The 225283-nt window shown below is 64.7% G+C and carries 219 protein-coding genes, 3 tRNA genes, 2 pseudogenes and 1 riboswitch (2 of these 225 cut by a window edge); of the genes and pseudogenes, 121 read left to right on the top strand and 103 right to left on the bottom strand.

What is annotated here, in order from left to right:
• From AB7290_RS02135 to AB7290_RS02125, 3 genes are all read left to right on the top strand, one after another.
• On the top strand, positions 1–494 hold the 3' portion of the coding sequence (locus AB7290_RS02135; RefSeq protein WP_085399709.1) for a tyrosine recombinase XerC. The gene continues 472 nt to the left of window position 1, outside the view; only the last 494 of its 966 coding nucleotides appear in the window; its start codon lies off the left edge, out of view; its stop codon occupies positions 492–494.
• Between the two features lie 88 nt (positions 495–582).
• Complete coding sequence (locus tag AB7290_RS02130) at positions 583–1173, top strand: DUF4337 domain-containing protein (RefSeq protein ID WP_085399710.1); 591 nt, start codon at positions 583–585, stop codon at positions 1171–1173.
• 148 nt (positions 1174–1321) lie between these two features.
• The gene (locus AB7290_RS02125; RefSeq protein WP_085398134.1) at positions 1322–2497 is read left to right on the top strand and encodes an IS481 family transposase; all 1176 of its coding nucleotides are present in this window, start codon (positions 1322–1324) and stop codon (positions 2495–2497) included.
• A 133-nt stretch (positions 2498–2630) separates the two neighbouring features.
• Here AB7290_RS02125 and AB7290_RS02120 read toward each other — a convergent pair whose 3' ends face one another.
• The 12 genes from AB7290_RS02120 to AB7290_RS02065 form a co-directional block, all read right to left on the bottom strand.
• Positions 2631–3161 (bottom strand): hypothetical protein, encoded by a 531-nt coding sequence (locus tag AB7290_RS02120; RefSeq protein WP_085398663.1) that lies wholly within the window; start codon positions 3159–3161, stop codon positions 2631–2633.
• 35 nt (positions 3162–3196) lie between these two features.
• Positions 3197–4597, bottom strand: coding sequence for a dihydrolipoyl dehydrogenase (gene lpdA / locus AB7290_RS02115; RefSeq protein ID WP_063980416.1), 1401 nt, complete (start codon positions 4595–4597; stop codon positions 3197–3199).
• A gap of 57 nt (positions 4598–4654) precedes the next feature.
• Positions 4655–5416, bottom strand: coding sequence for an SDR family oxidoreductase (locus AB7290_RS02110; RefSeq protein WP_094183824.1), 762 nt, complete (start codon positions 5414–5416; stop codon positions 4655–4657).
• Between the two features lie 55 nt (positions 5417–5471).
• Positions 5472–6716, bottom strand: a complete 1245-nt coding sequence (gene odhB / locus AB7290_RS02105; protein WP_085398662.1) for a 2-oxoglutarate dehydrogenase complex dihydrolipoyllysine-residue succinyltransferase — start codon at positions 6714–6716, stop codon at positions 5472–5474.
• Between the two features lie 176 nt (positions 6717–6892).
• The gene (locus AB7290_RS02100; RefSeq protein ID WP_063980415.1) at positions 6893–9862 is read right to left on the bottom strand and encodes a 2-oxoglutarate dehydrogenase E1 component; all 2970 of its coding nucleotides are present in this window, start codon (positions 9860–9862) and stop codon (positions 6893–6895) included.
• 137 nt (positions 9863–9999) lie between these two features.
• On the bottom strand, positions 10000–10884 hold the full coding sequence (sucD, locus tag AB7290_RS02095; RefSeq protein ID WP_025575976.1) for a succinate--CoA ligase subunit alpha: 885 nt from the start codon (positions 10882–10884) through the stop codon (positions 10000–10002).
• A 33-nt stretch (positions 10885–10917) separates the two neighbouring features.
• Positions 10918–11397 (bottom strand): DUF1579 family protein, encoded by a 480-nt coding sequence (locus AB7290_RS02090; protein WP_085398661.1) that lies wholly within the window; start codon positions 11395–11397, stop codon positions 10918–10920.
• Between the two features lie 4 nt (positions 11398–11401).
• On the bottom strand, positions 11402–12598 hold the full coding sequence (gene sucC / locus AB7290_RS02085) for an ADP-forming succinate--CoA ligase subunit beta (protein ID WP_085398660.1): 1197 nt from the start codon (positions 12596–12598) through the stop codon (positions 11402–11404).
• Between the two features lie 207 nt (positions 12599–12805).
• Positions 12806–13774 (bottom strand): malate dehydrogenase, encoded by a 969-nt coding sequence (gene mdh, locus AB7290_RS02080; protein ID WP_063980412.1) that lies wholly within the window; start codon positions 13772–13774, stop codon positions 12806–12808.
• 264 nt (positions 13775–14038) lie between these two features.
• On the bottom strand, positions 14039–15223 hold the full coding sequence (gene zapE, locus AB7290_RS02075; RefSeq protein WP_071908648.1) for a cell division protein ZapE: 1185 nt from the start codon (positions 15221–15223) through the stop codon (positions 14039–14041).
• Positions 15224–15463: 240 nt separating this feature from the next.
• Entirely contained in the window at positions 15464–16000 is a 537-nt protein-coding gene (thpR, locus tag AB7290_RS02070; RefSeq protein WP_085398667.1) for an RNA 2',3'-cyclic phosphodiesterase, read from the bottom strand.
• 174 nt (positions 16001–16174) lie between these two features.
• Positions 16175–16810, bottom strand: a complete 636-nt coding sequence (locus AB7290_RS02065) for an arylesterase (protein WP_085398666.1) — start codon at positions 16808–16810, stop codon at positions 16175–16177.
• 55 nt (positions 16811–16865) lie between these two features.
• On the opposite strand from AB7290_RS02065, the gene AB7290_RS02060 reads away from it, so the two are divergent.
• The 4 genes from AB7290_RS02060 to AB7290_RS02045 all read left to right on the top strand — a co-directional run bounded on the left by AB7290_RS02060 (position 16866) and on the right by AB7290_RS02045 (position 22069).
• On the top strand, positions 16866–17588 hold the full coding sequence (locus AB7290_RS02060) for an ABC transporter ATP-binding protein (protein WP_071908649.1): 723 nt from the start codon (positions 16866–16868) through the stop codon (positions 17586–17588).
• Positions 17585–20155, top strand: coding sequence for an ABC transporter permease (locus tag AB7290_RS02055; protein WP_085398659.1), 2571 nt, complete (start codon positions 17585–17587; stop codon positions 20153–20155). Before AB7290_RS02060 ends, AB7290_RS02055 begins: the two co-directional genes overlap by 4 nt.
• A 270-nt stretch (positions 20156–20425) precedes the next feature.
• The gene (locus AB7290_RS02050; protein WP_014490629.1) at positions 20426–21217 is read left to right on the top strand and encodes a Bax inhibitor-1/YccA family protein; all 792 of its coding nucleotides are present in this window, start codon (positions 20426–20428) and stop codon (positions 21215–21217) included.
• Between the two features lie 324 nt (positions 21218–21541).
• On the top strand, positions 21542–22069 hold the full coding sequence (locus AB7290_RS02045; protein ID WP_085398658.1) for a GNAT family N-acetyltransferase: 528 nt from the start codon (positions 21542–21544) through the stop codon (positions 22067–22069).
• 148 nt (positions 22070–22217) lie between these two features.
• Here AB7290_RS02045 and AB7290_RS02040 read toward each other — a convergent pair whose 3' ends face one another.
• From AB7290_RS02040 to acnA, 3 genes are all read right to left on the bottom strand, one after another.
• On the bottom strand, positions 22218–22589 hold the full coding sequence (locus tag AB7290_RS02040) for a DUF2794 domain-containing protein (RefSeq protein ID WP_063980407.1): 372 nt from the start codon (positions 22587–22589) through the stop codon (positions 22218–22220).
• 577 nt (positions 22590–23166) lie between these two features.
• Positions 23167–23943 carry a DUF1223 domain-containing protein gene (locus AB7290_RS02035; RefSeq protein WP_085398665.1) on the bottom strand — a complete coding sequence of 259 codons (777 nt, stop codon included), beginning with the start codon at positions 23941–23943 and terminating at the stop codon, positions 23167–23169.
• Between the two features lie 217 nt (positions 23944–24160).
• A complete protein-coding gene (gene acnA, locus AB7290_RS02030; RefSeq protein ID WP_085398656.1) occupies positions 24161–26881 on the bottom strand; it encodes an aconitate hydratase AcnA in 2721 nt (906 codons plus the stop codon).
• Between the two features lie 243 nt (positions 26882–27124).
• On the opposite strand from acnA, the gene ccmA reads away from it, so the two are divergent.
• The 7 genes from ccmA (at position 27125) to AB7290_RS01995 (ending at position 33552) form a co-directional block, all read left to right on the top strand.
• A complete protein-coding gene (gene ccmA, locus AB7290_RS02025; RefSeq protein WP_085398664.1) occupies positions 27125–27727 on the top strand; it encodes a heme ABC exporter ATP-binding protein CcmA in 603 nt (200 codons plus the stop codon).
• 274 nt (positions 27728–28001) lie between these two features.
• On the top strand, positions 28002–28670 hold the full coding sequence (gene ccmB, locus AB7290_RS02020) for a heme exporter protein CcmB (RefSeq protein WP_028150494.1): 669 nt from the start codon (positions 28002–28004) through the stop codon (positions 28668–28670).
• Positions 28671–28761: 91 nt separating this feature from the next.
• A complete protein-coding gene (locus tag AB7290_RS02015; RefSeq protein WP_028150495.1) occupies positions 28762–29493 on the top strand; it encodes a heme ABC transporter permease in 732 nt (243 codons plus the stop codon).
• A complete protein-coding gene (ccmD, locus tag AB7290_RS02010) occupies positions 29490–29675 on the top strand; it encodes a heme exporter protein CcmD (protein WP_014490637.1) in 186 nt (61 codons plus the stop codon). Before AB7290_RS02015 ends, ccmD begins: the two co-directional genes overlap by 4 nt.
• A 10-nt stretch (positions 29676–29685) precedes the next feature.
• Positions 29686–30270, top strand: a complete 585-nt coding sequence (locus AB7290_RS02005) for a DsbE family thiol:disulfide interchange protein (protein ID WP_085398328.1) — start codon at positions 29686–29688, stop codon at positions 30268–30270.
• 166 nt (positions 30271–30436) lie between these two features.
• The gene (locus AB7290_RS02000; protein WP_144030563.1) at positions 30437–31807 is read left to right on the top strand and encodes a hypothetical protein; all 1371 of its coding nucleotides are present in this window, start codon (positions 30437–30439) and stop codon (positions 31805–31807) included.
• Positions 31804–33552 (top strand): Dyp-type peroxidase, encoded by a 1749-nt coding sequence (locus AB7290_RS01995; protein ID WP_085398326.1) that lies wholly within the window; start codon positions 31804–31806, stop codon positions 33550–33552. The genes AB7290_RS02000 and AB7290_RS01995 overlap by 4 nt, the downstream gene beginning before the upstream one ends.
• Before the next feature lie 2 nt (positions 33553–33554).
• On the opposite strand, the gene AB7290_RS01990 is transcribed toward AB7290_RS01995, so the two are convergent.
• Both AB7290_RS01990 and ftsY read right to left on the bottom strand, forming a co-directional pair.
• On the bottom strand, positions 33555–34157 hold the full coding sequence (locus AB7290_RS01990) for a septation protein A (RefSeq protein ID WP_028158565.1): 603 nt from the start codon (positions 34155–34157) through the stop codon (positions 33555–33557).
• A gap of 2 nt (positions 34158–34159) precedes the next feature.
• Complete coding sequence (gene ftsY / locus AB7290_RS01985; protein ID WP_071908655.1) at positions 34160–35107, bottom strand: signal recognition particle-docking protein FtsY; 948 nt, start codon at positions 35105–35107, stop codon at positions 34160–34162.
• 60 nt (positions 35108–35167) lie between these two features.
• Between ftsY and AB7290_RS01980 the strand changes: the two genes are divergently transcribed.
• The 3 genes from AB7290_RS01980 (at position 35168) to AB7290_RS01970 (ending at position 38267) form a co-directional block, all read left to right on the top strand.
• The gene (locus AB7290_RS01980; RefSeq protein WP_085398329.1) at positions 35168–35869 is read left to right on the top strand and encodes an RluA family pseudouridine synthase; all 702 of its coding nucleotides are present in this window, start codon (positions 35168–35170) and stop codon (positions 35867–35869) included.
• Positions 35870–36117: 248 nt separating this feature from the next.
• Complete coding sequence (locus tag AB7290_RS01975) at positions 36118–37227, top strand: DUF2336 domain-containing protein (RefSeq protein WP_085398325.1); 1110 nt, start codon at positions 36118–36120, stop codon at positions 37225–37227.
• Between the two features lie 80 nt (positions 37228–37307).
• On the top strand, positions 37308–38267 hold the full coding sequence (locus tag AB7290_RS01970; RefSeq protein WP_085398127.1) for an IS5 family transposase: 960 nt from the start codon (positions 37308–37310) through the stop codon (positions 38265–38267).
• Between the two features lie 247 nt (positions 38268–38514).
• On the opposite strand, the gene mtaB is transcribed toward AB7290_RS01970, so the two are convergent.
• Together mtaB and dapF are read right to left on the bottom strand one after the other, a co-directional pair.
• Positions 38515–39768 carry a tRNA (N(6)-L-threonylcarbamoyladenosine(37)-C(2))-methylthiotransferase MtaB gene (mtaB, locus tag AB7290_RS01965; protein WP_085402919.1) on the bottom strand — a complete coding sequence of 418 codons (1254 nt, stop codon included), beginning with the start codon at positions 39766–39768 and terminating at the stop codon, positions 38515–38517.
• Positions 39768–40643, bottom strand: a complete 876-nt coding sequence (gene dapF / locus AB7290_RS01960; RefSeq protein ID WP_071908658.1) for a diaminopimelate epimerase — start codon at positions 40641–40643, stop codon at positions 39768–39770. The genes mtaB and dapF overlap by 1 nt, the downstream gene beginning before the upstream one ends.
• Before the next feature lie 206 nt (positions 40644–40849).
• Here dapF and AB7290_RS01955 point away from each other — a divergent pair, with 206 nt between their 5' ends.
• Positions 40850–41593 (top strand): GyrI-like domain-containing protein, encoded by a 744-nt coding sequence (locus tag AB7290_RS01955; RefSeq protein ID WP_071908659.1) that lies wholly within the window; start codon positions 40850–40852, stop codon positions 41591–41593.
• A gap of 5 nt (positions 41594–41598) precedes the next feature.
• Positions 41599–42318 (top strand): SIMPL domain-containing protein, encoded by a 720-nt coding sequence (locus AB7290_RS01950; RefSeq protein ID WP_071908660.1) that lies wholly within the window; start codon positions 41599–41601, stop codon positions 42316–42318.
• A 158-nt stretch (positions 42319–42476) separates the two neighbouring features.
• Here the strand turns inward: AB7290_RS01950 and AB7290_RS01945 are convergent, their stop codons facing one another.
• Positions 42477–43541, bottom strand: coding sequence for an MBL fold metallo-hydrolase (locus AB7290_RS01945; protein ID WP_071908661.1), 1065 nt, complete (start codon positions 43539–43541; stop codon positions 42477–42479).
• A gap of 448 nt (positions 43542–43989) precedes the next feature.
• Here AB7290_RS01945 and ffh point away from each other — a divergent pair, with 448 nt between their 5' ends.
• From ffh to AB7290_RS01910, 7 genes are all read left to right on the top strand, one after another.
• The gene (gene ffh, locus AB7290_RS01940; protein WP_063980396.1) at positions 43990–45534 is read left to right on the top strand and encodes a signal recognition particle protein; all 1545 of its coding nucleotides are present in this window, start codon (positions 43990–43992) and stop codon (positions 45532–45534) included.
• An 85-nt stretch (positions 45535–45619) separates the two neighbouring features.
• Complete coding sequence (rpsP, locus tag AB7290_RS01935; protein ID WP_063980395.1) at positions 45620–45952, top strand: 30S ribosomal protein S16; 333 nt, start codon at positions 45620–45622, stop codon at positions 45950–45952.
• A gap of 9 nt (positions 45953–45961) precedes the next feature.
• Entirely contained in the window at positions 45962–46519 is a 558-nt protein-coding gene (gene rimM, locus AB7290_RS01930; RefSeq protein WP_085402923.1) for a ribosome maturation factor RimM, read from the top strand.
• A 119-nt stretch (positions 46520–46638) separates the two neighbouring features.
• On the top strand, positions 46639–47394 hold the full coding sequence (gene trmD / locus AB7290_RS01925; RefSeq protein ID WP_085402925.1) for a tRNA (guanosine(37)-N1)-methyltransferase TrmD: 756 nt from the start codon (positions 46639–46641) through the stop codon (positions 47392–47394).
• A gap of 108 nt (positions 47395–47502) precedes the next feature.
• Positions 47503–47883 carry a 50S ribosomal protein L19 gene (gene rplS / locus AB7290_RS01920; protein WP_063980390.1) on the top strand — a complete coding sequence of 127 codons (381 nt, stop codon included), beginning with the start codon at positions 47503–47505 and terminating at the stop codon, positions 47881–47883.
• A 322-nt stretch (positions 47884–48205) separates the two neighbouring features.
• On the top strand, positions 48206–49612 hold the full coding sequence (gene leuC, locus AB7290_RS01915; RefSeq protein ID WP_441253348.1) for a 3-isopropylmalate dehydratase large subunit: 1407 nt from the start codon (positions 48206–48208) through the stop codon (positions 49610–49612).
• A 94-nt stretch (positions 49613–49706) separates the two neighbouring features.
• On the top strand, positions 49707–49916 hold the full coding sequence (locus AB7290_RS01910) for a hypothetical protein (RefSeq protein WP_063980389.1): 210 nt from the start codon (positions 49707–49709) through the stop codon (positions 49914–49916).
• A 51-nt stretch (positions 49917–49967) separates the two neighbouring features.
• On the opposite strand, the gene AB7290_RS01905 is transcribed toward AB7290_RS01910, so the two are convergent.
• Positions 49968–50528 carry a hypothetical protein gene (locus AB7290_RS01905; RefSeq protein ID WP_085403093.1) on the bottom strand — a complete coding sequence of 187 codons (561 nt, stop codon included), beginning with the start codon at positions 50526–50528 and terminating at the stop codon, positions 49968–49970.
• 166 nt (positions 50529–50694) lie between these two features.
• On the opposite strand from AB7290_RS01905, the gene AB7290_RS01900 reads away from it, so the two are divergent.
• Entirely contained in the window at positions 50695–50994 is a 300-nt protein-coding gene (locus tag AB7290_RS01900) for a DUF1330 domain-containing protein (RefSeq protein ID WP_085402927.1), read from the top strand.
• A 9-nt stretch (positions 50995–51003) separates the two neighbouring features.
• Here the strand turns inward: AB7290_RS01900 and AB7290_RS01895 are convergent, their stop codons facing one another.
• Together AB7290_RS01895 and AB7290_RS01890 are read right to left on the bottom strand one after the other, a co-directional pair.
• Entirely contained in the window at positions 51004–51264 is a 261-nt protein-coding gene (locus AB7290_RS01895) for a hypothetical protein (protein ID WP_085402929.1), read from the bottom strand.
• 49 nt (positions 51265–51313) lie between these two features.
• Positions 51314–51595, bottom strand: a complete 282-nt coding sequence (locus AB7290_RS01890; protein ID WP_063980388.1) for a hypothetical protein — start codon at positions 51593–51595, stop codon at positions 51314–51316.
• A gap of 166 nt (positions 51596–51761) precedes the next feature.
• Here AB7290_RS01890 and AB7290_RS01885 point away from each other — a divergent pair, with 166 nt between their 5' ends.
• A complete protein-coding gene (locus AB7290_RS01885; RefSeq protein WP_071908668.1) occupies positions 51762–52160 on the top strand; it encodes a metallopeptidase family protein in 399 nt (132 codons plus the stop codon).
• A 4-nt stretch (positions 52161–52164) separates the two neighbouring features.
• Here the strand turns inward: AB7290_RS01885 and AB7290_RS01880 are convergent, their stop codons facing one another.
• Positions 52165–52968 carry a helix-turn-helix transcriptional regulator gene (locus tag AB7290_RS01880; protein ID WP_085402930.1) on the bottom strand — a complete coding sequence of 268 codons (804 nt, stop codon included), beginning with the start codon at positions 52966–52968 and terminating at the stop codon, positions 52165–52167.
• A gap of 99 nt (positions 52969–53067) precedes the next feature.
• Between AB7290_RS01880 and AB7290_RS01875 the strand changes: the two genes are divergently transcribed.
• From AB7290_RS01875 to AB7290_RS01860, 4 genes are all read left to right on the top strand, one after another.
• Positions 53068–53637 (top strand): pyridoxamine 5'-phosphate oxidase family protein, encoded by a 570-nt coding sequence (locus tag AB7290_RS01875; protein ID WP_071908670.1) that lies wholly within the window; start codon positions 53068–53070, stop codon positions 53635–53637.
• 105 nt (positions 53638–53742) lie between these two features.
• Positions 53743–54348: a 3-isopropylmalate dehydratase small subunit gene (gene leuD, locus AB7290_RS01870; protein ID WP_014490662.1), complete on the top strand. Its 606-nt coding sequence runs from the start codon at positions 53743–53745 to the stop codon at positions 54346–54348.
• An 80-nt stretch (positions 54349–54428) separates the two neighbouring features.
• Complete coding sequence (locus AB7290_RS01865; protein ID WP_085402931.1) at positions 54429–55214, top strand: hypothetical protein; 786 nt, start codon at positions 54429–54431, stop codon at positions 55212–55214.
• 283 nt (positions 55215–55497) lie between these two features.
• Positions 55498–55917: a hypothetical protein gene (locus AB7290_RS01860; protein ID WP_028158586.1), complete on the top strand. Its 420-nt coding sequence runs from the start codon at positions 55498–55500 to the stop codon at positions 55915–55917.
• Positions 55918–55939: 22 nt separating this feature from the next.
• On the opposite strand, the gene AB7290_RS01855 is transcribed toward AB7290_RS01860, so the two are convergent.
• A complete protein-coding gene (locus AB7290_RS01855) occupies positions 55940–57631 on the bottom strand; it encodes a caspase family protein (protein ID WP_441253347.1) in 1692 nt (563 codons plus the stop codon).
• A gap of 424 nt (positions 57632–58055) precedes the next feature.
• Between AB7290_RS01855 and AB7290_RS01850 the strand changes: the two genes are divergently transcribed.
• On the top strand, positions 58056–58856 hold the full coding sequence (locus AB7290_RS01850) for a Crp/Fnr family transcriptional regulator (RefSeq protein WP_063980381.1): 801 nt from the start codon (positions 58056–58058) through the stop codon (positions 58854–58856).
• A gap of 116 nt (positions 58857–58972) precedes the next feature.
• On the opposite strand, the gene AB7290_RS01845 is transcribed toward AB7290_RS01850, so the two are convergent.
• The gene (locus AB7290_RS01845) at positions 58973–59854 is read right to left on the bottom strand and encodes an HpcH/HpaI aldolase/citrate lyase family protein (protein WP_085402933.1); all 882 of its coding nucleotides are present in this window, start codon (positions 59852–59854) and stop codon (positions 58973–58975) included.
• A gap of 169 nt (positions 59855–60023) precedes the next feature.
• Between AB7290_RS01845 and AB7290_RS01840 the strand changes: the two genes are divergently transcribed.
• Positions 60024–60668: a carbonic anhydrase gene (locus tag AB7290_RS01840; protein WP_085402935.1), complete on the top strand. Its 645-nt coding sequence runs from the start codon at positions 60024–60026 to the stop codon at positions 60666–60668.
• A 104-nt stretch (positions 60669–60772) separates the two neighbouring features.
• Here the strand turns inward: AB7290_RS01840 and AB7290_RS01835 are convergent, their stop codons facing one another.
• Positions 60773–61807, bottom strand: coding sequence for an aspartate-semialdehyde dehydrogenase (locus AB7290_RS01835; RefSeq protein WP_063980378.1), 1035 nt, complete (start codon positions 61805–61807; stop codon positions 60773–60775).
• Positions 61808–61923: 116 nt separating this feature from the next.
• Between AB7290_RS01835 and AB7290_RS01830 the strand changes: the two genes are divergently transcribed.
• Entirely contained in the window at positions 61924–62712 is a 789-nt protein-coding gene (locus AB7290_RS01830; RefSeq protein ID WP_085402937.1) for a hypothetical protein, read from the top strand.
• A gap of 157 nt (positions 62713–62869) precedes the next feature.
• On the top strand, positions 62870–63256 hold the full coding sequence (locus AB7290_RS01825) for a hypothetical protein (RefSeq protein WP_028158592.1): 387 nt from the start codon (positions 62870–62872) through the stop codon (positions 63254–63256).
• Positions 63257–63329: 73 nt separating this feature from the next.
• Here AB7290_RS01825 and AB7290_RS01820 read toward each other — a convergent pair whose 3' ends face one another.
• Positions 63330–63968, bottom strand: coding sequence for a DapH/DapD/GlmU-related protein (locus tag AB7290_RS01820; protein ID WP_085402941.1), 639 nt, complete (start codon positions 63966–63968; stop codon positions 63330–63332).
• Positions 63969–64109: 141 nt separating this feature from the next.
• Entirely contained in the window at positions 64110–65222 is a 1113-nt protein-coding gene (leuB, locus tag AB7290_RS01815; RefSeq protein ID WP_085402943.1) for a 3-isopropylmalate dehydrogenase, read from the bottom strand.
• Between the two features lie 132 nt (positions 65223–65354).
• Between leuB and AB7290_RS01810 the strand changes: the two genes are divergently transcribed.
• The gene (locus AB7290_RS01810; protein ID WP_085403095.1) at positions 65355–66557 is read left to right on the top strand and encodes a YbfB/YjiJ family MFS transporter; all 1203 of its coding nucleotides are present in this window, start codon (positions 65355–65357) and stop codon (positions 66555–66557) included.
• A 126-nt stretch (positions 66558–66683) separates the two neighbouring features.
• Here the strand turns inward: AB7290_RS01810 and AB7290_RS01805 are convergent, their stop codons facing one another.
• The 4 genes from AB7290_RS01805 to AB7290_RS01790 form a co-directional block, all read right to left on the bottom strand.
• Positions 66684–67466, bottom strand: a complete 783-nt coding sequence (locus AB7290_RS01805; RefSeq protein WP_063980374.1) for a molybdopterin-binding protein — start codon at positions 67464–67466, stop codon at positions 66684–66686.
• Positions 67467–67480: 14 nt separating this feature from the next.
• Positions 67481–68110 carry a cytochrome b/b6 domain-containing protein gene (locus tag AB7290_RS01800; protein WP_085403096.1) on the bottom strand — a complete coding sequence of 210 codons (630 nt, stop codon included), beginning with the start codon at positions 68108–68110 and terminating at the stop codon, positions 67481–67483.
• 183 nt (positions 68111–68293) lie between these two features.
• Positions 68294–68848 (bottom strand): fasciclin domain-containing protein, encoded by a 555-nt coding sequence (locus tag AB7290_RS01795; RefSeq protein ID WP_014490676.1) that lies wholly within the window; start codon positions 68846–68848, stop codon positions 68294–68296.
• Between the two features lie 315 nt (positions 68849–69163).
• On the bottom strand, positions 69164–69925 hold the full coding sequence (locus AB7290_RS01790; protein ID WP_085402944.1) for an SDR family oxidoreductase: 762 nt from the start codon (positions 69923–69925) through the stop codon (positions 69164–69166).
• Between the two features lie 95 nt (positions 69926–70020).
• On the opposite strand from AB7290_RS01790, the gene AB7290_RS01785 reads away from it, so the two are divergent.
• Positions 70021–71550 carry a malonate--CoA ligase gene (locus AB7290_RS01785; protein ID WP_085402945.1) on the top strand — a complete coding sequence of 510 codons (1530 nt, stop codon included), beginning with the start codon at positions 70021–70023 and terminating at the stop codon, positions 71548–71550.
• Between the two features lie 45 nt (positions 71551–71595).
• Here the strand turns inward: AB7290_RS01785 and AB7290_RS01780 are convergent, their stop codons facing one another.
• Positions 71596–71724, bottom strand: a complete 129-nt coding sequence (locus AB7290_RS01780; protein ID WP_283808583.1) for a hypothetical protein — start codon at positions 71722–71724, stop codon at positions 71596–71598.
• A gap of 132 nt (positions 71725–71856) precedes the next feature.
• Here AB7290_RS01780 and AB7290_RS01775 point away from each other — a divergent pair, with 132 nt between their 5' ends.
• The gene (locus AB7290_RS01775; protein ID WP_144030806.1) at positions 71857–72090 is read left to right on the top strand and encodes a hypothetical protein; all 234 of its coding nucleotides are present in this window, start codon (positions 71857–71859) and stop codon (positions 72088–72090) included.
• Positions 72091–72198: 108 nt separating this feature from the next.
• Here AB7290_RS01775 and AB7290_RS01770 read toward each other — a convergent pair whose 3' ends face one another.
• Positions 72199–73059 carry a sulfite exporter TauE/SafE family protein gene (locus tag AB7290_RS01770; RefSeq protein ID WP_014490679.1) on the bottom strand — a complete coding sequence of 287 codons (861 nt, stop codon included), beginning with the start codon at positions 73057–73059 and terminating at the stop codon, positions 72199–72201.
• Positions 73060–73567: 508 nt separating this feature from the next.
• Here AB7290_RS01770 and sdhC point away from each other — a divergent pair.
• The 10 genes from sdhC (at position 73568) to AB7290_RS01720 (ending at position 85505) form a co-directional block, all read left to right on the top strand.
• Positions 73568–73966: a succinate dehydrogenase, cytochrome b556 subunit gene (gene sdhC, locus AB7290_RS01765; protein WP_085402948.1), complete on the top strand. Its 399-nt coding sequence runs from the start codon at positions 73568–73570 to the stop codon at positions 73964–73966.
• Positions 73963–74367, top strand: coding sequence for a succinate dehydrogenase, hydrophobic membrane anchor protein (gene sdhD, locus AB7290_RS01760; RefSeq protein ID WP_028151915.1), 405 nt, complete (start codon positions 73963–73965; stop codon positions 74365–74367). The genes sdhC and sdhD overlap by 4 nt, the downstream gene beginning before the upstream one ends.
• A gap of 3 nt (positions 74368–74370) precedes the next feature.
• Positions 74371–76206 carry a succinate dehydrogenase flavoprotein subunit gene (gene sdhA, locus AB7290_RS01755; protein ID WP_085402950.1) on the top strand — a complete coding sequence of 612 codons (1836 nt, stop codon included), beginning with the start codon at positions 74371–74373 and terminating at the stop codon, positions 76204–76206.
• Positions 76207–76231: 25 nt separating this feature from the next.
• Complete coding sequence (locus AB7290_RS01750; RefSeq protein WP_085402952.1) at positions 76232–77014, top strand: succinate dehydrogenase iron-sulfur subunit; 783 nt, start codon at positions 76232–76234, stop codon at positions 77012–77014.
• A gap of 191 nt (positions 77015–77205) precedes the next feature.
• Positions 77206–79362, top strand: a complete 2157-nt coding sequence (locus AB7290_RS01745) for a hybrid sensor histidine kinase/response regulator (RefSeq protein WP_085402953.1) — start codon at positions 77206–77208, stop codon at positions 79360–79362.
• A 52-nt stretch (positions 79363–79414) separates the two neighbouring features.
• Complete coding sequence (locus tag AB7290_RS01740; protein WP_354077096.1) at positions 79415–81373, top strand: ABC transporter ATP-binding protein/permease; 1959 nt, start codon at positions 79415–79417, stop codon at positions 81371–81373.
• A 219-nt stretch (positions 81374–81592) separates the two neighbouring features.
• Positions 81593–82417 (top strand): FkbM family methyltransferase, encoded by an 825-nt coding sequence (locus AB7290_RS01735; RefSeq protein WP_085403097.1) that lies wholly within the window; start codon positions 81593–81595, stop codon positions 82415–82417.
• A gap of 22 nt (positions 82418–82439) precedes the next feature.
• The gene (locus AB7290_RS01730) at positions 82440–82826 is read left to right on the top strand and encodes a VOC family protein (RefSeq protein WP_085402956.1); all 387 of its coding nucleotides are present in this window, start codon (positions 82440–82442) and stop codon (positions 82824–82826) included.
• A gap of 84 nt (positions 82827–82910) precedes the next feature.
• Entirely contained in the window at positions 82911–83153 is a 243-nt protein-coding gene (locus tag AB7290_RS01725; protein ID WP_085403099.1) for a hypothetical protein, read from the top strand.
• A gap of 186 nt (positions 83154–83339) precedes the next feature.
• Positions 83340–85505 carry an OmpA family protein gene (locus AB7290_RS01720; protein ID WP_085402957.1) on the top strand — a complete coding sequence of 722 codons (2166 nt, stop codon included), beginning with the start codon at positions 83340–83342 and terminating at the stop codon, positions 85503–85505.
• A 54-nt stretch (positions 85506–85559) separates the two neighbouring features.
• Here AB7290_RS01720 and AB7290_RS01715 read toward each other — a convergent pair whose 3' ends face one another.
• The 8 genes from AB7290_RS01715 to AB7290_RS01680 form a co-directional block, all read right to left on the bottom strand.
• On the bottom strand, positions 85560–86516 hold the full coding sequence (locus AB7290_RS01715; RefSeq protein WP_085402958.1) for a homocysteine S-methyltransferase family protein: 957 nt from the start codon (positions 86514–86516) through the stop codon (positions 85560–85562).
• A gap of 103 nt (positions 86517–86619) precedes the next feature.
• Positions 86620–88377, bottom strand: a complete 1758-nt coding sequence (locus AB7290_RS01710; protein WP_085402960.1) for an alkaline phosphatase — start codon at positions 88375–88377, stop codon at positions 86620–86622.
• Positions 88378–88495: 118 nt separating this feature from the next.
• Positions 88496–89833: an argininosuccinate synthase gene (argG, locus tag AB7290_RS01705; RefSeq protein ID WP_085402962.1), complete on the bottom strand. Its 1338-nt coding sequence runs from the start codon at positions 89831–89833 to the stop codon at positions 88496–88498.
• A gap of 93 nt (positions 89834–89926) precedes the next feature.
• Positions 89927–90703, bottom strand: coding sequence for a phosphatase PAP2 family protein (locus AB7290_RS01700; RefSeq protein ID WP_085402964.1), 777 nt, complete (start codon positions 90701–90703; stop codon positions 89927–89929).
• Between the two features lie 54 nt (positions 90704–90757).
• Positions 90758–91252 (bottom strand): hypothetical protein, encoded by a 495-nt coding sequence (locus AB7290_RS01695; RefSeq protein WP_063980357.1) that lies wholly within the window; start codon positions 91250–91252, stop codon positions 90758–90760.
• Between the two features lie 169 nt (positions 91253–91421).
• Positions 91422–92624, bottom strand: a complete 1203-nt coding sequence (gene rlmN / locus AB7290_RS01690; RefSeq protein WP_085402966.1) for a 23S rRNA (adenine(2503)-C(2))-methyltransferase RlmN — start codon at positions 92622–92624, stop codon at positions 91422–91424.
• A gap of 225 nt (positions 92625–92849) precedes the next feature.
• Complete coding sequence (locus AB7290_RS01685; protein WP_085402968.1) at positions 92850–93497, bottom strand: invasion associated locus B family protein; 648 nt, start codon at positions 93495–93497, stop codon at positions 92850–92852.
• A gap of 105 nt (positions 93498–93602) precedes the next feature.
• Positions 93603–94442 (bottom strand): SDR family oxidoreductase, encoded by an 840-nt coding sequence (locus AB7290_RS01680; protein ID WP_085402970.1) that lies wholly within the window; start codon positions 94440–94442, stop codon positions 93603–93605.
• Positions 94443–94676: 234 nt separating this feature from the next.
• Here AB7290_RS01680 and AB7290_RS01675 point away from each other — a divergent pair, with 234 nt between their 5' ends.
• The 3 genes from AB7290_RS01675 (at position 94677) to AB7290_RS01665 (ending at position 98077) form a co-directional block, all read left to right on the top strand.
• Positions 94677–95651, top strand: coding sequence for an NADPH:quinone oxidoreductase family protein (locus tag AB7290_RS01675; RefSeq protein ID WP_014490699.1), 975 nt, complete (start codon positions 94677–94679; stop codon positions 95649–95651).
• Positions 95652–96046: 395 nt separating this feature from the next.
• Positions 96047–96904 (top strand): hypothetical protein, encoded by an 858-nt coding sequence (locus tag AB7290_RS01670; RefSeq protein ID WP_085403100.1) that lies wholly within the window; start codon positions 96047–96049, stop codon positions 96902–96904.
• A gap of 18 nt (positions 96905–96922) precedes the next feature.
• Entirely contained in the window at positions 96923–98077 is a 1155-nt protein-coding gene (locus tag AB7290_RS01665; protein ID WP_085402972.1) for a TAXI family TRAP transporter solute-binding subunit, read from the top strand.
• Between the two features lie 253 nt (positions 98078–98330).
• Here AB7290_RS01665 and AB7290_RS01660 read toward each other — a convergent pair whose 3' ends face one another.
• Together AB7290_RS01660 and AB7290_RS01655 are read right to left on the bottom strand one after the other, a co-directional pair.
• A complete protein-coding gene (locus tag AB7290_RS01660; RefSeq protein WP_085402974.1) occupies positions 98331–98714 on the bottom strand; it encodes a YkvA family protein in 384 nt (127 codons plus the stop codon).
• A 91-nt stretch (positions 98715–98805) separates the two neighbouring features.
• Positions 98806–99108 carry a 4a-hydroxytetrahydrobiopterin dehydratase gene (locus AB7290_RS01655; protein WP_028152804.1) on the bottom strand — a complete coding sequence of 101 codons (303 nt, stop codon included), beginning with the start codon at positions 99106–99108 and terminating at the stop codon, positions 98806–98808.
• A 151-nt stretch (positions 99109–99259) separates the two neighbouring features.
• Between AB7290_RS01655 and AB7290_RS01650 the strand changes: the two genes are divergently transcribed.
• Positions 99260–100705, top strand: a complete 1446-nt coding sequence (locus AB7290_RS01650; protein WP_085402976.1) for a TAXI family TRAP transporter solute-binding subunit — start codon at positions 99260–99262, stop codon at positions 100703–100705.
• Between the two features lie 165 nt (positions 100706–100870).
• Positions 100871–102412, top strand: coding sequence for an alkaline phosphatase D family protein (locus tag AB7290_RS01645; protein WP_085403101.1), 1542 nt, complete (start codon positions 100871–100873; stop codon positions 102410–102412).
• Positions 102413–102436: 24 nt separating this feature from the next.
• Here the strand turns inward: AB7290_RS01645 and AB7290_RS01640 are convergent, their stop codons facing one another.
• Positions 102437–102871, bottom strand: a complete 435-nt coding sequence (locus AB7290_RS01640; protein ID WP_094184253.1) for a response regulator — start codon at positions 102869–102871, stop codon at positions 102437–102439.
• Positions 102872–103007: 136 nt separating this feature from the next.
• Here AB7290_RS01640 and AB7290_RS01635 point away from each other — a divergent pair, with 136 nt between their 5' ends.
• The 3 genes from AB7290_RS01635 (at position 103008) to AB7290_RS01625 (ending at position 107364) form a co-directional block, all read left to right on the top strand.
• Positions 103008–103784: a Crp/Fnr family transcriptional regulator gene (locus AB7290_RS01635; RefSeq protein ID WP_085402978.1), complete on the top strand. Its 777-nt coding sequence runs from the start codon at positions 103008–103010 to the stop codon at positions 103782–103784.
• Positions 103785–104073: 289 nt separating this feature from the next.
• A complete protein-coding gene (typA, locus tag AB7290_RS01630) occupies positions 104074–105900 on the top strand; it encodes a translational GTPase TypA (RefSeq protein WP_071908699.1) in 1827 nt (608 codons plus the stop codon).
• A 216-nt stretch (positions 105901–106116) separates the two neighbouring features.
• A complete protein-coding gene (locus tag AB7290_RS01625) occupies positions 106117–107364 on the top strand; it encodes a flavin monoamine oxidase family protein (RefSeq protein ID WP_085402980.1) in 1248 nt (415 codons plus the stop codon).
• 12 nt (positions 107365–107376) lie between these two features.
• On the opposite strand, the gene AB7290_RS01620 is transcribed toward AB7290_RS01625, so the two are convergent.
• From AB7290_RS01620 to AB7290_RS01605, 4 genes are read right to left on the bottom strand one after another with little or no spacing between them, the layout of a single operon-like run.
• Positions 107377–107784, bottom strand: a complete 408-nt coding sequence (locus tag AB7290_RS01620) for a thiol-disulfide oxidoreductase DCC family protein (protein ID WP_085402982.1) — start codon at positions 107782–107784, stop codon at positions 107377–107379.
• Positions 107785–107844: 60 nt separating this feature from the next.
• Entirely contained in the window at positions 107845–109164 is a 1320-nt protein-coding gene (locus AB7290_RS01615; RefSeq protein WP_085402984.1) for an SDR family oxidoreductase, read from the bottom strand.
• A gap of 8 nt (positions 109165–109172) precedes the next feature.
• Positions 109173–109640, bottom strand: a complete 468-nt coding sequence (locus tag AB7290_RS01610; RefSeq protein ID WP_085402986.1) for a DUF2269 family protein — start codon at positions 109638–109640, stop codon at positions 109173–109175.
• Complete coding sequence (locus AB7290_RS01605) at positions 109637–110536, bottom strand: dienelactone hydrolase family protein (protein WP_085402988.1); 900 nt, start codon at positions 110534–110536, stop codon at positions 109637–109639. The genes AB7290_RS01610 and AB7290_RS01605 overlap by 4 nt, the downstream gene beginning before the upstream one ends.
• A 261-nt stretch (positions 110537–110797) precedes the next feature.
• On the opposite strand from AB7290_RS01605, the gene AB7290_RS01600 reads away from it, so the two are divergent.
• Together AB7290_RS01600 and ppa are read left to right on the top strand one after the other, a co-directional pair.
• Positions 110798–111307, top strand: coding sequence for a GNAT family N-acetyltransferase (locus AB7290_RS01600; RefSeq protein WP_014490714.1), 510 nt, complete (start codon positions 110798–110800; stop codon positions 111305–111307).
• A 178-nt stretch (positions 111308–111485) separates the two neighbouring features.
• The gene (gene ppa / locus AB7290_RS01595) at positions 111486–112022 is read left to right on the top strand and encodes an inorganic diphosphatase (protein ID WP_014490715.1); all 537 of its coding nucleotides are present in this window, start codon (positions 111486–111488) and stop codon (positions 112020–112022) included.
• A gap of 136 nt (positions 112023–112158) precedes the next feature.
• Here the strand turns inward: ppa and AB7290_RS01590 are convergent, their stop codons facing one another.
• From AB7290_RS01590 to AB7290_RS01580, 3 genes are read right to left on the bottom strand one after another with little or no spacing between them, the layout of a single operon-like run.
• On the bottom strand, positions 112159–113043 hold the full coding sequence (locus AB7290_RS01590; RefSeq protein WP_085402990.1) for a bifunctional methylenetetrahydrofolate dehydrogenase/methenyltetrahydrofolate cyclohydrolase: 885 nt from the start codon (positions 113041–113043) through the stop codon (positions 112159–112161).
• Between the two features lies 1 nt (position 113044).
• Complete coding sequence (locus tag AB7290_RS01585) at positions 113045–113413, bottom strand: DUF167 domain-containing protein (protein ID WP_085402992.1); 369 nt, start codon at positions 113411–113413, stop codon at positions 113045–113047.
• 15 nt (positions 113414–113428) lie between these two features.
• Positions 113429–113719, bottom strand: coding sequence for a YggT family protein (locus AB7290_RS01580; RefSeq protein ID WP_007598721.1), 291 nt, complete (start codon positions 113717–113719; stop codon positions 113429–113431).
• Between the two features lie 184 nt (positions 113720–113903).
• Here AB7290_RS01580 and AB7290_RS01575 point away from each other — a divergent pair.
• Positions 113904–113979 (top strand) — tRNA-Ala (locus AB7290_RS01575).
• 102 nt (positions 113980–114081) lie between these two features.
• Here AB7290_RS01575 and AB7290_RS01570 read toward each other — a convergent pair.
• From AB7290_RS01570 to AB7290_RS01540, 7 genes are all read right to left on the bottom strand, one after another.
• Positions 114082–114894 (bottom strand): enoyl-CoA hydratase, encoded by an 813-nt coding sequence (locus AB7290_RS01570; RefSeq protein WP_085402994.1) that lies wholly within the window; start codon positions 114892–114894, stop codon positions 114082–114084.
• Positions 114895–115020: 126 nt separating this feature from the next.
• On the bottom strand, positions 115021–115815 hold the full coding sequence (locus AB7290_RS01565; protein WP_085402996.1) for a glutamine amidotransferase: 795 nt from the start codon (positions 115813–115815) through the stop codon (positions 115021–115023).
• 192 nt (positions 115816–116007) lie between these two features.
• Complete coding sequence (locus tag AB7290_RS01560; RefSeq protein WP_085402998.1) at positions 116008–116787, bottom strand: SDR family NAD(P)-dependent oxidoreductase; 780 nt, start codon at positions 116785–116787, stop codon at positions 116008–116010.
• 231 nt (positions 116788–117018) lie between these two features.
• Entirely contained in the window at positions 117019–117507 is a 489-nt protein-coding gene (locus tag AB7290_RS01555; protein WP_085403000.1) for a TerB family tellurite resistance protein, read from the bottom strand.
• 121 nt (positions 117508–117628) lie between these two features.
• Positions 117629–119038 carry an adenylate/guanylate cyclase domain-containing protein gene (locus tag AB7290_RS01550; protein WP_085403002.1) on the bottom strand — a complete coding sequence of 470 codons (1410 nt, stop codon included), beginning with the start codon at positions 119036–119038 and terminating at the stop codon, positions 117629–117631.
• Between the two features lie 51 nt (positions 119039–119089).
• Entirely contained in the window at positions 119090–120457 is a 1368-nt protein-coding gene (locus tag AB7290_RS01545) for a cytochrome P450 (protein ID WP_085403004.1), read from the bottom strand.
• Between the two features lie 34 nt (positions 120458–120491).
• Positions 120492–121862 (bottom strand): hydrolase, encoded by a 1371-nt coding sequence (locus AB7290_RS01540; protein ID WP_085403006.1) that lies wholly within the window; start codon positions 121860–121862, stop codon positions 120492–120494.
• Positions 121863–122010: 148 nt separating this feature from the next.
• Between AB7290_RS01540 and AB7290_RS01535 the strand changes: the two genes are divergently transcribed.
• The gene (locus tag AB7290_RS01535) at positions 122011–123699 is read left to right on the top strand and encodes an MFS transporter (RefSeq protein WP_085403008.1); all 1689 of its coding nucleotides are present in this window, start codon (positions 122011–122013) and stop codon (positions 123697–123699) included.
• 103 nt (positions 123700–123802) lie between these two features.
• On the opposite strand, the gene AB7290_RS01530 is transcribed toward AB7290_RS01535, so the two are convergent.
• Together AB7290_RS01530 and AB7290_RS01525 are read right to left on the bottom strand one after the other, a co-directional pair.
• Positions 123803–124018, bottom strand: a complete 216-nt coding sequence (locus AB7290_RS01530; RefSeq protein WP_063980334.1) for a hypothetical protein — start codon at positions 124016–124018, stop codon at positions 123803–123805.
• 162 nt (positions 124019–124180) lie between these two features.
• Positions 124181–124489 (bottom strand): hypothetical protein, encoded by a 309-nt coding sequence (locus tag AB7290_RS01525; protein ID WP_085403010.1) that lies wholly within the window; start codon positions 124487–124489, stop codon positions 124181–124183.
• Between the two features lie 253 nt (positions 124490–124742).
• On the opposite strand from AB7290_RS01525, the gene AB7290_RS01520 reads away from it, so the two are divergent.
• Complete coding sequence (locus AB7290_RS01520; protein WP_085403012.1) at positions 124743–125798, top strand: polysaccharide deacetylase family protein; 1056 nt, start codon at positions 124743–124745, stop codon at positions 125796–125798.
• Positions 125799–125872: 74 nt separating this feature from the next.
• Here the strand turns inward: AB7290_RS01520 and AB7290_RS01515 are convergent, their stop codons facing one another.
• On the bottom strand, positions 125873–126247 hold the full coding sequence (locus tag AB7290_RS01515; RefSeq protein WP_085403014.1) for a hypothetical protein: 375 nt from the start codon (positions 126245–126247) through the stop codon (positions 125873–125875).
• Positions 126248–126467: 220 nt separating this feature from the next.
• Here AB7290_RS01515 and AB7290_RS01510 point away from each other — a divergent pair, with 220 nt between their 5' ends.
• Together AB7290_RS01510 and AB7290_RS01505 are read left to right on the top strand one after the other, a co-directional pair.
• Complete coding sequence (locus AB7290_RS01510) at positions 126468–127124, top strand: hypothetical protein (protein ID WP_144030807.1); 657 nt, start codon at positions 126468–126470, stop codon at positions 127122–127124.
• Between the two features lie 22 nt (positions 127125–127146).
• Positions 127147–127881, top strand: coding sequence for a class I SAM-dependent methyltransferase (locus AB7290_RS01505; protein WP_144030808.1), 735 nt, complete (start codon positions 127147–127149; stop codon positions 127879–127881).
• A gap of 84 nt (positions 127882–127965) precedes the next feature.
• Here the strand turns inward: AB7290_RS01505 and AB7290_RS01500 are convergent.
• The 4 genes from AB7290_RS01500 to AB7290_RS01485 form a co-directional block, all read right to left on the bottom strand.
• Positions 127966–128041: transfer RNA gene (locus AB7290_RS01500), tRNA-Thr, on the bottom strand.
• Positions 128042–128141: 100 nt separating this feature from the next.
• The gene (locus AB7290_RS01495) at positions 128142–129917 is read right to left on the bottom strand and encodes a heme biosynthesis HemY N-terminal domain-containing protein (protein WP_085403020.1); all 1776 of its coding nucleotides are present in this window, start codon (positions 129915–129917) and stop codon (positions 128142–128144) included.
• A 37-nt stretch (positions 129918–129954) separates the two neighbouring features.
• On the bottom strand, positions 129955–131190 hold the full coding sequence (locus AB7290_RS01490) for a hypothetical protein (protein ID WP_085403022.1): 1236 nt from the start codon (positions 131188–131190) through the stop codon (positions 129955–129957).
• Positions 131191–131255: 65 nt separating this feature from the next.
• Positions 131256–132017 carry a uroporphyrinogen-III synthase gene (locus AB7290_RS01485; protein ID WP_071908721.1) on the bottom strand — a complete coding sequence of 254 codons (762 nt, stop codon included), beginning with the start codon at positions 132015–132017 and terminating at the stop codon, positions 131256–131258.
• 151 nt (positions 132018–132168) lie between these two features.
• On the opposite strand from AB7290_RS01485, the gene tsaD reads away from it, so the two are divergent.
• From tsaD to AB7290_RS01470, 3 genes are all read left to right on the top strand, one after another.
• Positions 132169–133242: a tRNA (adenosine(37)-N6)-threonylcarbamoyltransferase complex transferase subunit TsaD gene (gene tsaD, locus AB7290_RS01480; protein WP_071908722.1), complete on the top strand. Its 1074-nt coding sequence runs from the start codon at positions 132169–132171 to the stop codon at positions 133240–133242.
• A gap of 2 nt (positions 133243–133244) precedes the next feature.
• Positions 133245–134225, top strand: a complete 981-nt coding sequence (locus AB7290_RS01475) for an NAD(P)H-dependent glycerol-3-phosphate dehydrogenase (protein ID WP_085403024.1) — start codon at positions 133245–133247, stop codon at positions 134223–134225.
• A gap of 116 nt (positions 134226–134341) precedes the next feature.
• Positions 134342–134755: an EVE domain-containing protein gene (locus tag AB7290_RS01470; RefSeq protein WP_071908724.1), complete on the top strand. Its 414-nt coding sequence runs from the start codon at positions 134342–134344 to the stop codon at positions 134753–134755.
• A 115-nt stretch (positions 134756–134870) separates the two neighbouring features.
• On the opposite strand, the gene AB7290_RS01465 is transcribed toward AB7290_RS01470, so the two are convergent.
• Positions 134871–135965 (bottom strand): adenylate/guanylate cyclase domain-containing protein, encoded by a 1095-nt coding sequence (locus AB7290_RS01465; RefSeq protein WP_085403105.1) that lies wholly within the window; start codon positions 135963–135965, stop codon positions 134871–134873.
• 100 nt (positions 135966–136065) lie between these two features.
• Between AB7290_RS01465 and AB7290_RS01460 the strand changes: the two genes are divergently transcribed.
• The gene (locus AB7290_RS01460) at positions 136066–136521 is read left to right on the top strand and encodes an SRPBCC family protein (RefSeq protein ID WP_085403026.1); all 456 of its coding nucleotides are present in this window, start codon (positions 136066–136068) and stop codon (positions 136519–136521) included.
• A 109-nt stretch (positions 136522–136630) separates the two neighbouring features.
• Here the strand turns inward: AB7290_RS01460 and AB7290_RS01455 are convergent, their stop codons facing one another.
• Positions 136631–137800 (bottom strand): DNA topoisomerase IB, encoded by a 1170-nt coding sequence (locus tag AB7290_RS01455; protein WP_063980320.1) that lies wholly within the window; start codon positions 137798–137800, stop codon positions 136631–136633.
• A 410-nt stretch (positions 137801–138210) separates the two neighbouring features.
• Here AB7290_RS01455 and acs point away from each other — a divergent pair, with 410 nt between their 5' ends.
• On the top strand, positions 138211–140157 hold the full coding sequence (gene acs / locus AB7290_RS01450; RefSeq protein WP_085403028.1) for an acetate--CoA ligase: 1947 nt from the start codon (positions 138211–138213) through the stop codon (positions 140155–140157).
• Positions 140158–140566: 409 nt separating this feature from the next.
• Positions 140567–141082: a L,D-transpeptidase gene (locus tag AB7290_RS01445; RefSeq protein WP_085403030.1), complete on the top strand. Its 516-nt coding sequence runs from the start codon at positions 140567–140569 to the stop codon at positions 141080–141082.
• 55 nt (positions 141083–141137) lie between these two features.
• Here the strand turns inward: AB7290_RS01445 and AB7290_RS01440 are convergent, their stop codons facing one another.
• The gene (locus tag AB7290_RS01440) at positions 141138–141725 is read right to left on the bottom strand and encodes a thermonuclease family protein (protein WP_085403032.1); all 588 of its coding nucleotides are present in this window, start codon (positions 141723–141725) and stop codon (positions 141138–141140) included.
• 56 nt (positions 141726–141781) lie between these two features.
• A complete protein-coding gene (locus tag AB7290_RS01435; RefSeq protein WP_028151091.1) occupies positions 141782–141979 on the bottom strand; it encodes a DUF1674 domain-containing protein in 198 nt (65 codons plus the stop codon).
• Between the two features lie 187 nt (positions 141980–142166).
• Between AB7290_RS01435 and AB7290_RS01430 the strand changes: the two genes are divergently transcribed.
• From AB7290_RS01430 to purH, 3 genes are all read left to right on the top strand, one after another.
• Positions 142167–143513, top strand: coding sequence for an RsmB/NOP family class I SAM-dependent RNA methyltransferase (locus tag AB7290_RS01430; RefSeq protein WP_085403034.1), 1347 nt, complete (start codon positions 142167–142169; stop codon positions 143511–143513).
• Positions 143514–143668: 155 nt separating this feature from the next.
• Positions 143669–145387 carry a heparinase II/III family protein gene (locus AB7290_RS01425; protein WP_085403036.1) on the top strand — a complete coding sequence of 573 codons (1719 nt, stop codon included), beginning with the start codon at positions 143669–143671 and terminating at the stop codon, positions 145385–145387.
• Between the two features lie 59 nt (positions 145388–145446).
• Positions 145447–145528: riboswitch (ZMP/ZTP riboswitch) on the top strand.
• 25 nt (positions 145529–145553) lie between these two features.
• Positions 145554–147146: a bifunctional phosphoribosylaminoimidazolecarboxamide formyltransferase/IMP cyclohydrolase gene (gene purH, locus AB7290_RS01420; RefSeq protein ID WP_085403038.1), complete on the top strand. Its 1593-nt coding sequence runs from the start codon at positions 145554–145556 to the stop codon at positions 147144–147146.
• 51 nt (positions 147147–147197) lie between these two features.
• Here purH and AB7290_RS01415 read toward each other — a convergent pair whose 3' ends face one another.
• Positions 147198–148583 (bottom strand): MFS transporter, encoded by a 1386-nt coding sequence (locus AB7290_RS01415; protein WP_085403040.1) that lies wholly within the window; start codon positions 148581–148583, stop codon positions 147198–147200.
• A 100-nt stretch (positions 148584–148683) separates the two neighbouring features.
• On the opposite strand from AB7290_RS01415, the gene ggt reads away from it, so the two are divergent.
• Positions 148684–150435, top strand: a complete 1752-nt coding sequence (gene ggt / locus AB7290_RS01410) for a gamma-glutamyltransferase (RefSeq protein WP_085403042.1) — start codon at positions 148684–148686, stop codon at positions 150433–150435.
• A 97-nt stretch (positions 150436–150532) separates the two neighbouring features.
• On the top strand, positions 150533–151828 hold the full coding sequence (locus AB7290_RS01405) for an MFS transporter (RefSeq protein WP_085403044.1): 1296 nt from the start codon (positions 150533–150535) through the stop codon (positions 151826–151828).
• 33 nt (positions 151829–151861) lie between these two features.
• Here the strand turns inward: AB7290_RS01405 and AB7290_RS01400 are convergent, their stop codons facing one another.
• Positions 151862–152527, bottom strand: a complete 666-nt coding sequence (locus tag AB7290_RS01400) for a glutathione S-transferase family protein (RefSeq protein WP_028151097.1) — start codon at positions 152525–152527, stop codon at positions 151862–151864.
• A gap of 165 nt (positions 152528–152692) precedes the next feature.
• Between AB7290_RS01400 and AB7290_RS01395 the strand changes: the two genes are divergently transcribed.
• The 4 genes from AB7290_RS01395 (at position 152693) to panE (ending at position 156466) form a co-directional block, all read left to right on the top strand.
• Positions 152693–153274, top strand: coding sequence for a DUF2239 family protein (locus tag AB7290_RS01395; protein ID WP_085403046.1), 582 nt, complete (start codon positions 152693–152695; stop codon positions 153272–153274).
• 89 nt (positions 153275–153363) lie between these two features.
• A complete protein-coding gene (locus tag AB7290_RS01390; protein ID WP_201266217.1) occupies positions 153364–154713 on the top strand; it encodes an MATE family efflux transporter in 1350 nt (449 codons plus the stop codon).
• Between the two features lie 107 nt (positions 154714–154820).
• Positions 154821–155429 (top strand): 2-hydroxychromene-2-carboxylate isomerase, encoded by a 609-nt coding sequence (locus AB7290_RS01385; protein WP_085403050.1) that lies wholly within the window; start codon positions 154821–154823, stop codon positions 155427–155429.
• A gap of 113 nt (positions 155430–155542) precedes the next feature.
• A complete protein-coding gene (gene panE / locus AB7290_RS01380) occupies positions 155543–156466 on the top strand; it encodes a 2-dehydropantoate 2-reductase (RefSeq protein WP_085403052.1) in 924 nt (307 codons plus the stop codon).
• 209 nt (positions 156467–156675) lie between these two features.
• Here the strand turns inward: panE and AB7290_RS01375 are convergent, their stop codons facing one another.
• The 4 genes from AB7290_RS01375 to AB7290_RS01360 form a co-directional block, all read right to left on the bottom strand.
• A complete protein-coding gene (locus AB7290_RS01375) occupies positions 156676–157269 on the bottom strand; it encodes a c-type cytochrome (RefSeq protein WP_085403054.1) in 594 nt (197 codons plus the stop codon).
• 202 nt (positions 157270–157471) lie between these two features.
• Positions 157472–158752: a PQQ-dependent sugar dehydrogenase gene (locus AB7290_RS01370; protein ID WP_085403055.1), complete on the bottom strand. Its 1281-nt coding sequence runs from the start codon at positions 158750–158752 to the stop codon at positions 157472–157474.
• Between the two features lie 381 nt (positions 158753–159133).
• The gene (locus AB7290_RS01365) at positions 159134–160120 is read right to left on the bottom strand and encodes an NAD-dependent epimerase/dehydratase family protein (protein WP_085403057.1); all 987 of its coding nucleotides are present in this window, start codon (positions 160118–160120) and stop codon (positions 159134–159136) included.
• 76 nt (positions 160121–160196) lie between these two features.
• Positions 160197–160271, bottom strand: a tRNA-Gly gene (locus tag AB7290_RS01360).
• A gap of 275 nt (positions 160272–160546) precedes the next feature.
• Between AB7290_RS01360 and trxA the strand changes: the two genes are divergently transcribed.
• Both trxA and AB7290_RS01350 read left to right on the top strand, forming a co-directional pair.
• Positions 160547–161470: a thioredoxin gene (trxA, locus tag AB7290_RS01355; RefSeq protein WP_085403059.1), complete on the top strand. Its 924-nt coding sequence runs from the start codon at positions 160547–160549 to the stop codon at positions 161468–161470.
• An 83-nt stretch (positions 161471–161553) separates the two neighbouring features.
• Positions 161554–162231 carry an LON peptidase substrate-binding domain-containing protein gene (locus tag AB7290_RS01350; protein WP_085403060.1) on the top strand — a complete coding sequence of 226 codons (678 nt, stop codon included), beginning with the start codon at positions 161554–161556 and terminating at the stop codon, positions 162229–162231.
• A 168-nt stretch (positions 162232–162399) separates the two neighbouring features.
• Here AB7290_RS01350 and AB7290_RS01345 read toward each other — a convergent pair whose 3' ends face one another.
• The 3 genes from AB7290_RS01345 to AB7290_RS01335 form a co-directional block, all read right to left on the bottom strand.
• A complete protein-coding gene (locus tag AB7290_RS01345; RefSeq protein ID WP_085403061.1) occupies positions 162400–162993 on the bottom strand; it encodes a cytochrome b/b6 domain-containing protein in 594 nt (197 codons plus the stop codon).
• A 44-nt stretch (positions 162994–163037) separates the two neighbouring features.
• Positions 163038–163316 carry a PepSY domain-containing protein gene (locus AB7290_RS01340; RefSeq protein WP_028150199.1) on the bottom strand — a complete coding sequence of 93 codons (279 nt, stop codon included), beginning with the start codon at positions 163314–163316 and terminating at the stop codon, positions 163038–163040.
• 216 nt (positions 163317–163532) lie between these two features.
• Entirely contained in the window at positions 163533–163883 is a 351-nt protein-coding gene (locus AB7290_RS01335; protein WP_085403062.1) for a hypothetical protein, read from the bottom strand.
• Positions 163884–163989: 106 nt separating this feature from the next.
• Here AB7290_RS01335 and AB7290_RS01330 point away from each other — a divergent pair, with 106 nt between their 5' ends.
• Positions 163990–164520 carry a TetR/AcrR family transcriptional regulator gene (locus AB7290_RS01330; protein ID WP_085403064.1) on the top strand — a complete coding sequence of 177 codons (531 nt, stop codon included), beginning with the start codon at positions 163990–163992 and terminating at the stop codon, positions 164518–164520.
• A gap of 122 nt (positions 164521–164642) precedes the next feature.
• Positions 164643–164840, top strand: a complete 198-nt coding sequence (locus tag AB7290_RS01325) for a Trm112 family protein (protein ID WP_011083431.1) — start codon at positions 164643–164645, stop codon at positions 164838–164840.
• 138 nt (positions 164841–164978) lie between these two features.
• Here the strand turns inward: AB7290_RS01325 and AB7290_RS01320 are convergent, their stop codons facing one another.
• Complete coding sequence (locus AB7290_RS01320; protein ID WP_354077131.1) at positions 164979–166199, bottom strand: ubiquinone biosynthesis hydroxylase; 1221 nt, start codon at positions 166197–166199, stop codon at positions 164979–164981.
• 216 nt (positions 166200–166415) lie between these two features.
• Here AB7290_RS01320 and tesB point away from each other — a divergent pair, with 216 nt between their 5' ends.
• The gene (gene tesB, locus AB7290_RS01315; RefSeq protein WP_085403106.1) at positions 166416–167279 is read left to right on the top strand and encodes an acyl-CoA thioesterase II; all 864 of its coding nucleotides are present in this window, start codon (positions 166416–166418) and stop codon (positions 167277–167279) included.
• A gap of 37 nt (positions 167280–167316) precedes the next feature.
• Here tesB and AB7290_RS01310 read toward each other — a convergent pair whose 3' ends face one another.
• Positions 167317–168228 carry a DUF4339 domain-containing protein gene (locus AB7290_RS01310; RefSeq protein ID WP_028150194.1) on the bottom strand — a complete coding sequence of 304 codons (912 nt, stop codon included), beginning with the start codon at positions 168226–168228 and terminating at the stop codon, positions 167317–167319.
• Positions 168229–168466: 238 nt separating this feature from the next.
• Between AB7290_RS01310 and AB7290_RS01305 the strand changes: the two genes are divergently transcribed.
• From AB7290_RS01305 to xth, 13 genes are all read left to right on the top strand, one after another.
• The gene (locus tag AB7290_RS01305; protein ID WP_008142802.1) at positions 168467–168805 is read left to right on the top strand and encodes a P-II family nitrogen regulator; all 339 of its coding nucleotides are present in this window, start codon (positions 168467–168469) and stop codon (positions 168803–168805) included.
• A 133-nt stretch (positions 168806–168938) separates the two neighbouring features.
• Positions 168939–170240: an ammonium transporter gene (locus AB7290_RS01300; protein ID WP_354077133.1), complete on the top strand. Its 1302-nt coding sequence runs from the start codon at positions 168939–168941 to the stop codon at positions 170238–170240.
• Between the two features lie 42 nt (positions 170241–170282).
• Entirely contained in the window at positions 170283–170597 is a 315-nt protein-coding gene (locus AB7290_RS01295) for an ArsR/SmtB family transcription factor (protein ID WP_014490770.1), read from the top strand.
• Positions 170594–170950 (top strand): SRPBCC family protein, encoded by a 357-nt coding sequence (locus tag AB7290_RS01290; protein WP_063980295.1) that lies wholly within the window; start codon positions 170594–170596, stop codon positions 170948–170950. Before AB7290_RS01295 ends, AB7290_RS01290 begins: the two co-directional genes overlap by 4 nt.
• Before the next feature lie 42 nt (positions 170951–170992).
• Positions 170993–171595: an ATP-dependent Clp protease proteolytic subunit gene (locus AB7290_RS01285; protein ID WP_038932646.1), complete on the top strand. Its 603-nt coding sequence runs from the start codon at positions 170993–170995 to the stop codon at positions 171593–171595.
• 392 nt (positions 171596–171987) lie between these two features.
• On the top strand, positions 171988–172326 hold the full coding sequence (locus AB7290_RS01280; RefSeq protein WP_008142813.1) for a P-II family nitrogen regulator: 339 nt from the start codon (positions 171988–171990) through the stop codon (positions 172324–172326).
• A gap of 37 nt (positions 172327–172363) precedes the next feature.
• On the top strand, positions 172364–173812 hold the full coding sequence (locus AB7290_RS01275) for an ammonium transporter (RefSeq protein ID WP_085403070.1): 1449 nt from the start codon (positions 172364–172366) through the stop codon (positions 173810–173812).
• 217 nt (positions 173813–174029) lie between these two features.
• Positions 174030–175628: a caspase family protein gene (locus AB7290_RS01270; RefSeq protein WP_085403072.1), complete on the top strand. Its 1599-nt coding sequence runs from the start codon at positions 174030–174032 to the stop codon at positions 175626–175628.
• Positions 175629–175765: 137 nt separating this feature from the next.
• The gene (locus tag AB7290_RS01265) at positions 175766–176170 is read left to right on the top strand and encodes a GFA family protein (protein WP_028158682.1); all 405 of its coding nucleotides are present in this window, start codon (positions 175766–175768) and stop codon (positions 176168–176170) included.
• Between the two features lie 361 nt (positions 176171–176531).
• Positions 176532–177746, top strand: a complete 1215-nt coding sequence (locus tag AB7290_RS01260; protein WP_063980292.1) for an aminotransferase class I/II-fold pyridoxal phosphate-dependent enzyme — start codon at positions 176532–176534, stop codon at positions 177744–177746.
• A gap of 9 nt (positions 177747–177755) precedes the next feature.
• Positions 177756–180239, top strand: a complete 2484-nt coding sequence (locus AB7290_RS01255; RefSeq protein WP_085403073.1) for a DNA translocase FtsK — start codon at positions 177756–177758, stop codon at positions 180237–180239.
• A gap of 150 nt (positions 180240–180389) precedes the next feature.
• Positions 180390–181142 carry an outer membrane lipoprotein carrier protein LolA gene (locus AB7290_RS01250; RefSeq protein WP_063980290.1) on the top strand — a complete coding sequence of 251 codons (753 nt, stop codon included), beginning with the start codon at positions 180390–180392 and terminating at the stop codon, positions 181140–181142.
• A 200-nt stretch (positions 181143–181342) separates the two neighbouring features.
• On the top strand, positions 181343–182158 hold the full coding sequence (xth, locus tag AB7290_RS01245) for an exodeoxyribonuclease III (protein WP_014490778.1): 816 nt from the start codon (positions 181343–181345) through the stop codon (positions 182156–182158).
• A gap of 14 nt (positions 182159–182172) precedes the next feature.
• Here xth and AB7290_RS01240 read toward each other — a convergent pair whose 3' ends face one another.
• A complete protein-coding gene (locus AB7290_RS01240) occupies positions 182173–182619 on the bottom strand; it encodes a cyclic nucleotide-binding domain-containing protein (protein WP_071908749.1) in 447 nt (148 codons plus the stop codon).
• A gap of 59 nt (positions 182620–182678) precedes the next feature.
• On the bottom strand, positions 182679–183365 hold the full coding sequence (locus AB7290_RS01235) for a response regulator transcription factor (RefSeq protein ID WP_007598630.1): 687 nt from the start codon (positions 183363–183365) through the stop codon (positions 182679–182681).
• Between the two features lie 204 nt (positions 183366–183569).
• On the opposite strand from AB7290_RS01235, the gene AB7290_RS01230 reads away from it, so the two are divergent.
• Positions 183570–184139, top strand: coding sequence for a L,D-transpeptidase family protein (locus AB7290_RS01230; RefSeq protein WP_441254504.1), 570 nt, complete (start codon positions 183570–183572; stop codon positions 184137–184139).
• A gap of 6 nt (positions 184140–184145) precedes the next feature.
• Positions 184146–184931, top strand: coding sequence for a 2-keto-4-pentenoate hydratase (locus AB7290_RS01225; protein WP_085403077.1), 786 nt, complete (start codon positions 184146–184148; stop codon positions 184929–184931).
• 30 nt (positions 184932–184961) lie between these two features.
• On the opposite strand, the gene AB7290_RS01220 is transcribed toward AB7290_RS01225, so the two are convergent.
• Entirely contained in the window at positions 184962–185651 is a 690-nt protein-coding gene (locus AB7290_RS01220) for a YggS family pyridoxal phosphate-dependent enzyme (protein ID WP_085403079.1), read from the bottom strand.
• Between the two features lie 109 nt (positions 185652–185760).
• On the opposite strand from AB7290_RS01220, the gene AB7290_RS01215 reads away from it, so the two are divergent.
• On the top strand, positions 185761–187464 hold the full coding sequence (locus AB7290_RS01215) for a diguanylate cyclase domain-containing protein (protein WP_085403080.1): 1704 nt from the start codon (positions 185761–185763) through the stop codon (positions 187462–187464).
• Here the strand turns inward: AB7290_RS01215 and AB7290_RS01210 are convergent.
• Positions 187461–188507, bottom strand: a complete 1047-nt coding sequence (locus tag AB7290_RS01210) for a GGDEF domain-containing protein (RefSeq protein WP_201266218.1) — start codon at positions 188505–188507, stop codon at positions 187461–187463. The two genes, AB7290_RS01215 and AB7290_RS01210, sit on opposite strands and share 4 nt — an antisense overlap.
• Before the next feature lie 191 nt (positions 188508–188698).
• On the opposite strand from AB7290_RS01210, the gene leuS reads away from it, so the two are divergent.
• The 3 genes from leuS to holA all read left to right on the top strand — a co-directional run bounded on the left by leuS (position 188699) and on the right by holA (position 193020).
• Positions 188699–191323: a leucine--tRNA ligase gene (gene leuS, locus AB7290_RS01205; protein WP_085403082.1), complete on the top strand. Its 2625-nt coding sequence runs from the start codon at positions 188699–188701 to the stop codon at positions 191321–191323.
• The gene (gene lptE / locus AB7290_RS01200) at positions 191310–191861 is read left to right on the top strand and encodes an LPS assembly lipoprotein LptE (RefSeq protein WP_028150179.1); all 552 of its coding nucleotides are present in this window, start codon (positions 191310–191312) and stop codon (positions 191859–191861) included. Before leuS ends, lptE begins: the two co-directional genes overlap by 14 nt.
• Before the next feature lie 130 nt (positions 191862–191991).
• Positions 191992–193020, top strand: a complete 1029-nt coding sequence (gene holA, locus AB7290_RS01195) for a DNA polymerase III subunit delta (RefSeq protein WP_071908756.1) — start codon at positions 191992–191994, stop codon at positions 193018–193020.
• A gap of 235 nt (positions 193021–193255) precedes the next feature.
• On the opposite strand, the gene AB7290_RS01190 is transcribed toward holA, so the two are convergent.
• From AB7290_RS01190 to hemJ, 7 genes are all read right to left on the bottom strand, one after another.
• Entirely contained in the window at positions 193256–194143 is an 888-nt protein-coding gene (locus AB7290_RS01190) for a ParB/RepB/Spo0J family partition protein (protein WP_085403084.1), read from the bottom strand.
• Positions 194144–194280: 137 nt separating this feature from the next.
• Positions 194281–195135, bottom strand: a complete 855-nt coding sequence (locus AB7290_RS01185; RefSeq protein ID WP_071908759.1) for a ParA family protein — start codon at positions 195133–195135, stop codon at positions 194281–194283.
• Positions 195136–195165: 30 nt separating this feature from the next.
• On the bottom strand, positions 195166–195936 hold the full coding sequence (gene rsmG, locus AB7290_RS01180) for a 16S rRNA (guanine(527)-N(7))-methyltransferase RsmG (protein WP_085403085.1): 771 nt from the start codon (positions 195934–195936) through the stop codon (positions 195166–195168).
• Between the two features lie 9 nt (positions 195937–195945).
• Positions 195946–197826: a tRNA uridine-5-carboxymethylaminomethyl(34) synthesis enzyme MnmG gene (gene mnmG / locus AB7290_RS01175; protein WP_085403087.1), complete on the bottom strand. Its 1881-nt coding sequence runs from the start codon at positions 197824–197826 to the stop codon at positions 195946–195948.
• A gap of 738 nt (positions 197827–198564) precedes the next feature.
• Complete coding sequence (gene mnmE / locus AB7290_RS01170; protein ID WP_085403091.1) at positions 198565–199923, bottom strand: tRNA uridine-5-carboxymethylaminomethyl(34) synthesis GTPase MnmE; 1359 nt, start codon at positions 199921–199923, stop codon at positions 198565–198567.
• Positions 199924–200240: 317 nt separating this feature from the next.
• Complete coding sequence (gene rho, locus AB7290_RS01165) at positions 200241–201506, bottom strand: transcription termination factor Rho (protein WP_045004625.1); 1266 nt, start codon at positions 201504–201506, stop codon at positions 200241–200243.
• Positions 201507–201753: 247 nt separating this feature from the next.
• Positions 201754–202188, bottom strand: a complete 435-nt coding sequence (gene hemJ / locus AB7290_RS01160; protein WP_028150172.1) for a protoporphyrinogen oxidase HemJ — start codon at positions 202186–202188, stop codon at positions 201754–201756.
• 459 nt (positions 202189–202647) lie between these two features.
• Between hemJ and AB7290_RS01155 the strand changes: the two genes are divergently transcribed.
• Genes AB7290_RS01155 through dnaQ form a run of 4 tightly spaced genes read left to right on the top strand, consistent with a single transcriptional unit; the run spans position 202648 to position 205472 of the window.
• On the top strand, positions 202648–203487 hold the full coding sequence (locus AB7290_RS01155; protein ID WP_028150170.1) for a pyruvate, water dikinase regulatory protein: 840 nt from the start codon (positions 202648–202650) through the stop codon (positions 203485–203487).
• Positions 203488–203495: 8 nt separating this feature from the next.
• Positions 203496–204104 carry a Maf family protein gene (locus AB7290_RS01150; RefSeq protein ID WP_085404951.1) on the top strand — a complete coding sequence of 203 codons (609 nt, stop codon included), beginning with the start codon at positions 203496–203498 and terminating at the stop codon, positions 204102–204104.
• 23 nt (positions 204105–204127) lie between these two features.
• Entirely contained in the window at positions 204128–204727 is a 600-nt protein-coding gene (gene coaE, locus AB7290_RS01145; RefSeq protein WP_028150168.1) for a dephospho-CoA kinase, read from the top strand.
• A gap of 28 nt (positions 204728–204755) precedes the next feature.
• Entirely contained in the window at positions 204756–205472 is a 717-nt protein-coding gene (dnaQ, locus tag AB7290_RS01140) for a DNA polymerase III subunit epsilon (protein WP_063985973.1), read from the top strand.
• Here the strand turns inward: dnaQ and secB are convergent.
• A complete protein-coding gene (gene secB, locus AB7290_RS01135) occupies positions 205469–205954 on the bottom strand; it encodes a protein-export chaperone SecB (RefSeq protein WP_085404952.1) in 486 nt (161 codons plus the stop codon). The genes dnaQ and secB overlap by 4 nt on opposite strands.
• 413 nt (positions 205955–206367) lie before the next feature.
• Here secB and AB7290_RS01130 point away from each other — a divergent pair, with 413 nt between their 5' ends.
• The 3 genes from AB7290_RS01130 to AB7290_RS01120 are packed head-to-tail and all read left to right on the top strand — an operon-like array spanning position 206368 to position 209181.
• Positions 206368–207075 (top strand): Tim44/TimA family putative adaptor protein, encoded by a 708-nt coding sequence (locus AB7290_RS01130; protein WP_085404953.1) that lies wholly within the window; start codon positions 206368–206370, stop codon positions 207073–207075.
• Entirely contained in the window at positions 207053–208594 is a 1542-nt protein-coding gene (gene mltA / locus AB7290_RS01125; RefSeq protein ID WP_085404954.1) for a murein transglycosylase A, read from the top strand. Before AB7290_RS01130 ends, mltA begins: the two co-directional genes overlap by 23 nt.
• Positions 208591–209181: a Smr/MutS family protein gene (locus AB7290_RS01120; RefSeq protein WP_085404955.1), complete on the top strand. Its 591-nt coding sequence runs from the start codon at positions 208591–208593 to the stop codon at positions 209179–209181. The genes mltA and AB7290_RS01120 overlap by 4 nt, the downstream gene beginning before the upstream one ends.
• On the opposite strand, the gene AB7290_RS01115 is transcribed toward AB7290_RS01120, so the two are convergent.
• From AB7290_RS01115 to hslV, 5 genes are all read right to left on the bottom strand, one after another.
• Positions 209178–210302, bottom strand: coding sequence for a hypothetical protein (locus tag AB7290_RS01115; RefSeq protein WP_085404956.1), 1125 nt, complete (start codon positions 210300–210302; stop codon positions 209178–209180). The genes AB7290_RS01120 and AB7290_RS01115 overlap by 4 nt on opposite strands.
• Positions 210303–210531: 229 nt before the next feature.
• Positions 210532–211836 (bottom strand): ATP-dependent protease ATPase subunit HslU, encoded by a 1305-nt coding sequence (hslU, locus tag AB7290_RS01110; RefSeq protein ID WP_085404957.1) that lies wholly within the window; start codon positions 211834–211836, stop codon positions 210532–210534.
• A 49-nt stretch (positions 211837–211885) separates the two neighbouring features.
• Complete coding sequence (locus tag AB7290_RS01105) at positions 211886–212503, bottom strand: DUF2585 domain-containing protein (protein WP_085404958.1); 618 nt, start codon at positions 212501–212503, stop codon at positions 211886–211888.
• Entirely contained in the window at positions 212500–212985 is a 486-nt protein-coding gene (locus tag AB7290_RS01100) for a GNAT family N-acetyltransferase (RefSeq protein ID WP_085404959.1), read from the bottom strand. Before AB7290_RS01100 ends, AB7290_RS01105 begins: the two co-directional genes overlap by 4 nt.
• A gap of 17 nt (positions 212986–213002) precedes the next feature.
• On the bottom strand, positions 213003–213563 hold the full coding sequence (gene hslV / locus AB7290_RS01095) for an ATP-dependent protease subunit HslV (protein ID WP_028150159.1): 561 nt from the start codon (positions 213561–213563) through the stop codon (positions 213003–213005).
• A gap of 190 nt (positions 213564–213753) precedes the next feature.
• Here hslV and hisB point away from each other — a divergent pair, with 190 nt between their 5' ends.
• The 7 genes from hisB to coaA all read left to right on the top strand — a co-directional run bounded on the left by hisB (position 213754) and on the right by coaA (position 218490).
• Positions 213754–214347, top strand: coding sequence for an imidazoleglycerol-phosphate dehydratase HisB (hisB, locus tag AB7290_RS01090; protein WP_028150158.1), 594 nt, complete (start codon positions 213754–213756; stop codon positions 214345–214347).
• A 65-nt stretch (positions 214348–214412) separates the two neighbouring features.
• Positions 214413–214943 (top strand): DUF2628 domain-containing protein, encoded by a 531-nt coding sequence (locus AB7290_RS01085; RefSeq protein WP_063980268.1) that lies wholly within the window; start codon positions 214413–214415, stop codon positions 214941–214943.
• Positions 214940–215590: an imidazole glycerol phosphate synthase subunit HisH gene (gene hisH, locus AB7290_RS01080; RefSeq protein ID WP_085404960.1), complete on the top strand. Its 651-nt coding sequence runs from the start codon at positions 214940–214942 to the stop codon at positions 215588–215590. Before AB7290_RS01085 ends, hisH begins: the two co-directional genes overlap by 4 nt.
• Positions 215587–216324, top strand: a complete 738-nt coding sequence (gene hisA / locus AB7290_RS01075; protein ID WP_085405102.1) for a 1-(5-phosphoribosyl)-5-[(5-phosphoribosylamino)methylideneamino]imidazole-4-carboxamide isomerase — start codon at positions 215587–215589, stop codon at positions 216322–216324. Before hisH ends, hisA begins: the two co-directional genes overlap by 4 nt.
• Before the next feature lie 10 nt (positions 216325–216334).
• The gene (gene hisF / locus AB7290_RS01070) at positions 216335–217108 is read left to right on the top strand and encodes an imidazole glycerol phosphate synthase subunit HisF (RefSeq protein ID WP_028150154.1); all 774 of its coding nucleotides are present in this window, start codon (positions 216335–216337) and stop codon (positions 217106–217108) included.
• Between the two features lie 79 nt (positions 217109–217187).
• On the top strand, positions 217188–217508 hold the full coding sequence (locus tag AB7290_RS01065) for a phosphoribosyl-ATP diphosphatase (RefSeq protein ID WP_028150153.1): 321 nt from the start codon (positions 217188–217190) through the stop codon (positions 217506–217508).
• 25 nt (positions 217509–217533) lie between these two features.
• On the top strand, positions 217534–218490 hold the full coding sequence (coaA, locus tag AB7290_RS01060) for a type I pantothenate kinase (protein ID WP_028150152.1): 957 nt from the start codon (positions 217534–217536) through the stop codon (positions 218488–218490).
• Between the two features lie 272 nt (positions 218491–218762).
• On the opposite strand, the gene AB7290_RS01055 is transcribed toward coaA, so the two are convergent.
• From AB7290_RS01055 to AB7290_RS01045, 3 genes and pseudogenes are all read right to left on the bottom strand, one after another.
• A complete protein-coding gene (locus AB7290_RS01055; RefSeq protein WP_085404961.1) occupies positions 218763–220997 on the bottom strand; it encodes a PAS domain-containing hybrid sensor histidine kinase/response regulator in 2235 nt (744 codons plus the stop codon).
• A gap of 119 nt (positions 220998–221116) precedes the next feature.
• The gene (locus tag AB7290_RS01050; RefSeq protein WP_085404962.1) at positions 221117–221590 is read right to left on the bottom strand and encodes a hypothetical protein; all 474 of its coding nucleotides are present in this window, start codon (positions 221588–221590) and stop codon (positions 221117–221119) included.
• A 110-nt stretch (positions 221591–221700) separates the two neighbouring features.
• A pseudogene (locus tag AB7290_RS01045) lies at positions 221701–223235 on the bottom strand (YifB family Mg chelatase-like AAA ATPase).
• Between the two features lie 86 nt (positions 223236–223321).
• Here AB7290_RS01045 and AB7290_RS01040 point away from each other — a divergent pair.
• Complete coding sequence (locus AB7290_RS01040) at positions 223322–223999, top strand: hypothetical protein (RefSeq protein WP_144030857.1); 678 nt, start codon at positions 223322–223324, stop codon at positions 223997–223999.
• Positions 223980–224357: a hypothetical protein gene (locus tag AB7290_RS01035; protein WP_085404964.1), complete on the top strand. Its 378-nt coding sequence runs from the start codon at positions 223980–223982 to the stop codon at positions 224355–224357. Before AB7290_RS01040 ends, AB7290_RS01035 begins: the two co-directional genes overlap by 20 nt.
• A 20-nt stretch (positions 224358–224377) precedes the next feature.
• Here AB7290_RS01035 and AB7290_RS01030 read toward each other — a convergent pair.
• A pseudogene (locus AB7290_RS01030) lies at positions 224378–224482 on the bottom strand (ATP-binding protein); the annotation flags it as partial.
• Positions 224483–224708: 226 nt separating this feature from the next.
• Between AB7290_RS01030 and AB7290_RS01025 the strand changes: the two are divergent.
• Both AB7290_RS01025 and AB7290_RS01020 read left to right on the top strand, forming a co-directional pair.
• Positions 224709–224954 (top strand): PilZ domain-containing protein, encoded by a 246-nt coding sequence (locus AB7290_RS01025; RefSeq protein WP_027534981.1) that lies wholly within the window; start codon positions 224709–224711, stop codon positions 224952–224954.
• A gap of 79 nt (positions 224955–225033) precedes the next feature.
• A protein-coding gene (locus AB7290_RS01020) for a tetratricopeptide repeat protein (RefSeq protein ID WP_441253346.1) crosses the window boundary here: on the top strand, positions 225034–225283 show its start. 524 nt of this gene lie beyond the right edge of the window; the window shows 250 of its 774 coding nt (coding positions 1–250); its start codon is at positions 225034–225036; its stop codon lies off the right edge, out of view.

Raw genomic sequence — 225283 nt, 5'->3', positions numbered from 1 at the left:
CCCGCGATGCCGCGGTGATGGCGCTGCTGTATGGCTCGGGCCTGCGCATCTCCGAAGCGTTGGGGTTGAAGCGCCGCGAGGTGCCGCGTCCCGGCGAGGGCGACGTGCTGATCGTGACCGGCAAAGGCAACAAGACCCGCATGGTGCCGGTGCTGCAGAACGTGCTCGCGCTCGTGCAGGAATACGTTGCGATGTGCCCCTATCCGTTGCCGGCGGAAGGCCCGATCTTCCTCGGCGCGCGCGGCGGCCCGCTCAGCCCGCGCATCATCCAGCTGGCGATGGAACGGCTGCGCGGCGCGCTCGGCCTGCCCGACAGCGCGACGCCGCATGCGCTGCGACACTCCTTCGCCACGCATCTGCTCTCGCGTGGCGGGGATTTGCGCGCAATCCAGGAGCTGCTGGGTCACTCCTCGCTCTCGACCACGCAGATCTACACCGGTATCGATTCGGAGCGGCTGCTCGAAGTCTATGCGAACACGCATCCGCGGCGATGAACCTGACATGAAGCTGTCATAGCGCGCGTGCCTCTTGCGCGGCGCCCGCGGTTCGGTCAATCGTGGGGAACCGCGACTGGAGGGAATCATGAGCGCACACGAAAGCATGGAGCATGCCGAACACGCCGAGCACGCGTCCGGATCGAACAAGAAGATCGCTCTTCTGATCGCCGTGCTGGCGCTGTTCCTGGCGATCTCCGAGACGCTCGGCAAGGGCGCCCAGACTGAATCGATCAGCAAGAACGTCGAATCCGCCAATCTCTGGGCGTTCTTCCAGGCCAAGACCATCCGCCGCACCGTGGTGCTGACCGCGTCCGAGCAGGGCAAGCTCACGCTGGCCGCCACCACCGACGACCTCCTGAAGGCGACGGTGCAGAAGCAGGTCGACGACTGGACCAAGACCGCGCAGCGCTACCGCTCCGAGCCCGAGACCGGCGAAGGCACCGAGCAGCTCGCCGAGAAGGCCAAGCACGCCGAGCACGAGCGCGACGAGGCGACCGCGAAATATCATCACTTCGAGCTGGCCTCCGCCGCCTTCCAGATCGGCATCGTTCTGGCCTCGGCCACCATCATCACCGGCATGATCGCGCTCGCCTATGTCGCCGGCGTCCTGACCCTGGCCGGCCTCCTCATGACCGCGCTCGGCCTGTGGTGGCCGCATCTGGTGCATTTGCATTGAGGGGCTGATGCGGGGCGCATAAGGCCAAAAACATCGACGCTGTCATGCCCCGGCTTGATGTTTAGCCCGGACAGATCACTGACGGGTGTTCGGAGACATAGCTGACACATCAACATTGGCTGGATTGGTCCGATTCGGGAGGCCGTCCATGCCTTGGAGCGAGGTGTCAGTGATGGATCAGCGCCACGAGTTTGTGCGGCTGGCTTTGCAGGAGGGCGCCAACCGGCGCGAACTGTGCCGTCGGTTCAACATCAGTCCTGACGTCGGCTACAAGTGGCTGGCGCGCTGGCAGGCCGGCGATCGGGAGCTGGCCGACTGTTCCCGGCGCCCGCATGCGATGCCCAAGCGGAGTGAGGCTGCGGTCGAGGCAGAAGTCCTGGCTGTACGCGACAAGCATCCGGCTTGGGGAGCACGGAAGATTGCCCATTGCCTGAAGCGGGGCGGGCAGACGGTGCCTGTGCCATCAACGGTGCACCAGATCCTGTGTCGGAACGACCGGATCAAACCGAGTGAGAATGCGCCGCCCAATCCGGGCCACCGGTTCGAGAAGGAAGCTCCCAACCTGCTGTGGCAGATGGACTTCAAGGGTCACCTGCCGCTCGCCAATGGGACGCGGTGCCATCCGCTAACGATCGTCGACGATCACTCGCGCTACGTGCTGTGCCTGAAGGCATGTGCCGACGAGCAGCGCCTCACCGTGCAGAATCACCTGTCGACGACGTTCCGCTGCTATGGCCTGCCGGAGGCCTTCTACACCGACAATGGCTCACCCTGGGGCGATACGTCCGGCATTCGTTGGACCGGACTGAAGGTGTGGCTGCTCAAGCTTGGCGTCAGGGTGGTGCACGCAAGGCCATGCCACCCACAGGCCCGCGGCAAGAACGAACGCTTCCATCGCACCCTGAAGGCCGAGGTGTTTGCAATGCGCCGCTTCCGAACTCTCCCGGAAGTCCAGCGCGCCTTCGACGCCTGGCGGCCGGTCTACAATCTGGAGCGGCCTCACCAAGGCCTCGATATGCAGGTCCCTGCCGATCGCTTCCGGCCAAGTGCTCGCCCCATGCCGGCCCGCGTTCCGAACGTCGAATACGACAGCGGCGAGATCGTGCGCAGGGTCTCATCGACAAGACCCTACATCTCCTTCAAGGGACACTTCTGGAAAGTTCCCCAGGCCTTCGCCCGCGAACGCCTTGCCATCCGGCCGCTGGATCGTGACGGCCACTACGGAATCTTCTTCGCCAGCTGGCAGGTCGCATCGATCGACTTGACCAATGGCCAACCTGTCAGTGATGTGTCCGAACAGGTGTCAGCCATGTCTCCGGGCTAAACACTTGACCGGGGCATCCAGTACGCCGCGGCTTCTCCGTATTCGATTGACGTCTCTGGAATACTGGATCGCCCGGTCAAGCCGGGCGATGACATCGAGTGTGTGGCAATGACAGTGAGTCTATAGCGAGCAGCTAGCGCGCCTGGTGCACGCTCTTGCGAAAGCGCTGGATCAGGCGGAGCGTACGGGCGGACCAGCCTTCCCGGTTGCCGGCGATCAGCTCGCGGATGCGCTGCTTGATCGGGTCGACCAGCTCGGCGGCCTTGGCGCGCAGCTTCATCACGAGATCGTAGAGCCGCTCGAACCAGTGCATCTCCATCAGCTTGTCGCGCGTCACGTCGAACACGAAGGCGGTGACGCCGACGCCGAGCAGCTTTGCGAACAGAAACGTGGATACGCCGCTCAGCCAATATTCATGCGTGAGCAGATACAGGCCCATCAGCTTGAGCGGAAACAGCGGGATGATCGGCACCGCGAACACGATCAGTGTCATGGCCGGCGGCAGCGCATCGACGCGCTCCGTCAACCATTGCTTGAAGCGTGCGAGCGGGATGGCTGCGACAACCCGCGCGACGATCGGCTCGAGATGGTCCCACAGCCAGGCTTCGATCAGGAAGATGATCGCCAGCAGGACCCAGACCGGTTGAAGTAGGCGGCGCAGCATATGTTTCCCGCCCGATTCGACGCTAGGCGCGTCGCCTACATATGGATGGCCCGCTTGCCCACCGCAAGCGCGGCTTCCTTGATGGCCTCCGAGCGGGTCGGATGCGCGTGGCAGGTGCGCGCGAGATCTTCCGCGCTGCCGCCAAACTCCATGAGAACGCAGGCTTCATGGATCATTTCGCCGGCTTCACGGCCGATAATGTGCACGCCGAGCACGCGATCGGTCTTCGCATCTGCGAGAATCTTCACGAAGCCGTCGGTGGTCTGGTTGACCTTGGAGCGGCCGTTGGCGGTAAAGGGAAACTTCCCGACGGTATACGCCTGACCCGCCTGCTTCAGCTCCTCCTCGGTCTTGCCGACGGAGGACACTTCCGGCGTGGTATACACGACGCCTGGGATAACGTCGTAGTTCACGTGGCCGGCCTGCCCTGCGATGATCTCCGCAACGGCTACGCCTTCATCCTCGGCCTTGTGCGCGAGCATCGGGCCCGCGACGACGTCGCCGATGGCATAGACGCCCTTCACGCTGGTCGCGAAATGCGGATCGATCTGCACGCGGCCGCGATTGTCCAGCGCCACGCCGGCTTCCTTCAGGCCGAGCCCATCCGTGTACGGCACGCGACCGATGCAGACGAGAACGACGTCGGCTTCCAGCGTCTCGGCAGCGCCGCCGGCCGCAGGCTCGATGGTCGCCTTCAGCGACTTGCCGGAGGTGTCGACGGCGGTGACCTTGGCGCCGAGCTTGAATGCAAAGCCCTGCTTCTCCAGGATGCGCTGGAATTGCTTGGCGATCTCGCCATCCATGCCGGGCAGGATGCGATCGAGGAATTCGACGACGACGACTTCAGCGCCGAGCCGCTTCCACACCGAGCCGAGTTCGAGGCCGATCACGCCGGCGCCGACGATCAAGAGCTTGCCGGGGACCTTGTCCAGCGACAGCGCGCCGGTGGACGACACGATGCGCTTCTCGTCGATCTCGATGCCCTTGAGGCGCGCGATGTCGGAGCCGGTCGCGATGACGATGTTCTTGGTCTCGACCACTTGCGACTTGCCGTCGGCAGACACTTCCACCTTGCCTGTCCCTAAGATCTTGCCGGTGCCCTTGAGCACGTCGATCTTGTTCTTCTTCATCAGGAACTCGACACCCTTGACGTTGCCGTCGATGCCCTGCTGCTTGAAGTTCATCATCGCCGGAAGCTCGAGCTTCGGCGCGGAAACGGAAACGCCCATCTTGGCGAAGGAGTGCGCGGCTTCCTCGAACATTTCGGACGCGTGCAGCAGCGCCTTCGACGGCATGCAGCCGACGTTCAGGCAGGTGCCGCCGAGCGTGGCGTCCTTTTCGACCACGGCGACTTTCATGCCGAGCTGGGCCGCGCGCACCGCGCAGACATAACCGCCCGGTCCGGTGCCGATGACGACGAGATCGTAGGTAGCCATGAGAGAAAGTCCCGTGAGTTTAGCGTGATGAGGATGTGTCAGCGTCCGCGCGGCGTGTCAGCGTCCGCCGGACACATCGAGAATGGCCGAGGTGACGTAGGAGGCTTCGTCCGACATCAGCCAGACGATGGCATTGGCGATTTCGTCGGCGGTACCGACGCGCTTCATCGGCACCATATGGGCCAGACGATGGGCGCGGTCGGGCTCGCCGCCGGCGGCGTGAATTTCGGTGTCGATCAGGCCGGGGCGGATGCCCGCGACACGGATGCCTTCGCCTGCGACCTCATAGCCGAGACCGACGGTGAAGGAATCGATCGCGCCCTTGGACGCCGCATAGTCGACATAGGTATTCGGCGCACCAAGTCTGGCAGCGACCGATGACAGATTGACGATGACGCCGCCCTGGCCGCCGTGCTTGGTCGACATCCGCTTCACCGCTTCGCGCGCGCAGAGGATCGAGCCGGTGACGTTGACCGCCATCACGCGCCGGATGCGCTCGGCCGACATCTCGTCGACGCGCACCCCGCTCTGGCCGACGATGCCGCCATTGTTGACGAGTGCACCGAGCGTGCCGAACTTGTCGGCAGCCTTGAACAGCTCGATGATGTCGCTTTCCTCGGCGACATCGCATTTCACCGCGATGGCCTTGCCGTTGCTGGCCGCGATCTGGGCGACCACCTCGTCAGCAGCCGTTTTGTTGCTGGCGTAGCCGACGACGACACGGAAGCCGCGCGCGGCCGCCGCAATCGCGGTCGCCCGCCCGATACCGCGGCTGCCGCCGGTGATGACAACGACTTTATCCGTCACGCGCGCCTCCATGGTTCGACCCGCGCCGTCGCACGACAAGGCGACGGCGCTCGCAGAGCTTCAGGGATCAGAGATCGAGCACCAGGCGCGCCGGATCTTCCAGGCTCTCCTTGACGCGGACCAGGAACGTGACGGCTTCCTTGCCGTCGATGACGCGGTGATCGTAAGACAGCGCCAGATACATCATCGGGCGGACCTCGATCTTGCCGCCGATCACCATCGGCCGCTCCTGGATCTTGTGCATGCCGAGGATGCCGGACTGCGGCGCGTTCAAGATCGGGGTCGACATCAGCGAGCCGTAGATGCCGCCATTGGTGATCGTGAAGGTGCCGCCCTGCATTTCGTCGATCTTGAGCTGGCCGTCACGGGCGCGACGACCGAAATCGGCGATGCCCTTCTCGATGTCGGCGATCGACTTGTTGTCGCAGTCGCGCACCACGGGCACAACGAGACCCTTGTCGGTGCCGACGGCGACGCCGATGTGGTAATAGTTCTTGTAGATCAGATCGGTGCCGTCGATCTCGGCGTTGACGGCCGGGATGTCCTTCAGCCCCTGCACGACAGCCTTGGTGAAGAAGCCCATGAAGCCGAGCTTCGAGCCGTGCTTCTTCTCGAACGCATCCTTGTAGTGGGCGCGCAGCGCCATCACGTTGGTCATGTCGACCTCGTTGAAGGTCGTCAGCATGGCCGCGGTGTTCTGCACGTCCTTGAGGCGGCGCGCGATGGTCTGGCGCAGGCGGGTCATCTTGACGCGCTCTTCGCGGGCGGCGTCATCGGCCGGCGACGGCGCGCGGACCTGAACGGCGGCGGCGGGCTGGTTCACCGGGGTCGGCGCGGACGCGGCGCGCTCGATCGCGGCAAGCATGTCGCCCTTGGTGACGCGGCCGTCTTTGCCGGAGCCCGGAACGGTCGAGGCATCGATACCGGTCTCGGCGGAGAGCTTGCGGACGGACGGGGCGAGCGGCGCATCGGCCGGCGGCGCCTTCGCGGCCGGAGCCGGCGCAGGAGCAGCAGCCACGGCGGCCGGAGCGGCGGCGGCGGGCTTCGCGGGAGCAGCGGCGGGCTTCGCAGCACCGGCACCGTCGGTGATCTGGCCGAGCAGCGCACCGACCGCAACGGTCGCGCCATCGGCAGCGACGATCTCGCTCAGCGTGCCGGCGGAGGGCGCCGGGACCTCGATGGTGACCTTGTCGGTCTCGAGCTCCACCAAGGGCTCGTCGACGGCGACGGGATCGCCGGCCTTCTTGAACCAGCGGCCGATGGTGGCCTCGGTGACGGATTCGCCGAGCGTCGGCACACGAATTTCAGTCATGGTCTTTTCCTTAAGGGATCGCCGGTGCGGTCAAAAATTCGGTCGTCATCGGCCCGCGAAAGGCAAGCCATCCAGCAAGCCGGACGTTCGTATTCTGCACGGACGTCGCGGCGTACTGGTGCCCCGCTCCAGTGCGCGATTGCGCACGAGGCGGGGCATGACGCAGTTCAGAAAGATCAGCTCAGTGCTTCGTCCAGGAACGCCTTCAACTGCGCCTGATGCTTGGACATCAGACCAGTGGCGGTCGCGGCGGAAGCGGCGCGGCCGACGTAACGCGGACGCCGGCTCACACCGTGCACCTGGTTCAGCACCCATTCCAGATAGGGCTCGATGAAGTGCCAGGCGCCCATGTTGCGGGGCTCTTCCTGGCACCACACCACTTCAGCCTTCTTGAAGCGCGACAGTTCGGCCACCAGCGCCTTCAGCGGCACCGGATAAAGCTGCTCGACGCGCATCAGGTAGATGTCGTCGATGCCGCGCTTCTCGCGCTCCTCGTAGAGGTCGTAATAGACCTTGCCGGAGCAGAGCACGATGCGGCGGACCTTCTCGTCGGGGACGAGCTTGATCGCCTCGTTCGGCAGCATCTGGGCGTCATCATAGAGGATGCGGTGGAAGGTCGTCCCCTTCGCGAGCTCCTCGAGACGCGACACCGCCCGCTTGTGACGCAGCAGCGACTTCGGCGTCATCAGGATCAGCGGCTTGCGGATCTCGCGATGAAGCTGGCGGCGCAGCACGTGGAAGTAGTTCGCCGGCGTGGTCGGGTAGACCACCTGCATGTTGTCTTCGGCGCACATCTGCAGATAACGCTCCAGACGCGCCGAGGAGTGCTCCGGTCCCTGGCCCTCATAGCCGTGCGGCAAGAGGCAGACGAGACCGGACATACGCAGCCATTTGCGCTCGCCCGAGGAGATGAACTGGTCGAACACGACCTGCGCGCCGTTGGCGAAGTCGCCGAACTGGGCTTCCCACAGCGTCAGCGTGTTCGGCTCCGCGAGCGAGTAGCCGTATTCGAAGCCGAGCACGGCTTCTTCCGACAGCAGCGAGTTGATGACCTCGTAATGGCCCTGCTCGTGGCCGAGATGGTTGAACGGCGTGTAGCGGCTCTCGTCTTCCTGGTCGATCAGGACCGAATGGCGCTGCGAGAACGTGCCGCGCTCGGAATCCTGGCCCGACAGGCGGACATGGTGGTTCTCGTTGAGCAGCGTGCAGAACGCCAGTGCCTCGCCGGTCGCCCAATCGATGCCGGCGCCGGTGTCGATTGCCTTGGCGCGGTTGTCGAGGAAGCGCTGGATGGTGCGGTGGACGCGGAAGCCATCCGGCACCTTGGTGATCTTGCGGCCGATTTCCTTCAGCTCGGCGGTGTCGACGCCAGTGACGCCGCGGCGCGCATCCTCTTCCTGATCGGCGATCTTGAAGCCGGACCACTTGCCGTCGAGCCAGTCGGCCTTGTTCGGCTTGTAGGAGGTGCCGGCCTCGAACTCGGCATCGAGCCGTGCGCGCCAGTCGGCCTTGGCCTTGTCGACCTCGCCCTCGGTCATCACGCCTTCGCTGATCAGGCGGCGGGCGTAGAGCTCGAGCGTCGACGGATGCGCGGCGATCCTCTTGTACATCACCGGCTGGGTGAAAGCCGGCTCGTCGCCTTCGTTATGGCCATGCCTGCGGTAGCAGAACATGTCGATGACGACGGGCTTGTGGAATTTCTGCCGGAATTCGGTCGCGACCTTGGCCGCGAAAACCACCGCTTCCGGATCGTCGCCGTTCACGTGGAAGATCGGCGCGTCGATCATCTTCGCCACGTCAGACGGATAGGGCGAGGAGCGCGAGTAGCGCGGATAGGTGGTGAAGCCGATCTGGTTGTTGACGATGAAGTGCACGGAGCCGCCGGTGCGGTAGCCCTTCAGGTCAGACAGGCCGAAGCATTCCGCGACCACACCCTGGCCGGCGAACGCAGCGTCGCCATGCATCAGCAGCGGCATCACCGAGATGCGCTGGTCCGGCGGATCGCCGTGCTGGTCCTGCTTGGCGCGGACCTTGCCGAGCACCACGGGATCGACGATCTCGAGATGCGAGGGGTTCGCCGTCAGCGACAGATGGATGCGGTTGCCGTCGAACTCGCGGTCCGAGGAGGCGCCGAGGTGATACTTGACGTCGCCGGAGCCTTCGACAGCATCAGGGTTGGCCGAGCCGCCCTTGAATTCATGGAACAGGGCGCGGTGCGCCTTGCCCATCACCTGCGTCAGCACGTTGAGGCGGCCGCGATGCGGCATGCCGAGCACGACTTCCTTCACGCCGAGATTGCCGCCGCGCTTGATGATCTGCTCGAGCGCAGGAATCAGCGATTCGCCGCCGTCGAGGCCGAAGCGCTTGGTGCCGGTGAACTTGGTGTCGCAGAACTTCTCAAAACCTTCGGCTTCGACCAGCTTCGTCAGGATCGCGCGCCGGCCTTCGCGGGTGAACGAGATTTCCTTGTCCGGGCCCTCGATGCGCTCCTGGATCCACGCCTTCTGCGCGGCGTTGCTGATGTGCATGAACTCAACGCCGAGCGTCTGGCAGTAGGTGCGCTCGCAGATCGCGGTGATCTCGCGCAGCGTGGCGTATTCGAGACCCAGCACGTGATCGAGGAAGATCTTGCGGTCGAAATCGGCTTCGCTGAAGCCGTAGGTGCGCGGGTCGAGCTCTTCGCGGTTGCGCGGGGCTTCGATGCCGAGCGGATCGAGCTTGGCGTGGAAATGGCCGCGCATGCGGTAGGAGCGGATCAGCATCAGCGCGCGGACGGAGTCGCGCGTGGCCTGGAGCAGGTCGGCGGACGAGAAATCAGCGCCCTTGTTGCCCGCCTGGGCCTGCGCCTTGGCGGCGATCTTGGCACCGACCGCCTTCTCGACCTGGGCCCAGTTGCCGTCGAGGGCGGAGGTGAGGTCGTCCTGCGGGGTCAGCGGCCAGTTGGCGCGCTCCCAGGACGGGCCTTCGGCGTTCTTGCTGATATCGCCGGGCTGGTCGTTGAGGCTCTTGAAGAACTCCTGCCACTCGGCGTCGACCGAGGACGGGTCCTTCTCGTAGCGGGCGTAGATTTCGTCGATGTAGGTGGCGTTGGTGCCCTGCAAAAAGGAAGAGAGGGCAAAGGCTGCGTTCGCGTCCTGGCGAGACATGCTTAAGTTCCTGGCGATTTCGGTTCGCGCATAACAAACGGCGCTGGCGCTGAGCTCCCCGGCAGAGGCCCAGCGCGACAGGCACCATTTATCCTATTTGCTACGAAACTTCGCCCGGAAAAGTACGAAGAAGTGAATTAGCCTTTCAACTTTTCGGCAAGCGTGTGGCCGAGGCGGGCGGGAGACGGAGACACTGTAATCCCAGCCGATTTCATCGCATCGGTCTTGGAACCGGCGTCGCCCTTGCCGCCGGAGATGATCGCGCCGGCATGGCCCATGCGGCGGCCGGGAGGCGCGGTGACGCCGGCAATGAAACCGACCATCGGCTTCTTGCGGCCGCGCTTGGCCTCGTCCTTGAGGAACTGGGCGGCGTCCTCCTCGGCGGAACCGCCGATCTCGCCGATCATGATGATCGATTCGGTCTTGGGGTCGGCGAGCAGCATTTCCAGCACGTCGATGAACTCGGTGCCCTTGACCGGGTCGCCGCCGATGCCGACCGCGGTGGTCTGGCCGAGGCCTTCCTGCGAGGTCTGGAACACGGCTTCATAGGTCAGCGTGCCGGAACGGGAGACGATGCCGACGCTGCCGGTCTTGAAGATGTTGGCGGGCATGATGCCGATCTTGCACTCGCCGGCGGTCATGACGCCCGGGCAGTTCGGCCCGATCAGGCGCGACTTGGAACCGGCCAGCGAGCGCTTCACACGCACCATGTCGATAACAGGAATGCCCTCGGTGATGCAGACGATCAGCGGGATCTCCGCATCGATCGCTTCGCAGATCGCATCCGCGGCGCCCGGCGGCGGCACGTAGATCACCGACGCATCGGCGCCGGTCTTCTCACGCGCCTCGCGCACCGTGTCGAACACCGGCAGGCCCAGATGGGTGGCGCCGCCTTTGCCCGGCGAGGTGCCGCCGACCATCTTGGTGCCGTAGGCGAGCGCGGCCTCCGAGTGGAAGGTGCCGTTCTTGCCGGTGAAGCCCTGGCAGATGACCTTGGTGTTCTTGTCGATCAGGATGGACATGAGGTCTGCTTTCGCGAACTAACGAGTGAGAGGTCAGTGGATGCGGCGGTAGATGCCGGTGAGCACGTCGGCCCAGCCTTCCGCGTCCGGCGAGAACTGGATCTTCAACGAGTAGGAATCGTCATCGATGATTTCGTAGACGTGGCGCGCATTGCCGCGGAGCGAGCCGCGCACCAGCGTCAGGGTCTTGCCGACCCAGCCGCCGGAGGCGGGCGAGGGCGGCGTGTAGCCGAGCGAGTCGTACCAGAACAATTTGTAGGTCCGGTCGTCGCGGTCGTAGGTGAAGAGGCCGTGGGTGGCGAAAGCCTGCTTGCCGTCGCGCATCTGGACACAGTCCTGGATCAGGTAGAACCCGTTGAGATCCATGCGCGCGACGACATGCGAGGTCGCCGGCCCGCCGGCGACCCAGCGCGACGGGAAGACCACCTCTTCGCCATTCCATTCGCCGGCGAACGCGGCGAGGCGCGCGTGCTCTGCAAGCGGAGATGATGCGGCGAGATGGTCCTGGGTCATGGCCTCAGCCTCCCTTGACGGCCTTCACGATCTTCTGCGCGGCGTCGTCGAGATTGTCGGCCGGCACCACGTTCAGGCCGGATTCACGGATGATCTTCTTGCCGAGCTCGACATTGGTGCCTTCGAGGCGGACCACCAGCGGCACGCTGAGGCCGACCTCGCGCACGGCGGCCGTGACGCCTTCGGCGATCACGTCGCACTTCATGATGCCACCGAAGATGTTGACCAGGATGCCCTTCACGTTCGGATCGGCGGTGATGATCTTGAAGGCGGCCGCGACCTTTTCCTTGCTGGCGCTGCCGCCGACGTCGAGGAAGTTCGCCGGCGCCATGCCGTAGAGCTTGATGATGTCCATCGTCGCCATCGCGAGGCCGGCGCCATTGACCATGCAGCCGATGTTGCCGTCGAGGGTGACGTAGTTGAGGTCGTATTTCGACGCCTCGATTTCCTTGGCGTCTTCCTCGGTCTCGTCGCGCAGCGCGAGCACCTCGGGATGACGGAACAGCGCGTTGTCGTCGAACGACACCTTGGCGTCGAGCACGCGGAGCTGGCCCTGCTTGGTCACGACCAGCGGGTTGATCTCCAGCATCGACATGTCCTTGGCGACGAAGGCGGTGTAGAGCTGCGCGGTGAGCTTTTCGGCCTGCTTGGCGAGATCGCCGGACAGCTTCAGCGCGTTCGCAACGGTGCGGCCGTGATGGCCCATGATGCCGGTCGCGGGATCGATCGAGAAGGTGACGATCTTCTCGGGCGTGTTGTGCGCGACGTCCTCGATGTTGACGCCGCCTTCGGTCGACACCACGAAGGAGACGCGGGAGGTTTCGCGGTCGACCAGGATCGAGAGGTAGAACTCCTTGTCGATGTCCGAGCCGTCCTCGATGTAGAGGCGGTTGACCTGCTTCCCGGCGGGGCCGGTCTGGATCGTCACGAGGGTGGCGCCCAGCATCTGCTTGGCAAATTCGGTGACCTCCGCGGCCGACTTGGCGATACGGACGCCGCCCTTGTCGCCGGCCGAGGCTTCCTTGAACTTGCCCTTGCCGCGGCCACCAGCGTGGATCTGGCTCTTCACCACCCAGACCGGGCCCGGGAGGGCCTTGGCGGCGGCTTCCGCGTCCGCGGGCTTCAGGACGGGGACGCCCTTTGAGATCGCGACGCCGAACTCGTTCAGCAGCGCTTTGGCCTGATATTCATGGATATTCATATGGTCGCTCCCTGAACCCGCGGGCGGTGACCTCTAGGGCCCACCTCAGTCTTGTGGCTGGCATACCATATACCACAGGAACTGCAACCCGGATTCTTTGACATCGAGATCTCTGGACTGCCGAACCGGGCGCCCACCCGGTCAGCCGGGCCCCGGAAGTGAAACCGCCGAAGACCGGATTTCGGTCTTCGGCGGGGATTTTTGCGCTTAGCGGCCGAGAAGATCGGGCGCGATCTTCTTGCAGGCATCGACCAGGCCCTGTACGGCGCCGACCGACTTGTCGAAAGCCTCGCGGTCCTTGCCGGTGAGCTCGATCTCGACGACGCGCTCGACACCCTTGGCGCCGATCACGACGGGCACGCCGACATACATGTCCTTCACGCCGTATTCGCCGTTGAGGTAGGCGGCGCTGGCCAGCACGCGCTTCTTGTCCCGCAGATAGCTCTCGGCCATCGCGATCGCGGAAGCAGCAGGCGCGTAGAAGGCCGAGCCGGTCTTGAGCAGATTGACGATCTCGGCACCGCCGTTGCGGGTGCGGTCGACGATCTCGTCGAGGCGCGCCTGCGAGGTCCAGCCCATCTTGACGAGGTCGGGCAGCGGAATGCCGGCGACGGTGGAGTACTTCACCAGCGGCACCATGGTGTCGCCGTGACCGCCGAGCACGAAGGCGGTGACGTCCTCGACCGAGACGTTGAACTCGTCGGCCAGGAAGTAGCGGAAGCGCGAGGAATCCAGCACGCCGGCCATGCCGACGACCTTCTTGTGCGGCAGGCCCGAAGCCTTCTGCAGCGCCCACACCATCGCGTCCAGCGGGTTGGTGATGCAGATGACGAAGGCGTCGGGGGCGTATTTCTTGATGCCGGCGCCGACCTGCTCCATGACCTTCAGGTTGATGGAGAGGAGATCGTCGCGGCTCATGCCGGGCTTGCGCGGCACGCCGGCGGTGACGATGCAGACTTTGGCGTTGTCGAGGGCTTCGTACGAATTGGCGCCGGTGTAGTGCGCGTCAAAACCGTCGACCGGCGAGGACTGGGCGATGTCGAGTGCCTTGCCCTGCGGCACGCCCTCGGCGATGTCGAACATCACCACGTCGCCCAGTTCTTTCAGGCCGATGAGATGAGCCAGCGTTCCGCCGATCTGACCGGAGCCAATCAAAGCAATCTTGTCGCGCGCCATGTGAACCTGTCCTTTAGACACGTTAAGGAGGGGAAAACTGAGACGGGTGGTTATCCCTTTCGCTCCCCCCGTTCAAGTCGGTGGATGCCCAATTGTCGGGCTTGGCGAACATTGAAGCGCATCCCTGTCATTCCGGGGCGCGACGAAAGTCGCGAGCTACGATGCGCAATTGCGCATCTGGGAATCCATAACCACCAGCGGGAGTATGGATTCCGGGCTCGTCGCTTTGCGACGCCCCGGAATGACAGCGCTGGCAAATAGGACTTAAGTCTCCACCAGACCCTTGGTGGAGCCGCTGGCGGTGGAATCCTTGCGGCCGTGAGGCAGCGCCAAATAGGATTCCGAGCTCATCTCGATCAGGCGCGAGGCCGTCCGCTTGAACTCCATGGCCTCGTTGCCCTCGTGGGCGAGGTAGAGCGAGATCGGATTGGCATCGGCCGAGGCCATCAGCTTCACGGCATTGTCATAGAGCGTATCGATCAGCGTGATGAAACGCTTGGCGGCGTTGCGCTGGGAAAAATCCATCACTGGAATATGGTCGACCAGGATGGTGTGATAGTCGTGCGCGAGGCGGAGGTAGTCGGACGCGCCGAGCGGTTTTTCGCAGAGATCCGCAAATCCGAACCGCGCCACGCCATGGGCCGAGCACGGCACGTGCAGGATGCGGCCCTTGAACGAAATATCGCGCGACTTGCATTTGGCGCCGCCTGTCATTTTCGACCAGGCGCGGTCGAGGGCCGCGCCGGCGTCGCCGTCGGCCGGCGTCAGCCACATCGGCACGCCCTGAAGCTTTTCCAGGCGGAAATCCGTGCGCGCATCGAGCCGCAGCACGTCCATGTGGTCGGTGATCTGCTTGATGAAGGGCAGGAACAGCGAACGGTTCAGGCCGCCCTTGTAGAGATCGTCGGGCGCGACGTTGGAGGTCGCGACGACCACGGTGCCGAGCTCGAACAGCTTTGCGAACAGGCGGCCGAGGATCATCGCGTCCGCGATGTCGGTGACGTGGAATTCGTCGAAGCAAAGCAGCCAGCTTTCCTCAAAGATCGCGTTCGCGGTCAGCGTGATGACGTCGCCATCGGCGATCTCGCCGCGCGAGATGCCCTGGCGATAATCGTAGATGCGCTCATGCGCTTCCGCCATGAACTCGTGGAAATGCGCGCGGCGCTTGTGCTCGACGGTACTGTGCTGGAAGAACAGGTCCATCAGCATGGTCTTGCCGCGGCCGACTTCGCCATGGACGTAGAGCCCGCGCGGCGCCTCGTCCTTGTCGCCGCTGAACAAACGGCTGAGCAGGCCCTGCTTGCGCTGCGGCTTGTAGTTCGCGAGCCGCTGGTCGAGCGCCGCATAGGCTTCGGCGATGTCGGCCTGCGCAGCATCGGGCTCGATCGCGCCGGACGCGATCTGGGCCTGGTATGCCTCGCGGAATGAGGAACTGGGGGTGGAGAGCATGGCTCTTTACCGCCAGAGATGCGCGGAAATTGCAAGCCGTGAATTGGTGGGCGGGGTATGCGTTCCGCGTCCCGGACGCGCTACGGGAAGCAGTGACGGTGCGCAGAGCGGGGACCCACTATTTCGTACATCCATCGTGGAGCGATGGGCCCCGGCCCAGCAGCGCACCGCCGTAGCGTGTCGAAGACGCGCGTAAACGCGCTGATGGCGCTGCGCCGCGTCCGGGGCACGAGAGCGGTGCTACTCACACAGCTCGTAGGCGTCCTCGACCACATAGGGGCCGCCGCCGGTCGATGCGCGGGACGAGAACAAGACAAACCGTTCGGCCATGAACGCCTTGCTCGGGAAGTAACCGCGCAGCGAGAGATAGTCGGCGACGTCGCGGTCGGACGCGTCGTGCAGCCGGGCCAGCGTGACATGCGGGGTGAACTTGCGCCCCTCAGGGTCGAGGCCGATCCGCTGCATCATGCGTTCGAGCTCGGCCTGCAATTCCATCAGCGGCTTGCTCGGCGCGATGGTTGCGACCACCGCGCGCGGCTTGCGGCCGCCGAAGCTCATGAGCCCCTGCACCTTCACCTCGAAGGGCTTGCGATCAACGCGAAACAGCATTGATGCGATCTCGTTAGCGGACATGCCGTCGATATCGCCGATGAAGCGCAGGGTAACGTGATAATTTTCGGGATCGATCCAGCGGGCGCCGGGAAGGCCGCCCCGCAAATTGGAAAGCGTCTGGCTGATCTCGGCCGGAATTTCCAGACCTGTGAACAAACGCGGCATCGTTTCGCACTCCCGATGCTTGGGCATGATCCCTGGGAAGGATCATATCCAAATTGTAGAGCCGGCGACGAATCACCGGTACCCTGATTCCTATCGCAGTTGTGTGACTCTGCGAAGCATCGCGCGCCTCACCCCGGTAAAACCCTGGGAATTACGGTTAGCGCTGCCCGCTTTTCAGCGGCGCTGCTCGCTTATGTTGCGCAAAAATGCCTCCACCGTGGGCATGATGTTGTTAACGATGATGTCGACGCCGGCCGCGGTCGGATGAATGCCGTCGGCCTGGTTGAGCTTGGCGTCGGCCGCGACGCCGTCGAGGAAGAACGGATAGAGCGGCACGTCGAATTTTTTCGCAAGATCCGGATAAATCGAATTGAAGCGCGCGGCGTATTCCGCGCCGTAATTCGGCGGCGCCAGCATGCCGCACAGCATCACCGCGATCTTGCGTGTCTTCAATCGCTGGACAATGTCGGTCAACGCGGTCCGCGTCAAATCGGGGTCGATGCCGCGCAGCGCGTCGTTGGCGCCGAGCTCGACGATCACGCCGTCGGTTCCGTCCGGGACCGACCAGTCGAGCCGGTCACGGCCGCCGGACGAGGTGTCGCCGGACACGCCGGCATTGGTCATGTCGACCGCTATGCCTTTGGCTTGCAAGGCTTTTTGAAGTTTTGTGGGGAATGCGTCCTGGGCCGGGAGGCCGAGGCCGGCGCTCAGGGAATCGCCGAGAACGACAAGCTTGACCGGCTTTGTCGCTTCGGCCCACGCCGGATCCACCACCGTCATCAAAGCGATCATCAACACGGCTATGTGCATGAAGAATCCGTAACGCCTCTCGACCGCGTATGCGGAGTTGCCATATGACCGGACCATGGACAGTCGCATCGAAACCTCTTCGCTCGCCGGCACCGCGCCGGACACCATCGCCATCTCCAACGTCAATCTTTCATTGGGTACGGGCGCGGCACGCGTTCACATCCTCAAGGATATCAGCCTGCGGGTCGCCTCGGGCGAGACGATCGGCCTGATCGGCCCGTCAGGCTCGGGCAAATCCACGCTGCTGATGGTGATGGCGGGGCTAGAGCGTCCTGATAGCGGAGAGGTGGTGGTGTCAGGCACGCCTTTCAATGCCCTCGACGAGGACGCGCTGGCCCGCTTCCGCGGCCGCCAGGTCGGCATCGTCTTCCAGTCCTTCCATCTGATTCCGACCATGACGGCGCTCGAGAACGTCGCCGTGCCGCTCGAACTCGCCGGCAACCCTGACGCTGCAAGACGCGCGGCGCAGGAGCTGCAATCGGTCGGGCTCGGCGATCGCCTGCATCACTATCCGACGCAGCTGTCCGGCGGCGAGCAGCAGCGCGTCGCGCTCGCCCGCGCGCTGGCGCCCGATCCCGCCATCCTCGTCGCGGACGAGCCGACCGGCAATCTCGACGAGGCCACCGGAAAGCAGATCGTCGATCTTCTGTTCAACAAACATGCCGAGCGCGGCATGACGCTGGTGCTGGTCACGCACGATTCCTCGCTCGCGCAGCGCTGCGATCGCGTGATCCGCCTGCGCTCCGGCCGCATCGACACCCAGTCTGCGCCGGCATGAGCATCGCGGCCGAACCGTTCGCGAAACCCAACGGCGTCGCGCTGTCGCTGCGCTACGCGCTGCGCGAATTGCGCGGAGGCCTGCGCGGCTTCTATGTCTTCATCGCCTGCATCGCGCTCGGCGTGATGGCCATCGCGGGCGTCGGCTCGGTCTCGGCGAGCCTGAGCGACGGTCTCGCGCGCGAGGGCCGCACGCTGCTCGGCGGCGACGTCTCCTTCGTGCTGTTCCAGCGCGAGGCGAAGCCCGAGGAGGTCTCCTTCCTGCGCTCGCGCGGCACCGTCTCCACCGCCGCGACCTTGCGCGGCATGGCGCGCGCCGCCGACGGCCAGCTCGCGCTGGTCGAGATGAAGGCGGTCGACGACACCTATCCGATGCTGGGTCAGCTGACGCTGGCGCCGCCACTGCCGATGTCCGACCTGCTCGCGGAGCGCGACGGCGCGTTCGGTGCCGCCGCCGATCCGACGCTGCTGGCGCGGCTGTCGCTGAAGACCGGCGACCGCGTCACCATCGGAAGCGCGACCTTCCAGATCCGCAGCACCGTCGAAGCCGAGCCCGACAAGCTCGCCGGCGGCATCGGTTTCGGGCCGCGCTTCCTGATCAGCGAGGCGGGCCTGCGCGCCACCGGCCTGATCCAGCCCGGCAGCCTGGTGCGCTGGGTCTACCGGGTGAAGCTGCCTGACACCGGCAACAGCGAGCGCGCCACCGACACCTTCATCGCGGACGCGCGCAACGCTGCGCCGCAGGCCGGCTGGGAGATCCGCAGCCGCTCCAATGCCTCGCCGCAGCTCGAGCGCAACATCAACCGCTTCACGCAATTCTTGACGCTGGTCGGCCTCGCCGCGCTCCTGGTCGGCGGCGTCGGCGTCGCCAATGCCGTCAAGAGCCATATCGACCGCCGGCTCGAGGTCATCGCGGCCTTCAAGGCGGTCGGCGCCACCGGCCGCGACGTGTTCGGCATCTATCTGGCGCAGGTCCTCCTGCTGGCGGGAATTGGCTCGGTGATCGGCCTTGCGCTCGGCGCCGCCATGCCGTTCGCCATCGTCGGCCTGTTCGGAAAACTGCTGCCGCTGCCGGTGGTGCCGGCCGTGCATGCCGACGAGCTCGCGCTGTCCTTCGTCTACGGCCTGCTCACGGCGCTCGCCTTCGGCCTGTGGCCGCTCGGGCGGGTGCACGACGTGCCGGTCGCCGCGCTGTTCCGCGACACCATCAGCTCCGAATGGCACCGGCCGCGCTGGAGCTATGTCGTGTTCATGGCCGTCGTGATCGCGCTGCTGATCGCGGTCGTGATCGGATTGTCCTTCGACAAGCGCATCGCCGCGGTGTTCGTGGCGTCCTCCGTCGTCGTGTTCGCCCTGCTCCGCGGCATCGCCGCCCTGCTGATGACGATCGCGCGCCGGCTGCCGCGCACGCGCCTGCCGATGCTGCGACTGGCGATCGCCAACATCCACCGGCCGGGCGCGCTGACGCCCTCCGTCGTGCTGTCGCTCGGGCTGGGGCTCGCCGTGCTCGTGACCATCACCCAGATCGACGGCAATCTGCGCCGGCAGTTCCTTGCGGCGCTCCCCGAGCACGCGCCGTCGTTCTTCTTCATCGACATCCCGAGCACGCAGGCCGAGCAGTTCGACGGCTATCTGCGCCGGATCGCGCCGGGCGCAAAGGTCGAGGACGTGCCGATGCTGCGCGGGCGCATCGTCGCCGCGCGCAGCGTGCGTGCCGAGGACCTCAAGCCCACCACCGATTCCGAATGGGTGCTGCAAAGCGACCGCGGCCTGACCTATACCGCCGAGCTGCCGAAGGGCTCCAAGGTGGTCGAGGGCGAATGGTGGAGCGCCGACTATTCCGGCCCGCTGCTGGTCTCGATGGAGAAGAAGATCGCCGACGGGCTCGGTCTCAAGCTCGGCGACGAGATCGTGGTCAACGTGCTCGGCCGCGACATCCCGGCCAAAATCGGCAATCTGCGCACCATCGACTGGCAGGGCATGGGCATCAATTTCGTGCTGGTGTTCTCGCCCAACGCCTTCAAGGGCGCGCCGCACACCCATATCGCGACGCTCACCGAGGCCGGCGGCACTGCGGCCGGCGACGGCAAGATCATCAGGCAAGTCGCCGACACCTATCCGATGGTGACGAGCGTGCGCGTGCGCGAGGTGATGGAGACGGTCGGCTCGGTCGTGACCAATCTGGCGCTGGCGATCCGCGGCGCCAGCGCGGTGACCCTGATCTCGGCGATCCTGGTGCTGGGCGGCGCGCTCGCCGCCGGCCACCGCCACCGGGTCTACGATGCGGTGATCCTCAAGACCCTCGGCGCGACCCGGCTGCGGCTGCTCGGCGCCTATGCCCTTGAATACCTGCTGATCGGACTTGCCACCGCGGTGTTCGGCGTGATCGCCGGCAGCGTCGCGGCCTGGATGATCGTGACGCGGCTGATGACGCTGAGTTTCGTCTGGCAGGCCGGCAGCGCGGCCGGCGTGGTCGCGGCGGCCTTGGTCGTCACGGTCGGACTTGGGCTCGCCGGGACGCTGCTGGCATTGAACAAAAAGCCCGCCACGGTGTTGCGGAATTTGTGACAAATGGTAGCGGGCGACCCCGCGATGTCGGAATCGCACGATTCCAGCGATTAACCACGTCTGCTCGCCAGGATTGCGGGCGAGGGCGACATTCAGCCGCGCGTGGACGGTTGCAGCGAATGTGTTAGTTTCCCACATATCCAATGGGTTCGGACCCCCGATTATGAGCCAGAATTTAGTCGGCACAGATCGGTATCCGAGATAGAATTTGACGAACCGGCGGCATGGCGACCCTCATGCCGGACCGGGCTAACCAACGGGAATTCGACCATGTCGGACCTAGACCGTAACTACGCTTCTCCTTTCGGCAGGGCCGCCGGGCGTGTTGACGCCGCGACGGTCGATGCCGGCCTGCGCGCCTATATGCTGCGCATCTACAATTACATGAGCATCGGCCTCGCCATCACCGGCCTGGCCGCGCTCGGCGTCTATATGGCCGCCGTGACCGACGTTCCGACCCCGGAAGCCGTCCGCGTCGGCAAGCTGTTCCTGACGCCGTTCGGCTACGCGATGTTCGTCAGCCCCCTGAAGTGGCTGTTCATGCTCGCGCCGCTCGCGATGGTGTTCGTGATCTCGGCGGGCATCAACCGTCTCGCCCCCTCGACCGCGCAGATCCTGTTCTGGGTGTTCGCGGCGCTGATGGGCATCTCGCTGTCCTCGATCTTCCTGGTGTTCACGCACACCTCGATCGTGCGGGTGTTCTTTATCACCGCGGCCACGTTTGGCGCACTGAGCCTCTACGGCTACACCACCAAGCGTGATCTGACCGGAATGGGCTCGTTCCTGTTCATGGGCCTGATCGGCATCATCATCGCGAGCCTGGTCAACCTGTTCCTGGCCAGCACGATGCTGCAGTTCATCGTGTCCGTGGTCGGCGTGCTGGTGTTCGCCGGCCTCACCGCCTGGGACACCCAGCGGCTGAAGAACGACTACATCTACGGCTACGCCTCGGCCGGCGGTGACATCGCAGAGCGTGCGGCCATCACCGGCGCACTGTCGCTGTACCTGAACTTCATCAACCTGTTCACGCTGCTCCTGCAGCTCCTCGGCCAGCGCGACTAAGCGATCGACCGAGCGAGCGGATACGAACCCCGGCCGAGAGGCCGGGGTTTTTGTTTGGGCCGGGATGCGCGACACGCCCGTAGCCCGGATGGAGCGAAGCGCAATCCGGGACAGGCCTATCTGCGGATACGACGGCCCCGGATTTCGCTGCGCTCCATCCGGGCTACGAGCGTCACCTCTCTCCTCGTCCTTGCGAGCGCAGCGAAGCAATCCAGAGCCCCTCCGCGGGCGCATTTCTGGATTGCTTCGCTGCGCTCGCAATGACGGCGGAGAGGCGGCTTCGCCCCCTTCCAGCCGTCCCGGGAAGGCTTTAGTCTTCCTCCCATGTCCGCACCTGAGATCAGGCCCGCCATTGAGGCCGACCTTCCCGCCATCACCGCCATCTACAAGCAGGCCGTCCGCGAGGGCACCGCGACATTCGAGCTGGCGCCGCCGGATCTGGCCGAGATGACGCGCCGCTACCGCGCGCTGATCGACGGTGGCTATCCCTATTTCGTCGCCATCCTCGATCGTAGCGTCGCCGGCTATGCCTATGCCGGCGCCTACCGGCCGCGGCCGGCCTACCGCTTCACGGTCGAGAACTCGATCTATCTCGATCCCGCGTTCCACCGCCGCGGCATCGGCTCGTTGCTGCTGGAGCGGCTGATCGCCGAATGCGAGGCGCGCGGCTTCCGCCAGATGATCGCGGTGATCGGCGATTCCGCCAATGCCGGCTCGATCGGCGTGCACACGCGCGGCGGTTTCAAGATGATCGGCACGCATCCCAATGTTGGCCTGAAATTCGGCCGCTGGCTCGACACGGTGATGATGCAGCGGGATCTGGGCGAGGGCGCGAGTACGGTGCCGAAATAACCTCGGTCTCGTAGGGTGGGCAAAGCGACTTGTCCGCCGTAGCTCGGAGAGCGAAGGCGGAAGCGTGCCCAGCATGCCCGGTGATTGAGGAAAGATGGTGGGCACGGCGCGGTGCGCCTTTGCCCACCCTACGGCACCGTCCGTAAGGCTAAACCACCGCCAATTTTCGATCGATCACCAGCAGCACGCGCTCGAGCTCGTGGCCGCGGCGCAGGATCAGGCCGGTCGCCGAGATCACGCTGTACATGCCCTGCTTGCGCGCCAGCCGCGGGTCCTTCTCGATGCGATAGATCGGCACCTCCGAGGCGCGGCGGAAGACCGAGAACACCGCGCGGTCCTTCAGGAAGTCGATGGCATAGTCGCGCCACTCGCCGTCGGCGACCATGCGGCCGTACAGGTTGAGGATGCGGTTCAGTTCCAGCCGGTTGAATGTCACCCGGTTGGGTTGGGCATTCGCAGCGGTGGGGCGCGCCACGGCGCGCTGCTCGCTCGGATCGGCATCCTCCGGCGTCAGACTCATCGAGCGCCTCCTCATCTCGCGGCATGATCGCATCCGCGAAGGACCGTCCCCGGAACCGCGGATCATGACAATTGCATGATCGCGCCAACTGTTCCCCGCCGCAAGGGGCTCTTCACTCAACTGATTGAATCGGGTGCGAATCGGAGCACACGCAGGAGTGGAATTCTGTCGCGGCAAACCGTCACGGGATCGTTAGAAGGAATCTTGATATCGCCGCTTTTCCGCCAAGCGCCTGCCGCCCTGCATTGCGAAAAGACCTGTGTGCGTTGACCCGGTCCTTTCGGTTCCGGATTCCTCAGCCCCCAGCCCCCCGGGGCCGTCAGGATCGGGTCTGTACGCGCGACAAGGAGGGCCAACGCAAGTTGGTCCTTTTTGGTTTGTGCCGAGATGTTTCCGGCACGACCAACTTCTCTCTGATTAACGCGAAGACAACTCTCACCCCTCATCCTGGGGAGCCGCGAAGCGGTGACTGCATGGTTCTCGCGGCGATGCGTAGCATCGTCCGCCTCGCGCGCGAGGGCGCGCTCCTCACCATGAGGCGTGAGAGCGAGTGCGACGCTAGCGAGAGAAATCGGATCTAGTGCAGCGACGTGTAGGCTGCGCCGAGCATCGCACCCGGCTTCTCACGGCTGCCGTCCTGGACATAGACCACAGCGCCGTCGACGCCGTCGCGCGTGAGATTTTCCAACGGCACCGTCCAGCTTTCCGGACGCCCGTTCCAGTCGCCGACCTTGAGCAGGTTGCGCACGACGTTGTGATAGGTGATCTGCTGCCCGCGGTTTTCGCCACGGCTGATTGCGATCGGCACCGATTTCGTGATCGAGCAGATCCAGACCTCACCGTGCGAGGCCGCCGACTCCTTGCTCGCCGCCACCGAGACGTTGATCTGCTTGCCTGCAAGCGACATCGTCACCGGCACGCTCATTACGCCTGTGCCGTTGTCGGTCTTGCCGATCGCGCTCTCGATGCCGGCGCGATCGCTGCCGATGACATGCGTCGAACCGTTGACCACGACTTGCGGCGTATAGACCTCGCGGTCGCCGCGCATGCGCGAATAGGCGCGCTGCCGCGCCGAGAAGCGCGAATCCGCAAGCGTGTCCTTCCAGCCGAGATAATCCCAATAGTCGATCGGCATGCTCAGCGCGATGATCGACGGGTCGTTGGAGAGATCGCCGATGACCTGGTCGGCGGGCGGGCAGGAGGAGCAGCCCTGCGATGTGAAGAGCTCGACTACGGCGCGAGGATCAGCCTCGGCGGGACGGATGACGGCGACGATGGCGCAGATCCCAAGTGCTCCCGACCAGAGTGCACCGGACCAGCGCGAAACCAGATTAGAAGCCATCATTGCAGTCATGTTGAACGTCACACCTCGCACGCGTGGGGGAAGATCCTATCGCCTGATGGTCACCGTAGTCTTACGGGCATCGTACATTCAACCGTCCGGGGCGAGGTTTTCCGCCGGGCGGAACCATCGGACGCGTGTTCTAACGCACGAAGGCGGCCTTGTGATAGGCCGCCCTCGTTTAACCTTCTACTCACGTCGCGGTGAGCCACCGTTCACAAATTCGCGCTTAGGCCGCGAGCTTGCGCAGCACGTAGTGCAGAATGCCGCCGTTCCGGTAGTAATCGAGCTCGTCCAGCGTATCGATGCGGCAAAGCAGCGAAACCCGCTGCAACGAACCGTCGCCGGAGACGATCTCCGCGGTCAGCTTCTGACGCGGCTTCAGGTCGCCGACCAGGCCGCGCAGCGTGACCTTCTCGTCGCCCTTCAGGCCGAGCGACGACCAGGAGGTGCCCTCTTCGAAGGTCAGCGGCAGCACGCCCATGCCGACCAGGTTGGAGCGGTGGATACGCTCGAAGCTCTGGCAGATCACGGCGCGGACGCCGAGCAGGCGCGTGCCCTTCGCAGCCCAGTCGCGCGAGGAACCGTTGCCGTATTCGGCACCGGCGAACACCACCAGCGGCACCTGCTCCTGCTGGTACTTCATCGCGGCGTCGTAGATCGACATCTGCTCGCCGTCGGGCCAGTGCTTGGTGAGACCGCCTTCCGGGATATTTCCGTCAGCGCCCTTCAGCATGAAGTTCTTGATGCGGATGTTGGCGAAGGTGCCGCGCATCATCACTTCATGGTTGCCGCGACGCGTGCCGTACTGGTTGAAGTCGGCCGGACGCACCTGGTGTTCGCTGAGATATTTGCCGGCGGGCGAGGTGAGCTTGATCGAACCGGCCGGCGAGATGTGGTCGGTGGTGATCTTGTCGCCGAACATGGCGAGGATGCGCGCCTCGATGATGTCGGTGACCGGCTCCGGCTCCTTCTTCATGCCATCGAAATAGGGCGGGTTCTGCACATAGGTCGAGCTCATGTTCCAGCGATAGGTCTCGCTCTCGACCGTCTTGATCTTGCGCCAGTTGGTGTCGCCCTTGAACACGTCGGCATACTTCTTCTTGAAGATCGACGCGGTCACGAACTTCTTCATGAAGGCGTTGATCTCCTTCGTCGTCGGCCAGATGTCCTTGAGGTACACCGGCTTGCCGTCCTTGCCTTCACCGAGCGGCTCGACGGCGAGGTTCTTGGTGACGCTGCCCGCGAGCGCGTGGGCGACGACCAGCGGCGGCGAAGCGAGATAGTTCGCCTGCACGTCCGGCGAGACGCGGCCTTCGAAGTTGCGGTTGCCGGAGAGCACGGCGGCCGCGACGATGCCGTTGTCGTTGATCGACTTCGAGATCTCCTCGGGCAGCGGACCGGAATTGCCGATGCAGGTGGTGCAGCCGAAGCCGACCAGGTTGAAGCCGACCTTGTCGAGATCGGCCTGCAGACCTGAATCGGCGAGATAGGCCGCGACCACCTGGCTGCCCGGGGCGAGCGACGTCTTCACCCACGGTTTTGCCTTGAGGCCCTTCGCGGCAGCGTTGCGCGCAAGCAGGCCGGCACCGATCAAGACGCTTGGATTCGAGGTGTTGGTGCAGGAGGTGATCGCAGCGATCACGACGTCGCCATGACCGATCTCGTAGTTCTTGCCGTCGACGGCAAAGCGCTTCCCGGGCTCTTCGGTCTTCTTGTACTCGGTTCCGAGCGCGAGCGAAAAGCCTTCGGCGACCGACGGCAGCGCGATGCGGCCTTCGGGACGCTTCGGACCGGCCATCGAGGGCACGACGTCGCCGAGGTCGAGGGTCAGCGTTTCCGTGAACACCGGATCGGCCGACTTGGCGGTGCGGAACAGGCCCTGCGCCTTGGCATAGGCCTGCACCAGCGCGACGCGCGCCGGAGCGCGGCCGGAGGTCTTGAGGTAATCGAGCGCAGCAGCGTCGACCGGGAAGAAGCCGCAGGTCGCGCCATATTCCGGCGCCATGTTGGCGATGGTCGCCTTGTCGGCGACGGACAGGTGATCAAGGCCGGGGCCGAAGAACTCGACGAACTTGCCGACCACGCCGAGCTTGCGCAGCATCTGCGTCACGGTCAGCACGAGGTCGGTCGCGGTGACGCCTTCCTTCATCGCACCCTTCAGCTTGAAGCCGACGACGGTGGGCAGCAGCATCGACAGCGGCTGGCCGAGCATGCAGGCTTCCGCCTCGATGCCGCCGACGCCCCAGCCGAGCACGGCGAGACCGTTGACCATGGTGGTGTGGGAGTCGGTGCCGACCAGCGAGTCGGGATAGGCGACCTCGAAGGTGCCGGTCTTCTTGCCGACCGTCATCTTCTCCTTCTTGGTCCAGACCGTCTGGGAGAGATATTCGAGATTGACCTGATGGCAGATGCCGGTGCCGGGCGGCACGACCGAGAAGTTCGAGAACGCCTTCTGGCCCCACTTCAGGAACTCGTAGCGCTCCTGGTTCTGCTTGTATTCCTCGGTGACGTTCTTGCCGAAGGCCTTGTTGTCGCCGAAGAAATTCACGATCACGGAGTGGTCGATGACGAGGTCGACCGGCACCAGCGGATTGATCTTCTCGGCATCGCCGCCGAGCTTCTGCATCGCGTTGCGCATCGCGGCGAGGTCGACGACGGCCGGCACGCCGGTGAAATCCTGCATCAGCACGCGGGCCGGGCGGAATGCGATCTCATGCTCCAGCGACTTCTTGCGCAGCCACTTCGACACCGCCACGATGTCTTCCTTCTTGACCGTGCGGCCGTCCTCGTTGCGCAGGAGGTTCTCGAGCAGAACCTTCATCGAATAGGGGAGTTTCGAAATTCCCTTCAGACCATTCTTCTCGGCCGTGGGCAGGCTGTAATAGACATAGGTCTTGGCGCCGACCTTGAGGGTCTTTTTGCATTTGAAGCTGTCGAGCGAGGTCATGTAGGAAATCCCAATTGTTAGTTATACCCGGCAAGGGGTATTTTAACACCGTCAGCGAGTCCGGCTGGGTCGCTTGCAGGGGCAGGTTGAGTTGCTGCATCAAGTAGTTCCGGGCTTATAGAAGCTTTCTAACCGCGCCGCCACAGCCACAAACGTGCCGCAGCAATCCGCGAGCCAAAAATTCCCATGCGCTACCCCAAGATTTCCTGAGGCCAGGCTTTGAGCGGATTGAACCAAGGCAAGATGCAGCTGTCCGGACGCAGGGTCATCTGCGTGCGCGGCGGCCGCGAGGTGTTTTCCGGGCTCGATTTCGAGGCGGTCTCGGGCGAGGCCGTGGCGGTCGTGGGCCGCAACGGCTCGGGCAAGACCTCGCTGCTGCGGCTGATCGCGGGCCTGCTGATTCCGGCCGGCGGGACAATCGCGCTCGCCGGCGGCGATGCCGAGCTGACGCTGCCGGAGCAGTGCCACTATCTCGGCCATCGCGACGCCCTGAAACCGGCGCTGAGCGTGGCGGAAAACCTGTCATTCTGGGCTGATTTTCTGGGCGGCGAGCGCAGTGATGCCGCCAAGAGCCTCGCCATCGTCGGGCTCGATCACGCCACCCATTTGCCGGCCGCCTTCCTGTCCGCCGGCCAGCGCCGCCGCCTGTCGCTGGCCCGGCTGCTGACGGTGCGCCGCCCGGTCTGGCTGCTGGACGAGCCGACCACGGCGCTGGACGTGGCCGGCCAGGGCATGTTCGAGGGCCTGATGCGGGAGCATCTGGCCCGGGGCGGCCTGATCATCGCGGCGACCCATGCGCCGCTGGGCATCGATTCGCGGGAGCTGAGAATTGGGGAAATGACATGATTCCGACGGACCCTCAGCTTTCTAAGCGGCTGGGCTCCGCCCTCTCCGTTCCCTCCCCCCTCTTGTCCGCCGAAGCCTTGGCGAAGGCGGATGCGGGGGAGGGTCAGGGAGAGGGGTGCGGCACGGCGCGCTCTATGGGCTCAAGCAGTTGGGAAGCGGCTGCTCTGTTGCGGACAATCTGCCCGAAACAGACATCTCTCCCGGGGCTACCCCCCTCCCCGACCCTCCCCCGCAAGGGGGGAGGGAGTGCAGCCGTGCCCATCGGATACACCCCATGACCGCCCTGTCCGCCCTCATCCGCCGGGACATCCGGATCGCGCTCCGCGTCGGCGGTGGGGCATTGATCGGCGTGCTGTTCTTCCTGACCGTGGTGGTGCTGATGCCGTTCGCGGTAGGGCCGGATCTGGCGCTGCTGTCGCGGCTGGGGCCGGCGATCCTGTGGCTCGGCGCGCTGCTGGCGAGCCTGCTCACCCTGGACCGGCTGTTCATGGCCGACCACGAGGACGGCTCGCTCGACCTGATCACGATGAGCCGGACGCCGCTGGAACTCGCCTGCGCCGCCAAGGCCCTGGCGCATTGGCTGGCCGCGGGCCTGCCACTGATTGTCGCAACCCCGGTGCTCGGCCTGCTGCTCAACCTCGACATGGTCGCGACCGGGGCGGTGGCGCTGACGCTCCTGGCCGGTACGCCGGCGCTGACCTTCACCGGCATGATCGGCGCGGCGCTGGCGGTGACGCTGCACCGGGGCGGACTGTTGATGGCCGTGCTGGTGCTGCCGCTGTCGATCCCGGTGCTGATTTTCGGCGTCGCGGCCTCGCAGGCCGTGATCGTCGGTCCGATGACGTTCGGCGCGCCGTTCTCGATCCTGTGCGCGCTGTCGCTGGTCAGCCTCGTCATCGGCCCTTTCGCGGCGGCGGCGAGCCTGCGCCATGGTCTCGATTGAAATGGGCCGGATTACCCTTGACCCCGATCAACTTTCGCTGCGCGCTTTTATGCTGATTGCGTGAGTGCTGACCTGTGATTATCAGAATACCATGACGCTGATCGATCTCGCCAATCCGACACGGTTCCTCGCGCTGACGGCGCGGCTGCTGCCGTGGCTTGTGGCCGCGACCGTCATCCTGCTCACCATCGGCCTCTACCAGTCCGCTCTCGCGCCCGACGACTACCAGCAGGGCGCGACGGTGAAGATCATGTTCATCCACGTGCCCAACGCCTGGCTGTCGATGTTCGTCTGGGGCGTGATGAGCATCGCCTCATTGGGCACGCTGGTGTGGCGGCATCCGCTCGCCGACGTCGCCGCCAAAGCCGCCGCGCCGATCGGCGCCGCCTTCACCTTCCTCGCGCTGCTCACGGGATCGCTGTGGGGCCGGCCGATGTGGGGCACCTATTGGGAATGGGACGCGCGGCTGACCTCGGTGCTGATCCTCTTCCTGATGTATCTCGGCCTGATGGCGCTGTGGCGCGCGGTCGAGGATCCCTCGCGCGCGGCGCGCGCGGCCGCGGTGCTGACGCTGGTCGGCGCGATCAACCTGCCGATCATCAAGTTTTCGGTCGATTGGTGGAACACGCTGCACCAGCCGGCGTCGGTGATGCGCATGGGCGGCTCGACGCTCGACAAATCGTTCCTGATTCCGCTGCTGCTGATGGCCATCGCGTTCACGCTGCTGTTCGTCACGTTGCACCTGGCGGCGATGCGCAACGAGATCTTGCGCCGCCGCGTCCGCTCCTTGCAGATGATGCAGGCGAGCCAGAAGGCCGCATGACGATGTCGCTTGGTCCCTACGCGTCCTTCATCGTGACGTCCTATGCCGCGGCGGCGCTCGTGGTCGTGATCCTGATCGGCTGGATCGTGCTCGACTATCGCAGCCAGACCGAGCGCCTGCGCGAGCTCGACCGCAGCGGCGTCACGCGCCGCTCCGGACGAAGCGCAACGGACACGCCGTGAGCGATCAATCATGAGCGATCAACCGACGTCCGCTCCGCCGCAGCGCCGCACCTTCCTGATGGTGCTGCCGCTGATCGCCTTCATCGCCCTGGCGCTGCTGTTCTGGTTCCGGCTCGGCAGCGGCGATCCCTCGCGGATTCCGTCCGCGCTGATCGGCCGGCCGGCGCCGCAGACCGCGCTGCCGGCGCTCGAGGGATTGCAGGCCGACAATTCGCAGGTGCCGGGCCTCGATCCCGCCGCGTTCAAGGGCAAGGTCAGCCTCGTCAATGTCTGGGCGTCCTGGTGCGTGCCCTGCCATGACGAGGCGCCGCTCCTGACCGAGCTCGCCAAGGACAAACGCTTCCAGCTCGTCGGCATCAACTACAAGGACGCGGCCGACAATGCGCGCCGTTTCCTCGGCCGCTACGGCAACCCGTTCGGCCGCGTCGGCGTGGATGCCAACGGCCGCGCCTCGATCGAATGGGGCGTCTATGGCGTGCCGGAGACGTTCGTGGTCGGGCGCGAAGGCACCATCGTCTACAAGCTGGTCGGACCGATCACGCCGGACAATCTGCGCACGGTGTTGTTGCCGCAGATGGAGAAGGCGTTGAAGTAGAGACGTGGAGGCCTGCCGGCATCCCTCATTGCTTCGCGAAATTCTCACCAACCCTGCTTGACAACCAAAGGGTGAGAGCTAGGCTCGCCACCAGTGACCGGCCATTCCAGTCACCGATTTCATTTTTGAATTTTTATGACGATTGCTTGTGAGCGAGGAATTGCGCATGGCGCTGCTCGAAGCCTACGACCCTCCCGCGCGGATGACGGATTTCGACCTCATCGAGGGACAGCGCGAGGCCTGGCACAAGTTTGTTCTCGAGGCCTTTGATTCCTCGATCGGCGTAGAAGAAGCTGCCTTGCAGAAAGTTGCAAAGGGTGCGACGGCGCGCTCCGCTTTCTTCTCCGCCGTACGGTTCGACCCCGGCCCGACGATCGAGCAGGCGGTTCTCTGGAATGCGTTTCCCAAGGAGTTGCTGCGTCGTTTCGGCCGGAGGCGCGCGCTGATCGAGGCCGACCAGCTGTGGCCGATGTCGGCATACCGATATGATTGGCGCTACAACCCGGACGTACCGGCGCGTACCGGCGCCGGCGCGCCGGGCGTCGACTTTCCCGACGACATCTTCTACCGGCCTTTGGTCGAATATTGTGAATGGCACGTCGACCGCGATCCGGATTCGGGCCGTATCCGCCGCGTATGCTTCACGTCCGAGCCACCGGAATATTGGTTCGCGATGTATGGTGGCACGGTGCCTGGATCGAGTGTCCCGTTCCCGGGGTCCAAGGATCTGGTGCTGGAGCTCTATCGCAAGCTCGTCAGCCCCAAGGTCGAGATGAAGGACCTCCAGGCGCAGACGCCGATCAATTCGCCCTTCGGCAATTTGAATCCCGGCGACTACAACCCCCACAACAAGTGGAATACGACGCACGGCATCGTGCACCTGACCGCACCGCCCAACGCGCTGACCGCCGAGATCCAGCTCGGCGCCGACGCCACCCAGCTCTATCATAATGCGCATGGCAATCCGGTGGTCGATCCCGACGCATTCATCGCGGGCACGGGCATGGGCGGGCCGAACCGCAACAGCGATCCGACGATAGCCGCTACCGTGAACGCGCTCGCCAGAGCGGGGGCCATGATCACGCTGGCAAACCCCGTCGGGCTCTACATGGATCACATCGACCTCGCAGGCTGGGAGTTTCCCGGCGGCATGAGCAGGAACGATTGCGTCCATGTCGTGCGCGGGCAGCCTCATCTCATCGAGCGCTTGGTCGTGGAAGTGCCCGGCGGCGAGTTCACGGTGTCCGACATCACGATCGGCGGCGTTCCCATCGCGTTCGGCGGGCACATCGCCGAATGCATCACGGTCAAGCTCGTCGGCGCGGCGGGGGCGCTTGGCTCGACGAACAATCCGTCGCTGCCGATGCCGACCGTCGGAAATGTCGATCCCGTCGGCGCCCGCGAAGTTTTCGTACGCTCGCGAATGGGGGTGCCCAACGGGACCATCCCGGCCTTCGTCCATGAAAGCGGAGAACTGGAGCAGCGGGTGACCCGCGCAGCACTTGCAAGCGCGCGGCCCGTCAGGGGGGTCCGATGAGCAGCGCCGGTAACATGCCTTGGCCGCTCGAGCCTGTCCTCGACATGGACGACATCCAGGGGATCGCGGTGCCCGGCTTCCTGAAGCCGCATCAAATTCTGCTGGGCATTCGCTATCAGCGCAAAGAGGCCGACATGGCGAGCCTCAGAACGCTTCTGGCGAAGCTGACGCCCGATATCTCGACCGCGGCCGACACCTTGCGCGATCGCCGCGAACACCGGCAGTTGGCCAAATCGCCCAGCTCCAAGTCCTCCGACCAGAAGCAGAAGACGGTGTTCCCGCCCCTGGTGGCGATCGGCTTCGGCTACCAGGGACTGTTCGATCTCGCGGTCGGCGCCGCGCTGATCCCGAGCGTAGCGTACAAGAACGGGATGGTCGCGCGCTCCGCCTTGCTGGGTGACTCGACGACGCCGGGCACGCCTGGCAATCCGACGACATGGAGCGTCGGCAAGCCCAGTGAGGAACTCGACATTCTCGTGGTCGTCGCCGGCGACGACCGGAAATCTGTCCGGCTGCGGGCGGACGAGATCGTGAAGGCCTTCGTGGCCACCGGCGCCAAGATCAACGAGCAGGTCGGCAATGTCCGGGACGACGTCGAGGGCCAGGTCGGTCACGAGCACTTCGGCTTCGACGATGGTGTGTCGCAACCTGGCGTCCGCGGACGGGCATCCGGCGCAGATGACGACTTCATCACCGACAGATATGTGGACCGCTCACAATTTCCGGCGGCCGCGCTCTATGGCTATCCGGGACAGGATCTGGTTTGGCCGGGTGAATTCGTCATCGGTTATCCGCAAACAGGCCCGGACCCGCTGATACCGGGCCCTGTCCTCGAACCATCACCGTGGTGGATGCGAAACGGGTCATATCTGGTCTATCGCCGCCTGCTGCAGGATGTCGGCCTGTTCTGGCGAACGATGCGCGATGAAGCGGAGCGTCTCTCCACCCTTCCCGGCTTCGACAAGATGGACGAGAAAACGCTTGCGTCCCGGCTGGTCGGACGTTGGCCGAGCGGAGCGCCCGTCAACCGGGTGCCCGAGGGCGACGACGAGGACCTGGGTGAGAACTCGTTCGCCAACAATCACTTCCGCTTTGATTCCAACACGCATGCCTTGAAGCTCATCGGCGGCAAGGACCCGTTTCCGCAGGCAGAGGCGGATCCGGTCGGACTGACGTGCCCGCTTGCCGCACACATCCGCAAGGTGAACACGCGAGATGCGCCCTCGGATATGGGCGGGCGCAGCTCCACCTTTGAGCGGAGACTCCTGCGCGTCGGCGTCCCCTTCGGCCCGTCACTCAAAAATCGCTACGCCAGGAAGGTGGAGGGCGAACCGGAGCGCGGATTGTTGTTCCTGAGCATTCAAAGCTCGATCGAGGAGCAATTCGAATTCCTCCAGGCGCGCTGGATCAACGACGAATCGCGACCCAAGGCACCGAGCGGCCACGACATGATCGTCGGGCAGAACGCGGCGGCGGCGGACGGCGTGCGCAGGTGCGGCATTTTCGGCAAGGGATTGCAGCAGGCGCGGGTCGAGGCCGACGGAGAATTCGTGACGGCGTCCGGCGGAGGCTACTTCTTCGTCCCTTCGATCACGGCGCTCGGAACCGTCATTGCCGGCACGCAACCGGAGCTGTCCGTTCAACTCTCTGCCGATCACCGGCTGGAAGGTGTGGGCCCGGACAAGGATCTTCCGAAGGTGGCGCGCAAGACGTCTTCGGGACGAAAGGCGCGCGGCAAGCGCTGACGCTACCCCTTCCTTACATCCCCCGCCTCGGCCTCGCTCGCCTCCAGCGACGCCGGCTCGATCCCGTAGCGCTTGGTCAGCGGCATCTGGGCGATGGCGAAGATCATCGTGATCGGCGTGACGCCGAACACCTTGAAGTTCACCCAGAAGTCCGTGCTCTGGGTGCGCCAGACGATCTCGTTCAGGATGGCCATGCCGGCGAAGAACAGCGCCCAGCGCAGCGTGAGGATGCGCCAGCCCTGCGGGGTCAGGTTGAACATCTGGTCGAACATCACGGCGATGAAGGAGCGGCCGAACAACAGGCCGCCGCCGAGGATCGCCGCGAACAGGCCGTAGATGATGGTCGGCTTGACCTTGATGAAGGTCTCGTCGTGCAGCACCAGCGTCAGCGTGCCGAACACCAGCACGATCACGCCTGTCACGATCGCCATGATCGGGATATGGCGCGTCACCACATAGGACGCGATCATCGCCGCGACGATCGCAACCATGAAGGCGCCGGTCGCGGCGAACAGATTGAACTTCGCATTCACGAAGAAGAACACGAGCAGCGGACCGAGCTCGGTCGCGAGCTTGAACAGCGGATGCGGCTGGGTCTTGTCCATTCTCAGCTTTCGATTCCGGCGATCGCACGGGCGAAATCGCGCGCGGTGAACGGCGCGAGATCGTCGACGCCTTCGCCGACGCCGATGAAATGCACCGGCAGTTTGAATTTCTCCGCGAGCGCCACCAGAATGCCGCCGCGCGCGGTGCCGTCGAGCTTCGTCATCACGAGGCCGGTGACCCCCGCCGTGCGATGGAAGGCCTCGACCTGCGACAGCGCGTTCTGGCCGACGGTGGCGTCGAGCACAAGCAGCACGGCATGCGGCGCAGTGTCGTCCACCTTGCGGATCACGCGCACGACCTTTTCGAGCTCGTTCATCAGCTCGGCCTTGTTCTGCAGGCGGCCGGCGGTGTCGATCAGGAGCACGTCGATGGCCTGCTCCTTCGCTGCCGTCAGCGCGTTGAAGGCGAGGCTTGCCGAATCCGAGCCCTGGGTGCCAGCGATAACCGGCGTCCTGGTGCGCTCGCCCCAGACCTTGAGCTGCTCGATCGCGGCCGCGCGAAACGTGTCGCCGGCGGCCAGCATCACCTTGCGGCCTTCGGATGCGAATTTTTGCGAGAGCTTTCCGATGGTCGTGGTCTTGCCGGAGCCGTTGACGCCGACGACGAGGATGACGAACGGCTTCCTGCCCGCGTCGATCTCGAGCGGCTTTGCCACCGGCGCCAGCACCTTCTCGACCTCGGTGGCGACGACGTCCTTGACCTCGTCCGCCGAGATCGCCTTGTCATAGCGCCCCGTGCCGACAGCGTCCGCGATCCGCACCGCGACCGACGTGCCGAGGTCGGCGCGCAGCAGCACGTCCTCGATGTCGTCGAGCATGGCGCGGTCGAGCTTGCGCTTGGTGACGAGGTCGGCGACCGCGGTCCCGAGCGAGGACGAGGTACGCTTCAGCCCGTTGGACAGGCGGCGCCACCAGCTCAGCTTGGGGGGATCTGACGTGGTATCGTTCATGGTGGCGGTGTGTTAGCCGTTCCGGCTCCCAAACGAAAGTGTTGACCGAAAGTCTTGCAATTGCTCGATGTTCCCGAATTGACCGCCGACGAGATCCTGGCGCGCGTGCTCCATCGCGACGGGCTGATGCTGGTCATCGACAAGCCCGCCGGCCTGCCGGTGCATCGCGGCCCCAAGGGCGGGGCCAATCTGGAAACGTCGTTCGACGCGCTTCGTTTCGGCCTGCCGCGGCCGCCGGTGCTGGCCCACCGGCTGGACAAGGACACCTCCGGTTGCCTCGTGCTCGGCCGCCATCGCAAGGCGACGGCCTCGCTCGGCCTCCTCTTCAAGCACGGCAAGATCGGCAAGACCTACTGGACCGTGGTCGAGGGCGGCCCTGCCGAGGACGAAGGCAACATCGACATGCCGCTCGGCCGGCTCAATGCCGAGCGCGGCTGGTGGCAGAAACCCGATCCCGAGGGCCAAAAGGCGATCACCAACTGGAAAGTGATGGGCCGGAGCGACGGGCTGACCTGGCTCGCCATGGAACCGGTGACCGGCCGAACCCATCAATTGCGGGTGCATTCGGCGTCGACCGGCTGGCCGATCTTCGGCGATAACATTTACGGCAACGGCCCGCGCTTCGGCGAGCCGCGGCTGCACCTGCATTCCCGCGAGATCGTGGTGCCTATCTCCCGGAACAAGGAGCCGATCCGCGTGGTCGCGCCGGCCCCGCCCCACATGCACGAAAAGCTCCGCGCCTGCGGGTGGAATGGGGAATAGTTTTAGCCCCTCATGGTGAGGAGGCGCGTCAGCGCCGTCTCGAACCATGAAGGCCCGACTGTCGCCCGCGGCCATCCTTCGAGACGCCCGCTTCGCGGGCTCCTCAGGATGAGGAGCAGTGGCCGTTCGGGGAGCAAAGCAGTGCTCGCCTTCCGCCCCGTGGTTTACGAAACGTTCAGTGCTCGTCTCTATTGATAGCGATTGCTTAGAACAAGCTTCCGTCATTCGCTCAGGACGAGCAACGCGTCATGTCCACGGCCGAGTTTTCGATCATCGATGAAGTCGAATCAGCGATTCGGCTCGGCTCGGCGGAAAAGGGCCTGGAAACGGCCCGCCGCGTCACCGACCTGTTCCTCTCCTCCGCCGGAAGTTTTGGCAACGAGCAGATCGCGCTGTTCGACGACGTGCTCGAGCGCCTGATCGGCACCATCGAGCTGCGCGCCATCGCCGACATGGGCGCACGCGTTGCGCTGGCCGAGATCAGCGCGCAGCTTGCGCCGATCGCGCAGGCGCCGCCCTCCGTGATCCGCCGCCTCGCCAATAATGACGAAATTCGCATCGCCGGCCCCGTGCTCCAGGAATCCGCTCGCCTCGACGATGGCGAGCTGGTGAAGATCGCCTCCAGCAAGGGCGAATCGCATCTGCTCGCGGTCGCCGGTCGCTGGTGGCTGAAGGAGATCGTCACCGATGCGCTGCTGGCGCGGCGCTATCCCAGCGTCAGCCGGCGGCTTGCCGCCAATCCCGGCGCGCGCGTTTCCGGAAACGGATTTGCCGTCATCGTCGGGCAGGCCGAGGCCGATCCCGAGCTCGCCGTGAGCGTCGGCGTCCGCGTCGACCTGCCGTCCGACTTGCGCCGCCGGTTGCTGCGCTCGGCCACGGATGCCGTGCGGACCCGGCTGCTGTCGCGCGCACCGCCGCATCTGTTCGAGGAGATCCAGGGCGCGATCGCCGCCGTGACCGTCGGTGTCGAGCGCGAGATGTCGGTCGTGCGCGATTTCGAAGGCGCCAAGCGGGCCATCGCAAATCTCAAGGCGACTGGCCAGCTGACCGAAGCGACGCTGCTCGGCTTCGCCACGCAGCGGCGCTACGAGGAAGCCGTGGCTGCATTGGCGGCACTGTCCGGATCGACCATCGAGGTGATTCGCCCGTTGATGCAGAGCCTGCGCGAGGACGGCCTGCTGGTGCCGTGCAAGGCGGCCCAGCTCAGCTGGGAAACCACAGCCGCCGTGCTCGAGAGTCGCTTTGCCACCGGCGCGATGAAACCCGCTGATATCGCGAGAGCGAAAAGCAATTACGCGCGAATGACGTCGGAGAACGCGCGGCGGACGCTGCGATTCTGGCAGGTGCGGGCGTTGTAGGCTCTTCCCCTCTCCCCTTGTGGGCCTGTTGCGTAATTCGTCAATTGTGATTCCCTAGGGCAAAGCCTTGGAGGGTAGCGATGGCGGTCAAGCGGACGGGACAGCCGAGCTTTGTGGAAGCGCTGATGCCGAAGGGAGCCGGCGCCAATGCGGCGCTGGATCGGCTGGCTGGCCTGGTCAAGTGGTACCGGTTCGAGAAGCTGATCGGCCATTTGCGGGATGAAGGGGGGCCCGGTCGACCAGGCTATCCGGTGCTGGTGCTGTTTCGTGCTGTGCTGTTGCAGTCGCTGTATGGTCTTTCGGAGCGCGAACTCGAGGAAGCGCTGGGCGACCGGTTGTCGTTCAAGCGCTTCGTCGGTTTGAGCCTTGAGGATGCGACGCCCGACCACACGGTCCTGAACCGCTTCCGGAACCAGCTCGTTGAACAAGGCCTGCTGGAGAAGCTGTTTGGCGAACTGGATCGTCAGCTTGAGAATGCCGGCGTGATCCTCAAGCGCGGCACGATGCTGGATGCGACCTTGATCCAGGCAGTCTCGGCTCCGCCCAAGGAGGATCGCCCCTCAAACGATCCTGATGCCCGGTTTGCCAAACGGCAGGGCAAAAGCGGCTCGACCTTCGGCTACAAGGCCCATGTCGGTGTCGACGAAGGATCCGGCTTGATCCGCGCGGTGTTGACCACACCCGCTAACGTCAACGATACGACACCGGCGGACGCTTTGATCCGCGGCGATGAAGCCGTGGTCTGGGCCGATGCGGCTTACGACACCCATGCCCGACGGGCCCGGCTGAAGGCGGAAGGCAAGAAGCCCCGCATCGCTCGTCGGCCCAACAGACATCACCCGGAACTGCCGCCCAGGCTCAAACGCTACAACCTCCTCATCGCGCGTCGACGAGCCCAGGTCGAGACCACCTTCGCTACTCTCAAACGCCGCATGCGGCTGACCTGCATCCGCTACGTCGGTCTGATCAAGGCGACCGGGCAAGTCCTGCTCGCCTCGATCGCCTTCAACATGAGGCGGTGGGCCACGATCGCCGCGTGAGCTGCCCGCTCAGGGCGACAACTACAGATCTTGCCAGGCAATTGCCGGGACCAGGGCACTCGCTCCTGACGTCTTCAGCCTCAAGAGCCGATAACGCAACAGGCCCCTTGTGGGAGAGGGTGCATCGCGAAGCGAGGCGGGTGAGGGGTCTCTCTCCGCAAACTCAACTCCGCGCTTGCGGACGCAACCCCTCATCCGGCGCTTCGCGCCACCTTCTCCCACAAGGGGAGAAGGAAGCAAGCACTGCTTACGTGGTCAACCTCTCGCCATCGCTGCCGGCAATCATCAGCGGCACCACACGGCCAATACGTTCACCCGCGATCGCCACCGGCAGATAGTGCTCCGTGCGGCCCTGGCTGCCGCTCTCGATCAGCACATCGCGCGTCGTACCCACTTCCTCTTGCAGCCGCCGTCGTAATGCCGCTTCGCCCGCCGTACGCAGCCGCTTCGCACGCTCCTTGATCGCACCACCTGCGACCTGCGGCATCCGCGCGGCCGGCGTGCCGGGGCGTGGCGAATACGGGAAGACGTGCAGGAACGTCAGACCGCACTCCTCCACGAGATCCAGCGAGCGCGAAAACATCTCCTCGGTCTCGGTCGGAAAGCCCGCGATGATGTCGGCGCCGAAGGCGATATCCGGACGCAGGCGGCGAACCTCGTCGCAGAACGCGATCGCATCGTTGCGCGAATGCCGCCGTTTCATGCGCTTCAAAATCATGTCGTCGCCGGATTGCAGCGACAGGTGCAGATGCGGCATCAGGCGCGCATCGTCGCCTATGGCATCCAGCAGATCGGCATCGGCCTCGATCGAATCGATCGAGGAGATGCGCAGGCGCTTCAGCTCCGGCACATGCCGCAAGATCTGCTTGGTCAGCATGCCGAGTCTTGGTGCACCCGGCAGGTCGGCGCCATAGCTGGTGAGGTCCACACCGGTCAGCACGATCTCGGCATGGCCGCGCGCAACAAGCGCCCGCACCTGATCGACCACCGCGCCCATCGGCACCGAGCGTGAATTGCCGCGGCCGTAGGGGATGATGCAGAACGTACAGCGATGGTCGCAGCCGTTCTGCACCTGGACGAACACGCGCGGCAGGCCGCTCGCAAAGCCGCCGATCAGATGCGGCGCCATCTGCTTCACCGCCATGATGTCGCTGACGGCGATCTTTTCGCTCGCACCGAGATCGAACGCGGCACGCGCATCGCGCCAGGCTTCGCTGCGCATCTTGTCGTCATTGCCGAGGACGCGATCGACCTCGGCCATGTCTGCGAACATCCGGCTCTGCGTCTGCGCCGCACAGCCGGTGACGACGATGCGCGCGCCCGGTCGTTCGCGCTTCAATTTACGGATCGACTGGCGCGCCTGCGCCACCGCTTCGTTGGTGACGGCGCAGCTGTTGATGACGATGGTATCGGAAAGGCCAGCGCCTTCAGCCTCGCGGCGGATCAATTCGGCCTCGAAGGCGTTGAGGCGGCAGCCGAAGGTGACGACGTCGACGGCCATCAGCCGACCGGCGCGAACAGCGCCGGATCGAAGGAGCCCTCATATTCGAAGGTCGCGGGGCCCGTCATCAGCACGTGGTCGTCGCTTTCACGCCATTCGATCCCGAGCTTGCCGCCGGGCAGCGTGATCTCGACATTGCGCTCGGTGCGCTTCAGCCGCGCGGCAGCGACCGCGGTCGCGCAGGCCGCCGAACCGCAAGCTCTGGTCAGGCCCGCGCCACGCTCCCAGGTGCGGATCGTGATGTGCTGGGGATCGACGATATGGGCGAGCGTGATGTTGGCACGTTCGGGGAAGATCGGATGATTTTCCAGCAGCGGACCAAAACGCTCGAGATCGTAGGCGTTGACGTCCTCGACCCAGAAGATCGCATGCGGATTGCCCATGCTCACCACTGAAGGCGAATGCAGGATCGGATTGTCGATCGGCCCGATCTGCAATTCGATGTAGCGGGTGTCGCGAAACTCTTCCGCCAGCGGAATCTCCTGCCAGCCGAACTTTGGCGCGCCCATATCGACGGTGTAGAGATCGGGCGCCGGGCCCTGCCAGCAATTGAGCAGGCCTGCGGCGGTCTCGAACGTTGCCGTGGTCTGCCCGGTCTTCTCGAAGATCCGCCGCACCACGCAACGCATGCCGTTGCCGCAGGCGCCGGCCTCGGAGCCGTCATTGTTGTAGATGCTGATGAAGGCCTCGGTCCCGTCGAACCGCGGCTTCCGGAGCACCATGAGCTGGTCGTAAGGCACGCCGCCCGGCGCGGACGCGACCGCGCGGGCGTCGTCCGGCGTCACCGGCGCGGCGGAATCACGCATGTCGACAACGACGATCTCGTTGCCGATGCCGTTCATCTTGGCAAATGCGTGGTTGGCCAGAGCGCTCATGAAATGTCCCGAATTTCGCCTGCCTTATATGGCGATCCTTGGCGGCTTGGCCAGTGATTTGCCGCCATGGCCATGACGCATCTGTCATGGGACGAATTCGGCACTCGCGTGTTAGAACGGCACGGTTCGCGCAATCCGGGACGCGCGGCCGGCTCAAGGCCTTGGGGACGTAAGGCCTTGGCGCATAAGCCCTTGGGGAGAATAGAATGAATCGTTTTTGTCGCCTCGCACTGCTCGCGCTGATCCCGGCAGCGACCATGTCGTTTGGCGTGCCCGGCGCTCTGGCGCAGACCCCGAGCCCGGCGCCCGCCGCGTCGGCCAGCCCCTCGCCGGCTCCGTCGGCCTCGCCCTCCCCGGCCGCAAGTGCCGCACCGGCGCCCGCGGCGGCGCCCTCTCCGGCGCCATCGCCTGCGGCCAGCGCTTCGCCCTCACCCGCTCCGGCGGCCCCACCGCCCGCTGCGGCCGCGACGCCTGCCCCGGTGCAGACCGCCGATCCCTTTGGCCTGGAGACCACGCTCGAGCCGAAGAAGGTCGTGATGGTCAAGGGCACTGCCAATTGGGATTCGGCCTTCGACACGCTGATCGACGCTTTCAAGGCGCTGAACACGCTGCTGGACAAGCAGGGCATCAAGCCCGCCGGCAATTCGATGATCGTCTACACCTCGACCGACGACACCGGCTTCACCTTCCTGGCCGAGATCCCGGTCGAGCAGGACCCGAAGAACCTGCCCAAGGACATGAGCATCGGCAAATCGCCGGAAGGCAAGGCGTTGAAATTCGTCCATCGCGGCTCCTACGACAACATGGACAACACCTATGAGGCGATCACCAATCACCTCGACGACAAGAAGCTGGAAGCCAAGGACACCTTTATCGAGGAGTACCTCACCGATCCCCTGAAGACGGCCGAGGACAAGCTCGTGATCAACGTGTTCGTGCCATTGAAGTGAGAGAGATGAAGAAGCCTGCCGTCCTTTTTACGTCTATTGCCGCCGCTGTCGCCGCCACGCTGCTGGCGACGCCCGCACGCGCGGACGATTTTCCCTCCGCGATCTCGGTGAGCGGCGAAGCCACGATCTCCGCGGCGCCCGATCTCGCGCAGATCGACGCCGGCGTCGCCAACGACGCCAAGTCGGCGAAGGAAGCCTCCGACGCCAACAACGCCGCGATGGGCAAGGTACTGCTGGCGCTGAAGGGCGCCGGCATCGCCGAGAAGGACTATCAGACCTCGCGCCTGTCCTTGCAGCCGCAGTACGGCCAGAACAAATCCACCGGCGCTTCGCCCGTGGTCGGCTTCCGCGCCTCTAACCGCGTTACCGTGAAGATCCGCGACGTGACCAAGGTCGCTGGCATCATCGACACGCTGGTCGGCGCCGGCGCCAACGACATCGGCAACATCTCGTTCGAGGTGACGCAGGCCTCAAAACTGCTCGACGACGCCCGCGAACAGGCGGTCGTGGACGCCCGCCGCAAGGCCGAGATCTACGCCAAGGCCACCGGCGTCACGCTCGGCGCGCCGCTCAGCGTATCCGAGGGCGGCGCTCCGGTGCCGCTGTTCAAGGCAAGAATGGCAACAGCGCCGATGGCGGCGCCCGCGGCAGTCGCGCCGGGCGAGGAAACGCTGTCGGTGACGGTGAATGTGAGCTGGGCGATTATTCGCCCTGAAGGCAAATAAGTCTCTTGTCCCGGACGCGCTGCAGCGTGAAACGCCGCTGCGCAGGGCCGGGACCCAGAAAGCCAACGGCACGTGCTGCTGCATGGGCCCCGGCTCTGCAGCGCACCGTCGAAGAGACGCTGCGCTGCGTCCGGGGCAAGTTGTGTACGTGGATGGATTTAGATCTCCACCACCTGTCCCGGCTGCATCGCCACGAACCGTTCCTGCGGAAGCTTCGCGGCATCCAACGCTTCGACCAGTGCCTTGGCCGGCGCGTCGATCGCTTCATCGGTCAGCTGGAACGTGCCGTGATGATGCCCGAGCGCGGCTTGCGCGCCGCAATCGGCCAGCGCTTTCACGGCGTCTTCCGGATTCATGTGCTGGTCGCGCATGAACCAGCGCGGTTCGTAGGCGCCGATCGGGAGGATCGCCAGACGCAGCGGCCCGTGCTTCTCTGCGACGCGGCGGAAGTGCCCGCCGTCGCCATAGCCGGAATCGCAGACCACGTAGATTTTCCCCGCCGGCGTCTCCAGCACGAAACTCGCCCACAGTGCCTTGTTGCGATCGAACATGCCGCGCGCCGACCAGTGCCGGGTCGGCACCAGCGTCACGGCGATGCCGCCGCCGAGCTCGACGCGATCGTGCCAGTCGAAGGCCTCCACCTTGATGGAGGAGTCGGCGCTGCGCATCGTTACGTCGTTGCCGAGTGGCGTCACCACGCGCGGCGCAAAGTTCTTGGCAAGCCGCGACAGCGTCGCGATGTCCAGATGATCGTAATGACCGTGCGAGACCAGCACGACGTCGATCTTCGGCAGCTTCTCGAACGCGATACCGGGGTCGTTGTGCCGCTTCGGTCCGGCAAAGCTGACGGGCGAGACCCGCGAGGACCAGACGGGATCGACGAGGATGTTGAGGCCGCCGGCCTGGACCAGCCAGCTGACGTGGCCGACGAAGGAGAGCCGCACCTTGTCGCCCTCGACGCGCTGCGGCGGCGTGTCGGCATGGGGGTTGGGCACCCAGTCGGGCCAGTCCGCGCGCTGCCCCCGGCCACCTAATTGCCACCGCAGCACCTCGCCGAGCGATCTCGGCGGCGCCCCGTCGGGATCGAAGAACGTCAGGCCGTCAAAATGGTCGGAGACCGGGCCGTCATAGGTTTTCATGCGGGACATCCAGAGGGGCGGAACACCGACCAGCGCGGCACCACCGGCGAGCAGTCCGAAAACGCGGCGGCGGGTGATCGGCACAAGCGGGCTTCAGGGATGGTAACGGAGGTAAGTCATCATCTTCTATATGGGCGGAGCCCAGGCAAAAGGAACCGGCCGCCAAAAGTTCCGTATTCTCAGGGCCTTGCCCTGGCAAAGGCACCCCGGCACCCTAACTTTCCTTGACTTTTGGGCGTGAGCGGCGTTTAACCCCGCCACTTTCTCGGAAAGGCTTTCTTTTCGACCCGCCCACTGGCCCTGGAGGCCAGAGGCCAACGCCCGACAGCGCTGTGCGCCCTCGGGCGCAAAGGTGTTTGGAAGATCGCTTGCTTAGGAAGTGGTCATCGCCCGACTTGATCGGGCGATCCAGTATCCCAGAGGCAGCTCGGCTGAACCGAGGTGCCGCGGCGTACTGGATGCCCCGGTCGAGCCGGGGCATGACGATGGTGAACGCGGCAACCCTGCGCGAGCAGGACAAGGGACAACGGCATTGTTCGACAATCTGTCGGAACGGCTTGGTGGCATTCTCGATCGTTTGACGGGGCGCGGTGCGCTGACCGAAAAGGACGTCGACGCCGCGATGCGCGAGGTGCGCCGCGCGCTGCTGGAGGCCGACGTCGCGTTAGAGGTGGTGCGCAGCTTCACCGAGCGCGTCCGCGAGCAGGCGATCGGCGCCACCGTCGTCAAGTCGGTCACGCCCGGCCAGATGGTGGTCAAGATCGTCCATGACGAGCTGATCAACACGCTCGGTGCCGAAAGCCAGACCATCGACGTCAATTCCGTGCCGCCGGTGCCGATCATGATGGTCGGTCTGCAAGGCTCCGGTAAGACCACCACCACCGCCAAGCTCGCCCGCCGCATGGTCCAGCGCGACAAGCGCAAGGTGCTGATGGCTTCGCTCGACATCTATCGCCCGGCGGCGATGGAGCAGCTGGCCGTGCTCGGGCGCGATCTCGACATTCCGACGCTGCCGATCGTCGCCGGCCAGCAGCCGGCTCAGATCGCGAAGCGCGCGCTGGAGGCCGGCAAGCTCGGCGGCTACGATGTCGTGCTGCTCGACACCGCCGGCCGCACCACGCTCGACGAGGACATGATGGCGGAAGCGGCTGCGATCAAAGCCGCTGCCAATCCGCATGAAGTGCTGCTGGTCGCCGACAGCCTCACCGGCCAGGACGCCGTGAATCTTGCCCGCGCCTTCGATCAGCGCGTCGGGCTCACCGGCATCGTGCTGACCCGCGTCGACGGCGACGGGCGCGGCGGCGCCGCGCTGTCGATGCGCGCCGTCACCGGCAAGCCGATCAAGCTGATCGGCACCGGTGAAAAGACCGACGCGCTCGAAGATTTCCACCCCGATCGTATCGCCGGCCGCATCCTCGGCATGGGCGACGTGGTCTCGCTGGTCGAACGTGCCGCCGCCAACATCGACGCCGAGAAGGCCGCGCGCACCGCCGAGCGCATGCGCAAGGGTCAGTTCGACCTCAACGACATGCGCGAGCAGCTGTTGCAGATGGCGAACATGGGCGGCATCAGCGGGCTGATGGGCATGATGCCCGGCATCGCCAAGATGAAGAACCAGATCGCGGCCGCCGGCATCGACGACAAGATCCTGAAGCGCCAGGTCGCGGTGATCGATTCCATGACGCGCGACGAGCGCCGTCATCCCGACCTGCTCAAGGCCAGCCGCAAGAAGCGCATCGCCGCAGGAAGCGGCCAGAGCGTCGAGCAGGTCAACAAGCTGCTCAAGATGCACCGGAACATGGCCGACGTGATGAAGGCCATGGGCTCGGGCAAGCGCGGCCCGCTCGCCGGCATTGCGCAGGCGATGGGCTTTGGCGGCGGCATGAAGCCGCCCTCACCGGAAGAGATGAAGGCGTTGCAGGAGAAGATGCAAGGCGGCGGACAAGGTCTGCCCAGCCTGCCGAAGGATTTGCCCGCTGGTCTGCGCACCGGCCTGCCCAACGTTCCCGGACTGACCGGGCTGAGCGGCAAGCCGACGCTGCCGGGCCTCGGCGGATTTCCGGGCAAGAAGAAATGAGGAATTCGTCGCGAGGGATCCTAAGCATCTCGCGCGACGCGGAATACCAATCAACCGAACAAACTGTACTTTGAAGGAGAACCAGATGTCCGTCGTTATCCGCCTCGCTCGTGCAGGCACCAAGAAGCGCCCCGTCTATCACGTCGTCGTCGCCGATTCGCGCTTTCCCCGTGATGGCCGCTTCATCGAGCGTCTCGGCTATTTCAACCCGCTGCTGCCGAAGGACAACGAGGCCCGCCTCAAGCTCGACATGGACAAGGTGAAGGCCTGGGTCGCCAAGGGCGCGCAGCCGTCGGACCGCGTGGCGCGTTTCCTCGACGCCGCCGGCGTCAAGAAGCGCGAAGCGCGCAACAACCCTGAGAAGGCCGTGCCGCGCAAGGAGCGCAAGGCGCAGGCCGAAGCCGCCGCGAAGGGTTAAGGTCAGATCATGTCGGCGCTGGTCTGCGTCGCGCGGATCGGCGCCGCCCATGGTGTGCGCGGTGCGGTCAAGCTGTGGACCTTCACGGAAGATCCCTTTGCCATCAAACGCTACGGGCCGCTTCTGTCCAAGGACGGCAAGCGCCAGTTCGAGGTCGCGCAGGCGCGCGAGGCCAGGGATCATCTGGTCGCGACGTTCAAGGGCGTCACGACCCGCGATGAGGCCGAGCGCCTCAACGGCATCGAGCTCTACGTCGCGCGCGAAAAGCTGCCCGCGACCGATGCGGACGAATATTACCACACCGACCTGATCGGGCTCGCCGCCGTCACCCCTGACGGCGACGCGCTCGGCCGCGTGCTCGCGATCCACAATTTCGGCGCCGGCGACATCATCGAGATCGCTCCGCCCAAAGGCACGACGATGCTGCTGCCGTTTACAAACGCGGTGGTGCCGGAAGTCGATCTCACAGGCGGCCGCGTCGTGATCGCGCTGCCGCAGGAGATCGAGGGTGAGGATAAGGAGGAAGCCCAATCCACGGGTCGTCCCCGCGAAGGCGGGGACCCATAATCACAGGCCGTGGTTTTTTGGCTAAGCTGGTAGCCTCGATCATCGCAAAGCGAAGTGCGGTGGTTATGGGTCCCGGGCTCGCGCTTCGCGCGCCCCGGGACGACAAGAACTGAGATCCGATGACCAACCCTTCACCCTGGCGCGCGACGGTGCTGACGCTGTTTCCGGAGATGTTTCCGGGACCGCTCGGCGTGAGCCTGGCCGGCCGGGCGCTTGCTGGCGGGCTCTGGGAGCTCGAGGCGCGGGACATCCGGGCTTCCGCCACCGACCGGCATCGGAGCGTCGATGACACCCCGGCCGGCGGCGGACCGGGCATGGTGCTGCGGGCCGATGTTCTGGCGGCGGCGATCGATGCCGTCGAGATCAGCCCGGACCGGCCGAAGCTGCTGATGAGCCCGAGGGGTCGGCCATTGACCCAGGCCCGGGTGATGGAGCTGGCCGAGGGTTCAGGCCCCCTGATCGTCTGCGGACGGTTCGAGGGGGTGGACCAGCGGGTGATCGACGGACGGGGCCTGGAGGAGGTCTCGATCGGCGACTACGTGCTGTCCGGGGGCGAAATCGCCGCGCTGGCCCTGATCGACGCCTGCGTCCGGCTGCTGCCCGGCGTGATGGGCAAGGAGGCCTCGGGAACCGAGGAAAGCTTTTCGGAGGGCCTCCTCGAATACCCCCAATACACCCGTCCGCAGCTGTTCGAGGGGGCTCCGATCCCGGAGACCCTGACCTCCGGCGACCACGCCAAGGTTGCAGCCTGGCGGCGGGCACAATCCGAGGCCCTGACCGCGGCCCGGCGGCCTGATTTGTGGGCCCAAATCCCGGCCAAAGCCCCGAATCGGGCAAGACGCCAAAAAACGCCAAAAAACAAGACAGACGGGTGACAAACCCTCCGGCTTGCCTTATAGGAGCGGCCACATCCGCAATAGCTGGATCAACGAATTTCGCGCAGCCCCCGTCCTGCGGCTGGGCGCGCCGATGGAGACTTACCCATGAACCTGATCCAACAGCTCGAAAAAGAGCAATTCGACAAGCTCTCCGCCAGCAAGGAGATTCCGGAATTCGGTCCCGGTGACACCGTGATCGTCAACGTGAAGGTCGTCGAAGGCGACCGTACCCGCGTGCAGGCCTATGAAGGCGTCTGCATCGGCCGTTCCGGCGGCGGCCTCAACGAGAGCTTCACCGTCCGCAAGATCTCCTATGGCGAGGGTGTCGAGCGCGTGTTCCCGCTGCTCTCCCCGATGATCGACTCGATCAAGGTGGTGCGCCGCGGCAAGGTGCGTCGTGCCAAGCTCTATTACCTCCGCAACCTTCGCGGCAAGTCGGCCCGCATCGTCGAGAAGACTGAGCACGCCAAGGCCGTCAACGAGTAAGCTCCGTTTACAGACGAGTTCTAGAGAGCGCGGGGCAAAGCCCCGCGCTTTTTTGTTGCGTCAGCCGTGCGCGTCAAAGCACTCGCGCTTCCAATTCGGCCTGCTATATATTCTTGGAATGTTTCCAGATCAGACCAGCCTCGCCCCCGTCACGCGCATCGTCATCGACGATCGCTCGCGGCTGCCTGGCCGGTTCTTCGGACGCTTCGCGACCTCGGCAACGTCAGAGCTTACGCGCGCAGCCTAAAAGCTGCGCTGACGATTTTGTTGCCCGCGCGTGACCGCGCATATCCGCACCACAACATTCCTGGAGCTGAAGCTCATGTCCAAGCCGACCACATTGTACGACAAGATCTGGAACGACCATCTGGTGCACGAAGCCGACGACGGCACCTGCCTGCTCTATATCGACCGCCATCTGGTGCACGAAGTGACCTCGCCGCAGGCGTTCGAGGGTCTGCGCGCCACCGGCCGCAAGGTGCACTCGCCGGAAAAGACGCTCGCCGTCGTCGACCACAACGTGCCGACCACCGATCGCACCAAGCCGAATCCCGATCCGGAGAGCATCGAGCAGATCAAGGCGCTGGCCGAGAACGCCAAGCAATTCGGCATCGAATATTACGACGAGTTCGACAAGCGCCAGGGCGTCGTCCACGTCATCGGCCCCGAGCAGGGCTTTACCCTGCCCGGCACCACCATCGTCTGCGGTGACAGCCACACCTCGACGCATGGCGCGTTCGGCGCGCTCGCACACGGCATCGGCACCTCCGAGGTCGAGCACGTGCTGGCGACGCAGACGCTGATCCAGAAGAATGCGAAGAACATGCGCGTGACCGTCGACGGCAAATTGCCTGAAGGCGTGACGGGCAAGGACATCATCCTCGCCATCATCGGCGAGATCGGCACTGCCGGCGGCACCGGCTACGTGCTGGAATACGCCGGCGATGCGATCCGCGCGTTGTCGATGGAAGGCCGCATGACGGTCTGCAACATGTCGATCGAGGGCGGCGCGCGCGCCGGCCTGGTTGCGCCCGACCAGAAGGCGTTCGACTTCCTACGCGGCCGCCCGAAGGCGCCGAAGGGCGCGGACTGGGACGCGGCGATGCGCTACTGGGAGAAGCTGCGCTCCGACGACGGCGCGCATTTCGACCACGAGCTGCGCCTCGACGCTGCCAAGCTGCCCCCGATCGTGACCTGGGGCACCTCGCCTGAGGACGTCATCTCGGTGACCGGCATCGTGCCCGATCCGGATCAGATCGCGGACGAGGCCAAGCGTCTCTCCAAGCACCGCGCGCTGAAATACATGGGCCTGACCGCGGGCACCAAGATCACCGACATCAAGCTCGACCGCATCTTCATCGGCTCCTGCACCAACGGCCGCATCGAGGATCTGCGCGCGGCGGCGAAGATTGCCGAAGGCAAGACCGTTTCAGCGCATGTCAACGCCATGGTCGTGCCGGGCTCCGGCCTCGTGAAGGAGCAGGCCGAAGCTGAGGGTCTGGACAAGATCTTCATCAAGGCCGGCTTCGAATGGCGCGAGCCGGGCTGCTCGATGTGCCTCGCGATGAACCCGGACAAGCTGGCTCCGGAAGAGCGCTGTGCCTCGACCTCGAACCGCAACTTCGAGGGCCGCCAGGGTTTCAAGGGCCGCACGCATCTGGTGTCGCCGGCGATGGCGGCAGCCGCCGCGATCGCGGGTCACTTCGTCGACGTCAGGGAGTGGCGGTAAGCCGCTCCCTGCAATTTGAGCTAAAGCAGCAAACGGCCGTTAATCGGCATCGCCGACACTGCGTCCTCGCGACGGTTTCGCGAGGACACAGCGCATGGCCAACAAGCCTGAATATGTCGATCTGATCGGCGAGGCGACGCGCCAGCACCGGCGACGCGCAACGCCCTTGCCCATCGTCGCCAAGCCCGAGGTCGAGGAGACCTCGAAGCTCAGCCGCTGGCCGCCGGCGATGATCAAGCAGTGGAAGCTCGAGAACCTGACGCGGTGGAAGCCGGCGTCGTGGAAGCTGAAGGATTGGCTCTAGGCCACACGAACAAGGGGCGCCGTCGCGGCGCCCTTTTCATTTCGATCGCGATTACCAATAGCGGTACGGATAGTGCCAGCGATGCCACCGGCAGACGCGGCGCGGACCGTAATAGGTCCAGATCACCCGGCAGCGGCGCGGATAGTTGTAGTAGGGATAGTAGCCGCCGTAATAATAGCGCCGGTGGAAGTGGCGATAGCCGTAATGCGGGCGATAGATCCCGTAGCGATGAAAACCGCCATAGTGGCGAAATCCGCCGTAGCGATAGCCGCCACCGTGAAAGGCCGGCGCGGCGCGGAAGCCGCCGATATGGCCGCCGTGAAAGCCACCGCCGCGGAAACCGCCGATATGTCCTCCGCCACCATGGAAACCACCACCACGAAAACCGCCACCGCCATGGAAGCCGCCACCATGTCCACCACCGCCGCCACCGTGGCGAACCTGCGTGATCATGTCGTCGCTTGCAGCCTTCGCCGCCGGCAACGGCGTCGGATTGATCGGAGTCATCGCTTCGGCACGTTGTGCAGTCCCGGCCGACAGCATCAGCGTGGCAACAGCCGCAAGCCCGAGCAAGCGTATCGGGCTTGTCCGAGCATCCAAGATCCGCAGCATGGAATTCTCCCTGAATCTGAACGGCAGCATTGCGGCGCAGCGTCGCTCGCATCGCTGTTCAATTGCAGTCGCTCCCAAGATTAAATTAGGGACAGCGACGTGAACGCCTTGTGAATGAACAAGCTTCCTGCCGAGGCGCCGTGCCACGACAAAAGGAATTCGAAAGATGACCGTCTACGCGATCGCGCAATTGAAGATGACGGACCGCGCGGCCTATGACCGCTATCAGGCGCGGTTCTTCGACGTGTTCAGAAAGTACAATGGACGGCTGCTCGCCGCCGACGAGCAGCCGCGCGTGCTCGAGGGCCCGTGGCCGTTCGACAAGCTCGTCATGATGTCGTTTCCCGACGAGGCCGCGTTCCTCGCCTTCTCGAATTCGCCGGACTACGAAGAGATCTCGCGCGATCGCAAGGCGGGCGCGCAGGCAACCGTGCTGCTGGTCAGGGGATTTGCGCCGGCGGGCTAACGCGGCGCGTCACCACCACGGCCCGTAGCCGAACACGAAGGGTGCCGGCACGCCGTAGGGATAGGGACGGTAGTAGACGGGCCGCGCGTAATAATGCGGATCATGGGGCGCTGAGCGCCGCGCAACGTCATGGTGTCTTGCGTGCCGTCTCGCATCGAAAATCGCTGTCCCGGCCGAGGCATCCGACTTCGTCACACTCTGCGCGGTTGAAGCGCGAGGCAAACCCGCTGCGAGCCCGGCGACAACGGCCAATGCAATCCATCTCGTCATGACGAACTCCGCCCTCAAGATGCGGGCATCACGCGGCCGTTGAGGCGCGTCAGCCCCGCCGCCAGTAGCAGCTCATATGCGGCACGATCACCGTGCCGCTCGGCCGATATTCCTGCACATAGGTGGCGTTGCACTCGCGGACCGCATCGGGACCCGGATAGTAGCGCGGATAGACGCCGTCCGGAGCGTAGTAGGGCGTGACGCGCAGCCGGGCGGGCGGGCGCCTGCGCGGCGGAGGAACGTCGTCTGGCGAGGCCGCCTGGGCCAGCCTGACACCGGCGCCGGCCGTCTGGGCTTCCGCACCAACGCAAAATTGCGAAAATAACCCCATGCAAAGTAGAACCAGTACTGCTGTTCCCGCCCGCATCGCACCACCACCCACCTGAGCTATCCCCTTGAGGCGCCGTACGCTCCCCGTTTTCGCGCGCGGCGTCAACTCTTCGTAGCCTTCTATAAAGCCGGATGCATCGCCACGGAACCCGCGCTAAGAAAAGCCCATGTGGACGGAATTGAAAGCGCCCTCGCTGGCGGAGATGGAAGCGACGGCGCACGACATCTTCGAGCGCCTGCCGGCGGAATTTCGCGGCCTCTGTGAGGGCGTGATCCTCCGTGTCGACGACTTCCCGACCGAGGAAGTGATGGACGAGATGGAATGCGAGAGCGAGTTCGACCTGCTCGGCCTGTTCCAGGGCGTCGGCCTGCCCCAACAGAGCCTGGGCGACGTGGCGCGGCTGCCCAACATGGTCTGGCTCTACCGCCGGCCGATCCTGGATTACTGGGCCGAGCACGACGAGAGCCTTGGCCACATCGTCCGCCACGTCCTGATCCACGAGATCGGCCACCATTTCGGCCTCTCGGACGACGATATGGCGGCGATTGAGGCTCAGGCGGAGTAGGACGTCATCGGTTGCGTATGGTTGGCGCAGCGAGAAGCATCGTCAGTCGATAGTCGGACCAGCCCGCGAGAGACAGCGAAACCTGCTGATAGTGCAGCAGTCCCATGGTCGGATGATCGAACGCACGCTCGCCGCCTTCGCGTGCCAGAACCCCCTGCGTCTCCCAGCAGCGTTCGAAGTCGGGGCTTCCAACTCTCAGTTCCTCGACGAGCCGGCGAATGTCCGGATCGTCGGAATAGGCTGTAACAGCGGCGCGGAATTCTGCGACGACGCGTTGCGCGCGTGAGGTCCAGTCGAGGATCAGTGTTCGCGCCTCGGGCCTGAGGAAGATGTAGCGCAGAAGATTTTTTTCGCCGTCAGCATCGAGCCATCCGGCAAACAACCGGGACGCTTTCGCATTCCAACGACGCGCGCCCCATGTGCGATCGAGAATGTAGGCCGGCCCATCGATCGCATCGACGCAGGCCAGCACCTCCTCTGGCGGATCATCCCTGTGGCCGGGACGCTCGGGATCGCGCTTGCCCCCAACTTCGAACAGATAGCTGCGCTCCGCTCGTGACAGGCGCAATCCGCGTGCGAGGCGCGCAAGTGTCGAAGCCGAGACGGAGACATCGCGACCCTGCTCGATCCACGTGTACCAGGTGACGCTCAATCCGCAGAGCTGAGCGACCTCCTCGCGCCGGAGGCCGGGCGTGCGCCGCCGTGCTCCGGCGGCGAGGCCGAATTCTGCCGGAGACTGGCGCTCCCGGAGCGCGCGCAGGAACGCGCTGAGCGAGAGAGCTGGAGCGATCGGGTCTGGTCCCTTCATGGTGGTTTTTATACCAGCATAAAGAACAATCTTAAACGGGTATAATTGGCATGCTAACTCTTTGCCGCTGCGGCGTCGCTGCGGAAAGGACGAACGGGTATGGGCAGGCAATTCGCAAGGATCGAACCCGAGCACAGGGCTTTCATCGAACGGCAGAAGATCTTCTTCGTCGCGAGCGCCCCGCCGAAGGGACGCATCAACGTGTCTCCCAAGGGCCTGTCGTCATTCCGGGTGCTGGGAGAGAGCGACGTCGCCTACCTCGATTGCACCGGCAGCGGCAGCGAGACCCGTGCGCATCTGACCGCCTCCGACGACAAGCGGCTGACCATCATGTTTTGCGCCTTCGACGGCGCCCCGATGATCCTGCGGCTCTATGGCCAGGCTCGATCGCTCATGCGCGGCACGCCGGAATATTCCGATCTCGTTCCTGACTTCGAGGACATGGCAGGCGCCCGCCAAATCGTGCGCCTCTCGGTCGACCTCGTGCAGACGTCATGCGGTATGGGCGTGCCGCTGTTCGACTACAGACAAGAACGCGGCAGCCTCGTGCGCTACTGGACGGCGCAGGGTGTCAACAATTTGCGAAAATACTGGGGTCTGAAGAACATGAAGAGCATCGACGGCCTGCCGACCGGCTTTGCCCCTGACAGCATGGCTCCGCCAGGCTGAAGACGAACCTCGATTTACGCCCCTAGGCCTGCCGAATCCGGCCTAGGATTTGTGTGCCAACCGGGCTAAATAGCCCTCCCCTGACTTCAAACCGGGAAGCCTGAAATGGACAAGTTCACCACGCTGGAAGGCGTCGCGGCGCCGCTGAAGATCATCAATGTCGACACCGACATGATCATTCCGAAGCAGTACCTCAAGACCATCAAGCGCACCGGCCTTGGCAAGGGGCTCTTCTCCGAGCAGCGCTACAAGGACGACGGCAGCGAGAATCCGGATTTCGTCCTCAACCAGCCCGCCTATCGCAATTCGAAGGTGCTGGTCGCCGGCGACAATTTCGGCTGCGGCTCGAGCCGCGAGCACGCGCCCTGGGCGCTGCTCGACTTCGGCATCCGCTGCGTGATCTCGACCTCGTTCGGCGACATCTTCTACAACAACTGCTTCAAGAACGGCATTCTGCCGATCCGCGTCAGCCAGGAAGACCTCGACAAGCTGTTCGACGACGCCGAGCGCGGCGCCAACGCGACGCTGACGATCGACCTGCCGAACCAGGAGATCCGCGGCCCCGACGGCGGCAAGGTCAAGTTCGAGATCGACCCGTTCCGCAAGCACTGCCTGATCAACGGCCTCGACGACATCGGCCTGACGATGGAGAAGAAGGCCTCGATCGACACCTACGAGGAAAAGCTCAAGCGCGAGCGCGCCTGGGCCTGAGATCGAGCTCCAGTTCGAGCCCCGGTGCTGATAGCGCCGGGGCTTTTTCTTTGTCCTGATTAACCCCTAAACTGACGCGCATGCTGCCCGACATCGTCACCTTCTGGCACGGCCCGATGGACGCACTGCGCCAGACCTGTCTGCGCTCGCAGTTAGCTGCCGGCCACAAGGTCACGGTCTACAGTTTCGACACCATTCCCGGCCTGCCCGCGGGCATCGGCAATGCGGACGCCGAGGCGATCCTGCCGCACGCGTTCTCCGAACGATTGCGACCGCCGCAGCCGGACGGCACCTGGCGCGACTGGACCACGCTGCAGTTCAGCGACTTCTTCCGCATGAAGCTGATGGCGAAGAACCTCGGCCTCTGGCTCGATGCCGACGTGCTGCTGCTGAAACCCGTCGAGATCGACCCGGCAAAGCCCTACTTCGCCTGGGAGCGGCCGCGCCAGCTCGGCAATTCCGTGATCTATCTGCCGGCGAAGCACGGCATCGTTGCCGCCTTCGAGGAGCTGATGGAGCAGGAGGAGCTGACGCCGAACTGGCTGTCGGTGCGCCATCGCATCACCTTCATGATGCGTCGCCTGCGCGGGGGCTCGAACCGTCTCTCGGATATTCGCGTCGCGATCTTCGGACCAGCGGCGCTCACTGCGCTCGCGCGCCGCACCGGTGAATTACAAAACGCACTGCCGAAGCAATCGTTCTACGCCGTGCATGCCGAGCCAAAACTGTTCTTCGATCCCTCGAGCTATCTCGGCCTCGTCACCAACCCCGAGATCATCGGCCTGCACATCTCGCCCAAGGGCCGCGGCGGCGAAAAACCGATCCCGGGCAGCCTGTATGCGTGGGCGACGGAGCGGTTCGCGTAACTCAGTCCGCTACGCGGCGCTCTCCTGCCCCGGACGCAGCGCAGCACCATAAGCGCGTTCACGCGCGTCTTCGACGCGCTATGGTGATGCGCTGCTGAGCCGGGGCCCGGAGATGCGGCGAGATGGGTCCCGGCTCTGCGGAGCGGCACTTCGCGCGTCCGGGACACGAAACCAACCACCAACGCGCCACACTCCAACGCTTCCAAATTTGATCCAGCGCAACGCGCCTCTGCACCATTGTGCCTAATCTCGCTCCAATTCCGCCGCCCGAATGGAGCTTTCCATGAGCACCGCAAGCAGGCCTTATCCCATCGTCCAGGACCTCATCGAGTCCTTTGCCGCCTGGCTGAAGCATCGCCGCGAGATGAACGAGATGCGGCAGCTCGATCGCGCCGATTTCGACCGGATCGCGCAAGATCTCAGGATCGCGCCTGACGATCTGGAGGAGCTGGTCCGTCACGGCAAGCACGCTGCCGACGAGCTGCCGAAGATGCTCGAGCAGCTCGGCATCAGCGCAGACAGGCTCGGTCGTGCACAGCCGCTGCTGCTGCGCGACATGGAGCGCGTCTGCTCGCTCTGCAATCACAAGGGACAATGCGACCGCGATCTCGCCGATGGCACCGCCGCGGAGAACTACCACGGCTATTGTGCCAATGCTTCGACGCTGGAGTCGCTCGATCGGGCCGACGTCGCCCCGCGCTGACGGTGTCGTGTGGGTCGAAAGATCAGATCGTGCCGTTTCGCGCGCATGCGTCGCGCTGGGCAAATCCTTTCACGAGCTTTCTGCACGCGCGATAGCGCTCTTCCATACTCGCTCCGCCGGCATGACCCGGAGGGCCAGGTTCGGCCGCGCTCTCTTTCTTGACTGCATGAGGTCGCGCAGTCTTATCGCGTTTGGTCGGAGGTTCGGCATCCTCGGGCACCGGCACAAGCTGCCAGACTGGACGAAGCTCGATATTCGCGGTCTCTGACGGCTTCTCCTTATTGACGGAAGTCAGGGCAAGGACGTTCTTGTCCAGCTTGGCCGTAACAGGCGTCCCATTGATGGAGAATTTATCGTTCGTAATGTACTCGGCGAACGATTTGTATCCCGCCACATCCTTCACCCATGATTGTTTCGTGGGCGGCCCCCAGAGGTAGTATCCCTTGGCCAAGCCCGTCGCGGAGACCTCCGTGACGATCAGCATGGCGTAGCGTCCCTTGCCATTGGTCCACCCACGCTTGTTGGACCACACGCCGACAAACCTGGAATTGGCGTTGAGTGGATCGTTCCGATCGGACGAGATGGTGAAGCTCGGCAATTCGAGTTGCTGAGCTGCCGCGATGACAGAGATTTTTTTGTTGTCGTCGGGCGTAAATAGATTTCGTACGGCGCGCTTGGCATCAGCCTCCTGGCGTCCGCTCGCATCCGATTTCGGAGCAGCAGCCGGAGATGATAGCGCCGCAACTTCGCTGGCCTTGAGATCCTTGATTCGCTGGCGGGCTTCGGCAGCGTGGCCGCTGCGGGGGTATCTGGCGAGAAACTCCTCAAAGAGAGCTGCCACCGTCGACGTCCGGACAGCCTGCCAGAACTTCTCGTCTTCCGCGGGAGCTGCGGGCGCCGGAGTTGATGCAGCTGACGCCTGAGCGGCGACGGCGGGGGCCTTGAGGTAAATCTCTTCCTTCGACAACGAGCCATACACGAAAGGCTGCTGTTCGCGCCTGGTTGCCGCCATCACGTCGTCACGAACCCGGCGAAACAGAAACGATATCTCCAGGCCGGGCGTTTCGATGTGACGAAGCAGCGACGTCGTGAAGGGGCTATTCCGGCCTTCGCCGTCGCTTGCCGTGGTGCCGTCCCGGGCGGCATACGCGATCAGGACATTGTCGGACGGCTCCGTCGGCGCGAGCCCGCGAGCCACGGCCCGGGTGCCCAACGAGCGCTTCATCTTCGCGGCAAAAGGGTTGTTGCGGCACGCGTCAAGTATCACGAGGCCCAACTTCCGTGCCTTCGAAACCTGAAGGCTCACCGAACGCAGGCTGATCGCCTCGCTTTCGGCGTCGGTATCGCTGCGCAGCTCGGCGCTGATTGGGATCAGCCAATTCTCGCCACCGACTTCCATGCCGTGCCCGGCGTAGAACACGACGGCGATGTCGGACATTTCGGCGGATCGGCCGAACTCAACGACGGCCTTCCTCATCTCTTGCGCGGTGGCGTTCTTGACTTGAGTGACCTTGAAATCCAGCCGCTCCAGCGCGCGGCCGATGTCGGCCGCATCGCGAGTCGGGTTCGGCAGTTCGGGCACCTTCTCGTAGGCGCCATTGCCGATGACAAGCGCAACCCGCGCCTGCGCAAGGGCGGGCTGAGCGGACAAAAGCGACATGACGAGAAAGACAGCTGCCCCAAAAAAACGCATCAATAGATTGCCCGAACCCACCAATGGCTTCGAGGGTAGCACCCCTGTTCACCACCGCAACGGGAAAAGCCGAGATCGCGGACTTCGGCGAAACGGCCGTCATCGGGACGAGCCGACGACAAGCAGCTGACGATGCCGGTGCAGCTCGGCATCGGCGCGGAAGCGCCCGGGCCAGGGCAAACTCACGCGCCGCCGCAACAATCACTGGTCGATCACCACGTGTGGCACCTCGCCCAGTAGCAAAGGGCGTCAATAGTATGATGTATGCAAGGCCCTGTTTGCGCGGCGAGGATGCCGGCAAGGTCTCCGCAATTGTCCGTGCTTGATCTCGACGAATGCCTCTGTTTGGATGGTTGCCCTTCGGCAATTCGAATTCCGGACAATCATGGCAAACGAAATGGATGGTTACCGTCGTTCGTTGGGTGCTCGTTCACCGGAAAGCGCCGTGACCGTCCACCGCACGGGCATCGGGAATCGACTATTGGCGGCGTTGCCGCCGGCGGATCTCGGTTTGCTCACGCCCTACTTCCAGAAGGTCTCGTTCGAACCCGATGCCATCCTGGTGCGGTCGGGCGATGAGCTCGACCCGGTTTATTTTCCCCATAGCGGCGCCATCGCCTTCATGATCGATATGCCGGACGGGCAAACGGTCGCAACCACCTTGATGGGACGGGAAGGCGCTTTGGCCTCGTTCTCCGTGCTCGGCCCGTCGCTGTCATCCGTGACCGCGATTGCTCGGATCGCCGGCACAGCATCGCTGATTTCCGCCGCCAAGTTTCGCGCGGCCTTCGCGCAAAGCGCCGCCATCAGGAACGTCGTGCAAGTCCACGCCCGCGCGGTGTTGTTGCAGCTCCAGCACGTCGCCGCCTGCAACGCGCTGCACCGGGTCGATGGCCGCATGGCGCGGTGGCTCCTGCAGCTGCACGACCGCGTTCCCGATGACCGGCTTCCGGTGACGCACGAGGCGCTTGCGCAATTGCTTGGGGTGCGACGGACGACAGTGACCCTGACGATGAGCAAGCTACGCGATGCCGGCGCCGTCCCGTCCGACCGGCGCGGGTTTGTCGAGATCCATCGGGCGCGGCTCGAGAAGGTCGCATGCGATTGCTATGCGCTCATGCAGCGCAAGATCGATCAGATGTATTGCCAGGAATTGGCGGCGCCGCAGCCTGTCGATGCACCGTCCCGCGAAAGCGCCATCGTCGCGGGTGACGAATCCAGAGCCGCTTCGCGGGCGGGAAAATAGGCGATTGGGACTGACCGCCGCGATGACCGCATGGGTCACAAGCGGCAGTCCTCTTGACGTCGAGAAGATGTCCGCCTGGCGGGGAAAAGCGGATATCGCTTCTTCGAGTTGACGCCTCAGCCCTTGCTCATCGCTGCGATCGCGTCCGCGATCTCGATCGTGCGCCGCGCCATGTCGGCGTGCAGACGCTCCACCATTGCGCCATCGAGCCGGATCGCGCCGCGCGAAACGTTCTCCGGCAGCTCGAATGCCGCGATGATCTTTCGCGCGCGCGCGACTTCCTCTTCGGGCGGCGTGAAGATCGCGTTGCAGGCCTCGATCTGCGACGGATGGATCAGCGTCTTGCCGTCGAAACCGAGGTCGCGGCCCTGCGCGCATTCGGTGGCAAAACCGTCGGAATTGGCGATGTCGCTATAGGGGCCGTCGAGGATTTCGAGGCCATGGGCGCGCGTCGCCAGGATGCAATGGGTGATCATCGGGATCATCGCCGCACGGCCCGGCAGCATCTTGATGCGCGTCTCGCGCGAGATGTCGTTCGGGCCGAACACGAAACCGGAGAGGCGCGTCCTGGGATCGCGGCCCGCGGCGGCCAGCTCCTCGGCATGAAGCACGGCGCGCGCGGTCTCGATCATCGCCCAGACTTTCACCGTCGGCGCGGCGCCGAGTTCGGCAAGGCGAGCGCCGATCGCCTGGAGATCCTCGATGCTTGAAACTTTTGGAACCAGAATGCCATCAGGCGAGGCCTTGGCGGCCATCGCGACGTCATCGGCCCACCAGGGCGTGTCGAGGCCGTTGGTCCGGATCAAAATCTCGCGCTTGCCGAACCCCTTGTCCGCGATCGCAGCGGCGATGCCGTCACGCGCCACCCCTTTGAGGTCGGGCGCGACGGAATCTTCCAGATCGAGGATCAGGCCGTCGGCGGCGAGATTTCGCGCCTTTTCCAGCGCGCGAGGGTTGGAGCCGGGCATGAACAGATGGCTGCGGCGCGGGCGGGTCATGCGAGCATTCCTTCCAGTTTCCTCGGGTGTATTCTGGAGCATGATCCGGGAAAAGTGTGCGGCGGTTTTCCGAAAGGATCATGCTCAAACAACAAGCCAAGCCGATAGCATCTGGCCTGCCTATTCGAAAGGCTTGTTCGCCCCTCTGGTCTATGGTTAGGCATAGGCCATGATCACATTCCCGAAGCATTTGCTGGAAGGCTACAAGGCCTTCGCCACCCAGCGGCTGCCGACCGAGCAGAGCCGCTATCGCGAGCTGTCGGTGAAGGGGCAGTTCCCGGAAGTGATGGTGATCGGCTGCTGCGACAGCCGCGTCTCGCCCGAGGTGATCTTCGACGTCGGACCGGGTGAACTGTTCGTCGTCCGCAACATCGCCAATCTGGTGCCGGTGTATCAGCCCGACGGCAATGCGCACGGCGTCTCCGCGGCGCTGGAATATGCCGTGACGGTGCTGAAGGTGAAACACATCGTCGTGCTCGGGCACGCGCAATGCGGCGGCATCCGCGCCTTCGTCGACAAGATCGAGCCGCTCACGCCGGGCGACTTCATCGGCAAATGGATGCAGATGTTCATCAAGCCGGGCGAAGTGGTCGAGCAGCGCGACCACGAGACCATGGCGCAGTTCGTCGAGCGCATCGAGAAGGCCGCGGTGTTCCGCAGCCTGGAAAACCTGATGACGTTCCCGTTCGTGCAGAAGGCGGTGGACTCAGGCCAGATGCAGACCCACGGCGCCTATTTCGGCGTGGCAGAGGGGTCGCTGTTCGTGCTGGACAAGGCCGCGAAGGAATTCAAGAGCGTGCGCAACGCGGCTTGAATTCGTAGGGTGGGCAAAGGCGCAACGCGCCGTGCCCACCATCTTTCCCGATTGAGACCTTGGTGGGCACGCTTCGCTTTGCCCACCCTACGAGATCCCGCTCGTTACGCCGCCTTCTTCTTCGCGCTGATCAGCTTGCGGTTGATCAGCACTTCCGCAATCTGAATGGCGTTGAGCGCCGCGCCCTTGCGCAGATTGTCGGACACGCACCACAGCACGAGGCCGTTCTCCACCGTCGCGTCCTCGCGGATGCGGCTGATATAGGTGGCGTCCTCGCCGGCGGCTTCATAGGGCGTGGCGTAGCCACCGGGCTCCTGCTTGTCGATGACGAGGCAGCCCGGCGCCTTGCGCAGGATGTCGCGTGCCTCGTCCGCCGTGATCGGATTCTCGAACTCGATGTTGACGGCCTCGGAGTGGCCGACGAACACCGGCACGCGCACGCAGGTCGCGGAGAGCTTGATCTTGGGATCAAGAATCTTCTTGGTCTCCGCCATCATCTTCCACTCTTCCTTGGTGTAGCCGTCCTCCATGAAGACGTCGATCTGGGGGATGACGTTGAAGGCGATGCGCTTGGGGAATTTCTTCGCGATCAGCTCGCTGTTGGTGTAGACGGCCTTGGTCTGCGAGAACAATTCGTCCATCGCATCCTTGCCGGCGCCCGAGACCGATTGATAGGTCGAGACCACGACGCGCTTGATCGTCGCCTTGTCGTGCAGCGGCTTCAGCGCGACCACGAGCTGCGCGGTCGAGCAGTTCGGGTTGGCGATGATGTTCTTCTTCTTGAAGCCGGCCGTCGCGTCCGCGTTCACCTCGGGCACGATCAGCGGCACGTCCGGATCCATGCGCCAGGCGGACGAGTTGTCGATCACGACCGTGCCGGCGGCGCCGATCTTCGGCGACCATTCCTTCGACACCGAGCCGCCCGCCGACATCAGGCAGATATCGACATCGGAGAAGTCATAGTGCTCGAGCGCTTTGACCTTCAGGGTGCGGTCGCCATAGGAGACCTCGACGCCGACGCTGCGGCGTGACGCCAGGGCCACGACCTCGTCCGCGGGGAATTTGCGCTCATCGAGGATGTTGAGCATTTCCCGTCCGACATTGCCGGTCGCGCCGACGACTGCGACTTTGTAACCCATCGTTCACTCTCCGATGAAAAAGCCCGTTCCTGAAGCTGACGCTTAAACAGGAAGAGCAGCGCTTCTATGCGAGAACCGGCCTCAAGACAACGTTGGACCATGCCTGAAGGCCGTGGATGCAGTCGCCAGAGGCCAGCACGGCCGCAACCCCTACCCAGATCCATCTGGCGCTCGCAGCCCTCGCCGACGAAGTCGTCGGCACGCTGGCGCGCCTGTTCGCCTATGTGGGGGCGCTGGTTCTGTTTGCCATCCTCGCCCTCGCCGCGTTCGACCAGCTGCCCAGCCTGCGTGACGATGAGCCCGCGGAGAAGCCGGGGTGGAGCGTGGCCGACCGCTCGCAACCGGCCTTCGCCCTCAGCCGGCTAGATTCATCAGAAAAAACAGCCTCTTACGTCATTCTCAGGCATCCCGAAGGCGGCCGTAGGGACGTGATGCACTGGACCGGCGAGGCGGACAAGCCCGTGGCGGAGCTCGAGATCTACCGCGAAGGCGGCGAATTCGACGTGACCCGCCCGGCGACAGCGGACCTGGCCGTCCAAATGGGCCTGGGTGACGCAACCCCGCTCGAGCAGGCCGGCCTGATCGACACGAAATTCGGTCCCGTCGCCCTGTTCCGGCCCACCGGCACGGCGGAGGCCGCGCGGGCGTGCCTCGGCTACCTCAAGCGCAGCGAGGAGCCGGCGCTCCAGATCTCCGGCTTCTCCTGCCAGGGCGACACCCTGCCCGCCCGGCGCGCGGCAATCGCCTGCACGCTGAACCGGCTCACGCTCCTGACCTCGGGTAACGAGCCGAAGCTGGCGGAATTGTTCGCCCATGCGGAGCTGAAGCGCCGCTCCTGCACTCCCCAGGGTTCGTCGGACTGGCTGCTGGGCGCGGCGAACGCGCAATTGCGCGGGGCGCTTTGATCCGCATCAAGCTCAAGTGGCTGGTATTGATGCAACTTTTGCCAGCGCGCACGATTATTCCGAGCTGGTGTGACCCAATAGACCTAGTTGCGGCCACCCTTGCCGCGCTAGTATGGGGATGAAATCGATTGGCGGCTTGCCGCCTGAAGGGGACGTGATGAGCTCGAATTTCTCCGCCGCGAACAAACTGGCGATGTGGCTTGCGGCCGGCGCCGTGGTTGCCATGTCCTCAGCCCTCGCGACACCCGCCTCGGCCGACACCAAGAAGCAACGTTACGACAACAGCCGTCCCTATTACGGCCCGAGCGGCCCCAACGCGGTCTATCAGCAGGGTCGCACCCGCCTCTATGTGAGCAAGCGCTCCTGGCTCGACGGCGGCACCGAGGTCAATCCGGGCGACCGCAAGTTCTCCGATTACGCTTTCCCGCCGGCGATCGGCTATCCGACCTTCGCCCGCGAGAACAACAACCGCCCGATCGATCGCCAGCCGCTGAGCACGCCGGCCGACGTCGGCGGTTATCCGCGGAATTTCCCGCTGTACTGAGCGGAATGATCGACCGAATCAAAATGGCCGGGCTCGCGCCCGGCCATTTTTGTTTGTGAGAGATACGTCCGCTTCAGGCGTTGGCTGCCGGGTCGTAGCGCCTGCAAAATTCTTCGATCGCCTCGGAGCGGAAATCGCCCAGGCGCTCGAAGATGAGTTCGTCCGGCCAATCCCACCAGGCAATGCGGCGCAGGCTTGCCGCGACCGAATCGTCAAAGCGCTTGCGGATGGCACGCGCGGGAACGCCACCGACGATCGTGTAGGGCTCGACATCGCGGCTGACGACCGCGCCCGCGGCAATCACCGCCCCGTCGCCGACCGTGACGCCCGGCAGCAGGATGGCGGCGTGCCCGATCCAGACATCATTGCCGACGATCACCCGGTCGCTGCGGCGATCTGCGAAGAAGTCGCGGTCACGGCTCGCGGTCGCCTCGTAATATTCAGGGCAATAGGTGAAGCGATGCTGGGACGGCCGGCCCATCGGATGATTGGGCGCGCCGATCCGCACCGAGTTGGCGATGGCGGTGAATTTTCCGATCACCGCGTCGGCGACCTCGCAGTTCTCGCCGAGATAGGAGTAATCGCCGAGCGCGGCATATTCGATGCGGGTGTTGGCGAGGATTTCGCAGCGCCGCCCGATCTGGGCCTCACGCTGGCGGACCGTTTCATGGATGATGGTTTCCGCGATCTTGGGGCGGGGCGAGGCATCCATGAGGTGGCTTCCCTGAGGTCGTCGGCAGAGCCGTAGGGTGGGCAAAGGCGCGAAGCGCCGTGCCCACCATCTCGCGGCAATCGCGATCGAAATGGTGGGCACGCTATCGCTTTGCCCACCCGACGATTGCGGTGTTTGTGGCTACGCGTGCAGCTTCTGCAATTCCTTCAGGATCGCTTCGCCCATCTGCGTGGTCGAGGCGACCGTGGTGCCTTCCGACTTGATGTCGGCGGTGCGCAGGCCGCTGGCCAGCACCGCGGCGATCGCGGCGTCGACCTTGTCGGCGAGATCGCCCATGTCGAAGGAATAGCGCAGCGCCATGCCGAAGGACGAGATCATCGCGATGGGATTCGCGAGGCCTTGGCCTGCGATGTCGGGCGCCGAACCGTGCACGGGCTCGTACAGCGCCTTGCGCTTCTTGCTCTTCACATCGACCTCGCCGAGCGAGGCCGAGGGCAGCATGCCGAGCGAGCCCGTCAGCATCGCCGCAATGTCGGAGAGCATGTCACCGAACAGATTGTCGGTGACGATGACGTCGAACTGCTTCGGCGCCTTCACCAGCATCATGCCGCCGGAATCGGCGAGCTGGTGCTCGAGCGTGACGTCAGGATATTCGCGCTTGTGGACCGCCGTCATGACCTCGTTCCAGAGCACGCCCGACTTCATGACGTTGCGCTTCTCCATCGACGTCACCTTGTTCTTGCGCTTCCTGGCAAGCTCGAAGGCGACGCGGCCGATGCGCTCGATCTCATAGGTGTCGTAGACCTGAGTATCGACGGCACGCTTCTGGCCGTTGCCGAGATCGGTGATGGTCTTGGGCTCGCCGAAATAGACGCCGCCGGTGAGCTCGCGCACGATGACGATGTCGAGACCCTCGACCGCCTCACGCTTCAGGCTGGAGGCATCGGCCAGCGCCGGATAGCAGACGGCGGGACGGAGGTTGGCGAACAGGGCGAGATCCTTGCGCAGGCGGAGCAGGCCGGCTTCGGGGCGCACCTCGTAAGGAACGGCATCCCACTTCGGGCCGCCGACCGCGCCGAAGATGATGGCGTCGGCGGCCAGCGCCTTGGCCATGTCGCCCTCGGAGATCGACACCTTGTGGGCGTCGTAGGCGGAGCCGCCGACCAGGCCGGTATCGGTCTCGAATTTGGCGATCCCTGCCGAATTGAGCCAGTCGATCAGCCGCTTCACCTCCCCCATCACCTCCGGGCCGATACCGTCGCCGGGGAGCAGCAGCAATTTGTGGGTCGCCATGGTCGTTTCCTCTGAGATCGAATTCGGCCGGAGTGCTAGAGCGGCGTTGCGCGCTTGGCAAGACACCATTGCCGCCTCGCGGCTGTGCAAGGCCCGCAGGGCCTGCCACAGTGCGGGACGCCGGAGTATCCCTTGCGCGCCCCTGATCGTCCCCCGCCCGACGCACACCCCGCGCGGCTGATCCTGACCCTGTCGCTGGCGGCGACGGTCGGGCTCGGCATCGGCCGCTTTGCCTATGCGCTGGTGCTGCCCGATATGCGGGAGGACCTCGGCTGGTCCTACTCGGCGGCCGGTTTCATGAACACCATCAACGCCGTCGGCTACCTCGTGGGCGCGCTTGTCGCGTCCCGGCTGATCCAGCGCGTCGGCTGGTCGGCGGCGATCCGCGGCGGAACCCTCGCCTGCGTCGCCGCACTCGCCACCTGCGCTCTGACCGGAAATTTCGTTGCGCTGAGCCTCGCACGCCTCGTGCTGGGCTTAGGGGCGGCAGCCGGCTTCGTCGCCGGCGGCGCGCTGGCCGCGGCTATCGCGCAGTCGCGCCCGGAACGGGCCAATTTCCTGCTCAGCCTGTTCTACGCCGGGCCCGGCATCGGGATTCTCGGCTCGGGGTTGATCGCCCCGTTCACGCTGCAATATTTCGGGCCGGGCTCGTGGTGGCTGGTGTGGTGGGCGCTGACGCTGCTGTCCGTCGTGATGACCGTGCCGCTGTTCCTGATCCGCATCGAGAGTGGGGTGCGCTTCTCGGAAGGCAGCCACGCCGCCTTCGCGATTCTGCCCGTGCTGATCTATCTCGCCGGCTACTTCCTGTTTGGCGCCGGCTACATCGCCTACATGACCTTCATGATCGCGTATGTGCGCGACGGCGGCGGCGGGGCCGCGGCGCAGGCCGCGTTCTGGAGCCTGATCGGTCTCAGCGCCTTCGTCACGCCCTGGGTCTGGCGCGGCGTGCTGGCGCTCGACCGCGGCGGGCTCGCCACCGCGATCATCCTCGGCACCAACGCGTTAGGTGCGGCCTTGCCGATGCTGGGGCATTCGCCGGCGTGGCTTGCGGTCTCGGCAGTGGTGTTCGGCGTCGCCTTCTTCGCCGTGGTCGGCTCGACCACGGCCTTCGTGCGCTTCAACTACCCGCCGGAGGCGTGGCCCACCGCGATCGCGGCGATGACGATCTCGTTCGGCGTCGGCCAGACGCTGGGGCCGATCGTGGTCGGCGCGATCACGGATGCGCTGGGCAGCTTGAGTTACGCATTGAATGTGTCGGCGGCGCTGCTGGCGCTGGGGGCGGTGGCCGCGTTGTGCCAACGGAAGGTGGGGCCGGCCAAAGAACCGGTGCCGTAGGGTGGGTTAGCCGAAGGCGTGACCCACCACTTCTGCCACTGCGGAAACGAAAGAGGTGGATTACGCCGTGCGACCGCGCTTCGCGCAGCCGTAGGGCTAATCCACCCTACGGCAGCGGGGCTGGCGTCAGCTCCCGCTGAACGAATTGTACCCCTGGTCTTCCCAATAGCCGCCCTTGTAGTCGTTGGTGACTTCCATCGAGACCACGTATTTCGGGTTCTTGAAGCCGAGTTTTGTCGGCACGCGGATCTTCATCGGGAAACCGTAGGCGCGCGGCAAAATCTCGTTCGCGTATTTGAACGTCATCTGCGTTTGCGGATGCAGCGCGCTGCGCATGTCCAAGGGAGAGTTGTAGCCGTCCTTGTCGGCGCATTGGAACCAGACGTATTTCGCACGCGTATCGGCGCCGATCAGCTTGAGGAAATCGCGGAGCGGCGTGCCGGTCCAGCTTCCGATCGCGCTCCAGCCCTCGACGCAGATGTGGCGGGTGATCTGTGTGACCTGCGGCAGCTTGTAGAGCTCGTCCAGGGTCCAGGACTTCTTGTTGTCGACGAGGCCGCGCACCTCGAGCTTCCAGTCGGCGCCGTCGACATCGGGCGCATCGTCGAGATCGTAATAGGCGTTGAACGGGAACGGTTTCGTAATCGCGCTTTCCGGGAAGGTCGGTGCCAGCGCGTCGGGATTGAACATCCACGCCTGCACGGCGTCGTTGAACTTCGAGACCTTCGCGAGCAGGGTATCGGCCGACGAGGAATCGACGACGTCGCAGCCGGTGAGCAGCGTCAGCGCGCCGAGGCTGGCGCCGCCGGCGATGAAGCGGCGGCGGGTGAAGTCCGGCATGGACTTGATGGAGTCCTTGATCAGCAGCCGCTTGTCGACGCCGGGGATGAGGAATGAGCGCTTGGCCATAACGGGTCTCCTAATCAGCGGCCAATGATCATCGCGCGCAGGCTCTTCGGCACCAGCAGCGCGAGCAAGACGTGAATGACGAGGAAGGCGCAGATCGCGGCCATGCAGAAGAAGTGCACGTAGCGCGCGGTCGGATAGTCACCGAACAGCATCACGAGCCAATGCAGTTGTACCGGCTTCCACATCGACAGGCCCGACAGCACGATCAGCACGCCAACCACGATGATGCCGGCGTAGAGTGCCCGCTGCACGTAATTGTAGACGCTCAGATCGTCATGGCCGAGCTTGAAGGTCAGGGCAGCCCTGACGTCGTGGAGCACACCGGACGGCGTGATCGGCAGCAATTTTTTGCGGAAGCGGCCGGTGGCGAAGCCGGTGATGAGATAGGCGAGGCCGTTGATCATCAAGAGCCACATGGCGGCAAAGTGCCAGAGCAGGCCGCCGCCGAGCCAGCCGCCAAGCGTGTATTCGCGCGGAAAACTGAAGCCGAACAGCGGCGAGGCGTTGTAGATCTGCCAGCCCGACAGGATCATCAGGATCATGGCGACCGCGTTGGTCCAGTGCATGACACGGACCCAGGCCGGCTGGATCACTTTGGCGGGGGTGGCGCTGACCTGCTCGTCGCTGACTGTGAGGCTCGACATGATGGTTCCGTCCTGAAGGTCGTCTGACATCGAATATACGCCGATACTTCCGCTTTCGTTACGCCCCCGCACGACGGCGAATCGAGTCTGCGGGCGACCTTGGTCACAATAAAGCGAGCCGGGTGCCCCCGGCTCGCCATCTCAAAGCATCCTGTTCGGGGGATGAAACAGGGGTGTGCGGTGTTACGTCGCCGGCATCAGCACGGTATCGACCACATGGATCACGCCGTTCGACTGGTTGACGTTGGAGATCGTCACCATCGAGGTGCCGCCCTTGGCATCGACGATCCAGACCTTGCCGTCCTGCTTCTTCACGGTCAGTTCCTCGCCTTCGGCGGTCTTCATCTTCTTGCCGTCGGTGAGGTCGGAGGCCTCGAGCTTGCCGGGCACGACATGGTAGGTGAGGATCTTGGTCAAGGTCGCCTTGTTCTCGGGCTTGACCAGATTGTCGACGGTGCCGGCCGGCAGCTTGCCGAAGGCGGCATTGGTGGGCGCGAACACCGTGAACGGGCCCTTGCTTTCCAGCGTCGGCACCAGGCCGGCCGCCTTCACCGCCGCGACCAGCGTGGTGTGATCCTTCGAGTTGACGGCGTTCTGGACGATGTTCTTGGACGGGAACATCGCGGCGCCACCGACCATGACGGTCTTCTCCTCGGCGCGGACAGGCGCGACGACGGTCGCGGTGATGGCCAGGGCGCTGAAGGCGGCGGCAGCGAGATAGGCAATACGCTTCGACATGGAGAATCTCCCGATTGAATTGTGACCGGCAATTGCCGGTGCTTGAGTTGGGCAACAACGGCGCCTGCGACCTTTTGGCGTGAAGCAGCAGTGCCGTCGTTGGACCGAACTACGGGAGGGTTCGCGATGGGGTTTCGGGAAATAATTTATCGTGATGCGTGAAACTAAGCGGGGGTACGTTCGTGTGTGAGCGAGCGCGCCACACATCTCAGGAGCCGTAGGGTGGGCAAAGGCGCGCATGCGCCGTGCCCACCATCTCTCGCTCGATTGAGATAGGCATGGTGGGCACGCTTCGCTTTGCCCACCCTACAAGGCTCAATCCCTGTTGTTCGGCGTCTGAATGAATCCGCGATTATGCGTCGGGCTGATCAGGAGCTCGTTGATGCAGACGCGCGGCGGCATCGATGCGATGAACGCGATGGTGCGGCCCAGATCTTCCGATTGTAGCATCTTGGCCTGCTCCGCCTCGCTCGGCACCACCGGACGCAGCTTCAGGATGGGAGTAGCCACCTCGCCCGGCATCAGGCAGCAGGCGCGCAGGCCGTTAACGCATTCGTCCATGTTGAAGGAATGAGTCAGCGCCAGCACCGCATGCTTGGTGGTGGTGTAGGCCGGGCCCGGCATCTTCGAGACGTGGCGGCCGGCCCAGGACGAGACGTTGATGATCGAGCCATCCTGCTGCTTGCGCATCGTGGGCAACACTGCGCGCATGCAATACAGCACGCCGTTGAGGTTGACCTGGACGAGCTTGTCCCAGCCCTCCAGTTCCATGTCCTTCCAGCTCCGCTTGGGGACATTGATACCGGCATTGTTCACGAGCAGGTCGATGCGGCCGTGCTTCGCGACGATTTGGTCGGCCGCCTTCTGGGCTTCGGCGGCGTTGGACACATCCAGCGCAATGGCCTCGGCCGCCCCGCCTGCCTTGGCAATCCTGGCAACCACGGTATCCAGGGCGTCCTTGCGGCGGCCCGAGACCACGACTATCCAGCCGTCGGCCGCGAGCGCCTCGGCGCCGGCCTCCCCGATCCCGCTGCCGCCGCCCGTCACCCAGGCCACGCGTTTCCCGTTTTTGGTCATGCAAACTGTCTCCGTTGCTTCATTGGGGCGGTTTTTGCTAATCCAGCCCTCGGTTTTGACCGGCCTTGTTTGCCTTGCGGTCGAGGAAATCTTGCATGAACCAAGCTGCCAACGCCAACCTGTTTTCCCGCCTCTTCGACGGTCTGGACGATCCCAAACGCCTCGCGGTCGAGACGCAGGACGGCGGCCGTATCAGCTATGGCGATCTGATCGCGCGGGCCGGGCAGATGGCGAATGTGCTGGTCGCGCGCGGCGTGAAGCCCGGCGACCGCGTCGCGGTGCAGGTGGAAAAATCGGTCGCCAATATCGTGCTGTATCTCGCCACTGTGCGGGCCGGCGCCGTCTATTTGCCGCTGAACACGGCCTATACGTTGAACGAGCTCGATTACTTCATCGGCGACGCCGAGCCGTCGCTGGTGGTCTGCGATCCCTCCAAGGCCGACGGCCTCGCCCCGATCGCCGCCAAGGTGAAGGCCAAGGTCGAAACGCTCGGGCCTGACGGCAAGGGCTCGCTGACGGAAGCCGCCGACAAGGCCAGCAACGAATTCGCGACCGTCTCACGGGCAAACGACGATCTCGCCGCGATCCTCTACACATCGGGCACCACCGGCCGCTCCAAGGGCGCGATGCTGACGCACGACAATCTCGCGTCGAACTCGCTCTCGCTCGTCGGCTACTGGCGCTTCACCGACAAGGACGTGCTGATCCACGCGCTGCCGATCTACCATACGCACGGCCTGTTCGTGGCGACCAACGTGACGCTGTTTTCGCGGGCGTCGATGATCTTCCTGCCGAAGCTCGACCCTGATCTCATCATCAAGCTGATGGCGCGCGCCACGGTGCTGATGGGCGTGCCAACCTTCTACACGCGGCTGCTCCAGAACTCCGCGCTGTCGCGCGAGACCACAAAGCACATGCGGCTGTTCATCTCGGGCTCCGCGCCGCTGCTCGCCGAAACCCATCGCGAATGGTCGGCGCGCACGGGACATGCGGTGCTCGAGCGCTACGGCATGACCGAGACCAACATGAACACGTCGAACCCGTATGACGGCGAGCGCGTGCCCGGCGCGGTCGGCTTTCCCCTCCCCGGCGTGTCCGTGCGGGTGACCGAGCCCGAGACCGGCAAGGAGCTGCCGCGCGACGAGATCGGCATGATCGAGGTGAAGGGCCCGAACGTCTTTAGGGGTTATTGGCGCATGCCGGAGAAGACCAAGTCCGAATTTCGGCCCGACGGCTTCTTCATTACCGGCGACCTCGGCAAGATCGACGACAAGGGCTACGTCCACATTCTCGGCCGCGGCAAGGATCTCGTGATCTCCGGCGGCTTCAACGTCTACCCCAAGGAAATCGAAAGTGAGCTCGACGCCATGCCCGGCGTGGTCGAGTCCGCCGTGATCGGCGTGCCGCATGCCGATTTCGGCGAGGGCGTCACGGCGGTTCTGGTCTGCAACGAGGGCGCCGACGTCACCGAAGCCGCGGTGCTGAAGGCGCTCGACGGAAGGCTGGCAAAGTTCAAGATGCCCAAGCGCGTCTTCGTCGTGGACGAATTGCCGCGGAATACGATGGGCAAGGTGCAGAAGAACGTGCTGCGGGATACCTACAAGGATATTTACGCGAAGAAATAGAGAGCTCAATCGCTCCGGGGGTGGGGGACATGAACCGAGAGCAAGCTAAAAAAGATACACAAGCACCTGCTTGATGCCGCAGCAGCATTCCGGCGAGTTGAGGCCGCGATCGTCGATGTTGGCGACGACGGCAGAAAGCTGTTGGCAGAACCGCTTATAACGGCGGTTTTCCATTTGCAGTTCAAGCTTCTGCGACTGATCTACAAAAGATATCCGGACCTTGAGCCACCAGGCCCGCCTCCCACAATCGACAGCACGCTCCGATGGGAGAATGTTTTTCTTCCATCGTCTGTGCTGGAGACTGATTTGGATCGCGTCATTTTCTCTGTCATGAAGCCACGATGGCAGAAGGTCGCGATGGTTCTGTACTGCGCGGTTGAGAAGGTCGAAAAGGAAGAAGCGCTAGCGGCTCCTGTCGACTTTGAGGTCTTTGCGGCCCGCATTCAGGCGTTGGTCGAGGCCGATCTTCTGGAAGCGCAAGGCAATCTTCAAATGTGGGGCCGCAGCGAAGTGAGATTGAAGGACCGATCCGTCAACTAGCACGCAATCCGTAGGGTGGGTTAGCCGAAGGCGTAACCCACCGCTTTAGTCTCCGCGATGCGAGAAGTGGTGGGTTACGCTGCGCTAACCCACCCTACGAAGTCAGGCCTACTGCCCGCCCACCAAGCTCATCACGAACCGGCTGCCGACGATAAAGAGATAACACCCGAACGCCACCTCCAGCGTTCGCTTCGACATCGCATGCGCGGCCCTCACACCGAGTGGCGCTGTCACAAGGCTCATCGGCATCACCAGCACGGCGCCGATCAGCGAGACGTAACCCAGCGCGAACGGGATTTGCAGCGCTGCGACGGCCGGATAGGTCGCAGCCGCCGGCCAGCCGGCATAGATGTAGCCGAGCGCGCCGGGGATCGAGATCAGGACCGCGAGTGCCGACGAGGTCGCCACTGCCTGGTGGATGGGCCGGCCGTAGAACGTCATCAGCAGGTTCGAGAACAAGCCGCCGCCGATGCCCATCAGCGTCGAGAGGATACCGACGCAGAAGCCGTAGACGCGCATCAGCGGGCCTTTGGGCAGATCGTCGCCGAACTTCCAACCCTCGCGCGCGAAGATGAGACGCGCCGACGCGGAATAGGCGACGCAGACGAACACGATCTTGAACAGCTTCTCCGGCGCGTAACGCGCGATGACGCTGCCGGCGACGACGCCAATCACGATCGGCAGCCACCACACGCGCAGGATCGACATGTCGACGGCGCCGCGCTTGTAGTGCGCCTGGAACGAACGGATCGAGGTCGGAATGATCACCGCGAGCGAGGTGCCGATGCAGAGCGGCATGCGCACTTCGAGCGGCACGCCGGCGATGCGGAAGCATTCGTAAAACACCGGCACGAGAATCGCGCCGCCGCCAATGCCGAACACGCCGGCCAGGAATCCCGAGAGCGCGCCGGTTGCGATCAGCAACAGCGCGAGCTCGACGATCTCCTTGATATCAAGACCTGCAATCACCCCTGACCTGCCCCGGCGACTGGTCGCAACTTCTCCGAAACACGCGTTCGGAAAGCTGCGTGCGGAGCTTTAGGCGATCTGATTCTCGCGGTCGACACGCCACGTCTTGCGGCTGGGGTGGAATGCAAGGTGCGCATATCCGGACAGGGGGCAAACCGGGCCGGGGCGGGAGCGGATTGGTGCCGCCCAAATGGCGTTATCGGCTCAAAAGACCGGCCCCAGGCAGGTTTGGACGGCATGGTCCGTTTAGAGGCGTTCCAATAGCAATTTCAACGCGCATCGGTCCCTTCAGAACAAATGAATCTATACTCTGTTTTTCGTTGGCGGACAGAAGTGCTGGTATACCAAGCCACTGATTGGCCTTGCATCATCAACGCTCTAGAGCTGAACCGCGGTTCGATTTATGGCGATTTGGTGATTGCGCAGGCGAAATCGACTCCGTAAATAGAGCCGACCTTTCGCGATCCCCGCGTGCCCCCTGCTGGGCCGCAATAAACATCAAAAGCCCATGACCGCACGGATCGAACGACCGCTTTCCCCCCACATGCAAGTCTACCGCTGGACGCTGACGATGGCGCTGTCCATCGTCCATCGCGCCACCGGTATCGCGCTCTACGTCGGAACCCTGCTGCTGGCCTGGTGGCTGATCGCGGCGGCTTCCGGCCCCGCCGCCTATTCCCACGTCCAGGCCTTCACCGGCAGCATCATCGGCCGGCTGATCGTGTTCGGCTACACTTGGGCGCTGATGCACCATATGCTGAGCGGTATCCGGCACTTCGTGTGGGACCTCGGCTACGGCTTCAAGGCCAATGAGCGCGAAGCCCTGACCTGGGGCGCGCTGATCGGCGGCATCGTGCTCACGGTCCTGATCTGGATCATCGCCTATGCGATCGGAGGCGGACGATGAGCGCGACCGATACGCCCAAGCGCAGCATGCGCACCCCGCTCGGCCGCGTCCGCAATCTCGGCGCGGCGCATTCGGGTACGTCCGATTTCTGGCGCCAGCGCATCACCGCCGTCGCCATGACGCTGCTGATGATCCCGGTGCTCGTGATCATCATGATGCTGCTCGGCCGCAATCAGGCCGGCGCCGCGCAGATCCTCGGCTCGCTGCCGATCGCGGTGATCCTGCTGCTCTTCATCGCCGCCAGCGCCTGGCACATGAAGATCGGCATGCAGGTCGTGATCGAGGACTACGTCCACAACGAGAAGCTGAAGCTCATCTCGATCATGCTCAACAATTTCTTCTCGATCGCCGTGGCGCTCGCCTCGACCTACGCGATCCTCAAGCTTTCATCCGGAGTGTAACCCATGGCCACAGCGACGAATGGCAAGGGCAACGGCGCTCCCGCCACCAACGGCAAAGCCTATCCGATCGAAGACCACACCTATGACGTCGTCGTGGTTGGCGCCGGCGGCGCGGGCCTGCGCGCCGTGGTCGGCTGCAGCGAAGCCGGTCTGCGCACCGCATGCATCACCAAAGTGTTTCCGACCCGCTCGCATACGGTCGCAGCCCAGGGCGGCATCTCGGCTTCGCTCGGCAACATGCACAAGGACGACTGGCGCTGGCACATGTACGACACCGTGAAGGGGTCGGACTGGCTCGGTGACCAGGACGCGATCGAATACATGGTGCGCAACGCGCCCGAGGCCGTCTACGAACTCGAGCATTGGGGCGTGCCGTTCTCGCGCACCGAGGACGGCAAGATCTACCAGCGCCCGTTCGGCGGCATGACCATGGACTACGGCAAGGGCCAGGCGCAGCGCACCTGCGCCGCCGCCGACCGCACCGGCCACGCCATGCTGCACACGATGTATGGCCAGTCGCTGCGCCACGCGGCCGAGTTCTTCATCGAGTTCTTCGCCATCGACCTGATCATGGACGACCAGGGCACCTGCCGCGGCGTCATCGCGCTCAAGTTGGATGACGGCACGCTGCACCGCTTCCGCGCCCAGACCGTGATCCTGGCGACCGGCGGCTACGGCCGCGCCTACGCCTCCTGCACCTCGGCGCACACCTGCACGGGCGACGGCGGCGGCATGGTGCTGCGCGCCGGCCTGCCGATGCAGGACATGGAGTTCGTGCAGTTCCACCCGACCGGCATTTACGGCTCGGGCTGTCTCGTCACCGAAGGCGCGCGCGGCGAAGGCGGCTATCTCGTCAATTCCGAGGGCGAGCGCTTCATGGAGCGCTATGCGCCGTCCGCGAAGGACCTCGCCTCGCGCGACGTCGTCTCGCGCGCGATGACCATCGAGATCCGCGAAGGCCGCGGCGTCGGCAAGAAGAAGGACCACATCTTCCTGCATCTCGACCATCTCGATCCCGCGGTGCTGGCCGAGCGCCTGCCGGGCATCTCCGAATCCGCAAAAATCTTCGCCAATGTCGACGTGACGCGCGAGCCGATCCCGATCGTGCCGACCGTGCACTACAACATGGGCGGCATCCCCACGAACTATCATGGCGAAGTGCTGACCAAGAGGGACGGCGACGACAACGCCGTCATCCCCGGCCTGATGGCGATCGGCGAAGCGGCTTGCGTCTCCGTGCACGGCGCCAATCGCCTCGGCTCCAACTCGCTGATCGACCTCGTGGTGTTCGGCCGCGCCGCCGCTTTGCGTCTTGCCGAAAAGCTCACGCCCAACGCCAAGCAGCCGGAGCTGCCGGCGAACTCGTCCGAACTCGCGCTCGGCCGCCTCGACCATTACCGCTACGCCTCCGGCGGCACGCCGACCGCGAAGCTGCGCGAAGGCATGCAGCACGTGATGCAGAACAATTGCGCGGTGTTCCGCACCGGCGACATCCTGAGCGAAGGCCAGAACCTGATCGAGAAGGTCCACAGCGGCATCACCGACATCGCCGTGTCCGACCGCTCGCTGGTGTGGAATTCCGACCTGATCGAGACGCTCGAGTTCGACAATCTGATCTCGCAGGCGGTGGTGACGATGGACTCCGCCGCCAACCGCACAGAGAGCCGCGGCGCCCACGCCCGCGAGGATTTCTCCGCGCGCGACGACAAGAACTGGATGAAGCACACGCTGGCCTGGCTCGACGACAAGGGCAAGGTCAAGATCGAGTACCGCCCCGTTCACGACTACACCATGACCAACGACGTGCAGTACATCCCGCCCAAGGCGCGCGTGTACTGAGCGAACAGCGAAGGCCTTAATCGAAATGGTTGAATTCGCACTTCCGAAGAACTCCAAGATATCAGGCGGCAAGACCTGGCCGAAGCCGGCGGGCGCGACAGACGTTCGCGAATTCCGCGTCTATCGCTGGAATCCGGACGACGGCAAGAATCCGAGCGTCGACACCTATTACGTCGACACCCATGATTGCGGTCCGATGGTGTTGGACGGCCTGATCTGGATCAAGAACAACATCGACCCGTCGCTGACCTTCCGCCGCTCCTGCCGTGAAGGCGTCTGCGGCTCCTGCGCGATGAACATCGACGGCCAGAACACGCTGGCCTGCACCCGCTCGATGCACGACGTCAAGGATGGCGCGGTCAAGATCAACCCGCTGCCGCACCAGCCGGTGGTGAAGGACCTCGTTCCCGATCTGACCAATTTCTACGCGCAGTACGCCTCCGTCGAGCCGTGGCTGAAGACGACCTCGCCGACGCCGCAGAAGGAATGGCGCCAGAGCCACGAGGATCGCGAGAAGCTCGACGGCCTCTACGAGTGCATCCTCTGCGCCTGCTGCTCGACCTCGTGCCCGAGCTATTGGTGGAACAGCGATCGCTATCTCGGCCCGGCCGCCCTGCTCCAGGCCAATCGCTGGGTGTCCGACTCCCGCGACGAGGCGACCGGCGAGCGCCTCGACAATCTCGAGGACCCGTTCCGCCTCTACCGCTGCCATACCATCATGAACTGCGCCAAGGCCTGCCCGAAGGGTCTCAACCCGGCCGAAGCCATCGCCGAGCTCAAGCTCAAGATGGTCGAGCGCCAGATCTAGGCCTCGTTCATGCTACGGCCCCCCGGCCGCGACGGCCGGGGCATTCTACGATCAACCTCAGTTTGAGTAGAATTTGCCATAGCCCGCACCACGCGCGAACGTCCGGACTACAACCTCCGGTTCCATCGACAAGCCACTTCCTTCCCAGCGGGAATTTCAAGTAAGCTCTCCGGTCAGGGACCGGAGCGACTGTGCAGGGTGCGCAACGCAACTCGCTGAGACTGTTGCAGTGGATGATGGCGGCATCCCTGGCGCTGCCGATTGCACTGTTCGTCTTCACCTCCACGATCTCCTACACATCGACAAAGGACATCGCCGACCGCGAGATCGAGCGCACGCTCGATGTCGCCCATGAGCACGCGCTCAAGGTGTTCGAGACCATCGACCGCAGCTTGGCCGAGCTCAACGAGGTCGTGCGCGGCCTCCCCGACGAGGTCATCCGCTCGCGCGAACCGGCGCTGCACCGCCGCCTGAAACGGCTGACCGATGCGCTGCCGCAGCTCAAATCGGCCTGGATCTTCGACGCGAACGGGAAATCGCTGGTCAACAGTCTCGCCTCGCCACCGCAGGATCTGAGTTTTGCGGACCGCGATTACTTCTACGCCCATGTCGACCAGAACATTGGCACGTTCGTCGGCGCGGCCCTGACGCCGCGTCCGCCCTATCAGGGAGCACGCTTCTTCGGCATGAGCCGGCGCCGCGAAGCCGACGATGGCAGCTTCATCGGCGTCATCCAGGCCTCCGTCCTGCCGGAATATTTCGAGAGCTTTTATGCCAGGATCGGCTCCGATCCCGGCAGCTTCTTCGCCATGGGACGCACGGACGGCGTGGTGCTGACCCATTTTCCCCGGCTCGACCGCGACTTCCGGCTCGATCCGACCGGGCCGGTCGGGCAGCAGATCGCCGCTCACCCCGAGCACGGACTCATCACCATCGCCTGGCCCTCGGACGGAATCGAGCGGCGCGTCGGCTACAGGCGCGTCGCCGAATATCCGATCTATGTCAGCGCCGGGCTCGAGACCTCGGCGATCCGCGCGCGCTGGCTCGCCACCATGGGCCAGCATCTGGTGTTCGGCATTCCCGCGACGGCCCTGCTGTTTCTGCTGCTTGCGCTCGCGTTCCGGCGCACCCAGCATCTCCACGCCGAGGCCACGGCGCGACGCGAGGCCGAGGAGGCGCTCAAGCACAGCCAGCGGCTGGAAGCGCTCGGCCAGCTCACCGGTGGTGTCGCGCACGACTTCAACAATCTCCTCACCGTGATCCGCGCCTCGGTCGACCTGTTGAACCGGCCGCAGCTGAGCGAGGAGCGGCGGCAGCGCTACATCAATGCCATCGCGGACGCGGTCGCGCGCGCCGCCAAGCTGACCTCGCAGCTGCTGGCGTTCGCGCGGCGCCAGACCCTGAAACCGGAAGTGTTCGACGTCGGGGAGCGGATGCAGTCGCTGCACGACATGCTCGCCACGCTGCTCGGGCCGGCGATCGAGATCGGAATCCGGCTGCCGACCGAGCCCTGCCTCGTCAAGGCCGATGCCGGCCAGTTCGAGACGGCGCTGATCAACATGGCGACCAATGCGCGCGACGCCATGCAGGGCAAAGGCAGGATCACCTTCGCCGTGCAGGCGGCGGCGACCATACCCGATACATTGGTGCACGTTTCGGGCAGCCATGATCTTGCAGGCGGCGATGGTTTCGTCAGTGTCGCCGTCAGCGACACCGGCATCGGCATTCCCGCCGCACGATTGGGCCGCATCTTCGAGCCGTTCTTCACCACCAAGCAGGTCGGCCAGGGCACCGGTCTCGGCCTGTCGCAGGTGTTCGGCTTCGCCCGGCAATCCGGCGGCGAGGTGACCGTCGAGAGCGAGGTCGGCCAGGGCAGCACCTTCTCACTCTATCTGCCGCGCGTGCCGGCAGACCTGCTGCCGCAGCGGCTGGCGCCCAACACCGCACCGGCAGTGGCCGGCAGCGGCATGTCGGTGCTGTTGGTCGAGGACAATATCGAGCTCGCCAATTTCGCGGCCGACGGCCTCACCGAGCTCGGTTACAGCATCACTTTGGTGGACAACGCCACCGACGCGCTTGCCGAGCTCACCGTGGACACAGATCGCTTCGACGTCGTGTTCTCCGACGTGGTGATGCCCGGGATGACCGGGCTCGATCTGGCGCAGGCGATCCGCGAGCGCGGCATCCGCGTGCCGATCGTGCTGACCACCGGCTACAGTCAGGCCCTGTCACAAGATGGCGCCGCCGGCTTCGATCTCGTGCAAAAGCCCTATTCGATCGAGGAATTGTCGCGGGTTCTCCATCGGGCCGCGAGGCTCCGGCCGGTCCGCGACGGCGCCGCCGAGTGAGGGCGGCACGGAACCAATGGGAACCGATTGATTTGGTTCGCGTTATCCGCTCATGCACAAGCCGGCCGCAAAGCGCGAACAGGGCAGGAAGCCCCCCATTGTCGAGATCAAGGGCGAGAACGGCGACGAGGTCACGCCGCCGCCCCCGGAGGTTATTGAGCCCGATCCTGCACTCTCGCCCGAGGAGGCCGAGCAGGCTCGCAAGGACTATCTGCTGACGCGCTTCTGGATCAGCGCACGCGGCTTCTGGGGCCACAACGGCGACCGGCTGGCGTGGCTCTACTCGATCGGCCTCGTCGTGCTGATCGTCCTCACCGTCGGCTTCCAGTACGGCATCAATGTCTGGAATCGCGCGATCTTCGACGCCATCGAGAAGCGCGAGGCGACCACCGTCTTCCATCTCACGGCGGTGTTCTTCCCGCTCGCGATCGGCAGCATCGTGCTCGGCGTCGCGCAGGTGTTCGCGCGAATGGGAATTCAGCGCCGCTGGCGCGCCTGGCTCACGGCAAGCGTGCTGACGCGCTGGCTGGCCAATGGGCGCTATTATCAGCTCAATCTGGTCGGCGGCGATCACAAGAACCCGGAATACCGCATCGCCGAGGATCTGCGCATCGCGACCGATTCCCCGGTCGATTTCCTCGCCGGCGTGACATCGGCGCTGTTGTCGGCGGTCACGTTCATCATCGTGCTCTGGACCATCGGCGGCGCGCTCACGGTTACGCTTGCGGGATCGACCATGACCATCCCCGGCTTCCTCGTCATCGCCGCGATCCTTTACGCCGCGATCGCCTCCGGTTCGATCCTGGTGATCGGCCGGCGCTTCGTGCAGGTCTCCGAGGACAAGAACCAGGCCGAGGCCGACTTCCGCTACACGCTGACGCGCGTGCGCGAGAACGGCGAGAGCATCGCGCTGCTCGGCGGCGAGGAGGAGGAGCGCGGCGGCATCGACCGCAATTTCACCAACGTGCTGCGGCAGTGGGCGCGTTTGGCCGGCCAGCACATGCGCACAACGCTGGTCTCGCAGGGCTCGAGCCTTGTTGCGCCCGTGGTCCCTCTCCTGCTCTGCGCGCCAAAATTCCTCGACGGCAGCATGACGCTCGGACAGGTGATGCAGGCGGCCTCCGCCTTCACCATCGTGCAGAGCGCGTTCGGCTGGCTCGTCGATAATTATCCGCGGCTCGCCGACTGGAACGCTTGCGCGCGCCGCATCGCCTCGCTGATGATGTCGCTCGACGGCCTCGAGCGCGCCGAGCAGGGCGACGGCCTCGGCCGCATCAAGCGCGGCGAGACCGGCAACGAGGCCATGCTGGAGATGAAGGATCTCTCCGTCACGCTCGACGACGGCACGGCCGTGGTCGGCGAGACCGAGGTGGTGATCGAGCCGGGCGAGCGGCTGCTCGTCGCCGGGGAATCCGGCACCGGCAAGAGCACGCTGGTGCGCGCCATCGCGGGGCTCTGGCCATGGGGCGGCGGCAGCGTCAATTTCCATCCCGACCGGCGCCTGTTCATGCTGCCGCAGCGGCCTTACGTGCCGTCCGGCAGCTTGCGCCGCGCGGTCGCCTATCCCGGTGCCGAGGACGACTGGACCGTCGAGGAGATCGGTGAAGCCCTGCACAAGGTCGGCCTCGACCACCTCAAGGAGAAGATCGAGGAAGAGGGGCCGTGGGACCAGACGCTGTCTGGCGGCGAGAAGCAGCGCCTCGCCTTCGCGCGGCTGCTGCTGCACAACCCCGACATCGTCGTGCTCGATGAAGCCACCTCCGCGCTCGACGAGAAAAGCCAGGACAAGATGATGCAGATGGTCACCGACGAGTTGCCGAAGGCGACCATCGTCAGTGTCGCCCATCGCGTCGAGCTGGAAGCCTTCCACAGCCGCAAGATCGTGCTGGAACGCCGGAAGGGCGGCGCCAAGCTCGTCAGCGATATCGACCTGATCCCGCGCAAGGGCAAGCGCAAGCTGCTCGGGCGATTCCTGAGGCAGCGCAAGGCCGCGCCAAAAAAGGCGGCGTGACACGCTGTCGTCCCGGGGCGCGCGAAGCGCGAGCCCGGGACCCATAGCCACAAGATTGAGTTTGGCGAGGACTCGTAGTTACCAGTCCATGTCATAACTTCTCCCTGGGGTTATGGGTCCCGGGCTCGCTTCGCGCCCCGGGACGACACCGGTGATGGAGCGTTGGAGTCCTCATCAAAACCGGCTATGCATGCGCCGCCTGCAACGAGGACCACCTGCTTGACGCCCGACAACGCCCCTTCGTCCGCGCCGTTTGGCGCGTTTGCGCCGAACGCGGCGCAGGCTGCGATCATCCGCCTTGCGCAACAGTCGGGGCTGAAGCGCGGTGCGTTCCGCCCGTGGATGTCGCGGCTGGTCAACCTGATACGCGGCGGGCCGATCGATGTGCAGTACCAGGGCGCCTCGTTCCGCTTCTATCACCAGGGCAGCGCGACCGAGCGCGGTGCGCTGTTCAATCCCGATTACAATCTCGACGAGCTCGACTTCCTGCGCCGGCACACCCCGGCAGGCGGCGTGTTCGTCGACGTCGGCGCCAATGTCGGCACCTTTGCCCTGGTGATGGCGCAGCAGGTCGGCACCAATGGCAAGGTGGTCGCGATCGAACCGCATCCGATGACGTTTGGACGGCTTTCGTTCAATCACGCCGCGTCGAAGACGACGCAGGTGCGCCTGGTGCAGGCTGCCGCCGGTGACAGCGACGGTGAGCTCATGATCGAGAGCGGCGGCGGCAATCTCGGCGCTACGCACGTCGTCCCCGGCACGGCCAGCGCGGAGGCCATCAAGGTGCCGTCGCTGCGGCTGACACGCATTCTGGACGAGGCCGGCGTCGGCCAAGTCGATTCGCTCAAGATCGACGTCGAGGGGTTTGAGGACCGCGTGCTGATCGGCTTCTTCCGCGACGCGCCGCAATCGCTGTGGCCGCGCGCGGTGGTGATCGAGCATCTGTCACAAAACGAATGGCAGCAGGATTGTATCGCTGACATGGTCGCGCGCGGCTTTGCGATCGCGCGCAAGACACGGAGCAATACGTTCCTGTCGCGCTAACCGTGAGCAAGGGAGATTTGCGATGATCGACCATTTGGGTTTTTCGGTCTCCGACTATGAGCGCGCGAAAGCGTTCTACGCCAAGGCGCTGGCACCGCTCGATTACAGCCTGATCATGGAAGTGACGGCGGAGCAGACCGGCCACGCTCCGGCCGCAGGGTTCGGCGCCAACGGCAAGCCGGACCTCTGGTTCGGTGCCGAAGGCGCGATGAACAAGCCGGTGCATATCGCGATTCTCGCCAAGGACCGCGCCACGGTCGATGCCTTCTACAAGGCAGCGATTGCCGCCGGCGGTCGCGACAATGGCGCGCCCGGTATCCGTCCGCATTATCATGCGAACTATTACGGCGCGTTCGTGCTCGACCCTGACGGACACAACATCGAGGCCGTTTGCCACGCGCCGGAATAGCGCGCGTTCAGGCACGACACGACAAGGAACATCGGCGCGGCATCATCGTTGTCATTCTCCAGACAACTGATCTCGATGATGCCGATGCCGATCGAACCGCCCGAGATTCCGCCGGCAACACCGGGCACCCCCACCGAGCCGCCGCCTGGAATTCCGCCGGGCAATCCGCAGCCTGAAATTGCGCCGCCGGTGCGCGAGCCCGGCGAATCACCGCGGCCCGACGAACTGCCGGGCCACGTGCCGGAAGAGATTCCATCGCGCGGACCGAACGGACCGCTCACGCCGAATCCCGCGACGGATGCAAGTTCGCTGCGCGATCACATGTGAGGCGAAGCATCACATGTGAGGCAATTGCAACCTGCGTCTGAATGCGCAATGAACGTCACCATAGTGAGGTGATTTGCGTGCAGAAATAAATCGGGCCGCGACCTCTTCGCCCGCCACATTCCGGCCTAACGCGTAGCCGTTCATCCCGACACTTCGTCAAAGAACCTTCCGGGGAAGTTCACCATCATGACCAACCTTCGTTTCGTGCTGCTTGCAACGACGGCTCTGACCGCGATGCAATTCGCAAGCTCCGCATCGCATGCGCAAAGCGCGCCACCGCTCGTGGTCGCGCAGGCGCAGACACCACCACCAGAGACCGACAAATCGAAGCAGCCTCCGAAGGAAGCACCGAAGGGACCGCCGCCTGGCGCACGTCCTGCCGCACCACCTCCTCCTGCCGCGGCACCGCCCGCAGCTCCTGCGCGCCCCACGGCGCCGCCGCCTGCGGCTGCACCTCCGCATCCTCCCGCTCCGCCGCCGCCGGCTGCCGCGCCGTCGCGCCCGACTCCACCACCGCCTCCTCCGCCTGCGGCACGTCCGGCACCTCCGCCTCCGCCGCCACCCCCACCGCCGGCAGCTCCCAAGCAGCCGTCGCCGCCTCCAGCTGCGGCACCCCAGCAGCATGCGCCTGCGCCAACTCCGCCGCCCCCGGCCGCGCAGCCGCACACGCCGACACCGCCTCCCGCCGCAGCTCCGCCTGCCGCGCGTCCCGCTCCGACTCCGCCGGCAGCAGCAACGCCGCCCGCAGCAGCACCCGCACGTCCGGCGCCGGCACCTGCGGCTGCGCCGTCGCCTTCACCGGCCGCGCCTGCGGCCCGCCCTGGCGCGGCTGCACCGACCGCCACGCCTACTCCGACGGCAACACCTGCGCCGACGGCAACGCCGGCACCGGGCGCCACGCCCGGCGCAACGCCGACTGGACGCCCGGGCACCCCGCCGCCCGGCGGACGTCCCGGCACGCCTCCGGCTGCAGGATCACCGACACCGGCTCCCGGTGCCGCGCCCGCTCCAACGGCCACGCCGGCCCCCGGTGGCGCTCCGACGCCGCTGCCCGGCCGTCCCGGTGCAGGACCGACGCCCGCCCCCGGCACAGCTCCCGCAGCGACGCCGACCCCTGGTCAACAGGGCGGAACGCCTCCTGCTGGCGCGCCCGCAGCCGGAACTCCGGCTGCGCCGCCCCAGGCCGGCGGCCTCCCGCCGCGGCCCGCGGCGCCCGCCGGTGCCGCTGCGCCGAGCACAGTCCCGGGCTCGGCGGCCGCAACGCCGCCGCCCAACCGGGCGCAATTCGCTCCGCCGACGGTTACGCCTGCCTTCCAGGCAAGGCCGACAGTCGTCGCACCGCTGCCACCTCCGCCGCGCCCGCCGCAGCGTGACCTGACACCGCTCGCGATCGGTGCGGGCGTGGTGGCCGGTGCCGTGATCGGAGCCACCATTGCCGACCTGCACAACCAGCGACGCGAGGCCATCGAAGGCGGCCGCACCGTCTACACCGAACCGGATCGCATCATCATCCGCGATCCGGGCGGGCAGGCCTACGTCCGCGGCAACGACCTCTATCGCTTCCGCTATGGCGCCCGCGACATCCGCACCGACACCGTCGGCGACGAGACCCGCACGGTCGTGATCCGTCCTGATGGCAGCGAGGTCATCACCGTGGTCGGCCCGGACGGTTCGTTGCTGCGGCGAATCCGCAGGGACCCCGGCGGGCGCGAGATCATCATCATCGACAACAGCTACCGCGATCCGCGGTCGGTCGGCGGCTTCTATGTCGATGCGCCGCCGCCGGTCGTGAACATTCCCTACGATCGCTACATCGTCGACGCCGAGGAAGCATCGCCGGACGTGATCTACCAGACCATGGAGGCACCGCCGGTACAACGGATCGATCGGCGTTACACGCTCGACGAGATCCGCTACAGCCCCAATGTTCGCATGCAGATGCCGAGCATCGACGTCAACACGATCACCTTCGAGACGGGCTCGTGGACCATCCCGCCGGACCAGGCGGCCCGGCTGCAGGGGATCGCCGACGGTCTCAACCGTGCGATCCAGCGCAACCCGCGTGCGGTGTTCCTGATCGAGGGACACACCGACGCGGTCGGCAACGAGGTCGACAATCTGTCATTGTCGGATCGCCGTGCGCAGTCCGCGGCCGAATTGCTGACCCAGCAGTTCGGGGTGCCTGCGGAGAATCTGACCTCGCAGGGCTATGGCGAGCAGTATCTGAAGGAGCAGACGCAAGGACCGAGCCTGATCAACCGGCGCGTCACCGTCCGCAACATCACGCCGCTGCTCAACGGTGGCCAGGCCTCGCTGCCGCCGCCCCCGCCCGGCACTGCGCCGCCGCGCTGAGGCGAAGCACAAATGCAAAATGGCCGGGAGCAATCCCGGCCATTTTTGTTTGGATCAGGCGCCCGCTGCCTGAAGCGGCACGCAGGCAGCGCAGATGGCTGCGGCATGCCTGTGATCGGTGCCGCAGCAGCCGCCGAGCAGTTGCATGCGCGGGAATGCCCGCCTGAGCGCCACATAACGGCGGCCGAGATCGGCGGGATCGCCGCTGTCGAGCGCCTCGGACTCATTGAGCTCGGCATGACTCTTGGCCGACGCATTGGCCCTGACGCCATGAATGCGTTCGACCCATGGCTCGCCAGCTTCGAGGGCACTCTCGAAATGGGTCGGATGAGCGCAGTTGATCAGGAAATATTCGCAGGCGCTTTCCGTTGCACGATCGACGATTTCGATCGCCTCCCGCAGGGTCTCTCCCCGGACCAGGCAGCCGTCAGTTTCGACCGTGAAGGAGATGGCAACCGGGATCGCGTGCATCTTTGCAGCACGCACCACGCCGATGGCTTCATTGATGCTGTTCAGCGTGAACGCGGTGACCATGTCGGCGCCGGCCTCGGCGAAGGAGGCGATCTGGGACGAATGATAGTCCATCGCCTCCGTCGCATCCATGTTGCCGGCCTTGTAGCCGTCGCCCCGCGGACCGATCGCACCGTTGATCACACAGGGCAGGCCGGAGGCCTCCCATGTGCCGCGCAATTCCTCAAGAAAACGAATTGCCCGCATGTTGATGGCCCTGAGCGCGTCCATATCGTAGCCGAGCTTGACACCCCAATCAGGATTGGCGCGCCAGGTCGGACTGTCGAGCACGAAGCCGAGCCCATGCTGACGCGCGATCGCAAGATAGGCCTCGTAATACTGCCTCAGATGCGAGCGGCCGGCCTCGCTCTCGAGCAACACGAAGGCAGCGAAGTGAGGAAGCTCCAGACCTTTGTGAAAGATCAGGGTGGTCTCCATGCCGCCGTCGGTCAGGAAGATGCCGCCGCGGCGCTGAGGCAGATTGTCTCTGTACTTCGCCATTGGTCGCTCCGTCGCTGCGAGGCCCCACTCATTCGGTCGTTTCAACCTCCTTCCGGTCTCATGCGAGATGGTGCCGCATAATGTCGCGCGGTACGCGACGCTCCTACTGCGCTGCGGCGAGTCCAAGCGCATCGACCATCACGCGAAACACCTCGGTGTTGTCCATCGAGCCGTGCACGCGCTCGCTGCCCGGCCCGATCGCCGTCAGGATGACGTCTTCGCCCGAATGCACGCTGGCGCCGATCATCGCCGACAGATTGCCCGGGCGCAGCACCGCGCCGGGGACGTCCTTGTATTTGTCGTTGGCCTTGAAGGTCCCGTCGTCACCGGCCTTGACGGTCGGCTCGTTGGGATTGTCGAGTTTCGGCCGTAACGTCTCGTAGTGATCGGGCAGGCTGGCCGAGAAGATGGCGAGCCGGCGGCTCACATCAACGCGTGACGGATAGCCCTCCGCATCCGGCGCCGGATAATTGGGAAATCCGGCCTGTTCGTAGACGCCGACGCGCTCGCGCAAGGGAACGTTGGGCGTCGTGCCCATATCGTCATTCACCGTGCCGACAAGGCTGTTGGGATGATTGTGGTCCGCCAGGACCAGGATGAGGGTGTCGTCGCCGCGCGCCCGTGCCCATTCGCGCGTCTGGCGCACCGCGTTGTCGAGCATGATCGTGTCGTAGACCGCCCGCTCCATGTCGAGCAGGTGCGCATATTTGTCGATCAGTCCGGATTCGACCATCAGGAAGAAGCCGGTCTCGTTCTTCGAGAGGATGTTCAGCGCCGCCTGCACCTGTTCCGTCAAATCAGGCTGCTCGGGAAATTTCTTCACGCCGCCGCCTTTGAGGAATTTTCGGTCGAGCACGCCGTCCATGTTGCCGGTCGCGAACAGGCCGAGCAGCTTGCTTGTCTCCGGCTTTGCGGCAGAAGCGCCGAGCTCGCTCGCAGTCGTCGCGACCTGATAGCCTGCGTCGCGGAACTTCGCGATGCAGTCGGCCTCGTCCTTGCGTTTGGAGCCGGCCGCGGACTTCGGCAGAAAATTCGCGCTGCCACCGCCCATCAGCACGTCCGGCTTCGCCGCGAAGAACTGCTCGACGATCTCGTCATAGGCGGCGCGCCGGCGGGTGTGCGCAACCATCGCGGCCGGTGTTGCGTCTTCGATCTCGGTGTTGGTGACGACACCGATCGCCATGCCGTGCCGCCGCCTGGCAAGACTCGTGATGGTTTCGACGCGGGGATCGTCGAACGGGCTAGCGGTGCGGTCCGCATAGACGCCCAGGGCGTTGACGGCGCTCTTGTGACCGGTCGCATAGGCGCTGGCCGAGTTGGCGGAGTCCGTGATGATCGAGTCCGAACCGGCGGTTGCCACCAGCGCCATGTGGGGCATGTCGTCGATCGCGAGCTTGCCGCGGCTCTTGCCTTCCGCAATCCCCTTCGACAGGATTCGCGCCGCGACCCGATGCGCCGGCGACATGCCGTCGCCGATGAACAGGATGACGTTCTTCGCCTTGCGCGGACCCGTGTCGTAAACCGTCCATGCGACGCTGCGCTGCTGCGTGCCGTCGCTCACATCCACCGTGACGATGCCGGGCTTGGTCAGCGTGACATCGCGCAAAATCAGCGCCGACTGGTCCTTGCCGTCCTCGCGATCGATGAAGGTCCCGCTACGTCCGAACGCGACAGCATAGTCCGCGCCGTTCACGGTCACCTTCAGCCTGGCCGGATCGACCGGCCCGGGAAACTCGACCTTGAAGTCGAACCGGGCGCCGGCCAGGATCTCGGCACGATCGATCGGATAGATCGTCTGCGCCGACAGCGACGTTGTCCAACAGAGGACGATGAGTGAGGCGAGTGCCGATCCCTTGACCATGCGCGATGCTCCGCAATCCGTTCCCAACAGGAACGGAAAGCTAGCGATCGAGAATGACACCGTCATTAAGTCGCGCGTCGCCCGGTCGGGCGACAAAAGGCCTCAGCCCAAAAAGGCCTCAGCTCTTGTCGTTCTCCAGCCGGAAGATCTGCGAGCCTTCGCTGCCCGACAGCAGGCCGGTATCCGTGTAGAGCTTCAGCTTGGTACGGGTGTCCGCGATGTCGAGATTGCGCATGGTGAGCTGGCCGATGCGGTCGGCCGGCGTGAATGCTGCGTCTTCCACCTTCTCCATGCTGAGCCGCTCCGGCGCATAGGTGAGGTTCGGGCTCTCGGTGTTGAGGATCGAATAGTCGTTACCGCGGCGCAGCTCCAGCGTCACCTCGCCGGTCACGGCGCGCGCGACCCAGCGCTGCGCGGTCTCGCGCAGCATCAGCGCCTGCGAATCGAACCAGCGGCCCTGATAGAGCAAGCGGCCGAGGCGCATGCCGCTGATGCGGTACTGCTCGATGGTGTCCTCGTTGTGGATGCCGGTGACGAGGCGCTCATAAGCGATGTGCAGCAGCGCCATGCCGGGCGCCTCGTAGATGCCGCGGCTCTTCGCCTCGATGATGCGGTTCTCGATCTGGTCGCTCATGCCGAGGCCGTGACGGCCGCCGATCGCATTGGCCTCGAGGAACAGGGCGACGGGATCGCTGAAGGTCTGGCCGTTCAGCGCCGTGGGCTGGCCTTCCTCGAAACGCACGACGACCTTCTCGGCCTTGACGTTGCAGTCGTCACGCCAGAACGGCACGCCCATGATGGGGTTGACGATCTTGATGCCGCTGTCGAGGCTTTCGAGATCCTTCGCTTCGTGCGTGGCGCCGAGCAGGTTGCTGTCGGTCGAGTACGCCTTCTCCGCGCTCATCTTGTAGGCAAAGCCCTGCGCGGTCATGAACGCCGACATTTCGGCGCGGCCGCCGAGCTCGTCGATGAACTGCTGATCGAGCCAGGGCTTGTAGATGCGCAAGGATGGATTGGTCAGCAGGCCGTAGCGGTAGAAGCGCTCGATGTCGTTGCCCTTGAAGGTCGAGCCGTCGCCCCAGATGTTGACGCCGTCCTCCTTCATCGCCGCGACCAGCATCGTGCCGGTGACGGCGCGCCCGAGCGGCGTGGTGTTGAAATAGGTGATGCCGCCGGTCGAGATGTGGAAGGCGCCCGACTGGATCGCGGCGATGCCCTCGTGGACGAGCTGCGTGCGGCAGTCGACGAGCACGGCCTTCTCGGCGCCGAACGCTTCCGCCTTGCGCGGGATCTCGTTGTAGTCGGCTTCATCGGGCTGGCCGAGATTGGCCGTGTAGGCGTAGCAGCGCGCGCCCTTCTGCTTCATCCAGAGCAGCGCCGCGCTGGTATCGAGACCGCCCGAAAACGCGATGCCGACTTTCTCACCCTTGGGCAGGCTTTTCAGGATCGTGGTCATGGGGCTTCCAATCGGGTCTCAAGGGGCTGATGGCGTTTGTGGGTTGACCGCGCGAATATCAAATTTCGCACGCCTCGGCACGCTTTTAATGGCTCAAATCGACGGCTCGGGGCCTGTCTTGCGGCCGAACAAGCGCTGGCGGAGCCGGTAGGCGGGCATGTTCAGCCGGGTCAGGGCGGCATCGACCGCCTCGTCCGAGAACCGGGTCCGCGGCCAGCGGTAAATCAGCGCGTAGGCGAACCAGATCACGACGAAGGTGACGAGGCCGGCGATCGAGACGTCCGTGAAGAAGTGGCCGCCGAAGGCCATCCGCAGCCCGCTGGTGACCATGCCGAACACAACCGCACCGGCATAGGCGAGCGGCCGCCATGCCGGCGGCGCCAGCGCAGCCGGCGCCAGCGTCCAGAACGCGGTCGCACCCTCGCCCGAGAAGAACGAGCAGTTGCGCGCGCAATCGCCGCGCGGATCCCACCACGGCACGAATTGCTGGTCGCCCGCAAACTCAGTCACCACCACTGGACGCGGCCGGCCCCAATAGGTCTTGAAGGTGAGATTGGTGAGGATGCCGGCCGACATGATGATGGTGACCAGCAGAAACACGATCGCGCGCCCCGATACCATCAGCGGCCGGTCGGGTCGGATCATCTTGACCACAAGCGCGACCAGCGGCGGCAGCACGAATGCCCAGGCGACCCACATGGCGGCGTCGCGCGCGACGCCCGCCCACTCATTCAGCTTGAGCGGAAACGTCTTCGTCTCGGGGTCGAAGAACAGTGCGGCGAGCTTGAGATCGAGCTCGGGATAGAGGCCGAAAACGACGCCGATCACGAGCCACAGCGCCAGGGCGATGAAGAGTCCAGTCCGGTTCATGGCGCGCGGTTTAGCGGAGTGGGGAGGAGATGAAAACCCCGGAAGCGGCGCGACTCATCGCGCATCCGGCCGCGAATTCGACGGCAGCGGCGGAGGCGGCTTGTGCGGGGGCGGCGGATTGCGCCAGGCGCCGGCGTTACGGCCGGCAATCAGCCAGTAGACCACGCCGGAGACGATGCCCGCGCCCGTCATGATCTCCAGATGCCGCCGCACGATGCCTTCGAACTGGAGCGTATCGGAGTGGAAGGGGATGAGGCCGAGATAGCAGGCTAGGCCAACTACGCCGCCACCCACGGCATAAGCGAGCGCGCTGCGGATATAGAGCGCTTCGGTGATCGCGACGATCACCGCCGCCGGAACCAGCGCAAAGCCCGAGACGAAGATGAAGCCGAAGCCGAGCAGAATGTCGATCGCGCCCTGGTCGACCGGACCGGCGCCGAGATCGGCAAACTCCGGAAACAGCAGCGCGACGACGACGATCATGCCGCCGACGAAGCAGGCGGCGAGGAAGCCGATGAAGATGACGATGAGGCGGCCGATCAGGGACATGACGGGAAAGCTCACCTCGCCGTCATTGCGAGGAGCCACCCGGTCCCGCCTTCGGCGGGCCGGATGACAGGCTCCACGACGAAGCAATCCAGACTGTCTCCGCGGAGGGAATCTGGATTGCTTCGCTGCGCTCGCAATGACGAGGATGCGAGAGCGAAGGCATGAACTATCAATCCGTCATCGCCATGGCGCGCAGCATCTGACGTTCGCGGGCCGAGAGCTTCTCGGTCTCCGACTTGAGCTGGCCGCAGGCGGCGAGGATGTCGCGGCCGCGCGGGGTGCGCACCGGCGAGGAATAGCCGGCGTTGAAGATGTATTCGGAGAATTTCTCGATCTGATCCCAGTCCGAACATTCATAGGCCGTGCCGGGCCAGGGATTGAACGGGATCAGGTTGATCTTGGCGTGAATGCCCTTGAGCAGCTTCACCAGCAGTTTCGCATCGTCGAGCGAATCGTTGACGCCCTTGAGCATCACATATTCGAAGGTGATGCGGCGTGCGTTGGAGGCGCCGGGATAGTCGCGGCAGGCCTGCAACAGCTCCTTGATCGGATATTTGCGGTTGAGCGGCACCAGCTCGTTGCGCAGCTCGTCGCGCACCGCATGCAGCGAGATCGCGAGCATCACGCCGATCTCGTCGCCCGCGCGCACGATGTTCGGCACCACGCCCGAGGTCGACAGCGTGATGCGGCGACGGGAGATGCCGATGCCTTCATTGTCTCCGACGATGAGCAGCGCGTCGCGCACCGCGTCGAAATTGTAGAGCGGCTCGCCCATGCCCATCATCACGATGTTGGTGACGCGGCGCGTGCCGTCCTCGCGATCTGCCCAGTCATTGAGGCGGTCGCGCGCGACCATCACCTGTCCGACGATCTCGCCGGCGGTGAGGTTGCGCACCAGCCGCTGCGTGCCGGTGTGACAGAAGGAGCAGTTCAGCGTGCAGCCGACCTGGGAGGAAACACAAAGCGTGCCGCGATCGGTCTCGGGGATGTAGACGCACTCGACTTCATGCGCGCGCTCGACGTTGTCGCCGCTCGGCAGCCGCAGCAGCCATTTGCGGGTGCCGTCGTTGGAGATCTGCTCGGCCACGACTTCGGGACGGTCGACCGTAAAATGCTGCGCGAGCTCGGCGCGAATGCCCTTCGAGATCGACGTCATATCGTCGAAGCTTTGGGCGCCGCGGAAATAGAGCCAGTGCCACAGCTGCTGGACGCGCATCTTGCGCTGCGCGGGCGCGACGCCGATCTCGCCGAGGCGGTCGGCAAGCTCGCTGCGCGACAGGCCGATCAGCGAGGGCCTGGCCGGCGGCACATAGGTTTCGAGCGGAGTCTTCTCCACCAGGATTGCGTTGTGCGGCTCGGTCGTCGGTTGCATTGGTTGCCTGATATCTCTCGTCATGGCCGGGCTTGTCCCGGGCATCCACGTTCTATTCCGCCCGTTGCTAGCGCGTGGATGGCCGGGACATCTGGTGCGAAGACGCGCTTCGCGCTTTAGCCCGGCCGTGACGGCTACACCTTTGGGATACCCTTATATAGCAACCGGAACCGCCGATTGCGACCGTGATGCCGCCCTCAGGCTTAACGCCGGCAGTCCGCAGTCCTACCGCCTGCAATCCTGGGCGATCCGGTCGAGCGCCTGGGCGAGGCCCTTCAGCGAAAACGTATCGGTCGTCTCCGTTCCCTTGGCCGAGACACCCTTGACCACGAGATCGGCGGATTTGCGCATGGCCTCGACCATCCGCTCTTCCTCGGCCGCGTTCTTGATCCAGAGGCCGTCGCCCTGCGTGTACATCGCGAAAGCGGCGCCGCCGACCTCGACCGAGGATTCCGAGCCCGGCTTCAGCGCATAGCCGATCATGACAGAGACTTCGTTGTTCACCTTTTCCGCCGGCCGGGTCGAAACGAAGGCATAGGCGGGATCGCGCGGGCGGTTCGGCGGGTTGGTCTTCGACGACGACGGCTTGGCCAGCGCGAAGCAGACCTTCTTGCCGTTGGGCGTGGCCGAATAGGCGCCCCAGGTGCCGAACTGGCCGATCAGGGTCGGCTCCGCACCGCCCGCAACCGCCGTGGCTGGAGCCACCGGCTTGCTCTCGGGCTTTGCTGCGGTCTTTGGGGCTGTATTGGCCGCCGGTGCAGCCGCCTTTGGCGCGGCTTTGGGCGCCGGTTGCGCCGTCTGCGCCCGCGCGGAATCGGTGATTCCCACGGCCATAACGCCCGTCATCAAGGCTAAAATCAGCACCCGCCACATGCTGGAGTGGTTCCCTCAATATTGTGACTGGAAGATGGCCCGGCCGCGCTTTGTCCCCCGGCAGGGATAACCGGGAAAGTCCAACTTGGGAAGGCAGTTAGCGGCTTAGCCTTTGGATCGCGCAGCCCGCTGCTCGGCCCATTGGGCGTCGGTCCAGCGCAACAAATCCTCGGCGCCGGAGCTGCGCAAATGGGCGCCACCGTCGATCACGACCATCTCGCCATTGATGTAACCGGCACGGTCCGAGACCAGGAAGCTGGCGAGGTCGGCGAGTTCACTGTGCTCGCCGGTACGCCCCATCGGGTTCCGGGCGGTCCAGCCTTCGTCGCGGCCCTCAGGACGGAGCTGCCCCGAGGCGCCCGCGGTCGGGAACGGGCCCGGGGCGATCGCGACGGTGCGGATGCCCTTCGGGCCCCACTCGACCGCGAGACTCCTGGTCATCGCCAGCACCGCCGACTTCGCCATCGCCGAGGGAACCGTGAAGGCGCGGCCGGTGATGGTGGAGGTCGAGAGGATCGAGAGCACGACACCGCCATGCTTGCCGTCGATCCAGCGCTTGCCGGCGGCGAGCGTGCAATACATCGCGCCATGCAGCGTCGGTGCGAGGATCGCGTCCGCGGCGCGAAACGACAGATGCTCGCTCTGCGCGATGAAGGTTGCGGCAGCGTTGTTGACGAGAATGTCGAGCGGCGCCTCGCGCCAGATCGCGTCCATCATATCGTCGACGGCGCCACCGTCACGGATGTCGCAGGCGATCGTGATGACCTTGCCGCCGGTCTGCGCGCGCATCTCGCTCGCCGTTGCTTCCAGCCGGTCGAGCTTGCGACCACAGATCACGAGCTCGGCGCCGAGCGCGAGAAAGCGGTGCCCCATCGCGGCGCCGAGGCCGGAGCCGCCGCCGGTGACGAGGATGCGCTTGTCCCTGAGCAGATCTGCTTCAAACATCGTTTGAACCCTCTTTTTCTTCTTGCTTCGTCATTGCGAGCGCAGCGAAGCAATCCAGACTATTTCCGCAGGACGGATTCTGGATTGCTTCGCTGCGCTCGCAATGACGCGAGGATAGGCCTGCGCATGCTCTTGCGCAAAGAAACCGGATTGTCGGACCGCACTAAATCCGGCAGAAACGGACCAACTATAATTCCGCCTCGAAACGCCCAGTATTCTCAAGAAGGTGCCGCCATGAAAGCCATCCTCTGCTCGCAATATTGCCAGCCCGATGATCTCGTGCTTGCCGACGTGCCGGATCCGGTGGCAGGTCCCGGCGAAGCGGTGATCGCGATTAAGGCGGCGGCGCTGAACTTCTTCGACATCCTGATGATTCAGGGCAAGTACCAGATCAAGCCACCGTTCCCGTTCTCGCCCGCCGCCGAAGTCGCCGGCGTGATCGAGAGCATCGGTCCCGGCGTGACTGATCTGAAGGTCGGCGATCGCGTCGTCGCGTCTTGCGGCCACAACGGCGCGCGCGAAAAGATCGCGCTGCCGGCGGCATCGATCGTGAAGATTCCCGACAATCTCGACTATGACCGCGCGGCCGGCATCATCATCATCTACGGCACCGCGCTGCATGCGCTGGAAGACCGCGCGAGCCCGAAGCCGGGCGAGACGCTCGCGGTGCTGGGCGCAGCCGGCGGCACCGGCTTGGCTGCCTGCGAGCTCGGCAAGCTGATGGGCCTGAAGGTGATCGCCTGCGCCTCGTCGGACGAGAAGCTCGAATTCGCGAAAGCGCATGGCGCCGAGCTGACGCTCAACTACGGCAAGGAAGATCTGAAAGAAGGCCTGCGAAAACTCACCGGCGGCAAGGGCGTCGACATCATCTTCGATCCGGTTGGTGGCGCCTATGCCGAGCAGGCACTGCGCTCGATCGCCTGGGAAGGCCGCTTCCTGGTGATCGGTTTTGCCGCCGGCGACATTCCGAAGATGCCGCTGAACCTCGCGCTACTGAAGGGCTGCGACATCCGCGGCGTGTTCTGGGGTGCATGGACCCGGCTCAACCCGGCCAAGAACCGCGCCAATCTCGAGAAGCTCGTGAAGTGGACCGCGGAAGGAAAGATTTCCTCGCATGTCGACCGCACCTTCCCGCTGGCACAAACCGCCGACGCACTGAAGGTTCTGGCGGGACGCCAGGCCATGGGCAAGGTGATCCTGCATCCGTGATGGTGTGAGCCGCAGCGCTTGCCTGCCACACGCACTCGCCACATATGCGACCGTCGTCGCCCGCCTTCTGCGCAATTGCGTACTGAGGCGGGCGGTCCAGATTTCAGAGACGCCAGAGATTTCAGCCGAGACGCCGCGGCCCACTGGATGCCCCGGGGTCAAAGTCAGCGGAGTCTAGGAAAACCTTCCTCAACCATCACCGCCAAAATCGTGGTGCATTCCTCCGCTCCGCCTCAATCAAACCCAAATATTTCCTAATTCGCGCAAACCGTCGTCGTTTTTTGGGCTGATTCCAACTGCGTTTTACCGGTTCCATTTGCGGGACACTTTGGACAAAAGCAAGAAGACTTAAGCCGAATTGCCCCTGCGTTGCGTTAGTAATGGGGAGCATGACCATGGAGACGACGGCACATCGCCCGTCGAAGGAGTCGAAGGCGTTCGACTCCGATCGAGCCACATCACATCCGCCGACCGCGTCCTTTATCCGTGCGCGCGCCGCGCGGGCCGATCTTTCGCAGGACGATCCAATTCCACTCTTCCTGTCCGATCCGCTCGGTGCGCCGGACCCAGGCGAATATGCGCCCATTGAGGTGCGCTCCAGAATTGTCCCGCGCGTTCTCGCGGCCGTTCTGACGGCATCCACCCTGGCAATTCTGGTCACACTGTATCAGTCCGACTTTCGCGGCCTCTTCCCCGCCAATGCGGTTAGCTGGATGGGCATCGCGCCGGAGCAAGCCATGGCGTCGGCCAACACGCCGGCCATGACGCAGAGCTCGCTGAAGGATTCGGACCGCGCGACCAACACGCTGGCGAGCGCCGACACGCAGGTTCTCCCTGCACCGTCAACGCCGAGCCGCGAAGCGATCGCGACCGCCTATCAGACGGCGCTGCAAGCCCAGGCACCCATACCTGCGCCCGCACCCGTCGCGGCGCCGCCGGCGCCCACTCCGCCCGCCAAGACGCTAGCCAAGACGCTCGATGCCGACACGCTGGCCGGGCTGATGACACGCGCGAAAAGCCTGTTGAGGATCGGCGATATTGTTGCAGCCCGCCTGCTGCTCGAGCGCGCGGCCAATGCACAGGATGCAACGGCCGCGTTTCTGCTGGCGCAGACCTATGACCCGGCCGTGCTGGGCACCAGCGACGCGCGGAGCATCGCCGGCGACGCGACCGTCGCGCGTGACTGGTACCAGAAGGCCGCGGCACTCGGATCGGCGGAGGCGCGGCAGCGCCTCGCTCAGCTTCAGAACTAGAACTTTTCAGAGGGTATCATGCGTAACGCTTTGGGAATGGCGGTTGCCGCCATCATGACGATTTGCGCCTTCGCGGCACGCGCCGAGCAGACCGAATACGATCCGGCCAAGGTCTCGGACAGCCTGAAGGCCATCTTCCAGTTCGGCTCGACCTCCACCAAGCAGTCGCTGAACGCCAATACGGTCACGCTGATCACCGGCACGATCGGCGGCACCTACGTGCAGTTCGGCGCCGACCTCGCCTCCGTGCTCGACGACGGCAACAAGATCCGCGTGCTACCGATCGTCGGCCGCGGCTCGGTGCAGAGCGTCGCCGACATTCTGTTCCTGCAAGGCGTCGATCTCGGCATCGTGCGGGCGGATACGCTCGACTATCTCGAGCGCAAGGGCTTTGCCAAGGACATCAAGAAGCAGTTCACCTATGTGACCAAGCTCTACAATGAAGAGATGCAGGTGATCGCGCCGAAATCGGTCGCGACGCTGAAGGATCTCGAGGGCAAGAAGGTCAGCGTCGATCTGCCCAATGGCGGGACCTTCGTCACCGCGCTGACGGTGTTCGAGCGGCTCGGGATCAAGGCGAACTTCGTCTATGTCGAGCAGCGCATCGCGATGGAGAAGCTGAAAGCCGGCGAGATCGACGCCGTCATCGTGGTCGGCGGCAAGCCGTACAAGTCAGTGTCGACCTTCAGCAATGACGGCCGCTTCCACCTCGCGGGGGTCGACTATGCAAAGCCGCTGCAGAGCGACTATCTGCCGGCGACGCTGACCGCCAAGGACTATCCGAACCTGATCAAGGAAGGCGATACCGTGGACACCATCGCGGTGCCGGCGGTGCTCGCGGCCTACAACTGGGCGCCCAACACCGACCGTTACCGTAAGCTTGCGCTGTTCGTGGATGCGTTCTTCACGAAATTCCCGACCCTGCAGAACCCGCCTTTCCATCCCAAGTGGAAGGAAGTCTCGCTCCCGGCACCTCTGACGGGCTGGAACAGATTGCCGGTGGCGCAGCAATGGCTCGACAAGCACGGCGTCGAACCGGTGACCCGGGAGCGCTTCGAGGCGTTCCTCAAGCAGAACCCCGCGGCCCAGAAGGTGTCCGACGCAGACAGGGAAGCGCTGTTCAAGCAATTCCAGGCGTGGGACGCGGGGAACGCGCGGGCGGAGAAGAAGTAACGAGCGGCATTGCGGCCGATGGTGTCGCAAGCGGCACCCACACACTCGCTGTCATCGCCCGGCTTGACCGGGCGATCCAGTACTCCGTGACGTCAGTGATTGAATCGAGAGGCCGCGGCGTACTGGATTCCCCGCCTGCCGCCTACGCTAAAGCTTCGGCTGCCCTGGACCGCAACCCCGGCGAAGCCTTGGCGTAGCCGGGTCGCGGGGAATGACAGCGGTGGGCGTGGCTACGGCGTGTAGCCAACAACGCCTACTGCGCCGCCTCCGCACCATCCACCCCGCGCTTCAGCACGGCGCGGGCGGCCTCGCGGTGCTCCGTCGTGATGTGGCTGGCGACCATGCGGATGGCGGTGGCGAGCACGGCGGCGTCATCGGTGAAGCCGAGGATCGGCATCACGTCGGGGACGAAATCGAACGGCAGGATGAAATAGGCGATCGCTCCGAGCAGCGACGCCTGGACATGGCGCGGCGTCTGCCGGTCGAACGCACAGTAATAGGCCGCGAGCAGGTCTTCCGCGAACGGCAATTGCGCGGCGACACGCTTCAGCTTGCGCCAGAAACGGCGGCGCACGCTCTCATGATCCTCCGCGAGCCGATCGGCCGGCTCGAAGCCGACGCTGTGTTCGGCGGCCATGTTCGACAAACTCCCCGTTCAGCCAGGGGCGGCAGATGGCCGCATCTCCTGCTGATCACAACATGGGGATGCAGCCGATCCTCGCAAGGTGTCAGGTAGCTGTCAGCTTGGCGATCGTGTTCATCGTCCTGGCGAGCTCGATGTCGAGCTTGGTGACGCCGCCGGCGTCATGGGTCGACAGCACCACCTCCACCGTCTTGTAGACGTTGCGCCATTCGGGGTGGTGATCCATTTTCTCGGCAACCAGCGCCGCGCGGGTCATGAACCCGAACGCCTCGTTGAAATCCTTGAAGACAAAGGTCTTCCCGATGGCGTCGCGGCCCTGAACCTCGGTCCAGCCCGGTATGGCGCCCAGTGCCTGCTTGCGTGCTTCCGGCGTCAGCCGCTCTGCCATGATCGCCTCCATTTTCAGGGGAACTTTACCCTAACACCGTGCATATGGCCCTGGTTCAGACCGGATTTCGTCCATCCGCTAACCATGACGGAGATGTAACCCCGCGGGACAAGAAATTTGCTATGATTACAGGTGTAAATCGCCGGCAAAGATGAAACTGAGCCTCAAGCGCCTGTTTGGGAGATCGATGACCGGGGGATTGGACCTGGCCGAAGCGCCCACCCCGCCTTCGCCGCGATCAGCGGCGCGGAAGACGGCGCTCGTGTCTCTGGCGCTGGTGCTTGCGATCATCGGCGCGCTCGTCGGCGGATACTACTTCGCGATGCGGCCGGTGACGTTGAAGATCGCGGTCGGTCCGGCCAATAGCGACGACCTCAAGGTGGTGCAGGCGCTGACGCAGGCTTTCGCGCAGCACAAGAGCTTTGTGCGGCTACGCCCGATCCAGACCGACGGTGCCACCGCCAGCGCCGATGCGCTCGCGGAAAACAAGGTCGATCTCGCCATCGTGCGCGGCGACGTCGACGTGCCGAAGAACGCGCAAGCCGTCGCGACCCTGCGCAAGAACGTCGTGGTGCTGTGGTCCGTGCCCGGCAAGGGCAAGAAGAAGGGCGCGAAGATCACCAAGATCGCGCAGCTCGCCGGCCATCGCGTCGGGGTGATCGGCCGAACCCAGGCCAACGTCAATTTGCTCAAGGTGATCCTCCAGCAATACGGCGTCGATCCCGCCAAGGTCGAGGTCATACAGTTCCCGGCCAATGAAGCCGCCGAGGCGATCAAGGCCCAGAAGGCCGATGCCTATCTCGCGGCCGGCCCCGTCAACAGCAAGATCACGTCGGATGCGATCGCGGCTTCCGCCAAGGACAGCGGCACGCCGACCTTCCTCGCAATCGATTCCGCGGACGCGATCGCGCAAAACCATCCCGTCTACGAAGCATCGGAGATTCCCGCCGGCACCTATGGCGGCTCGCCCGATCGCCCCGATGACGAGGTCAAGACCATCAGCTTCTCGCACCACATCGTGGCGCGCAAAGGCGTGTCCGATACCACCATCGCGGCGTTCACGCGCCAGCTCTTCGCCGTGCGCCAGCAACTGGTGGCGGAATTCCCGATGGCGGCGAAGATCGAGACGCCCGACACCGACAAGGATGCGGTGATCCCCGTGCATCCGGGCGCCGCCGCCTTCGTCGACGGCGAGGAAAAGACCTTCCTCGACAAATACAGCGATTACATCTGGTGGACGCTGATGGCGCTCTCGGCGATGGGCTCGATCGGCGCCTGGTTCGCGGGCTACCTCAAGAAGGACGAGCGCGACAACAACAGCCATTTGCGCGACCGCCTGTTCGACTTGATCGCGGCGGCGCGCAAGAGCGAGACGACCGACGAGCTCGACCAGATGCAAACCGAGGCTGACGAAATCCTGCGCGACACGCTGCGCTGCTTCGATCACGGCGCGATCGAAGAGGGCGGGCTCACCGCCATCAACATCGTGCTCGACCAGTTCCACGCCGCCGTCGCCGACCGCAAGGCCGTGCTGTTTGCCATGCCGCAAAGCCTGCAGCGCGCAGGTGCGCAATTCAGGGCCGCCGGCAACGCGTAAACGCCTGCCGCGTTATTGCTGCGTCATACTGTCTCAGTATAGCTTTCGTTGTCATTCCGGAGCGCCTGCAGCGCGAGTCCGGAATCTCGAGATTCCGGGTCCGGTCCTTCGGACCGTCCCGGAATGACGACGCGAGATGCGCACGAGACAAAAAGCGAAGCCGCCATGAACATCAAATTCTCCCGCCGCCGCTTCCTCACCACCAGCGCCGGCGCACTCGGCGTGATCGCGATGCCCCATCTCTCGCGCGCGGCCGACCGGCCGGCGGTTACGCATGGTGTGCAGTCCGGCGACGTCACGGTCGACGGTGGCGTGGTCTGGGCGCGCGCTGACCGGCCATCGCAGATGCTGGTCGAGGTGGCCACGACCGAGTCCTTCAAGGATGTCCGCGCGCTGCCGCCGATCGCGGCGCTGCCGGAGAGCGACTTCACCGCGAAGATGCTGATCGAGAACCTGCCGGGCGGACAGGATATCTTCTATCGCGTCCGCTTTCGCGATCTCTCGCATACCGCGATCGAGGGCGAACCAGTGGTCGGCCGCTTCCGCACCGCGCCGGCCGACCGTCGCGACGTCAGCTTCGTCTGGGGCGGCGATGTCGCAGGGCAAGGCTGGGGCATCAATCCCGATGATGGCGGCATGTTCACCTTCTCCGCGATGCGCAAGCATCGCCCGGATTTCTTCCTGCATTCCGGCGACACGATCTATGCCGACGGTCCGATCGAATCCGAGGTGAAGCTCGCCGACGGCAAGACCTGGAAGAACGTCACCATCCCCGAGAAGGCCAAGGTCGCCGAGACGCTGGACGAGTATCGCGCCGCGCACAAATACAATCTCACCGACGACAACGTCCGCGCCTTCAATGCCGAAGTGCCGATCTTCGTGCAGTGGGACGACCATGAAGTGACCAACAACTGGTCGCTGTCGAAGGAGTTGCCGGCGTCCTACAAGGTGCGCGACATCTCCCTGCTCGCAGCCCGCGCCGGCCGCGCCTTTCACGAGATGTATCCGATGCGGGAGAGCATCGTTGAGCCGGGCCGCGTCTATCGCCAGATCTCCTACGGCCCGCATCTCGACGTGTTCGTGCTCGACGAGCGCAGCTATCGCGGCCCGAACGGCGCCAATCTCGAAACCGCTTACGGGCCCGCGAGCTATTTTCTCGGCCCGGACCAGATCGCCTGGCTCAAGCGCGGCCTTCTGAATTCGCGTGCGACTTGGAAGGTGATCGCCTCCGACATGCCTATCAGTCTCGTCGTATCGGACACGCCGAAGGGCGGATCGGAAGCCATTGCGCAGGGCGACGGCCCGGTGCGCGGCCGCGAGTTCGAGATCGCCGACATCCTGCGCTTCATCAAGATGGCGCCGATCAACAACACGGTGTGGCTGACCGCGGACGTGCACTACGCCGCCGCGCATTATTACGATCCGAACAAGGCGCAATTCCAGGAGTTCGAGCCGTTCTGGGAATTCGTCTCGGGCCCGCTGCATGCGGGCACCTTTGGTCCAAATGCGCTCGACAACACTTTTGGGCCCGAGGTGCGTTTCGTCAAAGCGCCGGGCAAGGACAACCAGAACCTGCCGCCGTCCGCAGGCATGCAGTTCTTCGGTCACGTCAAGATCGACGGCGCATCCGGCCAGATGACGGTGACCTTGCGCGACCGCGCCGACGTCGCGCTGTGGTCGACCACGCTCGATCCGAAATTTGCCTGAAGCCGGGAGAACGCCGACGGGCGATCAGGAGCCGCCCGAGCGCAGCGCGGCCTCCAGCGCTTCGCTCGAGCAGGGCTTTTGCAGCCGCGGCCGCGTCTTGAATTCGGGAGCGATCCGATCCTCGGCGCCGTAGCCCGTCACGAAGACGAAGGGAATCTGCGTAGCCGCCAGCCGGTCGGCGACGGCAAAGCTTTTCTCGCGGCCGAGCTCGACGTCGAGTAGCGCGAAATCCGGCGCGCGCGCTGCGATCGCCGCCAGCGCCTGCGCCACCGACCCCACGGTGCGCACGCTCCTCACGCCAAATCCGAGCAGGCGATCCTCGAAATCGATCGCAATGATCGGATCGTCCTCAACGATCAGAACATCGGCGGGCATGCCGGTCGAGCCGTCCGGGGGAGCAGGTATCATGATGGTGGATATCGAGGGCTGCATGTTCTTACCGATCGAGGACAGCCTCATCCCGACGCCTGCGCCCAGCGCATCGGAGGGTTCCCGGAACGAAACTCACCACAGAACAGTTTTCACGTCTGTCCACTTGTGCACACAGCCCATGATCGGACCTCGCTAGTGTTGAAAGGAGAGCAGGGGATTTACGATGGACGCGCGTATCAGCAAGACAACCGAAGTCGGTAGCCGGCCGGCCAACAATCTGCTGCGGCGCTTGAGTCCGGCTGACTACGCGCTGCTGGCACCGCACGTCACTCTGGACACCGCCGGGCCCAACGAGCTGCTCTACAGTCCCGGCGACGATGTCCAGGTCGTGCACTTTCCCTGCGGGCCGTCGCTCGCGACATTTCTCGTTCCCAATGAGGACGGCCGCGACGTCGAGACCATCCTGGTCGGCCGCGAAGGCGCAGTGGGCGGCATCGTCAGCGAGGGATTTTTGCCGGCCTATACCCGCATCTGCGTGAAATTCGGCGGACCATTCGCGCGCATTCACGTCGCCAAGCTGGAAGCTGCCAAGATGCGCTCGGCCTCGCTGCGCAACATCTTCGCCCGCTATGCCGACTGCATGCTGGCGCAGATGTTCCAGTCCACCGCCTGCAACGCCATCCACTCCATCGAACAGCGTACGGCCAAGTGGATCATCGCGGCGATGGAGCGGACCGGCGACGAGAGCAGCGTGCCGCTGACGCATGAGCAGCTCGCGACGCTGCTCGGGGTCGGCCGCAGCTATGCGAGCCGCGTGCTCCAGTCGTTCAAGGCGGAGGGCGTGCTCGATACAAGACGCGGCGCGATCCTGGTCCGCAATCTCGACGGCTTGCGCCTGCGCGCCTGCCTGTGCAACGACGCGGTGAAGATGCACTTCGAGGAGGTGCTGCGCGGGGTCTATCCGACCGAGGAGGCCAGCCCCGGCTCGGCGCAGGGCTGATCGAGGCCCCGTCCCCGAGCAAAGGCCGGTTTGGTGCTGAATTTACCCTAACCCCCGGAGATTCCCGGACAAAATTCAGTCAACCAATCAGCAAAGAACACATTGTTTTTTGGCGGTTTCTGCATATATTGCGCCGCAACGCGTAGGGTGCCTGGTCGAGATGGCCGGGCGGCCCTTTTTGGGCGGAAAGCGCCCGTTTCCAGTCTTCCAGCGTTGTTTCGAGAAGAGGTCCCGGTCCGACCGGCGAGATCGCGCTTAACCCATTGTCCGACCGCAAAGAAGCTCACTCATGAACCTCCGTAACGTCGCCATCATCGCCCACGTCGACCACGGCAAGACGACCCTGGTCGACAAACTCCTCCAGCAATCCGGTACGTTCCGCGAGAACCAGAAGGTGACGGATCGCGCCATGGACTCCAACGATCTGGAGCGTGAGCGCGGCATCACCATCTTGGCCAAGGCGGCCTCGGTGCAGTGGAAGGACACCCGCGTCAACATCGTCGATACCCCCGGCCACGCCGATTTCGGTGGTGAGGTCGAGCGCATCCTGAACATGGTGGACGGCGCCCTGGTGCTGGTCGACGCCGCCGAAGGCCCGCTGCCGCAGACAAAATTCGTGGTCTCCAAGGCGCTCAAGGTCGGCCTCAAGCCGATCGTCGTCATCAACAAGGTCGACCGCCCCGACGCGCGCCCGACCGAAGTCATCAACGAGGTGTTCGACCTGTTCGCGGCGCTCGACGCCAGCGAGGAGCAGCTCGACTTCCCGATCCTGTACGGGTCGGCCAAGCAGGGCTGGATGGCCGAGAGCCCCGAGGGTCCGCAGGACAAGGGCATGGAGCCGCTGTTCGACCTGATCCTGCGCCACGTCGCACCGCCGACGGTCGAGGAAGGTCCGTTCAAGATGATCGGCACCATCCTGGAGGCCAACCCCTATCTCGGCCGCATCATCACCGGCCGCATCTCGTCCGGCGTTCTCAAGCCGAACCAGCAGGTCAAGGTGCTGCATGCCGACGGCAAGCTGGTCGAGTCCGGGCGCATCACCAAGATCCTGGCATTCCGCGGTCTCGAGCGCACGCCGCTCGATGAAGCTGAAGCCGGCGACATCGTCGCCATTGCCGGCCTGACCAAGGGCACCGTCGCCGACACCTTCTGCGATCCGACCGTCGAGGTGCCGCTGCCGGCGCAGCCGATCGACCCGCCGACCGTGTCGATGTCGTTCATCGTCAACAACTCCCCGCTCGCCGGCACTGAAGGCGACAAGGTGACGAGCCGCATGATCCGCGACCGTCTGCTGCGCGAAGCCGAGGGTAACGTCGCGTTGCGCGTCGTCGAGGCCACCGACAAGGATGCGATGGAAGTGTCCGGCCGCGGCGAATTGCAGCTCGCGATCCTGATCGAGACCATGCGCCGCGAAGGCTTCGAGCTCTCGGTGTCGCGCCCGCGCGTCGTGTACCAGAAGGACGAAGCGACCGGCGCCACCATGGAGCCGATCGAGGAAGTCGTGATCGACGTCGACGAGGAGCATTCCGGCGTCGTCGTGCAGAAGATGAGCGAGCGCAAGTCCGAGCTGGTCGAGATGAAGCCGTCCGGCGGCAACCGCCTGCGCCTGGTGTTCTACGCGCCGACCCGCGGCCTGATCGGCTATCAGGGCGAACTGCTCACCGACACCCGCGGCACCGCGATCATGAACCGCCTGTTCCACGGCTACGCCCCGTACAAGGGCGAGATCCAGGGCCGCCGCAACGGCGTGCTGATCTCCAACGACCAGGGCGAAGCGGTGGCCTACGCCATGTTCAAGCTGGAAGACCGCGGCCCGATGATGATCGAGCCGGGCTGGAAGGTCTACAAGGGCATGATCGTCGGCGAGCACACCCGCGACAACGATCTCGAGATCAACGTGCTCAAGGGCAAGCAGCTCACCAACATCCGCACGACGTCCAAGGACGAAGCCGTGCGCCTGACCCCGCCGATCCGCATGACGCTGGAAAAGGCGCTCGCCTATATCGAGGACGACGAGCTCGTCGAGGTCACGCCGAAGTCGATCCGTCTGCGCAAGAAGCACCTCGACCCGAACGAGCGCAAGCGCGCGGAAAAGTCCAAGGAAGCGGTGGCGTAAGCCGCTCCACACCGTAGTGCCGTAGGGTGGGCCGAGCGTAGCGGGCCCACCACTTGAAATCCCCGTCGGCAATGGTGGGCACGGCGCAAGAGCGCCTTTGCCCACCCTACGAAGATGGATCACTCGCCCCAGTGCACAACGTGCGCACAAGGCGGGTGATGACACCTCACTTTGTGGTGGCTTCAGCGCTCTTCGCGAACGTGCTAGAGCCCGCTCATGACCTCCCTGCCCTCCTCCGTTGACGTCACGATCATCGGCGCCGGCGCCGCCGGCCTCGGCGCGGCGCATGCGCTGGCTGACTCCGGCCTCTCCGTGATCGTGCTGGAGGCGCGTGACCGGATTGGCGGACGCGCCTGGACCGTGCAGGCCTCGCCTGAGGTGACCTTCGACGTCGGCTGCGGCTGGCTGCACTCCGCCGACAAGAATTCCTTCGTCGGAATCGCCAAGCAGCTCGGCTTCGAGGTCAACAAGGACCTGCCGCCCTGGCGCGAGCGCGCCTTCGGCAACGCGTTTCCGCAGGCCGAGCGCGACGATTTCATGCGCGCGATGGACGCATTCTACGAGCGGCTGTGGCAGGCCGCGCAAAAGGGCAAGGACGAGCCCGCGAGCCTGAGCCTCGATCCGGGCAATCGCTGGAATCCCATGATCGACGCGGTCTCGACCTACATCAACGGCTGCGAACTGAAGGACATGTCGACGCTGGACTGGGACGCCTATGAGGATAGCGACCTCAACTGGCGCGTCCGCCGTGGCTATGGCGCGCTGGTCGCGGCCTATGGCGCCCCCTGCCCGGTGGCCCTGGGCTGCAATGTCACGCTGATCGATCATTCCGGCCAGCGCCTCCGCATCGAGACGTCGCAGGGCACGCTGACCGCCGACAAGGTGATCGTCACCGTGCCGACCAATCTGATCGCGGACGAAGCCATCCGCTTCTCTCCGCCGCTCCCGGCCAAGGTGAGCGCCGCAGCCGGCCTGCCGCTCGGCGTCGACGACAAGGTGACGCTGGCGCTCGACGATGCAGAAGCCTTCCCGAAAGAGGGCAATCTGCGGGGTGCCACCATGCGCACCGAGATGGGCACCTACCACATCCGCCCGTTCGGCCAGCCCTGCATCGAGGGCTTTTTCGGCGGCAGCTTCGCCCGCGAGCTGGAAGACGCCGGCGACGGCGCCATCGCCGCGCACAGCATCGACGAGATCGCAGGCTTCCTCGGCAACGACATCAGGCGAAAGCTCAAGCCGCTCTACGAGTCGCGCTGGGCCCACGACCCCTTCGCGAGAGGATCGTATTCACACGCACTGCCAGGGCACGCTGGAGACCGCGCGGTGCTGGCAGCGCCGGTGGATGGGCGGCTGTTCTTCGCGGGAGAAGCGACGTCGCCAAGCTTCTTCACGACGGCGCATGGCGCCAGGGACAGCGGGGAGCGCGCGGCCAAGGAAGTGCTGGCGGCTTCAGGCAAGCCGTAAGCGCCGGCTACGTCACTCAATCACCCGCGCCCGCAAATCCGCATCGGGAACGAAGCAGGCGTCATACTTCCCGAAGATGCGATAGCGGTTGCGCGCGACGAGGCTGTACACGGGGTCCCGCAGCAGTTTTGGCACGGCAAACAACGCGCGCACCCAACTCCATCCCGGCAGATGCGACAGCACGGTCAGCGCAGCGTCGGACTTCATAAAGACCACTCCGCCGTGAACCACGGCATTGGTGTCGGGATCGTCAGGATCGATGCCAAAGGTCCGCGCGAGCTTTGCGCCGTACTCCGACTGGATCGGCGTGAAGCGAAACCGCCTCGCCGTGTCGCGCTTGGCGACGAAGCGGACCCAGCGCGAGCAGAAGATGCAGGCGCCGTCGAACAGGATCACGTCATCGTCGGGCCATTTGCTCATCAGTCTCTCTATCTTACGCGTTTTCTTCACGCGAACCGGGATCCACTTCGCTCGAAAACGCTAGCGATTATCCAGCATCAGCAGCGCGACCAGCATCAGCACGATGGCCGGCCCTGTCTTCACCAGCGCGCCGAGCGGCTCGATCCAGAGGTCGGGCGTGAGGATCGCCGCACCGACCATATAGCCGAGCGAGGCGACGATGCCTGCGACCAAACCGATCGCCGCGGTGCGGCGGAAGGCGATCAGCGCGCCGATGCTCATGTCCATCAGGCTGGTGCCGATGGTGATGGGATCGACCAGCGCGGGCGAAAAATTGTGCGCGCTCAAAATTCCGGCGGCGGCACGGTAGGAGACGAACAGCGCGATGAAGCCGGAGACGAGCCAGAACGCAACCAGGCTGGCGAAGATCAGCGCCTTGATCAGGAACAGCCGCGCGAACCATTTGTCCTGGATGGTGGCGGGATGGCGCCCGATCGCATCAGCCAACGTCTTCGGCGCGATGCCCGTGGCGGCGATCCAGGTGGAGGGTTCGCCGGTCACGCCACGGCGCAGCTCGGCGATGGCCGTGGAGCGCATCGGCGGCATCCAGCCGAGATAATTGGCGAGATCGCCGATCTTCGCGCCGAGATCGAGCATAAACGACGGCATCGCGAGGCGCGGCCAGCCGGCCGTGCCGAAGGCGTGGCGGAACTGTTTGATGACGCCGGCCATGGTGAGCGGCTCGGCCTGCATCAGGTCCCACGTCACGGCTTTGACTGAGGCGTCGTCAATATCGCGCGCGGCGAGCCAGGCGATGGTGGCCGAAATGTCCTCGACTGCGACGGACTGAAATGGCGTCGACATCTCCTTCCCAGGCAGGTCGAGCGGGAAGGCGGCGAGCGCACGCAGCATGGCGCTGCCGCCATAGGCTGAAGGCGCGACGACGAAGCCGGGCCGCAGGACAGCGTGGGGAATGCCGGAGGCTGCAATCAGGCGTTCGGCCTCGCGCTTGGTCGTCGCGAAGGCGGTGCGATCCGCCTCGGCGGTCCCGGGGATCGAGATGTGCACCAGCCGGATCGCGCGGCCGCTGTCGGCGATCGCCTGAAGCAGGCGCGCGACGAAATCGCGATGCACCGCGCTCGTGTCGCTGCCGGGACCGTCCTGGAGCACACCGAGACAGTTCACGACGACGTCGACGGCGTGCTCGCGGAAGAGGCGCATCAGCGCGGCTGCATCGAGCGACAGGATCGGCCGCTCGATGTCCAGCGCGCTCATCTTCTGCGCGGGCGACAGGCTGCGTGCGACGCCGACCACGCGAAATCCCCGCACGCGCAGATCGTCGGTGACGAAGCGCCCGATCAGGCCGGAGGCACCGAGCACCAAAACGGTTCGCTGGGTCATCGCATCTCTCAAAACGGTTTCGCGATCATCAGCCACAGGATCAACATCGTCGCGCCGAAGCCGGGGAAACCGAACGCGAACCAGCGGCGGTAGAGCACGAAGTAACGTTCAGGCAGAGCGCCGCGCTGCTCGGCCGCCTTGCGCGCGAGATCGCGCATCTCGATCTGCATGAAGACGACGGGGACCCAGAATAGGCCCGCAAAGACGTAGAGCCCAAGCGAGGCCAGCAGCCAGCGTTCCGTGATCGGCATGGCCAAAAGCATCATCAGCAGGCCGCCCGTCACCGGCTGGAGGATCACGGCCGACAACGTGAAGATCGCGTCCGCAATCACCACCACCGACGCGGTGCGCGCGATGAATTCGGCGTCGTTCGTGCGATGCGCCATCAGCATGAAGAAGGCGATGCCGGTGCCAGTGCCGAGAATGACGATGGCGCCGAGCACATGGAGGTATTTGACCAGGAGATACAGCGTCATGGCTTCTTGGCCGCCGCAGGTTTGGACTGGTTCAGCGCAAGCCCGAGCTCGCGGCTGGCGGCTTTGACGCCGGCTTCGCTCTCGATCATCCAATGCCCCTCGCTGCCGACGGCCGGCAATGTGCGGAAGTCCACCTTGCCGCCTCCACCGCGAAACGCATCCGCCACTTGCCGCGAGAACGCCGGCGCGAAATAGCTGTCATTGGTCGCCACGAGCCATGTGACGGGAATGCGCGCCGCCTTGCCGAACTCGGCCGCCGCGGCGAGAAGCGTCTGCGGCGCGCAGATCCGGTTCGGTTCATCATTGGCGTGGCCACCGCGCCCCGGCGCAAACGCGATGATCGCGGAGATCGCGTTCGGATCGGCATTCGCGAGCGCCAACGCCCCCCAACCGCCGGCGGAATGGCCGAGCACGACGGCCGAGTCTTGACGAACAAAATCCTGCTTTCGCAAAAAATCCAGCGCGAGCGAAATTTCGGCGGCCGTCGCGCGACCCGAACGCGCGTAATCCGCCTCGTCGCAGCCGCCCTGGTCCTCGACATAGCGGCCGCCGGTCGCACCATGGCCGAGCCGCTCCGGCACCAGCACTGCGAAGCCGTGCGCGACGAGAAACGCGACCAGCGCGCGGTATTCAGGCTGCGGCATTTGCGCCCGACGCAGCACATTCTGCGTCGAGGCATGTGCGATCACCGCAAGCCGGAATGGACCGGCGCCGACGGGGCGAAACAGCAGCGCATGCGCGGCAATGTCGGTATCCGGCGATGGCACGCGCCATTCTTGCCGGCGAAACGGCTCGCCCTCCTCACCCGATGACCCAAACGTGACCTGTGCGCACAGAGGCGACGCCAGCAGCAAGGGCAGCAGAGGCAGGAGGGCGAAGATGTTGAAGACGCGCATGAATTGCCGCAGGCGAACACGGACAGCGACAGATCTGCAGGAACGAATCATTTTCGGCGGACTTTTTGCGTTGCCATCGCGGTTCATTGGTTGCCGCAGGGCAGTTTTGCACCGGCAATGGCAGGCCGGTGCCGTTCGAAATGGCGTCTTGTCTTCTTTCGGTACAACATGGTTAAAATACTGATGCACAAAATCCACACGTTAACCGATAATTAACGATAGGTCTTGCCGCCGGCGCGGCGACTTGGTTTGATCGTGTCCATGAGCACAACCCTGATCGAGGTCCGGCCGGCCAAAGCTGCAGATGCAACTGCGGTGGCGTCCACCCATGACGAAGCCTGGCGCTCCGCCTATCAGGGCATCATTCCCGGCGGCGAGCTGGAAAAGCTGATCAACCGCCGCGGTCCGCAGTGGTGGGACAGTGCGATTCGCAAAGGCAGCCGCGTCAGCGTGCTCGTGTTCGGCGACAAGATCGCCGGCTATGCCAATTACGGCCGCAATCGCGCCCGCAGCCTGCACTTCGACGGCGAGATCTACGAGCTCTATCTGCGTCCGGAATTCCAGGGTCTCGGCTTCGGCCGCCGCCTGTTCACCGCAGCCCGCCGCGACCTGATGCAGAGCGGCCTGAAGAGCATGGTGGTGTGGGCGCTCTCGGACAACGATCCGGCGACCGAGTTCTACCGCGCCTTGGGCGGCCGCATGGTGGCGCGCTCCTCCGAGCGTTTCGGGCCGAAGTCGCTCGACAAGGTTGCCTTCGCTTGGACCAATTGAGCTGCTGAAAGTCTAGCCGGCAGCGCTTCCCATCCGTCGATACCGTTGCCCTTTGAGCCGGTAGTCGCTGGATTCATTATTTCACAAAAACACGATGGATTGGCGGGCCAAGCCCGCGTATGACAGCGCCAAAATCGCTGCCGGGCGCGATTTAACCTCGGCAACAACGGAGCCTTGAATGCGTATCGATGCGGTCTCGATCGGAAAAAACGTACCCCACGACGTCAACGTCATCATCGAAGTCCCCGTGGGCGGCGAGCCGATCAAATACGAGATGGACAAGGAAGCCGGCACGCTCGTTGTCGACCGCTTCCTCTACACGCCGATGCGTTACCCCGGTAACTACGGCTTCATCCCGCACACGCTGTCCGATGACGGCGATCCCTGCGACGTGCTGATCATCAACACCCGCGCCATCATCCCCGGCGCCGTCATGAGCGTGCGCCCGGTCGGCGTGCTGTTCATGGAAGACGAAGCCGGCGGCGACGAGAAGATTCTCGCGGTGCCGTCGTCGAAGCTGACGCAGCGCTACGACAAGGTGAAGTCGTACTCCGACCTGCCCGACATCACGCTGCAGCAGATCCAGCACTTCTTCGAGCACTACAAGGATCTCGAGAAGGGCAAGTGGGTGAAGATTCTGCGCTGGGGCGGCCCGGAAGACGCCCAGAAGCTGATCCTCGAAGGCATCGAGCGCGAGAAGAAGAAAAAGGCGTAAGATTGCGTGTTCCGGACGCGGTGCATCACGAAGTGACGCGCCGCAGAGCCGGGACCGATGGTGCCACTTGCAATGGGCCCCGGCTCTGCAGCGCATCGTTGCACGCTGCGCTGCGTCCGGGGCGCGAGACCTGGAGTTAAACCGCCGGCTTCGGCAGCCCTGCGATCGCGCACGCCGCGCGCAGCGTATTCACCAGTAGGCAGGCGACCGTCATCTGGCCAACGCCGCCCGGGACCGGCGTGATCGCGCCGGCAACGGCGAGTGCTTCCTGATAGGCGACATCGCCGACGAGGCGCGTCTTGCCGTCGTCCCTGGGGATGCGGTTGATGCCGATGTCGATCACGGTCGCGCCTGGCTTCAGCCAGTCACCACGTACCATCTCGGGCTTGCCGACCGCGGCATAGACGAGGTCGGCGCGCTTCACGAGCCCGGGCAGATCGCGCGAGCGCGAATGCGCGATGGTCACCGTGGCATTCTCGTTGAGCAGCAATTGCACCAGCGGACGGCCGACCAGATTGGAGCGGCCGATCACGATGGCATTCATGCCTTCGAGCGAGGCGTGGACGCTCTTGGTCAGGATGATCGAACCGAGCGGCGTGCAAGGCGACAGCGCTTCAAAGCCGCCGGCGAGCCGGCCGGCATTGTTCGGATGCAGGCCGTCGACATCCTTGGCGGAATCGATGGCGTTGATGACGGCCTCAGTATTCAGGCCCTTCGGCAGCGGCAGTTGCACCAGAATGCCGTGCACGGCCGGATCGCGGTTGAGTTTTGCGACGACGGCCAGCAGATCGGCCTGCGACACGTCGGCCGGCAGCTTGTGCTCGAACGAGGCCATGCCGGCCGCCTGCGTCTGGGTGTGCTTGGAGCGGACATAGACCTCGCTGGCGGGGTCGTTGCCGACCAGAACCACCGCGAGGCCCGGCACCAGATTGTGTTCGCGCTTGACGCGGGCAACCTCGTCAGCGACGCGCGCGCGGAGTTCCGCAGCGATGACTTTTCCATCGATGATCTTGGCCGTCATGTCAGTTCCCTTGGTCTGTCGGTTTGGCGTCTGCCGATCTGGCTTGGGCGAGCTTGCGCAGGGCTTCGCCGAGCCGCGCCGGATCGCCATCGACCGCGATCTGCTTCAGCCGCGAGGTGGCACCGGAAAGCAGCTTTACACTGGCCTTGGGGACGCCGAGCGATTTCGCCAATAGCACCAGAACGGCCTTGTTGGCCTCGCCGCCATCGGCGATCGCGCGCACCCGCACCTTGAGCACGCTGCGGCCATCGGCCAATTGCTCGATCCCGTCGATGTCGTCGCGGCCGCCGCGCGGCGTCACCCGCAGCGCGATGCTGATTCCTGCGACCGAATAGCGCCAGGGTTCCTTGAAGGCCTGTTTCGCAACCAAGGCGCTCCCGCCCGCTTAGATCACGTTCGGGTAGATGTAATACAGGATCACCCGCTCGATGAACATGATGAGCAGGATCAGGATGATCGGCGAGATATCGAGGCCGCCGAGACTGGGCAGGAAATTGCGAATCGGCGCCAGCACCGGCTCGGTGATCCGGTACAGGAACTCCGCCACCGCCGAAACGAACTGGTTGCGGGTGTTCACGACGTTGAAAGCGATCAGCCAGGACAGGATCGCGGAGGCGATCAGCAGCCAGACGTAGAGGTCGAGCACGATGATGACGATGTCGAGAACGGCACGCATTGAAGACTCTGGCTTTCGGTCGGGATTGACGCTTTTTGCTAGATATCGGTTCCCCCCGGCCCAAACAAGGGAAGTCGGTGCCGGGGATGGTTAAAACCGGGTCACACCCGTCCTTGACTTGACCTTGGCGGGGACTTAAATGGCGCCCGGTTGTCGGCCGCATTCACCAGAGCGGCCGCCAAACGGGGCCATAGCTCAGCTGGGAGAGCGCGTCGTTCGCAATGACGAGGTCGGCGGTTCGATCCCGCCTGGCTCCACCAGCCTTCGCAGGCTGCGCCTGCTTCGGCTCGGCAAGCCGCTTCGTAGCGAAGGCTGCCACGCCATAGCCCGAAGGGCGACGGCGGGCTCCCTCCAAATTCCCCCTACTTCCCCGTAAACCTCGGCGGCCGCTTCTCCATGAAGCTCGCCACCCCCTCCCGGAAATCGCTGCCGTTCAGCGCGACCATCATCTCGCGGTTGGCCTCGATCGTGGCCTCGGCCAGGGTCTGGAACGGCACCTCGTAGAGCTGGCGCTTGATCACGGCCATCGCGCTCGGCGAGACGAAATCGGCGAGGTCGCGCGCATAGGCGTAGGTCTCCTCGCGCAGCTTCTCGGGTGAGCAGAGCCGGTTCACCAGGCCGATCCGCAGCGCCTCTTCGCTCGACACGCGCCGGGCCGAGAGCAGCAGATCCATCGCATTGGCGTGGCCGACGATGCGCGGCAGCATCCAGCTGATGCCGTGCTCCGCGATCAGGCCACGCCGCGCGAAGGCTGTCGTGAACACGGTATTGTCGGCGGCAAAGCGCAGGTCGCAATAAAGCGCGTGGACGAGGCCGATGCCGGCGGTCGCGCCGTTGAGCATGGCGATGACTGGCTTTCCGATCGACGGATAGAAGCCGTAGCGCGTCTGCCAGTCCGGCCGGCGGTTCATGTCGAAGGGCGGCAGGTTCGAGGCACGCCTGACGTCGTTGGGGTCGAGCCCCTTCAGCGCATCCATGTCGGCGCCGGCGCAGAAGGCGCGGCCCGCGCCGGTGAGCACGATGACGCGGACATTGTCATCGGCGCTCGATGCTTCCATCGCATGGCGCACGTCGCGCTCCATCGTCGGCGTCCACGCATTCATGCGATCAGGGCGATTGAGCGTGATGGTCGCGACCTTGTCGCTCACCTCATACAGAATGTGTTCGTAGGCCATGACGCTCTCCCTGTGTCTGCCGGCACGCGTTCGCGCGCGCTCGTTAGGAACGAGCCTAGCATATCCAGGGATGAGGCAAGGGCTTGCGCCAAGAACTTAGGCGAAGCACCTTGCGCGGAGGCGCGATCACTCGGCGGCTTGCGCCAGCACCTGCCGGCGCGCCAGCCAGCCGTCGATGAAATGATCGAGCCAGGCCCGCTCCGCAACGTCGTAGACGGCACGGTCCGCGAAATGATGATGCCGCTCGCGCGCGCCAGGCGCGCTGAGGCCGTCATAGCCGCGCGTGGTCCAGCAATGCATCATCGCGCAGGTCACGTCAGGATGAAACTGCACCCCGAAAGCGTTGCCGGTGCGGAACGCCTGGATCGGAAAATCATCGCCTTCCGCAAGCAGCTCAGCGCCGACGGGCAGTTCAAATCCTTCGCGATGCCAGTGATAGACCTGTGCCGGCCAATTCGGGCAGAGCGCGTGGCCCGCGGCGGTCGGGCGGATCGGATAGTAGCCGATCTGGGTCAGTGCCTGCGCATGCGGTGCGACGCGGGCCCCCAGCTGCATCGCCAGCATCTGCGCGCCGAGGCAGATACCAAGGAACGGCCGCTGTTCGCGGAGCGGAATTTCGATCCAGTCGATCTCGCGGCGGATGTAGTCGTCGGGATCGTTGGCGCTCATCGGACCGCCGAAGAAAACAGCACCGGCATGCTGATCGAGCGTGTCGGGCAGGGGATCGCCGAAGCGGGGACGGCGAATGTCGAGACGATGGCCGAGCGCGCGCAGCGCATTGCCGACGCGGCCGGGTGTCGAGGATTCCTGATGCAGGATGATCAGAACCGGCAACCGGGCTTCGGAGGCGGCGGCGCTCGGCGTCCTTCTGGGGAAGGGCACCAATTCTGCGCCACCAAACCTGTCCGTCCGGAACGACATGGCCTCTGCGAGTGCTATCGGTTCAGGCCGCCAGCATAACTAAGCGGTAGTTAACATCGTGTGAGTTCGCGCACACGCGTCCCGATATTGAAGCAAGCTCCGGGCCACTACGGAGCTTTGAGCTTTCTTCAAAGCGTTTTCGAGCGAAGTGGACACCGGTTCGCGTCAAGAAAACGCGTCAAGACAAGAAATCTAGTGCCTCTGCCTCTGGAACCGGCTGGTGGCGGACAGGATGAAGCCGCGCGGGAAGAAACGCAGCGCGAACGGCACGATCTTGATTCCGAGACCAGGCAGCACTGCCCGTTTGTTGGCCATCAGGCCTCGATAGGCCTGTTGCGCGACATCGGCGGCAGACACGTTGAGAAGAGTCGTATCATGCCCGGACCCGACGCCGGCGCGCGCCTGGAATTCGGTGGGCACCGGACCCGGGCAAAGTACGGTGACGCGAACGCCGCGCGGCGCGAGCTCCGCCCGCAGGGCCTCGGTGAGGGAAATCACATAGGCCTTGGACGCGTAGTACACGGCCATGCCGGGGCCGGGCAGAAAGCCCGCGACCGATCCGACATTGAGAAGACCGCCCTTGTTCCTGATCAGCTGATCGGCAAAGCGCAGCGACAGATCCGTCAGAGCCCGGACGTTGACATCGACGATGCCGACCTGTTCGACGCGGTCGCGCTCGATCGCATCGCCGAACACGCCGAAGCCGGCATTGTTGACGAGATGGTCGAGCTCGACACCTTCGGCGGCGAGCGCGGCGGCGATCTTCTCGCCCGCATCCGCCTCCTGCAGGTCGCAGGCGATCACGATCGGCTTCTTGCCGCCCTTGGCGGCGAGCTCGTTCGCAAGCGCCTCCAGCCGGTCCGCCCGTCGCGCCGTCAGCGCGAGGCGATGCCCGTTGGCGGCGAACACACGCGCCAGCTCCGTGCCGATGCCCGCCGACGCACCGGTGATCAACGTTACCCGCTCAGTCACGATCGAAGTCTCTTGAATTGAAGTTTTTTGGCCCCGCAATGGCGGAACGAGAGCATAGGCCGAGCGCGACAGGCAAGCGTCACCGGCAGCATGGCTGCTTGAGCGGGCAACAGGGAAGCAGGAAAACCACGGATTTTACGGGGAAATCCGGGGCCGGGGTGGCCGACGAGGGTATATTAAAGTTTCGTCATGTGGCCAGCACAACCGCCGATAATACCGCGTCGAGACGGCTCAACCCCCGACGGCACCGTCCTTGACCTGATCATCGGCGCGATTTGCGACCGCATGCTTGAGGTCGATCCGGTCGCGCTGGGCGATCCCGAGCAGGTCGGAGGCGCGCCAGACGACGTTGTCCTCGAACTCGGAGACCTGGCCATCGGCATAGACCAGCTCCCACATCATCTGGACGATGCGCTTGCGGCCCTCTTCGTCGAGCGAGCGCATGATGACACTGGTGAAGTGATAGAGATCGACGGCCTCGCCCTCGACCTGGGTGGCGTCCGCGATCAGGCGGTCGGCGGTTCCGCGATCCAGCCCGAAATGGCTTTCGATCAGGCTGTGCAGCTTGCGCTGCTCGGTCGCCGTCGGCTGACCGTCCAGCGAGACCACGTGAACCAGCAGCGCGGTGGCCGCAAGCCGGTAATCGCCATCGCCGAATGCACGATCCCCGGCATGAGGGGCCACAATGTCGGCGATGAATTGGCGCAGGCCGTCGAGCATAGGATCCTACCGAAAACGATGAAGCCGCGGGAGTGCGGCCGCCACCAGCATTATATGAGCGGGAAACTCAACCGCCGCAACGTGCGTCAGCTCCGCGCGGGCATTACCTTTCGGCAATCTGTCACGGTATCTCGTACACCACCATCTTGTCGGCGATGCCGCGCAGGGCCGCCTGCTTCTGGATCGGCTTGATCGCGCGCTGCTCGAGCACCTCGGCGACTGCGGGCGCATCGAGCACGGGGCCCGTGATGTGGATCTCCCGCGCCGTCGACAGGCTCTGGACGCGAGCGGCGATGTTGACGGTCTGGCCGAAATAATCCTGGCGTTCGTTGAGCATCACCGCAAGACACGGGCCTTCATGGATGCCGATCTTGACGATGAGATCGTCGGTGCCGCGCTGCCTGTTGAGCTCGTCCATAGCGGCCCGCATCCGCAGGCCCGCGACGATGGCGTGCTCCGGACGGACGAAGGTCGCCATCACGGCGTCGCCGATTGTCTTCACCACCGCGCCCTTCTCGGAGGAGATGATCTCGAGCAGCGCATGGAAATGCGCGCGCACGAGATCGAAGGCGGCGAGATCGCCGACGCGCTCGTAGAGCGCGGTCGAGCCCTTCAAATCGGTGAACAGGAATGTCAGCGACGTGATCTGGAGCCGCTGGTCGAGGCTGAGATTGTCCGCCTTGAAGACATCGCGAAACGTCTGGTTCGACAGCATGCGCTTGGCGGTGAGGAACGGCTTGCGCTTGCCGATGAGATGATGGAGCGCCTCGGCCGCGATGAACACCGACGGCAACACGCGCACGCCGGCCTGGTTCTCCAGCGACAGCCGCAGCGGCCCCGGCCGCATGGTCGTCGTCCCCGTCGGAGCCTGCACCTTGTTGTACATGATCGCGAACTGCTGGCGCTCCTTGGTCGGCTCGCCCTGGACGTCGATGAAATGGGCGGCGTGCGTCACCGGCTCGAAGATGATGATGAAGTCGCCCGGCAGTTGCAGCGACATGGTCGCTTTCTCGCCCGCCGGAAGCTCGAGCGTATCGAGCGTCACCTCGTTGGCGAGCGTCGCGAAGGATTCCTTGTTGAAGTCGACGCCGGAGCTCCAGAATACCTGCTTGAAATATTCCCACACCGGAAGCGTATCGGGATCGTGCGCTGCGATGCGCCGCACGCGCGGATTGACGGTGAAGGAGACCTCGACCTGATCGTCGACCGACGCCTTGTAGCCGCAGGCGCAGAGCGCGCAGTGATAATCGTCCGGCTTGAGCGCCTTCAGCGTCGAATGGGCCCCCAGCACGCCGCCGCAGCCCGGACAGAGCACGTTCCAGCCGAGATCGAACAGTCCGAGCCGCGCCGAATGCAGGAAGGTGGAGATCGTGTGCTCTTCGTCGAGGCCATGCTGCCTGGCGAAATCGAGGACATTGACGCGGTTGAGCTCGTGATCCTCGCCGTTCTCGATGAGGTCCGCAATCGCGTCGACCACCTTGGCATCGGCGGTCTGCTTCAGAACGGAAAACTGGGCCTGGATGTCGCTCATGGCGGAGGCTCTATCTGGGGTGGATCGCGCCATCGGGCAGACGAATGTCTGTCACCGACGCGTGATGCGGAACAAAGGTGAGTGGTCCGGCTGGGTCGTCACGACGCCGAGCGGGATCACCGGAACCCTGTCGGCAAGCTCGATACGGAACGCGCCGATCAACCGGGCCAGCGCCAGCACGGATTCGGCTTGCGCGAACGGCGCGCCGATGCAGACGCGCGGACCCGCGCCGAACGGCAGGTAAGCGAAGCGGTCGGGCGCCTCCTTCGACATGAAGCGTTTTGGAATGAAGGCGTTCGGCTGGTCCCACAGCTTCTCATGCCGGTGGAGCAGCCAGGGCGCGATCATGATGATGTCGCCCTTGCCGATCTCGACACCGGCCGCATTGTCCTTCTCGCGCGCGGCACGCGCGACCAGGAAGGCCGGCGGATAGAGCCGCATGGTCTCCTCGATCACCGCACGGGTGAACTTCTGGCGATCGATATCGGCCATGCTGTCGAGGTGCTCGCCGTGGGTCTCGGAGGCAACTTCCTCCTGCGTCTCCGGATCGAGCGCGAGCAGATAGAGCGCCCAGAACAGCGCCGTCGCCGTGGTCTCGTGACCCGCCAGGATCATGGTCGCGACCTCGTCGACGAGTTGCGCGTCCGAAAAGCCCTTGCCGGTTTCGGGATCGCGCGCCGCGTCCATGAGATCGAACAGGTCGCGCGGCGGCGCGCCGTCCTTCTTGCCCATCGTGCGGCGCTCGGCGATCAGCATCGCGACGAATTCGGTCCAGCGCTTGCGGAAGCGCGCGCGGGCAAAATCCATCGGGGTCGGCCAGGACACCGGCAGCAGCATGTCGAGGAAATAGGGCCGTCCCAGCCGCGCTCCGTATTCCATGACGAAGTTGCGCAAGGTCGGGCCGTGACGGTCCATGCCGAACGAGAACATCGTGCGCCCGGCGATCTCCAGCGTCATGCGCTGCATCGTCTCGCGCAGATCGACCGGCTCGCTTGTTCGCGCATCGAGCTTTGTGATGGTCTCGTCGAGCACCGCGGTCATATGCGGGACGAGATTTGCGGTCGCACGCGGCGTGAAGGCCGGCGCGAGCGTACGGCGCTGATGCGCCCAGGCGTGGCCTTCCGCGATCAGAACTCCTTCGCCGAGCACCGGACGCAGCATGCGGATCCCCGCCGGCGTGCGCGTGTAGTTTTCATAATTGCTGAGCAGGACATGCCGAATTGCATTCGGCTGATTCAGAATGAAGCTGTTGTGGAGGAAAAAGCGGCCCTTGATGACCTCTTCTTCGTAGGCACGCTGGCCCCAGGTCGCGATCATGTTCTGCTTGAGGACCGCGACCCGGCCGAGAAACGACATGTCGTCGGGCGCACGCGGCGGGGTCGGAGGGATGATGGGCCGACGCACACTGGCGATGTTCATGGCTCTCTCCCGCAGATATGACCCAGGCCAATAGCTAGTAAGTCAGCTCGGCAATCGCAATCCTGTTCTCGGAGGCGGGCCAGGCACGCGCCACAATTCGTTCTTCGCCGAACTGGGCCACGACGTTACGCCCGGCCTCCGCGGCCGGGAGCCGCAAGGTTGCTGCCGAATCCGTGGGCACACCCGGCTTGACGTCGGCCGGCTCCTTGCCGTCGAGCAGCACCACGTCCCGCGGCAGGCCGAAATAGCCGCGCGGGCGTGACATGATCACGACGGCGCCGGCATCCTTGTCCGCCGGCCCGAGCGGGCGCGCGGCACGCAGATGCACGACATCGGACGAGCGCGCGAACGGCGAGCGGTAGATATGCGTCGTCGGCGCGTCGGGCGATGTCAGGACGAATTCGAGGAACCAGGAAGGCTCGACCTGCGCCGGACCCCAGCGGCCGTCGGCGCCGGTCTTCGCGCTGTGCACCGCGCCGCCTTTGCGCTCCCCGGTATCAGGATCGACGCGGAAGACATCGACGGTTGCACCCGCCACCGGGCGATTGGTCGACACGCCGCCTGGCGTACCGGTCACAAGGCCGCTCAACCTGACGCTCTGCTCCGGCACAATCGCGATGCGCGCGGGCTCGCGGCCGGCAATGAATTTGTAGATCTCGCGGAAGGCACGCGGGTGAAACGCCACTTCGCGATGGTCGAGCGCGACGAGCACGAGATTGGTGGCGCCCGTCAACTCCGGCCCTTCGACGGTAACGCCGGTCGGCGTGCCGGGCTTGCCGATGAAGCGGCCGTCGGCTTGCGCGTACTTGTCCATGCCATCGCTGCGCAGGGTGAGGAAGGCCGTGCCCGGCGTCACCTCGCTCTCGCCCTCATTCAGGCCGCGCAGAAATGTACCGCGGCCATTGAATTCGTTGTTCGGCTGGTCGTCGGTCGCGAACACGCCGTGATTGGGCGTGCCGCACAGCACGGCATGGCTGACATCGCCGGCACCGCCGTTCCTGATGACGTTGCGAATGGCGTAGCCACCGCGCGAACTGCCGACCAGCGCCACGCGGGCCGCGCCGGTGCGGCGCTTCAATTCCGCGATGGCCGCCGCGAGTTCGCGGCGCTGGTCCTCGGTCGAGGAGCGGCCCGCCTGCTCGACCTTGTCGTCGCTGCGCGCCAGCGGATCCGTGAAATTGACCGCCATCATGCGATCGCGCGCGACGCCGTTGGATTCCATTCGCCAAAGCGTCGTCATCCAGACCGCGTCGTATTCACCATTGCCGTGGACCAACAGGATCGGCGGCACCTCGGCATTCTGAGCCGTGGGCGCGGTCTGGGCCAGCGCGCCTGTCCGCAAGCTCGCAACCGCGAAAGGCAAGCTGCCTACTCCCAGCAGGATCGACCTTCGCGACAGCTTCATATGTTTCTCCGGAAAAACCATGTCTTTGTGCCGCTTATAGCGGCCTAACCACTGGACAGCGAAGGACTTTCGCAGGCATCACTGGACTTGCCGGAATCACCCAAAGACCATTCCAAGACCACTTCTGCCAGCCCATATGGAAGGGGATATGACCGAGCAGCCGAACCGTCAGAAATTCGCCGGCGACGGCATCGCCGCACCCCTGCGGTACACCGTGTTCCGGCGCATCTGGCTCGCCAGCCTGCTCTCCAATCTTGGCCTCTTGATCCAGGGCGTGGGCGCGGCCTGGGCGATGACGCAGATGGCGGCCTCGGCCGACAAGGTGGCGCTGGTGCAGACCGCGCTGATGCTGCCGATCATGCTGATCTCGATGCCGGCCGGCGCCATCGCCGACATGTATGACCGGCGCATCGTGACCTTGATTTCGCTCGCGATCGCGCTGATCGGCGCGACTGCGCTGACGGTGCTGGCCTGGCTCAAGCTGATCACCCCGGAAACGCTGCTCGTCTTCTGCTTCGTGGTGGGCAGCGGCAATGCGCTGTTCGGGCCGGCGTGGCAATCCTCGGTCAGCGAGCAGGTGCCGCCCGAATCACTGCCGTCAGCCGTCGCACTGAACGGCATCAGCTACAATATTGCACGCAGCTTCGGTCCCGCGGTCGGCGGCGTCATCGTCGCCTCGCTCGGCGCGGTGGCCGCGTTTGCCTGCAACGCGATCCTCTATCTGCCGCTGCTGGTGGTGCTGCTGCTCTGGCGGCGCAATACCGAGCCCTCGCGCCTGCCGCGGGAGAAGCTCAACCGCGCGATGGTCTCGGGCTTCCGCTACATCACCAATTCGCCGCCGATCAAGATCGTGCTGTTGCGCACGCTGGTGATGGGCCTGATCGGCGGCGCCATCATGGCCCTGATGCCGCTGATCGCGCGCGACCTGCTGCATGGCGGCGCGCAGACCTACGGCATCATGCTGGGTGCCTTCGGCATGGGCGCCGTCGTCGGTGCGCTCAACATCCATGAATTGCGCAAGCGCATGAGCGGCGAGGCCGCGATCCGCGCCTGCACCATCTCGATGGCATTCGCGATGGCCGCGCTTGCCGTGAGCACGGAGCCGGTGTTGACAGCGGCGGCGCTTGTGCTCGCCGGTGCGGTCTGGATGGCGGCCGTCGCGCTGTTCAACATCGGCGTGCAGCTCTCGGCGCCGCGCTGGGTCGCGGGCCGTTCGCTCGCGGCGTTCCAGGCCTCGATATCCGGCGGCATCGCGATCGGCGCCTGGGGCTGGGGCCATCTCACCGATTATGCCGGCGTCGAGGTCGCGCTGCTGACGGCCGCCTGCCTGATGCTGATCTCGCCGGTGCTGGGCATTTGGCTGGCGATGCCGCGCGTCGGCGCCCGCAACGAGGACGCCGACGTGCTCGCCGATCCGGAAGTCAAACTGTCGCTCACAGCACGCAGCGGGCCGCTGGTCGTCGAGATCGAATATAGGGTGAGCCAAGAGAACGCGCGCGCCTTCCACAATGTGATGCAGGACGTGCAGCTCTCCCGGCAGCGCAACGGCGCCTATGGCTGGTCGATCGCGCGCGACATCGCCGACCCCGAATTGTGGACCGAGCGCTACCACTGTCCGACCTGGCTCGACTACTTGCGCCAGCGCAACCGCTCGACACAATCCGAACGCGCGTTGCATCAGCAGGCGATCGATTTCCACATCGGACCCGATCCGGTGCGGATCCGCCGCATGCTGGAGCGTCCGTTCGGCTCGGTGCGCTGGAAGGAGGAGACGCCGGATCGTGCCGGCGCCGAGGTGCTGCCGGTGGTCGCGAGCGCGGCGGGAAGTAGCACGTAGGTTCTCTCAGAACGTAGCCCGGATGGAGCGAAGCGCAATCCGGGACGATCTCACCGCACGGGCAGACGCCGGATTTCGCTCATCCGGGCTACGACGGCACGTCTTACTGCCCGTGATCCGTCAGCACCTTGTCGCAGGCTTTGCTGAGGCGGGTGCGGTTCTGCTTGAGGCAAGCGAGCACGGCGCCATCGCCATTGTTCATCACGGCACGGCAGAAGCGCGTCACATCGCGCGCGCAGGCATCGTGGCCGGGCTGCTGTTGCGCTGAGGCGCTCGATGCGCACAGAATCAAAGAAACAATGAAAAGAAATCTGGTCATCGCGTAATGCCTCTTACCCCAAGGAAGTGCGGGCGAAGCTAGTGCGACGATCCCGACGCCGCAACGGCTTTATTACCGAGCGGGACTGGCGCGCGTGGCCCCGGCCTGACGCCGGGAGCACATCGCGAGGGGAGCCAACAACGATTGCCGTTGCGCGTTGTCCTACTGCTTGTCCTGGGCGTCAGCGACCTTGCGTGAGGCGCCCTTTGCGAGGTCCTTGTCCATCACCGCGCGGCAGCCGGCGCTCAGGTCGGAACGATGCTTCATCATGCACGCCGTGATCTTCGGGATGTTGGGGATTTCCGAGGAGCACAGGCGGAAGGCATCGCCGGTGCACTGCTGCTGCGCCTCGGCCGAGAAGGCGAAGCTCGAGGTCGTCGCGACGATCGAGACGGTGGCGGCAAAGCCCAGAGCCAGGCTGGTGTCACGGATCCTACTCGTCAGCGATTCGGCAGAAGAAGATTTGGTCATTTGAAGCTCCCATGGGCGCCGCTGGAAGCGGGGCCCGTTGTTGATGGGAACTACGATGCTCCGGCAAAACAGTTTCCACTGTGATGACGGTCACGGGTGGCCCGCCCTATGTGACCTCCGTCACATGGCGCACCTCGCTGAAAATCCGGCGCAAACGCCGTCGTGTTGGTGTCACGTTAACTGTTCCTTCGCATTAATGGCTCGTCGCGCGGGAGATTCCGCCGGGTTGGTTGCGTAATTGGAAAGAATAGCGATGCGTAATGCGTTGGGCCTGATGCTGGCCAGTGTAGTTGCGGCGGTCGTGATCGCCGCCGGCGGTTGGTTTTATTATTCCGCGCGCGCCGATCAGGGCGCCCCCAAAACAACGGCCGCCCGTGCCGCCGATCAATTGCCGGCACAGGCGAAGCTCGCCGCCAAAGATGACGTCGAGACCACCGCGGCGATCGCGGCCAGGCCGACGGCGGTTGCTCAGGCAGCGGCGCCTGCGCCCGCTCCGATCGCGCCAGTGCAGCCGAAGCAGGCCTGCGCCAATCCGAACGCGCTGGGCGTTGCCCGCGTGGTCGAGATCGACACCACCGGCGGTCCCGGCTTCGGCTTCGATCATTTCAAGCAGTTCGACTTCCTCACCGACAAGGAGGTCGTGCTGACCTTCGACGACGGTCCCTGGCCGGTCAACACGCCCGCGGTGCTGAAGGCGCTCGCGGATGAATGCACCAAGGGCCTGTTCTTCTCGGTCGGCAAGCATGCGACCTATCATCCGGAAATCCTGCGCCAGGTTCTGGCCCAGGGCCACACGGTCGGCACGCACACCTGGTCGCACGTCAACCTGAACGGCAAGAAGATGACGGAGCAGCAGGCCAAGGACGAGGTCGAGAAGGGCATCAGCGCGGTGAAATACGCGCTCGGCACCAACCCGGCACCGTTCTTCCGCTTCCCGCAGCTCCAGCACAATCCGGCGATCGTGACCTATTTCAGCACCCGCAACGTCGCGATGTTCTCGACCGACATCGACTCCTTCGACTTCAGGAAGGGCGCCACGCCGGAGAAGATCATCGAGACGGTGATGACGAGGCTCGACAAGCTCGGCAAGGGCATCATCCTGATGCACGACTTCCAGAAGCACACCGGCGAAGCGATGCCGGCGCTGCTCGCGCGGCTGAAGGCTGGCGGCTACAAGGTCGTTCAGATGAAGGCCAAGGCAACGCTCCAGACGCTGCCGGAATATGACGAGGCGCTGCTGAAGGACCTGAAGGTGCCGACCTCGAGCGCGCGTCCGATAACGAGCGTGGTGCAGACGGTGTCGCAGTAAGGCCGACACGCTTCCTCAATACGCGCATGGCCGGGCTCTTGCCCGGCCATTTGCTTTTGTAGCGAGTCGCAGCCTTACCAGTAGATGCCGTGGCGGTGCAGCTCGCTGATGATGCGGCCTTCGGTCCAGCTGCGCTTGTGCTTCGGCTTGCCCGCCTTTGCGGTCTTCGTGGCGGGCTTGCTCGTCTCCGTCGGCGCTGAGGTCGTCGTTGTCGCGGTCACGGCAGGAGCCGTCGCCACGGCGGGAGCAGAGGCCGAGACTGCCGGCGGACGATCGACGTATTTCGGAGCTTCCGCGGCTGGCGCGACTTCGCTGATTTGCGTCGTCGGGGCGGTGGCCGTGGTGCCCTGCGGAGCGGCCGTCGCCGTGGCCTGCGACAGGCTGCGGTCGACAGCATGGGCAGATGCAGAAGCCAGGACCATGGCGGCAACCAGAATGATCTTGCGCATGTGAAATCTCCCCGTGTTTGCGTGACCGGAAGACTAGGGGAGATGTGATCTGCGCTATGTGACTGTCATCACGTAGACTGCGCGCTCGGTCTTGAACCCGCGATCAGCATTCGCGGCGATCGACCCGCAACGTCATGTCGCGTTTCGCGATTGTTTCCAAATGTTTCTGATTGTGGTAGACGCTCGACACGTATCACAAGGCGTGCCGAGTCCGCCCGTTATGACCTTCATCCAGCGAGTGAAGCGTAAGCTGCTGCCGCCGCGAGAGGTTGTCCAGGGGTACGAGAATCCGGAACTGGTCGAAACGATTTTCCTAAAGACAATCAACTACAGCCCGGACAGCGACTGGCCGCTGGTCGCGGGCATGAACACGGTTCTCGATTTCGGCGGAGGTGCTGGCCTGCATTACAAGGTGGCGCGCCGGCAATGCCCGGACATTCGATGGGCGGTGGTTGAGACGCCTGCAATGGTGCGGCGCGCCAAGGAGCTTGGCACCGATAGGCTGATGTTTTTCGAGCGCATCGACCAAGCCGCCGACTGGCTCGGCACTGTCGATCTCCTCCACTCGAATGGGGCCATACAGTACGTCCCGGATGCATTGGAAACCGTCAGAACGCTGTGCTCGGTTCGGCCGGCAATGTTGGCATGGTACCGCGTTCCGATCAGCGAAGAGACCCGGCGAGAGGTTCAGACCTCGTACCTGAGCGACAACGGTCCAGGATCGTCGCTCGCCTCCAGGGAGAAGCTCGTCAGATACGAGCGCAACTGGATCTCCGAGCAAGCATTCATCCAGGCTCATGAGGGATTTCGCATCACTGAGCGGAGCCCGGATCCCACCGAGCGCGGCACGCAACAATTCAGGTTCGCGCGCATCTAGCTTGCGACAATACGGGGGCGATGTGTTCGACAAGTTTGCAGACTGGTTACGTCAGACGGCCTTTTTCTCGACGGCTATCGACATCGCGCGCCAGACGTTACCGGAGCCCGCGCTGATCTGGTTGCGTACGCAGATGGTGCGCAATCTCCGTGGAACGCCTGGCGAAGTGTTCAGCGAGATCTATCGGCGTAACGTCTGGGGTTACAAGGAAACCGCTTCCGGCGGCGGATCCACGCTGCACAATACCCAAAGGGTGCGAGAAAGCCTTCCTGGTCTGGTTGGCGACCTCGGGATCCGTACCCTGCTCGATTTGCCTTGTGGTGATTTTCATTGGTTGTCGAAGATCGAACTTCCAATTTCTCGCTATATTGGAGGAGACATCGTTCCGGAACTGATTGCGCGAACGGGTGACCAATACAGTCGCCCAGATCGCACGTTCCTCCGGATCGATCTCTGCAACGATCCGCTCCCGGAAGCTGACCTGCTGCTCTGCCGCGATTGCTTCATTCATCTGTCCGAAGAGATGATTTTTCAAGCAATCGACAACATTCGTCGATCCAACATCAAGTATCTCCTGACGACGACTTACCCGGCTGGCCGAAATCGTGCGATCCGCACGGGTGATTTCTTCTCCATCGATCTGAGCGCTCCGCCCTACAACTTCCCGCCGCCGATCAAGGTGCTGGACGACTACGTCCCACCGTTCGACCGGCGGCAACTGGCGCTGTGGGAAATCGAAAGCCTGCGCAAAGTCTGAGGCGATGGCATGCCGTCTCGCGGCGAGGCTGCATCGGAGGACGAAACAACGGCGCGGAAAACAACGAAAAATCAGAGCGATAAATGGTGCCGCAAGAGGGATTCGAACCCCCGACCCCGTCATTACGAATGACGTGCTCTACCAACTGAGCTATTGCGGCGAACCCTACCGGGACCCGCGCAATGCAGGTCCCGATACGCGCGCTCCTGATATCGGGCATGGCCCGAATTGGCAAGGTGGAGCGGGCTTCGAAATGTGCCTCACGCGCCCCAGCGGGACCAGAATCCGCGCCAGCCGCCGGCCTGGGCCTTTGCATGGGTTCTGGGCGTGCCGATTTGTTCCGCAAATTCGTCGCTCGGACCCTCGTCGTCGATCCCGGGATCATCGGGGGCGCGGACGATCGGGATGACGGCCTGGATCGGGGCCGGCGCAGGCTTGCCGAGGTCGGCGCGGGTCCGGAACACCGGCGTTGCCGCCTCCGGCGATGATTCGGGCGCCTCAGGGGCGGGATTGACCGGCTCGGCGGCCGGCGCGACCGCAGGCTCTTCCTTGGCGGCCTCCCCGGTCGTCTCCTTGGCCTCAGGGGGCGAATTGTCCTGTGCGGCGGGGACCGGATCCGGCGCAGCCACGGGCGGTTCCACCGGGGCTTCGCTCGGGGCTGCCGTCACCCGCTTCGGCGGCGGGGCGGCCAGCATGGCTTCCTCGAAGGCCGAGGATTCGATCGTGGCGCCCTTGTCGGAGGGCAGGCTCGCGACCGGCGTTTGCCACTGGAAGGCATCGAGACGGCCGGTGACCGGCGAGACCGGACGCCAGCGGTCGCTGACATAGCCGTCCGCGGTCCAGGCCGGATCGTGGCGGGCGCGCACCGCGCGCAAGGTCCAGGCGCGGGCACGGCCGCCGTCGCCGTGCTCGGTGCGCTCGAGCTCGGCCATCAGCAGCGCGACGCGCTGGGTCGGATCGTTGACGTAAGGGGCCAGCACCGCGCGCGCACGCGCGAACTCGGAGGCGTCGATCGCGGCGCGCGCGATCGCGAGCTGGCCCTCGACATGGCCGGCCTTGTCGGCCGGCGTCTTGGCCGCCAGCGTCTCGACCCGCTGCAAGCGCTGCCGCGCGGAATCGCCGAGCTTCACATGCGCGTAGGCGTCGGCAAGATCCGGATGCGGATTGGCGAGCCACGCGGCCTCGACCAGCTTCATGGAGCGGCGCACCTGATGCGCTTCGCTCTCGAACTTGGCCGCGAGCACCGCGGCCGGCACCAGCGTCGGCGCGAGCTTGATCGCCTCCATCACGCTCTCGCGCGCCACGTCGCGGTCCATGGTTTCCAATTCCAGCGCGCGGGCCGTGAGCAGCACGCCGCGCTGGCGGCGATAGCCCGCCTTGTCGATCAGGCCGGCTGACAGATTCGAATCGAGGATCGCGAGCGCGCCGCTCCAGTCGCCGCGCGCGCAGCGGAAGCCGAGCACCGCGTGCGAGGCCCAGGTCGAGGACGGCGACAGCTTGATCGCCTCCTCCGCGATCATCACGGCGCCGACCGCATCGTCGGCGCGCTGCGCCTCGATGAACAGGCCGCGCAGGCCGAGCAGCCGGGTATCCTCGCGCTCGGCCATGACGCGGAAGACGCGCTGGGCCTCGTCGCGATTGCCTTCGAGCTGGGCCGACTGCGCGTGCAGCAGCAGTGCGAGCGGATCGTTCGCGGCCAGCCGCCGCGCGGTATCGGCGTGACGGCGGGCGAGGGCGGTATCGCCATGACCGATCGCGAGCAGGCCGTGGGTGATGGCATGGCGGCCGCGCGCATGGCGTTTCTCATGACGGCGGCGGCGCAGGCGTCCCGGCGCGCGCCAGATCATCGTCACGATGCTCCAGACCAGCACGACCGCCGCTGCAAAGACGCCGAGCAGAAACACGAACCTCGGAAGCGTCGTTGACGCGCGGAAACCGCCCGCGGTCAAGACGAGATCGCCGGGCTGATCGGCAACCCAGGCCGCGCCGGCCGCCGCCAGCGCGATCAGGACGAGGAAGAGGACGATGCGAAGCATGGCGATCCCTATTACGCGCTGATTATTGCGCGAACCTTTACTGAGCAGGCTTGACCAGATCGGGCTTGGCGAGATCCGCCATGGCATCGTCGGCGAATTTACGGGAGGCGCCGAGCGCGGCGTCGCGCGCGTCGGCCTTCTCGAGCCAGGCCTGTGCCGGTGCACGATCGGCCTCGGGCAGCGTCTTCAGCTCGCGCCGCGCTTCCGCGAAATCGTTGCGAAGCGCCGCCGCCGTCACCCGTGCGACGATGGCGCCGCGATCATTGCCGACGCCGTCGGTGCGCTCGATACGAACGAGTTTCGAGGCCCCCGCCTGGAGGCGCTCGACGATGCCGGCACCGGCGGCCGGGGCTTCCGCCGGCGGCGAGAGCTTGGGCACGATGTTGAGCAATTCGCGGCTCAGCGCGACCGGCGTCGGAATGCCTGACGACGCAAAGGTGTCGAGCGGCTTCAGCATATCGGGCTTGGCCGCGAGCGACCGCGCCGTGGCCAATTGCGATTCGTAGGGATCGCCATGCCGAACCGCGACGTCGAGCAGAGCCGCCGCCACGACATGGCGCAGCGGCTTGTCATTCGTCGCCTTGTTGTCGGCAATCTTCTCGCCCTGCTGTGCGAGCTCGGCGCGCTCCGTCTTGCTGGCACGCTCCAGCTGCGCAATGCGGTCGCTGAGCGCGGCAAGATCAGGCGCGGCAGCGCGCGGTGCCGATTTCACGTCGTTGGCGGTCTTGTCGGACTGTGCGCGCAGATTGGCGATGTCACTGCGCAAGGCACTTGCGGATTTCTCCAGTGCATCGATCCGCGCCACCACGGCCGGATCGGCGGCGGGCTTGCCCGCCTTGGCTTCGACCGCGGCGACACGTCCGCTGAGCGCGTCGACCGTCGCGCTCGTGACCTGCGGCGCGGCCGGCGGCGCCTCTACGGCGGGCCAGCCCAGCATCCAGCCGACGGCAATCACGATTGCGGCTGCGACCGCGCCGGAGAACGGCGCAATGACCCAGGGCGAAACCGGCGCCGACGCGGGAGCGGAAGCAACCGCGGCCTCCGCATGCGCGGGCTCCGGGTCAGGCCTGGCCTCTTCGGATTTGGACTCTTCGACCGTGGCCTGCTCTTGCGCGGCCTGCTCCGGCGTCGGCTGAACCTCCGGTTCGGCGGCCACCGTTGGCTGCGGCTGGGTCGAGATTTCGGTTGCCTCAAGGTCGATGGTGGGCGGGGTGCGCTTGGCACGGCCTGACTCGGGAGCCAATCCTGCGTCTTCAGGCTTGTCATCGGCCATCGTGACGGTTCCTCACACTCAAATGCCCTGAACGGACCCGATCGCGTCGGATTCGGCCCGACCTCTTACGCCAAACGGGTCCGCAAAGCACGCTCCAAGGTATCAAATAGGGCATTTTCGTCCGGCGTCGCGGCCCCCAGAACCTGCGACGCGCCGGCATCGCGCAGCACGCTGGCGACCGTCTCGGACAGGCAGCATTGCGGGATCGCCAGCGCCGAGATTTCGACGCCTTCGTCCCGTGCCGCATCCAGGAAGGCCCGCGCGCTGCGACGGGAGTAGTGCAGCACCGCCTCGATCCCATGCGCGGCAAAGCCATCGCAGACATCGCGCGGCAGGATCTTGACAGGAGTCATACGATAGGTGGTCTGCGTCACCACGCTGAAGCCCTCCGCGCCGAGCTCGCCGCCGAGATCGCGCGACAGATCCGCGCCCGCGAGATAGAGCAGCGTGCTTTTCTTCTTCAGCAGCTTGTCGCGCGCGCTCTGCATCACCTTGTCGCGCAAGGCCGCGGCGTCGCCGCCGGCGACGATCACCTCGGCGAAGCCGGCGTCGCGCGCCGCGGCAGCCGTGTGCTCCCCGACCGCAAACAGCGGCAGCTCCAGGAGGCCAAGATTCTTTAAGCCAAGATCTTGCAATTGCGGCGCGACGGCGCGGATCGCATTGGCCGACGTGACGATGATGGCGCCGTAGTCGGCCTCACTCTCGTCATGGAAGGCGACCGGCTCGAACTTGAGCATCGGTGCGAGCAGCACCACATGACCCCGCGCCCGCAAATTTTCCGCCGTCGCCTCATTGTCGGGATGCGGCCGTGTGACAAGAATGGACATCGCTTGTGTTCCCGAACCACGTGGCGGTGACGCATTCACGAAGGCGGCCGCGCGTGACGATTGCGCAAGTGGACCTCGGAATGCTACCGGACGTACCAGAACTCTGCTTTACGGATGAGCGCAAGGGCGCAAATTGGATAACAATTCGCCAATGCTGGTACTGGGCATCGAAACCACCTGCGACGAGACCGCCGCGGCCGTGATCGAGCGCGCGCCCGACGGCAGCGGCAAGATCCTGTCCAACATCGTGCGGTCCCAGATCGAGGAGCATGCCCGCTTCGGCGGCGTGGTGCCGGAGATCGCCGCGCGCGCGCATGTCGACGTCCTCGACGGCATCATCGACCGGGCCATGCACGAGGCCGGCATCGACTATGCGCAGCTCAACGGTGTCGCCGCCGCGGCGGGGCCGGGGCTGATCGGCGGCGTCATCGTCGGCCTCACCACCGCAAAGGCGATCGCGATGGTGCACGACACGCCGCTGGTCGCGGTCAACCACCTCGAGGCGCATGCACTGACGCCGCGCCTCACCGACGGAATTGAATTTCCCTACTGCCTGTTCCTCGCCTCGGGCGGGCATACCCAGATCGTCGCCGTCACCGGTGTCGGCCAATATGTGCGGCTCGGCACCACCGTCGATGACGCGATGGGCGAAGCCTTCGACAAGGTCGCGAAGATGCTGGGCCTGCCCTATCCGGGCGGGCCGCAGGTCGAACGCGCCGCGGCAAGCGGCGATGCCACGCGCTTCGCCTTCCCGCGCCCGATGCAGGGACGGCCCGATGCCAATTTCTCGCTGTCGGGATTGAAGACAGCGGTGCGCAACGAGGCGAGCCGGTTAACCGAGATCGCGCCGCAGGATATCAGCGATCTCTGCGCGAGTTTTCAAGCCGCCGTGCTCGACTCGACGGCGGACCGGTTGAGCGTCGGCCTGAGGCTTTTCCGCGAGCAGTTCGGCGCTCCGCATGCCCTCGTCGCCGCCGGTGGCGTCGCGGCCAATCAGGCGATCCGCGGCGCCCTGCATGACGTCGCGCGGCAGGCCGGGACGCAACTGATCATGCCGCCGCCCGCGCTCTGCACCGATAACGGCGCGATGATCGCCTGGGCCGGCGCCGAGCGCTTGGCGCTCGGCATGATCGACACGATGGAAGCCCAACCCCGCGCACGCTGGCTGCTCGATGCCAACGCCACGGCGCCGGCCGGTTACGGCAACACGCGGGCGGGATTCTAGCCATGACGGCGTTCCGGTCCGTCGCGGTGATTGGTGCGGGCGCATGGGGCACGGCGCTGGCGACGGTCGCGGCGCGCGCCGGACGGAACGTGACGCTCTGGGCGCGCAACAGCGAACATGCCGCGCGAATCGCCTCGACCCGCGACAATCCGCGGCTGCCCGGCGTGCGGCTGACGCCGGAGATCGTCGTGACGCACGAGCTTGCGGAGGCCGCGCGCGCTGACATGGTGCTGATCGCCACGCCCGCGCAGCATTTGCGCGGCGCAGTCAACATGCTGGCCTCGCATCTGGCAAGGCCGGTGCCGATCGTCGCCTGCGCCAAAGGCATCGAGCACGGCACTCATAAATTCATGACCGACGTCATCGCGGAAGCTGCACCTCACGCGCCGCCGGCGATCCTGTCGGGCCCGAGCTTTGCCGACGACGTCGCGCGCGGCTTGCCGACCGCGGTGACGCTGGCGGCGAAGGATGAAGCGCTGGCGAGCGCGCTGGTGCAGGCGCTCGGCTCGGCGACCTTCCGGCCCTATCACACGACAGATGTTCGCGGCGTCGAGATCGGTGGTGCGGCCAAGAACGTGTTGGCGATCGCGGTTGGCATCGCGGTCGGGCGCAAGCTCGGCGCCTCCGCCCAGGCCGCGCTGACGACCCGCGGCTTTGCCGAACTCACGCGCCTCGGCCGGGCCCTCGGCGCGCGCGGCGAGACGCTCACGGGCCTGTCCGGCCTCGGCGATCTGATCCTGACCTGCTCGAGCCCGCAATCGCGCAATCTCGCGCACGGCCTTGCGCTGGGCCGCGGCGAGCAGCCGCCCGCGGGCAAGCTCGCCGAAGGCGAGTTCACCGCACCTGTGTTGATCGAACTCGCAGCTTCGCACAACATCGAGATGCCGGTATCAGAAGCGGTCGCTTCGATCCTGAGCGGCCGGAGCACGATCGACGCCGCGATTTCGGGGCTGTTGACGCGCCCCTTCAAGGCAGAGGAATGACGTCTTTCTCGTCATGCCCGCGCTTGTCGCGGGCATCCACGTCTTGATATTGAATTGGTGGCAGAGACGTGGATGGCCGGGACAAGCCCGGCCATGACGAACGGATAGGACGCGCGATGAACTACTGGCTGGTGAAATCCGAACCGTCGGTGTGGTCCTGGGACCAGCAGGTGGCGAAGGGCGCCAAGGGCGAGGCCTGGACCGGCGTGCGCAATTACACCGCGCGCCAGAACCTCGTGAGCATGAAGAAGGGCGACAAGGCGTTCTTCTATCATTCCAACGAAGGCAAGGAGATCGTCGGCATCGCGGAGGTCATCAAGGAGGCCTATCCTGACCCGACCGACAAGACCGAAAAATTCGTCTGCGTCGACATCAAGGCCGACAAGCCCTTGAAGACGTCGGTGACGATGGCCGCGATCAAGGCGGACAAGAAGCTCGCTGACATGGCGCTGGTGAAATATTCGCGCCTGTCGGTGCAGCCGGTGACGGCGGAGGAGTGGAAGCTCGTCTGTAAGATGGGCGGGATGTAAGCGACTTCAACGGTAGGGTGGGCAAAGCGTAGCGTGCCCACCAATCGAAACCGCAGCTTGCCGTGAGATGGTGGGCACGGCGCGCAAGAGCGCACTGCGCTTCGCTTCGTCGGGGCTACGATATCCGGGCTTGCGTCTCCGGCAGCGTAAACACCTCGCATGGCGAAGCGATGCCGCGCAGCGGATGCGATCCGAGCGCGACGAGAGGCGTGTCCGTCTCCGCGGCCAGCGCCCCCGATACCAGCACGGTCCGTTCCAGGGGCTTGCACAATCCCTCGAGCCGGCTGGCGAGATTCACGGCGGGACCGATCGCCGTGAAATCGAGCCTGTTGGCGGCGCCGATATTGCCCCAGAGTATTTCGCCGAGATGAAGGGCCGCGCCGAATGCAAGTGGCGGCAGTCCTTGAGCGCTGCGCTCCCCGTTGAGATACGCCATGCCGGCTTCGGCTGCGCCTGCGGCACGCAGGGCGGCGTCGCACGCGCGGCGCGGCGACGCCTCGACCACCGGGAAGATCGCGAGCACGCCGTCGCCGATGAATTTCAGCACTTCGCCGCCGAAGGCATGAACGGCACCGGCGATGCGATCGAACCAGGCGTCGAGCGCTGCGATGACGTCGGCCGGCGGTGTGGTCTCCGACAAGGTCGTGAAGTTACGCAGATCCGCATAGAGCAGCGCGGCTTGAATGGTCTCGCCGAGATCGCGCCGCAACGGCGCCGCCAGCACCCGCTCCGCGCTGCGCTTGCCGAGATAGGCATCGAGCGTCGCGCGCAACGTGGCGCGCGCAGCGAGCACGGCCAGCGGCGTCGCGGCGAAACGCGCAGCCTGGCGCAATTGCTCGATCTCGTCTGCGGTGAACGGACGCGGCCCGATCCAGCCGAGCTGCGGCCCATCTGGTCGTCCGACCACCTCTTCGTGCACCTCGCCGCCCGCGATGTCGCGCAGCCAGCGGCGGCCGGCATCATTGGGCGGGTCGGGCGCCAGCCCACTTGGTGCGAAGCCGAGCGCCTCGATGACCCGGCCGTTCTCCGCGCGCCACAGCCAGGTCCGCTTCGCGATCAGCGGATGCGGCACCTCCAATGTCAGGCTGCCTGCCGCAAGCGGCACACCGTCGGCGACCAGATGAGCGCCGAGTTCCGCGAGCAGACGGTCGGCCCCGGGGCAATCCGAGGCGGCATCGACGAGCCAGGCGAGGGTCCGGGAGAGTTGCATGACCCGATGATGGCGAAGGTCGGCCATCTTTGTCACGGCAATCCTTGACGCACAGCTCCACCGCCGCCATGTCCCGGGATCAGCCCAGGGATGATCGCCGATGACCGAGCCATTCGTAGTGCGACGCGAAACCCAGATCGCAGCCCCCCGCGCCACCGTCTTCGCCTATTTGACCGACCCCGAGAAAATCCTGAGCTGGATGGGCTCCGACGCGACCACGGAGCCGCATCCCGGCGGGCTCTATCTCCTCAAGGGCATCGGCCCGCGTGGCGGCGTCGGCCGCGGCACCTTCCGCGAGGTCGTGCCAGTGCATCGTCTGGCCTATACGTTCGGCTGGGAGGGCGGTCAGGAAGTTCCGCCCGGCTCGAGCCTGATCGAGATCGACCTGATCGAGCGCGACGGCGGCACGCTGCTGCGCATGACCCATAGCGGGCTCCCGACCGAGGAACAGGCCGCCGCGCACGCGAAAGGATGGGCGCATTATCTGGGCCGGCTGACGAGCGCCGCCGCGGGCAGCGATCCCGGTCCGGACAAGGGTATCTCAGACAAGATGTAGATCTCGTAGGGTGGGCAAAGCGAAGCTTGCCCACGCGGCCTATCAACAATGTCGTGAAGAACGGTGGGCACGGCGCTTCGCGCCTTTGCCCACCCTACGGCACCGCCGCTTAAACTGCCGCGGTCGCCACCACCTGCTGCAACAGTTGCTCGCGCCTGGCCTGCGAACGCTGGCCCTTCATGGTCGCGGCGAAGCGTTCGAGGATGCCGTCCTCGAAGGCGGTGACGATGGTGTCGTGGACGTAGCTCTTGCGGCAGATCGCCGGCGTGTTGGAGAGCTTGTCGGCTGCGGCGCGGATCGCGTCCAGCACCTGCTTCTTGCGGCCGCGCTGGCTGGTCGCCGGCGTGATCCGCGACAGCGATTCCACCACGACTGCGGACGCCATCAGCGTGCGAAAATCCTTCAGCGAAATCTTGATGCCGGCGATCTCGCGCAGAAACGCGTTCACCTGCGTGGTGCTGACCGCGCGCACGATGCCGTAGGCGTCGCGATACTGGAACATGCGCTTGCCGGGAACGCCGTTCAGGATGCCGATGGCGCGCACCAGCTTCGCAGCGTCGCACTCTTTTCGCACCGCCTTGCCGCCCTTGGCCTTGAAGGTCAGCACGAAGGAATCGTCCTCGAGCGTAACGTTCGACTTCAGCATCGTGGTGGCACCGCGGGTGCCGTTGAGGCGGGCATAGGATTCGTTGCCGGGACGGATCGCGGTGCGCGCGATCAGCTCGATCACGGCCGAGAGTGCGAATTCACGCGTCGGCTCGTCGCCCGACAGGAACGCCGAGACCTTGCGCCGGATCTTTGGCAGCGCGCCGACGAGCTTTTCCAGCCGGTGCGCCTTGCGGTGCTCGCGGACCTTTTCCCAATCGGCGTGGTAGCGGTATTGCAGCCGGCCCGCGGCATCGCGTCCCACCGCCTGGAGATGCGAGCTCGGATCGGCCGAGTAGCGCACCTGGCGATAGGCCGGCGGCACCGCCATGGCGTGCAGCCGGCGGATGGTGCGGGCGTCGCGGATATGCGCGCCGTTGGGACGGACGAAGGAATAGCCCTTGCCGCGCTTGATGCGCCGGATGGTCAGCTCGTTCTGGTCGCCGAGCCGCAGGCCCAGCTCCTTGGCGATCGCCTCAACCGAGGTCGCAGGCGCGGTGTCGAAGACCTTTTTCGGGCTGAGACGGGCGGAACCGGCCGGTTTCGGCCATTGTCCGAGGGCTTTGGCCAGCGCGACAGCAGCAGGATCGGCCGAAGCGAGCCGCATCGTCCCGAGATTCTGCTGATCCATCATAGTCTTAAGCCTTAGCCCTGTCTGTTATCGGTCAATGCCGCTGTTCTGATTTTTGTTCCAAGGGTCTCTTGGACGGTCTCGTTGGACCCGGGTTGGCCATTTAGGGTGTTCCGAACCGCATTGCGAGTCCCGAATCAGTGACAGACGGTTTCTAAATACCTCCTGCGGCGCATGGGCGCCCTGCACGGGCCTCTTCCGGCGATCTGGTAAAGACCTGGAAAGCCGCGCCGGCCTGTTTCAGATCTGCGACAGTCGCGCCAGGCGGCGTTGATCTTCCGCATGGCCGCCTGCTCGTCGAAGGTCCAGCTTGTGCTCCTTGTCGGGTCCGGTTAGGCGGACGCATAATCGGTTCAACGATGACGTCGGCTCGCCAGTCGCCTGGGCTCGGCTTGCCGTATCTGGAGGGAAGCATGTCCGAGAAGACCTACGACGTCCCCGCGGAATGGGCCAAGCGCGCCTGGATCGACCAAGCCAAGTACAAGGACATGTATGCCCGCTCGATCGCGGACCCGAACGCCTTCTGGGCCGAGCAGGCCAAGCGTATCGACTGGATGCACGCGCCGACGAAGATCGAGAACGTCTCCTTCGCGCCCGGCAACATCTCGATCAAATGGTTCGAGGACGGAATCCTCAACGTCGCCCATAATTGCATCGACCGGCATCTGCACAAGCGCGCCAACCAGACCGCGATCATCTGGGAGGGCGACGATCCCTCGCAATCCAGGCACATCACCTACAAGGAGCTGCACGACGAGGTCTGCCGGATGGCCAACATCCTGCGCACCCGCAACGTCAAGAAGGGCGACCGCGTCACCATCTACCTGCCGATGATTCCCGAAGCGGCCTACGCGATGCTGGCCTGCGCGCGGATCGGCGCGATCCACTCCGTGGTGTTCGCGGGCTTCTCGCCCGACAGCCTCGCCCAGCGCATCAACGACTGCCAATCCAAGGTGATCATCACGGCGGACGAGGGCCTGCGCGGCGGCAAGAAGGTGCCGCTGAAAGCCAATGTCGATGCAGCGCTCGTCAAGGCCGACGGCGTCGACTGGGTCGTCGTTGTCAAGCGCACCGGCGGCACGGTCGAGATGAATCCGTCGCGCGATCTTTGGTATCACGACGCCGCCAAGATGGTGACGACGGAATGCCGGGCCGAGCACATGCACGCCGAGGATCCGCTGTTCATCCTCTACACGTCGGGCTCGACCGGCCAGCCCAAGGGCGTGTTGCACACCTCGGGCGGCTATCTCGTGTTCGCCGCGATGACGCATCAATACGTCTTCGACTATCACGACGGCGACATCTACTGGTGCACCGCCGACGTCGGCTGGGTCACCGGACATAGCTACATCCTCTATGGGCCGCTGGCGAACGGTGCGACCACGCTGATGTTCGAAGGCGTGCCGAATTATCCGGACAATTCCCGTTTCTGGAACGTGATCGACAAGCACAAGGTCAACATCTTCTACACCGCGCCGACCGCGATCCGCGCACTGATGCAGAGCGGCGACGAGCCCGTGAAGAAGACGTCGCGTGCAAGCCTCCGGCTGCTTGGCTCGGTCGGCGAGCCGATCAATCCCGAAGCCTGGGAGTGGTATCACCGCGTCGTCGGCGACGACCGCTGCCCGATCGTCGACACCTGGTGGCAGACCGAGACCGGCGGCATCCTGATCACGCCGCTGCCGGGCGCGACCAAGCTGAAGCCGGGCTCGGCGGCGCAGCCGTTCTTCGGCGTCGTGCCTGAGATCGTCGATGCCGACGGCAAGGTGCTGGACGGCGAGACATCAGGCAATCTGTGCCTGACGCGGTCATGGCCGGGCCAGATGCGCACGGTCTATGGCGATCACGCCCGCTTCGAGCAGACCTATTTCTCGACCTACAAGGGCAAGTATTTCACCGGCGACGGCTGCCGGCGCGATGCCGACGGCTATTACTGGATCACCGGCCGCGTCGACGACGTCATCAACGTCTCCGGCCACCGCATGGGCACCGCGGAAGTCGAAAGCGCGCTGGTCGCGCACGAGAAGGTGTCTGAGGCCGCCGTGGTCGGTTACCCGCACGACATCAAGGGCCAGGGCATCTACGCCTATGTCACCCTGATGGCCGGCGTCGAGCCGACCGACGAATTGCGCAAGGAGCTCGTCACATGGGTGCGCAAGGAGATCGGCCCGATCGCCGCGCCCGACCAGATCCAGTTCTCGCCCGGTCTGCCCAAGACCCGCTCCGGCAAGATCATGCGCCGCATCCTGCGCAAGATCGCCGAGGACGAGCCGGGCAGCCTCGGCGATACCTCGACGCTCGCCGATCCGGCCGTCGTCGACGATCTCGTCAAGAACCGGCAGAACAAGAAGTCGGCATAAGGCACGTTCTCGTGCCCCGGACGCAGCGCAGCGCGCACTTCGCGGTGCGCTGCTGAGACAGGGCCCATCCAACGGCGGAGAGTGTGGCCTCCTGGGTCCCGGCTCTGCGCAGCAGCGCCAAGGCGCTGCAGCGCGTCCGGGACACAGAGCCCCCGAAATAACAGCCGTTCACACCCTCACGCACTTGTCAGGGCGCGATCAGCCGCGCCCGCGTCTTTCCAGCCAAGTGTTGTTTTCTTGTCATTTACTTTATTTCGAACATTTTCTTTGTTCCGCGTGCTGGCGGGCCCTTGCCGGCCGCGCGTGGAAACCATCCGGTTAACAGGCGCGGTTAAGAATATCCGGGCAAGCGGGCAATTGCCGGTGCTGCGTAGTTTTGGACGATCCGTTCGGGGCAGAGGAAAAATTGATGTCGGTAAAGATTGCTGTGGCGCTCGCCGCCACCATCGGGGCTGGGGTCTTGATGTCGACGGCCGCAGAGGCGCGGCCGGAAATGGTTGGGACGCACGTCGCCAACTATTCACCCGGTACCATCGTGGTCAAAACCAACGAGCGGCGGCTCTATCTCATCCTCGATGACGGCCACGCCGTGCGCTACCCGGTCGGCGTCGGCAAGTCCGGCAAGCAGTGGGCCGGCACCACCCGCATCGACGGCAAGTATCGCAATCCGGCCTGGTCGCCGCCCGCCGAAGTGAAGCGCGACAAGCCGCAGCTTCCCGACGTGATCCCGGGCGGCTCACCGCATAACCCGATGGGCGTCGCCGCGATGACGCTGGCCGGCGGCGAGTATGCCATCCACGGCACCAATGTGCCGGGCTCGGTCGGCGGCTTCGTCTCCTACGGCTGCATCCGCATGCTCAACGACGACATCACCGATCTCTACAGCCGCGTCTCCGTCGGCACGACGGTGGTCGTGGGGCGCTGATCGTCGGGATCGGGGCAAGACGGCAAGAGCCGCGTCTTTCGACGCGGCTTTTTTGTTACCAGAAGCGCCAGCCGCGCGCGCACCAGCCGTCGCGATGGCCGCCATTGTAGCTCCGCGCGTAACCGCCCGCGAGCAACGCGGCAGATACGTCCGCAGTTCGCCTTGTCGCGACATTGGCGAGAACACGGCCGTATTTGTCGGGGCCGAGATTGGCGATCGTCACGCCGCCCTGGCCGAGCAGATCGCGCAGGGCGCCGGTCGCCGCTTGAGCCTTGTCCAATTCATCCTGGCAGGATGCTTTCATCTCCGGCGCATCGATACCGCGCAGGCGAACGCGCGCAACGAGAACGCGTCCGTCGCGCTGGCGCACGCGAGCGAGAAAGGTATCGCCGTCGATCGTGCGAATGACGTCGACCGGCTGACGGATGTCTGGATTGGCCTGCTGCAAAATGATCTGGGCATCTCGCGATTGACCGTCGATCGCATGCGGGAAGGGCCAGTTCATCCCGTGCCGGAACGTAAGCACGACGGCCACCACGATTGCGACCACGAACATCCACGGCAACAGCCCCGAGAAGTGACGGCTGAACGGCGAACCACTGTATGAGGGCCGGTATGGATGGCTGGGATCGAAACGCGGCATCCGCGCACGCTAGGGCTGAGTCGGGCGATCCGGCAAGATAGCCTCAAAAGCCAGCCTCAAAAGTCCGAGGCGATACCTTTGCGCTCCCAATCGCCGTAGCGGGTGGGCTCAGGTCCCTTCGGTCCCTGCAATTCCTTCGGCGCCGCCGCGGCGTGGGCAGCAGCAGCCTGCCGGCGCGCTTCCGCCTCGGCCAGCGCGCGCTGGGCGGCCGGCGGGAGCGGCTTGCGATCGGGAACGGGGGGCTGGTCACTCATCTCGGCGGTTCCTAGCGCAGGATCACGGGGTGTGCGACGTCCAATAACGCATTGCTGAGATGGTCATGGCGGGCTGTAAACGCGAGAGGCCATTCTTACATTTGGCATATTCGCATGCCAGAGATACGTCTCTCGAGGCATGCGCCCATTGCGGCGGAACTGCCGCTCGCCAAGAACCTTAAGCCGCATGCCATCTCAACGTTTCGCTCCTCCGTCCGAAGTGCCTGGTCTCGCGGCGCGGCGGATCGCCGCTGACATCGTCGACGGCGTGCTGCACAAGCACCGCACGCTTGACGATCAGCTCGACGGCAGCGGTGCCCACCCCGGATTGAAGACGCTCGCCGACCGCGACCGCGCGCTGATGCGCCGCCTGGTCGCGACCGTACTGCGTCGGCTCGGCACGCTCGGCCATGTGCTGTCCCGCTTGCTCGACAAGGGCATTCCCTCCGAAGCGCCGCGCGCGCAGAGCGCACTCCTGATCGGCGCCGCCCAGATTCTCTGGATGGACGTGCCCGATCACGCCGCGGTTGATCTCTCCGTCCGCCTCGTTCAATCCGACCGGCGTGCCGCGCGTTATGCCGGCCTCGTCAATGCCGTGCTGCGCCGCTGCGCGCGCGAGGGCAAGGCGCTGGTGGATGAAGTTGCCACGCAATCGCTGGACTTGCCGCCCTGGCTGCTCGCGCGCTGGAGCGCGCATTACGGCGAGGCGACCGCAAGAGACATGGCGCTGGCGCTCGGCCACGAGCCCTCGCTCGACCTCACCGTGAAATCGGACGCCGCGCAATGGGCGAACCGGCTGCACGGTGAAGTACTGCCGACCGGATCGGTGCGCACGGTGCTGCACGGCGCCGTGACCATGCTGCCCGGCTTCACCGAGGGGCAATGGTGGGTGCAGGATGCCGCCGCCGCGTTGCCGGCTCGGCTATTTGGCGACATCAAAGGCAAGGCCGTAGCCGATCTCTGCGCCGCCCCGGGCGGCAAGACCGCGCAACTGGCACAGGCCGGCGCGCATGTCACGGCGATCGACCGCTCACCCGCCAGGGTGGCGCGTCTGCGCGAGAATCTGACGCGACTGTCGCTCCAGGCCGAGACTGTCGTCGCCGACGCCGTGGAATGGGCCGGCCCTGCCGAAGGTTTTGACGGCATCCTGATCGATGCGCCCTGCACATCGACCGGAACGATCCGGCGCCATCCCGACGTTGCCTGGCTCCGGCAGGAATCCGACGTCGCCGCCCTGACCGCGCTCCAGCAGCGGCTGCTGAAGAAATCCGTCTCGCTGCTCAAGCCGGGCGGGACGCTGGTCTACTGCACCTGTTCGCTGGAACCCGAAGAGGGCGAGCAGGCGATCGCGGCGCTACTTGCCACGGAGGGCGGCCTGCGCCGCGTGCCGATCGAAGCTTCCGAGGTCTCGGGGCTCAGCGAGATCATCACCACGGAAGGCGACCTGCGCACGCTGCCCAGCCACCTGCCGAACGCCGATCCCAAGCTCGGCGGGCTCGACGGTTTCTACGCAGCCCGGCTCGTTAAATCCTGATTTTGCACCGGTTTTTGCGCCAGCGCTGATTCGCGACGCTTCAAGATGGTGTCAGACGTCCAATTTTGGGATTAAGAAGGATTCGTCGTTAATCCTCTCCCCCTTCAAGGCAAGGCGTGTCGGTCGCTCAACGCAGACGTATCTCGACGCTGGTGATGAACCGCTTCGCGCGGAACATGCTCGCGCGCGCGAGCGGCGGTTCCGTTGCGCTATCGCGGGTCTGGCCCGGCCGTACCGACCGGCTGATCATCGCGCCGCATGACCTGCGCACCGCGGACGCGACCCGCGCCGCAGAGATCTATGCCGGCCGCTTCGTCTTCGCCGGCAAGATCGTCAATTGCCACGGCCGCTCGATCTTCGACCTCGAACCGCCGTCGGAAGACTGGGAGGTCGCGCTGCTCGGCTTCGGCTGGCTGCGCCATCTGCGCGCCGCCGACACCGCGCTGACGCGCGCCAATGCGCGCGCGCTGGTCGAGGATTGGATCGCCAACCCCGCCAACAAGCGCCGCGCCGTCGCGCGGCGTGCCGACGTGCTGGCGCGGCGTGTGATCTCGCTGCTGTCGCAGGCACCGCTGGTGCTCAACGACACCGACAACAAATTCTATCGCCGTTATCTGCGGGCGCTGGCGCGGGAGATCCGCTTCCTGCGCTACACCATGGTCAACATTCCCGACGGGGTGCCGAAGCTCCAGGTGCTGATCGCGCTGTGCTACGCGGCGCTGTGCCTTGCCAACCAGGCGCGGCAGATCCGCAGTGCCTCGAAAAAGCTCTCGGACGAGTTGCAGCGGCAGATCCTGCCCGATGGCGGCCACATCTCCCGCAATCCGGGCGCGCTGATCGAGCTCCTGATCGACCTGTTGCCGCTGCGGCAGACCTTTGCCGCGCGCAACATTGCGCCGCCGCCGGCGCTGCTCAACGCGATCGACCGCATGATGCCGATGCTGCGCTTCTTCCGGCACGGCGACGGCAATTTCGCACTCTTCAACGGCATGAGCGCGACGCCCTCGGACCTGCTCGCCACGCTGCTCGCCTATGACGACACCCACGGCGCGCCGATGGCGAACATGCCACATACCGGCTTCCAGCGCCTCGACGCCGGCCAGACCACGCTGATCATCGACACCGGCCCGCCGCCGCCGGCCGGCGTCAGCCACGACGCCCATGCCGGCTGCCTGTCGTTCGAATTGTCTTCCGGCATCAGCCGCATCGTCACCAATTGCGGCATGCCGACCACGGGCCGCGACAATTGGCGGCCGTTCGCACGCGGCACCGCGGCGCATTCGACGCTGACCTATCATGAGACGTCCTCATGCCAATTCGTCGAGATGTCGGCGATGAAGCGCCTCCTGCACGGCTCGCCCGTCACCAGCGGCCCGGTCGAGGTCGAGAGCTATCGCGAGATCGTGCAGAACGGCACGCTGCTCACGACCTCGCACGACGGCTATCTCGCGAAATTCGGCGCGATCCATCGCCGCGTGCTGATGGTCGCCAATGACGGCGCACGCATCGACGGCGAGGACACGCTGTCGCCGCCTCAGGGCGGACGCTTCAAGGGTGCCGACGCCGACTTCGCGCTACGCTTCCATCTGCATCCGGCGGTGAAGGCGAGCCGGCTGTCGGATGCCCGTGGCGTCATGCTGGTGCTGCCGAACCGCGACGTCTGGACCTTCGAGGCGCTGGACGACAAGGTCGACCTCGAGGACAGCGTGTTCCTGGCCGGCAATGACGGCCCGCGCCGCACCGCGCAGATCGTGATCCGGCAGGATGCGCGGCAGGCGCCGTCGATCCGCTGGAGCTTCGTCCGCTCCACTGCATCGCCTGCGGTCACCAATGCCCGCCGCAACGCCCGGCGCGAGCCGGAACTTCCGCTGTAAACGCGCACGATTCGGCCCCATCTCATCGTTGTGAAAACGGCCGAAAGCTGCTATCGAGCCCTCGCTCGCGCGACTGGCGACCTTGGATGGAGCACCATCGGGAAGCGCGAGATATAGAAGCCGCGCGCCTGGGCATAGACACTCCTTAAGACAGAGGATCTTGCTCATGACTGACCATCCCCGCCGCGTCACCCGTGCTCTTCTCTCCGTCTCCGACAAGACCGGCCTGATCGAGTTCGCAAAGGCGCTTGCCGCGCACGATGTCGAGCTGGTCTCGACCGGCGGCACCGCCAAGGCGATCGCCGCGGCCGGCCTCAAGGTGAAGGACGTTTCCGACCTCACCGGCTTCCCCGAGATGATGGACGGCCGCGTCAAGACGCTGCATCCGAAGGTGCATGGCGGCCTGCTCGCGATCCGCGACAACAAGGAACATGCGGAGGCGATGAAGGCGCACGGCATCGCGCCGATCGATCTCCTGGTCGTCAACCTGTATCCGTTCGAAGCGACCGTCGACAAAGGCGCGGGCTTCGAGGATTGCATCGAGAACATCGACATCGGCGGCCCCGCAATGATCCGCGCCGCGGCGAAGAACCATGACGACGTCGCCGTCGTGGTCGAGGCCGAGGACTACAAGGCCGTGCTCGACGAGCTCGCCGCCAACAACGGATCGACGACGTTGAAACTGCGCCGGCGGCTTGCCGCAAAGGCCTATGCGCGCACCGGAGCTTATGACGCCGCGATCTCGAACTGGTTCAACCGCCAGCTCGAAATCGACGCGCCCGACTTCCGCGCCTTCGGCGGCAGACTGATCCAGTCGCTGCGCTATGGCGAGAACCCGCACCAGACCGCGGCGTTCTATGCGACGCCCGACAAGCGGCCGGGCGTCTCGACCGCGCGGCAGCTCCAGGGCAAGGAGCTCTCCTACAACAACATCAACGACACCGATGCGGCCTATGAGTGCATCGGCGAGTTCGACGCCAAGCGCACCGCGGCCTGCGTCATCGTCAAGCACGCCAATCCATGCGGCGTCGCCGAAGGCTCCGATCTCGTCAGCGCCTATCGCAAGGCGCTGGCCTGCGATTCCACCTCGGCGTTCGGCGGCATCATCGCAATGAACCGCGCGCTCGACGCCGACACCGCGCGCGAGATCACGAAGATCTTCACCGAGGTGATCATCGCGCCCGATGCCAGCGAGGAGGCGATCGCCATCATCGGCGCGCGCAAGAACCTCCGCCTGCTGCTCGCCGGCAGCCTGCCCGATCCGCGCGCGCCTGGCCTCACCGCCAAGACGGTGGCTGGCGGCCTCCTCGTGCAAAGCCGCGACAACGCGGTGGTCGACGACATGACCTTCAAGATCGTGACCAAACGTGCGCCTGATGACGCCGAGATGCGCGATCTGAAATTCGCGTTCCGCGTGGCAAAGCACGTCAAGTCTAACACCATCATCTACGCCAAGGATCTCGCCACCGTCGGCATCGGCGCGGGCCAGATGAGCCGGGTGGATTCAGCGCGGATCGCGGCGCGCAAGGCGCAGGACGCGGCGAATGAGCTCAAGCTCGCAGAGCCGCTCACCAAGGGCTCGGTGGTGGCGTCGGATGCGTTCTTCCCGTTCGCCGACGGCATGCTCGCCTGCATCGAGGCCGGCGCCACCGCCGTGGTGCAGCCCGGCGGCTCCATGCGCGACGACGAGGTGATCAAGGCCGCCGACGAGCATGGCATCGCCATGGTGTTCACGGGCACGCGGCACTTTAGGCACTAACTCACCGCGAGCGTAGCCCGGATGGAGCGCAGCGAAATCCGGGCTACGCCACTAATCCCGTACCCGCATCAACAACCCCAGCCCCGCGACGAAGAACACCACCAGCACGGCCATGCCGGCCTTCTGGCTCGCCGTCACCGCGGTGATCATGCCGATCAGCAGCGGGCCGATGAAGGACGTTACCTTCCCCGTCAGCGCGAACAGGCCGAAATACTGCGCGATGCGATCCTTCGGCGCGAGACGGATCAGCAGAGTGCGCGAGGCGGCCTGAAGCGGGCCGCCGGCAGCGCCGATGAGACAACCCAACACGAGATAAGCGCGCTCGGCCGCGCTCGAGAACAGGGGCGCGCCCGGAAGAGGCGGCGCAACCTTGACGAACAGGACGCTGTCCTTGTCGACCAGAAGAATCGCCGCCACCGCCAGCAACAGAACAAGCAGGCTGCCGGCGATGACGCGCTTCGGCCCGAGACCGTCGTCGAGCTTGCCGCCAAGCCATGCGCCAAGGGCGCCGGCAATCGCGAGCATGATGCCGAAGGTGCCGATCTGGATCGTGTGCCAGCCGAAGGTGCCGGCGGCATAGATGCCGCCGAACGCGAACAGCGACACCAGGCCGTCGGTGTAGATCATATTGGCGAGCAGGAATGCCGCGAGCGATTTCCGCTGCGGGAGACCCTTGATCGATTGCTTGAGATCCGACAATCCCTCGCGCAGCGCCTCGCGCACCGGATGCTTCGCCGGATAATCCGGCGTGAACAGGAATAACGGTGTCACGAAGATGATGAACCACAGCCCGGTCAGCGGTCCCACGATGCGATCGCCCTGATGGCTGACCGGATCGAGCCCGAACAGCGGCTTGAAGCCGAGCAACGTGCGGCCGGTCTCGGGATTGGCGGCGAGAAAGCCGAGCACGATGACGAGGCTGACGATGCCGCCGATGTAACCCGTGGCCCAGCCGGTGCCGGAGAGCCGGCCGATCCGCTCAGGCGGCACCAGGGTCGGCATCATCGCGTTGTTGAAGACGGTGGCGAATTCCGCGCCGACGCTGGCGAGCGCGACCGCGGTGAGTAGCGGCGCAATGATGGTGGGATCGCCGGGCTTGCCGATCCACAGCGTGCTGGCCGCCAGCACCAGCAGTGTGCCGAATCCCGCGATCCACGGCTTCCTGCGGCCCGAGGCATCGGCGATGGCGCCGAGCACCGGCGACATCAGCGCGATCGCGAGGCCCGCGGCTGCCATCGCAAAGCCCCACAACGACTGGCCGGTGGCGGCATCTGGCGCAATGCTGGTGGCGAAATAGGGTGCGAAAACAAAGGTCGTGATCAGCGTGAAATAAGGCTGCGCGGCCCAATCGAAGAAGATCCAGCTGATAACGGCGGCGCGCGGCGGATAGGTCCGCTGCGCGCCGGCCAAGCGCGCATCCGAGGCGATCGTCGTCATATTCCAGTCCCCATCACGAACAGTTTTGCCTCTGTTGGGGCAAAGCGTATAGCATTGAAGCGACGCGTGGGAACTGGCCTGAGGCCGCGACGGAAGCTTGATGATGTCGTCATATCCGACACGGCGGACATTTTTCGCCTTCATTGCCACTCTGGCGTTTGGTTTTTCGTCTGCCACCGCACAGGATGCGCGGCGAGCCTATGTCCCACCCGCGCTCGACACGGTGCACGCCGTTCCGTCCGAGCACGGCATGGTGGTGGCGCAGGAAAAGATATCGGCGCAAGTCGGCGCCGACATCCTGCGCCGCGGCGGCAACGCGGTCGATGCCGCGGTCGCCACCGGCTTTGCGATGGCCGTGACGTATCCGCGCGCCGGCAATATCGGCGGCGGCGGATTCATGGTGATCCATTCGGCCGAGCGCAACGAAGACATCACGATCGACTATCGCGAGACCGCGCCGGCTGCGACCACCCCGCAGATCTTCCTCGGCGCTGACGGCAAGCCCGATGCGGCGAAGTCGCGGGATTCCGCGCTCGGCGTCGGCGTGCCCGGCACCGTCGCAGGTCTTGTGCTGGCCTTGGAAAAATACGGCTCGGGCCGGTTCACGCTGGCACAGCTGCTCGAGCCCGCGATTGGGCTCGCCCGCGACGGTTTTGTCGTCACCGACGACCTTGCCGACACGCTGCCGGGTTGGCACCGGCGGCTGGCGCGCTGGCCGTCGTCGGCCAAGATCTTCTCGCGCCCCGACGGCACACCGCTCGGCGAAGGCGACAGGCTGGTGCAGAGTGATCTCGCCGAAACGCTGTCGGCCGTCGCCGCACAGGGGCCGCGCGGTTTCTATGAGGGGCCGGTCGCGGACAAGCTCGCCAAGGCCGTGACTGACGCCGGCGGCATCATGACGCCGGCCGATCTGAAATCCTATCAGGCGGTGATCCGTGCCCCGGTGCACGGCACCTATCGCGGCTACGACATTGTCTCGATGCCGCTGCCGTCCTCCGGCGGCGTGGTGCTGGTGGAGACGCTCAACATCCTCGAGGGCTTTCAGCTGGCCGATCTGAAACAGGGGTCGCCGGCCTCGCTGCATCTGCTGATCGAAGCCATGAAGCGCGCCTATGCGGATCGTGCGCGCTATCTCGGCGATCCCGCCTTCGTCAATGCGCCGATCGACACGCTCACTGCCAAGGACTACGCCGCCAAGCTGCGCGCCGGCATCTCCACGGAGCGCGCCACGCCGTCGAAGCAGCTCGTCTCCGCCCCTCCCGCGCCGCGCGAGGGCACCAACACCACGCACTTTTCCGTCGTCGACGCCGGCGGCAATGCCGTCAGCAACACCACCACGCTCAATTTCAGCTATGGCGTCGGCCTCGTTGCCGACGGAACCGGCGTGCTGCTCAACAACGAGCTCGACGATTTCACCGCCGCGGTCGGCGCTTCCAACGCCTACGGCCTCGTCGGCTTCGAGCCCAATCTGCCCGGACCCGGCAAGCGGCCGTTGTCCTCCATGTCCCCGACCATCGTGCTCAAGGACGGCAAGCCGGTGCTGGTGACGGGCTCGCCCGGCGGAAGCCGCATCATCTCGACCGTGCTCCAGGTCATCGTCAACGTGCTCGACTACAAGATGGATGTTGCCGCCGCCGTCGCTGCGCCACGGCTGCACCATCAATGGCTGCCGGACGAGGTGCGCGTCGAGAGCGGCTTTCCCGGCAATGTGCTGTTCGAGCTGAAGGCGATGGATCACCTCATCGTCGAGCCGATGGGACAGACCTCGGCCAATTCGATTCTGGTGACGCCGAACGGTCCACTCGGCGCGCCCGATCCGCGTACCCGCGGCGCGGAGGCCGCGGGACAGTAGTCTCGCCGTTGCATGGCACGGCAGCGCGCGCCTGCTTGCGCGGGCTGCCGTGCGTGCTACCACCGCGCAGCTTCAAGGGACCGCCGGGGAAACGCACATGAGCACAGCCGATCCGACCCAGCGCATTGAGCGCGCGGAGATCGAAGACACCAGCCTTCTCGCCTTCTATCGCGACATGAACGCGCCGGAGCGACGGACGTTCTGGGCCTGCGCGGCGGGCTGGGCGCTCGACGGCATGGACTTCATGATCTATCCGCTGGTGATCGGCACCATCATCGCGCTGTGGAAGGTCGATGCGGCCTCGGCCGGACTCGCCGGCACCGTGACGCTGCTGGCCTCCGCGATCGGCGGCTGGCTCGGCGGCTATCTCTCCGATCATATCGGACGTGTCAGGACGCTCCAGATCACCATCATCTGGTTCTCGTTCTTCTCGCTGGTCTGCGCGGTCGTGCAGAATTTCGACCAGCTCCTGATCGCACGCGCCGTGCTCGGCCTCGGCTTCGGCGGCGAGTGGGCGGCCGGCGCCGTGCTGATGGGCGAGGCGATCCGGCCGCAATATCGTGGACGCGCAGTCGGCTCGGTGCAGTCAGGCTGGGCGGTCGGCTGGGGTCTCGCGGTGCTGTCGCAGGCAATCCTGTTCTCGGCTTTGCCGCCGGAGACGGCGTGGCGCTGGATGTTCGTGATCGGCGCACTGCCGGCGCTGCTGGTGTTCTACATCCGCCGCTCCGTCACCGAGCCGGAGATCGCGGTGGAAGCGCGCGCCAAGCAGGCAGCGAGCGGCGATCGTCCTGCGCTCTGGGAAATCTTCTCCGGCCCGATCCTGAAGACCACGATCCTGGCCTCGCTGATGGCGACCGGCTGCCAGGGCGGCTACTACGCCGTCACCTTCTGGGTGCCGCAGTTCCTGACCAAGGAGCGGCACCTGTCGATCGTCGGTTCGACCGGTTATCTCTCGACGCTGATCATCGGCTCTTTCATCGGCTATCTCGTCGGGGCCTGGCTCGCGGATCGCATCGGCAGGCGCAATCTGTTCCTGATCTTCTCGATCGGCGCCATGGCCGTGGTGCTGCTCTACACGCAGCTGCCGCTGACCAACGAGATCCTGTGGGTGCTCGGCTTCCCGCTGGGCTTCTTCGCCTCGGGCTATTTCTCAGGGATCGGCGCGTTCCTGACCGAGCTCTATCCGACGCGGCTGCGCGGCTCCGGCCAGGGCTTCTGCTACAATTTCGGCCGCGGCATCGGCGCGCTGTTTCCATTCCTGGTCGGCGCGCTCTCGGCGACGACGTCGCTCGCCAACGCGATCGCGATGTTCGCGGTGGTGGCTTACGTGCTGTTCTTCATTGCCGCCTTCGCGCTGCCGGAGACGCGCGGGCGCGTGCTGCACGCGGACTAATCCGGCGTTATCACCCCGGGGCGGTGAGGAAACTTACCGTCCCACCTGATACGGCCCGCCCTTTTCCAGCGCTCTGGCGTAGGCCGGCCGCGCGTGGATGCGCTCCAGGAATGCCATCGCCTTGGGATGGCCGAGCTCGAGCCCGCCGCGCGCTTGCGCGGCTTCGAGCGGGAAGCTCATCTGGATATCGGCGGCGGTGAATTCGCTGCCGGCGAACCACTCGCTCTTGCCGAGCTCGCCTTCCCAATAATCCATGTGCTGCTTGAGCTGCGGATTGACCAGCGCGGTGAGCGCCTGGTTCGAGACCTTGCGCACCAGCGGGCGAAGCAGCGCGGGTGCGCGCTTCGGCATCAGCGTGAACAGCAGCTTGAGCAGCAGCGGCTGCATCGCCGAGCCCTCCGCATAGTGCAGCCAATAGGTGAAGCGCAGCCGCTCCGGCGTGTTCGGCGGCGGAATCAGCCGGCCGTTGCCGTAGGTGGCGATGAGGTATTCGATGATCGCGCCTGACTCGGCGATGGTGTTGCCGTTGTCGGTGATGACGGGCGACTTGCCGAGCGGATGGATGGCGCGCAGCTCCTTCGGCGCGCGCATGTCCGGCTGGCGCTGATAGCGCACGATCTCGTAGGGCACGCCCAACTCCTCGAGCAGCCACAGCACCCGCTGCGAGCGGGAATTGTTGAGGTGGTGAACGGTCAGCATCGTTGAGGTCCCCAGGCTAGGCGTGGTCGGTCGGCCGCGCCGTTCGTGCCAGCCCGGGAACACAATGTCGAGCCATCCAGACGGATAATTTCACCCGGGTATATTGACGCCAGCAATTTACCCGGATATTAAAAGGCCAACGTCATCAATATGGCAATGATTTCAATGCAACGGACTTTCACAGCGTTCCAGGGCCACCGCCGCCTTGCGTCCGGGCCAGCGGGAGAGGTCGCGCTGGTCGTCAAGCGGATCACGCCACCGCCGGACGAGCCCATCATCATCTTCGAGGACAGCACGGGCCGACCGATCGACTTCGATCTGCGCGGCGGGGATCGCGAGGTGCTGGCGCGGGTGGCGAAGCTTGTCCCGCCGCCGGTTGAGGAGACCGCGCCACCGAGCGAGCCGCGCGGGCGCGGCCGGCCCAAGCTCGGCGTGGTCGCGCGCGAGGTGACGCTGCTGCCGCGGCACTGGGAGTGGCTCGGAGCCCAGCCGGGCGGCGCCTCGGTCGCGCTGCGAAAGCTCGTCGACGAGGCAAGACGCGTAAGCGGCGACAAGGACCGCGAGCGGCAGGCCCGCGATGCGGCCTATCACTTCATGTCGACCATGGCGGGTAATCTGCCGCAGTTCGAGGAAGCTTCGCGCGCCCTGTTCGCCGATGACCGGCGGCGCTTCACCGGACTGATCGCCGACTGGCCGGTCGACGTCCGCGACCACATCGTCAAGCTCGCCTACAGCGACCGCGCTTAGGCGCAGCACTTTCTCTCACCCCATCGACGGCCGAGCCGCGCGTGCATCGCGCGGCAACGGCTTCGCACGCCCTGATGAAAGGCCTATCCATGTCCGCGCCAAAACCGCTCTGGACGACATTCCTCCGCTTCCTCGCACCGCTGGTGCTGAGCAACGCGCTGCAATCGCTGTTCGGGACCGTCAGCAACGTCTATCTCGGCCAGATGATCGGCGTCGACGCGCTCGCCGCGGTGTCGGCGTTCTTCCCGGTGGTGTTCTTCCTGTTCGCCTTCGTCATGGGCCTGAGCACCGGTGCCACGGTGCTGATCGGCCAGGCCTTTGGCGCGGGCGAGCACGGCAGGATCAGGATCGTCGTCGGCACGACGCTCGCGATCGGCCTGCTGCTCTCGCTTTCGGTTGCATTGGTCGGCGGCTTCTTCAGCCGGCAACTGATGACGATGCTCGCGACGCCAGCGGACATCCGCGACCAGGCGAGTGCCTATGCGCGCATCATGCTGCTCACCATGCCGCTCGGCTTCGTCTTCCTGCTGATGACGGCGATGATCCGCGGCGTCGGTGATGCCGTGACGCCGCTGCTGGCGCTGGCCTTGTCGACCACCATCGGACTGATCCTGACGCCGATGCTGATCCGCGGCGCGTTCGGGATACCTGCCGCCGGAATCACCAGTCCGGCCTGGGCGGCCGCGGTTGCCAACGCGCTGACGCTGCTCGCACTGGCCGTCTATCTGCTGCGGACGAAGCATGCACTGGCACCGGATGCCGCGTTGCTGCGTCATCTGCGGCTCAATCGTGCCGTGCTCGGAAAGATCCTCGGCATCGGACTGCCGAGCGCGGTCGGCATGGTGGTGATGGCGATCGCCGAGCTGGTGCTGCTCGGGCTCGTCAACGGCTTTGGATCGGATGCCACTGCCGCGTATGGCGCGGTCAACCAGGTGATGGGCTACACGCAGTTCACGGCAATGTCGATTTCGATCGCGGTCTCGATCCTCGGCGCACAGGCCATCGGCGGCGGCGACAGGACGCTGCTCGATGGCATCGTGCGCACCGGCCTCATGTTCAACATCGTCCTGACCGGCGGGCTGGTGGGGCTGATCTATCTGGCGCCGCGGGCCGTGCTCGGCCTCTTCATCACCGACAGTGCCGTACTCGACCTCGCCGGGGGACTGCTTCACATCGCGCTGTGGAGCTCGGTGCCGTTCGGCTTGGCCACCGTGTTTTCCGGAGCCATGCGCGCGGCCGGCGTCGCCTTGACGCCAATGCTGCTCTCGATCTTCGCCATTGTCGCGATCGAGCTGCCGGCCGCTGTGATCCTGAGCCGCACGATCGGCCTGAAAGGTGTGTGGGCCGCCTATCCGATCGTGTTCTGCGCCATGTTCGTTTTGCAGATGGGCTATTACCTCACGGTGTGGCGCAGGCGCGCGATCCAGCGTCTGATCTGACCGGATCATCAAGATATTATGACCATCATTAAACGGTGGACCCGTGGCGCGCCCTGCGCCACAATGGATGAAAAGCCAGATCAAAAGCCAAGTCAGGGAGAACGATTTTGACCCGCACAGCCCCGCAATTCCTGTTCGATTTCGGCAGCCCGAACGCCTATCTCAGTCATCTCGCGATCCCGGCGATCGAGCAGCGCATCGGCGTCAAATTCGAGTACGTGCCGATCCTGCTCGGCGGCATCTTCAAGTCGACCAACAACAAGTCGCCGGCCGAAACGCTCGCCGGCATCAAGAACAAGCGCGAATTCCAGGCGGTCGAGACCGAGCGCTTCGTCAAGCGCTTCAAGGTCCAGCCCTATGTCATGAATCCGTTCTTCCCGGTCAATACGCTGAACCTGATGCGTACCGCGATCGCGGCACAGGCGGAGGGCGTGTTCGAAAAGTATGTCGAGGCCGCCTTCCACCACATGTGGCGCGAGCCGAAGAAGATGGACGACCCGGAAGTCGCGGCGAAGGCGCTGGCGTCCTCCGGCCTCGATCCCCAAAAACTGTTCGCGCGTGCCCAGGAGCCCGAGGTCAAGGGCAAGCTGATCAAGAACACCGAGGACGCCGTTGCCCGCGGTGCGTTCGGCTCGCCCACCTTCTTCGTCGGTAACGAGATGTTCTTCGGCAAGGAGCAGCTGCGCGAGGTCGAGGAGATGGTGCTGGAGAAGTAGTCCGTTCGTTCTCCGGCGACAGAATGTGATCGCGGTAGGATTCTGGATTGCTTCGCTTCGCTCGCAATGACGACTATAGATAAACCGCCAATAGCAACAATAAGGACAATCCCATGCGTATCCTCGTGGTCGGTGCCGGCGCCATCGGCGGCTATTTTGGTGGCAGGCTGTTACAGGCCGGCCGCGACGTCACCTTCCTGGTCCGGCCGCGGCGCGCCAGCGAGCTGGCGAGCGCGGGCCTCGTCATCAAGAGCCCGAACGGCGACGTGACGCTGAAGAATCCGTCGACCGTTCAGGCCGATGCGCTCAAGGACAAATTCGACGTCGTGCTGTTGAGCTGCAAGGCGTTCGACCTCGACGACGCCATCAAGTCGTTCGCGGCCGCGGTCGGGCCTGATACCGCGATCATCCCCATGCTCAACGGCATGAAGCATCTCGACACGCTCGACGAAAAATTCGGCAAGGAGCGCGTGCTCGGCGGCCTCTGCGCCATCGCGGCAACCCTGAACGAGAAGCGCGAAGTGGTGCAGCTCCAGCCGATGCAGTCGCTCAGTTACGGCGAGCGCGACGGCAAGCTCTCGGACCGGGTCAAGGCGATCGACGAGGCCTTCAAGAGCGGTATCAATGGCGCCGCCGCCAGCCAGAACATCATGCAGGACATGTGGGAGAAGTGGGTGTTCCTGTCTTCGCTCGCCGCAAGCACCAGCCTGATGCGCACCTCCGTCGGCAACATCCTCGCGGCCCCCGGCGGCCGGGACTTTTTGCTCGGCATGCTGGACGAGACCAGCGCGATCGCCACCGCGTCGGGCTACACGCCGGGCGGCCCGTTCTTCGAGCGCGTGAAGGGCAACCTCACCACCGAGGGATCGCCGATGACGGCATCCATGTTCCGCGACATCAAGGCGGGCCTGCCGGTCGAGGCCGATCACGTCATCGGCGACCTCATCGCGCGCGCCGACGCCGCCAAGGTGCCGGTGCCGAAGCTGCGCATCGCGTATACGCATCTGAAGGCGTATGAGAGGCAGCGGGCGGGCTGACCGCACGCTCAACTGTCGTCCCGGGGCGCGCGCAACGCGAGCCCGGGACCCATAACCACAGGGAGTGGTTATGACGCGAGCTGGTCACCACGAGTCTTCGCCAAACTTGATCCTGTGGCTATGGGTCCTCAGATGCGCAATTGCGCATCGTAGCTCGCGACTTCGTCGCGCCCCGGGACGACAGCGGCGTTCGCCGCAACGACTCCGCGTTACTTGAAATACGCGAGATAGTGCGAGACGGCAGTGATTTCCTCATCGCTCATGTGATAGGCGACATCGGCCATCGCAGCGCCGCCGCCGCCGACGCGCTGGCTGCTCTTGTAGTCGTGCAGTGCCTTGACCAGGTATTCCTCGCGCTGGCCGGCGAGCCGCGCGACGGCCTTGGTGCCGGCAAAGCTATCCGTATGGCACGAGGCGCAGCGGCGGCCGACGGCAACTTGCGCGCCCTTTTTGGACAGGTCCGGATCCGCGTCTTCCGCGGCCTTCGGCGGCGTCATCTGTGCGAAATAGGCGCCGAAATTGCGGATGTCCTCGTTGGTGATCTCCTCGGCGATCGGCTGCATCTGGTCGTTCTTGCGCGAGCCGGCGCGGAAGAACACGAGCTGCCACTGGATGAATTGATCAGGCTGGCCGGCCAGCGAGGGGATGTTCTCCGTCTGCGAAATGCCGTTCTCGCCGTGACAGCCGGAGCAGACGGCGGCCTTCTCCTGGATCGCGGCATTATCGGCGGCCTGAGCTCGGACGAATGCAAGTGCCGCGAGCGATAGCGTCACAGACAGAATTCCAAACCGAACGGCTCGCATGGCTGATTTCTCCGACTGTCATTGCCGGGCTTGACCCGCCTGCTTGGCGTAGGCCCGGCAATCCATCCCGTTTGCAAAGAGGTTTCTCGTTTGATGGATGCCCGGATCAAGTCCGGGCATGACGAACGCGTTCCGCTGCAAGCCTGTCACAAACAAAAGAGGCTGCGACCGTCATCCGGTCGCAGCCTCGTGTCGTCTTACGCTACTTCTTGCTGTAGCTGATGCGATAGATCGCGCCGGCCCAGTCGTCGGCGACGAGGATCGAGCCGTCCTTGGCGAGGATGATGTCGTTGGGACGGCCGAGATAGCCCTGGTCACCCTCGATCCAACCGGAGGCGAACACCTCCTTCTTGGCGTTCTTGCCGTCGGGGCCGACGATCACGCGCGTGATATTGCCGCCCTGGTACTTGTGACGATTCCAGGAGCCATGCTCGGCGATCAGGATGTTATTCTTGTACTCGGCGGGGAATTGATCGCCGGTATAGAACTTCATACCGAGCGGAGCGACATGCGCGCCGAGGTTCAGCACGGGCGGCGTGAACTCGGAGCACTTGTGACCCATCGCGAACTTCGTATCCAGCAGGTCGCCCTGGTGGCAGTAGGGATAGCCGAAATGCTCGCCGATCTTCGAGATCATGTTCAGCTTGTCTGAGGGCAGATCGTCGCTGATCCAGTCGCGCGCGTTCTCGGTGAACCAGTATTTGCCGGTGCGCGGATCGACGTCGCCGCCGACCGAGTTGCGAACGCCGAGCGCATAGATTTCGGCGTTGCCGGTCTTGGGATCGACGCGGCGGATCTGCGAGACACTGGTCGGGGGCACGCCGACGTTGAAGGGCGGTCCGAACGGCAGGTAGAACCAGCCTTCCTTGTCGACCGCGATGTACTTCCAGCCATGCGCGGCATAGGAGGGCATGTCATCATAGACGACCTTGCCGTCACCGAGCTTGTCGAGATTGGCTTCGGCGTTGTCGTAACGGATCAGCTTGTCGACCGCGATGACGTAGAGCGCGCCATCCTTGAAGGCGAGACCGGTGGGCATGTTCAGCCCCTTCAGGATGGTCTTGACCTCTTTCTTTCCGTTGTTGTCCTTGATGGCATAGACGTTGCCGAGGCCGAACGAGCCAACGAACAGCGTGCCCTTGTCACCCCAGGCCATCTGCCGCGCGGCGAGAACGCCGGGCGCATAGACTTCGATCTTGAAGCCGGCCGGCAGCTTGATCTTCTTCATCATCGCGGCGAGCTCGGCCTCCGACGCGCCGGTCGGCGGGCCCGACGGCGGCGCGAGGCCCTTCTGCGCCTCGGTCTCGTCGCCGAGGAACCAGTCATCCGGCGGATGGGTCCAGAACTCCTTGGTGCCGGATTCGTATTTCTTCAGCTGGCGGTTCTTGTCCTGCTGTTGTGCGCTGACTGCGCTTGTCCCCGCGAGAAGGGCAACCGCCGCAAGCGCCAGGACGGATTGAAAGACGGATTGATGGAATTTCATCACGTCACTCCCCTAAGGCAGCCGTCAGGGCTGCACGTTATTTTGTTTTGCTAGTCGAGAGGCGAAGTTCGGACTCTGTCAGGACGACAGACGCAAAAAGGTTAGCACATCTGCGGACGGTGAGAAGCGCGTCGGGAGCACTGCAGTCAGACTCAATAGAAATTGAGACTGAATGCCACGAAGATTTGCTCGGCGACGATCGCGGTCTCGCTGCAACGCGGAATCAAAAAATGGCGCGTGACTGATTTGCAGGCAGCAGGAGGGGCGGTCGCACAAAATTGCGAAAACAACCCCATGCACAGTAGAACGGCTCAGCCCGGTCTGCTCCCGGTGACGCCGGGCAGATATTTGATGCGTCGAGCAAAACGGCAAAGACGGCGATTACGGGGCGACGGGATAGGGTCCGTCGTCGAATACAGTGTCGTGATAACCTTTCGACCCGATCGCGCGCGCCAGCGTGCTACGAAAGTCCGTGCCCTCACGCAGGCTGTTCAGGACATGCGCGAAGTCGAATTCGGGCCGCCAGCCTAGCTCGTGCCGCGCACGGTCGTTGACATAGACGCGGTCGATCTCGGGGAATAGCCGCCATCCGCGTGCCGCATAGAGCTGCGCGCAATCAGTGTAGAGCTCGCGCACGACACCGGCCGCGTCGCGCGCGAGCGCCGCGAGATGACGGGGCTCGAACGGGCTCGTGGCGGAGATGATGTAACGGGCAAAACCGATCTTCGGCGCGCGCTCGACGGCGAGCAGATGGGCGCTCACCGCGTCCGCTATATCCAGCCGTCTATAGAGCAGCTCATTGGCCTGTGCGTTGTCCAGCGGGTAAGCCGAGCGCATCGCCGGATCGTCATCGTCCTCAGGGAAGAAGCGCGAGGTCCTCAAGATCACGACGGGCAGGCCGCGCTCGCGAAAGAACAGCTCGCACAGCGTCTCGGCCATCAGCTTCGTGGTGCCGTAGATGTTCTTCGGCACCGGCGCCAGATCCTCGGTGACCCACACCGCGGCCTGTCCGGCCTCGGGTCGAAGCTGCGAACCGAATGCGCTGGTGGTGCTGGTGAAGACGAAGCTGCGCAAGCCGGCGGCTACGGCCGCCTCGAGCAGATTGAGCGTGCCGGTGACGTTGGTGTCGACGAAATCCTGCTTGCCGTGGGTCGCCACATGCGGCTTGTGCAGCGTCGCGGTGTGGATCACGGCGGTGACGCCCTCCATCTGGCGCCGCACGAAGTCGGAATCGACGATCGAGCCGACGGCATCGGTGAAGGGCGATGGCTTCAGATCGATCCCGCGCGCGGGGAAACTGCGTCCCCGGAGCATACGGAGAACGGCCTCCCCAAGGTGGCCCGCGCTGCCCGTGACCAGAATTGTCATTTGAGACCCAATACAGCCGCCAGCGGCGTGGAAAACCACGGCCCGACCCGGTTTGGCTGGATGCTTTGGGAAAAGTTGGAGCGGGCGAAGGGGCTCGAACCCTCGACCCCGACCTTGGCAAGGTCGTGCTCTACCACTGAGCTACACCCGCATCCTGTGTCGGTCGCGTGACGCGCCGGCAACGGCTGTCGTATGCCAAAAGCGGGCGGCGAATGCAACAGCTACCGGCAGCATAGATTCGCAATTGAAGGGCCCATATGGACCCCGAATGCGGCCAAATCGCCCGAAAGCGCCCCGGAACCGGCGAATCGGCCCTGATGGATTGAAATTCGGCCCATTCGGCCCAATCTAGGAGCCGACAACGAAGCATATGATTTGGCGACGTGCTAAAGAGCCGCCATTCCAGACATCAGACGAGGGGATCCCGTGACGATCATCGACCAGGGTAACGGAGCGGCGGGCGCGGCCGCGGCCGATCTGATCAAGGACACCACCACCCAGACCTTCGTGAAGGACGTCATCGAGGAATCGAAGCGCCAGCCGGTTCTGATCGACTTCTGGGCGGAGTGGTGCGGCCCCTGCAAGCAGCTCACGCCCGTGCTGGAAAAGGCGGTCAAAGCGGCCAAGGGCAAGGTCAAGCTGGTCAAGATGAACATCGACCAGCATCCGGCGATCCCGGGCCAGATGGGCATCCAGTCGATCCCGGCCGTGATCGCCTTCGTCAACGGCCAGCCGGCCGACGGCTTCATGGGCGCCGTGCCGGAGAGCCAGGTCAACGCCTTCATCGAAAAGGTGACCAAGGGCGTGACGGCGCCGGGCGAGCCCAATATCGCCGAGATCCTGCAAGAGGCCGAGGCGGTGCTCGCCGAGGGGGACGCCGCCGCCGCGGCGCAGATCTATGCCGAGGTGCTGCAGCACGATTCGACCAACATCGCGGCCCTTGCCGGACTCGCGAAATGCTACGCCGTCTCCGGCGCGATGGAGCAGGCCAAGCAGACGCTGGCGATGGTGCCGGAATCGAAGCGCAACGACCCCGCCGTGAAAGCCGTGCAGACCGCGATCGATCTCGCCGAGCAGGCGGAGCAGCTGGGGCCGGTGGCCGAGCTGGAACAGAAAGTCGCCGCAGACCCGCTCGATCACCAGGCTCGCTTCGACCTTGCGACCGCGCTGAATGCGCAAGGCAACCGGGCGGCGGCCACCGAGCAGTTGCTGGCGATCATCAAGCGCGACCGCAAGTGGAACGACGACGGCGCCCGCAAGCAGCTCGTGCAATTCTTCGAGGCCTGGGGTGGCACGGATGATGCTACCGTCGAGGGACGAAAGCGCTTGTCGACGATCCTGTTTTCGTAAGGGTTATTGTTGGAGCATGATCTTGTCGGAAAGCCGCTTCACACTTTTCCGGATCATGCTCTAGCGAGTCTAGCGGGGTCCAGATGCCGATCAACATCGAATATCGCGGCCCCGCCGACCTGCCGGAGATCGTTCCGGTATTTCCGCTGCCGGGCGCGCTTTTGCTGCCGCGCGGCCAGATGCCGCTCAACATCTTCGAGCCGCGCTACCTTTCGATGGTCGACGATTCCTTGCGCGACGGCCATCGCCTGATCGGCATGATCCAGCCCGACGTCGCGCACTCGCCGAAGAATTCCGACAGGCCGGCGCTGTTCCGCGTCGGCTGCGTCGGCCGCATCACCCAGCTCGCCGAATCCGGCGACGGCCGCTACCTCCTCGAGCTCACCGGCGTCTCGCGCTTCAAGGTGGTCAAGGAGCTCGAAGTGCTGACCGCCTACCGCCAGTGCAAGGTGGACTTCTTCACCTTCCTCGACGACTTCACCGCGCGCATGGGCGAGGACGAGGTCGATCGCGAGGCGCTGCTGACCGTGCTGGCGGATTTCCTGAAGGCCAACAATCTCAAGGTCGACTGGGAAGGCGTCGAGAGCGCGCCCAACGAAGCGCTCGTCAACGCGCTGGCGATGATGTCGCCCTATGGCCCCGCGGAAAAGCAGGCCATGCTGGAGGCGCCGGATTTGAAGACCCGCGCCGAAATCCTGATCGCGGTGACCGAGATGGATCTCGCCAAGAAGCGCACCAGCGGCGATCCGCCGTTGCAGTGAGGGGCGCGCTGCCGCGTCACGCTCCGTCATGCCCGGGCATAGCCGTCCGAAGGACGGCGTCGCTTCGCTCGCCGATGACCCGGGCATCCACGTCTGAGAGGCACAAAAGAACGTGGATGGCCGGGACAAGCCCGGCCATGACGAGGAGAGAGCGCCGCCTCAAAAACCCTATTGATGATGGCGGATGCGCTTGCGTCCGGTGAACATCGCGCGGATCAGGTTCTCGCGCTGGAGAAGCCCCATCAGCACGACGCCCAGCACGTGTACCACGGCCAGCACGATGACGGCGTCGGATGCTATCGCGTGGGTATCCTCGACCCACCACAGGCCGAAGAAGGTGACGGTCACCGACATCGCCCCCGTGATGGCCGAGATGGCGATCGCCAGCAGCAGCGCTACCAGCATCAAGGTGCCGGCTGGATTGAGGCCGATATAGCGGCCGGTCATGCCGCGGCGTAGATTCCAGAGATAGTGTGGCGCGACCCGAAGCCGGACGCCGACCATGCGGAAGCGCGAATAGCGGCTTCCCCAAAAACCCCAGACCAGGCGGAAGGCGAGAAGCCCGAGCACCGTATAGCCGACGATGCGGTGAAGGGTATCGTAGACGGTGGGCGTGAACCACGCGGCCAAGATGCTGACCGCAAGGGCCCAGTGCCAGAGGCGTAGCGGGAGGTCCCAGACTGCGACCGTCCGCGAAGCCGTTCGATCCGCGGGGGTCCCGTCGGACGCCCCGCGCGTTTCTGGCACCGCTTCGTCGATCAAGCCGTGACTATCCTCAAGCCTTGCTCAAGACCTTGCTTGAAACCTTACTTGGCAACCGTCTTCTTCAGGCTAAGATCTTCCGGGCTGTAGAACAGCTCGTAGAGCTTGCCTTCCTTGACGCCGTAGACCTCATAGCACGAGCCTTCGATCTTGGAGCGCCGCACTTCGTAACCCAGCGCCTTGGCCTTGGCTTCGGCTTCGGCGGCCGGCTTCCACGACGCCTTGTCGAGCTTGGTGCAATCCTTGAACCCGTCGGCCATGGCCGCCGAGCTCATACCCATGCCGACCGTCAGTGCAATTGCAACAACACGAATGACCTTCACGAACGTCTCCTCCTCTGTCGTGTGCGCGCGTGGCGCGAAGCGGGAGCGAGGGAAGCAAAGGCGATGATGAAGTCAATCCGGTTTGGACGCGGATGGCTTTAGAGTTATTCTAACGATCCGGAAAAGATCAGTTGGCTCCGTAGGCAGCAGGCATTTCAGCTGCCGCTGCGGCCTTACGCCTCACGGTTTGACGGCCGGCATTCTGTGCGCGGCACCTCAATAGCCGGCAACCGCCATCGCAACGACGGCACTGAGCGCCATCCAGCCGAAATGGCGGCCGCGCGTGGCCCACGCGTTGGCGACAGCCGAGAAACCGAACACACAGACCATGGTGACGACGATCCAGCGGCGTGCCAGCTCCGATTCCATCCAGGGCGCCGCGATCAGGAGCACACCACCACCGATCCAGGCGACGGTCGAGGCCTGCCAGACCAGGCGAATCAGGGTGCGGAGCCGTTCCGGCTCGATGCGGGCGCGGGCAAAGACCTTGGTCTCGCCGAGAACACCATGGATGAGGGCCACGGCAATGGCCACGACGCCGGAGCACTGGAGCAAGAGATCACGCATCGGCACAGCTCCCTGAAGCTTCGTCCATACAGTTGTGTATGGTGAGATAGGCGCTGGCCCGCCGCCTGTCAATACACTAGTGTATGGCCAATTTCCGGAACCGGTCATGACCGAACAACTCTCCGCCGACGACTGGATCAAACAGGGCCTGAAGGCGCTGGCCAAGAACGGCTTCACGGCCCTGAAAGCCGATCCGCTCGCAAGGGCCATGGGCGTCTCGCGCGGCAGCTTCTATTGGCATTTCGCCGATCTCGGCGCGTTCCACGCCGATGTCCTGAAGCGCTGGCGCGAGATCGCGGCCGAACAGATCATCGCCGACGTCGAGGCCGCCGGCGACGAGCCGCTGAAGGCGCTGCTGCGGAGATCCTTTGGCGCCCGGCTCGACCTCGAGCGCGCCGTGCGCAGCTGGGCGGCGTTCGATGCGGCCGCGCAAGGCGCGGTCCGCGCGATCGACCGCCGCAGGATCGAGTATATCGAGACGCTGCTTGCGATGCGGGGGCTCGAGCCGGCGAAGGCGCAGGCGCGCGCGCAGATCCTGTACTGGACATTCCTGGGCTTTGCCTTGTCGGGCACGCCGGTGCCGGCGGCACGGCTCCAGGGCCTGCTCGACGAGATCATGCGGATGGTCTCTGCCTAGATTCTTGTTTTGACGCGTTTTCTTTATGCGAGCCGGTACCCACTTCGCTCGAAATCGCTCTGGTGGCGCAATGGGCGGCCGCGATTTTCTGTGCTAGAGGCAAGCGATCTTCGGAGACTCCAATGAACGCTCCCACCGAACGCCCCGAAACCAGCGTCGATCCCAAATTGCTGGAGATCCTGGTCTGCCCGCTGACCAAGGGTCCGCTGGAGTTCGATTCCGCAAAGCAGGAGCTGATCTCGCGCAGCGCCAAGCTCGCCTACCCGATCCGCGACGGCATCCCGATCATGCTGCCGGAAGAGGCGCGCAAGATCGATTGATCGGGCGGCCCTCATGGTGAGGAGGCGCGATAGCGCCGTCTCGAACCATGAAAGCCCGGCTCTCTCACCTCGGCCTTCATCCTTCGAGACGCGCGCAAGCGCGCTCCTCAGGATGAGGAGTTAGAGCTTGCGCGATTGCTACAACGCCTCACCCTTCAGCAACCGCGGGATCTCACCGGTCAAACCGGCGGCCTGGCGGATGAAGAGGTTCTTCAGCGGCGGGGCGCGGTCGACGAGGCCGAGGCCGATGTCGCGCACCGTGCGCAGCAGCGTCGACTGGTTGGAGAACAGGAAGTTCAGCGAGTTGGTGGCAAGGCCCATCGCCATGGTGTCGAAGCGGCGCCAGCGCTGATAACGTTCGAGCACGTCGACGCCGCCGAGATCCATGCCGAGCCGCGCGGCATCGACCACGACTTCGGCCAGTGCTGCGACATCCTTCAGCCCCATGTTGAGGCCCTGGCCCGCGATCGGATGGATGACATGCGCGGAATCGCCGACCAGCGCGAGACGCTCGGCGATGAAGGAGCGCGCCACGAAATAGGACAGCGGGAACGCGCGCGGCTTGTCGAGCGCCTTGACCTCGCCGAGATGCAGGCCGAACCGGCGCTCGAGCTCGCCGTGGAACTCCTCGTCGCTCAACGCGATGATGCGCGCGGCTTCGCTGCGGCGCTCGGTCCACACCAGCGAGGATCGTTTGCCGGAGAGCGGCAGAATCGCGAAGGGACCCGCGGGCAGGAAGTGCTCCTCGGCGCGGCCGTCGTGATCGCGCTCATGGCCAACGGTGACGACGATGCCCGATTGATCGTACTCCCAGCCATGGGTGACGATGCCGGCGCGCTCGCGCAGTTTCGACCGCGCGCCATCGGCGGCGACCAGCAGGCTTGCCGCAATCACGCTGCCGTCGCCAAGCGTCACGTCGACGCCTTCCGGGCGCGCGTCATAGGACGCGACCGTCGTGGCGCGGAGATCGATGCCCTCGGCCTCGGCCCGCACCACCAGCGCGTCGATCAAACGGCGGTTCTCGACCATATGCGCAAACGGTTCGCCCGGCGCGACATCGCCGGCAAAGTTCAGAAAAACCGGACGGGTGGCGTCTTCCAGCTTTGAATCGGTGACGACCATGTCGAGGATCGGCTGCGCCTCGCCCCTGACGTCGTCCCAGGCGCCGATGGCCTCGAACAGGCGGCGGCAGGCGGCCACGATCGCGGTCGCGCGCGGGTCGCGGCTCGGACGGGTCGCGAGCGCGGGGTCGGCGACGATGACGGGAATCTCGGGCCCGAGCCCCTGGCGCAACGCCAGGGCCAGCGCGAGGCCGGCAAACGCGCCGCCACCAATGACAATGCTACCCTGTACCGGCATACCAAATTCCCAGCTCACACTTCGGCTTTTCCAGGCCTTGCTAGCAGACTTGAGGTGGGCGAAACAGTGCGGTGAAACAAGGGCGGAACTGCCTCATTCCGTCATTCCGGAACGCGCACAGGCGCGAACCCGGAATCCAGAGGTTATCGGCTCGTCATTCCGGGGGCATCGCTGTCACGATGCCCGGGAATGACGAGATCCTTCGAAAGCGCCATCATGTCCAAAAGCCTGATCGACCTGATCTCGATTCTCGACCTCGAACAGCTCGAGGTGAATCTGTTCCGCGGCAAGAGCCCGAAGACGGGCTGGCAGCGGGTGTTCGGCGGCCAGGTGATCGGGCAGGCGATGGTTGCGGCCTGCCGCACGGTCGAGGGCCGGCTGCCGCATTCGCTGCATTGCTATTTCATCCTGCCGGGCGATCCGCAGATCCCGATCATCTACCAGGTCGAGCGCCTGCGCGACGGCAAGAGCTATTCGACCCGCCGCGTCACCGCGATCCAGCACGGCAACGCGATCTTCTCGATCATGGTTTCGTTCCACACCGACGAGGAGAGCGCGTTCGATCATCAGGACAAGATGCCCGACGTGCCGCCCCCGGAAAAGCTCACGGCGGAGGAGGTGGCGAAGCAGCCGATGTTCAAGGAGATGCCGGAGTTCATCCGCCGCTACTACGAGTCCGATCGTCCGATCGAGCTGCGCCCGGTCGAGCTCAGCCGTTATTTCGGCCAGAAGATCGAGGATGGCCGCATTCACGTCTGGATCAGGACCGCGGCGAAGCTGCCGGACGATCCGGCGCTGCACATGTGCGCGCTCGCCTACGCCTCGGATTTTTCGCTGCTCGACGCGATCATGGCGCGCTACGGCCGCACGCTGTTCGACAAGCGCATGATGCCGGCGAGCCTCGACCACGCGATGTGGTTTCACCGCCCGTTCCGCGCCGACGAATGGCTGCTTTACGCGCAGGATTCGCCGAACGCGCGCGGCGGCCGCGGCTTGACCCGCGGCTCGATCTTCAAGCCCGACGGTACGCTGGTCGCCTCCGTCGCGCAGGAAGGTTCTGTGCGCGAGCGCAAGTCCTAGAGCCCAGGCGCGAGTTCGTCGCGCCTGGGATTTGCGATCAAGCTCCGAGCGACCCGCGCGGAGCGAGCTCGGTCTGCGATGCGAACCAGTTCATGATCCAGCGATACACCCACGGGATCGGGATGATGAGGCTGGACAGGATCGCGGCGACGATGCCGCGCCAGAGAATGCCGAGACCGCTGCCCTTGAACACGATCTCGCGGCGCGTGCCTTCGATGCTGCGGCAGAACCAGCGCATCTGCGCCGCGGCGACCCAGGCCCAGCCGATGATCGTGATGATCGAGATCGCGAACAACAGATTCCAGCCGATATAGGCCCAAGCTGAGCCGGAGAAGCTGAGCCCGAGCGGCTGCCCGTTGGAGGCGAGGTTCGCGACCATCCATTTGATCAGCAGCCAGTAGAGCACGATCTGCGCGATGAACAGCAGATTGCTGAGCAGCGCACTGCCGATGACGCCGATCGCGATCGCCAGAACGATGAAGCCGAAGAACCAGGGCACCAGCGTCATCGCATTGCCGGTGAAGCTGAGATTGGGCCGGCCGGGCACCTTCACGCAGGACACGATCCATTTCGTGTACCAGACGAACACCCACGGCACCGGAATGATGAGGCACATGCCGATCAGCATCACGATGCTGCGCCAGGTGAACTCGAGGATACCGAAATCGACCGCCAGCGCTCCTCCGCTGCCGCCGCCACCACCAGCGTAGCCGGCGCCAGCGTAACCACCGGAGCCCATCATCGGCGGACCGCCGGCCGGCATCATCGGGGGCGCACCGCCGCCGCCGATCAGGCCGGGGATTTCGGCGGCCTTCTGCCAGCCGGCCATGCCCTCGGACCACACCAGCGTATCCGGGCGCACAACCCCCTGCGCGACCAGGTCGCGGAATTGCCCTTCCGGATAGGGTCCCTGTTGCTTGCCCTCGGATGCGTAGAACCAACTCGCCATGAAGCGTCCCCCTCAAACATATTTTGTACCGGCCGGGACGCTTCGGTTCACCGCATCCATGCCAAAAACGCATTGTGAAGGATGAACGGATGCCCTGTACAGAGGCGGCGGTTCACATGGCCAAACGTTTTTCCGCTTCAGTCTGCAAGTTTTTTATGCCATTTGCCCGGAAAGATGCCAGATTGACGCTGCGCCGGGGACATACGGCGTGGCGCATCCCCGGGGAATAGGCCTGACCATGAAACTCGTCGTCGCGATCATCAAACCCTTCAAGCTCGATGAAGTCCGCCAGGCGCTGACCGCGATCGGCGTCCACGGCATGACCGTGACCGAGGTGAAAGGCTACGGCCGCCAGAAGGGCCATACCGAGATCTATCGTGGCGCGGAATATGTCGTGAACTTCCTGCCGAAGCTGCGGATCGAGATCGCGGTCGCCTCCGACGTCGCCGACAAGGCGGTCGCCGTGATCACCGCGACGGCGCGCACCGGGCAGATCGGCGACGGCAAGATCTTCGTCACGCCGATCGACCACGCGCTGCGCATCCGCACCGGCGAAACCGACAGCGACGCGCTTTAAAGCTTTTTGTTTTGACGCGTTTTCTTCACGCGAACCGGTATCCACTTCGCTCGAAAACGCTTTGATCCTTCTTCGATCGCACCGGGCAACGACGCCACAGCGTGCGACGCCAATTGATGCCGGGGGGAATGACATGGCGGGATTGTTGCGCCGCGCAGCTGCTATGGCTGCGCCGGCCGGATTTATGTCGATCATTGCCGCGCCTGCGCAGGCCGCGAATTCCGAGATCAACACCGCCGACACCGCCTGGATGATCGTCGCCACCGCGCTGGTGCTGATGATGACGATCCCCGGCTTGGCGCTGTTCTATTCCGGCATGGTGCGCAAGAAGAACGTGCTCGCCACCATGGCGCAGAGCCTCGCCGCGGTGACGATGATCTCGATCCTCTGGGTGGCGTTCGGCTATTCGCTCTGCTTCGTCGGCGACGGGCCGTGGATCGGCACGCTCGACCGCTGGTTCCTCGCGGGCATGACGATGGACAGCGTCAACCCGGCGGCAAAGACGATCCCGGAAGCGCTGTTCATGCTGTACCAGATGACCTTTGCCATCATCACGGTGGCGCTGGTCGCGGGCTCGGTCGCCGACCGGATGCGATTCTCCGCCTATCTGGTGTTCTCGGTCGCCTGGTTCATCTTCGTCTACATTCCGCTGGCGCATTGGGTGTGGGGCGGCGGCTTCCTCGCCAGCATGGGCGTGCTGGATTTCGCCGGCGGCCTCGTCGTGCATCTGTCGGCCGGCACCGCCGGCCTCGTCGCCGCCAAGGTGATGGGCCGCCGCCACGGCTACGGCACCGAAAATCTCTCGCCGTTCGATCTGTCGCTCGCGGTGATGGGCACCGGCCTGTTGTGGGTCGGCTGGTTTGGCTTCAACGGCGGCTCGGCGGGCGCAGCCAATTCGCGCGCGGTGCTGGCGATCATCGCGACGCATCTTGCGGCCTGCTCCGGCGCGCTGACCTGGGGCGCGATCGAATGGTCGACCCGCCGCAAGCCGTCGGTGCTCGGCATGATCTCCGGCGCGGTCGCCGGGCTCGGCACGATCACGCCGGCTTCGGGCTTCGTCGCGCCCTGGCATGGCATCGTCATCGGCATCGTCGCCGGCGCGGTCTGCTACTGGGCCTGCACCTGGCTCAAGCACCGCTTCAACTATGACGATTCCCTCGACGTGTTCGGCGTCCACGGCATCGGCGGCCTGACCGGCACGCTGCTGGCCGGCGTGTTCGCGACCAGCGCGATCGGCGGCACTGCCGGCCTGCTCGAGGGCCATCCGCAGCAGTTGCTGATCCAGCTCTATGGGGTCGCCGTCACCTTCGTCTGGGCGGCCGGCGTGAGTTTCGTCCTGCTCAAGCTGGTCTCCCTGTTCGTGCCCTTGCGCGTATCCCGTGAGCACGAGCTCGAGGGACTGGATATTTCGCAGCACGGAGAAGCGCTTCAGTAATCGGGGCTTGCGCGACACATAAGCACGTGCTTATGTGTCGGCATGATCGAAGCCGACATCTTCAAGGCACTGGCCGACCCGACGCGCCGAAAAGTCTTTGAGAAGCTCGCCGGCGGAAGCCTGAATGCCAGCGCTTTGCGCGACGGTTTGGAGATCAGCCAGCCGGCGATGTCGCAGCATCTTTCGGTGCTGCGCGCGGCAGGCCTCGTGCGCGAACAGCGGCAGGGCCGCTTCGTGAACTACGAAGTCGACCCGGACGGAATCGTGGCCATCGGCACATGGCTTGCGCGCTACCGTGCCTACTGGCCGAAGCGCATGGAAGCACTCGCCGATCTCCTCAAGGACATGGATCAATGAGCGACGCAGCGAAACCTGATCCCTCCGACGCAAAACTGGTGCTCGAATATGAATTCGACGCGCCGCCAGCAAAGGTCTGGCGCGCCGTCACCATTCCGGCCTTGCGCGAGCGCTGGTTGCCGGATTGCGACCTTGCAGGCGCCGAGCCTGAATCAACGATCGCAGGCGAAGAGGTGCGCTACCGACTTCGCGATTCAGAGCCGCCGTTTCGCGAGAGCCACGTCATCTTCCGGATCGAGCCGAACGAGGACGGCGGCACCCGCTTCCGCATCATTCAGCAAGCCTGCGAAGAGCGAACAAAGCTGCCGCAGCCGGCCAACAGCAATTGCTGCCTGATGCGCGCGGCGGCTTAAACACCAACAAGACTTCGTCACCTGCAAACATGGAGGTCGCCAATGCGCGACATGCTTCAGCTCGTCCCTATGGTTGTCGAACAATCCGCCCGCGGCGAGCGATCCTTCGACATCTATTCGCGGCTCCTGCGCGAGCGCATCATCTTCCTCAACGGCGAGGTCAATGATGCGATGTCCGGACTGGTGTGCGCGCAATTGTTGTTCCTGGAGGCGGAGAATCCGAACAGGCCGATCAATCTCTACATCAACTCCTATGGCGGCGTGGTCACCTCTGGTCTCGCCATGTACGACACCATGCAGTTCATCAAGGCGCCGGTTCATACGCTGTGCATGGGCACCGCGCGCTCGATGGGCTCGTTCCTGCTGATGGCCGGCGAGCCGGGTCACCGCGCCGCGCTGCCCAATGCGAGCCTTCACGTGCATCAGCCGCTCGGCGGCTTCCAGGGCCAGGCATCCGACATCCTGATCCATGCCAACGAAATGCAGGAGACCAAGCGGCGCATCACCCGGCTCTACGCGCAGCATTGCGGGCGCACCGAGGCGGAGGTGGAACGAACCCTGGACCGCGACCACTTCATGACCGCGCAGCAGGGGGTCGAGTGGGGATTGATCGACCGGGTCTTTGCGGAGCGCGAGGCCGCCTGACGATTCAGGCCGGTTGCGCGCATCCCGTGAGCACGCCGAGGGCCGGTTCGATATTTCGCAGGGCGGCGGGGCCCTTTGTCGGGCCCCTTCTGTAATAAAATACCTTCTCGCTGCCCGACACGTGAGCAGCAATTGTGTCGACAGCCTGTCGTGCCCGCTTTTTGATCAGGCGTGACCACGTTTTGAGCGCGACGTAATAGCGCACTGCAGCGCAGCACGCGTCAAACGCGAAAACACCCGTTTTCATAGTCCGTTAGGCAACGCGCCCGATCTGGCACGGCATTTGATTCTAAGGGTGCTGGCTGTGCCCGCGTAGTGAACTTCTCCCTCGTGGCGAACCAGTCGAGAAACGCCCGGCCACGTCCGGACCGGGCCAAGCGGGGATAGGACCCATGAAAATTGTTATGGCGATTATCAAGCCATTCAAGCTGGAAGAAGTCCGTGACGCCCTGACCGCCATCGGCGTTCACGGTCTCACGGTGACGGAAGTCAAGGGATATGGCCGCCAGAAAGGCCATACGGAAATCTATCGCGGCGCCGAATACGCCGTGAGCTTCCTGCCCAAGATCAAGATCGAGGTCGCTGTCGCCTCCGACCAGGTCGACAAGACCATCGACGCCATCACGTCCGCCGCGAAAACCGGGCAGATCGGCGACGGCAAGATCTTCGTCATCAACCTCGACCATGCGGTTCGCATCCGCACCGGCGAGGCCGATGCCGCGGCCCTTTGATTTCGCGCTCAACCTTTACCAATCAGGAGTGAATAAAATGACGTTTAAGCGTCCCTATGGCGCGGGATTGGCGGCTCTCGCAGTCGGCATGTTCGCTGCGACCGCGGCCTATGCCGAGCCAACGGTCAACAAGGGAGACAACGCCTGGATGCTGACATCGACAGTTCTCGTGCTGTTGATGACGATCCCCGGCCTCGCGCTGTTCTACGGCGGTCTCGTCCGTTCCAAGAACATGCTCTCCGTGCTGATGCAGGTGTTCTACACCGTCTGCGTCGTCACCGTAATCTGGGCCGTGTACGGCTACAGCCTCACCTTCACCGGCGGTTCCGACTTCATCGGCGGCTTCTCCAAGGCCTTCATGATGGGCGTCACCACCGACTCGAAGGCCGCGACCTTCTCGGTCGACGCCAACATCTCGGAGCTCATCTATATGTGCTTCCAGATGACCTTCGCGGCGATCACGCCGGCCCTCATCGTCGGCGCCTTCGCCGAGCGCATGAAGTTCGCGGCAATCGCGCTCTTCATCCCGCTCTGGGTCACGCTGATCTACTTCCCGATCGCGCACATGGTCTGGTACTGGCCCGGCCCGGACATGATCCAGGACGCTGCCAAGGCACTCGCTGCTGCCACTGATGCGGCTGCGAAGACCGCGGCGCAGGCCAAGCTCGACGAGATCAACGCCGACGCCGGCTGGATCTTCAAGAAGGGCGCGATCGACTTCGCTGGCGGCACCGTGGTGCACATCAACGCCGGCATCGCAGGTCTCGTCGGCGCTCTGCTGATCGGCAAGCGCGTCGGCTACGGCAAGGAGCTGATGGCTCCGCACTCGCTGACCATGTCGATGATCGGCGCCTCGCTGCTCTGGGTCGGCTGGTTCGGCTTCAACGCCGGCTCCAACCTCGAAGCCAACGGCGGCGCAGCCCTCGCCATGACCAACTCCTTCGTCGCCACAGCGGCCGCCGCGCTGTCGTGGATGTTCGCGGAGTGGATCGTGAAGGGTCACCCGTCGGTGCTCGGCGTCATCTCCGGCGCTGTCGCGGGCCTCGTGGCCGTCACGCCTGCCGCCGGCTTCGCCGGCGTGATGGGTGCGATCGTCCTCGGTCTCGTGGTCGGCGTGGTCTGCCTGTTCTTCTGCACCGTCGTGAAGAACGCGCTCGGCTACGATGACAGCCTCGATGTGTTCGGCGTGCACTGCGTCGGCGGCATCGTCGGCGCCCTCGGCACCGGCATCCTCGTCAATCCGGCGCTGGGTGGTGCGGGCATCATCGACTACACCGCGATCCCGCCGAAGGTTGCCGATTACGACTTCGCGGCGCAGATGATCTCCCAGCTCTGGGGCGTCTGCACCACGCTGGTGTGGTCGGGCATCGGTTCGGCGATCCTCTACAAGGTCGTCGATGTGATCGTTGGCCTCCGCGCCAATGTCGAGACCGAGCGTGAAGGCCTCGACATCACCGAGCACACCGAGCGCGCCTACAACATGTAACTCTTCTCCCGGGCGCGGCCTCCGCGGGGGCCGTGCCCACAACTACGGTTTGGGGCACATACCCGGCAATGTCCCGACCGTTGAGGGGCTCCAGCGCAAGCTGGAGCCCCTTTCTTTTTGGCGCGCCGCATCGTCGCAGCGGCCACGCCTGCACCAAGCCCAAATTGCATTGTCCCGAAACTGGTGAATATCATGCTCCCGTCCGGAGCACGGTCTCATGAGCCTGTTGCGTTTCGTGGCTTTGTGTTTGCTGTCGCTTGCCCTGTCTGCCCTCGACGCCAAGGCCGACAAGCGCGTTGCGCTGGTGATTGGCAACGGCGCCTACCGGAACGTTCCCACGCTCGCCAATCCGACCAATGATGCGGCCGACATCGGCGCGGCGCTGAAGCGATCGGGATTCGAGCCCCTGGTCGCGACTGATCTCGATCAGGCCGCCATGCAGGACACCGTTCTTCGCTTTGCGCGCGAGGCCCGCGGCGCCGACGTCGCCCTGTTCTATTACAGCGGACACGCGCTGCAATTCGCAGGCGTCAACTATCTGGTGCCCGTCGATGCCGTCGTGCGCGACGAGGTCGATCTGCGGCGCCTGGTGCGCGCCGACGAGATCCTGGCGGATTTGCAGCAGGCCAAGAACCTGCGCATCCTCGTGCTCGACGCCTGCCGCGACAATCCCTTCGCGGACGAGCTCCGGCGAAACATCGGGCAGGGGCGCGGCGTAACCGTCAGCCGCGGGCTGGCCAAGATGGAGAGCCCGGAGGGCACCATCATCTCCTATGCGACCCAGGCCGGTCGCACGGCCGACGACGGCAACGGCCGCAACAGTCCCTATACCAGCTCGTTCCTGGAGCACATCAGCGACAGGGACAACATCAATACAGTGTTCCAGACCATCGGCGCCGGCGTCTACAAGCGCACCAAGGGATCACAGGTCCCGGAGCTGTCGTTGTCGTTCTTCGGCGAGTTTTACCTCAATGGCAAAGCCGAATCCGCGGCGCTGACACCATCTTCACCTCGGACTGACCCTTGCGCAGAGGCCGCCGACCATTGGCGCGGTGCGGACGCGCTCGGGACCATCACGGCCTTCAAGGATCATCTGCTTCGCTTCCCGTCCTGCGCCTTTGCAGACCTGGCGAAATACCGCATCGAGCTGCTGTCGAAATCCATCGACAGCGCAAAGCGCCCGACGACTTTCGACGGAACCTGGATCGCCAACGAAAGCTGCGAGAGCAAACCGCCTTTTCCGGAAGCCCATCGCCAATATGTCTTTCGCATCAAGGAAGGAGTGCTGCACACGGTGCTCGGGGACGAGGGCAAGCCCGGCTCTGTGAGCTATGACGGCAAGATCGAAGCGGACGGCAACAGCACTATCTCCGTCAACGGTATCATTGGCGACAAGGATCCGCTGAATCGCGCCGCGGGCTCGTCCTATCGATACAAGATCGTGCTCGAACTGAAGGCTTCCAAAGGGGCTGGGGTCCGCACGGAAACCTATTGGCCGTGTCGCTACGACTTTTCAAAGGTATCAGCGCCAAGCGGAGAATCCGAGCGGAGGCAGCCCGACCCGAAGCGCGCCGCAAAGCGCAATGACAATGCGGCTGCTGCGCCTTCCGATCGGCGCGACGGCGGACAGGCCGCGCCGGGCGGTAACGGGATGAGCTGCTCCACGATGCGCAGAAATTGCGCGGTGGCTTGCGTCAGTTTTGGCGGCCAGCCCAATTGTGGCTCAACCTTCTGCGTGCGGCAGGAAGCGGAATGCATGAGCAGCGGATGCTGGAGAAGTCGAGCTTTCAACGGCTGCGGCATCGCCAAGCGATAGGCGCAAGGCATTCTCCGCAGCCTTCCCATCGAGAACGCCATGTTCTTTTTGACCGTTGCGCAAAAGAAATAGATTGCCATTTCAGATTGCCGGCGCAGAAATATCGACCACAACGAAAAACAAATCGGGAGGTCGTCATGCGTTTGGAAGGCGGATGCTATTGCGGCGAAGTGCGCTACGTGGCCGAAGGCGATCCGATGATGCAGGCCCAGTGTCATTGCCGCGAGTGCCAGTACATCTCGGGCGGCGCGCCCAACACCTTCATCGCAATGCCGGTGGCCGGCTTCAGCTACATCACCGGGCAGCCCAAGCAGTTCACGCGCAAGGATCTCGAACGCGCCGTCACGCGCGAATTCTGCGCCGAATGCGGCACCCATCTGGTGACCAAGGTTCCGGGACTGCCAGCGGCGATCCTGAAGGTCGGCACCCTGGACGAGCCAAAGCAGTTCCATCCGCAGATGGCGATCTACACCTGCGACAAGCAGGAGTTCCATGCGATCCCCGCGGGGATGGCGACGTTCGAGAAATTGCCGGGGCACTAGGCGCGCCCATATCCGGAAACTCGTCATGCCCGGGCTTGTCCCGCCTGCGCGGCCGAAGCCCGCTTCGGCGAGGCGAAGGCCCGGGCATGAACGTTCTTGGGTACGGTAGAATGCGCCGGGGATGGCCGGGACAGGCCCGGCCATGACGGGACCCAGGCCCGCCATGCGTCCGCTGTATCCGGCCTCATTATTCCCGCTCCGGACGGGCCGGACCTCAAATCCAGGTCACGGAAATGACTCTTGATGGCGCGGAAAGCCGATGGTTAATCGCGTCTTAACCTCGCCCTATCTATGGTGAAGTGAACCGCTTCCCGCCGGCGCCTTGGTGCGACCGGCTGTTCCAAGAGTGCTGGCGTCCAGAATGGCTATAACCGCTTCATCCCGTGCGCCGCAGGACAGTGGAAGCTCCGATAGCGAACGCTCGCCCTTCGTCCGGCTGAACGAGCTGCTGGCACCCCATCAGCCGGGTAAGCCCTTGATTACGCTTGCCGTCGGCGAGCCCCAGCATCCCGTGCCTGACTTCGTCGGCCCGGTGCTGGCCAAGCACATCGCCGATTTCGGCCGTTACCCCGCGAACAAGGGCACCGACCCGTTTCGCACAGCAGCGGGTGCCTGGCTGTCGTCGCGCTTCAAGCTGCCGCGGCCGCTCGACCCCGAGAACGAGATTCTCGTCCTCAATGGCAGCCGCGAGGGGCTGTTCCTCGCCGCGATCGCGGCCGCGCGCTATGTCGGCCCGCGCCCCGGGAAGCCCGCCATCCTGATGCCGAACCCGTTCTATCCGGTCTATGGCGCCGGCGCCCGCGCCGCGGCCTGCGAGCCGGTCTACCTGCCGACCACCGTGGAAAACGGCTTCCTGCCCGATCTCGATGCCATCGACGAAGCGACGCTGGCGCGCACGGTGGCGTTCTATCTGGCCTCGCCCGCCAATCCGCAGGGCTCGGTCGCCAAGCCCGACTATTTCAGACGGTTGAAGCAGCTCGCCGACCGCTACGGCTTCGTGATCCTCAGCGACGAGTGCTATTCCGAGATCTACACCCGCGAGGCCCCAGGGAGCGCGCTCGAATGCGCCGGCCCTGATTTCACCCGCGTGGTTGCGTTCCAGTCGCTGTCGAAACGCTCCAACCTGCCGGGCCTACGCGTCGGTTTCGCTGCCGGCGACAAGCGATTCATCGGTATGTTCCTCGAGCTGCGCAACATCGCGGCGCCGCAGGTGCCGGTGCCGCTCCAGCATGTCGCGACCGTTGCTTACGGCGACGAGGCGCATGTCGAGGAGAACCGCAGGCTCTACCGGATCAAGTTCGATCTCGCCGACCAGATCATCGGCGATCGTTACGGCTATCGCCGGCCTGACGCGGGCTTCTGCGTCTGGCTCAACACGTCCGCGCTCGGCGACGACGTGTCGATCACACTCAGGCTCTTCAAGGAAGCAGGCGTACGCGTGGTGCCCGGCAGCTATCTGGCGCGGCTCCAGCCCGACGGCTTCAATCCGGGCGCAGGTTTCATTCGCCTCGCGCTGGTGCAGGATGGCGAGACCACGGCGCAGGCGCTGCACCGCCTGGTCGAGACTCTGGGTTAGGCGGGGCCCATGAGCATGTCGGCAATCGAACGTGTCATTCCACTGGTCGGCCATCTGCCACCTTCGATCCGCGAGGGGCTGGCGCGGCGTATGCGCGAGCTCACCGGTTTCGGCCTGATTGCATTGTCCGGCGTCGCCTCGGCCGCGCTGATGACCTGGTCGGTCCAGGATCCAAGCCTCAGCCACGCGACCTCACGGCCGATCCGCAACATTCTCGGCTATGCCGGCGCGATTGGCGCCGACCTTGCGATGCAGATCCTAGGGCTCGGCGCGATCATGCTGGTCCTGACGGTCGCGGTCTGGGGCTGGCGCATGATGACCCATCGCCCGTTCGACCGCGAGGCGCTGCGGCTCGGTTCCTGGATTCTCTGCACCGTGATCGCTGCGGGCTTTGCCAGCTGCTGGCCGCATGGCGGCGCCTGGCCGCTGCCGACCGGCCTCGGCGGCGTGGTCGGCGATGCGCTCGTACGCGCGCCCGCGGTGATTTTCGGACCGGCGGGCACGATCTATCGCATGGTGCTGGGCACGATCCTGTTCGCCGCGATGGGCGCGACCTTCCTGATCGCCTGCGGCCTCGGCGCGCGCGCGCACGACGACGAGTTCGCGGAGATCGAGGACGACGACAAGCCGCTCGACGAAGACGAGGAGAGCGATCGCGGCTCGGTGTCGCTGGGGTGGCTGTTCCACGCATTGATGAGCACGAAGGCGCGGCTGATCTGGCTGCTCGGCACCGCTTACCGCTCGCTGGTCTCGAGCGGACCGAAGACCAAAGCCGTTGCGTTCAGCCGCCAGGAGCCGAATCTCGGCGCCGGCCGCGCCGCGCCGTCGATCTCGCCGCAGTCCGAAGACGAGATTGACGAGGACGAGCACGAAGAAGAGGAAGACGAGGAGGAGGAGGAAGAGCAGGAGCCCGCCGCGCGCGCCCCGCGCAAGAAGGCTGCACCGAAGGCCGCTTCCAAGAAATCCTCCGACAAGTTCGAGCTTCCGTCCGTGTCCGTGCTGGCCGCGCCCAAGGCGGGCGATCGCCAGCCGCTCAGCAAGGCTGAGCTGGAAGCCAATTCGCGTTCGCTCGAAGGCGTGCTGCAGGATTTCGGCGTGCGCGGCGAGATCGTGAAAGCCAATCCGGGTCCCGTGGTCACACTGTACGAGCTGGAGCCGGCGCCCGGCATCAAGTCATCGCGCGTGATCGGTCTCGCCGACGATATCGCCCGTTCGATGAGCGCGCTGTCGGCACGCGTCGCCGTCGTACCCGGCCGTAACGCCATCGGCATCGAGCTACCGAATGCGCATCGCGAAAAGGTCTATCTGCGCGAGCTGCTGGTCGCCAAGGAGACTGTCGATTCGGTTGCGAAGCTGCCGCTCTGCCTCGGCAAGACCATCGGTGGCGACCCCGTGATCATCGACCTCGCGCGCACGCCGCACATGCTGATCGCCGGCACCACCGGGTCCGGCAAGTCGGTCGCCATCAACACCATGATCCTCAGCCTGGTCTACCGGCTGCGCCCGGACCAGTGCCGCCTGATCATGGTCGATCCGAAGATGCTCGAACTCTCCGTCTATGACGGCATTCCCCATCTGCTCACGCCTGTTGTGACCGACCCGAAGAAGGCGGTGGTCGCGCTGAAATGGGCCGTGCGCGAGATGGAAGAGCGCTACAAGAACATGGCCAAGCTCGGTGTGCGCAACATCGACGGCTACAATACGCGCCTGCTCGAATTGAAAGCCAAGGGCGAGGAACCGACGCGCACGGTGCACACCGGCTTCGACAAGGAAACCGGCAAGGCGATCTACGAGGAAGAGAAGCTCTCGCTCGACCCGCTGCCCTACATCGTCATCATCGTCGACGAAATGGCCGACCTGATGATGGTCGCCGGCAAGGACATCGAAGGCGCGGTGCAGCGTCTCGCGCAGATGGCGCGCGCCGCCGGCCTGCATGTGATCCTCGCGACGCAACGCCCGTCGGTCGACGTCATCACCGGCACCATCAAGGCGAACTTCCCGACCCGCATCGCCTTCCAGGTGACGTCCAAGATCGACAGCCGCACCATCCTGGGCGAGATGGGCGCCGAGCAGCTGCTCGGGCAGGGTGACATGCTCTACATGGCGGGCGGCGGCCGCATCAGCCGCGTGCACGGACCTTTCGCATCGGACGAGGAAGTCGAGAAGGTGGTGCGGCACCTCAAGACGCAGGGCCAGCCCGAATACCTCGAGGCCGTCACGGCCGAAGAGCCGACCGAGGACGAGGACGGTGGCGCCGTGTTCGACGCCAGCGGCATGGGCGCGGATGGCGGCGGCGATCTCTTCCAACAGGCCGTGGCCATCGTCAAACGCGACCGCAAGGCCTCGACCAGCTACATCCAGCGCCGGCTCCAGATCGGCTATAACCGTGCCGCGTCCTTGATGGAGCGCATGGAACTCGAGGGCATCGTCGGACCCGCCAACCACGCCGGAAAGCGCGAGATTCTGGTCGAGGAAGAAGACAGCCATATGTGAGGCGAGCCGCCTCTGAACATAATTTCACGCAAAATCGATATCTGCAGTAGCGAAATCACGCTAAAAGGGCGCCCAGCCACACAGGACGACGCGTTGATCAGACATCCGGACATTCGATTCGCTGCCACCATCGCTGCGCGAAGCGCGCGCATGGCCGGTGTGCTTCTCGTCACCGCCGCGATGGTGACCGCGGCGTCGTTCGCGCAGACCGTGCCTGTGCCGAAGCCCGCGCCGAAGGGCCGCGATGGCGGTTCGGCCGGTGGGCCCGCCGTCACCGGCGCGACCCAGACGCCGCCGAACCCGGTCATCCCGGATCCGCGCCGCAACGTGCCGACCAGCATCTTCCAGACCTTCGACGCCAACCAGAAGGCGCAGGCGGCCAAGGTCAGCGCCTATCTGTCCTCGCTGTCGACGCTGGTAGGAAATTTCGTCCAGGTCGGCCCCGACGGCAGCAAGACGCAGGGCGATTTCTACATCCAGAAGCCCGGCAAGGTGCGCTTCGAATATGACGCGCCAAGCCCGATCGACATCGTCGCCGACGGATCGTCGCTGGTGGTGCGCGACCGCAAGCTGGCGACCCAGGACGTCTATCCGCTGTCGCAGACGCCGCTGCGCTTCCTGCTGTCCGATCGCATCGACCTGATGAAGGACACCAACGTCGTCAACGTCTCGGCTGATGACGTCTTCGTCAGCGTCACCATCGAGGAGAAGCAGGCGCTGGTCGGCACCAGCCGCCTCCTGCTGATGTTCGGCGCCAAGGACGGCCAGTTGAAGCAGTGGACCGTCACCGACCCGCAGGGCTACGACACCACGATCGCGGTCTACAATCTCGATGCGGGCAAGAAGCTCGATCCTGCCATGTTCAAGATCGATTTCACCAATTACGGCCCATCGCCGGGTTGAAAGCTCTACTGCCGTAGGGTGGGCAAAGGCGCATTAGCGCCGTGCCCACCATCTCTCCTTGCGGCAGGCATGGTGGCACGCTTCGCTTTGCCCACCCTACGAGGGCTTGCTACGAACCTTGCACCCACCCCCTAAAAGACGTGGGCACGGCGCTTTGCGCCTTTGCCCACCCTACGAGAGCTTGCTAAGACGCGTTCCTCATGCGTCTTTCCCTGACAACCTGGAACATCAACTCGGTGCGGCTTCGCATCGACCTGGTCGCGAAGTTTCTCAAGAGCGCGCGGCCGGACGTGCTGTGCCTCCAGGAGACCAAGTGCATCGACGATGCCTTTCCGCTGAAGCGTTTCAAGCGGCTCGGCTATGAGCATGTCGCGCTGAACGGGCAGAAGGGCTATCACGGCGTCGCCATCGTCTCGAAGATCCCGTTCGAATCGAAAGACATCCGCACCTTCTGCGACAAGGTGGATTCGCGCCACATCTCGGTCTCGTTCGGCGAGAAGGCCAGCATCGCAAAGCCGCTGGTGCTGCATAATTTCTACGTGCCCGCCGGCGGCGACATTCCCGATCCCGCGCTGAACGAGAAATTCGACCACAAGCTTCGCTTCCTCGACGAGATGAAGGCCTGCGAGCCGCTGCATCCGCGCGGGGAGGATCGCCACATCCTGGTCGGCGATCTCAACGTCGCGCCGCACGAGAACGACGTCTGGTCGCACAAGCAGCTTCTGAAAGTGGTTTCGCATACACCTGTGGAGACCGAGAAGCTGCAAGCCGCGCTGGCAGCCGGTGAGTGGGTCGACGTCGCGCGCGAGCGTTTTCCGATGTCGGAGAAGGTCTATACGTGGTGGAGTTATCGCTCCGCCGACTGGACCGTCGGTGATCGCGGCCGCAGGCTCGACCACATCTGGGTCTCGCGCGCATTGAAGGACGCGGTCAGCGATTTCAAGATCCTGCGCGACGCGCGGAGCTGGGAGCGCCCGTCGGACCACGTGCCGGTGACGGTGACACTGGAGGTTTGACGGCGCCGTCCGGGCTACGACGACGTCAGCTTCGCGCCCGCCATCAGGATATCGCTCGCGATCTGGCTGGAGCGCACCGCGAATTCGTCACGCAGGCGCACCGCAGCCGCGGGGTCACTCTCGAGCACGCGTTGAAACAGACTGCGGGCGACGCGGATGACGGAGGCGTGCTCCAGCGCGACCGCGCTCGACGGCCGCTTCATCGGCACCACCAGCGCGAGCTCGCCGATCAGCGCGCCGGGACCTGCGATCATCTCCGCGCCGGCGCCGTCGTCGACCCGAAAGGCGCCGCGTTGAACCACGTATCCGGCATCGGCTTCGTCGCCGAGATTGAACAGGACGTCGCCGCGGACGAAATTACGCTGCTCGGAGCCGATCGCCAGCATGCGCAACGACGCGTCTCCCAACAAGCGCAGTGTCGGGACACGCTCGAGAAGCGCTACGTCGTCGTCGATTGACATTTAGGTCCGGGGCTCAAAGGGCATGCGATCTAAAACGATTCGCACGCCCCTAAAGCGTATCACGGCACCAGCTTGTAGCCACCGGCTTCCGTGACCAGGATCTCCGGATTGGCGGCGTCCTTCTCGATCTTCTGGCGGAGGCGGTAGATGTGGGTTTCCAGCGTGTGGGTGGTGACGCCGGAATTATAGCCCCAGACCTCCTGGAGCAGGGTCTCGCGCGAGACCGGCATCTGGCCGGCCCGGTAGAGGAAGCGGAGGATGGCGGTTTCCTTCTCGGTGAGCCGGACCTTGCGGGCATTGGCCGCGGTCAGCATCTTCGAGCCCGGGCGGAAGGAGTAGGGGCCGACCGAGAACACCGCGTCCTCGCTCGCCTCGTGCTGGCGGAGCTGGGCGCGGATGCGGGCCAGCAGTACGGCGAAACGGAAGGGTTTTGCGACGTAGTCGTTGGCGCCGGATTCCAGCCCCAAAATCGTGTCGGAATCGGTGTCATGCCCGGTGAGCATGATGATCGGCGCCTTGAAGCCGCCCTTGCGCAAGGAACGAACCACCTCGCGGCCATCTGTGTCGGGCAGGCCGACATCCATCAGGACGAGATCGGGGGCATTGGCCTTCGCGGCGCTCGCGCCCTTGGCCCCGGTATCGACGGCGGAGGCCTCAAATTCTTCGTGCAGCGATAATTGCTCCACCAACGTATCGCGCAGATCGGTATCGTCATCCACGATGAGGATCTTGCGGGCATTGGCCATAGGGGGTCATCCTTTTGGAGTCCGGCTCGGCGCGCATGCATGCTGCACCCAGCCGCGAGGGAAAGTTAGGGGGGTCGCCGTTATTATTGTTGTTCGTGTTGAAGTAGTGGGCTGTTACCGATTCACAAGCCAGAAGCACTCTAACTCAAAATCTCAGGCCGTTTTGATGAATGTCCTGTAATGAATTCGACATCGCACGTTCACATGAAAAACAAAGCGAATTCAGCTAGTTACCCAAGGAATCGAAGCTCCGGACCGCTTCGAGCGATCCGCGTTAAACCTGCTGCCGGGAATCCGCGCCGGGGCTGGCTGACGGCCGGCGCGCTGACGATCCCGGTGGCGCTGGGGCGGGGCGGAATCCTGGCAAACAAGCGCGAGGGCGATGGCGGCACCCCGCGGGGCAGCTTCCGTCCCAGGCAATTGTGGTGGCGGGGCGACCGCCACAGCCGTCCGCGGACCTTTCTTCTGGCCCGGACCATCGGCAACACGGACGCTTGGTGCGAGGACGCCGGAGATCGCCACTACAATCAGGCGATCCGGCTCGGACCGGAGCAGGGCGGTGACCGTCTCAAGCGGACCGACCATCTCTATGACTTCATCATCGAAATCGACCACAACACCAGACCGCGCATCGCCGGCCGCGGCAGTGCGGTGTTTTTGCATCTGGCGCGCGACAATTTCGGGCCGACCGCAGGCTGCGTCTCGATGACCAAAGCGGCGATGCTGCAATTGCTGCGGCGACTGGGACCAAGAACAAGAATCATCATCGGGTGAGGGCACATGCTCGACAAGGATCAGATCGCCGCCGCATCGCAGGTCCTGGTCAAACATTGGCGCGACGGCACCAAGTTTGACGCGCTGGAGCCGCGGTTGCGGCCGCAGAGCCGCGCTGATGGCTATGCCATCCAGGCCGTCCTCGAAAACCAATCGCTTGGAAAGCTGTTCGGTTGGAAGATCGCGGCGACAAGCGAGGCCGGACAGAAGCACATCAACGTCGCGGGACCGCTGGCCGGCCGCATCATGAGCGACACCGTGATCGCCGACGGCGGCACGGCGTCGATGAAGGGCAACGAGATGCGCGTCGGCGAACCGGAATTCGCCTTCGTCATGGGCCGCGATCTGTCGCCGCGCGCGACGCCGTACAGTGTCGACGACGTGCTCGCCACCGTCGACACCTTGCATCCCGCGATCGAGATTCCCGACTCGCGCTTTGGCGATTTCGCCAGCGCCGGCGAGGCGCAGCTCATCGCCGACAATGCCTGCGCACATCTGTTCGTGCTGGGCGCAGCGACGACTGCGAACTGGCGCGCCATGGATCTCGTCGAGGAGCGGCCGCAGATCACGCTGCGCGGCCAGCGCTATCTCGGCCACGGCAAGAACGTGCTCGGCGATCCCCGTGTTGCCTTGGCCTGGCTTGCCAACGAGCTGCGCGGGCTCGGCATCACCTTGCGGGCAGGGGAGGTGGTGACGACAGGCACGTGCCATCCGCCGCTGCCGATCCAGGCCGGCGATCATTTCACGGTGGATTTCGGCGTACTGGGGCAGGTGTCGGTGGGGTTTGCGTAACCACCGCCGTCGTTGCGAGTGCTGCCGGCTTCACCGGTGCCCGAAGATCGCGCTCCCGACGCGCACATGGGTGGCGCCGAGCATGATCGCGGTGGCGAAATCCGCGCTCATGCCCATCGAGAGATTCTTCAATCCATTGCGCGCCGCGATCTTGGCGGTCAGCGCGAAATGCGCCGCCGGCGGCTCGTCGACCGGCGGGATGCACATCAGCCCGGAGATCGTCAGCCCATAGCTGTCGCGGCAGCTCGCTATGAAGGCATCGGCCTCGCCGGGAGCGATGCCGGCCTTCTGCGGCTCCTCGCCGATGTTGATCTGGACGAACAGTTCGGGGTGCCTGTTCTGGGATTCGATTTCCTTGGCTAACGCCTGGCAAATGCTCGGGCGGTCGACCGAATGGATGGCATCGAACAGCGCCACCGCCTCCTTCGCCTTGTTGGACTGCAGCGGCCCGATCAGATGCAGCGCGATGCCGGAATAGGCGGACGTTAACGCCGGCCACTTGCCTTTGGCCTCCTGCATCCGATTTTCGCCGAATACGCGCTGTCCGGCGTCGATGACCGGGATAATTGCATCCGCGGCGAACGTCTTGGACACCGCGATCAGCGTCACGGAGGCGCGATCGCGCCGCGCTTCCTTGCAGGCGCGGACAATTTCGGCTTCGACCGCAGCGAGCGCGTTTGGTGAATGGCCGGTTACCGGCGTGGCGTTGGTTTCGGTCATGACGTCGGTTCGGACTGGATTGTTGCGGAGCTAGTTCTAATTTTACCGAGTTCAAGAAAGAGTTTTTGAACCCTTCGCTTTACCTTGGCCGATGGGGTGGGCAGCGAAGATGGCAAACGTCAGTTTCAACCGCAAACGAGTGAAACTCAAGCAGGTTCTCGGAATCCGGGCACGGCTTGCGTTGCTCGCGGTGATTCTGGTGACGCCCTTGATGTTCGAGCGCATCCGTTCGCTCGAGGACACGCGCGCGCGGCAGATCGCGCAGGCCGCGACCGAATTCACCACCATTGCAAGACACAGCGCCGATGCGCAGCGCGAAGTGATCTCGTCGGTCGAAACCATCCTGAAATCTGAAGCCTTCATCCGCGCCTCCGCCGGCGGCATCAGCAAGAGCTGCGACGTGCTGCGCGCGAGCCTGCCGTCGAACCTTCCCTGGATCCGCACGCTGTTGATCGCCGGCCAGGACGGACGCATCCAGTGCGCCACCAACAACATGTATGTCGGCCTCGACCTCAGCGACCGGCCTTACTTCCAGCAGGCGCAGGAAACCGGCCGCTTCGTGCTGAGCGACTTCATCCTGTCGCGGCCCGTGCCGTCGCCGACCGTCATGGCGGTTTATCCGGTGTCGGCCTTCAGCGGTGTGGCGGATGCCGTCGTGCTCGCCACCGTGAACCTCGACTGGATGTCGAAGGTCATGAGCAATCTCGGCGGCCGTGCCGGCATCACTGCCGTGCTGGTCGACAGCGCCGGCACCGTGCTCGCCGCGCCGGCTGACCAGCACAGCGCAATCGGCCGTCCGCTCGACAACATGCCGCTGATGTCGGCGATCGCCGACAGGGCGCTGCGTTCGGACCAGGACGAGGGCTCACTCTCCTTCCTCGCCGCCGACGGCTCCCGCCGCGCGGTGAGCTATATCCGCATCGCCGGCACTAACGCCCGCCTGATTGCCAGCATCGACGAGGACAAGGTGTCCGCGGCGGTCAGCCGCGACATCCGCACCGCCTATCTCCAGCTCGCGTTCGTCGTCCTGTTCGTCCTGCTCGGCGCGCTGATCGCCGCCGAGAAGCTCGTGATCAAGCCGATCGAGATGCTGGCCGACATGGCCAAACGCCTCGGCGAGGGCGACCTCTCGGCCCGCGCCGCACGCAACCGTCTGCCGGCCGAGTTCGTGCCGCTGGCCCGCGCCTTCAACGCGATGGCCGCGCAGCTCAGCCAGCGCGAGCGCGAGCTGATCGCGAGCAACGACCGCCTCACCGTGATGGCCTCGATCGACATGCTGTCGGGGCTGGCCAATCGCCGCGGCTTCCAGAGCCGGCTCGACTTCGAATGGATGCGCGCGCAGCAATATGACAGCGAGCTTGCGCTGCTGATGATCGACGTCGACCACTTCAAGCTGTTCAACGACACCTATGGCCATCTCGAAGGCGATTCCTGCCTGACCCGGCTCGGCGAATCGTTGTCCGGCATCGCCGCCGACACGATGGGCTTTGCGGCCCGCTATGGCGGCGAGGAGTTCTGCCTGCTGCTGCCGAACACCGACGTGAACCGCGCCGTCGAGATCGGCGAACAGGTGCGCGCGGCGGTGCTGAAGCTGTGCCTGCCGCACATCACCTCCGCCCACATGATCGTCACCGTCTCGATCGGCGTTGCCGCAACGAAGCCGAACGAGACGCTGCGCCCCGGCGATCTCATCGAAGCTGCCGACGCCGCGCTCTACGCCGCAAAACACCGCGGCCGCAACAATGTCATGGAGCACGGCATCCAGGTGATCGAGAACGGCGCGGCCGCCATGATGCTGGCGGCGAGCGCCTAGCCTGCAGCCGCGGCGCGATCGAGCTCGACCTCCGTCACCACGCGATTGCGGCCGCCGCCCTTGGCGAGATAGAGCGCGCGGTCGCAGCGCTCGATGAGATCGGTGATCGTCTCGCCCGCACGATACTGCGCTACGCCGATCGACACGCTGATGCCGGGCAGCGTCTCCCCGGTCGAGCGGCGCGTGATCGTGCATTCGGCGATCGCGCGCCTGATGCTCTCGGCGATCTCGGCGCAAGTGGCGAGATCGGCATCCGGCAGCACGGCGATCAGCTCCTCGCCGCCATAGCGGGCCGACAGATCCTGCTCGCGAACTTTTTCGCGCAGCACTTTCGCAATCAGGCGCAGCACCTGGTCGCCGACACCATGGCCGAAATTGTCGTTGAAGGTCTTGAAGTGGTCGATGTCGAGCATCAGCACGCCGAGCGGCTCGCCCCAATCCGCGGTCGTCTGTGCCTTGCGCAGGAATTCATCGAGCGCCCGCCGGTTCGCCAGCCCCGTCAGCGTATCGGTCCGGGCGCGCTCCTCGGACTTGGAGAGCGAGTCGCGGATCACGTCGAGCTCGCGGGTCTTTTCCGCAAAGCCGGCCTCCAGCCGGGTCGCCCTCGTGGCGGCCCGCGCCAGCTCATTCATGAGCTGGGCGACCAGCGCCTTCGGATCGACACCAGCCCTGCCCTGATCGGCGACCTCGCTGATCGCCTGCATCTGGGAACGATTGTCGGCCATGGCCGTCGCCAGAAACTCCTTCGCCGCCCCCATGAGGGCATGCAGCCGATCGGACGTCTCGGAGGCGACGGCGCCCGCCCGGGGCGCGACATAGGTCTCGAACAGATCCTGGTTGGTCCTGGCGTCGAAGGGACGGTTGTGGTCGATCAGGAGATCGATGGCATTGCGCAGGTCGTCATGGCTGCCTGCGAAATAGTGGAACCAGACGGCAAAATTGGTCGGCGTCGGCGGAATCCGCTGCTCGGCCATGCTCCGCACCGCCCGTCCGGCGAGGGACGCGGCATAGTCGTAATCGAGATCGTCGAAGCCTGATTCCATCGCCTGGCGGGGTGCTGTTGGCGGCCAACCTCGCACCGACCCCTTAATCCGATCCCAATGGGCCGTCCGTACTTTAGCGGAGCAGCCTTGCGGGGGGCCGCCGCCAGCGGCAACCCATTGACCCCCTAAGGACTTCTATGGCCTAGTCCGCCGTCTTTAGACGGCCGAATCCACGAAAACCCAACGATTCCATGACCTCCGAACGCTACAACGCCCGCGACGCCGAACCGCGCTGGCAAGCCGCCTGGGACCAGCAGGCGATCTTCGTCTCCAAGAACGACGACTCGCGGCCGAAATACTACGTGCTGGAGATGTTCCCCTACCCGTCCGGGCGCATCCATATCGGCCATGTCCGCAACTACACGCTCGGCGACGTGCTGGCCCGCTTCATGCGCGCCAAGGGGTTCAACGTGCTGCACCCGATGGGCTGGGACGCCTTCGGCCTGCCGGCCGAGAACGCCGCCATCGAGCGCAAGGTCGCGCCGAAGGCCTGGACCTACGACAACATCGCCGCGATGAAGAAACAGCTCCGCTCGATCGGGCTGTCGCTGGACTGGTCGCGCGAATTCGCGACCTGCGACCCCAGCTACTACAAGCATCAGCAGAAGATGTTTTTGGACATGCTCGCCGCCGGCCTCGCCGAGCGCGAGAAGCGCAAGCTCAACTGGGATCCGGTCGACATGACCGTGCTCGCCAACGAGCAGGTGATCGATGGCCGCGGCTGGCGCTCGGGTGCCGTTGTCGAACAACGGGAAATGAGCCAGTGGGTCTTCAAGATCACGAAGTACTCGCAGGAACTGCTGTCCGCGCTGGATGGGCTCGACCGCTGGCCCGACAAGGTGCGGCTGATGCAGCGCAACTGGATCGGCCGCTCCGAGGGCCTGCTGGTCCGCTTCGCACTGGATCAGGCGACGACGCCCGCCGGCGAGAGCGAGCTGAAGATCTTTACGACACGCCCGGACACCCTGTTCGGCGCCAAATTCATGGCGATCTCGTCGGATCATCCGCTGGCGCAGGCAGCCGCCGCGAAGAACCCGAAGCTTGCCCAGTTCATCGCCGACATCAAGAAGATCGGCACCGCGCAAGAGATCATCGACACCGCGGAAAAGCAGGGTTTTGACACCGGGATCCGCGCGGTGCACCCGTTCGATCCGAGCTGGAAGCTGCCGGTCTATGTCGCGAACTTCGTGCTGATGGAATACGGCACCGGCGCGATCTTCGGCTGCCCCGCGCACGACCAGCGCGACCTCGACTTCGTCAACAAGTACAATCTCGGCAACATTCCGGTGGTGTGCCCCGAGGGCCAGGATCCGAAGACGTTCGTCATCACCGATACCGCCTATGACGGTGACGGCCGCATGATCAATTCTCGCTTCCTCGACGGCATGACCATCGAGCAGGCCAAGGACGAGGTCGCAAAGCGGCTGGAAGGCGAACTGCGCGGCAACGCGCCGGTTGGCGAGCGTCAGATCAATTTCCGCCTGCGCGACTGGGGTATTTCACGGCAGCGTTATTGGGGCTGCCCGATTCCGGTCATCCATTGTCCAAAGTGCGATGTGGTGCCGGTGCCGGACGCCGACCTGCCGGTGACGCTGCCTGATGACGCGACCTTTGACAGACCGGGCAACGCGCTCGATCATCACCCGACCTGGAAGCACGTCACCTGCCCCAAATGCGGCGGCAAGGCCCAGCGCGAAACCGACACCATGGACACCTTCGTGGATTCGTCCTGGTATTTTGCGCGCTTCACCGATCCCTGGAACGAGAACGCACCGACGACGCCAGCCGTCGCCAACCGGATGCTGCCGGTCGACCAGTATATCGGCGGCGTCGAGCACGCGATCCTGCATCTGCTCTACAGCCGCTTCTTCACCCGCGCGATGAAGGCGACCGGGCACATTGCGCTGGACGAGCCGTTCGCCGGCATGTTCACGCAGGGCATGGTGGTGCACGAGACCTACCAGAAGGCCGACGGCACCTATGTGCAGCCGGCCGAGGTGAAGATCGAGGTCGGCGGCAACGGCCGGCGCGCGACGCTGCTGACGTCAGGCGAAGACATCCAGATCGGTCCGATCGAGAAGATGTCGAAGTCGAAGAAGAACACGGTCGACCCCGACGACATCATCGAGACCTACGGTGCCGACGTCGCCCGCTGGTTCATGCTGTCGGACTCCCCGCCCGACCGCGACGTGATCTGGAGCGACGAGCGCGTCCAGGGTGCCTCGCGCTTCGTGCAGCGGCTGTGGCGGCTGGTGAACGATGCAGTGGAGCTCGGCCAGGCCGCGCCGGCAGATCGTCCGGGCTCGTTCGGCCCGGATGCGACCGCCTTGCGCAAGGCCGCCCATGGTGCGCTGGACAAGGTCACCACCGGCATCGAGCGGCTGCACTTCAATGTCTGCCTCGCCCATATCCGCGAATTCGCCAATGCGTTTTCGGAGGTGCTCCAGCGCCCCGGCCAGCCCACAGCTGACCTCGCCTGGGCGGTCCGGGAGGCCAGCCAGATCCTGGTTCAGCTGTTCTCCCCGATGATGCCGCATCTGGCCGAGGAGTGTTGGCAGGTTCTGGGCCATAGCGGGCTGGTTTCCGAGGCCGATTGGCCCCAAATCGAACGCGATTTGCTGGTTGAAGACGCCGTGACCCTGGTGGTCCAGGTCAATGGCAAGAAGCGGGGTGAGGTCACAGTTGCAACAGTGGCCCAGAATCCGGAAATCGAGGCTGCCGTTTTGGCCCTCGATGCGGTAAAACTGGCCCTGGACGGCAAGCCCGTCCGCAAGGTGATCATCGTCCCCAAGAGGATCGTGAATGTTGTCGGCTAGGATCCGGATCGCTGCCCGCTTGCTGGCGGTCGCCGCATTGGCGGCGCTGACGGCTGGCTGCTTCCAGCCGATGTATGCCGAGCGTGGTGACGGCACCCCCGGCCTGCGCGAGAAGCTGATGGGGGTCGACCTTCCGCCGATCAACAAGGCCAATGCCTCCCGCGAGGCCCGTGTCGGCGTCGAGGTCCGCAACGCCCTGGCCTTCAAGCTCTACGGCACGGCCACGGGCATGCCGCCGACCCATCGCCTGGAGATTCGCTTCGCGAGCAGCAAAACGTCGCTGATCGTCGATCCCAATACCGGCCTGCCGAACAGTGAAAACTACGGCATCGACGCCCAGTACAATTTGATCGAGGTCGTCAGCGGCAAGTCGGTCATGACCGGCACGACGTTCGCGCGCGTGTCCTATGACATGCCCGGCTCCTACCAGCGCTTTGCCCGCAACCGGGCCCTTCGCGATGCCGAGGATCGTGCCGCCAACGAGATCGCCGAGAACATCAACACTCGCCTCGCCTCGTTCTTCATCGCCGGCACTTAAGTCATCCCCGTCATTCCGGAGCGCCCGCAGGGCGGATCCGGAATCCAGAGATTATTGATCGAGATTCTCAGGTGCGCAATTGCGCGCCGTAGTTCGCGCTTCGTGCGCCCTGGAATGACAGTTGGGCCCAATGGTCGCGCTGCGCGGAAAAGAGATCGACGCCTTCCTCGCCCGTCCTGACGGGGGCCGACCGATCATCCTGCTCTACGGTCCCGATGCGGGCCTCGTGCGCGAGCGCGCCGATGCGCTGATTGCCTCGGCCGTCGACGACCCCAACGATCCCTTCTCGCTCGTCAAGCTCGACGGCGACGAACTCTCCGCCGAGCCGTCGCGGCTCGTCGATGAAGCCATGACGGTGCCGTTGTTCGGCGGCCGCCGCGCCATCCGCGTCCGCGCCGGCTCGCGCAGCTTTGCCAGCGGTATCGATACGCTGGCGGAGATGGGCGTGAAGGATTGCCGTATCGTGATCGAAGCCGGCGAGCTGCGCCCGGAATCGCCACTGCGCAAAGCCTGCGAGCGCGCCAAGACGGCCGTGGCGATCGGCTGCTATCCCGACACCGAGCGCGACCTTGCCAAGCTGATGGACGACGAGCTCCGCATCGCCAATCTGCGCATCGCGCAGGATGCCCGCGCGGCGCTGATGTCATTCCTCGGCGGCGACCGCCAGGCCTCGCGCAATGAGCTGCGCAAGCTGACGCTCTATGCGCATGGCAAAGGCGAGATCACGCTGGACGACGTGATGTCCGTCGTTGCCGATGCGTCCGAGCTGAAACTCGACCCCATCGTCGACGGTGCCTTCGCCGGCCGGCCCGACATCGTCGAGACGGAATTTGCAAAGGCCATGATCGCCGGCACCTATCCCGGCGTGATCATCTCCGCCGCGCAGCGCCAGGCCGCGTGGCTGCACAAATCTGCGCTCGCGATCGCCGACGGCCAGCCTGCCTCCGCGGTGCTCGAGGGCGGCTATCCGCGCCTGCATTTTTCGCGAAAGCCCGCGGTGGAAACGGCGCTGCGCAATTTCAGCGTGGCGCGGCTCGCCGCAATCATCGAGCAGCTCGCGACCGCCGCGCTCGACACCCGCAAGCAATCCACTCTCGCCGCCGCCATCGCCCAGCGCACGCTGATGGCCATCGCCGCAAACGCGAAGCGCCGGGGCTGAGGCACCGCTCTCTCGACGTCATTGCGAGGAGCGCAAGCGACGAAGCAATCCAGAGTCCCTCCGCGGAAAGATTCTGGATTGCTTCGCTTCGCTCGCAATGACGATGTGGAAACAGATGCGCCCGCAATGACGGAACGAAGCGCCGACTCCTCGTCCTGAGAAGGCCCGCGCCCGCGCCCTTCGAGACGCCGCTTCGCGGCTCCTCAGGGTGAGGGAGACAGACTGTGAATGACGTCTACAGCGCGCCCTTCGCGAGCCGCCTCATCACCTCGTCGAGCTGATCGAGGTTACGATAGTTGATCTGGACGGAGCCGCCGGGGTCGCGGTGATTGACCGTGACCTTGAGGCCAAGCGCATCGCTGACGCGCTTTTCGAGATCGATCGTGTCGGGGTCTTTTTCCTTGCCCCCGGTGCTGCGCGCCTTCTGCGGCTTGCGCTCCGGCACACCCTCTTCGTGCGCGAGGGCTTCGGCCTGGCGGACGTTGAGGCCTTCCGCGACGATGCGCCTGGCTGATGCGAGCGGATCGGGCACGCCGATCAGCGCGCGGGCGTGGCCGGCGGTCAGCTCGCCGCTCGTGATCAAGGCCTGCACTTCGGCCGGCAGTTTCGTCAGCCGCATCATGTTGGCGATGTGGCTGCGGCTCTTGCCGACGACCTTTGCGATGTCGTCCTGGCTGCGTTTGAACTCGTTTGCGAGCGCGTGATAGCCGAGCGCCTCTTCCATCGGGTTGAGGTCTTCGCGCTGCACGTTCTCGACGATCGCGAACTCCAGCGCATCGCTGTCGCTGATGTCGACCGGCACGATCGGCACTTCGTGCAGGCCGGCCATCTGCGATGCGCGCCAGCGCCGTTCGCCGGCGATGATCTCGAAGCGATCCTGCGCGCCCTTCACCGGACGCACGACGATCGGTTGGATCACGCCGTGCTGCTTGATCGAATCAGAGAGCTCCTTGAGCTCCGTTTCCGAAAAGGCGCGGCGCGGGTTGCGCGGATTGGGCTTGATGAATTCGATCGGCACCTTGCGCTGCGCGCGCGGACGATCGACATGCTGAGCCTCGCCGCCGACATCACCGATCAGACTCGCAAGACCCCGGCCCAGTCGCGAACGCGCTTCGTCGGCCATCGCCAGCTCCCTTGGATTCACGGTGCAACACTCCAGAACTGAATTATCGTAGGGTGGGCAAAGCGAAGCGTGCCCACCAGTTGTGTGCAGAAGGTGGTGGGCACGGCGAAGACGCCTTTGCCCACCCTACGGCAGCGTCAATGCGTGGTGCGCAGCTCGCGCTCGCGCTGGATCACTTCGGTGGCGAGCCGCAGATACGCTTCGCTGCCGACGCATTTGAGATCGTAGACCAGGACCGGCTTGCCGTAGGACGGCGCTTCCGAGATGCGCACGTTGCGCGGGATCATGGTCTTGTAGACCTTCTCGCCCATGAACTGACGGACGTCGGCGACGACCTGGTTCGAGAGGTTGTTGCGCGAGTCGAACATGGTCAGCACGATGCCGTGGATCGACAGGTTCGGATTGAGCGTCGAGCGCACCTGCTCCACCGTCTGGAGCAATTGCGACAGACCTTCGAGCGCGAAGAACTCGCACTGGAGCGGCACCAGGATCGCATCGGAGGCCGCCATCGCATTCACCGTGAGCAGGTTAAGCGAGGGCGGGCAGTCGATCAGCACATAGGTGTAATCGGCGTCCGGCGAGACGTTGTTGTTGAGCGCGCCGATGGCGTCACGCAGCTTGAACGCGCGGCCGGGCGTGGTGCCGAGCTCGAGCTCGAGGCCGGAGAGATCCATGGTCGAGGGCGCGATGTGCAGCCGCGGCACCGCGGTCGAGACCACCGCCTCGCGCAGAGCGGCTTCGCCGATCAGCACGTCATAGGTCGAGCAGGAGCGGTTGCGGCGATCGATGCCGAGGCCGGTCGAGGCGTTGCCCTGCGGATCGAGATCGACGATCAGGACGCGCTCGCCGATCGCAGCGAGTGCCGTGCCAAGATTGATCGCCGTGGTTGTTTTTCCCACGCCGCCCTTCTGATTCGCCAGCGCCAGGATGCGCGGGTGGCCTTGCGGCACTTCGCCGGTCTGTTGCTGCTGCGGTTCGTCAATCACGCTCATCGCAAATTCCCCACTCGACCCCTGAACGCGTCAGCCGCGCTGCTCGACGGACGTCAGCTCGACGATCCAACCGTCGCCGGTACGGCTTTGGTGAAGCTGCGGCTGAATATTCCAATATTTAGCGGCTTCGGTCAATTCAGCCTCTACATCTTGACCCTTCGGAAACAGCGCTTTTGCACCTTGGCGCATCAGCGGCTCCGCAAAGCCGATGAGTTGATGTAGCGGAGCCAGCGCACGCGCGGTGACGCAATCCACGGGGCCGGTGATTCTATCCACATTATCCCCGATCTCCGCGAGATGTACGAGCCCCGGCGATGCGGTGACGCGAACTGCTTCGCGCAGAAAGGCCGCCTTCTTGGCGATTCGCTCGACGAGATGGACGCTGGCGCCAGGCGTCCCGGCCATGGCACAGGCGAGGACGATTCCGGGAAAGCCGCCGCCGCTGCCGAGGTCGGCCCAGCGTTTCGCGGAAGGGGCGAGATCGACGAGCTGGAGCGAGTCGGCGATGTGCCGGGTCCAGAGCTGCGGCAGGGTCGAGGGCGCGACCAGATTGGTCTTGGCCTGCCACTCCCGGAGCAGCGCGATGTAGCGGTCGAGTCGCTCCTCGGTTTCACGTGAAACGGGGGCGAGCCTGAGGGCCGCGAGCTTGTCCGCGGCGATGATGGAGTCCAGCGACCGATCGTTGGCGCTGGCCTTGTCGATCTTCGGTTTGATCGGCGTCGGCTCGGATCGACGGCTCGCGCCCTCACCTGCCGCTGGTCTCCCTGATGACGATCTGCCGCCCGGCCCGCGCTGTTTCACGTGAAACGCCTATGCGATCGCCTTTGAGGTCTTCCGTGCCTCGCGCCGGAGGTAGGCCGCGAGGATGCCGAGCGCCGCCGGCGTCATTCCATCGATCCGGCCAGCCTGGCCGACGGTGAACGGCCGCGCCTTCTCAAGCTTGGCCCGCACTTCATTGGAAAGACCGGGGACCTGCTGGTAATCGACGTCCGACAGCACCATCCCCTCGTCTCGCCTGAAAGCTTCGACGTCGGCGCTCTGGCGCTCGAGATAGACGTCGTACTTCGCGTCGATCTCCAGATGGGTGGCAATGACCGGGTCGATCGCCGACAGCTCCGGCCAGATGGTCCGGACCTGGCTCCAGCCGATGTCCGGATAGGCCATCAACTCGAACGCCGAACGACGCTGGCCGTCCCGGTTCAGGGACAGGCCGTGCTTGATCGCCTCGTTCGGGGTGATGGTCAGGGACTTCGACAGCGCCCTGGCCGCATTCAGGGCGTCCATCTTGGCGCGGTGATGCTGCGTCCGGGCGCTCCCGACGCATCCGAGCGCAATCCCCTTCTCGGTGAGGCGCTGATCGGCATTGTCGGCGCGCAGGGTCAGCCGGTACTCGGCGCGCGAGGTGAACATCCGATAGGGTTCGCTGATCCCGCGGGTGACGAGGTCGTCGATCATCACGCCAAGATAGCCATCCGCACGGTCGAACACGGTTAGCGCGGCGCCGCTCGCGGCCAAAGCCGCGTTCAGGCCGGCCACGATACCCTGCCCGGCAGCTTCTTCGTATCCGGTGGTGCCGTTGATTTGCCCAGCCAGGAAGAGACCACGCAGACGCTTAGTCTGGAGGGTCGGATCGAGCTCGCGGGGATCGATGTGGTCGTATTCGATGGCGTAGCCCGGACGGACCATCTTCACTTGCTCCAGGCCAGGAATGCTGGCGAGGATCGCGAGCTGGACCTCCTCGGGCAGCGAGGTCGAGATGCCGTTGGGATAGACGGTGCTATCGTCGAGCCCCTCGGGCTCCAGGAAGACCTGATGGCCGTCGCGGTCGCCAAAGCGGACGATCTTGTCCTCGATCGAGGGACAGTAGCGCGGTCCGGAGCTCTTGATCTGGCCGGAGTACATCGGCGAGCGATGGACGTTCGCGCGGATCACCTCATGGGTCGCGGAGGTCGTCCGGGTGATCCCGCACTGGATCTGCGGGGTCGTGATCCGCTCCGTCATCACCGAGAACGGCTCAGGAGGCTCGTCACCGGGCTGCATCTCGACCCCTGACCAGTCGATCGTGGTGCCATCCAGACGCGGCGGAGTGCCGGTCTTGAGCCGTCCAAGGGTGAAGCCTGCCCGCTCAAAGGAGCTCGAAAGACCCATCGCCGGGGCTTCGCCGACCCGTCCGGCGGGCCAGTTCTTCTCGCCGAGATGGATCAGACCGCGGAGGAAGGTGCCGGTGGTGACGACGACGGCCCCTGCCCGAAGCTCGCGGCCGTCCGCCAGGCGTAGTCCGGTGACCCGGCCCTCGACCACGATCAACTCGTCCGCCTCGCCCTCGATGACGGAAAGACCTTCGGTGTCCCGGATCGCGGCCTGCATGGCTGCAGCATAGAGCTTCCGGTCGGCCTGAGCCCGGGGGCCCCGGACAGCCGGTCCCTTGCGGCGATTGAGGACGCGGAACTGGATGCCGCCGGCATCGCCGACCCGGCCCATCAGGCCATCGAGCGCATCGACCTCGCGGACCAGATGGCCCTTGCCGAGACCACCAATGGCGGGATTGCAGGACATCGCGCCGACCGTGGAGAAACGGTGCGTCACCAGAGCGGTCGTCGCACCCATCCTGGCGGAAGCAGCCGCGGCTTCACAGCCGGCGTGGCCGCCGCCAATGACGATGACGTCGAAACTCTCTCGCTCTGTTCGCATGGGCCGACTTCTATCTCAGAGGTGGAGAAGCCGGAAGTAGAAACTGGGTGAGGCGGTTGTTTCACGTGAAACGGGGCGGCAGGAGGCGATGCGCATTTTCGCGAAAACAACCCCATGCACAGTAGAACCGGAACTGAGCGGACTGCTGTTTCACGTGAAACAGGATGGGTCTAACCGGGCGAGAACTCCTGGCGAGATCTCGCACGGCTCTGGACGGGGGAAGAGAGGGCACAAGCGATCGGCCTACTCCGTCATTGCGAGCGGAGCGAAGCAATCCAGAATCCCTCCGTGGAGGCCGTCTGGATTGCTTCGCCGCAAGGGCTCCTCGCAATGACGAGCTTGGGGGACGGCCACCGGCCACGACCTTCACTGCCCTTCAGGCGATCAGACCGTGCGCACGAAGACTGAGACCGAGGCGGGCCACTCGCCCCGCTGTTTCACGTGAAACAGGCCGGAGCCTGCAAGCACGCGCTCCGCGTGAAACGGACCGGAACCCATCCCGCTGCTGCTTCACGTGAAACGCTAGGAGCGGGACAGGCTTGTAGCCCGGATGGAGCGCAGCGAAATCCGGAAAGGTGTTCCGGCTGCGGAGCCGTCCCGGATTGCGCTTCGCTTCATCCGGGCTACGAAACTGCAAGCACCTGTTCCATGTGAAACGGCCCGGAACCCATCCCATTGCCGCTTCACGTGAAACGCAAGGACTGGAACAAGCGCTAGTTCTACAATGAAGAACTAGTCCTACTTTCCGATGCAGAATTTCTGGAAGATGGCCCCGAGGACGTCCTCGACGTCGACCCGGCCCAACAGGCGACCCAAGGCATAGGCCGCTGCACGCAGCTCTTCGGCGGCAAGCTCTTCGCCGTCTTCTACAAGCTCCAGGCTCCGGCGCAAGCTGTCTGATGCCCGGCGCAACAGATCTCGCTGGCGGGCGCGGGTCACCAATGCGCCCTCGGTGGTCCCGAAAAACTCGGCGGCGAATTTCACGAGCGCGTCGATCAGGTCGGGAACGCCGTCCCCCCGGCTCGCCGAGATCCCGAACTCGCCGCGCGGCCCGACCTCCCCCGCCTCGCCCAGATCGATCTTGTTGCGGACGATCCAGACCGAGCCGCTCGATTGATCACGCCCGGGGCCGGACTTCACCAGCGATTGCATCCCGCCCGGATCGACGGCGCGGCCATCCTCCACCAGCCACAGCACGAGGTCGGCGGCGTCGGCTCGCGCTCGCGCTCGGCGCACGCCTTCCTGCTCCACGGGATCGTCGGTCTCCCGGATGCCAGCCGTGTCGATCACCGTGACCGGATAGCCGTCGAGATCGAGCTGCACCTCGATTACGTCGCGGGTGGTGCCGGCATAGGGCGAGACAATCGCGACCTCGCGGCGCGCGAGCTGATTGATCAGCGTCGACTTTCCGACATTCGGCTCGCCGGCGATCGCGACCACCAGGCCGTCGCGCAGGCGTTCAGAATGTCCCTGTGCTGCAATCACTTTTGTGATTTCGTCATGCAGCGCTTTGATCGCTTTCATCGCCGGCGCCCTCAGCTCGGCCGGCACATCGCCCTCGTCGGAAAAATCGATGCCCGCCTCGATCAGCGCCGACGCCTCGATGATGCGCTCGCGCCAGTCGCGCGCGCGATCGCCGAGCAGGCCCTGCAACTGGCGCAGTGCCTGGCGGCGCTGACGATCGGTATCGGCATGGATGAGATCGTCGAGACCTTCGGCTTCGGTGAGATCGAGCTTGCCGTTCTCGAAGGCGCGCCGCGTGAATTCGCCGGGCTCGGCCGCGCGCGTATTCGGAATAAAAGAAATCGCGGAGAGGAGTGCCGCGAGCACCGCGCGGCCGCCATGGACGTGAAATTCGGCGACGTCCTCGCCGGTCGCGCTGGCCGGCCCGGGAAACCAGAGCACGACCGCGTCGTCGATCGCCTGGCCCGCGCCATCGCGGAGCAGCCGGCGGCTGGCCTGTCTCGGCGCCGGCTGCCTCCCCGCCAGCGTCGTGAGCGCGAGCCCCGCTTGCGATCCGGAGACCCGCACCACGGCGATCGCGCTCGGCGCACGGCCGGACGACAGCGCAAAGATGGTCTGGTCTCGCGGATGCATGGCCTATTTGTCCGGCTGGCGGGGAAAAGGCAAACGGCCCGTTCTCGCGATGCTGACGCCCCCTTTTGCTGCGCTCTGGCCCGCAGCAACGGTTCTATTGCGATGCAACATAAGGCGCAGCATTTTGCTGCAGAGGCAGCCTCGCCCAAGCACCAAATGGTCAGCCAGCGTCAAGCATTACGTAAAGATATCAACAACTTCCGGAACAGCCGGATTTTCCTTTCGTCCCATCGCCATGCTGCATTTCTTCCGCAGCAAAGCCGCACAAAAGAAAAAGGGCGCCCGAAGGCGCCCTCTGATCTCATGCTGCATCGCACTCAGGTGTTCATCGAGTCGAAGAACTCTGAATTGCTCTTGGTCGAGCGCAGCTTGTCGAGCAGGAAGTCGATCCCATCCATGGTGCCCATCGGGTTCAGGATGCGGCGGAGCACGTACATTTTCTTGAGCACCTGCGGATCGGTGATGAGCTCCTCCTTGCGGGTGCCGGAGCGCGAGATGTCGATCGCCGGGAAGGTGCGCTTGTCCGAGACCTTGCGGTCCAGGATCAGTTCGGAGTTACCGGTGCCCTTGAACTCTTCGAAGATGACTTCGTCCATGCGGCTGCCAGTATCGACCAGCGCGGTTGCAATGATCGTCAGCGAGCCGCCCTCCTCGATATTGCGGGCGGCACCAAAGAAGCGCTTCGGGCGCTGGAGCGCGTTGGCGTCGACACCACCGGTCAAGACCTTGCCGGATGACGGCACCACGGTGTTGTAGGCGCGGCCCAGGCGCGTGATCGAATCGAGCAGGATGACGACGTCGCGGCCATGCTCGACCAGACGTTTTGCTTTTTCGATCACCATCTCGGCGACCTGGACGTGACGAACCGCCGGCTCGTCGAAGGTCGACGAAACGACCTCGCCCTTCACCGAGCGCTGCATGTCCGTGACTTCTTCCGGACGTTCGTCGATCAGCAGCACGATCAGATAGCATTCGGGGTGATTGTGCGCGATCGAATGCGCGATGTTCTGCATCAGCACGGTTTTACCCGTGCGCGGCGGCGCGACGATCAGCGCGCGCTGGCCCTTGCCGATCGGCGCGACGATGTCGATCACCCTTGCAGAAAGGTCTTTCCGCGTCGGATCGTCGATTTCCATGCGGAAGCGCTGATTCGGAAACAGCGGCGTGAGGTTGTCGAAATTGACCTTGTGCTTGGCCTTTTCCGGGTCCTCGAAATTGAGTGTGTTGACCTTCAGCAGCGCGAAATAGCGCTCGCCCTCTTTCGGGCTGCGAATGTGGCCTTCGATGGTGTCGCCGGTGCGCAGACCGAAGCGGCGGATCTGCGAGGGCGAAACGTAGATGTCGTCCGGTCCCGGCAGATAATTGGCGTCCGGCGAGCGGAGGAATCCGAAGCCGTCGGAGAGCACCTCGACGACGCCCTCGCCAACGATGTCGGTTTCAGCAATCGCGAGCTGCTTGAGGATGGCGAACAGCAGCTCCTGCTTGCGCATGGTGCTGGCATTCTCGACCCCATTCTCTTCCGCGAACGAGACAAGCTCGGCCGGCGTCTTCGACTTGAGGTCCTGGAGTTTAATTTCCCGCATTGGGGTGGTCCTGTGGGGTAACCTTGGGAGGGGGTGCGAGGAGGCTCTGAAATGCGGACGCGAGAAGGTAAGGTCCGCAGGTCTGGCAAGGAGAGCGCCGGTGAGGCTTCAAACCTGATGCGGTGTCCGGCCTCTGGAAAGCTCAGACAAAACCACATCCGCCTGCGTTGGGTGGGATATCGCCAATATAGAAAATCGCTTTCCACTCCGCAAGCCGAAGCGCTGAGCGATTCATCGCAAGCCTTGCCTAGAACGGCTTCACGATCACCATGATGACGATCAAAATCATCAGAGCAGTCGGCACCTCATTGATAATTCGATAGAATTTCTGGCTACGCGGACGCCGATCGGCGGCGAAATCCTTGCACCAGCGTGAAAAAAAGCCGTGGACCCCAGACATCGCCAGGACCAGTGCCAGTTTTACGTGCAGCCAGCCGAAAGAGAACCAGTGGCCGGACCAGGCGAGATAGAGCCCGGCAAGCCATGTGACGATCATGGCGGGGTTGATGATCGCCTTGAGCAGCCGGCGTTCCATCACTTTGAAGGTTTCCGACTGCTTCGATCCGATCTCGGCCTCGGAGTGATAAACGAACAGCCGCGGCAGGTAGAGCATGCCCGCCATCCAGGAGATGACGGCGATCACGTGCAGCGCCTTGATCCAGAGATAGACGTCTTCGAACATTTTCTGCGCCCGGCTTTCTGTCCAGCGCAGGGAACGCTGGGGATAGTAAGAACTCGTTAAGGTCTCACCCTACACACTTATCCGTCCGTAGCGCCTTCCTCTAATCTAGAATCTTAGATTCTTAAGGTTTGAGTCTATGTGACCGTGAATAGGACTCACACAATTCCGTCCGCACGTTCACGTGCGCTTGTTCACATCCATCAACATATCCCTGATGCTTCCGGCGGCCTTCGATAAGTCGGCCAGCTTCAAAGGCTTGCGCGTTTCTGTCGGCAGCTTATCAAGGGGGTTGTCCGCGCAATCCCGTTTTCCTCTCAACAGGTCGCCGGACTTATTCCGATGGGCAGTGGTGTGAAGAAAATTGGCACTTGTCCCGCCCCTGGTGTCGCGCAACCCTTTCCGAGGGGTTAAGGTCCACAGAAATCCACAAACCACACCGCCTCCATACAAAGGGCTTTTGTGCCGACCTCGAACAATTATTTCCATCTCCACCTGGTCTCCGACTCCACCGGAGAGACGCTGATCACCGTCGCGCGCGCCGTCGCGGCGCAGTACGCCAACGTCACCCCGGTCGAGCATGTCTATCCCCTGGTGCGCAGCCAGAAGCAGCTCGATCGCGTGCTCGACGAGATCGAGGAGGCGCCGGGGATCGTGCTGTTCACGCTGCTGGAGAAGGATCTGGTCTCCCGGCTCGAGGACAAGTGCAAGCAGATCAACGTTCCGAGCCTGTCGATCATCGGGCCGGTGATGCAGTTGTTCGAAGCCTATCTCGGCGCCGCGACCACGGGCCGCGTCGGCGCCCAGCACGTCCTCAATGCGGAATATTTCAAGCGCATCGACGCGCTGAACTACACGATGATCCACGACGACGGCCAGCATGTCGAAGGCCTCGACGATGCCGACGTGGTGCTCGTCGGCGTCTCACGCACCTCCAAGACACCGACGTCGATCTATCTGGCCAATCGCGGCATCCGCACCGCCAACGTGCCATTGGTTCCGGGCATTCCGGTGCCGGCACAATTGGAGACCCTGACGCGGCCGCTGGTGGTGAGCCTGCATGCGACGCCGGAACGCCTGATCCAGGTGCGCCAGAACCGCCTGCTCTCGATGGGTGCCGATACCAGCGGCGACACCTATACCGACAGGCAGGCGGTCGCCGACGAGGTCGCGTTCGCGCGCAAGCTGAGCGCTAAACACGACTGGCCGCTGCTCGACGTCACGCGGCGATCGATCGAGGAAACCGCCGCGGCGATCATGAAGCTTTACAGTGATCGCCAGCGCAACCGGCCCACGGGATAGTTTCGGCGATGTCTCTCTGGCGCGGCGAAACTCCGTTGATACTGGCCTCGCAGAGCAGCGCGCGAAAGATGCTGCTGGCCAGTGCCGGACTGGAGTTCAAGGCGATTACGGCCGATATCGACGAGCGCGGCATTCAGGCCGCCTCGAAGCTTTCAGGCCCGCATGACATCGCCCTGCTGCTGGCGCGTGAGAAGGCCAAGGCGGTCTCGGCCGGTCATCCGGGGAGCTATGTGATCGGTGCCGACCAGACCCTGGCTCTCGGCGAGCGTCTCTTCAACAAGCCCGCAGGCCGCGCACAGGCGATGACGCAACTGCTCGACCTCGCCGGCAAAAGCCACGCGCTGAATTCCGCAGTGGCCGTGGCGCGAGATGGCAAGATCGTTTTCGAGGATGTTTCGGTGGCCCGCATGACCATGCGGCCGATGACCGAGACGGAGCTTTCCGCCTATCTCGACGCCGCCGGCGATGCGGTGACGACCAGCGTCGGCGCCTATCAGCTCGAAGGTCTCGGCTGCCATCTGTTCGAGCGCATCGAAGGTGACCATTTCACCATTCTCGGCCTGCCGCTGCTGCCGTTGCTTGCGTTCCTGCGGCGCGAACGGCTAGTTGCGGTGTGAACGACAGAAACGGCTGCCTGCTGATGCGGATCCTTGGACTGACCGGCTCGATCGGGATGGGAAAATCCACCACCGCGAAATTGTTCGCGGAGGCCGGCGTTCCCGTCTACGACGCCGATGCCGCTGTCCATCAGCTCTATGAGGGCGAGGCCGCGCCGGCGATCGAGGCCGCCTTTCCCGGCACCACCGCGAACGGCAAGGTCGACCGTCCAAAATTGTCCGCGCGCGTCGTGCATGATCCGGCCGCGATCAAGCAGCTCGAGCAGATCGTTCATCCGATGCTCGGCGCCTCCCGGCAAAAATTCTTCGCCGATGCGGAAGCAGCCAAGGCGCCCGTCGTGGTCCTGGATATCCCGTTGCTGTTCGAAACCGGCGGCGAGAAGCGGGTCGATGCCGTCGTCGTGGTATCGACCTCGCCGGAACTCCAGCGCAAGCGTGTGCTGGAGCGCGGCACGATGGACGAGGCCAAGCTCGACGCGATCATCGCCAAGCAGACGCCGGATGCCGAGAAGCGCAAGCGGGCCGATTTCGTAGTGGATACGTCACACGGACTTGAACCCGTGCGCGCCCAAATCACGCACATTCTGGCCGAGGTCGTTAAGATGCCGCAGCGGCGAGCCTGATTCGCTGCCTCACACGGCCTCCTAGATCATGCGTGAAATCGTTCTCGACACCGAAACCACCGGCCTCGATCCGCTCCGCGGCGATCGTCTGGTCGAAATCGGCTGCGTCGAGATTTTCAACCGCATGCCGACGGGCCAGACGTATCACGTCTACATCAATCCCGAACGGGACATGCCGGCGGAAGCCTTTGCGGTGCACGGGCTGTCGGCCGAGTTCCTGTCGACCAAGCCGCTGTTCCACGAGGTCGTCGACCCGTTTCTGGAGTTCATCGGCGATGCGCCGCTGGTGATCCACAACGCTTCGTTCGACATCGGCTTCATCAACGCCGAGCTCGACAAGGTCAAACGTGTCGCGATCCCGCGCGAGCGGCTTGTCGATACGCTGCTGTTGGCGCGGCGCAAGCATCCGGGCGTGTCGAACCGGCTCGACGATCTCTGCTCGCGCTATTCGATCGACAATTCACACCGCACCAAGCACGGCGCGCTGCTCGACGCCGAACTCTTGGCCGAAGTTTATGTCGATCTGGTCGGGGCGCGGCAATCGCAATTGCTCCTCGCTTCGGAAGGCGAGGACATTCGCGCCAATGCGGCTGGCGATGTGCCGCGGCGGCAGCGGACCGTGCCGCTCGCGCCGCGGATTTCCGATGCCGAGCGCGAGGCCCATCGGGCCTTCATCGCAACGCTCGGCGACAAGGCGATCTGGAACGAGTTCCTGCCCGCTCCAGCCGCCCCTCCGGCTGTTTAGGCCTGCCCGCTCGTCTGCTGAGCGGCCATTTGCCGCTCCATGTTCTGACGATAGAGACCGACGAAGTCGACCGGATCCAGCATCAGGGGCGGGAACCCGCCGTCGCGCACGGCGGTCGCGATGATCTCGCGGGCGAACGGGAACAGCAGGCGCGGGCACTCGATCATGACCAGCGGATGCAAATTCTCCTTCGGCACGTTGGTGACGCGGAACACGCCGGCATAGGCGAGCTCGAACGAGAACATGATCTTACCGGCGGTCTCGGCCTTGCCCTCGACCGACAGCGTCACCTCGAACTCGGTTTCGCTGAGATTGATGGCGCTGACATTGATCTGGATGTTGATCTGGGGCGGCTGGCCCTGCTGCTGGAGCGAGGTCGGTGCGTTCGGATTCTCGAACGAAAGGTCCTTGATATACTGCGCCAGAACGTTGAGCTGGGCAGCCTGGGCCGCCTCGGGAGGGGTGCCGTTGCCGTTGGTCATGAGAGTCTCTCCTTACCCGATTTGGGCTGAATTTCGCGGCGGTTGGCTAACATAGGGCCGCCTCACTCCACAAGGACGAACGGCCCCGGATCGGGTATCCGCGCCGCCCCCGCAATTGTGACGTTCACCCGGCCCTCCTGACGAAATCGCGCGTTAAACGATTGAAGATGCGCGATTTCCGGGCAGGATCGGGTTTCCCCTTAAGCATAAAACGCGCTACACTCGGCGCTGTGCCAAAAGGCGCCATTGGCCGGGCAAGATTTCGTGCCTACATCCCGAGGACCAGACGCGCGGACCTAAAATGGTGATGTAGACTTGCCGTTCCCGTATGGAACGGTCTACTGGCCGGATTGATTTTCCCGGCGACGACCCGAGACGGCCCCTTTCAGCGAAGACCAGAAAGCGAATACGACGTGGACATCTACACCATCATCTTCCTGGCGCTGGCGGTCTTCATCTTTCTGAGGCTGCGCAGCGTGCTGGGACAGCGGACGGGTAACGAGCGGCCGCCGTTCGACCGCACCGCCGCCCGCAATGCGCTGGGGGGTGCCCAGGACAAGAACGTCGTGACCATGCCGGGCAAGGTGATCGACCAGGCCCCGCTGGCGCCGACCGCCGAGCCGGCCCCGCCCTCCGATCGCTGGAAGGGCCTGACCGAGCCGGGCACCGTGCTCGCCCAGGGTCTCGACGCCATCGTCGACAAGGATTCCACCTTCGATCCGCGCCATTTCATCTCGGGCGCCCGCGGCGCTTATGAGATGATCGTGCTGGCCTTTGCCAATGGCGACCGCCGCGCGTTGCGCGACCTGCTGTCGTCGGAGGTCTATGACAGCTTCGACGCCGCCATCAAGGAACGCGAGAAGTATGAGCAGAAGACCGAGACGCGTTTCGTCTCGATCGACAAGGCCGAGCTCGTCGGCGCCGAGCTGCGCGACCGCACGGCTCAGCTCACCATACGATTCGTCTCGCAGATGATCTCGGCCACCCGCGACAAGAGTGGCAATATCGTCGACGGTAGTGCGGACACGGTCGCCGACATCACCGACATCTGGACCTTCGCCCGCGATATCACCTCTCGCGATCCAAACTGGAAGCTGGTTGGCACCGGAAGCGCGAATTAAGAATTTCCTGAAGAACAGCGCGACGGCGCTTTGCGCAGGTGCCGTCGTGCTGTCGTCGTTTTCGCTCGGCGCCGAGGCGGCGCGGCGTCACTATCGCAGCCATCACCATCATCTCCCGGCACTTGCCGCCGCCCCGCCGCGGGCCTTGCCCTATCCGCAGCTCCCTTTGCCGTTCGAAATCCCCGGTGCGCAATATCTGCCGCTGACCTGGACGGACGTGAAAGGCTGGAGCGACGACGACCATCTGGCCGCCTACAAGACGTTCCGCGCGAGCTGCCGGACGATCAACGCGCAGACCGGTGCGGCCGAACCGAAGGCGCTTGGCGGCTCGCTGAGCGAGCCCTGCCGGGCCGCCAAGTCGCTCGAGCTCACCGACGACGGCAAAGCCAGGACCTTCTTCGAGGAGAATTTCGCGCCGCTGCGGATCTCGCGCCTCGGCGAGCCCGACGGTTTCGTCACCGGCTATTACGAACCGGTGCTGGAGGGATCGCGGACGCAGACCGACGCCTTCAACGTGCCGGTCTATCGTCGCCCGTCGAACCTGTTCGTGCGCGGCTACAAGCAGGACTCGGTCAGCTTGCCCAACAAGGGCCCGGTCTATCGCAAGATCGGCCGCCGCAAGCTGGTGCCCTATTACGATCGTGGCGAGATCGAGGACGGCAAGATCGCCGGCCGCGGGCTGGAGATCGCCTGGCTGAAGGACCCGACCGATCTGCTGTTCGCCCAGATCCAGGGCTCGGCGCGGATCAAGTTCGACGACGGCGGCACGGTCCGGCTGAATTACGACGCCTATAACGGCTATCCCTACACGGCCGTCGGCCGTGTCCTGATCGAGCGCGGCATCATTCCGAAGGAGGAGATGTCGATGCAGAAGATCAGGGAGTGGATGGCGCAGAACCCCGATGGCGCCAAGGAACTGCGCCGCCAGAACCGCTCCTACATCTTCTTCCGCGAGGTCAATCTCTCCGACAAGGAAGAAGCAGTGGGTGCGCAGGGCATTCCGCTGACTGCCGGCCGCTCGATCGCGGTCGACAAGGCGCTGCACGTCTACGGCACGCCGTTCTTCATCGAGGGCGAGCTGCCGATCGATTCCGAACGCTCCAAGACGCCGTTCCACCGGCTGATGATCGCGCAGGACACCGGCTCGGCCATCATCGGCCCCGCGCGCGCCGATCTCTATTTCGGCGCCGGCGCGGACGCCGGCCGTGTCTCGGGACGGCTGCGCCATCCCATGCACTTCGTCATGTTGGTACCGAAGGGCCTCGATCCCACGGTGCGCGCCGCGAAATTGCCGGTGCCGGACCCGCGTCCCTCGGAGAAGATCGCAAGGCTGTTTCCGCAGACCGATTCGCCCAAGGATCAGACCAAGCCGGCGGCTCCGGCCGCAGCCGTGGCACAAGGTAAAGGTGAGAACGTCGCCGTTGCCAATCCGGTCCCGTTGCCGGTGCCGCGTCCCGTGATAGAGCCCGTTCAGGAGCCGCGGCGGCCGGTCAAGAATCGTCCCCATCGACAGCAATGAAGCGATCGTCCCGTCCGCCCGTGCTGGAGCCTCGTCCCTCGCCGCGCCGCCGTGCGCTGAGCGAGGAGGAGCGCGCGCTGTGGGATGCGGTCGCAAAACAGGTCAAGCCGCTGCGGAAGCATCGCGCGGCAAAGACACACGCCCCGCCGCGCACCGAGCCTTCACTGGCAGCGCCGGCTACGCGATCTGCGCCATCACCACGGCCGATCGCTGCCGCGCCGGCTGTGCGCGTGGCAAAGCCGGCCATGCCGCCGCTGGCACCGCTGGGCAAGCGCGAGCGCATAAAATTGTCGCGCGGCCGCAGCGAGATCGAGGCGCGGCTCGATCTGCACGGCATGACCCAGATACGCGCCCACCGGGCCCTGACCGGCTTCCTGCACCGCGCCCATCACGACGGCCTGACCTTCGTGCTCGTCATCACCGGCAAGGGACGGAGCGGCGGCGAAAGCGGCGTGCTCCGCCGCCAGGTGCCGGAATGGCTGAGCCTGCCGGAATTCCGCGGCTTCGTCGTCGGCTTCGAGGAGGCGCATATCGGCCATGGCGGCGAGGGCGCGCTCTATGTGCGGATACGCCGGGCGAGGTATTAGAACGGCCGGACGATTCCGACGCGCGGGATCAGCGTGAGGATCAGGCCGAAGATATTTGTCCTCTGATCCTCCGACGCGATCAGCGGTGCATTGTATTTGGCCGGCAGCATCTTCACCGCGTGCAGGATCAGGAACATGCAGACCGCCCAGTTCGAGATCCAGCGCGAATAGTCGAACACCATCGCGAACATCACGAGATAGGCGAGGCTGATGCCGATCAGCGCCGCGATGACGAGGTGCCGGTGCAGGTCGTTCGCGAGCGCGCCGATCAGGCCGGCAAAACAGCGCCAGAGTGGCGTGTGCAGCCAGATCAGCAGGGCAAACACCGGCACGCCGAGGATGTTGTGCGGCAGGCGGCCCCAGGTATCCGAAACCTCCTTCGCCAGCGGCTGGTACCAGATGTAGGCGAATTGCAGCAGGTCGGTCCGCGCCGGATCAGCCATCCGGGTCTTCAGGTAGGCAACGAAATCCGCTTCCGGGATCGGCATCGTTCCCAGGAATTGCGCCGCGAAGAACAGCGCGCTCACGCCAAGCAATGCGACCAAACCGAACGCGACATTCGCTCTGGTGACGCCATGCGCGAGGTAGTGCCTGATCACGACGATGGTGATGATCGTCGGTACATACATCAGCAGATGAATGTGGTGGATCAGCACGAGGACGATCGCGAACAGCGCGGCTGTTGCGACGAACAGCAAGGAGCCTGCCGGCATCAGCAGCAGGATGATCGCCAGTGCGCAGCCATAGATGTCGAAATGGCCGAGCGTGTGCATGAAGTTCTTGAGAAAGAATGGCGAGCCCGCGATGAAGACGAACAGCGGCAGCGTCTTCGCGGTGAAGCCGATCGTTTTCTGAAATAATCTGGCGTACAGCCCCAGCGTCACCAGCCACATCGCTCCGCCGAGCGCGAACACCAGCCAAACCGGCACCTTGTCCGTGAACAGCGCGACGATGGCGCCGATCAGTGCGCGCTTGATGAAGCCGAAATGATAGTCGACGAGGAGGTGTATGTAGGGGACGTAAGGCGGCAGCTGGATCTTGTGGACGAACACGCCGACGATGACCGCCGCGTTGATCGCGAGCAGGAGACGCCAGGGATTTTGCAGGATGCGTGCGGTCACGCCGCACCTGAAGTGGTGCGAGCAGCCCCCGCTGTCGTCCCGGGCAAGCCACCGGGTCCGCGCAAAGCGCGGCCCGATGACAGGCTCCGCGCGACCCGGGACCCATAACCACAGGATGTCGTTTGAGCCAAGGCTGGAGCCGCTATCTTTTCCAACAAGAACCGCCGGGGAGTATGGGTCCCCGCTTTCGCGGGGACGACGGCGGGATAGATAGCTGACCGCAGCCGAATTACAAAATGAACCGGCTCAGATCGGCGTTCTTGGCGAGGTCGCCGACGTGCTTCTGCACGAAATCCGCATCGACCTTGACGGTCTCGCCGCTGCGGTCGGGGGCGGTGAAGGAGATTTCGTCCAGCACCCGTTCCATCACGGTCTGGAGCCGCCGCGCGCCGATGTTCTCGACGGTGGAATTGACGGCGACCGCGACGTCGGCCAGCGCGTCGATGGCGTCGGCGGTGATGTCGAGCGTCACGCCCTCGGTCTGCAGCAACGCGACATATTGCTTGATCAGCGAGGCCTCGGGCTCGGTCAGGATGCGCCGCATGTCGTCGCGGGTCAGTGCCTGCAGTTCGACGCGGATCGGCAGGCGGCCCTGCAATTCGGGCAACAGGTCGGACGGCTTCGCGACGTGGAAGGCGCCGGACGCGATGAACAGGATGTGATCGGTCTTCACCGCGCCGTGCTTGGTCGAGACCGTGGTGCCTTCGATCAGCGGCAACAGGTCACGCTGCACGCCCTCGCGCGAGACGTCGCCGCCGACCCGGCCGTCGCGTGCGCAGATCTTGTCGATCTCGTCCAGGAACACGATGCCGTTGTTCTCGACCGCGCTGATCGCCTCCAGCGTGAGCTGGTCGGTATCCAGCAGCTTGTCGGATTCCTCATTGACGAGGATCTCGTGCGAGTTCTCCACCGTCAGTCGCCGCGTCTTGCTGCGCCCGCCCAGCTTGCCGAAGATGTCGCCGAGCGACACCGCGCCCATCTGCGCGCCAGGCATGCCCGGGATTTCGAACATCGGCATGCCGCCGCCCGAGGACTGCGTCTCGATCTCGATTTCCTTGTCGTTGAGCTCGCCGGCGCGCAGCTTCTTGCGGAACGATTCGCGCGTTGCCTGGCTGGAATTGGCGCCGACCAGCGCGTCGAGCACGCGCTCCTCGGCGGCGAGCTGCGCGCGTGCCTGCACGTCCTTGCGCTTGCGCTCACGCACCTGGGCGATCGCGACCTCGACGAGATCGCGCACGATCTGCTCGACGTCGCGGCCGACATAGCCGACCTCGGTGAATTTCGTCGCTTCCACCTTCAGGAACGGCGCATTCGCGAGCTTGGCGAGCCGTCGCGCGATCTCCGTCTTGCCGACGCCGGTGGGGCCGATCATCAAGATATTCTTCGGGAGTACCTCTTCGCGCAAGGAGCCGGAGAGCTGCTGCCGCCGCCAGCGGTTGCGCAGCGCGATCGAGACCGCGCGCTTGGCATCGGCCTGGCCGACGATGAAACGGTCGAGTTCGGAGACGATTTCGCGGGGAGAGAAGTCTGTCATGGGACCTTAGCTAGGATCAGATGCGGGTCGGGACAAGCCGCATTTTACGTCAGATGATGGGCGGACCCGATTGCCATTGCTTCACGGCGTCGATCGGATGGATCAGCATCAGGATATTGAGCGTCAGATTGTCGCGAATGTGAAGCGCCAGCATGATTTCGAAGGCGAGCCCGAGCAGGACGGTCACGGGTACAGGCAGCACGCGCGCGGCGAGGAACCCCAGCATCATGGCCAGATTGTCAGAAACCGAATTGACGATGCTGTCGCCGTAATAATCCAGCGAGATCGTGCCCGCACGGTAGCGTTCGATGATGAAGGGTGAGTTCTCGACGATCTCCCAGGCGCCTTCGATCAGCATGGCGACGATCAGCCGTGCCGGCCAGGACAGTTGTAGGAAGGGCAGGCGCGCGAACAGCAGCCAGGTCAAGCCGTAGAACAGGAAGCCATGCAGGATGTGAGAGAAGGTGTACCAGTCGGTGATGTGCTGCGAATTTTCGGAGCTGTTCACCACGCCATGCCAGAGCTTTACATAGCCGCAGGTGCAAATCGGCACCCGCCCCATCGCGAACAGGATCGAAGCCTGCAGCGCCAGCAGCAGCAGTGCGATGCCGACCCAGGCCAATGGCGGTACGGCGACCTTGCTCTCGTGCGTGCTCGTCAGCGTCACGGCTCGCGCACCATCAGCAGCGCCGTCCCGTCCAGCGTCTCGACCATGCGGTCGCGGACGAAGCCGGCCTTCTCATAAGCGCGCACGGCGCGTGCGTTGAGCGGATCGGGATCGGTGACAATGCGTGGCAGGCCCTGCCGCAACTGGCCGTCGACGAACTGGCGGATGAACGCGGAGCCGTGGCCGCGCGCGATCATGTCGCTTTCGCCGATGAACTGGTCGATCCCACGGGTGCCCTCCGGTTGCGGCCCAAAGCCGGTATTCCAGGCTGTCAGGCGATAGCATTGAAGATAGCCGAACGGGTGGGTGCCGGCCAACACGATGAACTGGTCCATCGCCGGCTCATCGAGATCGCCGCCCACGAGCGCAAACTGCTCGTCCGGATCGCCCCACCATTCCCGCACATGCGCCTCACCCAGCCACCGCCGGATCAGCGGCAAATCGGCCGTGCTCATCGGGCGGAAGGTGTAGGCGGGCGCCATGTCCTGTTCGGTCTTGCCTAGCCGGTCGCCAGGCTTTCGATGGTCAGATTGCGGTTGGTGTAGACGCAGATGTCGGCGGCGATATCGAGGGAGCGGCGGACGATGGTCTCGGCATCCTTGTCGGTGTCGATCAAGGCCCGCGCGGCGGCCAGGGCGTAATTGCCGCCGGAGCCGATCGCCATGACCCCGGCCTCGGGCTCCAGCACGTCGCCGGTGCCGGTCAGGACCAGGGAGACGTCCTTGTCGGCCACGATCATCATGGCCTCCAGGCGGCGCAGATAGCGGTCGGTCCGCCAGTCCTTGGCGAGCTCCACCGCGGCCCGGGTCAGCTGCCCCGGATACTGCTCGAGCTTGGATTCGAGCCGCTCAAAGAGCGTGAAGGCGTCAGCCGTGGCGCCGGCAAAGCCGCCGATGACGTCGCCCTTGCCGAGTTTTCGCACCTTCTTGGCGTTGGACTTGATCACGGTCTGGCCGATCGAGACCTGGCCGTCGCCGCCGATCACCACCTTGCCGCCCTTGCGGACCGTCAAAATCGTGGTGCCGTGCCAGCCCGGCGCGCTGTTCTGGGAGTCCTGCATCAAATACCTCGTTGTCGGACCTGATTTAGGCGGTCGGGACCGACCGTACAACGGGCCGCTCCGGGCCCATTTCGCTCACCATAGGCAGAAGTAGAGGCCCGGCCAGCCGTTCCCGCAGTAGCGAAGGCGTCATTTGGCTGTTAAAAGACCGCCGTTTTCGGTCCAAAACCAGAATGGAAACCGCTTTTCAATGCGCACCGCGACGATCAAGCGCAAGACCAAGGAAACCGACATCGAGGTCACCGTGAACCTCGATGGCACCGGCGTGTCCAATATCGCGACCGGCATCGGCTTTTTCGACCATATGCTCGATCTCCTCGCCCGCCATTCCCGCATCGACCTCACGGTCAAGGCGGTTGGCGATTTGCACATTGATCATCACCATACCACCGAAGACACCGGCATCGCGCTCGGCCAGGCGGTCAAGCAGGCGCTCGGCAACATGGCGGGCATCACCCGCTATGCCGGCGTGCACATGCCCATGGACGAGACGCTGTCGCGCGTGGTCATCGACATCTCGGGCCGTCCGTTCCTGGTGTTCAAGGCCGACTTCCCCCGCGACAAGATCGGCGAGTTCGATACCGAGCTGGTGCGCGAGTGGTTCCAGGCCTTCGCCATGAACGCCGGCGTGACTCTCCACGTCGAGACCCTATATGGCGATAACAGCCACCATATCGCCGAGTCCTGCTTCAAGGGCCTGGCGCGGGCGCTGCGCACTGCCGTCGCGATCGATCCGAAGGCCGTGGGCGAAATCCCGTCCACCAAGGGTTCGCTCGGCGGCTGACGTCTTTCGGCCCGCGGCACGCGCCGCTTGCGGTATCACTGAATTCCTAGGAACGGGGCATCACCATGCCTGTCTACACAGTTCATGCTCCCTCCCCTGCCGGAGCCGATCTGCGCGCGACCGACAAGTTCGTCTTCGTGCGCGACGGTTTTCATTTCTGGGCGATGGTTTTGGGTCCGTTCTGGCTGCTCTGGAACAGGCTCTGGCTGGCGCTGATCGGCTGGGTGATTTTCCTGGCTGCATTCGATGCAGGGCTGCATAGCCTCGGCGTTGGCCGCAGCTCGATCTTCCTGGCCAATATGATCATCGCGGTGCTGATGGGTTTCGAGGCCTCGAGCCTGCGCCGCTGGACACTGTCGCGCGGCAAGTGGCGCCAGCTTGACGTCGTCATCTCCGACGACGAGGACACCGCCGAGCGGCGTTTCTTCGAGCGCTGGAGCCTGAAGCAGCGCGGCATAGTCAACGATCAATGGGCCGTCGATCGCGGCGGCCCGCCGCCAACCCGCAACGTGCCGGGTCAGCAATTCTCAAATCCGCCACCGCTGCCGTCGGGCGGCATCATTGGATTGTTTCCGGAACCGGGAGGGTCAAGATGAGCGTCGCGATCATCGATTACGGTTCAGGTAATCTGCATTCCGCCGCCAAGGCGTTCGAGCGCGCCGCGCGCAGCCTGGAGATTCCGCAAAAGGTCTTCGTCACCAGCGATCCGGATCAGGCCTACGGCGCCGACCGTCTGGTGCTGCCGGGCGTCGGCGCCTTCGCCGATTGCCGGCGCGGGCTCGATGCCGTCAACGGCATGGTCGAGGCGATCACCGAAGCGGTCCGCGTCAAGGCGCGGCCCTTCTTTGGTATTTGCGTCGGCATGCAGCTGATGGCGAGCCGCGGCAAGGAACACGTCATCACCGAGGGCCTGAACTGGGTCGGCGGCGACGTCGAGAAGATCACGCCGCGCGACGAGAGCCTGAAGATCCCGCACATGGGATGGAACACGCTCGACATGCTGCGCGAGCATCCGGTGCTGGACAGGCTGCCGCTTGGCCCCAAGGGCCAGCACGCCTATTTCGTGCACTCCTACCACCTCAACGCCGCCAACGAGGCGGACGTGCTCGCGCGCGCCGATTACGGTGGACCCGTCACCGCGATCGTCGCGAAGGACACCGCCATCGGCACCCAATTCCACCCCGAGAAGAGCCAGCGTTTCGGCTTGGCCCTGATCTCGAACTTTTTGCGATGGAAACCGTGATTCTCTTTCCCGCGATCGACCTCAAGAACGGTCAGTGCGTGCGCCTCGAGCAAGGCGACATGGCGCGCGCGACCGTGTTCAACCTCAATCCCGCAGCGCAGGCGCAGAGCTTTGTCGAACAGGGCTTCGAGTATCTCCACGTCGTCGATCTCGACGGCGCCTTCGCCGGCAAGCCGGTGAATGCGCAGGCGGTCGAGGCGATGCTCAAGACGATCAAGATCCCGGTGCAGCTCGGCGGCGGCATTCGTGATCTCGCGACCGTCGAAGCCTGGCTCGACAAGGGCATCACCCGTGTCATCATCGGCACCGCCGCGGTACGCGACCCCGAACTGGTGAAGGCGGCTGCAAGGAAATACCCCGGCCGCGTCGCGGTCGGGCTCGATGCCCGCGACGGCAAGGTCGCCGTCGAAGGCTGGGCCGAGACCTCGCAGGTGACGGTTCTGGAAATCGCGCAGCGTTTCGAGGATGCAGGCGTCGCTGCCATCATCTTCACCGACATCGCGCGCGATGGCCTGCTCAAGGGCCTGAATCTCGATGCGACCATCGCGCTGGCGGATGCGATCTCCATCCCCGTGATCGCCTCCGGCGGCCTCGCCTCGATCGAGGACGTCAAGGCGATGCTGACGCCGCGCGCCAGGAAGCTCGCAGGCGCGATCGCCGGCCGCGCGCTTTACGACGGCCGGCTCGATCCCGCCGCCGCCCTCACCCTGATCCGCAACGCGCGCACCGCCTAGGAGCTGACACATGTTCAAGGTGCGCGTGATCCCCTGCCTCGACGTCAAGGACGGCCGGGTCGTCAAGGGCGTCAACTTCGTCGACCTGCGCGATGCCGGCGATCCGGTCGAAGCCGCGATCGCCTATGACGCCGCCGGTGCCGACGAGCTCACCTTTCTCGACATCACCGCGACCCACGAGAACCGCGGCATCATGCTGGACGTGGTCCGGCGTACGGCGGAGGCCTGCTTCATGCCCGTGACCGTCGGTGGCGGCGTGCGCAAGGTTGACGACATCAAGACGCTGCTGCGCGCCGGCGCCGACAAGGTCTCGATCAACAGCGCCGCGGTGTCGCGGCGCGAGTTCGTCAAGGAAGCTGCCGAGAAATTCGGCGAACAGTGCGTGGTGGTCGCGATCGACGCCAAGCGGGTCAAGCGTCCGGGCGGCGACCGCTGGGAGATCTTCACCCATGGTGGGCGCAACTCGACCGGCATCGATGCCATCGAATATGCCCAGGAAGTGGTCTCGCTCGGTGCTGGTGAAATCCTGCTCACCTCCATGGACCGCGACGGCACCCGGCAGGGCTTCGACATCCCGCTGACCCGGGCGATCGCCGACAGCGTTCCCGTTCCCGTGATCGCCTCGGGCGGCGTCGGTAATCTCGATCATCTCGTCGACGGGATCCGCGACGGCCACGCCACGGCTGTGCTGGCCGCCTCGATCTTCCATTTCGGGGAATTCACCATTCGCGAAGCCAAGGAGCACATGGCCCGGCGCGGACTGGCCATGCGCCTCGATGCCTGACGACTCCCGATCATAAAAATGCTACATAGGCCTGCGGGGAATGGCCTCCGTGGCCTTGTGTGTTGTTCGAGTAATTCCGATGTCGCGTTTCACGATCCACGATCTGGCCGACACCATCGACGCCCGCGCGGCGGCCGGCGGCGAGGCGTCCTATACCCGCAAGCTCCTGGACAAGGGCGCCGAGCATTGCGCCAAGAAGTTCGGCGAGGAGGCAGTCGAAACCGTAATCGCAGCAGTCGAAAACGATCGCGCGCATCTGATCGCTGAAAGTGCCGACCTGCTCTATCACTTCCTTGTGCTGCTCAAGGCCCGCGGCGTAAAGCTGGAGGAGGTCGAGGCCGCGCTGGACAAGCGGACGAATATGTCCGGATTGGAAGAAAAGGCGTCCCGCAAGGGTTAGTAGATCCCAACGGAAAGGTCGCGTCATGGATATCCGCGCACCCGAGCAGCAGTATAATCCGTACCGCGTCTATACGCGCGAGCAGTGGTCGCGATTGCGCGACGACACGCCGATGACGCTGGAGCCCGGCGAGTTCGACCGGCTGCGCTCGCTGCACGATCGCCTGGACTTGCAGGAGGTCGAGGACATCTACCTGCCGCTGTCGCGCCTCCTGTCGATCTATGTCGATGCGATGCAGCGCCTGTATTACGCGGAGCGCCAGTTCCTCAACATCCGCGACCGCAAGATGCCCTACATCATCGGCGTCGCCGGTTCGGTCGCGGTCGGAAAATCCACCACGGCCCGCGTGCTTCAGGCACTGCTGGCGCGCTGGTCGCCGCGTCCGAAGGTCGAACTGATCACCACCGACGGATTTCTGTATCCCAACGCCGTGCTGGAGCGGCAGGGCATCATGCAGAAGAAGGGCTTTCCGGAGAGCTACGACCTGCCGCTGCTGCTCAGCTTCCTCTCCGACATCAAGGCCGGCCGCCGCCACGTGCGCGCGCCGGTCTATTCGCATCTGACCTACGACATCGTGCCGAACCAGTGGGCCGAGATCGACCAGCCCGACATCCTGATCGTCGAGGGCGTCAACGTGCTGCAAACCGGCAAGCTGCCGCGCGACGGCAAGGCGGTGCCCGTCGTCTCCGACTTCTTCGACTTCTCGGTCTATATCGACGCCGACGAGGCGGCGCTGCGGCAATGGTACATCAAGCGCTTCCTGGCGCTGCGTGACACCGCGTTCACCAATCCGAAATCCTACTTCAACCGCTACGCGCTGCTGTCGGACGAGGAAGCCACCGCCACCGCGATCGCGATCTGGGAACGCACCAACCTCGCCAATCTCGAGGACAACATCCTGCCGACCCGCCCCCGCGCGACGCTGATCCTGAAGAAGGGCGCCGACCACACGGTTGCGAGCGTGGCGCTGCGACGGCTATAGGCCGCGGTGCCGTAGGGTGGGCAAAGGCGCGAAGCGCCGTGCCCACCGTCTATCTCCATTTTGAACGTGAATGGTGGGCACGCGGAGCCTGTCATCGGGCGCGCATTCGCGCGACCCGTTGGCTTTGCCCACCCTACGGCATCGGTGCTTGGCGCACGCCTGCAGCCACATCGTCATTGCGAGCGCAGCGAAGCAATCCAGAATCTTTCCGCGGAGGGATTCTGGATTGCTTCGTCGCAAGGGCTCCTCGCAATGACGGAGGAGAGGCCTTCCTACACCGCCAGATGCCGCGCCGCCGCCAGCCCGGCCAGCGCCTCGTCCAGCTTGTCGCGGTCGAGCGGCTTGATCAGAAATCCGTTCATGCCCGCCTCGAAACAGGCATAGCGATCCTCCACCAGCGTATTGGCGGTGAGCGCGAGGATCGGCGTGTGGTGGCCGCCTTTGGCTGCCTCATGCGTGCGGATGCGTTTTGTCGCCTCGATGCCGTCGAGCTGCGGCATCTGGATGTCCATCAGCACGAGATCGTAGGGCGTGCCGGCGGATGACGCCGCGAGCCAGGATTCCAGCGCCGCCTCGCCATGAACGGCGATGACGACGCGGTGGCCGAGCTTGGTCAGTAGCGAGCGCATCAGCAGCGCGTTGATCTCGTTGTCTTCGGCGACGAGGATCGACAGGCCCTTTGCCGTTACGACGCCGGCGGGGGAGGCAGCCGGCGGCTCCGGTGCCAGTTCGGGCGAGGCGACCTCCGGCGTCAGCGCGAGACGTGCCGCAAGCGAAGCCGCGCGCAGCGGCTTGATCAGAAAGCCGGTGAAGGAAGCTGAAAATTTCTCGTGGCGCGAGCTCGACGTCAGCAGCACCAGCCGCTGCGTCGCATGCTTGCGCGCGACCTCGCCGAGATGGTCGGCGATGGCGGCGCCGATCGCACGATCGACCAGCACCGCATGCCATGAGCGCTCCGGCAGCAGCGCCTCTGCGACGGCTCCATCGGAGACGAGGCAGATCTGTCCGCCCCAGCGCTCCAGCCGCCGCGCGATCAGCGAGGCCTCGATGCCGTCGGCGATCAGGAGGATCGACTTGCCGGCGAGATCAGGGCTCGGGAACGCCGTCTGTCCCGCGCCGGATTGCGATGGCGGAAGCGGGATCGTGACCTCGAAGGTCGAACCCTTGCCCGGCTCGCTCTCCAGGGTGATGCGGCCGCCCATGCGCTTGACGATGCGTTCGCTGATGGCAAGGCCGAGCCCGGTGCCGCCATAGGTGCGGGCGACGCGCTCGTCGGCCTGCTCGAACTCGCGGAAGATGCGCGTTCGCGCCTCGGGGGCGATGCCGATGCCGGTGTCGCGCACCAGAAAACTGATCTCGTTCGGCCAGATGCCGGGTTCGACAATCAGCGCGACGCCGCCGGTCGCGGTGAACTTGATGGCGTTGCCGGCGAGGTTGAGCAGCACCTGGCGCAACCGCGCGGCATCGCCGACGACCTCGAGCGGCAGGCGCTCGTCGACATAGGCGGCGATCTCGAGCGTCTTTGCCTGCGCGCGCGGCGCGAGCAGCTCGGTGATCTCCTCGATCATGGTCGAGAGCGCGAACGGGCGCTGGTCGAGATCGAGCTTGCCGGCCTCGATCTTGGAATAGTCGAGCAGTTCCTCGATCAGCGCCATCAGCGCTTCGCCGGAGGTTTTGACGGCCTTCGCATAGGTCGTCTGCTCCGGCGTCAGCGTGGTGTCGAGCAACAGGCCGCCCATGCCGATGATGCCGTTGAGCGGCGTGCGGATCTCATGCGAGGCCATCGCCAGGAACCGCGACTTGGCGCGGTTGGCGGCATCGGCCTGGTCGCGCGCGTCCGACAGCGCGCGCTCGGTCTCGGTGCGGTCGGTGACGTCGCGTCCGACGCTCTGCAGTTCGGCGGGCTGGCCGGCATCGAGACGGACATAGCCCTCGCGCCAGGCGATCCAGCGCGCGCCATGCGGGGTGGTGATCCTCTGGTCGTGAATGCGTGTGCCGTTGCTTTCGCGGGCGCTGTCGCCCTGCTCGAGGACGTCGAAATCGAAACGCGTGCCGACCAGCACGTTGCGCGCCTGTCCTGCGAGCGCGCAATAGGCGTCATTGGCGAAGGTGATGCGGCCCTGGTGGTCGCGCAGCACGATCAGGTCACCCTGCTGTTCGAACAGGCTGCGCGCGCGTTCTTCCGCTTCCTTCAGTTCCCAATTGCGGTCGATCAGCGTCTCGTTGTGGGCGGCCAGCTTCCGCATCCGCTTGTTGACGAAGCGCAGCCGCATGCTGAGCGTGGCAAGGCCGAGGCAGGCGAGCGCGAACAGGAAGCTCGCGCCGACCGCAAACGTATTGGGATCGTAGCCGGAGTTCTCGGAGCGGCTGCCGGAGACGAAGCCATAGGCGCCGCCGAACGTTGCCGAGAAGATCATGAAGGAGCGGATCGCGAACGCGATGCGGGGATGCTGCCGCCTGAAGCGGCGCATGCGCACCTTGATCCGGAACGTCCGATCCATCGCCATCGACCCCGACTCTTGCTCCGAAACCCCGCGTCGCCAATTGCGACGATGTCTCGCCGACCTTGCGAACAGCTTGAGGCTTTGGTTCGGCCTCCAAACAGGGTTGACGAGGTGTTAACGCTTCAGAGCGAGGCGGCCTGGAGCGGGAGCGGGCGGTGGCCGCCATTGGCACCGACGATCAGCGCCGCGGCCTCGCGCTGCGAAAACGTCTTCGAGCGCACATAGATGCGGTAATCGGCTGGCCCGTCGGTGGACAGGTAAATCACCGGGCCGCCGTCGACCGGCTCCGTGGCAATCGTGACGAGGCGCGTCGCCGGATTGGCCTGACAGGAATCCGTTTCGGAGCCGAGACCGTCGTCCACGACCGCGAAGTCCGCCGCGTCCGGATCGTCGGTGATCTGAACCCGCACCGTGGCCCGCGACAGATCGTCGGTGAAGGCGACATGGACGCCGGCCGTCCAGAACAGGGATGTCAGCTCGACTGAAGTCTCGCCCAGCGCGATGCAGGGGTGCGAGACCGATCCGATCTCGCCGCGGGCGAACACCGCGGCCGCCAGCAGGGGAACAACCGAGGCCAGGATCTTGAAACGCAACATTACACTCTACTCGCCCGGGCCCTGTGTGGAACTCATAGGGGAACGCTTGGGCCTTATGGTTTGCAGAGCGTAAAGGAAACTCGTTACCGCCGGGTTGATGCGCGGAAGGATCAGGCCATCTGCCGCACATCCTCCGCGAGTGCGCGGTAGGACAGCGCCTCGGCGAGATGCAGCCGACCGATCTTGTCGGCGCCGTCGAGATCGGCGAGCGTGCGCGCCACGCGCAGCACGCGGTGATAGCCGCGCGCCGACAGCCGCATGGTCTCGGCGGCGTCGCGCAGCAATTTGGCGCCTTGCGCATCCGGCTTGGCGACGTCTTCCAACACCGAGGCCGGCGCCTCGGCATTGGTGCGAACATGCGGCAGGCCCGCATCCGCGTAACGCGCGAGCTGGATGTCGCGCGCGGCTGCCACGCGCACGGCGACTTCCGCCGAGCCCTCTGCCGGCGGCGGCAGGATCAGATCGGCTGCGGTCACCGCGGGAACCTCGATGCGCAAATCGATCCGGTCCATCAGCGGACCGGAGATGCGCGCCTGGTAGTCGCCGGTGCAGCGATCGATGCGGCCGCGCTTGCAGGCATAGCCGGGCTCGAACGGCCGCAGCGGCACGGATTCATCGCCGCGACCAGCATGAAGCGCGCCGGATAAGTCACGCGATGATTGGCGCGGGAGACGGAGACCTCGCCGTTCTCCAGCGGCTGGCGCAGCGAATCCAGCACGCGCGGATCGAATTCGGGCAACTCGTCGAGGAACAGCACGCCCTGATGCGCAAGCGAGATCTCGCCGGGCTTTGCGCGCATGCCGCCGCCGGTGAGCGCGGCCATGCTCGCGGAATGATGCGGCGAGCGGAACGGCCGCCGCGCGGTGAGCGCGCCGCCCTCGATCTCGCCGGCAACGGAGGCGATCATGGAGACTTCGAGCAGTTCGCCCGGCGACAGCGGCGGCAGGATCGAAGGCAGCCGCGCCGCCAGCATCGACTTGCCGGCACCGGGTGCGCCGATCATGAGCAGGTGATGTCCGCCGGCGGCCGCGATCTCCAGCGCGCGCTTGGCGCTCTCCTGGCCCTTGATGTCGCGCAGGTCGAGCGGGGAGGCGGCGACCTCGCGCACGCGCGGCGTGGGCCGCGACAGCACCTGCGTGCCCTTGAAATGGTTGGCGATCTGGATGAGCGATTGGGCCGCGATGATCTGGATGTCCGGGCTTGCCCACGCCGCTTCCGAGCCGCAGGCCGCCGGACAGATCAAGCCCTCCTCGCGCACATTGGCGCCGATCGCGGCGGGAAGCACGCCGGCTACCGGCGCGATCGAGCCGTCAAGACCGAGCTCGCCGAGAACGGTAAAACCGGTCAGGGCATCCGGCGGTATCGCGCCGATCGCCGCCATCAGCCCGAGCTCGATCGGCAGGTCGTAATGGCTGCCCTCCTTGGGCAGGTCGGCGGGCGCGAGATTGACGATGATCCGCCGCGCCGGCAGCGCCAGCCCCGAGGCGATCAGCGCCGAGCGGACGCGTTCCCGTGCCTCCGACACCGCCTTGTCCGGCAGGCCGACGATGGCAAAGGCGGGCAGGCCGGGCGCGACCTGCACCTGCACGTCGACCGCGCGGGCCTCGATCCCCTCAAAGGCGACGGTAGAAACCCGCTGAACCATGCCTGCCCTCTTGCACAATTAAGGGTAGCAGAGTTCCTTCCTATTCGCAAGAACAAGGCGTGAACAAGGGGGCCGGAGTGCTATACGTGGATAGCTGTGATGGCCACCCGTTTGGTCCGATCGCATTTTCGGTGGTTAGCCGCAGCCAATACTTTCTCATACCTTTCTCACCATCAATCAGTATGGCAACCTCGGGTTGGGGGAACGTATTTTTGCTTGAGTATTTGACACCGGCGCTTGCATGGCTGAAGGCACGTGACCTCGCTGGTACGTGGGCCGACGTCAGCGGCTTCCTGATTGCGATTTTTGGCTTTGGGGCAACTCTCGTTGGCGTTCGGAAGTCGAAGAACGCGGCTATAGCGGCGCAGGAGGCGGCGCAAGCCACGCGCGAAAGCATTCGGCTTCTGGAAACAATGGTCGATTTTTCGACGGCGATAGCAGTCCTTGAGGACATCAAGCGCGCTCACCGCGAGACGGGCATTTCCAGCACGCTCCCGGAGCGCTATGCGACCATTCGCAAGCAATTGATCGTTCTAAAGGCGTCCCAAGTCAAACTCACCGACGAGCAGCTTGCCGTAATCCAGAATGCGGTAGCAAACCTAAGCACCATGGAAGATCACATCGAAAAGGCTCTCGCGAATAAGAGCGCCTTTCCCGTCGCAAAATTCAATTCCATCCTTTCGCGGGACATAGACAAGCTGGTCGATGTCCTGACCGCATTGAAGACAGTTCAGGAGGTTCGCAATGGCGCTGAGCAAACCTAAGCGGCTCGTTAAGGCGCTTTTTGAGAAGACGCAGAGAAGTGGCATTGACTGGCAGGAGAGCGTGTCGAAAAACACGTTCCAAGTGTCGTTCAAAGACTATTCAGTGCAGATTGTGCTGAAGGAAGCGGCCATGGAAGGATCGGATGTCATTACCGTCTCCGTGCTCGACGAAGAAGGGGTTGTGGTTGATCGCTTCGATGACGAAGAGCTTGATAACGAGGACGGGCATCCGGTGGGGGGACCGTGGTTTAGAATGATGTCGGAACTGCACAACCTGGCGCTTCGCCATGCACGAGGCGCAGACAAGGCTCTGAACGCTATCCTCGGCGAAATCGAAGAGGATGATATCCCGTTCTGACGGGTCAATTGTCATTGACGACCCACATTTGCAAAGGCGGGCAGGCCGGGCGCGACCTGCACCTGCACGTCGACCGCGCGGGCCTCTATCCCCTCAAAGGCGACGGTAGAAACCCGCTGAACCATGCTCGAACCAGCCTGCCCTCTCGCACAATTAGGGGTAGCAGAGCCCGATCTTTCTTGCAAGAACAGTACGAGAACAACCCGAGGGCCCGGAAAACCCTAACCGGTCGTAAACATCACGCAGACACTACGCCTCGAATGCGAGCGGCTCTCATCAGCACATCCCAACGAATGTTCGCTACTCCTAGAGCTGCGGGATGGGCCGTGATCTAACGGGTGAACAATTCAAATGCTTGCAAATCGCCGCAGAAGCGAACGACGGGTGTGCACTCGGCTCGCCAAGATTCACTTTGGCGCGGGCTCGCTGCCGAGGGATTGCACGATCACGGATATCTCCGATGGCGGCGTGAAAGTGGTGGCGGAGTTTCTGGAAGTGCCGCCGCAATTCACCATCATCTTCGCGCCCGATTATTCCCGCCAATGCCGCCTGCGCTGGCGCATCGGCTGCGAATTCGGCGCCGAGTTCACCGATTGAGCCGGACGGACCGGGTTCCTTAACTGGACTTTAGCGTTAATCGGTAAGCATCGCTGATCAGTCGCCGAGTGATCAGAGTATGCCCAAGCGTTCGTCCCTTGCCTCTCCGCCGGCGAGATTCCTGCTTTCCGCGCTCGTGATGCTTGCCCTCGGCGGCTGCCAGACCACGAGTCTGGAGGACATCACCGGCGCGCTCGGTGGCAAGTCGGAAACGGCTGGCAGGGCCGATCCGAAGCCGGACATGCACGCGCTTCGCGAGCGCTATCGCGCCAAGCCTTCCGATCCCAACGTCGCGCTCGAATACGGCATGGCGCTGCGCGAGACCGGCC

The sequence above is a fragment of the Bradyrhizobium sp. 613_E4_N2_2 genome, assembly GCF_052075995.1.
Classification (GTDB): Bacteria; Pseudomonadota; Alphaproteobacteria; order Rhizobiales; family Xanthobacteraceae; genus Bradyrhizobium; species Bradyrhizobium barranii.
The sequence above is the reverse complement of the archived record's forward strand: the minus strand, read 5'-3'. Positions and strand labels throughout refer to the sequence as shown.

Bases quoted from the DNA above. Each gene is read 5' to 3' on its own strand.
- AB7290_RS02130 (WP_085399710.1), top strand. From the start codon at position 583: ATGAGCGCACACGAAAGCATGGAGCATGCCGAACACGCCGAGCACGCG.
- AB7290_RS02125 (WP_085398134.1), top strand. From the start codon at position 1,322: ATGCCTTGGAGCGAGGTGTCAGTGATGGATCAGCGCCACGAGTTTGTG.
- AB7290_RS02120 (WP_085398663.1), bottom strand. From the start codon at position 3,161: ATGCTGCGCCGCCTACTTCAACCGGTCTGGGTCCTGCTGGCGATCATC.
- lpdA (WP_063980416.1), bottom strand. From the start codon at position 4,597: ATGGCTACCTACGATCTCGTCGTCATCGGCACCGGACCGGGCGGTTAT.
- AB7290_RS02110 (WP_094183824.1), bottom strand. From the start codon at position 5,416: ATGGAGGCGCGCGTGACGGATAAAGTCGTTGTCATCACCGGCGGCAGC.
- odhB (WP_085398662.1), bottom strand. From the start codon at position 6,716: ATGACTGAAATTCGTGTGCCGACGCTCGGCGAATCCGTCACCGAGGCC.
- AB7290_RS02100 (WP_063980415.1), bottom strand. From the start codon at position 9,862: ATGTCTCGCCAGGACGCGAACGCAGCCTTTGCCCTCTCTTCCTTTTTG.
- sucD (WP_025575976.1), bottom strand. From the start codon at position 10,884: ATGTCCATCCTGATCGACAAGAACACCAAGGTCATCTGCCAGGGCTTC.
- AB7290_RS02090 (WP_085398661.1), bottom strand. From the start codon at position 11,397: ATGACCCAGGACCATCTCGCCGCATCATCTCCGCTTGCAGAGCACGCG.
- sucC (WP_085398660.1), bottom strand. From the start codon at position 12,598: ATGAATATCCATGAATATCAGGCCAAAGCGCTGCTGAACGAGTTCGGC.
- mdh (WP_063980412.1), bottom strand. From the start codon at position 13,774: ATGGCGCGCGACAAGATTGCTTTGATTGGCTCCGGTCAGATCGGCGGA.
- zapE (WP_071908648.1), bottom strand. From the start codon at position 15,223: ATGCTCTCCACCCCCAGTTCCTCATTCCGCGAGGCATACCAGGCCCAG.
- thpR (WP_085398667.1), bottom strand. From the start codon at position 16,000: ATGCCGCGTTTGTTCACAGGTCTGGAAATTCCGGCCGAGATCAGCCAG.
- AB7290_RS02065 (WP_085398666.1), bottom strand. From the start codon at position 16,810: ATGCACATAGCCGTGTTGATGATCGCTTTGATGACGGTGGTGGATCCG.
- AB7290_RS02060 (WP_071908649.1), top strand. From the start codon at position 16,866: ATGGACAGTCGCATCGAAACCTCTTCGCTCGCCGGCACCGCGCCGGAC.
- AB7290_RS02055 (WP_085398659.1), top strand. From the start codon at position 17,585: ATGAGCATCGCGGCCGAACCGTTCGCGAAACCCAACGGCGTCGCGCTG.
- AB7290_RS02050 (WP_014490629.1), top strand. From the start codon at position 20,426: ATGTCGGACCTAGACCGTAACTACGCTTCTCCTTTCGGCAGGGCCGCC.
- AB7290_RS02045 (WP_085398658.1), top strand. From the start codon at position 21,542: ATGTCCGCACCTGAGATCAGGCCCGCCATTGAGGCCGACCTTCCCGCC.
- AB7290_RS02040 (WP_063980407.1), bottom strand. From the start codon at position 22,589: ATGAGTCTGACGCCGGAGGATGCCGATCCGAGCGAGCAGCGCGCCGTG.
- AB7290_RS02035 (WP_085398665.1), bottom strand. From the start codon at position 23,943: ATGACTGCAATGATGGCTTCTAATCTGGTTTCGCGCTGGTCCGGTGCA.
- acnA (WP_085398656.1), bottom strand. From the start codon at position 26,881: ATGACCTCGCTCGACAGCTTCAAATGCAAAAAGACCCTCAAGGTCGGC.
- ccmA (WP_085398664.1), top strand. From the start codon at position 27,125: ATGCAGCTGTCCGGACGCAGGGTCATCTGCGTGCGCGGCGGCCGCGAG.
- ccmB (WP_028150494.1), top strand. From the start codon at position 28,002: ATGACCGCCCTGTCCGCCCTCATCCGCCGGGACATCCGGATCGCGCTC.
- AB7290_RS02015 (WP_028150495.1), top strand. From the start codon at position 28,762: ATGACGCTGATCGATCTCGCCAATCCGACACGGTTCCTCGCGCTGACG.
- ccmD (WP_014490637.1), top strand. From the start codon at position 29,490: ATGACGATGTCGCTTGGTCCCTACGCGTCCTTCATCGTGACGTCCTAT.
- AB7290_RS02005 (WP_085398328.1), top strand. From the start codon at position 29,686: ATGAGCGATCAACCGACGTCCGCTCCGCCGCAGCGCCGCACCTTCCTG.
- AB7290_RS02000 (WP_144030563.1), top strand. From the start codon at position 30,437: ATGGCGCTGCTCGAAGCCTACGACCCTCCCGCGCGGATGACGGATTTC.
- AB7290_RS01995 (WP_085398326.1), top strand. From the start codon at position 31,804: ATGAGCAGCGCCGGTAACATGCCTTGGCCGCTCGAGCCTGTCCTCGAC.
- AB7290_RS01990 (WP_028158565.1), bottom strand. From the start codon at position 34,157: ATGGACAAGACCCAGCCGCATCCGCTGTTCAAGCTCGCGACCGAGCTC.
- ftsY (WP_071908655.1), bottom strand. From the start codon at position 35,107: ATGAACGATACCACGTCAGATCCCCCCAAGCTGAGCTGGTGGCGCCGC.
- AB7290_RS01975 (WP_085398325.1), top strand. From the start codon at position 36,118: ATGTCCACGGCCGAGTTTTCGATCATCGATGAAGTCGAATCAGCGATT.
- AB7290_RS01970 (WP_085398127.1), top strand. From the start codon at position 37,308: ATGGCGGTCAAGCGGACGGGACAGCCGAGCTTTGTGGAAGCGCTGATG.
- mtaB (WP_085402919.1), bottom strand. From the start codon at position 39,768: ATGGCCGTCGACGTCGTCACCTTCGGCTGCCGCCTCAACGCCTTCGAG.
- dapF (WP_071908658.1), bottom strand. From the start codon at position 40,643: ATGAGCGCTCTGGCCAACCACGCATTTGCCAAGATGAACGGCATCGGC.
- AB7290_RS01955 (WP_071908659.1), top strand. From the start codon at position 40,850: ATGAATCGTTTTTGTCGCCTCGCACTGCTCGCGCTGATCCCGGCAGCG.
- AB7290_RS01950 (WP_071908660.1), top strand. From the start codon at position 41,599: ATGAAGAAGCCTGCCGTCCTTTTTACGTCTATTGCCGCCGCTGTCGCC.
- rpsP (WP_063980395.1), top strand. From the start codon at position 45,620: ATGTCCGTCGTTATCCGCCTCGCTCGTGCAGGCACCAAGAAGCGCCCC.
- rimM (WP_085402923.1), top strand. From the start codon at position 45,962: ATGTCGGCGCTGGTCTGCGTCGCGCGGATCGGCGCCGCCCATGGTGTG.
- trmD (WP_085402925.1), top strand. From the start codon at position 46,639: ATGACCAACCCTTCACCCTGGCGCGCGACGGTGCTGACGCTGTTTCCG.
- rplS (WP_063980390.1), top strand. From the start codon at position 47,503: ATGAACCTGATCCAACAGCTCGAAAAAGAGCAATTCGACAAGCTCTCC.
- leuC (WP_441253348.1), top strand. From the start codon at position 48,206: ATGTCCAAGCCGACCACATTGTACGACAAGATCTGGAACGACCATCTG.
- AB7290_RS01910 (WP_063980389.1), top strand. From the start codon at position 49,707: ATGGCCAACAAGCCTGAATATGTCGATCTGATCGGCGAGGCGACGCGC.
- AB7290_RS01905 (WP_085403093.1), bottom strand. From the start codon at position 50,528: ATGCTGCGGATCTTGGATGCTCGGACAAGCCCGATACGCTTGCTCGGG.
- AB7290_RS01900 (WP_085402927.1), top strand. From the start codon at position 50,695: ATGACCGTCTACGCGATCGCGCAATTGAAGATGACGGACCGCGCGGCC.
- AB7290_RS01895 (WP_085402929.1), bottom strand. From the start codon at position 51,264: ATGACGAGATGGATTGCATTGGCCGTTGTCGCCGGGCTCGCAGCGGGT.
- AB7290_RS01890 (WP_063980388.1), bottom strand. From the start codon at position 51,595: ATGGGGTTATTTTCGCAATTTTGCGTTGGTGCGGAAGCCCAGACGGCC.
- AB7290_RS01885 (WP_071908668.1), top strand. From the start codon at position 51,762: ATGTGGACGGAATTGAAAGCGCCCTCGCTGGCGGAGATGGAAGCGACG.
- AB7290_RS01880 (WP_085402930.1), bottom strand. From the start codon at position 52,968: ATGAAGGGACCAGACCCGATCGCTCCAGCTCTCTCGCTCAGCGCGTTC.
- AB7290_RS01875 (WP_071908670.1), top strand. From the start codon at position 53,068: ATGGGCAGGCAATTCGCAAGGATCGAACCCGAGCACAGGGCTTTCATC.
- leuD (WP_014490662.1), top strand. From the start codon at position 53,743: ATGGACAAGTTCACCACGCTGGAAGGCGTCGCGGCGCCGCTGAAGATC.
- AB7290_RS01865 (WP_085402931.1), top strand. From the start codon at position 54,429: ATGCTGCCCGACATCGTCACCTTCTGGCACGGCCCGATGGACGCACTG.
- AB7290_RS01860 (WP_028158586.1), top strand. From the start codon at position 55,498: ATGAGCACCGCAAGCAGGCCTTATCCCATCGTCCAGGACCTCATCGAG.
- AB7290_RS01845 (WP_085402933.1), bottom strand. From the start codon at position 59,854: ATGACCCGCCCGCGCCGCAGCCATCTGTTCATGCCCGGCTCCAACCCT.
- AB7290_RS01840 (WP_085402935.1), top strand. From the start codon at position 60,024: ATGATCACATTCCCGAAGCATTTGCTGGAAGGCTACAAGGCCTTCGCC.
- AB7290_RS01835 (WP_063980378.1), bottom strand. From the start codon at position 61,807: ATGGGTTACAAAGTCGCAGTCGTCGGCGCGACCGGCAATGTCGGACGG.
- AB7290_RS01830 (WP_085402937.1), top strand. From the start codon at position 61,924: ATGCAGTCGCCAGAGGCCAGCACGGCCGCAACCCCTACCCAGATCCAT.
- AB7290_RS01825 (WP_028158592.1), top strand. From the start codon at position 62,870: ATGAGCTCGAATTTCTCCGCCGCGAACAAACTGGCGATGTGGCTTGCG.
- AB7290_RS01820 (WP_085402941.1), bottom strand. From the start codon at position 63,968: ATGGATGCCTCGCCCCGCCCCAAGATCGCGGAAACCATCATCCATGAA.
- leuB (WP_085402943.1), bottom strand. From the start codon at position 65,222: ATGGCGACCCACAAATTGCTGCTGCTCCCCGGCGACGGTATCGGCCCG.
- AB7290_RS01805 (WP_063980374.1), bottom strand. From the start codon at position 67,466: ATGGCCAAGCGCTCATTCCTCATCCCCGGCGTCGACAAGCGGCTGCTG.
- AB7290_RS01800 (WP_085403096.1), bottom strand. From the start codon at position 68,110: ATGTCGAGCCTCACAGTCAGCGACGAGCAGGTCAGCGCCACCCCCGCC.
- AB7290_RS01795 (WP_014490676.1), bottom strand. From the start codon at position 68,848: ATGTCGAAGCGTATTGCCTATCTCGCTGCCGCCGCCTTCAGCGCCCTG.
- AB7290_RS01790 (WP_085402944.1), bottom strand. From the start codon at position 69,925: ATGACCAAAAACGGGAAACGCGTGGCCTGGGTGACGGGCGGCGGCAGC.
- AB7290_RS01785 (WP_085402945.1), top strand. From the start codon at position 70,021: ATGAACCAAGCTGCCAACGCCAACCTGTTTTCCCGCCTCTTCGACGGT.
- AB7290_RS01780 (WP_283808583.1), bottom strand. From the start codon at position 71,724: ATGGAAAACCGCCGTTATAAGCGGTTCTGCCAACAGCTTTCTGCCGTC.
- sdhC (WP_085402948.1), top strand. From the start codon at position 73,568: ATGACCGCACGGATCGAACGACCGCTTTCCCCCCACATGCAAGTCTAC.
- sdhD (WP_028151915.1), top strand. From the start codon at position 73,963: ATGAGCGCGACCGATACGCCCAAGCGCAGCATGCGCACCCCGCTCGGC.
- sdhA (WP_085402950.1), top strand. From the start codon at position 74,371: ATGGCCACAGCGACGAATGGCAAGGGCAACGGCGCTCCCGCCACCAAC.
- AB7290_RS01750 (WP_085402952.1), top strand. From the start codon at position 76,232: ATGGTTGAATTCGCACTTCCGAAGAACTCCAAGATATCAGGCGGCAAG.
- AB7290_RS01740 (WP_354077096.1), top strand. From the start codon at position 79,415: ATGCACAAGCCGGCCGCAAAGCGCGAACAGGGCAGGAAGCCCCCCATT.
- AB7290_RS01730 (WP_085402956.1), top strand. From the start codon at position 82,440: ATGATCGACCATTTGGGTTTTTCGGTCTCCGACTATGAGCGCGCGAAA.
- AB7290_RS01725 (WP_085403099.1), top strand. From the start codon at position 82,911: ATGCCGATCGAACCGCCCGAGATTCCGCCGGCAACACCGGGCACCCCC.
- AB7290_RS01720 (WP_085402957.1), top strand. From the start codon at position 83,340: ATGACCAACCTTCGTTTCGTGCTGCTTGCAACGACGGCTCTGACCGCG.
- AB7290_RS01715 (WP_085402958.1), bottom strand. From the start codon at position 86,516: ATGGCGAAGTACAGAGACAATCTGCCTCAGCGCCGCGGCGGCATCTTC.
- AB7290_RS01710 (WP_085402960.1), bottom strand. From the start codon at position 88,377: ATGGTCAAGGGATCGGCACTCGCCTCACTCATCGTCCTCTGTTGGACA.
- argG (WP_085402962.1), bottom strand. From the start codon at position 89,833: ATGACCACGATCCTGAAAAGCCTGCCCAAGGGTGAGAAAGTCGGCATC.
- AB7290_RS01700 (WP_085402964.1), bottom strand. From the start codon at position 90,703: ATGAACCGGACTGGACTCTTCATCGCCCTGGCGCTGTGGCTCGTGATC.
- AB7290_RS01695 (WP_063980357.1), bottom strand. From the start codon at position 91,252: ATGTCCCTGATCGGCCGCCTCATCGTCATCTTCATCGGCTTCCTCGCC.
- rlmN (WP_085402966.1), bottom strand. From the start codon at position 92,624: ATGCAACCGACGACCGAGCCGCACAACGCAATCCTGGTGGAGAAGACT.
- AB7290_RS01685 (WP_085402968.1), bottom strand. From the start codon at position 93,497: ATGTGGCGGGTGCTGATTTTAGCCTTGATGACGGGCGTTATGGCCGTG.
- AB7290_RS01680 (WP_085402970.1), bottom strand. From the start codon at position 94,442: ATGTTTGAAGCAGATCTGCTCAGGGACAAGCGCATCCTCGTCACCGGC.
- AB7290_RS01675 (WP_014490699.1), top strand. From the start codon at position 94,677: ATGAAAGCCATCCTCTGCTCGCAATATTGCCAGCCCGATGATCTCGTG.
- AB7290_RS01670 (WP_085403100.1), top strand. From the start codon at position 96,047: ATGGAGACGACGGCACATCGCCCGTCGAAGGAGTCGAAGGCGTTCGAC.
- AB7290_RS01665 (WP_085402972.1), top strand. From the start codon at position 96,923: ATGCGTAACGCTTTGGGAATGGCGGTTGCCGCCATCATGACGATTTGC.
- AB7290_RS01660 (WP_085402974.1), bottom strand. From the start codon at position 98,714: ATGGCCGCCGAACACAGCGTCGGCTTCGAGCCGGCCGATCGGCTCGCG.
- AB7290_RS01655 (WP_028152804.1), bottom strand. From the start codon at position 99,108: ATGGCAGAGCGGCTGACGCCGGAAGCACGCAAGCAGGCACTGGGCGCC.
- AB7290_RS01650 (WP_085402976.1), top strand. From the start codon at position 99,260: ATGAAACTGAGCCTCAAGCGCCTGTTTGGGAGATCGATGACCGGGGGA.
- AB7290_RS01645 (WP_085403101.1), top strand. From the start codon at position 100,871: ATGAACATCAAATTCTCCCGCCGCCGCTTCCTCACCACCAGCGCCGGC.
- AB7290_RS01640 (WP_094184253.1), bottom strand. From the start codon at position 102,871: ATGAGGCTGTCCTCGATCGGTAAGAACATGCAGCCCTCGATATCCACC.
- AB7290_RS01635 (WP_085402978.1), top strand. From the start codon at position 103,008: ATGGACGCGCGTATCAGCAAGACAACCGAAGTCGGTAGCCGGCCGGCC.
- typA (WP_071908699.1), top strand. From the start codon at position 104,074: ATGAACCTCCGTAACGTCGCCATCATCGCCCACGTCGACCACGGCAAG.
- AB7290_RS01625 (WP_085402980.1), top strand. From the start codon at position 106,117: ATGACCTCCCTGCCCTCCTCCGTTGACGTCACGATCATCGGCGCCGGC.
- AB7290_RS01620 (WP_085402982.1), bottom strand. From the start codon at position 107,784: ATGAGCAAATGGCCCGACGATGACGTGATCCTGTTCGACGGCGCCTGC.
- AB7290_RS01615 (WP_085402984.1), bottom strand. From the start codon at position 109,164: ATGACCCAGCGAACCGTTTTGGTGCTCGGTGCCTCCGGCCTGATCGGG.
- AB7290_RS01610 (WP_085402986.1), bottom strand. From the start codon at position 109,640: ATGACGCTGTATCTCCTGGTCAAATACCTCCATGTGCTCGGCGCCATC.
- AB7290_RS01605 (WP_085402988.1), bottom strand. From the start codon at position 110,536: ATGCGCGTCTTCAACATCTTCGCCCTCCTGCCTCTGCTGCCCTTGCTG.
- AB7290_RS01600 (WP_014490714.1), top strand. From the start codon at position 110,798: ATGAGCACAACCCTGATCGAGGTCCGGCCGGCCAAAGCTGCAGATGCA.
- ppa (WP_014490715.1), top strand. From the start codon at position 111,486: ATGCGTATCGATGCGGTCTCGATCGGAAAAAACGTACCCCACGACGTC.
- AB7290_RS01590 (WP_085402990.1), bottom strand. From the start codon at position 113,043: ATGACGGCCAAGATCATCGATGGAAAAGTCATCGCTGCGGAACTCCGC.
- AB7290_RS01580 (WP_007598721.1), bottom strand. From the start codon at position 113,719: ATGCGTGCCGTTCTCGACATCGTCATCATCGTGCTCGACCTCTACGTC.
- AB7290_RS01570 (WP_085402994.1), bottom strand. From the start codon at position 114,894: ATGGCCTACGAACACATTCTGTATGAGGTGAGCGACAAGGTCGCGACC.
- AB7290_RS01565 (WP_085402996.1), bottom strand. From the start codon at position 115,815: ATGTCGTTCCGGACGGACAGGTTTGGTGGCGCAGAATTGGTGCCCTTC.
- AB7290_RS01555 (WP_085403000.1), bottom strand. From the start codon at position 117,507: ATGCTCGACGGCCTGCGCCAATTCATCGCCGACATTGTGGCCCCTCAT.
- AB7290_RS01550 (WP_085403002.1), bottom strand. From the start codon at position 119,038: ATGAGCGACATCCAGGCCCAGTTTTCCGTTCTGAAGCAGACCGCCGAT.
- AB7290_RS01545 (WP_085403004.1), bottom strand. From the start codon at position 120,457: ATGAACATCGCCAGTGTGCGTCGGCCCATCATCCCTCCGACCCCGCCG.
- AB7290_RS01540 (WP_085403006.1), bottom strand. From the start codon at position 121,862: ATGAAGCTGTCGCGAAGGTCGATCCTGCTGGGAGTAGGCAGCTTGCCT.
- AB7290_RS01535 (WP_085403008.1), top strand. From the start codon at position 122,011: ATGACCGAGCAGCCGAACCGTCAGAAATTCGCCGGCGACGGCATCGCC.
- AB7290_RS01530 (WP_063980334.1), bottom strand. From the start codon at position 124,018: ATGACCAGATTTCTTTTCATTGTTTCTTTGATTCTGTGCGCATCGAGC.
- AB7290_RS01525 (WP_085403010.1), bottom strand. From the start codon at position 124,489: ATGACCAAATCTTCTTCTGCCGAATCGCTGACGAGTAGGATCCGTGAC.
- AB7290_RS01520 (WP_085403012.1), top strand. From the start codon at position 124,743: ATGCGTAATGCGTTGGGCCTGATGCTGGCCAGTGTAGTTGCGGCGGTC.
- AB7290_RS01515 (WP_085403014.1), bottom strand. From the start codon at position 126,247: ATGCGCAAGATCATTCTGGTTGCCGCCATGGTCCTGGCTTCTGCATCT.
- AB7290_RS01510 (WP_144030807.1), top strand. From the start codon at position 126,468: ATGACCTTCATCCAGCGAGTGAAGCGTAAGCTGCTGCCGCCGCGAGAG.
- AB7290_RS01495 (WP_085403020.1), bottom strand. From the start codon at position 129,917: ATGCTTCGCATCGTCCTCTTCCTCGTCCTGATCGCGCTGGCGGCGGCC.
- AB7290_RS01490 (WP_085403022.1), bottom strand. From the start codon at position 131,190: ATGGCCGATGACAAGCCTGAAGACGCAGGATTGGCTCCCGAGTCAGGC.
- AB7290_RS01485 (WP_071908721.1), bottom strand. From the start codon at position 132,017: ATGTCCATTCTTGTCACACGGCCGCATCCCGACAATGAGGCGACGGCG.
- tsaD (WP_071908722.1), top strand. From the start codon at position 132,169: ATGCTGGTACTGGGCATCGAAACCACCTGCGACGAGACCGCCGCGGCC.
- AB7290_RS01475 (WP_085403024.1), top strand. From the start codon at position 133,245: ATGACGGCGTTCCGGTCCGTCGCGGTGATTGGTGCGGGCGCATGGGGC.
- AB7290_RS01470 (WP_071908724.1), top strand. From the start codon at position 134,342: ATGAACTACTGGCTGGTGAAATCCGAACCGTCGGTGTGGTCCTGGGAC.
- AB7290_RS01465 (WP_085403105.1), bottom strand. From the start codon at position 135,965: ATGCAACTCTCCCGGACCCTCGCCTGGCTCGTCGATGCCGCCTCGGAT.
- AB7290_RS01460 (WP_085403026.1), top strand. From the start codon at position 136,066: ATGACCGAGCCATTCGTAGTGCGACGCGAAACCCAGATCGCAGCCCCC.
- AB7290_RS01455 (WP_063980320.1), bottom strand. From the start codon at position 137,800: ATGATGGATCAGCAGAATCTCGGGACGATGCGGCTCGCTTCGGCCGAT.
- acs (WP_085403028.1), top strand. From the start codon at position 138,211: ATGTCCGAGAAGACCTACGACGTCCCCGCGGAATGGGCCAAGCGCGCC.
- AB7290_RS01445 (WP_085403030.1), top strand. From the start codon at position 140,567: ATGTCGGTAAAGATTGCTGTGGCGCTCGCCGCCACCATCGGGGCTGGG.
- AB7290_RS01440 (WP_085403032.1), bottom strand. From the start codon at position 141,725: ATGCCGCGTTTCGATCCCAGCCATCCATACCGGCCCTCATACAGTGGT.
- AB7290_RS01435 (WP_028151091.1), bottom strand. From the start codon at position 141,979: ATGAGTGACCAGCCCCCCGTTCCCGATCGCAAGCCGCTCCCGCCGGCC.
- AB7290_RS01430 (WP_085403034.1), top strand. From the start codon at position 142,167: ATGCCATCTCAACGTTTCGCTCCTCCGTCCGAAGTGCCTGGTCTCGCG.
- AB7290_RS01425 (WP_085403036.1), top strand. From the start codon at position 143,669: ATGAACCGCTTCGCGCGGAACATGCTCGCGCGCGCGAGCGGCGGTTCC.
- purH (WP_085403038.1), top strand. From the start codon at position 145,554: ATGACTGACCATCCCCGCCGCGTCACCCGTGCTCTTCTCTCCGTCTCC.
- AB7290_RS01415 (WP_085403040.1), bottom strand. From the start codon at position 148,583: ATGACGACGATCGCCTCGGATGCGCGCTTGGCCGGCGCGCAGCGGACC.
- ggt (WP_085403042.1), top strand. From the start codon at position 148,684: ATGATGTCGTCATATCCGACACGGCGGACATTTTTCGCCTTCATTGCC.
- AB7290_RS01405 (WP_085403044.1), top strand. From the start codon at position 150,533: ATGAGCACAGCCGATCCGACCCAGCGCATTGAGCGCGCGGAGATCGAA.
- AB7290_RS01400 (WP_028151097.1), bottom strand. From the start codon at position 152,527: ATGCTGACCGTTCACCACCTCAACAATTCCCGCTCGCAGCGGGTGCTG.
- AB7290_RS01395 (WP_085403046.1), top strand. From the start codon at position 152,693: ATGCAACGGACTTTCACAGCGTTCCAGGGCCACCGCCGCCTTGCGTCC.
- AB7290_RS01390 (WP_201266217.1), top strand. From the start codon at position 153,364: ATGTCCGCGCCAAAACCGCTCTGGACGACATTCCTCCGCTTCCTCGCA.
- panE (WP_085403052.1), top strand. From the start codon at position 155,543: ATGCGTATCCTCGTGGTCGGTGCCGGCGCCATCGGCGGCTATTTTGGT.
- AB7290_RS01375 (WP_085403054.1), bottom strand. From the start codon at position 157,269: ATGCGAGCCGTTCGGTTTGGAATTCTGTCTGTGACGCTATCGCTCGCG.
- AB7290_RS01370 (WP_085403055.1), bottom strand. From the start codon at position 158,752: ATGAAATTCCATCAATCCGTCTTTCAATCCGTCCTGGCGCTTGCGGCG.
- AB7290_RS01365 (WP_085403057.1), bottom strand. From the start codon at position 160,120: ATGACAATTCTGGTCACGGGCAGCGCGGGCCACCTTGGGGAGGCCGTT.
- AB7290_RS01350 (WP_085403060.1), top strand. From the start codon at position 161,554: ATGCCGATCAACATCGAATATCGCGGCCCCGCCGACCTGCCGGAGATC.
- AB7290_RS01335 (WP_085403062.1), bottom strand. From the start codon at position 163,883: ATGCGTGATCTCTTGCTCCAGTGCTCCGGCGTCGTGGCCATTGCCGTG.
- AB7290_RS01330 (WP_085403064.1), top strand. From the start codon at position 163,990: ATGACCGAACAACTCTCCGCCGACGACTGGATCAAACAGGGCCTGAAG.
- AB7290_RS01325 (WP_011083431.1), top strand. From the start codon at position 164,643: ATGAACGCTCCCACCGAACGCCCCGAAACCAGCGTCGATCCCAAATTG.
- AB7290_RS01320 (WP_354077131.1), bottom strand. From the start codon at position 166,199: ATGCCGGTACAGGGTAGCATTGTCATTGGTGGCGGCGCGTTTGCCGGC.
- tesB (WP_085403106.1), top strand. From the start codon at position 166,416: ATGTCCAAAAGCCTGATCGACCTGATCTCGATTCTCGACCTCGAACAG.
- AB7290_RS01310 (WP_028150194.1), bottom strand. From the start codon at position 168,228: ATGGCGAGTTGGTTCTACGCATCCGAGGGCAAGCAACAGGGACCCTAT.
- AB7290_RS01305 (WP_008142802.1), top strand. From the start codon at position 168,467: ATGAAACTCGTCGTCGCGATCATCAAACCCTTCAAGCTCGATGAAGTC.
- AB7290_RS01300 (WP_354077133.1), top strand. From the start codon at position 168,939: ATGGCGGGATTGTTGCGCCGCGCAGCTGCTATGGCTGCGCCGGCCGGA.
- AB7290_RS01295 (WP_014490770.1), top strand. From the start codon at position 170,283: ATGATCGAAGCCGACATCTTCAAGGCACTGGCCGACCCGACGCGCCGA.
- AB7290_RS01290 (WP_063980295.1), top strand. From the start codon at position 170,594: ATGAGCGACGCAGCGAAACCTGATCCCTCCGACGCAAAACTGGTGCTC.
- AB7290_RS01285 (WP_038932646.1), top strand. From the start codon at position 170,993: ATGCGCGACATGCTTCAGCTCGTCCCTATGGTTGTCGAACAATCCGCC.
- AB7290_RS01280 (WP_008142813.1), top strand. From the start codon at position 171,988: ATGAAAATTGTTATGGCGATTATCAAGCCATTCAAGCTGGAAGAAGTC.
- AB7290_RS01275 (WP_085403070.1), top strand. From the start codon at position 172,364: ATGACGTTTAAGCGTCCCTATGGCGCGGGATTGGCGGCTCTCGCAGTC.
- AB7290_RS01270 (WP_085403072.1), top strand. From the start codon at position 174,030: ATGAGCCTGTTGCGTTTCGTGGCTTTGTGTTTGCTGTCGCTTGCCCTG.
- AB7290_RS01265 (WP_028158682.1), top strand. From the start codon at position 175,766: ATGCGTTTGGAAGGCGGATGCTATTGCGGCGAAGTGCGCTACGTGGCC.
- AB7290_RS01260 (WP_063980292.1), top strand. From the start codon at position 176,532: ATGGCTATAACCGCTTCATCCCGTGCGCCGCAGGACAGTGGAAGCTCC.
- AB7290_RS01255 (WP_085403073.1), top strand. From the start codon at position 177,756: ATGAGCATGTCGGCAATCGAACGTGTCATTCCACTGGTCGGCCATCTG.
- AB7290_RS01250 (WP_063980290.1), top strand. From the start codon at position 180,390: ATGGCCGGTGTGCTTCTCGTCACCGCCGCGATGGTGACCGCGGCGTCG.
- xth (WP_014490778.1), top strand. From the start codon at position 181,343: ATGCGTCTTTCCCTGACAACCTGGAACATCAACTCGGTGCGGCTTCGC.
- AB7290_RS01240 (WP_071908749.1), bottom strand. From the start codon at position 182,619: ATGTCAATCGACGACGACGTAGCGCTTCTCGAGCGTGTCCCGACACTG.
- AB7290_RS01235 (WP_007598630.1), bottom strand. From the start codon at position 183,365: ATGGCCAATGCCCGCAAGATCCTCATCGTGGATGACGATACCGATCTG.
- AB7290_RS01230 (WP_441254504.1), top strand. From the start codon at position 183,570: ATGAAAAACAAAGCGAATTCAGCTAGTTACCCAAGGAATCGAAGCTCC.
- AB7290_RS01225 (WP_085403077.1), top strand. From the start codon at position 184,146: ATGCTCGACAAGGATCAGATCGCCGCCGCATCGCAGGTCCTGGTCAAA.
- AB7290_RS01220 (WP_085403079.1), bottom strand. From the start codon at position 185,651: ATGACCGAAACCAACGCCACGCCGGTAACCGGCCATTCACCAAACGCG.
- AB7290_RS01215 (WP_085403080.1), top strand. From the start codon at position 185,761: ATGGCAAACGTCAGTTTCAACCGCAAACGAGTGAAACTCAAGCAGGTT.
- AB7290_RS01210 (WP_201266218.1), bottom strand. From the start codon at position 188,507: ATGGAATCAGGCTTCGACGATCTCGATTACGACTATGCCGCGTCCCTC.
- leuS (WP_085403082.1), top strand. From the start codon at position 188,699: ATGACCTCCGAACGCTACAACGCCCGCGACGCCGAACCGCGCTGGCAA.
- lptE (WP_028150179.1), top strand. From the start codon at position 191,310: ATGTTGTCGGCTAGGATCCGGATCGCTGCCCGCTTGCTGGCGGTCGCC.
- holA (WP_071908756.1), top strand. From the start codon at position 191,992: ATGGTCGCGCTGCGCGGAAAAGAGATCGACGCCTTCCTCGCCCGTCCT.
- AB7290_RS01190 (WP_085403084.1), bottom strand. From the start codon at position 194,143: ATGGCCGACGAAGCGCGTTCGCGACTGGGCCGGGGTCTTGCGAGTCTG.
- AB7290_RS01185 (WP_071908759.1), bottom strand. From the start codon at position 195,135: ATGAGCGTGATTGACGAACCGCAGCAGCAACAGACCGGCGAAGTGCCG.
- mnmG (WP_085403087.1), bottom strand. From the start codon at position 197,826: ATGCGAACAGAGCGAGAGAGTTTCGACGTCATCGTCATTGGCGGCGGC.
- mnmE (WP_085403091.1), bottom strand. From the start codon at position 199,923: ATGCATCCGCGAGACCAGACCATCTTTGCGCTGTCGTCCGGCCGTGCG.
- rho (WP_045004625.1), bottom strand. From the start codon at position 201,506: ATGCGGGAAATTAAACTCCAGGACCTCAAGTCGAAGACGCCGGCCGAG.
- hemJ (WP_028150172.1), bottom strand. From the start codon at position 202,188: ATGTTCGAAGACGTCTATCTCTGGATCAAGGCGCTGCACGTGATCGCC.
- AB7290_RS01150 (WP_085404951.1), top strand. From the start codon at position 203,496: ATGTCTCTCTGGCGCGGCGAAACTCCGTTGATACTGGCCTCGCAGAGC.
- coaE (WP_028150168.1), top strand. From the start codon at position 204,128: ATGCGGATCCTTGGACTGACCGGCTCGATCGGGATGGGAAAATCCACC.
- dnaQ (WP_063985973.1), top strand. From the start codon at position 204,756: ATGCGTGAAATCGTTCTCGACACCGAAACCACCGGCCTCGATCCGCTC.
- secB (WP_085404952.1), bottom strand. From the start codon at position 205,954: ATGACCAACGGCAACGGCACCCCTCCCGAGGCGGCCCAGGCTGCCCAG.
- AB7290_RS01120 (WP_085404955.1), top strand. From the start codon at position 208,591: ATGAAGCGATCGTCCCGTCCGCCCGTGCTGGAGCCTCGTCCCTCGCCG.
- hslU (WP_085404957.1), bottom strand. From the start codon at position 211,836: ATGACAGACTTCTCTCCCCGCGAAATCGTCTCCGAACTCGACCGTTTC.
- AB7290_RS01100 (WP_085404959.1), bottom strand. From the start codon at position 212,985: ATGGCGCCCGCCTACACCTTCCGCCCGATGAGCACGGCCGATTTGCCG.
- hslV (WP_028150159.1), bottom strand. From the start codon at position 213,563: ATGCAGGACTCCCAGAACAGCGCGCCGGGCTGGCACGGCACCACGATT.
- hisB (WP_028150158.1), top strand. From the start codon at position 213,754: ATGCGCACCGCGACGATCAAGCGCAAGACCAAGGAAACCGACATCGAG.
- AB7290_RS01085 (WP_063980268.1), top strand. From the start codon at position 214,413: ATGCCTGTCTACACAGTTCATGCTCCCTCCCCTGCCGGAGCCGATCTG.
- hisH (WP_085404960.1), top strand. From the start codon at position 214,940: ATGAGCGTCGCGATCATCGATTACGGTTCAGGTAATCTGCATTCCGCC.
- hisF (WP_028150154.1), top strand. From the start codon at position 216,335: ATGTTCAAGGTGCGCGTGATCCCCTGCCTCGACGTCAAGGACGGCCGG.
- AB7290_RS01065 (WP_028150153.1), top strand. From the start codon at position 217,188: ATGTCGCGTTTCACGATCCACGATCTGGCCGACACCATCGACGCCCGC.
- coaA (WP_028150152.1), top strand. From the start codon at position 217,534: ATGGATATCCGCGCACCCGAGCAGCAGTATAATCCGTACCGCGTCTAT.
- AB7290_RS01055 (WP_085404961.1), bottom strand. From the start codon at position 220,997: ATGGCGATGGATCGGACGTTCCGGATCAAGGTGCGCATGCGCCGCTTC.
- AB7290_RS01050 (WP_085404962.1), bottom strand. From the start codon at position 221,590: ATGTTGCGTTTCAAGATCCTGGCCTCGGTTGTTCCCCTGCTGGCGGCC.
- AB7290_RS01035 (WP_085404964.1), top strand. From the start codon at position 223,980: ATGGCGCTGAGCAAACCTAAGCGGCTCGTTAAGGCGCTTTTTGAGAAG.
- AB7290_RS01025 (WP_027534981.1), top strand. From the start codon at position 224,709: ATGCTTGCAAATCGCCGCAGAAGCGAACGACGGGTGTGCACTCGGCTC.